At 71.5% G+C, this 223,720-nt stretch carries 227 protein-coding genes, 1 tRNA gene, 1 pseudogene and 1 riboswitch (1 of these 230 cut by a window edge); of the genes and pseudogenes, 98 read left to right on the top strand and 131 right to left on the bottom strand.

Annotation, left to right across the window (positions count from 1 at the left end; all coding sequences use genetic code 11):
- The 8 genes in view from HT134_RS33080 to HT134_RS33045 are tightly spaced (at most 24 nt apart) and all read right to left on the bottom strand, a layout consistent with a single transcriptional unit that may run on beyond the window.
- Positions 1-751, bottom strand: partial view of an oligosaccharide flippase family protein gene (locus tag HT134_RS33080; protein WP_175604406.1) — the 5' portion only. It extends 698 nt beyond the left edge of the window; the window shows 751 of its 1,449 coding nt (coding positions 1-751); its start codon is at positions 749-751; its stop codon lies off the left edge, out of view.
- Between the two features lie 24 nt (positions 752-775).
- Positions 776-1,741 carry a PDZ domain-containing protein gene (locus tag HT134_RS33075; RefSeq protein ID WP_175604405.1) on the bottom strand — a complete coding sequence of 322 codons (966 nt, stop codon included), beginning with the start codon at positions 1,739-1,741 and terminating at the stop codon, positions 776-778.
- The gene (locus HT134_RS33070) at positions 1,738-2,994 is read right to left on the bottom strand and encodes a DUF4910 domain-containing protein (RefSeq protein WP_246366034.1); all 1,257 of its coding nucleotides are present in this window, start codon (positions 2,992-2,994) and stop codon (positions 1,738-1,740) included. The genes HT134_RS33075 and HT134_RS33070 overlap by 4 nt, the downstream gene beginning before the upstream one ends.
- Before the next feature lie 11 nt (positions 2,995-3,005).
- Positions 3,006-4,025 carry an NAD-dependent epimerase/dehydratase family protein gene (locus HT134_RS33065; RefSeq protein WP_175604403.1) on the bottom strand — a complete coding sequence of 340 codons (1,020 nt, stop codon included), beginning with the start codon at positions 4,023-4,025 and terminating at the stop codon, positions 3,006-3,008.
- 2 nt (positions 4,026-4,027) lie between these two features.
- A complete protein-coding gene (locus HT134_RS33060; protein WP_175604402.1) occupies positions 4,028-4,678 on the bottom strand; it encodes a PIG-L deacetylase family protein in 651 nt (216 codons plus the stop codon).
- Positions 4,675-5,463 carry a glycosyltransferase family protein gene (locus HT134_RS33055; RefSeq protein WP_175604401.1) on the bottom strand — a complete coding sequence of 263 codons (789 nt, stop codon included), beginning with the start codon at positions 5,461-5,463 and terminating at the stop codon, positions 4,675-4,677. Before HT134_RS33055 ends, HT134_RS33060 begins: the two co-directional genes overlap by 4 nt.
- Positions 5,460-6,674 carry a class I SAM-dependent methyltransferase gene (locus HT134_RS33050; protein WP_175604400.1) on the bottom strand — a complete coding sequence of 405 codons (1,215 nt, stop codon included), beginning with the start codon at positions 6,672-6,674 and terminating at the stop codon, positions 5,460-5,462. Before HT134_RS33050 ends, HT134_RS33055 begins: the two co-directional genes overlap by 4 nt.
- A gap of 1 nt (position 6,675) precedes the next feature.
- Complete coding sequence (locus tag HT134_RS33045) at positions 6,676-7,584, bottom strand: 2OG-Fe(II) oxygenase family protein (protein WP_175604399.1); 909 nt, start codon at positions 7,582-7,584, stop codon at positions 6,676-6,678.
- A 58-nt stretch (positions 7,585-7,642) separates the two neighbouring features.
- Between HT134_RS33045 and HT134_RS33040 the strand changes: the two genes are divergently transcribed.
- The gene (locus HT134_RS33040; RefSeq protein ID WP_175604398.1) at positions 7,643-8,221 is read left to right on the top strand and encodes a dTDP-4-dehydrorhamnose 3,5-epimerase family protein; all 579 of its coding nucleotides are present in this window, start codon (positions 7,643-7,645) and stop codon (positions 8,219-8,221) included.
- Here HT134_RS33040 and rfbD read toward each other — a convergent pair.
- From rfbD to HT134_RS33020, 4 genes are read right to left on the bottom strand one after another with little or no spacing between them, the layout of a single operon-like run.
- Entirely contained in the window at positions 8,203-9,087 is an 885-nt protein-coding gene (rfbD, locus tag HT134_RS33035; protein WP_175604397.1) for a dTDP-4-dehydrorhamnose reductase, read from the bottom strand. The two genes, HT134_RS33040 and rfbD, sit on opposite strands and share 19 nt — an antisense overlap.
- Positions 9,084-10,010, bottom strand: coding sequence for a dTDP-glucose 4,6-dehydratase (rfbB, locus tag HT134_RS33030; protein WP_175604396.1), 927 nt, complete (start codon positions 10,008-10,010; stop codon positions 9,084-9,086). Before rfbB ends, rfbD begins: the two co-directional genes overlap by 4 nt.
- Positions 10,007-11,074 carry a glucose-1-phosphate thymidylyltransferase gene (locus tag HT134_RS33025; RefSeq protein WP_175604395.1) on the bottom strand — a complete coding sequence of 356 codons (1,068 nt, stop codon included), beginning with the start codon at positions 11,072-11,074 and terminating at the stop codon, positions 10,007-10,009. The genes rfbB and HT134_RS33025 overlap by 4 nt, the downstream gene beginning before the upstream one ends.
- A 2-nt stretch (positions 11,075-11,076) precedes the next feature.
- A complete protein-coding gene (locus HT134_RS33020; protein ID WP_175604394.1) occupies positions 11,077-12,531 on the bottom strand; it encodes a sugar transferase in 1,455 nt (484 codons plus the stop codon).
- A 345-nt stretch (positions 12,532-12,876) separates the two neighbouring features.
- On the opposite strand from HT134_RS33020, the gene HT134_RS33015 reads away from it, so the two are divergent.
- Positions 12,877-16,419: a WD40 repeat domain-containing serine/threonine protein kinase gene (locus tag HT134_RS33015; protein WP_175604393.1), complete on the top strand. Its 3,543-nt coding sequence runs from the start codon at positions 12,877-12,879 to the stop codon at positions 16,417-16,419.
- Here HT134_RS33015 and HT134_RS33010 read toward each other — a convergent pair.
- The 7 genes from HT134_RS33010 to HT134_RS32980 form a co-directional block, all read right to left on the bottom strand.
- Positions 16,416-16,766, bottom strand: a complete 351-nt coding sequence (locus HT134_RS33010; protein ID WP_175604392.1) for a hypothetical protein — start codon at positions 16,764-16,766, stop codon at positions 16,416-16,418. The two genes, HT134_RS33015 and HT134_RS33010, sit on opposite strands and share 4 nt — an antisense overlap.
- 47 nt (positions 16,767-16,813) lie before the next feature.
- Positions 16,814-17,434, bottom strand: coding sequence for a GntR family transcriptional regulator (locus HT134_RS33005; protein WP_175604391.1), 621 nt, complete (start codon positions 17,432-17,434; stop codon positions 16,814-16,816).
- Between the two features lie 3 nt (positions 17,435-17,437).
- On the bottom strand, positions 17,438-18,349 hold the full coding sequence (locus tag HT134_RS33000; RefSeq protein WP_175604390.1) for a DMT family transporter: 912 nt from the start codon (positions 18,347-18,349) through the stop codon (positions 17,438-17,440).
- Between the two features lie 52 nt (positions 18,350-18,401).
- Positions 18,402-18,779: a hypothetical protein gene (locus tag HT134_RS32995; protein ID WP_175604389.1), complete on the bottom strand. Its 378-nt coding sequence runs from the start codon at positions 18,777-18,779 to the stop codon at positions 18,402-18,404.
- A 112-nt stretch (positions 18,780-18,891) separates the two neighbouring features.
- Positions 18,892-19,383, bottom strand: coding sequence for a GNAT family N-acetyltransferase (locus tag HT134_RS32990; protein ID WP_175604388.1), 492 nt, complete (start codon positions 19,381-19,383; stop codon positions 18,892-18,894).
- A 10-nt stretch (positions 19,384-19,393) separates the two neighbouring features.
- On the bottom strand, positions 19,394-19,750 hold the full coding sequence (locus HT134_RS32985; protein ID WP_175604387.1) for an MmcQ/YjbR family DNA-binding protein: 357 nt from the start codon (positions 19,748-19,750) through the stop codon (positions 19,394-19,396).
- Between the two features lie 50 nt (positions 19,751-19,800).
- A complete protein-coding gene (locus tag HT134_RS32980; RefSeq protein WP_175604386.1) occupies positions 19,801-21,264 on the bottom strand; it encodes an alpha/beta hydrolase family protein in 1,464 nt (487 codons plus the stop codon).
- 80 nt (positions 21,265-21,344) lie between these two features.
- On the opposite strand from HT134_RS32980, the gene HT134_RS32975 reads away from it, so the two are divergent.
- The 4 genes from HT134_RS32975 (at position 21,345) to HT134_RS32960 (ending at position 25,405) form a co-directional block, all read left to right on the top strand.
- A complete protein-coding gene (locus HT134_RS32975; protein WP_175604385.1) occupies positions 21,345-21,947 on the top strand; it encodes an ArsR/SmtB family transcription factor in 603 nt (200 codons plus the stop codon).
- Between the two features lie 85 nt (positions 21,948-22,032).
- The gene (locus tag HT134_RS32970) at positions 22,033-23,076 is read left to right on the top strand and encodes an ion channel (RefSeq protein WP_175604384.1); all 1,044 of its coding nucleotides are present in this window, start codon (positions 22,033-22,035) and stop codon (positions 23,074-23,076) included.
- Positions 23,077-23,112: 36 nt separating this feature from the next.
- Entirely contained in the window at positions 23,113-25,023 is a 1,911-nt protein-coding gene (locus HT134_RS32965) for an NACHT domain-containing protein (RefSeq protein WP_175604383.1), read from the top strand.
- 25 nt (positions 25,024-25,048) lie between these two features.
- The gene (locus HT134_RS32960; RefSeq protein ID WP_175604382.1) at positions 25,049-25,405 is read left to right on the top strand and encodes a VOC family protein; all 357 of its coding nucleotides are present in this window, start codon (positions 25,049-25,051) and stop codon (positions 25,403-25,405) included.
- On the opposite strand, the gene lepB is transcribed toward HT134_RS32960, so the two are convergent.
- Entirely contained in the window at positions 25,402-25,941 is a 540-nt protein-coding gene (gene lepB, locus HT134_RS32955; RefSeq protein ID WP_175604381.1) for a signal peptidase I, read from the bottom strand. The genes HT134_RS32960 and lepB overlap by 4 nt on opposite strands.
- A 52-nt stretch (positions 25,942-25,993) precedes the next feature.
- Here lepB and HT134_RS32950 point away from each other — a divergent pair, with 52 nt between their 5' ends.
- The gene (locus HT134_RS32950; RefSeq protein WP_175604380.1) at positions 25,994-26,566 is read left to right on the top strand and encodes a dienelactone hydrolase family protein; all 573 of its coding nucleotides are present in this window, start codon (positions 25,994-25,996) and stop codon (positions 26,564-26,566) included.
- Between the two features lie 38 nt (positions 26,567-26,604).
- On the opposite strand, the gene HT134_RS32945 is transcribed toward HT134_RS32950, so the two are convergent.
- From HT134_RS32945 to HT134_RS32935, 4 genes are all read right to left on the bottom strand, one after another.
- A complete protein-coding gene (locus HT134_RS32945; RefSeq protein WP_175604379.1) occupies positions 26,605-27,189 on the bottom strand; it encodes a DUF6879 family protein in 585 nt (194 codons plus the stop codon).
- Positions 27,190-27,279: 90 nt separating this feature from the next.
- A complete protein-coding gene (locus HT134_RS47240; protein ID WP_281387796.1) occupies positions 27,280-27,402 on the bottom strand; it encodes a hypothetical protein in 123 nt (40 codons plus the stop codon).
- A 67-nt stretch (positions 27,403-27,469) separates the two neighbouring features.
- Entirely contained in the window at positions 27,470-28,531 is a 1,062-nt protein-coding gene (locus HT134_RS32940; protein ID WP_175604378.1) for a HesA/MoeB/ThiF family protein, read from the bottom strand.
- A 102-nt stretch (positions 28,532-28,633) separates the two neighbouring features.
- The gene (locus tag HT134_RS32935; RefSeq protein WP_175604377.1) at positions 28,634-29,011 is read right to left on the bottom strand and encodes a nuclear transport factor 2 family protein; all 378 of its coding nucleotides are present in this window, start codon (positions 29,009-29,011) and stop codon (positions 28,634-28,636) included.
- 58 nt (positions 29,012-29,069) lie between these two features.
- Between HT134_RS32935 and HT134_RS32930 the strand changes: the two genes are divergently transcribed.
- Positions 29,070-30,023, top strand: coding sequence for an RNA polymerase subunit sigma-70 (locus HT134_RS32930; protein WP_217708649.1), 954 nt, complete (start codon positions 29,070-29,072; stop codon positions 30,021-30,023).
- Positions 30,024-30,076: 53 nt separating this feature from the next.
- The gene (locus HT134_RS32925; RefSeq protein WP_175604375.1) at positions 30,077-31,024 is read left to right on the top strand and encodes a DUF5829 family protein; all 948 of its coding nucleotides are present in this window, start codon (positions 30,077-30,079) and stop codon (positions 31,022-31,024) included.
- A gap of 173 nt (positions 31,025-31,197) precedes the next feature.
- Here the strand turns inward: HT134_RS32925 and HT134_RS32920 are convergent, their stop codons facing one another.
- Complete coding sequence (locus HT134_RS32920; RefSeq protein ID WP_175604374.1) at positions 31,198-31,428, bottom strand: hypothetical protein; 231 nt, start codon at positions 31,426-31,428, stop codon at positions 31,198-31,200.
- 244 nt (positions 31,429-31,672) lie between these two features.
- Here HT134_RS32920 and HT134_RS32910 point away from each other — a divergent pair, with 244 nt between their 5' ends.
- Positions 31,673-32,515 (top strand): aminoglycoside phosphotransferase family protein, encoded by an 843-nt coding sequence (locus HT134_RS32910; RefSeq protein WP_175604372.1) that lies wholly within the window; start codon positions 31,673-31,675, stop codon positions 32,513-32,515.
- A 31-nt stretch (positions 32,516-32,546) separates the two neighbouring features.
- Here the strand turns inward: HT134_RS32910 and HT134_RS32905 are convergent, their stop codons facing one another.
- Positions 32,547-33,404, bottom strand: coding sequence for a helix-turn-helix transcriptional regulator (locus HT134_RS32905; protein ID WP_175604371.1), 858 nt, complete (start codon positions 33,402-33,404; stop codon positions 32,547-32,549).
- An 84-nt stretch (positions 33,405-33,488) separates the two neighbouring features.
- Between HT134_RS32905 and HT134_RS32900 the strand changes: the two genes are divergently transcribed.
- Positions 33,489-34,325, top strand: a complete 837-nt coding sequence (locus HT134_RS32900; RefSeq protein WP_175604370.1) for an NAD(P)H-binding protein — start codon at positions 33,489-33,491, stop codon at positions 34,323-34,325.
- Positions 34,326-34,415: 90 nt separating this feature from the next.
- On the opposite strand, the gene HT134_RS32895 is transcribed toward HT134_RS32900, so the two are convergent.
- Together HT134_RS32895 and HT134_RS32890 are read right to left on the bottom strand one after the other, a co-directional pair.
- Positions 34,416-34,700, bottom strand: coding sequence for a hypothetical protein (locus tag HT134_RS32895; protein WP_175604369.1), 285 nt, complete (start codon positions 34,698-34,700; stop codon positions 34,416-34,418).
- A gap of 92 nt (positions 34,701-34,792) precedes the next feature.
- Positions 34,793-36,013: a cytochrome P450 family protein gene (locus HT134_RS32890; protein ID WP_175604368.1), complete on the bottom strand. Its 1,221-nt coding sequence runs from the start codon at positions 36,011-36,013 to the stop codon at positions 34,793-34,795.
- A 188-nt stretch (positions 36,014-36,201) separates the two neighbouring features.
- On the opposite strand from HT134_RS32890, the gene HT134_RS32885 reads away from it, so the two are divergent.
- From HT134_RS32885 to HT134_RS32870, 4 genes are read left to right on the top strand one after another with little or no spacing between them, the layout of a single operon-like run.
- Entirely contained in the window at positions 36,202-36,705 is a 504-nt protein-coding gene (locus HT134_RS32885; protein ID WP_175604367.1) for a hypothetical protein, read from the top strand.
- A gap of 13 nt (positions 36,706-36,718) precedes the next feature.
- Positions 36,719-37,612 (top strand): hypothetical protein, encoded by an 894-nt coding sequence (locus tag HT134_RS32880; RefSeq protein WP_175604366.1) that lies wholly within the window; start codon positions 36,719-36,721, stop codon positions 37,610-37,612.
- On the top strand, positions 37,609-38,004 hold the full coding sequence (locus HT134_RS32875; RefSeq protein ID WP_175604365.1) for a YbaB/EbfC family nucleoid-associated protein: 396 nt from the start codon (positions 37,609-37,611) through the stop codon (positions 38,002-38,004). Before HT134_RS32880 ends, HT134_RS32875 begins: the two co-directional genes overlap by 4 nt.
- Before the next feature lie 18 nt (positions 38,005-38,022).
- Positions 38,023-38,376, top strand: coding sequence for a YbaB/EbfC family nucleoid-associated protein (locus tag HT134_RS32870; RefSeq protein ID WP_175604364.1), 354 nt, complete (start codon positions 38,023-38,025; stop codon positions 38,374-38,376).
- Positions 38,377-38,419: 43 nt separating this feature from the next.
- Here the strand turns inward: HT134_RS32870 and HT134_RS32865 are convergent, their stop codons facing one another.
- Positions 38,420-38,767 (bottom strand): hypothetical protein, encoded by a 348-nt coding sequence (locus tag HT134_RS32865; protein WP_175604363.1) that lies wholly within the window; start codon positions 38,765-38,767, stop codon positions 38,420-38,422.
- A gap of 65 nt (positions 38,768-38,832) precedes the next feature.
- Between HT134_RS32865 and HT134_RS32860 the strand changes: the two genes are divergently transcribed.
- Positions 38,833-39,255: a hypothetical protein gene (locus HT134_RS32860; RefSeq protein ID WP_175604362.1), complete on the top strand. Its 423-nt coding sequence runs from the start codon at positions 38,833-38,835 to the stop codon at positions 39,253-39,255.
- A 17-nt stretch (positions 39,256-39,272) separates the two neighbouring features.
- Here the strand turns inward: HT134_RS32860 and HT134_RS32855 are convergent, their stop codons facing one another.
- Positions 39,273-40,139 carry an isocitrate lyase/PEP mutase family protein gene (locus HT134_RS32855; RefSeq protein WP_175604361.1) on the bottom strand — a complete coding sequence of 289 codons (867 nt, stop codon included), beginning with the start codon at positions 40,137-40,139 and terminating at the stop codon, positions 39,273-39,275.
- A 119-nt stretch (positions 40,140-40,258) separates the two neighbouring features.
- Here HT134_RS32855 and HT134_RS32850 point away from each other — a divergent pair, with 119 nt between their 5' ends.
- Positions 40,259-41,248 carry an ArsR/SmtB family transcription factor gene (locus HT134_RS32850; protein WP_175604360.1) on the top strand — a complete coding sequence of 330 codons (990 nt, stop codon included), beginning with the start codon at positions 40,259-40,261 and terminating at the stop codon, positions 41,246-41,248.
- A gap of 34 nt (positions 41,249-41,282) precedes the next feature.
- Here the strand turns inward: HT134_RS32850 and HT134_RS32845 are convergent, their stop codons facing one another.
- Positions 41,283-41,681, bottom strand: coding sequence for a hypothetical protein (locus HT134_RS32845; RefSeq protein WP_175604359.1), 399 nt, complete (start codon positions 41,679-41,681; stop codon positions 41,283-41,285).
- 109 nt (positions 41,682-41,790) lie between these two features.
- Between HT134_RS32845 and HT134_RS32840 the strand changes: the two genes are divergently transcribed.
- Positions 41,791-42,993: a methyltransferase gene (locus tag HT134_RS32840; RefSeq protein WP_175604358.1), complete on the top strand. Its 1,203-nt coding sequence runs from the start codon at positions 41,791-41,793 to the stop codon at positions 42,991-42,993.
- Between the two features lie 89 nt (positions 42,994-43,082).
- Here the strand turns inward: HT134_RS32840 and HT134_RS32835 are convergent, their stop codons facing one another.
- Entirely contained in the window at positions 43,083-43,913 is an 831-nt protein-coding gene (locus HT134_RS32835; protein ID WP_175604357.1) for an SGNH/GDSL hydrolase family protein, read from the bottom strand.
- 198 nt (positions 43,914-44,111) lie between these two features.
- Between HT134_RS32835 and HT134_RS32830 the strand changes: the two genes are divergently transcribed.
- The 4 genes from HT134_RS32830 to HT134_RS32815 all read left to right on the top strand — a co-directional run bounded on the left by HT134_RS32830 (position 44,112) and on the right by HT134_RS32815 (position 49,214).
- Entirely contained in the window at positions 44,112-45,503 is a 1,392-nt protein-coding gene (locus tag HT134_RS32830) for a cytochrome b (protein WP_175604356.1), read from the top strand.
- Positions 45,504-45,505: 2 nt separating this feature from the next.
- Positions 45,506-46,603 (top strand): NAD(P)/FAD-dependent oxidoreductase, encoded by a 1,098-nt coding sequence (locus tag HT134_RS32825; protein WP_175604355.1) that lies wholly within the window; start codon positions 45,506-45,508, stop codon positions 46,601-46,603.
- A 60-nt stretch (positions 46,604-46,663) separates the two neighbouring features.
- A complete protein-coding gene (locus tag HT134_RS32820; RefSeq protein WP_175604354.1) occupies positions 46,664-48,430 on the top strand; it encodes a tetratricopeptide repeat protein in 1,767 nt (588 codons plus the stop codon).
- A gap of 163 nt (positions 48,431-48,593) precedes the next feature.
- Positions 48,594-49,214 carry a hypothetical protein gene (locus HT134_RS32815; protein WP_175604353.1) on the top strand — a complete coding sequence of 207 codons (621 nt, stop codon included), beginning with the start codon at positions 48,594-48,596 and terminating at the stop codon, positions 49,212-49,214.
- Here HT134_RS32815 and HT134_RS32810 read toward each other — a convergent pair.
- Positions 49,199-49,684, bottom strand: coding sequence for a hypothetical protein (locus HT134_RS32810; RefSeq protein ID WP_175604352.1), 486 nt, complete (start codon positions 49,682-49,684; stop codon positions 49,199-49,201). The two genes, HT134_RS32815 and HT134_RS32810, sit on opposite strands and share 16 nt — an antisense overlap.
- Positions 49,685-49,874: 190 nt before the next feature.
- Here HT134_RS32810 and HT134_RS32805 point away from each other — a divergent pair, with 190 nt between their 5' ends.
- Entirely contained in the window at positions 49,875-52,562 is a 2,688-nt protein-coding gene (locus tag HT134_RS32805) for an AAA family ATPase (RefSeq protein ID WP_175604351.1), read from the top strand.
- Here the strand turns inward: HT134_RS32805 and HT134_RS32800 are convergent.
- Together HT134_RS32800 and HT134_RS32795 are read right to left on the bottom strand one after the other, a co-directional pair.
- The gene (locus tag HT134_RS32800; RefSeq protein ID WP_175604350.1) at positions 52,555-53,547 is read right to left on the bottom strand and encodes a nuclear transport factor 2 family protein; all 993 of its coding nucleotides are present in this window, start codon (positions 53,545-53,547) and stop codon (positions 52,555-52,557) included. The genes HT134_RS32805 and HT134_RS32800 overlap by 8 nt on opposite strands.
- Positions 53,548-54,231: 684 nt before the next feature.
- Positions 54,232-54,321 (bottom strand): annotated as a pseudogene (locus HT134_RS32795) (peptide-methionine (S)-S-oxide reductase MsrA); the annotation flags it as partial.
- 40 nt (positions 54,322-54,361) lie between these two features.
- Between HT134_RS32795 and HT134_RS32790 the strand changes: the two are divergent.
- On the top strand, positions 54,362-55,870 hold the full coding sequence (locus HT134_RS32790) for a recombinase family protein (RefSeq protein ID WP_175604349.1): 1,509 nt from the start codon (positions 54,362-54,364) through the stop codon (positions 55,868-55,870).
- Positions 55,871-56,539: 669 nt separating this feature from the next.
- A complete protein-coding gene (locus HT134_RS32785) occupies positions 56,540-57,940 on the top strand; it encodes a replication initiator (RefSeq protein WP_175604348.1) in 1,401 nt (466 codons plus the stop codon).
- 132 nt (positions 57,941-58,072) lie between these two features.
- Here the strand turns inward: HT134_RS32785 and HT134_RS32780 are convergent, their stop codons facing one another.
- Both HT134_RS32780 and HT134_RS32775 read right to left on the bottom strand, forming a co-directional pair.
- On the bottom strand, positions 58,073-58,540 hold the full coding sequence (locus HT134_RS32780) for an NUDIX hydrolase (protein ID WP_175604347.1): 468 nt from the start codon (positions 58,538-58,540) through the stop codon (positions 58,073-58,075).
- Between the two features lie 10 nt (positions 58,541-58,550).
- Positions 58,551-59,306: a helix-turn-helix domain-containing protein gene (locus tag HT134_RS32775; RefSeq protein WP_175604346.1), complete on the bottom strand. Its 756-nt coding sequence runs from the start codon at positions 59,304-59,306 to the stop codon at positions 58,551-58,553.
- A 163-nt stretch (positions 59,307-59,469) separates the two neighbouring features.
- On the opposite strand from HT134_RS32775, the gene HT134_RS32770 reads away from it, so the two are divergent.
- Positions 59,470-59,835, top strand: a complete 366-nt coding sequence (locus HT134_RS32770) for a hypothetical protein (protein ID WP_175604345.1) — start codon at positions 59,470-59,472, stop codon at positions 59,833-59,835.
- A gap of 665 nt (positions 59,836-60,500) precedes the next feature.
- Positions 60,501-61,712, top strand: a complete 1,212-nt coding sequence (locus tag HT134_RS32765; protein WP_175604344.1) for a hypothetical protein — start codon at positions 60,501-60,503, stop codon at positions 61,710-61,712.
- A gap of 39 nt (positions 61,713-61,751) precedes the next feature.
- Here the strand turns inward: HT134_RS32765 and HT134_RS32760 are convergent, their stop codons facing one another.
- Both HT134_RS32760 and msrA read right to left on the bottom strand, forming a co-directional pair.
- Positions 61,752-62,843 (bottom strand): DUF4238 domain-containing protein, encoded by a 1,092-nt coding sequence (locus HT134_RS32760; protein WP_175604343.1) that lies wholly within the window; start codon positions 62,841-62,843, stop codon positions 61,752-61,754.
- Positions 62,844-63,039: 196 nt separating this feature from the next.
- Positions 63,040-63,699 (bottom strand): peptide-methionine (S)-S-oxide reductase MsrA, encoded by a 660-nt coding sequence (msrA, locus tag HT134_RS32755; protein ID WP_175604342.1) that lies wholly within the window; start codon positions 63,697-63,699, stop codon positions 63,040-63,042.
- 121 nt (positions 63,700-63,820) lie between these two features.
- Here msrA and rarD point away from each other — a divergent pair, with 121 nt between their 5' ends.
- Complete coding sequence (gene rarD, locus HT134_RS32750) at positions 63,821-64,759, top strand: EamA family transporter RarD (protein ID WP_175604341.1); 939 nt, start codon at positions 63,821-63,823, stop codon at positions 64,757-64,759.
- Here the strand turns inward: rarD and HT134_RS32745 are convergent.
- From HT134_RS32745 to HT134_RS32665, 17 genes are all read right to left on the bottom strand, one after another.
- Positions 64,735-65,724, bottom strand: a complete 990-nt coding sequence (locus HT134_RS32745) for a polyprenyl synthetase family protein (RefSeq protein ID WP_175604340.1) — start codon at positions 65,722-65,724, stop codon at positions 64,735-64,737. The genes rarD and HT134_RS32745 overlap by 25 nt on opposite strands.
- 11 nt (positions 65,725-65,735) lie before the next feature.
- Positions 65,736-67,310, bottom strand: a complete 1,575-nt coding sequence (nuoN, locus tag HT134_RS32740; RefSeq protein WP_175604540.1) for an NADH-quinone oxidoreductase subunit NuoN — start codon at positions 67,308-67,310, stop codon at positions 65,736-65,738.
- 8 nt (positions 67,311-67,318) lie between these two features.
- The gene (locus HT134_RS32735; RefSeq protein ID WP_175604339.1) at positions 67,319-68,884 is read right to left on the bottom strand and encodes an NADH-quinone oxidoreductase subunit M; all 1,566 of its coding nucleotides are present in this window, start codon (positions 68,882-68,884) and stop codon (positions 67,319-67,321) included.
- On the bottom strand, positions 68,884-70,728 hold the full coding sequence (gene nuoL, locus HT134_RS32730) for an NADH-quinone oxidoreductase subunit L (protein WP_175604539.1): 1,845 nt from the start codon (positions 70,726-70,728) through the stop codon (positions 68,884-68,886). The genes HT134_RS32735 and nuoL overlap by 1 nt, the downstream gene beginning before the upstream one ends.
- Positions 70,729-70,801: 73 nt before the next feature.
- A complete protein-coding gene (gene nuoK, locus HT134_RS32725) occupies positions 70,802-71,098 on the bottom strand; it encodes an NADH-quinone oxidoreductase subunit NuoK (RefSeq protein ID WP_175591142.1) in 297 nt (98 codons plus the stop codon).
- Positions 71,095-71,853 (bottom strand): NADH-quinone oxidoreductase subunit J, encoded by a 759-nt coding sequence (locus tag HT134_RS32720; protein WP_175604338.1) that lies wholly within the window; start codon positions 71,851-71,853, stop codon positions 71,095-71,097. Before HT134_RS32720 ends, nuoK begins: the two co-directional genes overlap by 4 nt.
- Entirely contained in the window at positions 71,846-72,361 is a 516-nt protein-coding gene (nuoI, locus tag HT134_RS32715) for an NADH-quinone oxidoreductase subunit NuoI (RefSeq protein ID WP_175604337.1), read from the bottom strand. The genes HT134_RS32720 and nuoI overlap by 8 nt, the downstream gene beginning before the upstream one ends.
- Positions 72,348-73,649 (bottom strand): NADH-quinone oxidoreductase subunit NuoH, encoded by a 1,302-nt coding sequence (gene nuoH, locus HT134_RS32710; protein ID WP_175604336.1) that lies wholly within the window; start codon positions 73,647-73,649, stop codon positions 72,348-72,350. Before nuoH ends, nuoI begins: the two co-directional genes overlap by 14 nt.
- Positions 73,646-76,006, bottom strand: a complete 2,361-nt coding sequence (locus HT134_RS32705; protein WP_217708695.1) for an NADH-quinone oxidoreductase subunit G — start codon at positions 76,004-76,006, stop codon at positions 73,646-73,648. The genes nuoH and HT134_RS32705 overlap by 4 nt, the downstream gene beginning before the upstream one ends.
- Before the next feature lie 23 nt (positions 76,007-76,029).
- On the bottom strand, positions 76,030-77,319 hold the full coding sequence (gene nuoF / locus HT134_RS32700) for an NADH-quinone oxidoreductase subunit NuoF (RefSeq protein WP_175604334.1): 1,290 nt from the start codon (positions 77,317-77,319) through the stop codon (positions 76,030-76,032).
- Positions 77,316-77,972, bottom strand: a complete 657-nt coding sequence (gene nuoE, locus HT134_RS32695; protein WP_175604333.1) for an NADH-quinone oxidoreductase subunit NuoE — start codon at positions 77,970-77,972, stop codon at positions 77,316-77,318. The genes nuoF and nuoE overlap by 4 nt, the downstream gene beginning before the upstream one ends.
- Positions 77,969-79,297, bottom strand: coding sequence for an NADH-quinone oxidoreductase subunit D (locus tag HT134_RS32690; protein WP_175604332.1), 1,329 nt, complete (start codon positions 79,295-79,297; stop codon positions 77,969-77,971). Before HT134_RS32690 ends, nuoE begins: the two co-directional genes overlap by 4 nt.
- Positions 79,294-79,995: an NADH-quinone oxidoreductase subunit C gene (locus HT134_RS32685; RefSeq protein WP_175604331.1), complete on the bottom strand. Its 702-nt coding sequence runs from the start codon at positions 79,993-79,995 to the stop codon at positions 79,294-79,296. Before HT134_RS32685 ends, HT134_RS32690 begins: the two co-directional genes overlap by 4 nt.
- Positions 79,992-80,543 (bottom strand): NuoB/complex I 20 kDa subunit family protein, encoded by a 552-nt coding sequence (locus tag HT134_RS32680; RefSeq protein WP_175591133.1) that lies wholly within the window; start codon positions 80,541-80,543, stop codon positions 79,992-79,994. Before HT134_RS32680 ends, HT134_RS32685 begins: the two co-directional genes overlap by 4 nt.
- A 2-nt stretch (positions 80,544-80,545) precedes the next feature.
- Positions 80,546-80,941 (bottom strand): NADH-quinone oxidoreductase subunit A, encoded by a 396-nt coding sequence (locus HT134_RS32675; RefSeq protein ID WP_175591132.1) that lies wholly within the window; start codon positions 80,939-80,941, stop codon positions 80,546-80,548.
- Positions 80,942-81,017: 76 nt separating this feature from the next.
- Positions 81,018-82,274: a geranylgeranyl reductase family protein gene (locus HT134_RS32670; protein WP_175604330.1), complete on the bottom strand. Its 1,257-nt coding sequence runs from the start codon at positions 82,272-82,274 to the stop codon at positions 81,018-81,020.
- Between the two features lie 183 nt (positions 82,275-82,457).
- On the bottom strand, positions 82,458-83,174 hold the full coding sequence (locus HT134_RS32665; protein ID WP_175604329.1) for a demethylmenaquinone methyltransferase: 717 nt from the start codon (positions 83,172-83,174) through the stop codon (positions 82,458-82,460).
- 77 nt (positions 83,175-83,251) lie between these two features.
- Between HT134_RS32665 and HT134_RS32660 the strand changes: the two genes are divergently transcribed.
- Positions 83,252-84,460: a hypothetical protein gene (locus tag HT134_RS32660; protein ID WP_175604328.1), complete on the top strand. Its 1,209-nt coding sequence runs from the start codon at positions 83,252-83,254 to the stop codon at positions 84,458-84,460.
- Here HT134_RS32660 and HT134_RS32655 read toward each other — a convergent pair.
- Positions 84,457-84,675: a DUF4229 domain-containing protein gene (locus HT134_RS32655; protein WP_175604327.1), complete on the bottom strand. Its 219-nt coding sequence runs from the start codon at positions 84,673-84,675 to the stop codon at positions 84,457-84,459. The two genes, HT134_RS32660 and HT134_RS32655, sit on opposite strands and share 4 nt — an antisense overlap.
- Before the next feature lie 255 nt (positions 84,676-84,930).
- On the opposite strand from HT134_RS32655, the gene HT134_RS32650 reads away from it, so the two are divergent.
- Positions 84,931-85,152, top strand: a complete 222-nt coding sequence (locus HT134_RS32650) for a BldC family transcriptional regulator (protein WP_026214226.1) — start codon at positions 84,931-84,933, stop codon at positions 85,150-85,152.
- 152 nt (positions 85,153-85,304) lie between these two features.
- Here the strand turns inward: HT134_RS32650 and HT134_RS46220 are convergent, their stop codons facing one another.
- Together HT134_RS46220 and HT134_RS32640 are read right to left on the bottom strand one after the other, a co-directional pair.
- The gene (locus HT134_RS46220; protein WP_246366022.1) at positions 85,305-85,664 is read right to left on the bottom strand and encodes a hypothetical protein; all 360 of its coding nucleotides are present in this window, start codon (positions 85,662-85,664) and stop codon (positions 85,305-85,307) included.
- A 10-nt stretch (positions 85,665-85,674) separates the two neighbouring features.
- A complete protein-coding gene (locus HT134_RS32640) occupies positions 85,675-86,796 on the bottom strand; it encodes a hypothetical protein (protein WP_175604326.1) in 1,122 nt (373 codons plus the stop codon).
- 173 nt (positions 86,797-86,969) lie between these two features.
- Here HT134_RS32640 and HT134_RS32635 point away from each other — a divergent pair, with 173 nt between their 5' ends.
- On the top strand, positions 86,970-87,272 hold the full coding sequence (locus HT134_RS32635) for a PLD nuclease N-terminal domain-containing protein (protein WP_175604325.1): 303 nt from the start codon (positions 86,970-86,972) through the stop codon (positions 87,270-87,272).
- Positions 87,273-87,329: 57 nt separating this feature from the next.
- Here HT134_RS32635 and ccsA read toward each other — a convergent pair whose 3' ends face one another.
- The 6 genes from ccsA to HT134_RS32605 form a co-directional block, all read right to left on the bottom strand.
- The gene (ccsA, locus tag HT134_RS32630; RefSeq protein ID WP_175604324.1) at positions 87,330-88,280 is read right to left on the bottom strand and encodes a cytochrome c biogenesis protein CcsA; all 951 of its coding nucleotides are present in this window, start codon (positions 88,278-88,280) and stop codon (positions 87,330-87,332) included.
- Entirely contained in the window at positions 88,270-89,832 is a 1,563-nt protein-coding gene (resB, locus tag HT134_RS32625) for a cytochrome c biogenesis protein ResB (RefSeq protein WP_175604323.1), read from the bottom strand. The genes ccsA and resB overlap by 11 nt, the downstream gene beginning before the upstream one ends.
- Positions 89,832-90,554 carry a cytochrome c biogenesis CcdA family protein gene (locus tag HT134_RS32620; protein WP_175604322.1) on the bottom strand — a complete coding sequence of 241 codons (723 nt, stop codon included), beginning with the start codon at positions 90,552-90,554 and terminating at the stop codon, positions 89,832-89,834. Before HT134_RS32620 ends, resB begins: the two co-directional genes overlap by 1 nt.
- Positions 90,547-91,134, bottom strand: a complete 588-nt coding sequence (locus HT134_RS32615; protein ID WP_175604321.1) for a TlpA family protein disulfide reductase — start codon at positions 91,132-91,134, stop codon at positions 90,547-90,549. The genes HT134_RS32620 and HT134_RS32615 overlap by 8 nt, the downstream gene beginning before the upstream one ends.
- Before the next feature lie 117 nt (positions 91,135-91,251).
- Positions 91,252-91,893, bottom strand: a complete 642-nt coding sequence (locus tag HT134_RS32610) for a histidine phosphatase family protein (RefSeq protein WP_175604320.1) — start codon at positions 91,891-91,893, stop codon at positions 91,252-91,254.
- A 70-nt stretch (positions 91,894-91,963) separates the two neighbouring features.
- Positions 91,964-92,884 (bottom strand): LysR family transcriptional regulator, encoded by a 921-nt coding sequence (locus HT134_RS32605; protein WP_175604319.1) that lies wholly within the window; start codon positions 92,882-92,884, stop codon positions 91,964-91,966.
- Positions 92,885-93,213: 329 nt separating this feature from the next.
- Here HT134_RS32605 and HT134_RS32600 point away from each other — a divergent pair, with 329 nt between their 5' ends.
- Positions 93,214-93,534, top strand: coding sequence for a hypothetical protein (locus HT134_RS32600; RefSeq protein ID WP_175604318.1), 321 nt, complete (start codon positions 93,214-93,216; stop codon positions 93,532-93,534).
- Here HT134_RS32600 and HT134_RS32595 read toward each other — a convergent pair.
- Both HT134_RS32595 and HT134_RS32590 read right to left on the bottom strand, forming a co-directional pair.
- Positions 93,480-93,977, bottom strand: coding sequence for a cupin domain-containing protein (locus HT134_RS32595; RefSeq protein WP_175604317.1), 498 nt, complete (start codon positions 93,975-93,977; stop codon positions 93,480-93,482). The two genes, HT134_RS32600 and HT134_RS32595, sit on opposite strands and share 55 nt — an antisense overlap.
- A gap of 34 nt (positions 93,978-94,011) precedes the next feature.
- Positions 94,012-94,383 (bottom strand): DUF4267 domain-containing protein, encoded by a 372-nt coding sequence (locus HT134_RS32590; protein WP_175604316.1) that lies wholly within the window; start codon positions 94,381-94,383, stop codon positions 94,012-94,014.
- A 95-nt stretch (positions 94,384-94,478) separates the two neighbouring features.
- On the opposite strand from HT134_RS32590, the gene HT134_RS32585 reads away from it, so the two are divergent.
- The 3 genes from HT134_RS32585 to HT134_RS32575 all read left to right on the top strand — a co-directional run bounded on the left by HT134_RS32585 (position 94,479) and on the right by HT134_RS32575 (position 96,536).
- Entirely contained in the window at positions 94,479-95,057 is a 579-nt protein-coding gene (locus HT134_RS32585; RefSeq protein ID WP_175604315.1) for a TetR/AcrR family transcriptional regulator, read from the top strand.
- Positions 95,058-95,176: 119 nt separating this feature from the next.
- Positions 95,177-95,932 (top strand): neutral zinc metallopeptidase, encoded by a 756-nt coding sequence (locus HT134_RS32580; protein ID WP_175604314.1) that lies wholly within the window; start codon positions 95,177-95,179, stop codon positions 95,930-95,932.
- Between the two features lie 61 nt (positions 95,933-95,993).
- The gene (locus HT134_RS32575) at positions 95,994-96,536 is read left to right on the top strand and encodes a GNAT family N-acetyltransferase (RefSeq protein ID WP_175604313.1); all 543 of its coding nucleotides are present in this window, start codon (positions 95,994-95,996) and stop codon (positions 96,534-96,536) included.
- Positions 96,537-96,543: 7 nt separating this feature from the next.
- Here the strand turns inward: HT134_RS32575 and hemL are convergent, their stop codons facing one another.
- Positions 96,544-97,833, bottom strand: coding sequence for a glutamate-1-semialdehyde 2,1-aminomutase (gene hemL, locus HT134_RS32570; RefSeq protein ID WP_175604312.1), 1,290 nt, complete (start codon positions 97,831-97,833; stop codon positions 96,544-96,546).
- A gap of 84 nt (positions 97,834-97,917) precedes the next feature.
- On the opposite strand from hemL, the gene HT134_RS32565 reads away from it, so the two are divergent.
- The 3 genes from HT134_RS32565 (at position 97,918) to HT134_RS47855 (ending at position 99,878) form a co-directional block, all read left to right on the top strand.
- Entirely contained in the window at positions 97,918-98,853 is a 936-nt protein-coding gene (locus HT134_RS32565; RefSeq protein ID WP_175604311.1) for a CPBP family intramembrane glutamic endopeptidase, read from the top strand.
- A 49-nt stretch (positions 98,854-98,902) separates the two neighbouring features.
- A complete protein-coding gene (locus HT134_RS32560; RefSeq protein WP_175604310.1) occupies positions 98,903-99,253 on the top strand; it encodes a PadR family transcriptional regulator in 351 nt (116 codons plus the stop codon).
- A gap of 154 nt (positions 99,254-99,407) precedes the next feature.
- Positions 99,408-99,878: an ABC transporter permease gene (locus HT134_RS47855; RefSeq protein WP_312888624.1), complete on the top strand. Its 471-nt coding sequence runs from the start codon at positions 99,408-99,410 to the stop codon at positions 99,876-99,878.
- A 65-nt stretch (positions 99,879-99,943) separates the two neighbouring features.
- On the opposite strand, the gene HT134_RS32550 is transcribed toward HT134_RS47855, so the two are convergent.
- From HT134_RS32550 to HT134_RS32525, 6 genes are all read right to left on the bottom strand, one after another.
- A complete protein-coding gene (locus tag HT134_RS32550; RefSeq protein ID WP_175604309.1) occupies positions 99,944-100,573 on the bottom strand; it encodes a bifunctional DNA primase/polymerase in 630 nt (209 codons plus the stop codon).
- Between the two features lie 138 nt (positions 100,574-100,711).
- Positions 100,712-101,695, bottom strand: coding sequence for a porphobilinogen synthase (hemB, locus tag HT134_RS32545; RefSeq protein WP_175604308.1), 984 nt, complete (start codon positions 101,693-101,695; stop codon positions 100,712-100,714).
- Positions 101,692-103,236 (bottom strand): bifunctional uroporphyrinogen-III C-methyltransferase/uroporphyrinogen-III synthase, encoded by a 1,545-nt coding sequence (locus HT134_RS32540; protein ID WP_175604307.1) that lies wholly within the window; start codon positions 103,234-103,236, stop codon positions 101,692-101,694. The genes hemB and HT134_RS32540 overlap by 4 nt, the downstream gene beginning before the upstream one ends.
- The gene (gene hemC, locus HT134_RS32535; RefSeq protein ID WP_312888620.1) at positions 103,233-104,138 is read right to left on the bottom strand and encodes a hydroxymethylbilane synthase; all 906 of its coding nucleotides are present in this window, start codon (positions 104,136-104,138) and stop codon (positions 103,233-103,235) included. The genes HT134_RS32540 and hemC overlap by 4 nt, the downstream gene beginning before the upstream one ends.
- Complete coding sequence (locus HT134_RS32530; protein ID WP_175604306.1) at positions 104,135-105,391, bottom strand: glutamyl-tRNA reductase; 1,257 nt, start codon at positions 105,389-105,391, stop codon at positions 104,135-104,137. Before HT134_RS32530 ends, hemC begins: the two co-directional genes overlap by 4 nt.
- Positions 105,388-106,065, bottom strand: coding sequence for a redox-sensing transcriptional repressor Rex (locus tag HT134_RS32525; RefSeq protein ID WP_175591103.1), 678 nt, complete (start codon positions 106,063-106,065; stop codon positions 105,388-105,390). The genes HT134_RS32530 and HT134_RS32525 overlap by 4 nt, the downstream gene beginning before the upstream one ends.
- Positions 106,066-106,188: 123 nt before the next feature.
- On the opposite strand from HT134_RS32525, the gene HT134_RS32520 reads away from it, so the two are divergent.
- Positions 106,189-106,422 carry a glutaredoxin family protein gene (locus tag HT134_RS32520; protein WP_175604305.1) on the top strand — a complete coding sequence of 78 codons (234 nt, stop codon included), beginning with the start codon at positions 106,189-106,191 and terminating at the stop codon, positions 106,420-106,422.
- A 26-nt stretch (positions 106,423-106,448) separates the two neighbouring features.
- Here the strand turns inward: HT134_RS32520 and HT134_RS32515 are convergent, their stop codons facing one another.
- Positions 106,449-108,227: an antibiotic biosynthesis monooxygenase gene (locus HT134_RS32515; RefSeq protein WP_175604304.1), complete on the bottom strand. Its 1,779-nt coding sequence runs from the start codon at positions 108,225-108,227 to the stop codon at positions 106,449-106,451.
- Between the two features lie 178 nt (positions 108,228-108,405).
- Between HT134_RS32515 and HT134_RS32510 the strand changes: the two genes are divergently transcribed.
- The 3 genes from HT134_RS32510 to HT134_RS32500 all read left to right on the top strand — a co-directional run bounded on the left by HT134_RS32510 (position 108,406) and on the right by HT134_RS32500 (position 110,775).
- Positions 108,406-109,044 (top strand): sigma-70 family RNA polymerase sigma factor, encoded by a 639-nt coding sequence (locus tag HT134_RS32510; RefSeq protein ID WP_175604303.1) that lies wholly within the window; start codon positions 108,406-108,408, stop codon positions 109,042-109,044.
- Between the two features lie 122 nt (positions 109,045-109,166).
- On the top strand, positions 109,167-109,892 hold the full coding sequence (locus HT134_RS32505; protein WP_175604302.1) for a DUF5667 domain-containing protein: 726 nt from the start codon (positions 109,167-109,169) through the stop codon (positions 109,890-109,892).
- 10 nt (positions 109,893-109,902) lie between these two features.
- On the top strand, positions 109,903-110,775 hold the full coding sequence (locus HT134_RS32500; protein ID WP_175604301.1) for an HAD family hydrolase: 873 nt from the start codon (positions 109,903-109,905) through the stop codon (positions 110,773-110,775).
- 2 nt (positions 110,776-110,777) lie between these two features.
- Here the strand turns inward: HT134_RS32500 and HT134_RS32495 are convergent, their stop codons facing one another.
- From HT134_RS32495 to HT134_RS32455, 9 genes are all read right to left on the bottom strand, one after another.
- Positions 110,778-111,770: an LCP family protein gene (locus HT134_RS32495; protein WP_175604300.1), complete on the bottom strand. Its 993-nt coding sequence runs from the start codon at positions 111,768-111,770 to the stop codon at positions 110,778-110,780.
- A gap of 2 nt (positions 111,771-111,772) precedes the next feature.
- Positions 111,773-112,357: an RNA polymerase sigma factor gene (locus HT134_RS32490; protein ID WP_175604299.1), complete on the bottom strand. Its 585-nt coding sequence runs from the start codon at positions 112,355-112,357 to the stop codon at positions 111,773-111,775.
- Between the two features lie 92 nt (positions 112,358-112,449).
- Entirely contained in the window at positions 112,450-113,244 is a 795-nt protein-coding gene (locus HT134_RS32485) for an SDR family NAD(P)-dependent oxidoreductase (RefSeq protein ID WP_175604298.1), read from the bottom strand.
- 80 nt (positions 113,245-113,324) lie between these two features.
- Entirely contained in the window at positions 113,325-114,233 is a 909-nt protein-coding gene (locus HT134_RS32480) for a lysophospholipid acyltransferase family protein (protein WP_376768133.1), read from the bottom strand.
- Positions 114,230-115,225: an NAD-dependent epimerase/dehydratase family protein gene (locus tag HT134_RS32475; protein ID WP_175604297.1), complete on the bottom strand. Its 996-nt coding sequence runs from the start codon at positions 115,223-115,225 to the stop codon at positions 114,230-114,232. The genes HT134_RS32480 and HT134_RS32475 overlap by 4 nt, the downstream gene beginning before the upstream one ends.
- Positions 115,226-115,249: 24 nt before the next feature.
- Positions 115,250-115,348, bottom strand: a complete 99-nt coding sequence (locus HT134_RS32470) for a 30S ribosomal protein bS22 (protein ID WP_018654693.1) — start codon at positions 115,346-115,348, stop codon at positions 115,250-115,252.
- A 173-nt stretch (positions 115,349-115,521) separates the two neighbouring features.
- A complete protein-coding gene (locus HT134_RS32465) occupies positions 115,522-115,725 on the bottom strand; it encodes a helix-turn-helix domain-containing protein (RefSeq protein WP_043629748.1) in 204 nt (67 codons plus the stop codon).
- Between the two features lie 310 nt (positions 115,726-116,035).
- Positions 116,036-116,818 carry a phosphatase gene (locus tag HT134_RS32460; RefSeq protein WP_175604296.1) on the bottom strand — a complete coding sequence of 261 codons (783 nt, stop codon included), beginning with the start codon at positions 116,816-116,818 and terminating at the stop codon, positions 116,036-116,038.
- A 30-nt stretch (positions 116,819-116,848) separates the two neighbouring features.
- Positions 116,849-118,012 (bottom strand): acetoin utilization protein AcuC, encoded by a 1,164-nt coding sequence (locus tag HT134_RS32455; protein WP_175604295.1) that lies wholly within the window; start codon positions 118,010-118,012, stop codon positions 116,849-116,851.
- A gap of 146 nt (positions 118,013-118,158) precedes the next feature.
- On the opposite strand from HT134_RS32455, the gene HT134_RS32450 reads away from it, so the two are divergent.
- The 4 genes from HT134_RS32450 to HT134_RS32435 all read left to right on the top strand — a co-directional run bounded on the left by HT134_RS32450 (position 118,159) and on the right by HT134_RS32435 (position 121,700).
- The gene (locus tag HT134_RS32450) at positions 118,159-119,316 is read left to right on the top strand and encodes a sensor histidine kinase (RefSeq protein WP_175604294.1); all 1,158 of its coding nucleotides are present in this window, start codon (positions 118,159-118,161) and stop codon (positions 119,314-119,316) included.
- A gap of 16 nt (positions 119,317-119,332) precedes the next feature.
- Positions 119,333-119,992: a response regulator transcription factor gene (locus HT134_RS32445; RefSeq protein ID WP_175604293.1), complete on the top strand. Its 660-nt coding sequence runs from the start codon at positions 119,333-119,335 to the stop codon at positions 119,990-119,992.
- Positions 119,993-120,072: 80 nt separating this feature from the next.
- Positions 120,073-120,963: an ABC transporter ATP-binding protein gene (locus tag HT134_RS32440; protein ID WP_175604292.1), complete on the top strand. Its 891-nt coding sequence runs from the start codon at positions 120,073-120,075 to the stop codon at positions 120,961-120,963.
- Positions 120,960-121,700, top strand: a complete 741-nt coding sequence (locus HT134_RS32435; protein ID WP_175604291.1) for an ABC transporter permease subunit — start codon at positions 120,960-120,962, stop codon at positions 121,698-121,700. Before HT134_RS32440 ends, HT134_RS32435 begins: the two co-directional genes overlap by 4 nt.
- A gap of 16 nt (positions 121,701-121,716) precedes the next feature.
- On the opposite strand, the gene HT134_RS32430 is transcribed toward HT134_RS32435, so the two are convergent.
- The 5 genes from HT134_RS32430 to HT134_RS32410 form a co-directional block, all read right to left on the bottom strand.
- Entirely contained in the window at positions 121,717-122,901 is a 1,185-nt protein-coding gene (locus HT134_RS32430; RefSeq protein WP_175604290.1) for an ABC transporter permease, read from the bottom strand.
- Positions 122,898-123,608: an ABC transporter ATP-binding protein gene (locus tag HT134_RS32425; RefSeq protein WP_175604289.1), complete on the bottom strand. Its 711-nt coding sequence runs from the start codon at positions 123,606-123,608 to the stop codon at positions 122,898-122,900. The genes HT134_RS32430 and HT134_RS32425 overlap by 4 nt, the downstream gene beginning before the upstream one ends.
- Positions 123,605-124,984: an efflux RND transporter periplasmic adaptor subunit gene (locus tag HT134_RS32420; RefSeq protein WP_175604288.1), complete on the bottom strand. Its 1,380-nt coding sequence runs from the start codon at positions 124,982-124,984 to the stop codon at positions 123,605-123,607. The genes HT134_RS32425 and HT134_RS32420 overlap by 4 nt, the downstream gene beginning before the upstream one ends.
- Positions 124,985-125,053: 69 nt before the next feature.
- Positions 125,054-125,848, bottom strand: coding sequence for a pyrroline-5-carboxylate reductase (gene proC / locus HT134_RS32415; RefSeq protein WP_175604287.1), 795 nt, complete (start codon positions 125,846-125,848; stop codon positions 125,054-125,056).
- Between the two features lie 44 nt (positions 125,849-125,892).
- The gene (locus HT134_RS32410) at positions 125,893-126,783 is read right to left on the bottom strand and encodes a proline dehydrogenase family protein (protein ID WP_175604286.1); all 891 of its coding nucleotides are present in this window, start codon (positions 126,781-126,783) and stop codon (positions 125,893-125,895) included.
- A 119-nt stretch (positions 126,784-126,902) separates the two neighbouring features.
- Between HT134_RS32410 and HT134_RS32405 the strand changes: the two genes are divergently transcribed.
- The 8 genes from HT134_RS32405 (at position 126,903) to HT134_RS32370 (ending at position 136,722) form a co-directional block, all read left to right on the top strand.
- Positions 126,903-127,373, top strand: coding sequence for a hypothetical protein (locus tag HT134_RS32405; protein ID WP_217708647.1), 471 nt, complete (start codon positions 126,903-126,905; stop codon positions 127,371-127,373).
- Between the two features lie 202 nt (positions 127,374-127,575).
- Positions 127,576-129,450, top strand: coding sequence for a molecular chaperone DnaK (dnaK, locus tag HT134_RS32400; protein ID WP_175604285.1), 1,875 nt, complete (start codon positions 127,576-127,578; stop codon positions 129,448-129,450).
- Positions 129,450-130,079, top strand: coding sequence for a nucleotide exchange factor GrpE (grpE, locus tag HT134_RS32395; RefSeq protein ID WP_175604284.1), 630 nt, complete (start codon positions 129,450-129,452; stop codon positions 130,077-130,079). The genes dnaK and grpE overlap by 1 nt, the downstream gene beginning before the upstream one ends.
- A gap of 44 nt (positions 130,080-130,123) precedes the next feature.
- Positions 130,124-131,308, top strand: coding sequence for a molecular chaperone DnaJ (dnaJ, locus tag HT134_RS32390; protein WP_175604283.1), 1,185 nt, complete (start codon positions 130,124-130,126; stop codon positions 131,306-131,308).
- Between the two features lie 3 nt (positions 131,309-131,311).
- Positions 131,312-131,662: a heat shock protein transcriptional repressor HspR gene (locus HT134_RS32385; protein WP_175604282.1), complete on the top strand. Its 351-nt coding sequence runs from the start codon at positions 131,312-131,314 to the stop codon at positions 131,660-131,662.
- Positions 131,663-131,666: 4 nt separating this feature from the next.
- On the top strand, positions 131,667-134,237 hold the full coding sequence (gene clpB / locus HT134_RS32380) for an ATP-dependent chaperone ClpB (RefSeq protein ID WP_175604281.1): 2,571 nt from the start codon (positions 131,667-131,669) through the stop codon (positions 134,235-134,237).
- Between the two features lie 1,237 nt (positions 134,238-135,474).
- Entirely contained in the window at positions 135,475-135,891 is a 417-nt protein-coding gene (locus HT134_RS32375; protein ID WP_175604280.1) for a hypothetical protein, read from the top strand.
- 15 nt (positions 135,892-135,906) lie between these two features.
- A riboswitch (TPP riboswitch) is annotated at positions 135,907-136,002 on the top strand.
- Positions 136,003-136,722 carry a TenA family protein gene (locus HT134_RS32370; protein WP_175604279.1) on the top strand — a complete coding sequence of 240 codons (720 nt, stop codon included), beginning with the start codon at positions 136,003-136,005 and terminating at the stop codon, positions 136,720-136,722.
- A 96-nt stretch (positions 136,723-136,818) separates the two neighbouring features.
- Here HT134_RS32370 and HT134_RS32365 read toward each other — a convergent pair whose 3' ends face one another.
- Complete coding sequence (locus HT134_RS32365) at positions 136,819-137,349, bottom strand: tetratricopeptide repeat protein (RefSeq protein WP_312888617.1); 531 nt, start codon at positions 137,347-137,349, stop codon at positions 136,819-136,821.
- Positions 137,350-137,513: 164 nt separating this feature from the next.
- Between HT134_RS32365 and HT134_RS32360 the strand changes: the two genes are divergently transcribed.
- From HT134_RS32360 to HT134_RS32350, 3 genes are all read left to right on the top strand, one after another.
- Positions 137,514-138,077: a hypothetical protein gene (locus HT134_RS32360; RefSeq protein WP_175604278.1), complete on the top strand. Its 564-nt coding sequence runs from the start codon at positions 137,514-137,516 to the stop codon at positions 138,075-138,077.
- A gap of 138 nt (positions 138,078-138,215) precedes the next feature.
- On the top strand, positions 138,216-139,196 hold the full coding sequence (locus HT134_RS32355; protein ID WP_175604277.1) for a zinc-binding dehydrogenase: 981 nt from the start codon (positions 138,216-138,218) through the stop codon (positions 139,194-139,196).
- A 60-nt stretch (positions 139,197-139,256) separates the two neighbouring features.
- Positions 139,257-139,586, top strand: a complete 330-nt coding sequence (locus HT134_RS32350) for a putative quinol monooxygenase (RefSeq protein ID WP_175604276.1) — start codon at positions 139,257-139,259, stop codon at positions 139,584-139,586.
- A 90-nt stretch (positions 139,587-139,676) separates the two neighbouring features.
- Here HT134_RS32350 and HT134_RS32345 read toward each other — a convergent pair whose 3' ends face one another.
- From HT134_RS32345 to HT134_RS32330, 4 genes are all read right to left on the bottom strand, one after another.
- Positions 139,677-140,327 (bottom strand): TetR/AcrR family transcriptional regulator, encoded by a 651-nt coding sequence (locus HT134_RS32345; protein WP_175604535.1) that lies wholly within the window; start codon positions 140,325-140,327, stop codon positions 139,677-139,679.
- A gap of 69 nt (positions 140,328-140,396) precedes the next feature.
- Complete coding sequence (locus HT134_RS32340) at positions 140,397-142,184, bottom strand: SDR family oxidoreductase (RefSeq protein WP_175604275.1); 1,788 nt, start codon at positions 142,182-142,184, stop codon at positions 140,397-140,399.
- Between the two features lie 130 nt (positions 142,185-142,314).
- The gene (locus HT134_RS32335) at positions 142,315-143,406 is read right to left on the bottom strand and encodes a CapA family protein (protein ID WP_175604274.1); all 1,092 of its coding nucleotides are present in this window, start codon (positions 143,404-143,406) and stop codon (positions 142,315-142,317) included.
- Positions 143,407-143,517: 111 nt separating this feature from the next.
- Entirely contained in the window at positions 143,518-144,351 is an 834-nt protein-coding gene (locus tag HT134_RS32330) for a helix-turn-helix transcriptional regulator (protein WP_246366013.1), read from the bottom strand.
- Positions 144,352-144,452: 101 nt separating this feature from the next.
- On the opposite strand from HT134_RS32330, the gene HT134_RS32325 reads away from it, so the two are divergent.
- Positions 144,453-145,868: an MFS transporter gene (locus HT134_RS32325; RefSeq protein ID WP_175604273.1), complete on the top strand. Its 1,416-nt coding sequence runs from the start codon at positions 144,453-144,455 to the stop codon at positions 145,866-145,868.
- A 115-nt stretch (positions 145,869-145,983) separates the two neighbouring features.
- On the opposite strand, the gene HT134_RS32320 is transcribed toward HT134_RS32325, so the two are convergent.
- Both HT134_RS32320 and HT134_RS32315 read right to left on the bottom strand, forming a co-directional pair.
- Complete coding sequence (locus HT134_RS32320; protein WP_175604272.1) at positions 145,984-146,208, bottom strand: DUF397 domain-containing protein; 225 nt, start codon at positions 146,206-146,208, stop codon at positions 145,984-145,986.
- Positions 146,209-146,261: 53 nt separating this feature from the next.
- Positions 146,262-147,125 (bottom strand): helix-turn-helix domain-containing protein, encoded by an 864-nt coding sequence (locus tag HT134_RS32315; RefSeq protein ID WP_175604271.1) that lies wholly within the window; start codon positions 147,123-147,125, stop codon positions 146,262-146,264.
- Between the two features lie 294 nt (positions 147,126-147,419).
- On the opposite strand from HT134_RS32315, the gene HT134_RS32310 reads away from it, so the two are divergent.
- The 7 genes from HT134_RS32310 to HT134_RS32280 all read left to right on the top strand — a co-directional run bounded on the left by HT134_RS32310 (position 147,420) and on the right by HT134_RS32280 (position 153,405).
- Positions 147,420-147,566 carry a hypothetical protein gene (locus HT134_RS32310; protein ID WP_175604270.1) on the top strand — a complete coding sequence of 49 codons (147 nt, stop codon included), beginning with the start codon at positions 147,420-147,422 and terminating at the stop codon, positions 147,564-147,566.
- 203 nt (positions 147,567-147,769) lie between these two features.
- Entirely contained in the window at positions 147,770-147,985 is a 216-nt protein-coding gene (locus tag HT134_RS32305) for a hypothetical protein (protein WP_175604269.1), read from the top strand.
- Positions 147,982-148,635 carry a hypothetical protein gene (locus HT134_RS32300; protein ID WP_175604268.1) on the top strand — a complete coding sequence of 218 codons (654 nt, stop codon included), beginning with the start codon at positions 147,982-147,984 and terminating at the stop codon, positions 148,633-148,635. Before HT134_RS32305 ends, HT134_RS32300 begins: the two co-directional genes overlap by 4 nt.
- A 159-nt stretch (positions 148,636-148,794) precedes the next feature.
- Entirely contained in the window at positions 148,795-150,981 is a 2,187-nt protein-coding gene (locus tag HT134_RS32295; protein WP_175604267.1) for a molybdopterin-dependent oxidoreductase, read from the top strand.
- Position 150,982: 1 nt separating this feature from the next.
- Positions 150,983-151,594 (top strand): HD domain-containing protein, encoded by a 612-nt coding sequence (locus tag HT134_RS32290; RefSeq protein WP_175604266.1) that lies wholly within the window; start codon positions 150,983-150,985, stop codon positions 151,592-151,594.
- Between the two features lie 63 nt (positions 151,595-151,657).
- A complete protein-coding gene (locus tag HT134_RS32285; RefSeq protein ID WP_175604265.1) occupies positions 151,658-152,536 on the top strand; it encodes a Rieske (2Fe-2S) protein in 879 nt (292 codons plus the stop codon).
- A gap of 29 nt (positions 152,537-152,565) precedes the next feature.
- Complete coding sequence (locus tag HT134_RS32280; RefSeq protein WP_175604264.1) at positions 152,566-153,405, top strand: NAD(P)H-binding protein; 840 nt, start codon at positions 152,566-152,568, stop codon at positions 153,403-153,405.
- Between the two features lie 34 nt (positions 153,406-153,439).
- On the opposite strand, the gene HT134_RS32275 is transcribed toward HT134_RS32280, so the two are convergent.
- The 3 genes from HT134_RS32275 to HT134_RS32265 all read right to left on the bottom strand — a co-directional run bounded on the left by HT134_RS32275 (position 153,440) and on the right by HT134_RS32265 (position 155,344).
- Positions 153,440-153,697, bottom strand: a complete 258-nt coding sequence (locus HT134_RS32275) for a DUF8836 family protein (protein WP_175604263.1) — start codon at positions 153,695-153,697, stop codon at positions 153,440-153,442.
- A gap of 30 nt (positions 153,698-153,727) precedes the next feature.
- On the bottom strand, positions 153,728-154,480 hold the full coding sequence (locus HT134_RS32270) for a sulfite exporter TauE/SafE family protein (RefSeq protein ID WP_217708680.1): 753 nt from the start codon (positions 154,478-154,480) through the stop codon (positions 153,728-153,730).
- Between the two features lie 75 nt (positions 154,481-154,555).
- A complete protein-coding gene (locus tag HT134_RS32265; protein ID WP_175604261.1) occupies positions 154,556-155,344 on the bottom strand; it encodes an ABC transporter ATP-binding protein in 789 nt (262 codons plus the stop codon).
- A gap of 69 nt (positions 155,345-155,413) precedes the next feature.
- On the opposite strand from HT134_RS32265, the gene HT134_RS32260 reads away from it, so the two are divergent.
- Positions 155,414-156,136 carry an Rv1486c family protein gene (locus tag HT134_RS32260; protein ID WP_512698720.1) on the top strand — a complete coding sequence of 241 codons (723 nt, stop codon included), beginning with the start codon at positions 155,414-155,416 and terminating at the stop codon, positions 156,134-156,136.
- Between the two features lie 16 nt (positions 156,137-156,152).
- Here HT134_RS32260 and HT134_RS32255 read toward each other — a convergent pair whose 3' ends face one another.
- Both HT134_RS32255 and HT134_RS32250 read right to left on the bottom strand, forming a co-directional pair.
- Positions 156,153-156,791 (bottom strand): response regulator, encoded by a 639-nt coding sequence (locus HT134_RS32255; protein WP_175604260.1) that lies wholly within the window; start codon positions 156,789-156,791, stop codon positions 156,153-156,155.
- The gene (locus tag HT134_RS32250) at positions 156,788-157,903 is read right to left on the bottom strand and encodes a GAF domain-containing sensor histidine kinase (RefSeq protein ID WP_175604259.1); all 1,116 of its coding nucleotides are present in this window, start codon (positions 157,901-157,903) and stop codon (positions 156,788-156,790) included. Before HT134_RS32250 ends, HT134_RS32255 begins: the two co-directional genes overlap by 4 nt.
- Positions 157,904-158,025: 122 nt before the next feature.
- Between HT134_RS32250 and HT134_RS32245 the strand changes: the two genes are divergently transcribed.
- The 3 genes from HT134_RS32245 to serB all read left to right on the top strand — a co-directional run bounded on the left by HT134_RS32245 (position 158,026) and on the right by serB (position 161,018).
- Complete coding sequence (locus tag HT134_RS32245) at positions 158,026-158,682, top strand: SDR family NAD(P)-dependent oxidoreductase (RefSeq protein ID WP_175604258.1); 657 nt, start codon at positions 158,026-158,028, stop codon at positions 158,680-158,682.
- A gap of 32 nt (positions 158,683-158,714) precedes the next feature.
- Positions 158,715-159,725: an S-adenosylmethionine:tRNA ribosyltransferase-isomerase gene (locus HT134_RS32240; RefSeq protein ID WP_175604257.1), complete on the top strand. Its 1,011-nt coding sequence runs from the start codon at positions 158,715-158,717 to the stop codon at positions 159,723-159,725.
- Between the two features lie 75 nt (positions 159,726-159,800).
- On the top strand, positions 159,801-161,018 hold the full coding sequence (serB, locus tag HT134_RS32235) for a phosphoserine phosphatase SerB (RefSeq protein WP_175604256.1): 1,218 nt from the start codon (positions 159,801-159,803) through the stop codon (positions 161,016-161,018).
- Here serB and HT134_RS47850 read toward each other — a convergent pair.
- The 5 genes from HT134_RS47850 to HT134_RS32210 form a co-directional block, all read right to left on the bottom strand.
- Positions 161,008-163,842 carry an FUSC family protein gene (locus HT134_RS47850; protein ID WP_175604255.1) on the bottom strand — a complete coding sequence of 945 codons (2,835 nt, stop codon included), beginning with the start codon at positions 163,840-163,842 and terminating at the stop codon, positions 161,008-161,010. The genes serB and HT134_RS47850 overlap by 11 nt on opposite strands.
- Before the next feature lie 42 nt (positions 163,843-163,884).
- Positions 163,885-164,352: a SixA phosphatase family protein gene (locus tag HT134_RS32225; protein WP_312888612.1), complete on the bottom strand. Its 468-nt coding sequence runs from the start codon at positions 164,350-164,352 to the stop codon at positions 163,885-163,887.
- 479 nt (positions 164,353-164,831) lie between these two features.
- A complete protein-coding gene (locus HT134_RS32220) occupies positions 164,832-167,114 on the bottom strand; it encodes a sodium-translocating pyrophosphatase (protein WP_175604254.1) in 2,283 nt (760 codons plus the stop codon).
- A gap of 2,279 nt (positions 167,115-169,393) precedes the next feature.
- On the bottom strand, positions 169,394-169,825 hold the full coding sequence (locus HT134_RS32215; protein ID WP_175591042.1) for an ATP-binding protein: 432 nt from the start codon (positions 169,823-169,825) through the stop codon (positions 169,394-169,396).
- 2 nt (positions 169,826-169,827) lie between these two features.
- Positions 169,828-170,178, bottom strand: a complete 351-nt coding sequence (locus HT134_RS32210) for an STAS domain-containing protein (protein WP_101786510.1) — start codon at positions 170,176-170,178, stop codon at positions 169,828-169,830.
- A gap of 258 nt (positions 170,179-170,436) precedes the next feature.
- Here HT134_RS32210 and HT134_RS46205 point away from each other — a divergent pair, with 258 nt between their 5' ends.
- Positions 170,437-173,307, top strand: coding sequence for a DEAD/DEAH box helicase (locus tag HT134_RS46205; protein ID WP_512698719.1), 2,871 nt, complete (start codon positions 170,437-170,439; stop codon positions 173,305-173,307).
- A gap of 348 nt (positions 173,308-173,655) precedes the next feature.
- On the opposite strand, the gene HT134_RS32200 is transcribed toward HT134_RS46205, so the two are convergent.
- The 9 genes from HT134_RS32200 to HT134_RS46190 form a co-directional block, all read right to left on the bottom strand.
- Positions 173,656-174,153: an Rv3654c family TadE-like protein gene (locus HT134_RS32200; protein ID WP_312888610.1), complete on the bottom strand. Its 498-nt coding sequence runs from the start codon at positions 174,151-174,153 to the stop codon at positions 173,656-173,658.
- Positions 174,154-174,786: 633 nt separating this feature from the next.
- A complete protein-coding gene (locus tag HT134_RS46200; RefSeq protein ID WP_246366011.1) occupies positions 174,787-175,071 on the bottom strand; it encodes a TadE family type IV pilus minor pilin in 285 nt (94 codons plus the stop codon).
- Between the two features lie 92 nt (positions 175,072-175,163).
- On the bottom strand, positions 175,164-175,451 hold the full coding sequence (locus HT134_RS47845) for a DUF4244 domain-containing protein (protein WP_175604530.1): 288 nt from the start codon (positions 175,449-175,451) through the stop codon (positions 175,164-175,166).
- A gap of 353 nt (positions 175,452-175,804) precedes the next feature.
- A complete protein-coding gene (locus HT134_RS32190) occupies positions 175,805-176,134 on the bottom strand; it encodes a hypothetical protein (protein WP_175604252.1) in 330 nt (109 codons plus the stop codon).
- 782 nt (positions 176,135-176,916) lie between these two features.
- Positions 176,917-177,501, bottom strand: a complete 585-nt coding sequence (locus tag HT134_RS32185) for a type II secretion system F family protein (RefSeq protein WP_312888608.1) — start codon at positions 177,499-177,501, stop codon at positions 176,917-176,919.
- A gap of 686 nt (positions 177,502-178,187) precedes the next feature.
- Positions 178,188-178,904, bottom strand: a complete 717-nt coding sequence (locus tag HT134_RS32180) for a type II secretion system F family protein (RefSeq protein WP_175604251.1) — start codon at positions 178,902-178,904, stop codon at positions 178,188-178,190.
- A gap of 398 nt (positions 178,905-179,302) precedes the next feature.
- Positions 179,303-180,457: a TadA family conjugal transfer-associated ATPase gene (locus tag HT134_RS32175; protein WP_175604250.1), complete on the bottom strand. Its 1,155-nt coding sequence runs from the start codon at positions 180,455-180,457 to the stop codon at positions 179,303-179,305.
- Positions 180,458-180,791: 334 nt separating this feature from the next.
- Positions 180,792-181,832: a septum site-determining protein Ssd gene (gene ssd, locus HT134_RS32170; protein WP_175604249.1), complete on the bottom strand. Its 1,041-nt coding sequence runs from the start codon at positions 181,830-181,832 to the stop codon at positions 180,792-180,794.
- A 1,161-nt stretch (positions 181,833-182,993) separates the two neighbouring features.
- Positions 182,994-183,959 (bottom strand): Fic family protein, encoded by a 966-nt coding sequence (locus HT134_RS46190; protein WP_312888607.1) that lies wholly within the window; start codon positions 183,957-183,959, stop codon positions 182,994-182,996.
- 289 nt (positions 183,960-184,248) lie between these two features.
- Here HT134_RS46190 and acs point away from each other — a divergent pair, with 289 nt between their 5' ends.
- The 4 genes from acs to HT134_RS32145 all read left to right on the top strand — a co-directional run bounded on the left by acs (position 184,249) and on the right by HT134_RS32145 (position 188,421).
- Complete coding sequence (gene acs, locus HT134_RS32160; protein ID WP_175604248.1) at positions 184,249-186,222, top strand: acetate--CoA ligase; 1,974 nt, start codon at positions 184,249-184,251, stop codon at positions 186,220-186,222.
- A gap of 369 nt (positions 186,223-186,591) precedes the next feature.
- Positions 186,592-187,062 (top strand): phage holin family protein, encoded by a 471-nt coding sequence (locus HT134_RS32155; protein WP_175604247.1) that lies wholly within the window; start codon positions 186,592-186,594, stop codon positions 187,060-187,062.
- On the top strand, positions 187,052-187,972 hold the full coding sequence (locus HT134_RS32150; RefSeq protein WP_175604246.1) for an alpha/beta fold hydrolase: 921 nt from the start codon (positions 187,052-187,054) through the stop codon (positions 187,970-187,972). The genes HT134_RS32155 and HT134_RS32150 overlap by 11 nt, the downstream gene beginning before the upstream one ends.
- Positions 187,969-188,421: a DUF309 domain-containing protein gene (locus HT134_RS32145; RefSeq protein ID WP_175604245.1), complete on the top strand. Its 453-nt coding sequence runs from the start codon at positions 187,969-187,971 to the stop codon at positions 188,419-188,421. Before HT134_RS32150 ends, HT134_RS32145 begins: the two co-directional genes overlap by 4 nt.
- Here HT134_RS32145 and HT134_RS32140 read toward each other — a convergent pair.
- Positions 188,418-189,608, bottom strand: a complete 1,191-nt coding sequence (locus HT134_RS32140) for a MarP family serine protease (RefSeq protein WP_175604244.1) — start codon at positions 189,606-189,608, stop codon at positions 188,418-188,420. The two genes, HT134_RS32145 and HT134_RS32140, sit on opposite strands and share 4 nt — an antisense overlap.
- Positions 189,609-189,689: 81 nt before the next feature.
- Here HT134_RS32140 and HT134_RS32135 point away from each other — a divergent pair, with 81 nt between their 5' ends.
- Complete coding sequence (locus tag HT134_RS32135; protein ID WP_175604243.1) at positions 189,690-190,208, top strand: HEAT repeat domain-containing protein; 519 nt, start codon at positions 189,690-189,692, stop codon at positions 190,206-190,208.
- Positions 190,209-190,278: 70 nt separating this feature from the next.
- Here HT134_RS32135 and HT134_RS32130 read toward each other — a convergent pair whose 3' ends face one another.
- Complete coding sequence (locus tag HT134_RS32130; protein WP_253769472.1) at positions 190,279-190,917, bottom strand: NUDIX hydrolase; 639 nt, start codon at positions 190,915-190,917, stop codon at positions 190,279-190,281.
- Between the two features lie 53 nt (positions 190,918-190,970).
- On the bottom strand, positions 190,971-191,672 hold the full coding sequence (gene nth / locus HT134_RS32125; RefSeq protein WP_175604242.1) for an endonuclease III: 702 nt from the start codon (positions 191,670-191,672) through the stop codon (positions 190,971-190,973).
- A gap of 62 nt (positions 191,673-191,734) precedes the next feature.
- Between nth and HT134_RS32120 the strand changes: the two genes are divergently transcribed.
- Positions 191,735-192,415, top strand: a complete 681-nt coding sequence (locus tag HT134_RS32120) for a Crp/Fnr family transcriptional regulator (protein WP_312888605.1) — start codon at positions 191,735-191,737, stop codon at positions 192,413-192,415.
- Here HT134_RS32120 and HT134_RS32115 read toward each other — a convergent pair.
- Genes HT134_RS32115 through sp36 form a run of 4 tightly spaced genes read right to left on the bottom strand, consistent with a single transcriptional unit; the run spans position 192,397 to position 194,668 of the window.
- The gene (locus HT134_RS32115; RefSeq protein ID WP_175604241.1) at positions 192,397-193,188 is read right to left on the bottom strand and encodes an MBL fold metallo-hydrolase; all 792 of its coding nucleotides are present in this window, start codon (positions 193,186-193,188) and stop codon (positions 192,397-192,399) included. The genes HT134_RS32120 and HT134_RS32115 overlap by 19 nt on opposite strands.
- Complete coding sequence (locus HT134_RS32110) at positions 193,185-193,997, bottom strand: NUDIX hydrolase (protein ID WP_175604240.1); 813 nt, start codon at positions 193,995-193,997, stop codon at positions 193,185-193,187. The genes HT134_RS32115 and HT134_RS32110 overlap by 4 nt, the downstream gene beginning before the upstream one ends.
- Positions 193,998-194,057: 60 nt before the next feature.
- The gene (locus HT134_RS32105) at positions 194,058-194,516 is read right to left on the bottom strand and encodes a RidA family protein (RefSeq protein ID WP_312888604.1); all 459 of its coding nucleotides are present in this window, start codon (positions 194,514-194,516) and stop codon (positions 194,058-194,060) included.
- Positions 194,513-194,668: a Sp36 family protein gene (gene sp36 / locus HT134_RS44900; RefSeq protein ID WP_217708645.1), complete on the bottom strand. Its 156-nt coding sequence runs from the start codon at positions 194,666-194,668 to the stop codon at positions 194,513-194,515. The genes HT134_RS32105 and sp36 overlap by 4 nt, the downstream gene beginning before the upstream one ends.
- Before the next feature lie 77 nt (positions 194,669-194,745).
- Here sp36 and bagA point away from each other — a divergent pair, with 77 nt between their 5' ends.
- Positions 194,746-195,747, top strand: coding sequence for an ATPase BagA (bagA, locus tag HT134_RS32100; RefSeq protein WP_175604238.1), 1,002 nt, complete (start codon positions 194,746-194,748; stop codon positions 195,745-195,747).
- Positions 195,744-196,892, top strand: coding sequence for an ATPase BagB (bagB, locus tag HT134_RS32095; RefSeq protein ID WP_175591024.1), 1,149 nt, complete (start codon positions 195,744-195,746; stop codon positions 196,890-196,892). Before bagA ends, bagB begins: the two co-directional genes overlap by 4 nt.
- Positions 196,893-196,931: 39 nt before the next feature.
- Here bagB and HT134_RS32090 read toward each other — a convergent pair whose 3' ends face one another.
- On the bottom strand, positions 196,932-197,228 hold the full coding sequence (locus HT134_RS32090; protein WP_148036282.1) for a WhiB family transcriptional regulator: 297 nt from the start codon (positions 197,226-197,228) through the stop codon (positions 196,932-196,934).
- 279 nt (positions 197,229-197,507) lie between these two features.
- Between HT134_RS32090 and HT134_RS32085 the strand changes: the two genes are divergently transcribed.
- Complete coding sequence (locus HT134_RS32085) at positions 197,508-199,760, top strand: transglycosylase domain-containing protein (protein ID WP_312888603.1); 2,253 nt, start codon at positions 197,508-197,510, stop codon at positions 199,758-199,760.
- A gap of 149 nt (positions 199,761-199,909) precedes the next feature.
- On the opposite strand, the gene HT134_RS32080 is transcribed toward HT134_RS32085, so the two are convergent.
- Complete coding sequence (locus tag HT134_RS32080) at positions 199,910-200,365, bottom strand: GatB/YqeY domain-containing protein (RefSeq protein WP_175604236.1); 456 nt, start codon at positions 200,363-200,365, stop codon at positions 199,910-199,912.
- An 89-nt stretch (positions 200,366-200,454) separates the two neighbouring features.
- Here HT134_RS32080 and HT134_RS32075 point away from each other — a divergent pair, with 89 nt between their 5' ends.
- The 3 genes from HT134_RS32075 to HT134_RS32065 all read left to right on the top strand — a co-directional run bounded on the left by HT134_RS32075 (position 200,455) and on the right by HT134_RS32065 (position 201,898).
- Complete coding sequence (locus HT134_RS32075; protein WP_175604527.1) at positions 200,455-201,318, top strand: metallophosphoesterase; 864 nt, start codon at positions 200,455-200,457, stop codon at positions 201,316-201,318.
- A gap of 86 nt (positions 201,319-201,404) precedes the next feature.
- A tRNA-Pro gene (locus HT134_RS32070) sits at positions 201,405-201,478 on the top strand.
- Positions 201,479-201,625: 147 nt separating this feature from the next.
- Complete coding sequence (locus HT134_RS32065; RefSeq protein ID WP_175604235.1) at positions 201,626-201,898, top strand: SHOCT domain-containing protein; 273 nt, start codon at positions 201,626-201,628, stop codon at positions 201,896-201,898.
- 21 nt (positions 201,899-201,919) lie between these two features.
- On the opposite strand, the gene HT134_RS32060 is transcribed toward HT134_RS32065, so the two are convergent.
- Complete coding sequence (locus HT134_RS32060) at positions 201,920-202,375, bottom strand: hypothetical protein (protein WP_217708644.1); 456 nt, start codon at positions 202,373-202,375, stop codon at positions 201,920-201,922.
- Positions 202,376-202,460: 85 nt separating this feature from the next.
- On the opposite strand from HT134_RS32060, the gene HT134_RS32055 reads away from it, so the two are divergent.
- Entirely contained in the window at positions 202,461-203,048 is a 588-nt protein-coding gene (locus tag HT134_RS32055; RefSeq protein WP_175604234.1) for a hypothetical protein, read from the top strand.
- Between the two features lie 12 nt (positions 203,049-203,060).
- On the opposite strand, the gene HT134_RS32050 is transcribed toward HT134_RS32055, so the two are convergent.
- Entirely contained in the window at positions 203,061-203,687 is a 627-nt protein-coding gene (locus HT134_RS32050) for a GAP family protein (protein WP_175604233.1), read from the bottom strand.
- A gap of 93 nt (positions 203,688-203,780) precedes the next feature.
- Here HT134_RS32050 and HT134_RS32045 point away from each other — a divergent pair, with 93 nt between their 5' ends.
- The 3 genes from HT134_RS32045 to HT134_RS32035 are packed head-to-tail and all read left to right on the top strand — an operon-like array spanning position 203,781 to position 206,282.
- Positions 203,781-204,572, top strand: coding sequence for an alpha/beta fold hydrolase (locus HT134_RS32045; protein ID WP_175604232.1), 792 nt, complete (start codon positions 203,781-203,783; stop codon positions 204,570-204,572).
- A gap of 19 nt (positions 204,573-204,591) precedes the next feature.
- Positions 204,592-205,761, top strand: coding sequence for a PP2C family protein-serine/threonine phosphatase (locus HT134_RS32040; RefSeq protein ID WP_175604231.1), 1,170 nt, complete (start codon positions 204,592-204,594; stop codon positions 205,759-205,761).
- Positions 205,758-206,282: an AAA family ATPase gene (locus tag HT134_RS32035; RefSeq protein ID WP_175604230.1), complete on the top strand. Its 525-nt coding sequence runs from the start codon at positions 205,758-205,760 to the stop codon at positions 206,280-206,282. Before HT134_RS32040 ends, HT134_RS32035 begins: the two co-directional genes overlap by 4 nt.
- Positions 206,283-206,303: 21 nt before the next feature.
- Here the strand turns inward: HT134_RS32035 and HT134_RS32030 are convergent, their stop codons facing one another.
- On the bottom strand, positions 206,304-206,801 hold the full coding sequence (locus HT134_RS32030) for an Lrp/AsnC family transcriptional regulator (protein WP_175604229.1): 498 nt from the start codon (positions 206,799-206,801) through the stop codon (positions 206,304-206,306).
- A 113-nt stretch (positions 206,802-206,914) separates the two neighbouring features.
- Here HT134_RS32030 and HT134_RS32025 point away from each other — a divergent pair, with 113 nt between their 5' ends.
- From HT134_RS32025 to HT134_RS32015, 3 genes are all read left to right on the top strand, one after another.
- Positions 206,915-207,373 carry a DUF2000 domain-containing protein gene (locus HT134_RS32025; RefSeq protein ID WP_175604228.1) on the top strand — a complete coding sequence of 153 codons (459 nt, stop codon included), beginning with the start codon at positions 206,915-206,917 and terminating at the stop codon, positions 207,371-207,373.
- 175 nt (positions 207,374-207,548) lie between these two features.
- Positions 207,549-208,274: a glycosyltransferase family 2 protein gene (locus HT134_RS32020; RefSeq protein WP_175604227.1), complete on the top strand. Its 726-nt coding sequence runs from the start codon at positions 207,549-207,551 to the stop codon at positions 208,272-208,274.
- A gap of 64 nt (positions 208,275-208,338) precedes the next feature.
- Positions 208,339-209,310 carry a ketopantoate reductase family protein gene (locus HT134_RS32015; protein ID WP_175604226.1) on the top strand — a complete coding sequence of 324 codons (972 nt, stop codon included), beginning with the start codon at positions 208,339-208,341 and terminating at the stop codon, positions 209,308-209,310.
- Here the strand turns inward: HT134_RS32015 and HT134_RS32010 are convergent.
- On the bottom strand, positions 209,276-209,803 hold the full coding sequence (locus HT134_RS32010) for a DUF6886 family protein (protein ID WP_175604225.1): 528 nt from the start codon (positions 209,801-209,803) through the stop codon (positions 209,276-209,278). The genes HT134_RS32015 and HT134_RS32010 overlap by 35 nt on opposite strands.
- A 104-nt stretch (positions 209,804-209,907) precedes the next feature.
- On the opposite strand from HT134_RS32010, the gene HT134_RS32005 reads away from it, so the two are divergent.
- Together HT134_RS32005 and HT134_RS32000 are read left to right on the top strand one after the other, a co-directional pair.
- The gene (locus tag HT134_RS32005) at positions 209,908-210,531 is read left to right on the top strand and encodes a hypothetical protein (protein WP_175604224.1); all 624 of its coding nucleotides are present in this window, start codon (positions 209,908-209,910) and stop codon (positions 210,529-210,531) included.
- A gap of 202 nt (positions 210,532-210,733) precedes the next feature.
- Entirely contained in the window at positions 210,734-212,635 is a 1,902-nt protein-coding gene (locus HT134_RS32000) for a sensor histidine kinase (protein ID WP_175604223.1), read from the top strand.
- A 4-nt stretch (positions 212,636-212,639) separates the two neighbouring features.
- Here the strand turns inward: HT134_RS32000 and HT134_RS31995 are convergent, their stop codons facing one another.
- Positions 212,640-213,383: an MBL fold metallo-hydrolase gene (locus HT134_RS31995; RefSeq protein ID WP_312888602.1), complete on the bottom strand. Its 744-nt coding sequence runs from the start codon at positions 213,381-213,383 to the stop codon at positions 212,640-212,642.
- Between the two features lie 44 nt (positions 213,384-213,427).
- Between HT134_RS31995 and HT134_RS31990 the strand changes: the two genes are divergently transcribed.
- Positions 213,428-213,832: a DUF4440 domain-containing protein gene (locus HT134_RS31990; RefSeq protein ID WP_175604222.1), complete on the top strand. Its 405-nt coding sequence runs from the start codon at positions 213,428-213,430 to the stop codon at positions 213,830-213,832.
- Positions 213,833-213,911: 79 nt separating this feature from the next.
- Here the strand turns inward: HT134_RS31990 and HT134_RS31985 are convergent, their stop codons facing one another.
- The gene (locus HT134_RS31985) at positions 213,912-214,055 is read right to left on the bottom strand and encodes a hypothetical protein (protein WP_175604221.1); all 144 of its coding nucleotides are present in this window, start codon (positions 214,053-214,055) and stop codon (positions 213,912-213,914) included.
- Positions 214,056-214,608: 553 nt separating this feature from the next.
- Between HT134_RS31985 and rho the strand changes: the two genes are divergently transcribed.
- The 3 genes from rho to HT134_RS31970 all read left to right on the top strand — a co-directional run bounded on the left by rho (position 214,609) and on the right by HT134_RS31970 (position 218,676).
- Positions 214,609-215,670 (top strand): transcription termination factor Rho, encoded by a 1,062-nt coding sequence (gene rho / locus HT134_RS31980; RefSeq protein ID WP_312888599.1) that lies wholly within the window; start codon positions 214,609-214,611, stop codon positions 215,668-215,670.
- A gap of 60 nt (positions 215,671-215,730) precedes the next feature.
- Positions 215,731-216,771 carry a putative RNA methyltransferase gene (locus HT134_RS31975; protein WP_175604219.1) on the top strand — a complete coding sequence of 347 codons (1,041 nt, stop codon included), beginning with the start codon at positions 215,731-215,733 and terminating at the stop codon, positions 216,769-216,771.
- Positions 216,772-216,912: 141 nt separating this feature from the next.
- On the top strand, positions 216,913-218,676 hold the full coding sequence (locus HT134_RS31970) for a S9 family peptidase (RefSeq protein ID WP_175604218.1): 1,764 nt from the start codon (positions 216,913-216,915) through the stop codon (positions 218,674-218,676).
- Positions 218,677-218,705: 29 nt separating this feature from the next.
- Here the strand turns inward: HT134_RS31970 and HT134_RS31965 are convergent, their stop codons facing one another.
- A complete protein-coding gene (locus HT134_RS31965; protein WP_246366006.1) occupies positions 218,706-221,942 on the bottom strand; it encodes an ATP-binding protein in 3,237 nt (1,078 codons plus the stop codon).
- A gap of 119 nt (positions 221,943-222,061) precedes the next feature.
- Here HT134_RS31965 and HT134_RS31960 point away from each other — a divergent pair, with 119 nt between their 5' ends.
- The 3 genes from HT134_RS31960 to HT134_RS31950 form a co-directional block, all read left to right on the top strand.
- Positions 222,062-222,703 carry a hemerythrin domain-containing protein gene (locus HT134_RS31960; protein ID WP_175604216.1) on the top strand — a complete coding sequence of 214 codons (642 nt, stop codon included), beginning with the start codon at positions 222,062-222,064 and terminating at the stop codon, positions 222,701-222,703.
- Positions 222,704-222,735: 32 nt separating this feature from the next.
- Positions 222,736-223,161 carry a DUF4267 domain-containing protein gene (locus HT134_RS31955; RefSeq protein WP_175604215.1) on the top strand — a complete coding sequence of 142 codons (426 nt, stop codon included), beginning with the start codon at positions 222,736-222,738 and terminating at the stop codon, positions 223,159-223,161.
- Positions 223,162-223,230: 69 nt separating this feature from the next.
- On the top strand, positions 223,231-223,720 hold a 490-nt coding region (locus HT134_RS31950), incomplete at its 3' end, for an FAD-binding oxidoreductase (protein ID WP_175604214.1).

The raw sequence follows: 223,720 nt of genomic DNA, 5'->3' as shown, positions 1-223,720 counted from the left end.
AGTAGCCGAGCTGCTCGGCCCCGAGCACGTTGCCGACCACGACGTAGTCGGCGTTCATCAGCACGGCCTCCAGCCCGAAGCCGAGGGCCGACGGGACGCCGAAGCGCAGCAGCCGGCCCGCGACCTGCCGGTCCAGGCCGAGCCGGACCGGCACCCAGCCCCAGACGAAGATCAGCACCCCGGTCACCACCGACGCGGCGACCTGGCCCCAGGCGAAGCTGTAGGCGCCCGCCCCGCGCAGCGCCAGCGTGATGGCCACGGCCGCGTTCGCCACGAAACCGATCATGATGGCGCGGGTCAGCTTGTCCTGGTCGAAGCGGCGCAGCAGCGCGGCGCTGCGAACCGCGGTGAACGCCTCGATGAGGATGATCGAGGTGAGCAGCCGGACCACGCCCGTGGCGTCCTCGTTGCCGGCCATCCGGGCGAAGACCGGGGCGAACCCCCAGAAGAGGCCGTACAGGCCGGTGGCGAACACGAAGCTCAGCACCGTGGCCGTGGGCGCCATGTCCTCCAGGCGACCCCGCCACTGCACGGTGGCCGCCTGGATGCCCACGTCCTTGACGTGCATGACGAGCTGCGTCGCCGCCAGCGCCACGGCGTACGTGCCGAAGTCGTCGGCCGCGAGCACGCGCGCCAGCACCAGCCCCATCGCGAACGACCCGGCCCGCGTGACGAGGTTGCCGAGGATGCTCCAGCGCAGCCCACGCCCGGCCTGGGCGCCGATCTCCGCGACGCGCTGTGTCTCGTCCATCCGTGCCTTTCCGAGGGGGTGCCGTCAGGGGGTCACGCGTTCGAGCCAGATCTCCCGCCAGAACGGCACGAACTCGCGCGGGCAGTTGAGGCTGTGCACCCCCTGGCACACCACGTTCTCCAGCGTGATGCAGGGGGACTTCATCGTGAGCATGCGGCCGGAGCGCTCGTCGATGCACCGCTCGACGCGGGCCTGGACGCGCACCACCTTGCCGCAGTAGCGCGCCATCTCCTCCTCGAAGCCGAGGCCGCGGTTGAGCATGTCCTCGTTGAGGGTGGCGAGGATCTCGGCCTGCGACTTGACCCGGACCAGCTCGCCGGGCCTGAGGTCGAGGGTGCCGGAGGGCGTGCGCCCGCGCAGCCCCGGCCGCAGGAACCCCCACCTGCGTCCCTCGCGGAACCACAGCCTCTCCGGCAGGAGGCGCTTACTGGCGGCCTGGAGCCGGTTGAAGATCCCGATGAGCAGGGCGTGGGCCGTGCGGGCCGGTCCCACGTTGCCGGAGCGCACGTCGGTGACGTACTGGCCGAGGCTGCGCACCGGCAGGCAGACCGGGGCGGCGCGCAGCAGCTCGGTGGCCTGGCAGGCGTAGTGCTCCGGCGCGTCGGGTTTGCGGGTGTTGACCTCCAGGAGGGGCAGGAGCCGCCCGTCGCGCGAGGCCGGCGCCTCCGGGAACGCCTCGCCGCCGCTCCCGACCCGCTTCAGCCACGCCTCCTTCCAGTACAGCGAGCAGGCCGTCTGGCAGCCGCCGTGCGCCGAGCCGTCGCAGCGCGCCCCCACCAGGTGGACCGCGCGCTCCATGCGGCGCAGGCCGCTGCGGGTCTGCGTGTCGCACAGCTTGTGCGCGACCTTGTGGACGGTCATCCGGCGACCGCAGAACGCCGCCATCTCCGGCATGAACGGCAGCCCATCGAGCTCGCCGCGCTCGTCCAGCGTGGCCAGGATCTCGGCTTCGCCGCGGACCTCCACCACGTCTCCGACCCTGAGGTTCAACCGATCTCCTTCACCAGTCCGGCAGTTGCCAGCGCCCGCGCGGCGGTCTCGACCGCCTCGAAGGGCAGCGCTGATCGTTCGGCGATGTCGAGCAGGCTGTGGTCCCCGTCGGACAGGTTCAACACCCATAACATCGCCATCTGCGCCTGTTTCGTGTCACTTCTCCCGCCGAGAGATCCGTAGAGGCCGCGCCGGCCGAGCTGCGGCTCGCCGTACGGGCTGAGGTTGAGGTAGGTGCGCTCGCCCTCCAGGACCCCGACGACCCGCCACAGGACCTCCAGGGTGTCGGCCATCGCCTCCGGCGTGACGAAGCCGGGATCGTCGGCCGAGGTGTGGTACTCGGGGTAGCCCGCGTACGGGGTGCGGGTGAGGCCGCCGAACGGCAGGTCGAAGCCCGGCGAGCAGAACTGCCGCTCGTCGTAGCCGTACGGCGAGAAGTCCAGCACGGTGTGCGGCCGGTCCCCGAGCACGTGGGTGACGGCCCGGTCGATGCCGGCGTCGCCGCGCCTGCTGCGCTTGTACGTCAACGGCCCCCGATCGCCCGCGCAGGCGAGCGTGAGCCCGTGCCGGACGAGGCCGACGCGGTCCCGGTTGAGCGCCAGCCAGGTGATCGCGCCGATCGTGCCCGGCATGAACAGGAACCGGTAGGTGTGGCGGCGCGTCCCCATCGCGGCCAGCCGGCCGGCCAGGGCCGTGGCCACCGCGACGCCGGCCAGGTTGTCGTTGGCCAGCGACGGGTGGCAGACGTGGCAGGAGATGACGACCTCGTCGGGCAGCTCGCCGGGCAGCACGTGCTCGGCGATGGTCAGCGACCCGTCGGCGAGCGTGGAGTCGACGCACACCTCGTACGGCCCCTCGCCGAGCCCGTCCAGGACGTCCTGGCTGAGGCAGAACCCCCACGTCTCGGCGTAGTAGCTGGTGCGGTAGGGCACCAGGGACGGCTGCTCGGGCAGCGTGTGCAGGCGCGGGCGCAGCTCCTCCAGCGTGAACACGCCGGAGACCGGCACGCTGTAGCCGACGACGTGCAGGTTGCAAACGCGGAAGTCGACCACCCGGCGCCCGGAGGGGTCCTTGACGTAGGCGTCGCGGATGTTCCACTCCTTCGGCACCGTCCAGTCGAGCACCTGCGTGCCCGTCGGCACCTCGGTCACGTCGAGCGCCAGCCGCTCCCCGATGACGGCGAGGGTCTCCCGGACGCCGTCGCCGGTGATGCTGCGGCAGATCGGATAGAGCCGTCGCACAAGCGCGTGCATCTCCTCAGGAGTCATGGGCGCAGCTCGGCGGAGATCTCGCCGGCGTCGCGGCGGTCCGACAGGCGGGCCAGGCGCGTGTAGCGGCGCTCGAAGGCGTGCCGGGTCAGCCCGTACGCGCGGTAGGCGTCCACCAGCTCGGCCGCGCCCTCCTTGACCGTCCGGCGGGCCTCGTAGCCGGGCAGCGCCCGCCGGATGCGGGAGAAGTCCACCCGGTACGAGCGCGGGTCGCCGCCGGTCTCGCCGGTGATGACCAGCGTGGAGCCGGGCACCGCCTCGACGACCTCGGCGGCGATCTCGGCGACCGTCACGTTGTTGCGCTCGGTGCCCACGTTCAGGGCGCGGGCGTGGACGGCCTCGCGGGGCGCGGTGAGCGCGCGCAGGAACGCCTCGGCGATGTCGCGGGCGTGGACCAGCGGCCGCCACGGGGTGCCGTCCGACAGCACCCGCACCTGGCCGCTGAGGTGGGCGTGGCCCACCAGGTTGTTGAGCACGATGTCGGCGCGCGGCCGGGGCGAGTACCCGAAGGCGGTGGCGTTGCGCAGGAACACCGGCGAGAAGTCGGCGTCGGCCAGCTCCACCAGGTCGTCCTCCACGCGGACCTTCGACTCGGCGTACGGCGTGACGGGCCGCAGCGGGGCGTCCTCGTCCACCAGGTCGTCGCCGCCGGAGGCGCCGTAGACCGAGCAGGTGGAGGCGTACAGGAACCGTTTCGCCCCGGCGTCCCTGGCCAGGCGGGCCAGCCGTACGGACGCGTGGTGGTTGATGGCGTAGGTCAGCTCGGGCGCCAGCGACCCGAGCGGGTCGTTCGACAGCGCCGCGAGGTGGACGACGGCGTCCACGCCGTCGAGCAGCTCCGGCGGCACGTCGCGCAGGTCCACGGCGTGGGCGGGCGGCTCTTCCGGCAGGGGCCCGAGCACGCAGTCGGCGAACAGCCCCGAGTCGAGGCCGACCACCTGGTGCCCCGCGCCACGCAGCACGGGGGCCATGACGCTGCCCAGGTAGCCCTGGTGGCCGGTCAGCAGGATCCGCACAGTCAGTCTCCAGCCAGGTCGAGGGTGAGTTTGCGGGTGTGGAACGCCTCGGCGTAGCGGGCGCCGCACTCGACGCCGCGCACGCGGGCCAGCCCGAGGAACGCCTCCCGGTCGTACCAGGACCGCCGCCGCTGCGACGGGTAGTGCCGCTCCAGCAGGTCGGCCTTGGCCTCGGCCGTGCGCTGCTCCAGCGGCTGGTAGACCGAGGGACGGCCGAGGTCGCCGTCCCACTTGACGATCTCGTAGCCGAGCGTGAGGTGGTCGCGGAACACGGTGGGCACCAGCTCGGCCAGGCCGCGGTGGTCCTGGTGCGCGTCGCCCTGCCAGGGCGCGAGGATCAGGTCGGGGCTCGTCTCCGCGCGCAGGTCCTCCAGCGCGTCCTTGGCCTGCTCCCAGTACGACGGCAGCCGCCCGTCGGGGATCTTGAGCACGGTGACGGCCAGGTCGGCGCCGGGGCAGAACCCGGCCAGCGCGGCCCGCTCCTCGTCCTCCCGCTCGGTGCCGCCGCCCGACAGCACGAGCGCGTCCACCCGCACGCCGGGCCGCGCCGCGCAGAGCGTCAGCAGCGTGCCGCCCGCGCCGATGGCGACGTCGTCGCAGTGCGCGCCCAGCGCGAGGACCCGGCCCAGCGCGCCCGGCCGCAGGCCCTTCATGCTTCCCGCCCCGACTCCCACAGGGCCCACGGCCGCTCCCCCCGCTCCCAGGAGCGGTCCAGCTCCAGCCGCTGGTTGACGGTGTCGCTCGGCCGCCAGTAGCCGCGGTGCCGGTAGGCCAGCAGCCGGCCGCGCTTGGCCAGCTCGGCGCAGCCGTCGGCCACCAGGTCGCCGTTCTCCGGGATGTGCTCGAAGACCTCCTGGCGCAGCACGAAGAAGCCGCCGTTGACCCAGAGCGGCATCGCGCTGACCGGGGTGATGGCGCCGACGACGTTCGCCTCGGTCACGTCCACCACGTGGAAGGTGTTGGTGGGCGGGACGACCATCATCGACGCGCCCGCGTCGGCGGCGGCGAAGCGGCGGATCATGTCGGTCAGCGGCGCGTCGGTCAGCACGTCGGCGTAGTTGGCCAGGAACATCTCCTCGCCGTCGAGATGGTCGCGCACCCGGCGCAGGCGCTCGCCGATGGGCGAGTCGACGCCCGTGTCCACCAGCGAGATCGACCAGCCGGAGATGTCGGTGGACAGGAGCTCCACGCGGCCGTCGCGCAGCACGAAGTCGTTGGAGGCCGTCTCGCGGTAGCCGAGGAAGAAGTCCTTGATGTGCTGCGCGCCGTAGCCCAGGCACAGGATGAACTCCTTGTGCCCGAAGTGCGCGTAGTAGCGCATCACGTGCCAGACCAGCGGGCGCGGCCCGACGAGCTGCATGGGCTTGGGCAGGTCCCCGCCGGGGACCTCGCTGCGCATCCGGGTGCCCCGCCCGCCGCAGAACAGCACGACCTTCATGACACCACCTCCAGCTCGGGGATCGGGAAGACCAGCCGGCCGCCCCACTCACGCACGTAGGACAGCTGCTCGACCAGCTCGTCGCGCAGGTTCCACGGCAGCACGAGCACGTAGTCGGGCCGGTCGGCGGCGATCCGCTCCGGCGGCAGCACCGGGATGCGCGAGCCGGGCGTGAACCGGCCGTGCTTGTACGGGTTGCGGTCCACGGTGTACGGCAGCAGGTCGGGGCGGATGCCGCAGTGGTTGAGCAGCGTGTTGCCCTTGCCCGGGGCGCCGTATCCGGCGACCGTGTGCCCGGCCTCGGCCGCGTCCACGAGGAAGCGCAGCAGGTCGCGCCGGACCTTCGCCACGCGCGCCGCGAAGTCGTGGTAGCCGGACAGCTCGTGCAGCCCGGCGGCCTTCTCCATGGCCAGCACGTCGGCCACCCGGTAGGACGGCGTGGCCGACGGGTCGGGCACCGCCCACAGCCGGATCGAGCCGCCGTGCGTGGGCAGCAGCTCCACGTCCACCAGCGTCAGCCCGCCGCTCGCCAGCGCCCGGCCGGCCGAGGCGACCGTGTAGTACTGGAAGTGCTCGTGGTAGATCGTGTCCCACTGGTTGCGCTCCATGAGCGTCAGCAGGTGCTGCACCTCGATCGAGACCCGCCCGTGGTCGGCCACCAGGGCGCGCAGGCCCCGGGTGAAGCCGACGACGTCGGGGATGTGGGCGTACACGTTGTTGGCGACGACCAGGTCGGCGGGGCCGTGCTCCTCCCGGACGCGGCGGCCGGTCTGCTCCGTGAGGAACGCGGTGAGCGTGGGCACCCCGGCGTCCCGCGCGGCCTGGCCGACGTTGGCCGACGGCTCGATGCCAAGGCAGCGCACGCCGCGCTCGACCACGTGCCGCAGCAGGTAGCCGTCGTTGCTGGCCACCTCCACGACGAACGCGCCGGGCCGCGGGTCCTGCTCCTCGACGAAGCGCCGCGCGTGCTCCACCCACGAGGTGGAGTAGGAGGAGAAGTACGCGTACTCGGTGAACGTCTGCTCCGGCGTGATGAGCGGCGGCAGCTGCGCCAGCCAGCACTCCGTGCAGACCCGCAGGTGCAGCGGGAAGGTCGTCTCGGGCTCGTCGAGCTGGTCGGCGGTCAGGAACGACTCGCAGGGCGGCGTGGCGCCGAGGTCCACGACCCCGGCCAGGCCGGTGGAGCCGCACAGGCGGCAGGCGGCGGCCACGTCAGCGCACCCCGGCCAGGGCCGCGGCCTCGGCCTCGCTCTCGTAGGCCGCCGCGAGCTCCTCCGGCATCGGCGCCAGGTCGCCGCACCGGGTGAAGTCGCGCAGCGTGGTGCCCGTGCAGCGGGCGTCCACGTTCGGCGCCCCCCGGCGCGCGCGCACGTCCCCCAGGTGCACGGTGCGGAAGTCGATGCTGAAGCGGGTCCGGCCCGAGGTGTTGGGCACCGTCGAGTGCAGGTGGGCGCCGGAGAACATCAGCACGCCGCCCGGCTCCGGCACGACCCGGATCTGCGGGTCGAGGTCGATCTCCTCCTCCGGCCGGGGCTGCACGCGGGTGTCGGTGCGCACGTGCTCGGCGGCGGTGCGCCTGCTCGTCCGGTTCCACTCTCCGTAGTCGTAGGCCGCGCTGCCGTTGCGCACCGGCGTGTCGAAGTAGCGGGGGTGGAAGGCCATCACGTTCTCCGCCACCACCCCGAAGACCGGGATCCACCAGTTGACCTGGTTGAACGGGGCGGAGTACCAGCAGTCGCGGTGCGGGTGGAAGGCGTAGGAGATGCCCGAGACCAGGTAGTCGTGGGAGGTGGAGGTGCGTAAGCGGGGCACGTCGAAGTACGTCAGCGACGGGTCGCAGCCGCGCTCCTCGATCAGCGCGGGCACCAGCTCCTTGCAGCGCGGATGGTGGATGAAGCGCGGCTTCAGCTCGGCCAGCAGCCCCGCGAAGTCCTCCACGGGCATGTCGTGCTGCGCGGTCTCCGGGTCGAGCGGGCCGAACGCGTCGGCGACCAGCTCCCGGGCGAAGCCCACCAGCGCCGTGGCCGCCGGCGAGGCGGAGTAGACGAACAGGTCACCCCGGAACAGCAGGTCGCGGCGCCGGTCGTCGGTCGCCGTGCTGTTGGAGAGGACGGCCGTCATGTGAGGATCCCTTTCTCGTGGTCTAGGTGCTCGGGCCGGACCGTGGCATCCTGCGATCATGGATGCCCTCTCGGTCGAAGGGGCGTGGCTGCACACGCCGCGTGTCCACGCCGACCTTCGCGGCTCGTTCTTCGAGGCGTTCCGCACGGCGGGGCTGCCGCACCCGCTGGAGGCCGCGCAGGTCAACTGCTCGGTCTCGCGCCGGGGCGTGGTCCGCGGCGTGCACTTCGCGGCCGTGCCGCCCGGCCAGGCCAAGTACGTGCTGTGCGTGGCCGGCACCGTGCTCGACGTGGTGGTGGACCTGCGCACCGGCTCGCCCGGGTTCGGCCGCTGGGACGCGGTGCGCATGGACGACGAGACTCCCCGGGCCATGCTCCTCGCCGAGGGGCTCGGCCACGCGTTCATGGCGCTGAGCGAGCGGGCCACGGTCGTCTACCTGTGCTCGCAGCCGTACAACCCGGGGCGCGAGCACGCCGTCCACCCCCTCGACCCCGCGCTCGGGATCGACTGGCCGGGCGGGACGGAGCCGGTGCTGTCGGAGAAGGACGCCGCGGCGCCCACCCTCGCCCAGGCGGAGGCCGCGGGGTTGCTGCCGGACTACGAGGAGTGCGCGAAGTTCTACGCCACGCTGCACTGAGGACCCGCCTCCCCCACCCGGGCCGGGGTCCTCGGCAGCTCCCCCGTCAGCGCGGGCCAGGCGGCGCGCAGCGCGTCGCGCCAGTGGCGGATCGGCGCGCACCGGGTGTGGGCCAGCACGCTGTTGCCCGGCCGGGCCGCCGGGCGGGGGTAGGCGGTGCTCGGCACCGGGCGCACCAGGCCGGGATCGGCCCCGCACAGGGCGTACACCTCCCGGGCCAGGCCCCACCACGTCGTCTCCCCCGAGCTGGTGCCGTGGTAGACGCCGGGCGGCAGCCCGGAACGGACCAACCGCAGCACGAAGGCGGCCAGGTCGGCGGCCCACGTCGGCTGGCCGCGCTGGTCGTCCACCACGTCCGCGGCCGTGCCCGCGCGGGCCAGGCGGGTCATCGTGCGCACGAAGTTGGGGCCCGCCGCGCCGTACAGCCAGGCGGTGCGCACCACGTGGTGGCCCCGCTCCAGCGCGGCGCGCTCCCCGGCGAGCTTGGTGCGGCCGTAGGCGTTCAGCGGGCACGTCGGCGCGTCCTCCGGGTACGGCTCCCGGCTCGTGCCGTCGAAGACGTAGTCGGTGGAGATGTGCACCAGCCGGGCCCCGGCCGCCGAGCAGGCGTCGGCCAGCGCCGCCACCGCGTGCCCGTTGACCTCCAGCGCCTCGGCCTCGTGCGTCTCGGCGTCGTCCACGGCCGTCCAGCCGGCGCAGTTGACGACGACGGCGGGGCGGCAGGCGGCCACCATGTCGCGCACCGCGCGCCGGTCGGTCACGTCCAGCTCGGAGCGGCCCAGCGGCAGCGCCGGCTCACCCGAGGCCACGACCGCGCGTAACACGTCGGCGGCGAGCATGCCGCCGCCCGTGATCAGCCACCTCACGCGCCCTCCCACCAGTCGCGGTTGGCGGCGTACCACTCGACGGTCTCCTTGAGCCCCTGCTCGAACGGGACGCGCGGCCGGTAGCCGAGGGCCCGCAGCCGGGTGTCGTCCAGGGAGTAGCGGCGGTCGTGGCCCTTGCGGTCGGCGACCGGCTCCACCATGTCCCAGCCGGCGCCGCACGCCTCCAGCAGCCGCCCGGTCAGCTCGCGGTTGGTCAGCTCGGCGGTGCCCGCGATGTGGTAGACCTCGCCCCGCTCGCCCTTCTCCGCCACCAGGTCGATGCCGGCGCAGTGGTCCTCGGCGTGGATCCAGTCGCGCACGTTCAGCCCGTCGCCGTAGAGCGGCACCTTACGTCCGCGCAGCAGGTTGGTGACGAACAGCGGGATGATCTTCTCGGGGTACTGCCGGGGGCCGTAGTTGTTGCCACACCGGGTGATCGACACGTTCAGGCCGTGGGTGACCGCGTACGCGCGGGCGATCAGGTCGCCGCCCGCCTTGGAGGCGGCGTACGGGGAACGCGGCCGGAGCGGCGCGGACTCGTCCCAGGAGCCGCTGTCGATTGTGCCGTACACCTCGTCGGTCGAGACGTGCACGACCCGCGGCACGCCGGCGTCGAGGCACGCCTGCATGAGCGCCTGCGTGCCCATGACGTTGGTGCGCACGAACTCGGCGGCGCCCTCGATCGAGCGGTCCACGTGCGACTCGGCGGCGAAGTTCACCACCAGGTCGTGACCCGGCACCACCTCGGCGAGCAGGCCGGCGTCGCACACGTCGCCGTGGACGAACGTGTGCCGCACGCCGTCCAGGTTGGCCCGCCGGCCGGCGTACGTCAGCTTGTCCAGCACGGTCACGTCGTCGCCGCCGTGCGAGCGGACGAAGTGCGAGCCGATGAAACCGGCGCCGCCGGTGACGAGGATTCTCATGAACTGATCTGCACCTTGCTGTGATCGCCCAGCACGAGGCGGTGGGCTCGGGGAGAGGTGGACGCGGGCGTCACCTCGACGTCGTGGCCGATGAGCGACGACTCGATCCGGCTGACGCCGCGGATGGAGCTGCGGGGTAACACGATCGAGTACTCGATCTCGGCGCGTTCGATGACGCAGTCCGCCCCGATGGAGGTGAACGGGCCGACGTAGCCGTCCTCGACGCGGGCGCCCGGGCCGATGACGGCCGGGCCGACGACGCGGGAGCGCGCCACCACGGCGCCCGGCTCGATGACGACCCGGCCGATCAGCTCGCTGGCCGCGTCGACCGAGCCGCTGACCCGCGGCTCCAGCGACTCCAGGACCAGGCGGTTGACCTCCAGCATGTCGGTGACGTTGCCGGTGTCCTTCCAGTACCCGGAGATCACCGAGGACTCCACGGGCAGGCCGGCCTCGATCAGCCACTGGATCGCGTCGGTGATCTCCAGCTCGCCCCGCCAGGACGGCTTGAGCTCGGCCACCGCCTCGTGCACGGCCGGTGTGAACAGGTAGACGCCGACCAGCGCGAGGTCGCTCTTGGGCCGGGCCGGCTTCTCCTCCAGGCCGACGACCCGGCCGGAGGCGTCGAGCTCGGCGACGCCGAACTGACGCGGGTCGCTCACCTTGGTCAGCATGATCTGCGCCGCGGGCCGCTCGCGGGCGAAGCGGCGCACGAGGCCGTCGATGCCGCCGACGATGAAGTTGTCGCCGAGGTACATGACGAAGTCGTCGTCGCCCAGGTAGTCGCGGGCGATGAGCACGCCGTGCGCCAGCCCGAGCGGCGCCTGCTGGCGCAGGTAGGTCACCTCCAGCCCGAACGCCGAGCCGTCGCCGACGGCCGCCTCGATCTCCGCCTGGGTGTCGCCGACGACCAGGCCCACCTCCCGGATGCCGGTCTCCGCGATCGCCTCCAGGCCGTAGAACAGCACCGGTTTGTTGGCGACGGGGACGAGTTGTTTGGCGGAGGTGTGGGTGATGGGCCTGAGCCGGGTGCCCGCCCCTCCGGCGAGCACGAGTGCTTTCACCGCTAGTAAGCCCCTTCTCCGCGGGTGACGACGGACCAGGTCTTCCACAGGATCTGCAGGTCGAGGACGAGCGACCAGTTCTCCACGTACCGCAGGTCAAGTCGTACGGATTCCTCCCAGGTTAGGGTTGAACGTCCGCTTACCTGCCACAGTCCGGTCATGCCCGGTTTGACGACGAGCCGGCGGCGCACGTCCGCGCCGTACTGCGCGACCTCCTCCGGCAGCGGCGGGCGGGGCCCGACGAGCGACATCTCGCCGCGGACCACGTTGAGCAGCTGCGGGAGCTCGTCGATGGAGTACCGGCGCAGGTAGGCGCCCACGCGGGTGATCCTTGGATCGTTCCGTATCTTGAACAGCACGCCGTCCAGCTCGTTGTCCTGGAGGAGCGACGGCTTGAGCCGCTCCGCATCCACCACCATGGTCCGAAATTTCACGACACGGAATTCCTTGCCGCCCCTCCCGACCCGGGTCTGGTAGAACAGCGCCGGCCCGGGGCTGGTCAGGCGGACCAGCAGCACGATCGCGGCCAGCGGCACCGCCATGACCAGCAGCGCCAGGCCCGCCACGCACCGGTCGAACACGCTCTTGACCACCTGCTTGGCGCCGTCGAACTCGGGATGCTCCACGTGCAGCAGCGGCATCCCGGCCACCGGCCGGATGCTGATGCGCGGGCCGGCCACGTCCATCAGCGCCGGGGCCACGAACAGGTCGGTCCGCTCGGTCTCCAGGCTCCACGCCAGCCTGCGCAGCGCCACGCCGTCCATCTCGGGGCAGGTCAGCACCGCGACCGCGTCGGCGCCCACCCGCGCCACCGCCTCCGACACCTCGCCGAAGGAGCCCAGGACGGGGATGCCTTCGAGGTCGTCGTCCATGCGGTCGGGCGGCAGGCACGCTCCAATGACCCGCATGCCGTGGTGCGGCTGGCCCCTGAACTGCATCACCAGGTCGAGGATCGCCTCACGGTGCCCGACCGCGACCACCTGGCGCAGGTACTCGCCGACCGCCCGGCGGCGGTGCAGGCGTTTGCGCATCCTGTAGCGGAAGTACAGCGTGGACAGCAACGCCAGCGGGAGCATCGCCATGACGAAACTCCGCGCGACCGCCGTCTGTGTGGCGTAGGCGCCGATGGCCACGGACGCCATCAATGCCGCCCCGCCGTTGAAGACCGCCCTGAACTCCTCCATTCCCTCGCCGTGCGCGCGTTCCCGGTACGCGCCGCCCATCATCAGCGCGACGGGCCAGGCGACGACCAGCCCGGCGCCGAGCGCGTACTCGGCGACCGGGATGAACGCGCCGTACAGGAGCCGCACCCCCAGCACGCACACGCACGCGCCGAGCGCGCAGGCGACGTCACCTCCCCAAAGGATCCGCAGGTACGCCCGCGTCCAGATGCTCGACGCGTGGTGCGGAACGGCCTCGAGGAGCGCGACATCGGACTCCCCAATCCCCACCCTCATAACACCACCCTGGCAACTCTGTGCACCGCTTTACCCTGACGTTCTCCGTACACTTCCGGATGAGCTGTCTCGTAGTACACATCAAGGGCGGCGACCCCCACTAAAGAGTAAAGATCAATTCTGTAGTGGGGAATAACGACATATGTCCACAAGTGGACGCCGTTTGCGGCGTTCAAGGGGTTGACGACCAGATCAGTCCGTGTAAGTCGCCGTGGGATGAATTGCTATATTCAACGATTTAAAACGGCAATTACGGCGTAGTTACGGACGGACCGCCAGTGGGTGCTCTGGGGGGATGTAGGGCGTTCCGCGAACTCTTCTGCCATGGCGCACATCCAAACTCCTGTGACTCTTGTGACGGGGGATCCGACGCGCATCGGGCAGTACTGGCTCGCCGGAAGGCTGGGCTCGGGCGGCCAGGGGGTGGTCTACGACGCCTACGACCCGGAGGGGCGCCGGGTGGCGATCAAGATGTTGCACGGCACCGACGTGGGCCTGCTCCAGCGTGAGGTCACCGCGGCCCAGCGGGTCTCCTCCTTCTGCACGGCCCGCCTGATCGAGGCCGATCTCACCGGGCCCCGGCCGTACCTGGTCAGCGAGTACGTGGAAGGGCCCAGCCTGGGCGCCGCCGTACGGGACGGCAGGACCTTCGCCCCCGGCGAGCTGCACCGGCTCGCGACCGGCATCGCCACCGCGCTGACCGCCATCCACGACGCGGGCGTGATCCACCGCGACATGAAGCCGGACAACGTGGTGCTCGGCCCCGACGGCCCCCGCGTGATCGACTTCGGGCTCGCCCGGACGCTGGAGATGTCGCTGACCGCGTCGGGCCTGGTCTCCGGGACGCCCACGTACATGGCGCCGGAGGTGTTCACGGGCGAGCGGGCGGGGGCCCCGGCGGACGTGTTCGCGTGGGGCGGGATCATGCTGTTCGCCGCGACCGGCAGGGACCCGTTCAAGGCCGAGACCCTCGGCGCGGTCATGCACCAGGTCATGTCGGTCGAACCCGACCTCACCTGCCTGCCGGAGACCCTTCGCCCGCTGGTCCACGCCGCGCTGCGCAAGGACCCGATGGAGCGGCCCACGGCCCGCGCCCTGCTGCTCGCGCTGATCAGCGGCGACGGACGGCTCGACACGGCCCGGCTGCTCGCCGAGGGCGGCCGGGCGTCGCACCTCGCCACCGAGGCCCGCGATCCCGGCCTCGGCCCGCTCGCCGAAGAGGCCTACGGCATGCTGAGCCCCGCCGACCGCGACCTCGCCGCGCAGGTGTTCCTGCGGCTGGTCACGGTGGACGAGGACGGCGAGCTGTCCCTGCGGCGGGCCCGCCTGAGCGAGTTCCCGGACGCGCGGGGCGTGCTGCGGGTGTTCGCCTACCTCCTGGAGGTCACCGGCGACGAGGTGCGGCTGACCCGGCCCGCCCTGCCCCACGCCTGGCCGCGACTGCGCGGCTGGATCGAGGCCAACCGGGACGGCCTCGCCGTCCACCGGGACATCATGAGCGCCGCCCGGCGCTGGGACGACGGCGGCCGGCGGGACGGCGACCTGCTCACCGGGCGCTCGCTGGAGTCCGCGCTGCAGTGGGCGGCCACCGGCCGGCGGGACATCACGCTGGTCCGCGCCGAGCGCGACTTCCTGAACGCGGGGGCCGCGCTCGGCCGCCGCCGGGCCCGCCGGACCCGGATGGTGTCGCTGAGCCTCGCCGTGCTCCTCGTGGCCTCGCTGGCCGCGACCGGGGTCGCGGTCTGGCAGAGCCGGGTGGCCGACGACCGGTTCCGCTCGTCGGAGGCGGCCAGGATCGCGGCCGCCTCCGGAGCGATCCGCGCCACCGACCCGCGCCTCGGCGAACTGCTCAGCGTCGCGGCCTGGCGGCTCGACCCGTCCGCGCAGACCCGCAAGGCCATGAACGACTCCCTCGCCAAGCGCGAGAGCGCCATGTTCCAGGACCCGGTGACCGGCCCCGACACGCTGCGCACGCTGAGCGCCGACAGCAGGACCCTGGTCAGTATCAGCGGCGGCGAGGCCCGGCTGTGGGACGTGGTCCGCCGCGTCCAGGTCGGGAAGCTGCGGCTGGACGTCAAGGGCACGCCGATCGACGTGGCGCTGAGCCCGTCCGGCGCGGTGCTCGCGGTCCTGACGAGCAAGGGGGCGTACGCCTGGGACGTGCGGACCGGCAAGGCCACGGGCACGTGGCGGTTCGACAAGCCCATCGGCGGTGACGACTCCGACCGGGCCGCCGTCAGGTTCGGCACGGTCGACCGCTATGTCATGGTGCGCCGGGAGGGTCCCGGCGACATGTTCTGGGACCTGAGGACCGGCCGGAACGCGAAGGTCTCCGGTTTCTGGAACGGCGCGATGACGCCCGATGGATCGGCGATCTTCACGCAGTACCGCGACACCAAGACGATCGGCAGATTCGCGCTGCCCGGCCTGAAGCTCACCGGCACGAGACCGGCGCAGGAGCCGTGCAAGTACTGCCCCGACCCGCTGGCGGTCACCAAGAAGGGAGAACTGCTGGAGGTGCTGCCGAGGTGGCGGCTCGGTCTCACCGACCTGGCGGAGCCGGACAACTTCACGGCCGGCACGGTGATCGACGACGGTCCCGCCACCTGGAACGGGGGGCGCGTGATCTTCAGCCATGACGAGAGACTGCTCGTCTCGGCGACGGACAAGGAGATCCAGCTGTGGGGCGAGGGGATGCTCCTCACCACGCTGACCGTCCGCTCCGCGTCCGACGACACCTCCGACTGGGTGGCCGAGGCGATGTCACCCCAGCCGAGATTCGACCCCGGCGGAAAGGTGCTGCGCTACCTCAGCGAGGACCGGGTGTTCTCCGTCGACCTCTCCGCGCTCACGAGACCGGGCGATTCCGAGTCCACCACGGCGGCGGTGAGCCCGGACGGCACGAAGAGCGTGGCCTTCCGCGGCCGCGACGGGGGCACCGACGCGTATCTGCGCGACGGCGGGAGACGTGAGCTGCTGATGGGCGGCGGGAGCGACCGGTTCGACTTCACCGGTGCCGCTTTCAGCCCCGACGGCAGGGTGATCGCGCTCAGCACCTTCGCGATCGCCGACAAGGGTCCCGACGACGTCACGAACACGACTCGCCTGCACATCCACGACGCCGCCACCCGCAAGGAGATCAAACGGCTCACCGTGAGCGACGTCGGCGAGGGCTTCCTGATGGCCCTCAGCCCCGACGGCGGCAAGATCGCGGTGCAGCTCTCCCTCTCGGACGACTCGACGAAGTCCACGCTCCAGTTGTGGGACTGGAAGGCGGGCCGCGCGCTGTGGTCGGCCAAGCTGACCAGACTGACCGATGTCGCCTTCAGCCCCGACGGGACCCGGCTGGCCGTGCTGGCGCAGGAGCCCCGTCTGCTGGACACCGCCACCGGCAAGCCCGCCGGCCCGGTCTTGCGGGCCGGCGGCCGCACCACCAGCCTGGTGTACGGCGCGTTCACCCGGTCCGGGGATCTCGTCACCGCGGACAACCGTGGCCGCCTCGCGGTCTGGAACCGCGAGGGCTCGCCCCGGACGGTCATCAGCGGCACCTCCGGCAGCCCGACGGCGCCGCTCGCCGTGTCACCGAAGGAGGACCTGGCCGCCCTCGTGGGCGGCGACGGCAAGGTCCGCCTCTACGACCTGGCGCGTGGGCAGTACGTCGGCGCCGTCCCGGACGACGACCGAGGCAACGTCCAGCGGGTGTCCTTCACCTCCGACGGCTCCCGCCTGGTCACCTTCGACCAGGTCGACCTGCGGCACGAGTATCCCATCGCGCCCTCGGCCGTGGCCGAGGCGCTGTGCGCACGCTTCGGACGCACCCTGACCGCGCAGGAGTGGACGGCCAACCTTCCCGACATCGCTCCGGTCTCCGTGTGCGGGAACGACTAGTCGTACTCGAGGTCCGGCAGCGCGGACGGCGGGTCGGGGCTGCGCCAGACGACCACCGCGCCGTCCCGCGCCGCCTCGGCCGCGAGCTGGAGCCGGTCCAGGTCGAAGTCCGGCAGGTAGCGCAGGCGCGCCAGGAACGTCGAGTCGGTGGCCGACCTCGGCACCACGCAGCCCTCGCCGTCGCGGTCGAGCAGGATGTACAGGACCTCGGAGTCCGTCTCGGCGGCGACGCGCACCTCGACGACGTCCTCCCAGGCGAGGGCCTCGACGCTTCCGTCGGCGTAGTGACGGGTCACGCCCTCTTCCGTGACATACACGTAGGAGTCCGGCATCGGGTTGCCGTGCATGGCCGCGATTCTCGCGAGTCGGAGGGGCGTACCGCAAGGGCTCGCGCTCAGCCGCCCCAAGTGTGCCCGAGATGGGCCGCCACCGCGGCCCGCGCCGCCTCCACCGGACCGTCGGCGATCGCGTCCAGCAGCTCCCGGTGCTCGCGCACGAGCACCTCCCTGTCCTCGTACACCTCGCGCAGCCGCACCAGCCCGAGCCGGGTCTCCGCCGCGAGCGCCCCGTAGAGGCGGTGCAGGCGCGGGCTGCCCACGGCGGTGATCAGCGCCTCGTGCAGCGCCATGTGCTCGGCCACGGTGTCGGCCCACGGCGCCTCGGCGGGCAGGCCGTCCATCCGGGCCAGCGCGGCGTCGGCCTCCGGCACCCGCCGCCCGGCCATGGCCTGCGCCATGAGGTCCTCCAGCGGCCGGCGCACGTACATGAGGTCGTCGAGGTCGTCGAGGGTCACCTCGGGGACGTACGCGCTGCGGTTGCGCTCGCGCCGCAGCAGGCCCTCGTGGACGAGCGCGGCCAGGGCCTCGCGCACCGTGGGCCTGGCCACGCCGTACGCGGCGGCGATCTCCTGCTCGGGCAGCGGGGTGCCCGGCGCGATCTCGCCGGACAGCACGCGGCGGCGCAGCTCACCGGCCAGGGCGCCGACGGCCGAGACGGGTCTGAGGGGCAGGGTCACGGGTCAGACTCTAACGGCGGGGTCCCCCGGTGCGGACACGACCTCGGGCACGCCCGGCCGGGGCCGCCGGTCGGGCAGGGCCACGACGACCAGGCTGACCGCCAGCAGCGCGAGCCCCGCCCACGACACCGGGGCCAGCCGCTCGCCCAGCACCACCAGCCCGAGCAGGGCGGCGACCGCGGGCTCGGCCAGCGCCAGCGTGGACGCCGTGGCCACCGGCGTGGTGCGCAGGCCCCTGCCGTACAGGACGTAGGACAGCGCCGTCGAGGCCAGCCCGAGGTAGAGGACGGCGAGCAGCGCCTTCGGCTCGCCCAGCCACCCCGCGCCGCTCCAGAGCAGCACCGGCAGCATGATCACGGCCGCGCCGCCGAACAGCACGCCCATCACCCCGTCGGACGGCGCCCCCTTGGCGATGGCGCGGGCGGCGCAGACCGCGTAGAAGGCGTAGACGAGGCCGCCCAGCAGCGCGAACAGCACCCCGGACACCATCTGCCCGCCCGGGCCGGCGGCCTCCTCGCCGCCGCCCGCGATGAGCGCGGCGCAGCCGGCGACGGCGGCGGCGGTGGCCAGCGCCCAGCGCCCGCTCGGCCGCTCGCGGTGCAGGATCCACGACAGCAGCCCGGTGAACACCGGCCCGCTGCCGATCGCGACCACCGTGCCGACCGCCACGCCCGTCCGGCCGACCGCCGCGAAGAAGCAGAGCTGGTACGCGGCCACCGCGACGGCGGCGAGCAGCGTGGCCGGGCTCACCGCCCGGCGCGCCCCCTTGCCCGCGAAGAGCGCGAGGGCGGCACCACCGATGACCAGGCGGGCGGCGGCCAGGGCGACCGAGTCGGCGGAGACGAGCAGGCCCGCGGTGCCGGCCGTGCCCCACAGCACGGAGGCGCCCACGACGGCCAGAGGTCCTTTCTTCATGGCTTCATTGTCTGACAATCAGACAATAGAGTCCAGTTCGATCAGCCCGCGGTCACACGAGCTCGTCCAGGAGCTGATCGATGAGGCGGGCGGCGGAGGAGACCAGCTCGGCCGCGTAGTCGTCGAGAACCGCGATGCCGTCGCCGATGCCGGACGCCGTGCGGGCCGGCAGGTCGAGCAGCGCCTCCCCCTCGGCCGAGGCGGCTCCGTCCACGTGGAACGCCCCGCCGGAGGCGGCGATGGAGACGGTGAAGCTCACCTCGCGGCCGTCGGGCAGCGTGAACGCGGTGCCGGCGCGGACGCCGGCCGGGGGGAAGAAGTAGCAGAAGGGCTCGCTGCGGACGAAGGGGTGACGTAACTCGGCGAGGCTCGCCGCCGCCCGGCTCATGGCCGCCAGCAGACCGGCGGCCGCCAGGCTCTCGCTGTCCACCCAACCGAGGGTAGATCACCCCGGCGACCACCCGCCAGCCACCCTCTCCCCAGGCCGCCGCCCCCTCACGGCCGGTCCGTGCGCGGGAGGCGGGGAGAAGACGGTCGCCGGGTCAGTCGGTGGCCAGGCGGGCGTGGCGTTCGACGTCGTGGCGGACCCCGTCGTGGGCGAGCTTCCCGCGTTCGATCCCCTCGGCGCGGAAGCCCGCCTTGACGGCGACCCGGCACGAGGCCGGGTTGTCGACGCGGTGCCCCAGCTCCAGCCGGAACAGGCCGCGTTCCCGGAACGCCCACCGGGCCAGCTCCTCCACCGCCGCCGGGGCGACGCCGCGGCCGCGCGCCTCGCGGACCGTCCAGTAGGAGACCCAGCCGTTGGCGTGGGCGTCGATGCGGGCCACCGCCACGTTGCCGACGACGCGCCCCGCGAGCGTGACCGCGAACGCGTGCCCCACCCCGTCCCACGAGGCGATCCACCCGAGCGCGTCCTGCGGCGTGACGACCGGCCAGGGGGCCTGGCGGGACAGGTCGGGGTCCTGGAAGGCGGCCAGCACGGCGGGGGCGTCATCCTCGCGCCACTCGCGCAGCCGGATGTTCGTTGTCAGCATTAATGCCAGGTTATCCCCCGATGTGGTGGGCGGATTCGAAGGCCGTCACCAGGGTCTTGGGGGCGGTCAGGCACCACGCCTCGGCCACCAGCTCGAACAGCTCGTCATAGTCGATGCGGTCGAGCCGGATCACCACCCACCCGAACCGCCCGGCGGTGAACTGCGGCTCGAACACCTCGGGCCGCTCGGCCACCAGCGCGATCTGCTCCTCGACGGTCGCCTTGACGCCGACGGTCTCGGTCTCCTCCCACAGGTAGCCGAACCCCTTGCCGCGCACCTTGAAGCTGACCCAGGTCGCCATGCGGTCCCTGCGGACCTCGGGCAGCTTGTCCACCAGATCGAGGAACTCCTCGACGCTCACACCCATGGCCCCTGTGTAGCAGCCGCGACCGACACAACCTCGTCCGGGCCGTCAGCTCACAGCCCCGGGAGCAGCAACCCCCAGTACAGCCCCCACGGCACGAGCACCAGCCCCCCGGCCATCAGCGCGGCCAGCCGCACCCGCTCGCCCGCCGCGACGCCCGCGCGCCGCCGCCACCACGCCAGCCCGGTGACGGCCGTGGCGACCACGCAGGCCACCGCCAGCGCCTGGAGCGCCAGCCACACCACCGGCCGGCCCGCCACCAGCGGTCCCGGGCTGCCCAGCTTGGCGCCGGTCATCACCGCGTACATCACGTAGCCGAACGACCCGAGCACCACGGTCAGCCCGCCCGCGCTGAGCAGCCGCGCCGCCGCGCTCACCGGCCGCCGCGAGACGCCGGCGCCGGCAGGGGCGGAGCGCGCGCGCACCCGCCGGACCAGGGCGCCCAGCGGGTACGCGGCGAACCCGGCGAGCATCACCACCAGCGCTCCGGCCTGCACGTCGGCGGCCTCCCACCACTCCACCGGCGGCACCGGCACGGTCGGGGTCGCCTGCACCGGCTCCGGCCCGGACGCGCCGCTCGCGGGCGGACGGCCGGAGGTCACGTCCGTCACCCAGGAGCCGACCAGGTCGGCGTAGCCGGGGGCCAGCTCGGGCAGCCGGGTGACGCCGCGGTCGGGGGTCAGGTGGGCGGCGTGGTCGGCGTCCGCGAAGTAGCGGACGGTGAGGTGCTCGTTGCCGCCGCGGCGCAGCGCCTCGGCGAAGCCCGCGCCGCTCTCCCGGGCGGGGGTCAGCAGGTCGTGAACGCCCCAGACGGCGAGCACCGGGCAGCGCACGGCGGCGATGGTGGGGGCGGGGTCGTAGTACGGCTCGGGGAAGAGCTCGCCGTCGGCCAGCACCCGGTACAGGTCGGGCTCCGTGCCGTCCACCAGCCGTCCCCTGACACCGGCGGCGCGCAGGCCGGCGTGCACGGCCCACGCCTGCTGGAGCAGCGGCTGCTGGCTGTTGGCGCCGACGAGCACGACGAAGGCGACGTCGCGGGACCGGGCGGCGGCCATCGGCGCCACCCAGCCGCCCTCGCTGAGCCCCCAGACGCCCACCTTCGCCGGGTCCACGCCCGGCTGCCGGCGCAGCGCCGCCACGGCCCCCAGCGCGTCGCCGGCGAGCTGCGCGTACGAGCGCTCGAAGAGGGAGTAGCCGACGGACCGCTTGTCGTACACGAGCACCGACAACCCCCTGCGGGCGAACTCGACGGCCTCGCCCATGAGCTTGGTCCGGGGCGTCCCCGTGCCGGCTCCGTGGATCAGCACGATCCCGGGCCGCTTCCCGCCGCCGCCGTGGGCGGGCGACAGGACGGTCCCGTGCATGACGAGCCCTCCGTCGCCGCGGAAGGTGACCTCGGCCGCCGTCAGATCACCGGGTACGGCCGGAGCCCCGGTCGCCGCGGCGGCCCGGGCTCCGGGCGCGGCGAGCAGACACCACAGAACGGCGGCCAGTCCGGCCAGCAGAACACGTCTCATGTCTGCCGAGAGTACTTTGCAGACAAGTCTCGGCAAACAGATCTCGGCAGAAATCCCTCTGCGGGACTAGACTCCTCCTCATGACGGATGAGGCCGCCTCCCCCGAGTCCTTCCTGCTCGACGACCCGGCCCGGCTCAAGGCGCTGGCCCACCCGATGCGCCGCCTCATGCTGCGCCACCTGGGCGTCCACGGCCCGGCCACCTCCACCACGCTCGGCGAGCTGCTCGGCGCGAAGACCGGCACGACCAGCTACCACCTGCGCCAGCTGGAGAAGTACGGCTTCATCGAGGAGATACCGGAGCGATCGACCGGCAGGGAGCGCTGGTGGCGCAAGGCCCCGGCGCCACGCGACATGCGCCTTCCCGCACCCGACCGGCTGGCGCCGGAGGACCGCCCGATCCTGGCCGAGTTCCACCGCCTGGGCCTGGAGGAGGACCTGCGGCTCCTGGAGGGGCTGCCCCGGCTGTACGAACGCGACCCCGCGCGGGTGAAGGCGTCACGGGGGCTCGGCTGGATGACGGACGAGGAGTTCGAGGCGTTCTTCGAGGGCTACATGGAGCTCCTGCTCAGGCACAGCCACTCACGCGAGGAGGCCCCGCCGGGCGCCCGCCCGCTGTACCTACGCCTCTGGGCCTTCCCCGCCACGGCCTCGGAAGACCCCGAAGGGACCCCTGACGCCTGAGGCTGCTGCGATCCGAGGGGCTGCTTTGTGGGGTTTGTCCAGTTATGGTGACCGCAGAACAGCGGCGTCAGGCAGGAGGACAAGCGTGCCCCTCTTCCTCGCCCGCATGCTGGCCCGGCTCGTCCTCCTCGGGACCTGGTGGACCCCGGTCCTCGTCTTCACGCTGGTGTTCCTGACGAGCTGGCCGCTGATGGCGCTCGCGGAACCGGCCGGCAGCGAGATCGTGGCCCCGGGCAACTACTGGTGGTACTTCGTCGTCACCGCCTCCACCGTGGGCTACGGCGACCTGTACCCGGAGACCGCCGCCGGGCACGCCGTGGGCGCGTACGTCATCGCCGGCGGCATCGCGACGCTGACGACCGTCTTCACGAGGTTCGCGTCGAGCCTGGAACGCGCCAAGGGACGAAGGATGCGAGGTGCCGTCACCGTGGACATGTCCGGTCACATCGTGCTGCTCGGCTACACGCCCGGCCGTACCGAGCAGATGGTGGACGAGCTGGCCGCGGACGGGTCGTGCCGCATCGTGCTCTGCGCGTGGGACGAGGTGCAGACCCACCCCATGCCGGAGCGCGAGGTGACGTTCGTGCGCGGCGACCTGACCGACGACAAGGTGCTGCTCCGGGCCGGCGTCCACCGGGCGCACAGCGTCCTCGTCGACGCCCGCGACGACAACGAGGCGCTGGCCGTCGCGATCACCGCCGACCACGTGGCCCACGGGGCGCACCTCGTCGTGGCGCTGCGCGACGTCTCGCGGGTCCGCCAGCTCCGCTACGTCCGGGACACGCTGCGCTGCGTCCAGTGGCACAGCCCGTACATGATCACTGAGGAGCTGCGCGACCCGGGCATCGCCGAGGTGTACACGCAGCTCATGACCCACGGCGACGCCGAGACCTACTCGGTGCGGCTGCCCGAGTCGGTGGGGCCGGTGCTGGTGGACCGCTGCCAGGTCTCGCTCGGCCGCCGCTGCGGGGCCACGCTGCTGGCCGCCCGCACCGGCGACGAGCTGCTCGTGAACCCCGACTGGCGGACCGAGCTGCCGGCCGGCTCCGTGCTCTACTACGTCGCCTCCCGCCGCCTCACCCCCGACGAACTCGCCGCCGCCCTCGGCGCGGAGGGCCGAGCCGGCTGATTTTGCCGGCGGGCGCCCGGGCGGCATGCTGGCCTGATGCGCCAACGCTCGGGCCTTCGCGTCTGGTACTGGGCACTCATCCTCGCTCTCTTCCTCGTCCCGGTCGGCGGTGTCACGCTGGGGTGGTTCTTCCTGTCCGAAGGCTGGGAGAACGCCGACCAGTGGGCGAGCATCGTCAGCGCCGTCGTCGCGCTCATCGGAGGCTCGGTCGCGCTGCTGCGCTGGCTGCGGGGCCGAGCCGCCACAGCCGCCGCCGCCGATCCCGACGATCAGGAGGTGAGCGCCGAGGTCATGGCGGAGCGCCTCGCACGGCTGGCCGCCAGAGTCCGCCAGGTCTGGGAGTCGGAGGAGCTGCGCCAGCGGCTGCTCGACCCGAGGCCGCTCCCGGTCTCCTGGCGGACCCTCGGCCCACCGGTGAGCGACCACTGGCGCGTCATCCACGGCGGCGACGAGCCGATCGACCTCGACGGCTCCCTCGACGAGCTCTACGACATCGTCCGGACCAGGCTCCGAGCCCCACGCCTCGTGATACTCGGCGAGCCCGGCGCGGGCAAGTCATCGCTGATCATGCGTTTCGCCCTCGCCTGGCTGGCCCGCCGGGACGACGACTCTCCCGTACCGGTGATCTTACGGCTGTCCACCCGGGAGCCGGCCGACGGCAAACGGCTCACGACGTGGATCTACGCGCGCCTGCGCGCGGACTACGGCTTCCACGAGTCCGTGAGCCTGGATCGGCTGCTGCCGATCCTCGACGGCCTCGACGAGATGCCCGAGCCGCTCCGCACCCGGACGCTGAGAGAGATCAACGCCACCTTCGGCGCCACGTCGCCCGTCATCCTGACCAGCCGCAGCCACGAGTACGCGGCCACCATCGACCATCCCGACGCGGACGTGCTCACGGCCGCCGCCGTCGTGGAGCTCAACCCGCTGGACGCGGAGGCGATCCGCGAGTACCTGACCATCACCACGAAACCCGCGCGGCTTCCGCGGTGGGAGAGGGTGTTCGGGGAGCTGACCCGCGCGCCCGACAGCGAGACGGCGCGCGGCCTGTCCACGCCGCTCGCCCTGTCGCTGGCGCGCATGACGTACGCGGAAGGCGCCGAGGACCCCGACCTGCTGCTCACGTTCAGGACCCGGCACGCCGTCGAGGCCCATCTGCTCGCGCACCTGGTGCCCACCGTCTACGCCGGCCGCGACGACCTGCCCGGACCCTCCTGGGGCCATCGCGACGTCCACTCGTGGCTGTCCCATCTCGCCCGCCGCTTCCCCAAGCACGGGATCTCCCGGGAGTCGCTGACCGACGAGGTCCCGTCCCCGGCCGAGAACCTGATCTTCAGCTCGCTGGCCGGCCTGGCCGCCGCCGTGGCGTTCGCCGTCGCCGCGTCGCCCGTCGTGGGGCTCGTGCTCGGCACGACGATCGCCCTCGTCGTCCTGGTCTACGTCTTCGCGGGGGACCACTCGCTCTCCCCCGTGTTCCTGAGCCCCATGACCCTGCTCACCGCGGGAGGTCCGGCCGCGGTCCTCTTCGCCGCCGTCCACTGGTACCTCAGCGCCATGCAGGGGTCCACGGCCGGACAGGCGGCCGGGCTGGCCCTCGTGACCTCGCTCTGGCTGTTCGTCGTCCTGAGCAGAGGCGTGATCACCTTCATCGCGGCGGTCATCGACTTCGCTCTCACGCTCCTCGTCACGACCGGGCCCTCCTCGCCGTGGTCGCTCGGCCTCGCGGCGGTCCTCACCCTCGTCCTCGTGACCCTGCTGGAGAACTCCTGGGTCCGGTTCCTCATCGCCCGCGTGTTCTTCACGCTCCGGGGCGTCCTGCCCTGGCGCGTCCTGGCGTTCCTGGAGGACGCGCACCGGCGCGGGGTTCTCCGCAAGGTCGGTGGCATGTACTACTTCCGGCACGATCTGCTGCGCGAGCAGCTGGCGACCTCCGCTGATGTAACTTGACATCAAGATACCGAGAGGAGCCCCGATGCTGCACCACGTCCAGCTGGCCTGCCCGCCCGGGAGCGAGCAGGCCCTTCGCGACTTCTACGAGGGCGTCCTCGGCCTGGCCGAGATCCCCAAGCCCCCGGTGCTGGCGGCGCGGGGCGGCTGCTGGTTCCGCGGCCACGGCATCGAGCTGCACCTGGGCGTCGAGGCCGACTTCCGCCCGGCCCGCAAGGCCCACCCCGGGCTGCTCGTCTCCGGCCTCGACGCGTGGGCCGAGCGGCTGCGCGCCGCCGGGTACCCGGTCACGTTCGACGACGACTTCCCGGGCATGCGCCGCTTCTACAGCGAGGACCCGCACGGCAACCGCCTGGAGTTCCTGGAGCCGGCCGGCGCCTAGGACCCCCGCGGATCCTCGACCACCCCGACGACGTCGGAGACGCTGATCGTCCCGGTGCCCGGGGCGTCCTGATGGGAGCGGGAGTCCAGGGCGGAATGCCGGTTGTCGCTCATGATCCATATCCGGTCGCGCGGCACCTGCACGTCGAAGTCCAGGTCGGAGGCCGGGGGTTTGGCGATGTACGGCTCGTCCAGCGCCTTGCCGTCCAGCTCCAGCCGCCCGTGGGAGTCGCAGCACTTCACCGTGCTGCCCGGCACGCCGATGACCCGCGAGACATAGGTCCTCTCGGGGTCGGGGGTGCCCACCGACCAGCCCTCCGGCTCGCGGTAGACGATGACGTCGCCGACGCGCGGGACGTACGCGTCGCCGACCCGCCGCACCGACATGTGGGCGCCGTGCTTGATCGTGGGCTCCATGGCCTGGCTGGTCATCGTGTAACCGGTCCGATCGAAGATCCCCAGGTCGGCGGACGCGCAACCGGCGACCGGCGTCAGGAGCAGGACCAGGGACAGGGCGGATAAGCGTGGACGGATCATCCGGACATTGTGCGGCACGGGAGCGACGAGGGGCCCTCCTAGACTTGGCCCCATGGCACGGATCCTGCTCCTGCACTCCCAGTACGGCCTGCGGCCCGCCGTCCACCAGGCCGCCGGGCGGCTGCGCGCGGCCGGCCACGAGGTGCACGTCCCCGACCTGTACGACGGGCGCGTCGTCGGCACGCCCGAGGAGGCCATCGCGATCAAGGACGAGCTCGGCCGCGACGAGCTGCTGAAGCGGGCCGTGGCCGCCGCCGCTCCCCTGTCCGGGCAGGGCGTCGTGTACGCGGGGCTCTCCCTCGGCGGCGCGCTCGCGCAGAACCTCGCCCTGGCCGACGAGAACGCCCGGGGCCTGCTGCTGATGCACGGCACGTCCGACCTGCCCGAGGGAGCGTTCCTGGACGACCTGCCCGTGCAGCTCCACGTCGCCGACCCCGACACGTACGAGCCGGTCGACTGGCAGAACACGTGGTACCTGCTGATGCGCCGGGCCGGGGCCGACGTGGAGGTGTTCCGGTACCCGGGCGCGGGCCACCTGTTCACCGACCCGGACCTGCCCGACCACGACCCCGAGTCCGCCGAGCGCGCCTGGGCGACGGCGCTCGGCTTCCTCGCCGACCTCTGAGCCGATCTCTGAGCCGATCTCTGAGCCGATCGCCGGCCCTAGGCCGTACGCTTTCTGACCCAGTACGCGCGCAGGTCCTCGCCGCGCTCGAACAGGCCGGCCAGGACCGGCACGCACGGCTCGACGACCCGCGGGTCGGTGATCCGGCGGGCCCCGACGTGCCTGCCCGCCTCGTCGTACAGGACCTCGTAGAGCAGGGTCGGACGGAGCAGCACCAGCTCCGGCACGGGGCCGCCGTCCTCGTACGGGCGCACCGCCGAGACCGGCACCACCCGGCCGTTCTCCCCCTCCTCGGCCCGCATGGCGAGCAGCGCGAGCTCCCAGCGGAGATACGGGGTGAACGGCTCCTCCACCACCCTGATCCGCCGGAAGTCGAGCCGGGCGGGATTGTCGTCGCGGAAGCCGGGGCGCATCCGCTCGGCCAGCTCCATCGCGCGGTCCCAGTCGCCCTCGACCATCGCCAGGTAGCTGGGCAGGTCTCCCTCGTCGAAATGCTGCGCCCGTTCGAGCTTCCACACGACGCCGCTCGTGGCCGCGAGCGCCCCGGCGAAGTCGGCCCCGTACTCGGCGGCGTCCATCACCTGGGCGGGGACCGTGCGCAGACGGTTCAGAACGTCACTCATCAGGCCTCCCGAACAGGCCCGGCGGGCCTCTCGACGTGACTCATCAGGCCTCCCGGCGTGCGGGCGGGCCACCCCCCGCCCGCACGCGGGTCAGTTCGAGTTGCCCTGGCTGGGCGCCCACGCGGTCGGCCCGACCTTGTCGAGCCGGCGGACGACGATCCTCTTGCGCGGCTTCCGCTCCTGCTGCGCTTCCGGGGCGGGGGTGTTGCTCATGACACTCCTCCTTACCGAGGTGAGTGGGGAACGGTAACCGCGAACGTACGGTCTTCCCGCTCCTTGATCAAGAACAGATGTCGCAATCGGGACGCGAGGGGTGGCGGGCGTACACGTGGCCGTCCGGGTCCAGCAGCATCACCCCGTGGAAGTAGCCCGGCGGCGTGGACATGACCCCGGTCACCAGGGCCAGGACGTCGTGCGCCACCAGGTGGCCGGACAGCCCGGCCGAGGCCCCGGTCACGCCGGGCCAGGCGTAGTCCGCGCCGGGCCGCGACGGGATGCCGGCGCGCACGCACTCGTAGCAGGGACCGCCCGGGCCGAAGACGCCCACGCTGACGAGCGGCCCGTTGTACCCGCCGCTCACCCACGGGATCCCCGCCTCGGCGCACACCCGGTTGGCCCAGCTCTGGATCCCGTACGGCCCCCGGGGGCGGTCGGCGCAGAGCGCGAGGACGTCGAACCCGTCGATCAGGCGGGCCAGCCGCCCGGGGCCGTCCACCGCGGCCGCCTCGGCGGTGATGCCGATCTCGGAGTTGACCTGGCGCAGCCGGTCGAGCGCCACCTCCGCCTTGAGCCGGCCGACGTCCGGCTCGGTGTAGAGGATCTGCCGGTTCAGGTTGGACAGCTCCACGACGTCGGGATCCACCAGGTGCAGCCGACCGACGCCGGCGGCGGCCAGCGTCCAGGCCACGTGGCTGCCGGTCCCGCCCAGGCCGAGCACCACCACCCGGGCGTTCTTGATCCGCACCTGCGGCTCCCAGCCGTGGTCGCGCGGGGTGAGGTCGACCCAGCGGAAGTAGTCCCTGGTGCGGCTGTGGCGCTCCTTCTCCCGCTCGGTCAGCTCCGGGCAGGGCTCGGGCGCGGCGTCCTCCACGTGGCCGGACGACACAAGGGTGGCGACGATGTCCTCGGCCTCCTCGCACGTCAGCACGGGGTGGCGGGCGCGCAGCTCGGCGGCGATCCGCGCGGGGGGACGCGTGCCGTCCATGAGGCTCAGCGCCGTCCAGGCCCAGCCGTCGGCGTCCGCGATCTCGGAGGCGATGCCGTACAGGGCCCCGCCGAGCCGGACGGTGCCGTCGCCGAGCCGCTGGGGAGCGTGCTCGGGTTTCACACGAGGCAGGCGCATCCCCCGATCGTCGTTACCGGCCAGTACCCCGGTCAAGATCAATTGACTCCCGCCGCCCGGAGCCGGAGCCGTGGAACGGCCCGAGCCCGGGCGGCGGGCGGCTCACGCCCGGGACTGCTCCTGGCGACGGCGGAACTCCTCGAACGGGGTCCGGTCGAACACGAACCGGTTGTGGACGATCCTCCCGTCCCGCACCGTGACGCATTCGGCCGCCGGCGCGCTCCTGGCCGGGACGGTCTCGGCGTCGTACATGATCAAAGCCGTCTCGTCGTCCCCGAACGCGGCGATCAGCTCCGCCCTGACGAGCAGGTGCTCGGCGAACGGCCCCAGGAACTCCCGGTACGCCTCGACGCCCGTGAGCCGCCCCGCCGGGGCGTCGCACACGACGTCGTCGGCGAGGTAGCTCATCGCCAGGTCGAGGTCCTTGCCGGTCCACGCGCGGTGGTGGGCCAGCGCGATCTGCAATGCTGAGCCGGACATGGTGTCTCCTTCCGTTGTCGCCCGTTACGACACCGGAAGCCCGCGGAACGGAACGGTCGTGGCGGAAATCGCGTTCGAGGAGCAGGTCGCGGCGTACCGGCGCGAGCTGCTGCTGCACTGCTACCGCCTGCTGGGATCGCTGACGGACGCCGAGGACGTCCTGCAGGAGACGCTCCTCGCCGCCTGGCGCGGCCTGGACGGCTTCGAGGGCCGCTCGTCGTTGCGGTCGTGGCTGTACCGCATCGCCACCAACCGCTGCCTGAACGCGCTGCGCGACCGCGGGCGGCGCGTCCCGCCGGAGCCGAAGCCGCCGTTCGAGCCGCCGCCGCCGAGCCGTCACGGAGACGTGCCGTGGCTGCAGCCGTACCCGGACACGCTGCTGGTGCCCGACGCGGCGCCCGGTCCCGAGGCGCGCTGCACGGCGCGCGAGGCGGTCGAGCTGGCGTTCGTCGCCGCGCTCCAGCGACTCCCGCCCCGGCAGGCCGCCGTCCTCGTGCTCCGGGACGTGCTCGGCTACCCGCCCGGCGAGGTCGCGCCGATGCTCGGCGTCACGCCGACCGCGGTCAAGGGACTGCTGCAACGGGCCCGCACCTCGCTCGCCCGACAACCGGAGCGGGGCGGCGGGCGCCACCCCGAGGCGCCCGCGCCGGGATCGGCGCGGGAGCGCGAGCTGGTCCGCCGCTTCGCCGACGCCTTCACCGCCGACGACATCGACGCGCTGGTCACCCTGCTCACCGACGACGCGTGGCTGGCCATGCCTCCGGCGCCGCACGAGTACCACGGCGTGCCGGCGATCGCCTCGTTCCTACGGGCGAGCACCGCCTGGAGCGCGGACCTGCCCGTGCTGCTGGTGCCCACGCGGGCGAACGGGCAGCCGGCCTTCACCTGCCGCCTCGGCGGGGAGCCCGCGGGAGTGATCGTGCTCACCCTCGCCGGCGACCGGGTGCGGGGCATCACCCGCTTCCTCGTCCTCGACGACGGGTTCCTGCGCCGTTTCGAACCGCGATGTTAGGGGATTGTCAAATCCCCAGTGGTGTTGATCACTGCCTGCCTAAGATCACGAACATGCTGATTAACCGAACCTTACGGACGATCACCGTGCTCACCGCGGCGTTCACCGTCGCGCTGACCGGTGCGGTCGCGGGAGGCGCGAGCGCGGCCACGGCCGACGAGGCCCAGCCGAAGACCGACCGTCAGCTGCTGTTCTACAACCACGCCTACAGCGTTGTGGACAAGGAGACCGCCGACGCGGTCGAGAACTCCGAGTACCTGAAGAAGTTCGCCAACTTCGAGGTCCGCACCACGACCGGCGGCGGGATGACCTGGAAGGGCCGCTACCTGAAGGGCCGGGAGACCTACCTCGAACTGTTCTCGGTCGGCGACCTGCCCGGCCAGGACGCCGAGTTCGGCTCCGCCGGCATGGCCGTCTCGGCCGAGCGCGCCGGCGACCTCGCCACCGTGGGCGAGCGGCTGAAGGCGCAGGGGATCACCCCGGTCCCGTACCGCCAGACGCGCGACTTCGGCGACGGCGTCAAGGTGCCGTGGTTCGACACCATCCGCACCTTCAGCGACCAGTACGAGGCCTTCGACCCCTGGGCGATGGAGTACCTGCCGGAGTACTTCGCCGACCCGCGCAGCAAGACCGAGCCGGAGAGCTTCCCCGGCGACGTCGGCCGCGAGCGCTACCTGCCCGACGACTACCGCGACCGCCTGATGCGCGACATCACCGCCATCCGCATGGGGGTCCCGGCCCGCGACCTCGCCACCATGGTGCCGCTGCTGCGCGCCGGCGGGTTCACCGTCCAGTCCCTCGCCAACGGCGGCGTCGTCGCGACGGGCGGCGGCACCCGGATCCACCTCGACTCCGTTCCGCGCGAGCAGGCCGGCCTGAAGCGGGTCGACTTCGTGCTCAACAAGTCGCTGGCGTACATGACCGAGGAGCGGATCGGCCGCTCGACCCTCGCCGTGGGCCCCGGCGCGCACGCCGTGTGGACCTTCGACGCCCCTCAGTGAGCCTGCTCTCTCCCGCTCGATGAGGCTTCTCTCGCCGGCTCGATGAGCCTTCTCTCTCCGGCTCGGTGAGGCCGCCCTCCCCGACTCCAGGGACCGGACGACGCCGGCCTCCCGGCCGCCGTCGTCCGGCTGCCACCCGTCACGGACCCTCGCGGGTCACGGGCCGTCGCGGGTCACGGCAGGAGCCGGGCGGCCGTGACCTTGTGCAGGTGGATCACCACGTCGAACGACCGGCCGAGCGCCACCTCGGTCGCCTGGTCCGGCGACCAGGAACCACCGCCGATCAGGCGGGACGGCCGGGCCTGCGCCAGCCACGCCGCCACGCCCGCGGCGGCGGTGCCGGCGGTGGTCAGGGCAAGGCCGAGGGCCGGCACACCGGCCCGGATCTCGGTGTTCACAGTCATGTCCCGATGCGTGAGGAGGATCTCTGTTGACGGATCAGAGTTCTCTGAACCACGCTGTCAGCGCACTCGACGTCCGCTGAGAAGGGGTTCGCCGGGTGTCAGCGCGTCGCCGACATCGAGGTCGTCCTGACCCTCGCGGCGGAGCTGCACTTCGTCCGCGCCTTCGCCGGGGTCGTCCGCGACCTCGGCGGCCACACCCTCTGACCGCCCGCACCGACCGCACGACCGAGAGCAGCCGAACGAGATGACCGACCGGGTACCCGACGACCTGCTGGCGATGGCCGACGCGCTCGTGCCGGGGGCCCGCCTCGACTCGGCGCGGTTCGTCCGGGGCGGCATCCACGACGTCGTCCTGCTGCCCGGTGTCGCCGCCGTGCGCGTCAGCCGGCGCCCCACCGGCGCCGAGGCCCTGCCACGCCGTACCGAGGTGCTGCGTCTGATCGCCGCCGCCGGGCTCCCCTTCGCCGTCCCCGAGCCGCTGACCCCGGTGACGTGGTTCGAGGAGCGGGCGGCCGTCGCCGTGTCGTGGATCGACGGCGCCGGGCACCCCGAGGGCGTGGGCGACCCCGCGGGAACCGGCGCCCTGCTGAGCGCCATCCGGGAGCTCCCCGTCACGCCGGAGCTGCGCGCCCTGCTGCCCGCGCCGCGCGAGCACGAGGGCCGCGACAACTGGGCGGCGATCCTGGCCGAGGAGGTCATCCCGCGCTTCCCCGACAGGTGGCGCGAGGAGGGCCGGCGGCGCCTGGCGGAGGCGACGGCCCTGGAGCCGGTCCCCGACACGCTCGTCCACGGCGACCTCGTGGGGAGCAACGTCCACTGGGGCGAGGACGGCCGGCTGATCGGCGTCCTCGACTGGGACCGGGCCCACCTGTTCGATCCCGCGATCGACGCCGCCTTCATGGCCTGGCACGGCTGGGACCACCTCCGCCAGGCCGTCGACCGCGAGACCTACCGGCGGGCCCGCGTCTGGGATCGCACCTTCGGCGTGGACCACCTCGTCGCGGTCCTCGAACTCGGCGGCAAGCCGCTGAGGTACGTCGACAGCTACGTCGACCACATCGTGGCCTGGCTGGAGCGATACGCCTGACAGCGCTCACCCGCCGGCGAGAGGCCGCCGGTCACCTGTCGGCAGGTCCGGTGGGGATGACGCATCCCGCGTGCCTGGGCGGCCGGCCGCGTGATGATCGCAGCCGCTTGAGCGCGTCATGGGTGGGCGTGCCCGGGGCGGCGGTGTAGAGGATGACGCGATGGTCGCCGCCGGGCAGGGACAGGACCTCGCAGTCGAGCTCCATCTCGCCCAGCACGGGATGCGTGGTCCTCTTCGTCATGGTCCGCTGCACCTCCACCTCCCGCGCCGCCCACAGTTCGGCGAACAGCCGGCTCGTCGAGGTCAGCTCGTCCACGAGCTGCCGCACACCCGGGTCGTCCGGGTAGCGGCCGCTGGCCCGCAGGTCGGCGACGGCCTGGCGGGCGAGCTCGACCCGGTTGTGCGGCAGGTTCGGCTCGGTGCCGAACAGCCATCGCAGCGTGTTCCGCTCCCGGCGCGGTATGTCTGCCGGGTCGCCGATGAGCGCGACCAGCATCTCGTTCCAGGCCAGCAGGTCGCCGCGGGTGTTGACGATCATCGCGGGGACCTCGTCCAGGCGTTCCAGGAGGCGCAGCGCGTTCGCGGGCACCTCCGGCGAGGAGCCCGCCGGAGCCGGCGCCTGGTCGCCCATGCGGAGCAGGTAGTCGTGCTCGTCGCCGCTCAGCCGCAGCGTACGGCTGAGCGCGGCGAGCACCTGCGCGGACGGCTGCGGCCCGCGCCCTTGCTCCAGCCGGATGTAGTAGTCGACCGAGATCCCGGCCAGCAGCGCGACCTCCTCGCGCCGCAGCCCCGGCGTCTGGCGCCGGCCGCCGGGAGCGAGCCCGACCTCGCCGGGGCTGACCCGCTCGCGCCTGCTGCGCAGGAAGCTGCCCAGTTCCTCCCTGTTCATCGTCCTCCATCATGGCCTGGTACTGCGAGTCCCAGGCCCACGGGTGCCTACCCGGCCTCTCCTGGCCGCGGCCAGGCTGGTCACATGACGATTCTGGTCACCGGAGCGCGCGGGCACGTCGCGCGCAGCCTCGTACGACAGCTTCTCGACGCGGGAGAGCCGGTCCGCGCGGCCGGCCGCGACCCGGGCGCGGCCCGCGTGCCCGCCGGGGTGGAGGCGGTGCTCTGCGACCTCGCCGACCCCGCCACGTTCGGCAAGGCGCTCACGGGCGTCGGCAAGGTCTTCCTGTACGCCGAGCCGCGCGGTGTGGACGGCTTCGTCGCCGCCGCGGCGTCCGCCGGGGTGGAGCACATCGTCCTGCTGTCCGGGGTGCTCCACGATCCCGCCTCGGCCGACGCGATCAGCCGCATGCACGGCGACGCGGAGCAGGCCGTGACCCGCTCCGGCGTCGCCTGGACGTTCCTGCGGCCGGGCGGGTTCGCCACCAACACCCTGCAGTGGGCCCGCTCGGTCCGGGACGAGGGAGTGGTACGGGACCCGTTCCCGGACTCCCGCTCGGCGCCCGTGCACGAGGCCGACATCGCGGCGGTCGCCGTACGCGCCTTGACCGAGCCGGGGCACGAGGGCGCGGCGTACACGCTGACCGGGCCGGAACTGCTCACCCGGAGGCGTCAGGCCGAGCTGATCGGCGAGGCCGTCGGCCGCCCGGTCCGCTTCGACGTCCAGGACCTGGAGGAGTACCGGGCCGAGCTCGGCGCCTGGACGACGCCGCAGGTCGCCGAGGCGGTGATCCGCGAGTCGGCCGCCGCCGTGGACCGGCCCCTGCCGCCCACGGACACGATCGCGAAGGTCACCGGCCGGCCCGCCCGGACGTACGGGCAGTGGGCCCGCGACCACGCCGCGGACTTCGGCGCCGCCTGACCAGCCACCCTGACCAGCCACCCTGACCAGCCGCCCTGACCAGCCGCCCTGACCAGCCGCCTGATCAGTCGCCTGAGCGGCAGCCGGCCGTCACCCGGTCGCCACGACCTCGCCGGCCGTGACCTGAGGAGCGTTCGGCAGCAGGGACGAGAGGCTCTCCCGCACGAACTCGGCGGCCCGCTTGGTGGACTCCTCGGCCCCGGCCTCATCCTCGAAGACACTGGTGGACAGCATCACGCCGTCCCCCGCGTCGACCCAGTAGTAGGCCACGAACCCGGGGACGTCGCGCAGGAGCGGCACGAACCCCTCGTTGACCAGGCGTGCCGCCTCGGCGGGATCGGTGACTCCCTCGTACCGCCGTACCGTCGCGTACATGACCGTCCTCCCCTCCGGGGCTGCGAAGATCGCCCCATGGGGGAGGACGTACCCCTGTCGCCGGCGCTCCGATGCCAACGACCGGCAAAACGTCAGGACGCGGTGAGACCGAGGTCCACCGGCAGCGACAGCGGGCCGATCGTGAAGAACGACGGGGAGTACGCGATGTCGTCGGGGTCGATCGCGAGGCTCAGCCGCGGCAGCCGCCGGTACAGCGAGGCGAGAGCCAGCCTGCTCTCCAGCCGGGCCAGCGGCGCCCCGATGCAGTAGCGCGGGCCGTGGCCGAAGCCGAGGTGCCCGGTCTGCTCACGGGTGATGTCGAACCGGTCGGCGCTGTCGCCGTACTCCGCCGGATCGACGCCGCTCGCCTGGTAGACCACGCCCACCGCGTTGCCCTTGGGGATGCGCACCCCCGCAACGGTCACGTCCTCCGCCGTGAAACGGAAGCTGGTCATCATCACCGAATGGCGGTAGCGCAGGGTCTCCTCGACCACGTCGGCCCAGCGGTCCTCGGCCATGGCCAGCCGGAGCTGGCCGGGGTTGCGGGCCAGGGCCACGACGGCGTACCCGAGCAGGTGCACGGTCGTCTCGTGGCCGGCGACGAGCATGAGCCACAGCACGCCGACGAGTTCGTCGGTGGTCAGCCGGTCGCCCTCGTCGCGGGCCTGCACCAGGCCCGAGGTGAGGTCGTCGCCCGGTTCGCGCTGCTTGCGCTCCACCAGCTCGTGCAGGAAGGCCTGCAGTTCGTTCTGCGTCGCGAACGCCACCTCCGGCGGGGTGGTGTGCGCCAGCAGCGTGGCGGTCCAGTTGCGCAGGCGCAGCCGGTCCTCGGCGGGGATGCCGAACAGCTCGCAGATCACCCACATCGGCAGCGCCTCGGTGAAGGCGGGCACCAGGTCGACGCCGTCGCCGGCGGCCACGACGTCGTCCAGCAGGCCGTCGATGATCTGCTGGATCCGCGGCTCCAGGGCCTGCACCCGGGCCGGCGTGAACGCCCTGCCGACCAGGCCGCGCAGCCGCCTGTGGTCGCCGCCGTCCATGGTGGACAGGTGACCGCCCTGGACGATGGCGCGCAGCGGCCAGTCCTCGGGAATCGATCCGTCGTACAGCGCGGGCCAGTGGCGGGGGTCCCGCAGGAAGGTCTTGTTGTCCCCGGCGAGGATCTCCCGCACGGCCTTGTGGGTCAGCGCAAGGTAGGCGGGCACGCCGCCCGGGAACTCCACCTCGACCACGGGGGCGATCTCGCGCAGCCGGAGGCAGGTGTCGAGCGGGTTCTCGTTCACGGCGGGGAAGGAGGGGAGGTGCGTCGTCATGTGACCCTTTGGAGAGGAGATCCTGGAAACAGGAAGTGACGGGCGATCAGTGATCAGTGATCACACCAGCCGCAATTTACGCACCGCGCGAGGCTGTGTCAGTAACGCGAGAGTTATCTTCCGTTCACCCGCGCCGGATCGGCCACGGCGGCTCCAGCCGCCCGGAACGGTGATGATACAAAGAGCCCGTGTCAGATGATCATGCCTTGTCGTTCGCGGCTGGTTCGCCCTCAGTGGTGAGCCCGTGCCCGCACACCCCCGCCTGCCCGCCGCCTGCCTGCCTCCCGCAGAGCCTGCGGGCGCAGCCGGCACGGGCCGTGTCCGCCGGCCAGGCGCAGCCGGCACTGGCCGTGTCCACCCGGCAGGCGCCGCCGCCGGACGACACGGGCAGCCCCAACGGCTACGACGTCAACGAGGCGTTCATACGGAAGTTCGCCGGCACCATGGACAGCTCGGCCACCGGCGTGGAGACCGTCAAGCACTGGACGCCCCGCTTCGAGGGCTGGCAGCTCATCCCCATGGCCGGCGTGCCCATAGCCGGGTTGCTGTTCGTCAACCGGTTCAACACCGTCTCCGACACCTGGGCCGACTGCGCCGGCATCCTGTCCGGGTTGTTGCGCACCGACGGCGGCAAGATCGTCAAGGCCGCCGACAACTACCACGCCGCCGACCACCACAGCACCCCCGCATGAGGAGGAATCCGCGATGACGGTTCCGTCGAGTTCGTCGGGCGAACCGCCGAAGCTGATCCTGCCCGGTCAGACCGCGCCCACGGGCGACCGGCAACTGCACATCGCCAACGCCAACGGCACCGTGCAGCGGACCATCACGGTCAGCCCCACGCCGCGTACCGACCCCGGCTTCTATCGGCGGCTGATCCAGGGGCTGAACCCGCTGCGCCAGAACAACCGGGCCGCCATGGCGGTCTCGGGGCTCGGCGCGGCGGCGCTCGCGCTCGACGTGGTGGCCACCCTCAACATGGGCAACCCGTTCCTGTTCTACGCGCGACGCGAGCTGTGGAAGGACATGGCCGGGGCGCTGGAGGGCAGCCGGTCCGACTTATGGCGCTCGTTCTTCGACGACATCACCCCCTACTGGAAGGGCGTGGCGCAGCAGACCCTCCAGCAGTACGTCCGGTTCAACATCAACGGCCTGTACGGCCAGCTCGGCAAGATCTCCGGCGCGATGAGCAGCACCATGCACAGCCAGTACAAGGAGGTGATGGAGTACGACCTGTCGGTGTTCGGGTTGTACGCCACCTCGGCGCCCATCCTGCGCGCGGTGGCCACGATGAGCACGCACCCGGTCGGCAGGGTCGCCCTGATGACCCAGGTCGGCCTGTTCATGAGCGCGGCCGGCAACCTCGTCAAGCAGTTCGCCGACGTCTACAACAAGTACGAGAGCGAGCTCAACAAGCTGGAGCTGAAGCTCAACGACCTGAGAGGCGCCTTCTACCGGTCCGGCGACCCGTCGCGGGGCGCGCGCGACCTGCACCTCACCGACGCGATCGCCGACCCCCGCCTGGTGGACGAGTACTGGGTCCCCATGAACGAGCCCGAACCGGCCAAGGGCAAGTCACCCTCCAAGAAGGCCTCATGAGGGACGTCGAGGCGTCCGCCCTGAACGGGCCGGAGGACGTCGTCAACCTGCTGCGCCAGGCCGACGACTGGACCCGCGCCCTGAACGGGGCGTTGACCGGGCTGGCGGAGGAGCGGCTGGCGGGCACCGACCCGTCAGGGGTGGTGCGCGCCGAGGTGAGCGGCAGCGGGCGCCTGCGCGGGCTGTCGATCGATCCGCGCGGCCTGCGCGGCCTCGACCACGTCCAGCTCGCGCACGCCGTCCAGGAGGCGATCGCCGCGGCTCACCGGACGATGGGCGATCGGCTGACGGAGGTCATGCAGGAGCTCTCGGGCCCGGGCCGGAGCACCACGGGCGCCGACGCCGCCGACCCGCTCGACGGATACATCCGCAACGTGCTGCGAGGAGACTGAGCGGTGGAAGGCTCTGCGGTGGAAGGCTCTGACGGGATCAAGGAGTTCGAGGAGGCGCAGGCGCGGCTGGACGCGCTCATCTCCGCCGCCGCGCGGGCGGAGGCGAGGGTGGAGGAATGGAGTGCCGCCGAGTTCTCCGGCCGGGCCGACGACGGCGGGATCACGGCCGTCACCGACGCGCTCGGCACCCTCGTGCGGCTGGAGATCTCGGCGCGCAGCCGGAGACGGCTCGACGCGGCGAGCCTGGCCCACGAGATTCTGACGGCGGTCACGGCGGCCGAGGACGCCGCGGCGTCCTCCAGGGACACGCTCTTCGCCGACCTCCTCCCGGCCTCGGGCGGGATCGCTCCGGGCGGTCCCGGCTCCGCGTAGCGGCTCGGGCGGCGGCAGGGCCCAGGTTCCGGGACGGGCTTCCCTACCTGGGCCTCATGTCGTACGTGGCGGCCAGGTCGCAGGCGAGCTCCACCTGTCCCCGGAGCACGTCGCCCACGGCGCCGCGCACCTCGACGGAGATCACCGTCCCGCCCACGGCCCGCGCCAGCCTGAGGTCGAGCCGGGTCACCTCACCGACCAGCGGGTAGCCGTACCAGCCTTCCTCCCGCTCGTCGTCGGTGCCGGGCAGCGCGGCCTCGACCGCCTGCCAGTCGAGGTCGTCGAAGTCGTAGCGGACGAGCGACGCGACGACCTCGCAGAAGACCCTCGCGTTCCCTTCCCTGATCCATCCGGCGTGGACCAGGTCCGGCCGGCCGATGGGCGGCAGCATGACGGTGGTGTACCCCGAACGCCGGGACGCGTGAGCCGCCGGCCCGTCCGGTACGTCTAAGAAGCATGAGGAGCAGGCAGACAGCGCTCGCGGCATCGTTGGCCGTGGTCCTGAGCGCGACCCTGGCGCCGCCCGCGCAGGCGGCGACCGTGCAGAAGAAGGTGCTGGTGGAGCTGCGCGAGACGGGCGGATTCGCGGGGTTCAAGGACCGCGTGATCGTGTACACCGACGGGTGCGCACGGGTGAGCCGCCGTACGGGGCCCACCGTGGACAAGTGCCTCACCGGCAAGGAGATACGGACGTTGCGCGGCCATCTGAAGCACCTGCGGGTGGGCCGCTCGGAAGCACGGCCGCCCGGAGCGGACTTCATCACCTACACGCTCGCCTACCGGGGCCACCGCGCCAGCCGCTACACGCTGCCCGCCTCCTGGAAGCCGGTGGTCCAGCAGCTCGAACAGGTGCGGCAGAAGTACTGGGCGCCGGACTGACCGTACCGGCGCGCGGGTCAACGGCGGAACAGCACGTCGAGGTCGCCGAAGCCCAGTGAGCCGTCCAGCGCTGTGAGGCCCCCCGTGCCGAGCAGCTCCGCGGCGGCTCTGCGGGCCGCGGTGTAGGCCGCCTGGGCCAGCGCGGTGCCCAGGCTGACCCTGCGTACCCCGGCCTGCGCGAGCTCGGCGACGGTGGGTCCGCCGGCGACGGCCATCGCGTTGACCGGCAGCGGCGACGCCGCGCAGAGGGCGTTCAGCACGTCCAGGTCGAGCAGGCCGGGAACGAAGATCCCGTCGGCTCCGGCCTCGGCGTACGCCGCCGCGCGCTCCAGCACCTCACCGAGCCGGCCGTCCGGCGCGCCGATCCCGAACAGGTAGACGTCGGTACGGGCGTTGACGAACAGCTCCGGCAGGCCCGCCTCGGTCGCGGCGTCCCTGGCGGCCCGCAGCCTGGCGCCCTGCTCGGCGACGTCGAACAGCGGGCCGCCGACGGCCGTGGAGTCCTCCAGGTTGACGCCCACCGCGCTGGCCCCGGCCACCGCCCGCACGGTCGCGGCGACGTCCGCCGGAGCGGGCCCGTACCCTCCCTCCACGTCGACTGTCACCGGCACGTCGACGCAGTCCACGATGCGCCGGGCGGCCGCCACCATCTCGTCGCGGCCGAGCCGCTGCCCGTCTCCGCGGCCCAGCGACCACGAGACGCCGCCGCTGGTCGTGGCGATGGCCGTGGCGCCGGCGGCGGCGATGACGACCGCGCTGGCGGCGTCCCAGGCGTTGGGCAGCACCAGCACGGACTCGGCGTTCAGCTCGCGGAACAGCCGCGCCTTGCTCCGGCTCGCGGCATCGGTGGCGGGGGCGGAGGAGGCGGGAAGGTCAAGGGACATGCGCGTGACTGCCTTTCAGGTCGTACTCGTCGGGTCGTGCTCCCGAGATGCTGCTGTGCGGGAACCCGGGGGTCCACTGATTAAGCTGTGACCGAATCCTGAGAAGCAGCGGAGGCGGCATGAGGACGCGGCTGGCCTTTTCGGTGAACGATCTGGCCGAGACCCGGTTCGCCGTCTCGCCCATGTGGGAGGTCGTCACCAGCGTCAGAGCGCTGGCCGCCGCCGTGGTGCCGCGCCCGCACCGCGCGTGGGCCGACCAGGTGCGCCCCCGGCTGGCCGCCGCGGGCCTCGATCGCGGCTGGCTGGCCGACATGATCCCGCCCGTCGGTCACCTCCCCGACTTCCTCAACCCGGCGCCGGCGACCCGGTCCCCCGGCCTTGCCGACGAGCTGGCCGCCATCGCGGCCACCGACCCCGAGCAGGTACGCCTGGACCTCGACCACCTGGCCGGGGAGCGCGACGGCGCCCTGTCCCCCCGGCTGCGCAACCTGCACCGCAGTCCGCACGCCTGGCTGCCGCGGGTGGTCGCGGAGATCGAGACCTACTGGGCGCTCGCGATAGCCCCCTACTGGGCCAGGATCCGCGCGGCGCTGGAGGCGGACCTCTTCCACCGGGGCCGCCAGGTCGCCGAGCAGGGGACGGCCCAGGCGCTGGACGAGCTGCACCACACGGTGCGCTGGGCCGGCGGCAGCCTCCACCTGGAAGAGCGGCACTGCGCCATCACCAGGATCGACACCGGCGCGGGGCTGCTCCTGGTGCCGTCGGTCTTCGCCTGGCCACGGGTGCTGACCCGGTCCGTCGCGTCCGAACCGCCGCAACTCGCCTATCCGGCGCGCGGGATCGGCACGTTGTGGGAGCGCCGGACCCATGCGCACCTGGACGCTCTCGCCGCCGTGATCGGCCGGTCCCGGGCGTTGATCCTGGCCGAACTCGACACGCCCGCCTCGACCACCGAGCTCGCCCAGCGCTCGGGCCTGTCCGCGGCGGGCGTGTCCCAGCACCTCACCGCCCTGCGGGCCGCCGGTCTCACCAGCACCCACCGGGCGGGCCGTTCGGTGCTCTACGCCCGTACCGGCCTGGCCGACGCCATGCTCACGGCACAGACGTGACGCGCCTGCCCGGGCGCTCCGGACGCGCGAATGGTCAGCGGTCGAACCAGCGTGCCGCGGAGGGTGTGAGCAAGATGACGAGGATCGCGACCGGCAGGACGGCGCCCAGGTTGACCAGCGTCCCCCAACCGAGCTCACCGCTGATCGCGGCCGCGACGACGTTGCCGCCGACCGTGACCGCCTCGACGGCGACGGCGCACCAGCGCACCCACTTCCTGCGTGACGACCAGCGAAAGACCAGCAATCCCATGATGACCACGACCAGGAGGAGCTGGAGCAACCACACGAGGAACATCGGGGTGACGGCGCCCGCCACCGCGTCCGCCCCCGTCATGGCGAAAAGCAGAAGAGCGAAGCCCAACTGCAGGGTCGCGCCGGCCCTGGCGGCTTGTACCGCGGCCGGCATCCGCTCGGCCGGAATGGCGTCCGTCACACGATCATCGTGCCTCACGGCAAAGGTCCTGTGGAGCCCCCGGCAGAACATCGCGCGGACGATCCCGCACATGGCACAGCGGGCGCATGACTCGCTAGCCTGAGGCGCGATGAACCATTTGAGCACGTCGAGAGGCGAGTTCGCGCTCACCCGCTTCCCCGAGGACCCTCGCGACCAGTTGCGCGCGTGGGACGCCGCCGACGAGTACCTGCTGCGGCACCTCGACGGGATCGACGGCGAACCGGCCGACCTGTCGGGCACCGTGGTCGTGCTGGGCGACCGCTGGGGCGCCCTGGTCACCGCGCTCGCCGGCCACCGCCCCGTGCAGATCACCGACTCGTACCTCACCCAGCAGGCGACCCGCGCGAACCTGAGCCGCAACGGGATCGCCGAGGACACCGTACGGCTGCGCACGACCATGGACGCGCCACCGCCCAGGATCGACGTGCTGCTGATCCGGGTGCCCAAGGGGCTGTCGCTCCTGGAGGACCAGCTGCACCGTCTCGCGCCGCACGTGCACGCGGGCACCCTGATCGTCGGCGCCGGGATGGTCACCGAGATCCACACCTCGACGCTAGAGCTGTTCGAACGCGTCCTCGGGCCGACCAGGACGTCGCTGGCGGCGAAGAAGGCACGGCTCATCTTCTGCTCACCCGACACCGGGCTGCCCCGTGACGCCAGCCCGTGGCCGCGCAGCTACGCGCTGCCCAGCGGCATCGGAGTGGTCTCCGGGCTCACCGTCACCAACCACGCGGGCACCTTCTGCGCCGACCGCCTGGACATCGGCACCCGGTTCTTCCTGCAGAACCTGCCGCCGCTCCGGGGCCGTGGCCATGTCGTGGACCTGGGCTGCGGCAACGGGGTGATCGGGCTGGCCGCCGCTCTGAGCGACGGCGACGCCAAGGTGACGTTCATCGACGAGTCCTACCAGGCGCTGGCTTCGGCGGAGGCGACGTTCCGGGCGAACACGGACCCGGACACAGGCGCGGGCGCGGACCCGGACGCGGGCGCGGGCGCGGGAGGCGGCAGGGCGGCGACGTTCCTGGCGGCCGACGGCATGTCCGGCGTGCCGACGGGCACGGTGGACCTGATCCTCACCAACCCGCCGTTCCACACGCATCGCGGGAGGACCGACGCGACGGCGTGGCGCATGTTCAACGGGTCGCGCGCGGCCCTGCGCCGCGGCGGCGAGCTCTGGGTGGTCGCCAACCGGCACCTCGGCTATCACGTGAAGCTGCGCCGGCTGTTCGGCAACTGCGAGGTCGCCGCGAGCGACCGCAAGTTCGTCGTCCTGCGGGCCGTCAAGCGCTGACCGGCCCGTCGGAAGCGCTGTGGCGGCCCGCGGGTGCCGAGCCCGTCACCTGATGTGACCGAGCATCGCGCATCGGCGCCCTGAACCGGTCACTCCGCCAGGGTGCGCAGGAACGCGCCCGCCACGGCGCGCTGGCCGGCGAGGGTCAGGTGCAGGCCGTCGTCGAGGTGCGGCGAGCCGTCCGCCCGGGCACCGCTGTCGATGCGGGTGGCGAGGCGGGTGTCGACCGTGGGCTCGGGCTGGGCGTCCAGGTGCTCGGCGAGGTGGTCGATGTCGCTGTTGAACCAGCTGAGGTGGGCCCGCTGGAAGTGCGGGTACGCGGCGATCCGGCCTTCGTCCACGGCGGACGGCGTGAGCCACACCCACCGGGCCCCGGTGCGCCGGGTGGCGAGGTCCCGCAGCGCGAGGAGGTTGCGCCGGCTCTCGGACGGGCTGACGAGCGTGGGACCGTGGCCGGGGCCGAGGCGCTGGACGTCGTTGCCGCCGAGCATGCACAGCACCCAGTCCGGACGGTGGTACGACAGGGCGGGCAACTGGGCCAGCGCCTGGGTGGTGGTGCACCCTGTGACGGCGAGATTGGTCAGCCTGACGGCGTCCGCGGGGCGGCGCGCCGTGAGCAGGTGACGCAGGATCTCGAACCAGGACAGGCGGTCGGCGGTGGTGCTCTCACCGATCGCCACCACGTGCTGGCCCGGCCGGAATGGCAGCCGGTCCACCTGTCCCGCGACCACCGGGTCGGCGAGCATGTCGGACGCGGCCCGCCGTACCGCCGCCTCACAGCCCTCGACCAGGTCGCGGTACGCGGCGACGTCCAGGCCGAACAGGCCGGCGACGCGGGTGTCGTCGAGCCCCCCGAGGTAGGTCAGGGTCTTCTCGGGCTGCTGGAAGCGCACCAGCCGTTCGGCCACGTCTGCGTTCATGGGTTTCCTTCCGAAGCCGGGTCGCCGTACCAGATTCATTCACATCAATGAACAGTTCTCTACTATGAATATATACGGCGGCGTGTCAGGCCCTTCGCACACGGGCCGTGACGTGAATCACCGTCGTCGACGCCGCATCGGTGTCACGAATCAAGGCCTCGATGTGTCTGGTGAGTAGGCAACGTGAAGGGGGCCCGCATGCGATCGATATTGGCCAACCGCCGCTCGTTCCAGTTCTCCCACTGGTCTTTCATGTTCGCGGAGATCGCCGTCTGGTCGTTCGTCGTCCTGACGGTGACCGGGGCGATGCTGATGGTGTTCTACGACCCCGGCATGTCCCAGGTCACCTATGACGGCTCGTACGGCCCGCTGCGCGGACTGCTCGTCAGCAGGGCCTTCGACTCGACCATGGAGCTGAGCCTGGAGGTGCGCGGCGGCCTGCTCATCCGCCAGATCCACCACTGGGCGGCGCTCGTCTTCGTGGCCGCCGTCGTGTTGCAGCTGCTGCGCATCTTCCTCACCGGCGCCTTCCGCCGCCCGCGCACCGGACAGTGGCTGATCTGGGTGACCCTGCTCGCGCTCGGCATGGCCGCGGGCGAGACCGGCAACGCCCTGCCCGACGACATGCTGTCGGGCGGCAGCCTGTGGCTGATCGTGTCGGTGGTGCAGTCCATCCCCGTGGTGGGGACCTGGACGCTGTCGCTGCTGTTCGGCTCCGGCTTCCCCGGCGACAGGATCATCCCGGTCATGTACGGCGGGCACCTGCTGCTCCCGGTCGTCATGGCCGCGCTGCTCATCGCCCGTGAAATGCTGATGCGCCGGCACGGCCACTCGCGGTTCGTCGCCTCGATGCCGGCGCGGCGCAGCGCGCGCCCGACGATGGCGCTCGCGACGATCGGCATGCTCGTCATCCTCGGATTCGGCTTCCAGATCGCCCCGATATGGCTGTACGGCCCGGCCATGCCGACGCAGATCTCGGCGGGCTCGGTTCCCGACTGGTACATGGGCTTCCTCGACGGCGCCCTCCGGATCATGCCCGCGTGGGAGCTGACCATCGGCGACTACACCCTCAGCCTCGCGGTCCTCGTCCCCACCCTGGTCGTACCCGGGGTCTTCTTCACCGCCCTGGCGGCCTACCCGACGGCCGAGCGCCTCCTCCTCGCGCGGCGTGGCCGCCGTGACGCGCTGGGCCGGCCCAAGACCACGAGCCGCATGGCCCGCGAGACACCGGCGCGTGACGTGCTCGACCGGCCCCGCGAGACGCCGGTCAAGACGGCCGTCGCGGTCGCCGGCATCACCTTCTACGGCCTGCTGTGGGCGGCCGCGGCCAACGACCAGATCGCCCACCAGTTCCACATGACCGTCGACGCGGTGACCATCTTCTTCAGGTACGTCGTGGTCATCGGCCCCGTCGTCGCCTTCGTCGTCACCCGGTGGATCTGTCTCGCGCTCCAGCAGGCGGACCAGGAGGTGGCCGAGCACGGCGTGGAGACGGGGATCATCATGCGGTCCGCGGACGGCGGATTCCACGAACGGCTGGTGCCGGCGCGGCAGGAGCCGGCGATCCTCTCGGGCCTCTCAGGGAGATGACAGTGACGTCGAACAGGCCACAGGTCGTGATCGTCGGAGCCGGGGACGCCGGATACCAGGCGGCGCGCACCCTGTCGCGCAAGGTCGGCGACGGCGCGGAGATCGTACTGGTCAACCCGACCGGCGTCGCGCAGCGTCGCGAGCTGCTGCCGCAGGTGCTGACGGGCGTCCTCGGCCCGGACCGGATCAGCGTGCCGCTGGCCGAGACGCTGCCGGGTGTGCGGGTGGTGCTCGGCACGGTCACCCACATCGACCCCCACGCCCGGCGCGTGCTCTACGACGGCGGCGTGCTGGACTACGACCGGCTGATCGTCGCGGTCGGAGGCGTCAGCGAAGTCGCCCCGGTCTCCGCTGTCTCGGCGCACAGCGTCGGCTTCCACAGCGCCGACCAGGCCCTCCACCTGCGCGATCACATCCAGCGGCAGCTGGCGCTGGCCGCCGCCGGCACCGACCCCTTCGAACGCGCGGCACACTGCACGTTCGTCGTGCTCGGCGCGGGATACGCCGGCATAGCGGCGGCCTCGGCCGGTCAGTCGCTGTCCCAGTCGATCGCCTGCCGCGACCCCCGGTTGCACGAGCAGCCGATCCGCTGGATCCTGGCCGATCCCGCCGAGTGGCTGCTGCCCGACATGCGGCACCGCCTGTCCCGCGCCACGGCACGGACGCTCCGCTCGCGGGGCGTGGAGGTCCGGACGCGGACCTCGGTCGGCCAGGTCACCACCCGGGGGCTTCGTCTCACGGACGGCGACTTCATCCCCACCCGTACGATCGTGTGGAGCTTCGGGGTCCGCCCCGATCCGCTCGTGACCAACCTCGGGCTGCCGGCCGAGCAGGGCCGGATCAGGGTGGACGAGCACCTCGCCGTGCCCGGCCACCCCGAGATCTACGCCTGCGGTGACGTGTCCGCCGTCCCCGACCTCACCAGGACCGGCAAGCTCACCCCCATGAGCAGCCGGCATGCCGTGCGCCAGGGCGCGCTGGCGGGCGGCAACGTCGCGGCCTCCCTCGGGTACGGCTCACGCCGGCCGTACCAGCACCGGATCCGCGACTCCATCGCGGAACTGATCCCGACGTCGGAACGGCCGCTGAGCATGGCATGAGCCGCCTTGCCCGCACCCCCGCTCCGCGGAACTTTCGCCCCGCCTGACGAGTCGTTGGCTATGACCGATCGATTCTCTGGGGGAACAGTGGGACTCGGCGACTCAAGGGCGGAGAAGGCGGCGGAGCGCGGGGAGGAACACCGGCTGGCGGGACGCTACGAAGCGGCCGTCGAGGAGTTCACCAGGGCCATCGACCTCGTACCCGACCACGCCTACGCGCTCGGCTCGCGCGGCCAGGCGCTCAGCGCCATGGGGCACGTCGAGGCCGCGCTCGCCGACTTCGACCGGGCCGTCGAGCTGGATCCCGACCTCGGCTGGGTCTACGTCGAACGAGGACGCGCGCTGGCCGACGCCGACCGCGACCAGGAGGCCCTGGCCGACTACGACCGGGTGATCGCGCTCTTCCCGGAAGACGCCGACGCCCACACCGCCCGAGGTGACCTGCTCTGGGACGACCCGGAGGCGGCGGTCGCCGCCTACAGCAGAGCGATCGAGCTCGACCCCGGTGACAGCTTCGCGCCACTGATCGGACGGGCCGCCCTCCATCGGCTGGACGGCCGCCTGGAGGAGGCGCTGGCCGACTACGACCGGGCCGTCGAACTGGACGCCGACGTGTCGTACGTGTTCAGGGAGCGCGGCCGGGTCAACCTCCGGCTGAAGAGGTACGAGGAGGCGCTGGCGGACCTGAACCGTGCGATCGACCTCGACCCGGACGACAGCGACTCCTACACCGAGCGCGCGCGGGTCCAGTACGAGCTCGAACGGCTCGACGAGGCGCTGGCCGACGTGAACGTGGCGCTGGCCGCGGCCCCCGACGACAGCGAGAGCCTTGAGCTGCGGGGCATCCTGCACATGGTCGCGGGCCGGCCCGCGACGGCGGTGGCCGACCTGGACCGGGCGATCGAGCTGGACCCCCGGGCGCTGATGGCCGTGATGATGCGGGGCCAGGTCCACGAGCAGCTCCGGCTGTACGACGCCGCGTACGCCGACTTCAGCAGGGCCATCGAGCTCGGGCTCGACGACGCCGACACCTACGTCAGCCGTGGCAACGCGGCCCTGCTGTGCCATCGGGCGGAGGACGCGCGGGCCGACGCCGGGCTGGCGCTGGAACGCGACCCCGACCATTTCGACGCGCTGCTGCTGCGCGGGCTCGCCAACTGGACACTCGGCCGGCTGTTCGAGGCGCACATCGACCTGATGCGGGCCGACCGGCTCTCACCTGGCTCTCCTGTCGTCGCGCGCTGCATCGAGGAGCTGGGCCCCGTCCTGGAGGGCCAGATGGAGGAGGCCCTCATGATGTCCTTCGCCGAGCTGGTCGCCGACTCCGCGCGGGAGCTCGTGGCGGCTGAGAGCGCCGTCGAGGAGACGCGCACGACGGAGGCGGCCGAGTTCGCGGTCCTGGTCTCCGTGCTGCGCGATGAGGATGAGGCGGGCATGGAGGACACCGCCGCGGTGGAGGCGCGGCTGGCCCGCGACCCCGGCGACCCTTTCGCGTTGGCGGTACGGGCGGTGCTGCACCGGTCGGCGGGCCGCCACGCCGCCGCGCTGGCCGACCTCGACGCGATCCTGCGGGCCGACCCCGCCGCCTGGTGGGCGGCGGCGCTGCGGCACACGGTGGACTCCGGCGACGGAGTGCGGCAGGAGGCGGACGGCGACCTCGTCTGGGCGTACCGGCTCGGAGGGCTCGGGCTGCCGCCCGATGCCGAGGTGATCTGCGCGATGGCCGTGACCGGTGGCGCCGAACTGGTGCGCACGGTGCTCCCCATCGCCTCACGGACGCTGCTGGACATCCTGGAGGACCCGAAGACGGACCCCCAGGAGCCGTGACGGCACCGCCCGGCCGACGCCCCGGCCTTGGCAGCTGTGACCGAGGCCGCCTACGATCCACTCGCGGGAGGCAGAGGGCGCAGGGCACGGCAGACGGATGACGGGTGCGACAGGCGGTCCAATGGCACAAGACACGACGTCGCGCCAAGCGATGGACTTACGGGTGCACCGCTGGCTGATGATCGTTGGGGCGCTCCTCACCGGCGTCGCCCTGCTGCTGCTGTCGCTGCTCCCCAGCGCGCCCTCCCAGGCGGTCGCGATGACGGCGTGGGTCGAACGCGGCCACTCGCTACTGTCGTGGAGCGACGAACTGCTGTTCTTCGCGGTCATCTGCTGGGGAGCCGGCGCCCGCGGCCTCTTCGGCGCGCGCAAGGCCGAACCGTCGGCGCGGATCAACGTGGGGGTGACCGCTCTCACGGTCACCCTCGTCGCCCTCGTCGTCCTGCTGCTCGCGGTGGGGCGTCTGGTCTACCCGGTGTTCGAGATCCAACTGTCAGCCGAGGCTCTGGCACTGGTCGTCAGCGCGACGTTCGGCGCCCTGCATCTGGCGTACCTGGGTTTCGCCGTCGCTGCGGTCGCGCTCAGCTGGTCGACACGCGCCGGACTGCTCGGACGGGCTGTCGGCGTCTTCGCCGGAGCCGCGTTCGTCGTCGGCTCGTTCCCCTGGCTGACACCGAACTGGTGGAACTCCTCGGTCGCGGTATTGGTCGCCGCGTGGGGCGTGCTCCTCGCCCTTGCCACCGTAACGCGCTCCGAGAACCCGGCGACTCAACGGAGAGGATGAGTACCACCGTCCAGGGGCCTTCCGCTTACCCGAGCAGCGCGGTGCTGCCCGGAGGCCTTGCGGAGCCCGGCGAACTGCAGGCCGGTGAAACCCGCCACCACTGCCGCCTGGACGACCACGAAGGCCGTGCCCAGACCGGTCAGCGGGAACCACCCGGCGATCAGCATCTCCGCGCTGGCCGCCACCCAGGCCACGTTGACCACCATCACCGCGATCACCGCCGCCCTGTTCACCACCGGACGCGCGGCAAGGTGGAGGAGGGTCGCGGCGAAGGCGACCAGGAACGCGCCGACCGGCACGAGGAACGCGGCGGGCAGGCCGAACATCGAGCCGAAGATCGCCGCGACTGCCAGAAAGACGAGGCCGTTGGCGCCCGACCCGATGGCGTCCTGCTTGAGCGCGAACCGCAGCAGCTTGGCCCTGGCGTTGGAGTCGGCGGCAGTGGTGGGCGCGGTGGCGGTGGCGGCCATGATCAGATCCTTTCGTGCGGGACGCTGTCGTCCCTGTGCCGACGAAATTACGCAGGCCGACGCCGCGCCGAATCTGTCATCGTGACGGTAGCGTCCGGTCACGGTCACCCGCTCGCGCACTGGGCGGGCACCTGGCCTTCGCCGCGGTGCCAGGCCGGAGCTACGGTGCGCGTTCCGCTAGATTTCGGCCATGTTGTACGGGCGGGCTGCGGAGCAGGCTCAGGTGGATCGGCTGCTGGCGAACGCGCGTTCCGGACGCAGCGGTGTATTGGTGGTGCGCGGCCAGCCGGGTATCGGGAAGACCGCGTTGCTCGGCCACCTGACGGAGCGGGCCGCGGGGGTGCGGGTGCTCCACGGGGTCGGCGTCGAGTCCGAGGCGGAGCTGCCGTACGCCGCCCTGCATCTGCTCCTGCGTTCCGAACTGCACCGGATCGACGTGCTGCCCGAGGCACAGGCGGCGGCGCTGCGGGGCGCGCTGGGTCTGGGCGCGGCGGCTCCGGAGAACCGGTTCCTCGTCGGGCTGGCCGTGCTCAGCCTGCTGGCCGAGGTCGCGGGCGACGGGGCGCTGCTCTGCCTGGTCGACGAAGCGCAGTGGTTCGATCGGGCGTCCATCGACGCGCTGGTGTTCGTGGCGCGGCGGCTGGACGCGGAAGGCATCGCGCTGGTGTTCGCCGGCAGGGAGGAGTTCCACCCGCAGGGGCTGCCCGAACTGTGGCTGGACGGTGTGGACCGCGACGCCGCCGTCACGCTGCTGGCCGAGTCGGCCAGGGATCTGGCGCCCAAGGTGCGGGACCGCGTCCTGGACGAGGCCGGCGGCAATCCCCTCGCGCTCATCGAGCTGCCGTCCACGCTCACCTCGGAGCAGCAGGCCGGGCAGCTGAACCCGTTCACCACCATTCCGGTCGCCAACCGGGTGCAGCAGGCCTTCCAGCAGCAGATCAGGGCGCTGCCCGACAGAGCTCAGGCCCTGCTCGCGGTGCTCGCCGCCGACGACACCGGCGATCTCGGCATCGTGCTGCGCGCCGCGGAGTCCTTCTCCGCCGGGCTGGCGGACCTGGAAGCGGCGGAGCAGGCCAAGCTGGTCACGGTGAACGGGGCCGCGGTGGCCTTCCGGCACCCGCTCATCAGGGCCGCCGCCTACCAGAACATGCCGTTGACGTCGCGGCTGGCCGTACGGCGTGCGCTCGCCGAGGTGCTCGTCGGCGGCGAGCACGCCGACCGCAGGGCCTGGCATCTGGCCGCGGCGACGACCACGCCTGACGAGGACGTGGCGCGCGAGCTGGAGCTGGCCGCGGAGCGGGCGCGCACCCGTTCCGGCTTCGCGGCCATGGCCGCGGCCTACGAGCGGGCCGCCGAACTCACCCCCGACACCGCCAAGCGGTCGGTACGGCTGGCCGCGGCGGCCGTGGCGGCCAGCGACGCGGGCCAGCCGGCCCGCGCGGGCTCGCTGGCCGACCGGACCAGCGAGGAGATCCAGGACCCGCTGGCCCTCGCTCACCTGATCCAGGTGCGCGCCCATCGGGAGTTCGAGCAGGGCAGCCAGGCCGCGGCCGGCGAGCTCATCATCACCGGCGCGGAGCGGGTCGCCAGGCTGGACGCCGAGCGGGCGGCCTACCTGATCGTGGAGGCCGTGCGCTGCGGATGGTACGCCGGTGACCCGGACCTGGCGGAGCAGGCGGCAAGGCTGCTCAGGGCCCTGCCCAGGATCGGCTCTCCGCTGGTGAGCGGCGCGCTCGGGCTGGCCGCGCTGGTCAACGGCGACCTGAAGAATGCGGTCGCGCTCATGCAGGAGCTGGTACTCGCTCCGGATCTGTCCGAGCTCCAGGTGCCAGGCATGCTCTTCATGGCCCAGATGTGCGCGCCCATCGGGCGCTACGGTCAGGCCGAGGCCGCCGCGGCGCGCGTCGAGGCCGAGTGCAGGGCCCACGGCATGGACGGCTGGCTGACCACCGCCGTGGAGACCCGGCTGCAGGCGCAGATGCTGCTCGGCGGGTATCGCGAGGCGGCGACCAAGCTGGAGGAGATCATCCCCGTGATCGGCGACCTGGGTCAGCGGAACGGAGCGGTCGCGCTCACCGCGCTGCTCGCCCTGGCGTGCGGCGAGCTGGGCGACGAGCAGGGATGCCGGACGGCGGCCGCGGCCGTCTTCGAACAGGCGGGAGTGCGCGGGCTCCGCACGGCCGAGGCGGTCGCGGTGGCCGGGCTCGGGCGGCTGGAGCTCGCGCTGGGCCGTCCGAAGGCGTCGCTGAAAATCCTGGAGAGGATTTCGGCCGCCAACGCGCCGGTGTCCGTCTTCTTCGCCCCTGACCGGATCGAGGCCGCCGTCAAGGCCGGGGAGCCCGAGCGGGCGCGCGAGCCCCTGGCGTACTACCTGAACTGGGCGGCCGGCGTCGGCGTGTCGTCCGCCGACGCGGTCGCACTGCGCTGCCGCGCCCTCGTCGAGAACGACGAGGACCTGTACGAGGAGGCTGCGCGGGCGCACGAGCAGGGCGAGCAGCCACACGAGCAGGCCCGCACACGGCTGCTCTACGGCGAGTGGCTACGGCGGTCGCGCAAGCGTGCCGCCGCCCGCGCCCAGCTGCGCGCCGCCCTGGAGACCTTCGACCGGCTCGGCATGATGCTGTGGGCCGAGCGCGCCCGCGCCGAGCTGCGCGCCACCGGCGACGTCCCCGCGGCCCCGCGCCAGGCGGACGATCCGCTCAGCGTCCTCACCGCCCAGGAGAGGCAGGTGGTACGGCTGGCCGCCGCGGGCGCGTCCAACCGCGACATCGCGGCCCAGCTGTACCTCAGCCCACGCACCGTCGGCTACCACCTCTACAAGGCCTTCCCCAAGCTGGGGATCTCCTCGCGGGCGGAGCTGGCCGCGATCGCTACCTGAGCCTGCCGTACAGTTCGGTGATCTTGGCTTCGTCGGCGACGAGCGGCAGCTGGTCGAAGGTCAGGGTCCAGTCGCTCGAGATGCCGGCGGTGTCGCCGACCCGCTCGATGATCCCGAAGCTGACCGGGTCGGTCTGGCCCTCGGGCAGGAGCGTGCCGTGCCATTCCAAGTACGTCGCGCCCTTGACCCTGACGGCCTGGCCCGGCTGCAGCCGGACATCGCTGACCTGGTCGAAGAACCTCTTCAGGTAGGCAAGCTTGCCCTGCCCGGTGCGCAGCGTGCCGCCGTTCAGGCCAGGGGCCGACAGCGGCGCGCCGGTGAGCCGTTCCACCAGGGCCTCCGCGTCCTCGTCGTTCCATGCCTCGGCACGGGCGACGAGCTCATCGGGGCCGAGGACCGGCTTACGGCCCTGGTCGGGGGTGCTGCCGTCGGCGACGTCGGCGAACAGGTCGGGCAACTCGGGGTCGAGCGGCTTGAACCAGGTGTGCCGGTCGTAGTAGCGACGACCCTGGTCCACCTTGCCACCGTCGGTCAGCTGGACCCGGTAGACCGCAGGGTAGGCGACCTCGTGCCCCTTGATCGTGGCCTCGTTGTACGCTTCGAACATCACGGCGGGACCGTTCACAGCGATGCGCGTGCCACGGAAGCGGAAGTCGGGGACCAGGCTGAGCGATCCGCTGATCGACTTTCTGATGGCCTCCTCACCTCGCAGCAGCGGCGCGCTCGCCTTCGCCGGCTCCCACAGCGTCGCGTCCTTGGACCAGATGTCGACGTAGGCACCCACCCGGTCGGGGGTGGTGACCTTGCCGAACCTGATCTGCCGCTTGATGAACGTGCAGGCGTTGGGCGACACCCAGCCGCTGATGGAGGTGACCTCCGGCCGCGCCTCCGCGCACCCCGCCGCTCTGTCCCAGCTCTCCCCGGTCGCCTGCGCCGGCCCGGTGATCGTGCAAAGCGCCAGCACCGCCCCGACTGCGAGGCCCATCCCCGCAACCCGCGTCGCCTTCATGACCTGCCCCTTTCGATGTTCTTTCAGGTGCCACCGAAATTAGGCCGATCCTCTTCGCGGCAAATCTGTCAACGTGACGGTAGCCAGACGCACCGCACCAGGTAGGTCATGGGAAACGCCATCGCGTCCGGCTGTATTCGCCCTTGCGAAAGCAAGCGATGACGCGGTGGTCGTAAGGACTCTCTTCGACGCGTTGGAACGCTTCTTAGACGATCGTGATAAGCAGAAGTACCAGGACGGCTCCAGCTCTGCTGACTGAGCCACTGCTCGTCTGCTCGTCGTCCATCCGAGCGCGACAAGAGCATGCGGTCTCGCCGGGAAACGCCGGCATGACCACCAGCGCCTCCCAGACGAGGTTGTTACCGCCGTCCACGCGCACGATCAACCATTCCCTGAGGCCGTCCAAGAAGGTATGACCGCTGGCGGCGGGAAACCCGGCGATGTACGTCGTGAACAACCGGTACGGGCCCTCAAAGCCGTACTTCAGGGCGCCTCGGGCATCCCTCGAGCACTGCTCAGGCGGTCAACCCCCAGCCACTCCCGAGACGCCGAACGGGGTGGGGTGTGGGGCGGAGCCCCACCCGGGGGTCTCGGGGGCTCGGCCCCCCGAGCAGGGGAGCCCGAGCGGAGCGAGGCCCATAGCTTTTCAGGCCCCTACCTTCAGGACGTCAGGCCGACCGGGCAGGAGACACCGGTGCCGCCGATGCCGCAGTACCCGTTCGGCACCTTGTACAGGTACTGCTGGTGGTAGAACTTGACTCTCCGCAACAACTCATGTGAGGAGAGTTACATGACCATTGTCCCGGTCATCTCCTACGCTCGCATTTCCGCCGACATCAGGCGGGATGAGCACGGGGTGCAGGACCAGCACCGCCTCAACCGGGAGACGGCGGAACGGCAGGGGTGGACGGTCGTCCACGAGTACACGGACAACGACAAGTCAGCAGCGAAGGCCGATGTCGTACGCGATGACTTCGAGGCCATGCTACGGGCCCTGCGGGCTGGCGAACTTCCCGACGGTACGGCGGTGCAAGGCGTCGTGATCGTCGCAGAAGATCGCCTCGCCCGGCGTCCCGGCGACTACGAACGCTTCGTCGAAGCGATCACCTACCAGGACGGCCGCGTGTTCGCCGACGCTCGCGGCCCGAAGGACCTCTACAGCGAAGATGCCGAGAGCATGGGGCTCTTCGGCGCCGTGATCTCCAAGATGGAGGTCCGCAAGATGCAGCGCCGCATGCGCCGCTCGCACCGCATGCGCGCCGAGCAAGGTCTCCCAGTCGGCGGCACGCGCCCCTTCGGCTGGAAGTCTGACCGTCTCACCCTCGACCCCAAGGAGGCACCTCTCGTACGACAGGCGGTGCTGGACCTCATCGCAGGCCGCTCGCTCCACTCCATTACGAACCAGTGGCGTCGGGAGGGCGTGAAGACCTCGCTGGGCAACGAGTGGACGCCCCCATCGCTCAAAATCAATGTGCAGAACCCCCGCATCTGCGGCTGGCGGGAGATCAACGGCGAACTCGTTCGAGACTCTGAGGGCAACCCCGTGGTCGGCCAATGGGAGCCGATCGTGACGCCAGAACAATGGATGGCGGTCAAGAACATCTTCGATGCCCGCAGGGGCCACTTCGTCTACAGGGACGGGCGCGTCGGCCACATCCTCGCACCGGACTTCCGCGAGCCGAACTACCTGCTCACCGGCTTCCTCCGCTGCGGTCGCGCCAAGCCGGACGGTTCCCTTTGCAACACCTCGCTGCGTGTCACCCACAGCAAGGACTGCGTCCAGCACATCTACATCTGCCCGGGCAAGACCGTCGGCGGCTGCGGCGGACTCGGGCGGCGCGGTGACATGGTTGATCTCTTCATCTCGGAAGCGGTCCTCGCCAAGCTGGAGCAGGTCCAACTCGCCGCATCCGCCACCCCCGCCGAATGGCCGGGCCAGGCCGAGTACGAGGGTGCGAAGACCCGCCTGGAGGAACTGCGCGTGCAGTGGACGGCGGGCAACATCACGAACGAGTTGTTCTTCTCAACAGCGCCGGACCTTGAGAAGCGCATCGCCCGCCTGCGCACCGAAGCTCAAGGCTTCACCGCCGCCGCTCAGCGCCGCCAAGCCCGTTCCGACACCGACATCAGCGACATCCGACGGCGCTGGTACCTGCCAGAGGAGGAAGACGGACTCCCCCTCACCATCAAGCGGTCGTATATCCGCGAAGCCCTCCTAGCCGTGATCATCTATCCCTCCGGCAAGGGACGCAGGACGTTCAACCCCGACCTGCTTGAGCCGATCTGGCGAGAGGGCTGAGCCCAAGACGTCCAGGACGTCCCGGAAGGCTGTCCCCCTTACCCAGGGGCGACAGCCTTCTTACTTCGCCCTCGAACCATCAGTGACAGCCGGACTTCTACGGACACCCCCGGACGCCCACGGGACGTACCGGACGTCTGCGCTCGGGTCGCTGCCGGAACTCCGACCTGCGTAAACACGTTCTCTGAGTGGTACAACGTACGTACTCACACCAAGAGCCATCGTCCCTCTACAGCACGACCGCAGCGAACATCTCGGCGAATCACCTCAAGGCGCATAGACGATCCCGGGCAAGCACATCCACGACCACTGATGACCCGTCGGATTTCCCGGCCCGACGGCAGGTGTCCACACAGAGCGCGCCATTCACCTTCTCGCCGCACTCCATTCCTGTTCTCTCGCTGCTGGTACCACCGCCAACGGCTGTCTTCAGGCTGCCTTGGCGCTGGCGCCTGGTTGTGCTCGTCAGGTACGGCGGTGGCTCCCGCCCACAAGCTGAGGAGGCCACCTGAACCAACCGAACGAGCTGTCTGCCCAGGAGTGGGGCAAGCAGCAAGCTGCACGATCCCCTCGCTGGTCAGAAGAGAAGTGGCAGCGCATCGCCACCGTGCTCGGCGTATGCGTCGCCCACCAAAGCCCGCCCGACGGCTCCTCCGGGAAGGACGCCGCATGAGCGAGGTTCCTCACCTGTCACCCGAGATGCTGGCCGTGATGCAGCGAGCGGCCATGCCCGACTTCGCCCGCTGGCAACAGATGGTCCACGCCACGGGCGGCTGCGCCCAACCGGTCCGGCTGCACGGCGAGAGGTACACGCTGGACAGCCGGACGGGTGAAATGCTCGACATGTACCGGACCGCCGACGAGCCGACCGGCTTCCTGCTCACAGCCTGCGGCAACCGGCGCGCGTCCAGGTGCCCGGCCTGCTCGGTGGTCTACAAAGACGACACGTACCACCTGATCATTACTGGCCTACGCGGCGGCAAGGGCGTGCCGGAGGAGGTCAGCCAGCATCCCCGAGCGTTCGTCACCTTCACCGCCCCATCGTTCGGTGCCGTCCACGCCCACCGCGAGCAGTCCGGCCGGGCGCTCCCATGCCGTCCTCGTCGGGACCGTCCCGTCTGCGAGCATGGCCGGCCGCAGGGGTGCGGTCGCCGTCACGAACGCGATGACGCTCAGATCGGTCAGCCCTTGTGCCTGGACTGCTACGACTACATCGGAGCCGTCCTCTGGAACGCGCACGCGGGCGCGCTCTGGCGGAAGTTCACCAAGACCATGCCGAGCGTCCTGGCCCGCCTCCTCGGCATCACCCGTAGGGAGCTACGCCAGACGGTCCGCCTCTCCTATGCCAAGGTCGCCGAGTACCAAGCGCGCGGCCTGGTCCACTTCCACGCCGTCGTCAGACTGGACGGACCGGACGGGCCAACCGACCGTCCACCAGACCACATCACGATCGATCTGCTCGACCATGCCGTACGCCGGACCGCTGAACAGGGGGCGGTCCGAATAGAGGACGGACCGCCGTCCCCCATCCGGTGGGGCGAGCAACTCGACGTCCGACCGGTCTACGTCTCAGCCGAGTTGGACGGCATGAGCGATCAGCGCGTGGCCCGGTACGTGGCCAAGTACGCCACCAAGGGCGCGGAGTCGGCAGGCACAGTGGATCGTCCGATCCGACACGCCTGGGAGATCGCCAGGCTGAAGGTCACAGAGCACGCCCGCCGGATGATTTACACCTGTTTCAGCCTCGCCGACCTGCCGCCGTACCGACACCTGCCACTGCGGCAGTGGGCCCACATGCTCGGGTACGGGGGCCACTTCTCCACCAAATCGCGCCACTACTCGATCAGGCTCGGGGACCTGCGGCAGGCTCGTGCCCGCTACCGAGCAGAGCAGGCAAGGCTGATGGCGAACGTCCCCGTCCTCGACGCGGCCAACACTCTGACCGTGGCCGAGTGGCGCTATGCGGGAAGCGGTCATCGACACGGAGAGGCCTTCTGGGCCGAGGTCGCCCGAGAACGCATCGCCACCGCACGCAGAATCCGCCGTGATCGGGAGGGCGACACCGGATAGCGCTACGGCCTCTAGGTCTAGAGAGGGCGCCTCTAGACCTAGAGGCCGTTCTAGAGGCACATCTGCTCACTGGCCTGCGCGTTAGAGGCTAGAGCGTCCTACGGGACATGGCCGCTACGAGGGTGGTCGGGATCAATCGACGTGGGGATGCTTCGCCTCTAGGTAGTCATTGAGCTGCCGCCACTGCGTGGGGTGAATGTCCAAGGCGTGCAGTTCTCCGGGTTCGACCCACCGCACGTCGCTCGCCTCGTCGTTCGCCTCAGGCCGACCTCCGACAGGACGGGCGATCAGCATGACCTCGTACTCCTGGCGGATCTCGCCATCCGTGTAGGCGACGATGTGACCGGGGTCGGAGTAGATCCCGAGAATGCCCACCGGCTCGACCCGGACGCCGGTCTCCTCCTCGGTCTCCCGCACGGCACACTGCGACGGTGTCTCACCGATCTCCATCTTTCCCATGGGCAACGCCCACTGGCCGGTGTCACGGCGGCGCTGCATGAGGATACGTCCCGCGTCGTCCACGGTGACCGTCCCGCAGGCCGGTACCAGGCTGTTCGCCTTCGGCGCGTCCGGGTCATTCCAGTACTCGACTCGTCCCATGAGGTGCCTCTCAGATCTCCGCGCCGGACCACGGAACAGCTCCGGACCAGACGCGCTCGAACGACGACATGTAGTGCTCGGCCATCGTCCCGCCGTCGAGACGCCGGAAGTGGAAGGTCGGGTTGGCCGAGGCCGGTTCGCCGTACGCATGCGGGTTGACCAGGATGTCATCGTCGTAGCGGAACAGCGAGGCGTACAACGTGGTCGCGTGCAACCGCACCTCACAGCCGTCCAGCTCGGGCAGCGTCCGATAGTAGGTCAGGGAAGAGCGGATCTTGGCGGCCAGCGTACCGCCGAGCCCTTCTTCGCGGTCGCGGGTCTCGACGGACTGAGCGCTAGGATCACCGAAGCACAGCCTGATCGCGACGCCGCGCCCCGCCCTCTCCGTCAGCAACCGTGCGATCTTGGGCTGCGTCTGGGCGAAGAACGTCCCTGAGAAGACCAGCACGTCCACCTTCTCCTGAGCGTCGCTGAGAAGCCGCAGCCACAACTCGCGGGGCACGCTGGCGCGGTCAGGGAAGACCTCCACCAGTTCCGACTGGTTCGCCCTCCCTCGACGTGCCTGGCTGCTCTCCAGCACGTCACGCCACAGGTACATCTCGTCAGCGGTCAGCAGCTTGGCCGCCGCCCACCGGTGCCGGCGGTGGGGGACCCGGCCCGTGTTGATCCACCGTTCTACTGTCTTGGGCTCGACACCGCACGTCTCGGCCAGGTCTTCCAGAGCTACGCCGTGACGAAGCATCGCTGTGCGTAGGCGTTCGTTCACACAACTCAGTGGACGCGAACGTCCCTGGACGTTTCAAGGCCCTGACGGGACGTTTCTCGGTGACTTAACACGTCCCGACAACGGGCTGCGGCGAAGTTCAAAGGTCCTGCTCACCTGGCTTCACTTGGACGCATCGAAACCGCTGCCCCTGGGAGGTAGGTGGATGAACACTGGCCTGGCGTCGCCCGGTCCCACTCGCGTGGTGTCATCGCTCGACGCGGCTGCTCACTTGCAGCGGGAACTCAACCACCTGGGCATCCCGAGCGACGTTCACGACGGATATGGGCTCGCGCTGGTGTCCGTGTGGGTCGGCCTCGTCGTGTGGTGCGACTGTGAGCGGTACTGGTGGCGTACGGGCTGGGATCCAGGCCGCAAACGCGCCATCTACGCCTGGCATCCCATCCTGGAGCCCGCAAGAGCCGCCGGCCGCGTCGCCCGCCGCTATGCAGACGTGCGCCAGTCTCACCGCTGGTCGAACGAGATCGCCGATGTGACCCACGAAGTCGCCCAAAGCTCGAAGACAGCATGAGCGGCCGGAGTTGGTGGCGCATGCCGGGATGCCGCGTTCGCATCTCCAGCATGGAGCACAGCCCGATGACAACACGAGCGCTAGGGCCGTCGATCACGGGTCATACCGGTCACGTACTCACCGTGATGCGCGGCGGCGTCCTCGCCCTCGTCAAGCTCGATGGACCCGAAAGCGACCTGCCGATGGGGATACGGCGCTGGATGCTCCATTGGGATGACCTCACAGAGCTGCCCCACTGATGCGGTGGGCCAGGGCTGAGGATCGAAGTCCTGGACCGTCGATCGCCCCCAACCCGACACCGACCTCAGCCCGGCTCTGGCGATCGTGAGGCCGATCCGGAGTAGGACGCGCCTCCGGCCTGCACCCCTGGCTGCGGGCGGCTTGGCCGCTCCCACCGGGACCGGCCCCCAGGCCGCACGCCCGGCGGGGAGGGCGGCCGTCCTGCCGCCCGCGCGGCGGCGCGCAGCGCCGACGCCTTGACCTTGTAGAGAAACTTGTCGCCGTGGTCATCCTGGACCATCAGGCGGAATAGCCCTTACAGCTGCAGGACGCCTGCCGTCGAACCATGCGGAATCGCTCTACGAAATTGGCGCGCTACGCCCCTCCTGACATAGAGATGTCTTTGGGTAGCCAACCCAGATCCTCCACCACATATGGTACCTACCATGACGGACCAGGACGCCCCCTCAATCGCGCTGATCACCATCGATCGCGACTCTGCTTCACTGATTCTCAGCCGGTCCGACGGAAAAGAAGCCCGCTTTCCTATCACACGGCTTCCGTTTGAGGAAAGTAGCGAGCTGGCGCGCTTGCACTTCACGCCTTCATTTACACGACTGCTAGCCGTCACCAAATCAGGCGATGAAATAGTGTTTGAGCTGGCCACCAACGATGCTACAGCCGACGTCACGGACAAGAGGCTCATTGTCTACCTAGATCAGAATCAATGGAGCGCCGTTGCGAATATTAGGTACGACGACTCCTCAGGATCTCCCGAAGATCGAGATGCTGTAAAGCAACTGATAGAGTGGGCGCTAGACGATAAGGTAATTCTGCCCGCGTCGGCAGGCCACTACTTCGAAACTAGTAAGCGTTTCGACAAGGCGAAGAGATATCGCCTCGGCCTCTCCATTCTACAGCTCAGTCGCGGATGGCAGATGCGGGACCCTTTGCAAGTACGTCGCGACGAGCTCTATAACACTTTCTGCAATCTTCTTGAGAGCCCAGACAAGCACCGGAATGATACGGTGTTCACGCTCGATCCAAAAGCTCTACATTCAGAGTCGCGTGGAATGACTAATTACTCCGCACCAACAGACTTCCCTGAAGGGGTGGCCTTCAACCTAGAGGCGCTAGTGCAGGCATCAGCTTCAATCGACACTATGCTCGATGCAGAGCGATGTGAGCCTGGCCCTGATACGGGATGGACGCAAGCTAACCAAGCGTTCAGCGACTGGCTCGACGGTCAAAACCTTGACGCGAATCAGAAGCGTAAAGCGATAGATGCGTTCTTCCTCAATGACCTTGTCGGCGAGATCGCAGAGGAGTCGTTCGCCGCAGGGATATCCACATCTCAGCTCAGTGACTGGATCTCAAGCAATTCAATCAAGGAAATAGCCCGAATGCCTGCACTTGGGATATTTCGAGAGATGCTGCACAACAGGCATCTCAATAAGGGGACCACGTGGAAGCCGAATGACGTAACAGACATGGTCTACCTTTCATGTGCGGCCGGGTATGCGGACTTTGTTGTCTGCGAGCGACACATGCGGGAGCATCTAGCACACGGCATTCGACGTCTAGGTATTAAGTCGCAGGCATTTCGCCGACTCAGCGATGCGACTTCGGCGATCGAGATCGCCCTATCGTCCAGGTGAGCTGCCAAGTTACAACGCAGGCATGGCCGGTACCAGGCTCTACCAATCTTTTCGGAACCGCTGCGGACGCAGTGGGTTCGGAGCTTCATTCAACTCACCGCCCAATGAGGAGCCTCCGTCGCATATCCGGACCAGCGGGCCTACTGGAGGAATCTCCATAGAGGAAAAGGAGGGGTGATCAGGATGGGCGGCCGCCCAATCAAAGGCCTGAGAGAGAAGCGCGCGGTTCACCCCTTCCGCGAACTCTTCGGCCTCATCATCCCGTAAATGCAACAAGCCACGATGCGCGGCTCCAACTGGTCCGAGCAGGATTAGCTTCCGCGGTGCCACAGGAAGGGCGATTTCAGAAGCGCGCGCAACACCGCTGGAACGCGTTGGATAGAAGTGAATGATCTGCTTACGCCCTCGCTTCTTTCGCAACCGTTTAGCAATCTCCTCTTGGGAAAGAAAACAATCCTCAACATGATTTACGTGACCTTCTTCGACATGAACCAGCACCGGCTCATCACAGGTAATAAAGAGAGGCTTGTCGAGTACTACGAGCGAGTATGGGCGGCCACATAGATGCTTAAAGATTTCCTCTGCCGCCGCCCCTATAGTACTCAGATGCTCATTAGGATGCGGCACTACGGTCACGTCTCGTAGCTCTTGGACATCCACCTGACCTGAAACCTGCAGCTTGACCAGGTAGTTCGTCATCAACTCATATTCACGTCGATGACGTTGCCCACGGACTATCTGGAATGCTAGAAACTGGGCAAGCGACAGCGAATCGGCAAGACTAATCGGCTGCAGATAGCCCAACGGGGAAAGGAGATATTTGATCAACACTGCAGCCTGGCTCTCCATCATCGCAAGAGCCTGTTCCAATCGGCCGTCAGCTTCTCCGCTGTTATTCACGAAGGTATAAAAATTCTTGATCGCCATGTCTCGCGGGTTCCGTCTGACGTAGCCGGCGCCTTGGCGATCACGCACATGCATGGTGCCTGATGAATCAGCAAACCTCGCGAGATAGAATCTTGGGACAGTGTGATGCCTACGACCTACGCCCTCGGCAGCACTGGCCGACGTGACCCACCCAATGGCGTCCTGCTCTATCTGACGTATCCGATCGAAGTCGATCAAGCTCATTTCCAGCACCCGGAGTCGTTCATCGAAGACAGCCATTCTGGCTGATAAAGGTTGGACAGGCCGGCGAGATGAGCAATCTCTATAATCCGGAACGCCAGGGCCTGGCGTACCGGCTGGAGACCGATCCGTCCTCCTCCAGTCGATAGCCAGACCAAGGTCTTGGCCTCCTGCACGAGTCAGCCGTCAGGCCGCTGAGCTACGCCTCCCCAGAGGTGAGACCAACGGGACAAGCGACCCCAGTCCCGCCGATTCCGCAGTACCCGTTTTTGTTGCGGTGGAGGTACTGCTGGTGGTAGTCCTCCGCGAAGAAGAACGGGCCCGCCTCGGCCAGCTCCGTGGTGATCGAGCCGTACCCCGCCTCCGACAGCACCTTCTGGTACGCCTCGCGCGACGCCTCGGCCGCCTCGCGCTGGTCCGGCGAGTGGTAGTAGATCGCCGAGCGGTACTGCGTGCCGACGTCGTTGCCCTGGCGCATGCCCTGCGTCGGGTCGTGGGCCTCCCAGAAGACCTTCAGCAGGTCCTCGTACGACACCTTCGCCGGGTCGTAGACCACCCGTACGACCTCCGTGTGGCCGGTGCGGCCGCTGCAGACCTCCTCGTACGTCGGGTTGGGCGTGTAGCCGCCCTGGTAGCCGACGGCCGTGGTGATGACGCCGGGCGTCTGCCAGAACTTGCGCTCGGCGCCCCAGAAACAGCCGAGGCCGAAGTCGGCGATCCGGGCGCCCGGCGGGTACGGCGGGGCGAGCGGCGCGTCGAGGACCGCGTGCCGGGGGGCGACCGGCATCTCCTCGGGCCGCCCGGCCAGGGCGTCCTCCGGTCGGACCATGGTCGTCTTGTTGCCGAACAGCCAGCCCATCGTGCCACCTCCGCAGACTCTGCCTACGATACAGAAGCCCTAACGCTTAAGAGTCACTACATAGTCCCGTATAGCGATACACATTTGTGTTTAAGCATGGTAAGCCCCGAAAATGGGGGACATGCCTGACGTTCGCCGTGGTGTGTTGTTCGGGGTGGCCGCGTACACCATGTGGGGGCTCTTCCCCCTGTACTGGCCGCTCCTCAAGCCCTCCGGAGCCGTCGAGATCCTCGCCCACCGCATGGTGTGGTCGCTGGCCGTCGTCGTGACGGTGCTGGCGGTGCGCCGCCACTGGGCGTGGATCCGGACGATGGCCCGCCAGCCGCGCAAGCTCGCCCTGCTCGCGCTCGCCGCGGCGATCGTCACGGTCAACTGGGGCGTCTACATCTACGCGGTCAACACCCATCACGTCGTCGAGAGCGCCCTCGGTTACTTCATCAACCCGCTGGTCAGCGTGCTGTTCGGGGTGGTGCTGCTGCGTGAGCGGCTGCGGCCCCTGCAGTGGGCCGCGGTGGGGTTCGGGGCTCTGGCGGTGCTCGTGCTGGCCATCGACTACGGCCGGCTGCCGTGGATCGCGCTCACGCTGGCCGTGTCGTTCGGCCTGTACGGGCTGGTCAAGAAGCAGGCGAACGTGGGCGCGGCCGAGAGCCTGACCGTCGAGACGCTGGTGCTGCTGCTGCCCGCCCTGGGCTACCTGGTGTACCTGCAGACGGCCGGGCAGGCGACGTTCGGCCGCGAGGGCCTGGGCCACGCGGCGCTGCTGGTGGGCGCGGGCGTCATCACCGCCGTGCCGCTGCTGTTCTTCACGGCCGCCGCCATCCGGGTGCCGCTGAGCACGATCGGGCTGCTGCAGTACATCGCGCCGGTCCTGCAGTTCCTGTGCGGGGTGCTGGTCGCGAAGGAGACGATGCCGGCCAGCCGCTGGATCGGGTTCTCGATCGTCTGGCTGGCCCTCGCGGTCTTCACCTACGACAGCATCCGTGCGGCCCACGCCACCCGCGCCGCCAGGAACCGCACCGCGCGGGCCGCCGACCCTCAGCCCGAGCGTTCCATCACGTAGTCGCACAGCGCCATGAAGGCGTCCTTGGCCGGGATGTCCGGCAGGGCGGAGATGTCGTCGCGGGCCCGGTCGATCCAGGCGGCGAGCTCGTCGCGGGCCCTGGCCATCGCGGGGTGCGCCCGCAGCAGCGTCAGGGCCTCCTCCAGGTCCTCCTCGGCCACCGGCCCCGACAGCAGCTCCACGAGCCGCGAGGGGGTGCCGGAGGCGAGCGCGTACAGGACGGGCAGCGTGCGGATGCCCTCGCGCAGGTCGGTGCCGGGCGTCTTGCCGGACTCGGTGGAGGTGGACGCCACGTCGAGCAGGTCGTCGCCGAGCTGCCAGGCCACGCCGATCGCCCCGCAGGCCCGGCTGAGGCGCTCCTCGACCTCCGCCGGGGCGCCCGCCAGCAGCGCGCCGAAGCGGCCGGAGGCGGCGATCAGGGAGCCGGTCTTGTCGGCGAGGACGCTGATGTAGTGGGCGACGGGGTCGTCGCCCTCGCGCGGCCCGATCGTCTCGCGGATCTGTCCCTGCACGAGCCGGGAGAACGTCTGCGCCTGGATGCGGATGAGCTCCGGCCCGAGGTCGGCCAGGAGGTCGGACGCCTGGGCGAACAGGTAGTCGCCGGTGAGGATGGCCACGGTGTTGTCCCACCGGGCATTGGCGGACGGGGAGCCCCGGCGGACCGGGGCCTCGTCCATGACGTCGTCGTGGTAGAGCGACCCGAGGTGGGTCAGCTCGATGACCACGGCGCCGGGCACGACACCCGGCGCCGACGGGTCGCCGAACTGGGCCGCCAGCAGCACCATCAGCGTGCGGAAGCGCTTGCCGCCCGCCTCGATGAGGTGCTTGGACGCCTCCGTGACGAAGGCGTCCTCGCTCTCGACCGACGAGCGCAGGAGCTTCTCCACGGCGGCCAGGCCGGTGGCCACGTCCTGCGCCAGCCGCTCGTCCTCAATGGGAAGGTCAACAACGGGAGGCGCGGACATGGCATATCCCCTTATCTGATGAACAAGTTGGCCGCGGCCTGATGGGCCACGTCGAGCATGGGCTGCGGGAAGAGCCCGACTCCTACCGTAACGAGCGCCGCCACGGCGATGACGGCCACGGTGCCCATACTCGGCTCGGCGATGGACGGGCCGTCGGCCGCCGGCTCGCTGAAGAACATGAGCACGATGACGCGCACATAGAAGAACGCGGCCACCGCCGAGGCGACGACGCCCAGCACGACCAGCCCGGTCATCCAGCCGCCCAGCGAGTCACCCGACTCCGAGCCGCTGGCCAGGGCCGCCGCGAACACCGCGTACTTCCCGAAGAAGCCGCTCGTCAGCGGGATGCCGGCGAAGGCGAGCAGGAAGAACGCGAAGACGCCCGCGAGCACCGGCGACCGCTTGCCCAGGCCCGCCCAGCGCGACAGGTGACCCGCCTCGCCTCCGGGGTCGCGGACCATCGTGACGATCGCGAACGCGCCCACCGTGGTGAAGCTGTAGACCAGCAGGTAGAACAGGATGGCCGACAGCGAGCCGGCGTTCTGCTGGCTCTTGTCGAACGTGGCCATGACGCCGATCAGCAGGAAGCCGGCGTGCGCGATCGACGAGTAGGCCAGCATCCGCTTGATGTCGGTCTGCGTGATCGCCAGCACCGCGCCCACGATCATGGTGAGGGCCGCGACGGCCCACATGACCGGCCGCCAGTTCCAGTCGAGGTTGCCCAGGCCGACCCAGAACACGCGCAGCACCGCGCCCATGGCCGCGACGAGCGTGCCCGAGGCCATGAGAGCGGTGATCGGGGTCGGGGCGCCCTGGTAGACGTCCGGCTTCCACGCCTGGAACGGCGCCGCGCCGATCTTGAACAGCAGGCCCACGCCGAGCATGGCGAAGCCGATCAGCAGCAGCGGGTCGAGCAGCGCGCCGCCGGCCAGCGCCTTGTTGATGCCCGGCAGCGACACCGTGCCGGCGTAGCCGTAGAGCATGGCCGTGCCGTACAGGAAGAACGCCGACGAGAACGCGCCCAGCAGGAAGTACTTCATCGACGCCTCCTGCGACAGCAGGCGACGCCGGCGGGCCAGGCCGCACATGAGGTACAGCGGCAGCGACATGACCTCCAGGCCGACGAACATCGTCAGCAGGTCGTGGGCCGCGGGGAACAGCATCATGCCGCCCACCGCGAACAGCAGCAGCGGGTAGATCTCGGTGTGGCCGCTGCCGGCCGCCTCGGCCTCCTCCTCGTCGGCGCTGCCGGGCACCGCCGCCGCCGAGGCCACGAAGTGGCCCTCGTCGTTGACGAGCAGCACGCACACGAACGACAGGACGAGGATGACACCCCAGATGAACAGCGCGGGCCCGTCGACCGCGACCGCGCCCATGGCCACCGCCTCGGTCGGCGCGCCCCGCATGATCACCTGGACGAGCACCAGGGCGAACGCGCCGCCCAGGGAGACCAGCGTGAGCGGGACCTGCATCACCTTGCGCAGGTAGCGGGGGGCGAACGCCTCCACGAGCACGCCGAGGACGGCCGCGCCGAACACCAGCAGCATCGGCGCCAGCGTGCCGTACTCGATCGTCGGCGCCTGCATGATGTCATTCACTGACCGGCCCCCTTCTCAGCGATAGCCGGGTTGTCCACCTTGACGTTGACCAGCGTCTGGCTCACCGCCGGGTTGATCACGTCCAGCAGCGGCTTGGGGAAGAACCCGAAGCCGATGATCAGGGCGACCAGCGGCGCGAGGACGACGATCTCCCGCACGTTGAGGTCCTTGAACGCCTTGACCGGCTCGGCGGTCGGCCCGTTGAGGACCCGCTGCACCATCCACAGGATGTAGACGGCCGCGAGGATCACCGCCAGCGCCGACACGACGGCCGCCACGGTCAGCGCGCCGGAGCCGTGCGCCTTGCTGGCGTACGTGCCGGTCATGACCATGAACTCGCTGACGAAGGACGACAGTCCCGGCAGCGACAGGCCGGCCAGGCCGGCGATCAGGAAGAACCCGGCCAGCAGCGGGGTCACCTTCTGGGCGCCGCCGTAGTCGGCGATGTGCGGCGAGCCGCGCCGGGCGATGAGGAACCCGGCGGCCAGGAACAGCGCGCCGGTGGCGAAGCCGTGGTTGACCATGTACAGGGTGGCGCCCGACTGGGCGACCTGCGACATGGCGAACACGCCCATCACGATGAAACCGAAGTGCGAGATCGACGTGTAGGCGATGAGCCGCTTCATGTCGCTCTGCCCGATCGCCACGATGGCGCCGTAGATGATGCTGATGACCGCGAGCACCACGATCGGCATCGTGAACGCCTTGGCGGCGTCGGGGAACAGCTCCAGGCAGAAGCGGAGCATCCCGAACGTGCCCACCTTGTCCAGCACGCCCACGAGCAGCACGGCCGCGCCGGCCGGGGCCTGGGCGGCGGCGTCGGGCAGCCAGGTGTGGACCGGCCACAGCGGCGCCTTGATCGCGAAGGCGATGAAGAAGCCGGCGAACAGCCACTTCTGCGTCGCCGGGTCCTGGATGGCGCCGACGAGCTCGGGGAACATGAACGTGCTCTTGCCCGCGACCACGTACAGGCCGATGACCGCGACCAGCATGAGCAGGCCGCCGAACAGCGAGTACAGCAGGAACTTGACGGCCGCGTACGACCGCTGGGCACCGCCGTACGACCCGATCATGAAGTACATCGGGATGAGCATGGCCTCGAAGAACACGTAGAACAGGAAGATGTCGGTCGCCGCGAAGACGCCGATCATCATCGCCTCGAGGACGAGCAGCAGCGAGAAGTACGTCTTGACCGACCGCTTCGGCGTGATCAGCGTGCCGTCGGCGGTGCGGACGCCGTCGGCGTCGTGCCAGGAGGCGAGCACCACGATCGGCACGAGCACCGCGGACAGCACGATCAGCACCAGCGCGATGCCGTCGACGCCGACCCCGAAGTGGACGCCGAAGCTCGGGATCCAGTCGTAGACCGCGGCGAACTTGAACCGGTCGCCCTTGGCCGACGGGAACTGGAACGCCATGACCAGCGTCAGCGCCAGCACGACCAGCGAGACCGCCAGCGTGACCTGCTTGGCGACCTGGTCGGCGCCCTTGGGCAGCAGGGCCACCACCACGGCCCCCAGCACGGGCACCGCCAGGAGTATGGGGAGCCAGAGTGACGACATCAGATGTTCCCAACGAGGAGCAGGGCGCCGGTCAGCAGGGCGGCACCGATCAGGATGGACAACGCGTACGTTCTGGCGAAGCCCGTCTGGATCCGCCGCAGGCGGCCCGAGGTCCCGCCGATGCCCGCGGCCAGCCCGTTGACGACTCCGTCGATGCCGCGGTTGTCGAAGAACACCGCGATCCGGGTGAGCCACTGACCGGGCCGCATGAACAGCGACTCGTTGAGCGCGTCACCGTACAGGTCGCGCCGGGCGAACGTGGTGAGGAACGAGCCGCGCGGCTGGACGGCGGGCACCTCGGCCCGGCCGTACTTCATCCAGGCGTACGCGGCGCCGACCGCCACCAGCGCCAGCGTGGCGAGGCCGGGCGTGCTGGCGAAGTGGAACGTCGGAAGCTCCTCGGGGCGCCCGACCGCGGGCGCGAGCCACAGCATGAGCCGGTTGCTGAGGATGAGGTAGCCGCCGAGGAAGATCGAGCCGATCGACAGCACGATCAGCGGCACGGTCATGACGGTCGGCGACTCGTGCGGGTGGGCGTCCTCCGCCCACCGCTTCTCGCCGAAGAACGTCATGAAGATCATCCGGGACATGTAGAAGCCCGTGATGCCCGCGCCGACCACGGCCAGCCAGCCGAGCACCTGGTTGTGCTCCACGGCCGTCTCGATGATGCCGTCCTTGGTGAAGTAACCGGACAGCAGCGGGAACCCGATGATCGCCAGGTACCCGATGATGAACGTCACGAAGGTGATCGGCATGTACTTGCGCAGCGCGCCGTACTTCCGCATGTCCACCTCGTCGTTCATGCCGTGCATGACCGAGCCGGCCCCGAGGAACATGTCGGCCTTGAAGAAGCCGTGCGTGATCAGGTGGCCGATGGCGAAGGCGTAGCCCGCCGGGCCGAGGCCCGCGCCGAGCATCATGTAGCCGATCTGCGACATCGTCGAGCCGGCCAGGCCCTTCTTGATGTCGTCCTTCGCGCAACCGATGATCGCACCGGCGAGCAGCGTGGCAGCGCCGACGATCGCGACGGCCAGCGCCTGCGGCGAGCCCTCCGGGAAGAAGAACGCGCCCGAGCGGACCACCAGGTAGACGCCGGCGGTGACCATGGTCGCGGCGTGGATGAGGGCCGAGACCGGGGTCGGGCCCTCCATGGCGTCGAGGAGCCAGGACTGCAGCGGGAGCTGCGCCGACTTGCCGCACGCGCCGAGGAGCAGCAGCAGGCCGATCGCGGTGACCATGGGCTGTGACAGGCCGCCCGCCTTCTCCGAGAGCTCGGCGAAGGCGAAGGTGCCGGTCGCGCTCCACATGATGAACATGCCGACGAGCAGCCCGAAGTCACCGACGCGGTTGACGACGAACGCCTTCTTCGCGGCGACCGCGGCCGACGGCTTGAACTGCCAGAAGCCGATGAGCAGGTACGAGGCCAGGCCCACGCCCTCCCAGCCGATGAACAGGCCGACGTAGTTGTCGGCCAGCACCAGCAGGAGCATCGCGGCGACGAACAGGTTCAGGTACGAGAAGAACCGGCGCCGGTCGGGGTCGTGCGACATGTAGCCGATCGAGTAGATGTGGATCAGCGATCCGACACCCGTGATCAGCAGCGCGAAGCTGATCGACAGCGGGTCGATCAGCAGCCCCATGTCCGCCATGCCGGGGATGAACTCGTACAGGTGCACGGCCTGACGCCGCTGCTCCGCGGACAGTCCGAGGAGCTCGAAGAACGCCAGCACCGCCACGACGAACGAGGCGAGGGACATGGCCACGCCCAGCAGATGGCCCCACCGGTCGGTCTTGCGTCCCAGGACCAGCAGGATCGCCGCGCCCAGGAGCGGGAAGGCGATCATGAGCCATGAGACGCCGATCGCGCCGCCGGCGGTGTGCTGGACGATCTCAACAGGAGATTCCACCAGTCACCTCTTAGTACTTCAGCAGGTTGGCGTCGTCGACGGACGCGGACCTGCGGGTTCGGAAGATCGTCACGATGATGGCCAGGCCGACCACGACCTCGGCCGCGGCCACCACCATCACGAAGAACGCGATGATCTGGCCCTCGAGGTTGCCGTTCTGCCGGGCGAAGGTGACGAACGCGAGGTTGCAGGCGTTGAGCATGAGCTCGACGCACATGAACACCACGATCGCGTTGCGCCGGATGAGCACGCCCATCGCGCCGATGGCGAACAGCAGCCCCGACAGGACCAGGTAGTGCGCGGTCACTTGGAGTCCTCCTCGGCCTTGTGCTGGATCGCCTCGGCCAGGCGCGGGTCCTCGGGCAGGTGGCCCTGCTCGACGTCGTAGCGCGCGATGTAGCGGTTGACGGAGTCCTCCGCGACGGAGCCGTCGGGCAGCAGCGCCGGCATGTCGATGGCGTTGTTGCGGGCGTACGTGCCGGGGCCCGGCAGCGGCGACGGGCGGTCGCCGAGGAAGCGGGCCCGCGACAGGTCCTTCTGCGTGGCCTTCTCGGTGAGCCGCTCGCGGTGCGCCAGCACCATCGCGCCGAGCGCGGCGGTGATGAGCAGCGCCGAGGTGATCTCGAACGCGAACACGTACTTGGTGAACAGCAGCAGCGCCAGCGACCGGATGTAGCCGGCCGTGCCGACCGCGCTCTCCAGGCCCGCCTGCGGGGCGAAGACCGCGTTGCCGACGGCCACGATGATCAGCACGGCGAAGCCGATGGCCGCGATCGCCGCCCAGAACCGCTGGCCCTTGAGCGTCTCGACCAGCGAGTCGGACGAGTCGACGCCGACCAGCATGAGCACGAACAGGAACAGCATCATGACGGCGCCGGTGTAGACGATGATCTGCACCGCGGCCAGGAACGGCGCGTCCTGCACGGCGTACATCACCGCCAGGCAGAGCATCACGGTGCCGAGCATCAGCGCCGAGTACACGGCCTTCCGGTTGAAGACCATGCCGAGCGCCGCGCCGACGGAGACGACGGCGAGCACCCAGAACGTGATGGTCTCACCCATTGGTCCGCCCCAGCCGGTAGTAGTCCTCTTCGGTCTCGCCGAGCCGCATGGGGTGCGGAGGCTGCTCCATGCCCGGGGTGAGCGGCGCGAGGAGCATCTCCTTGGTGTAGATGAGGCTCTCGCGGTCGGTGTCGGCCAGCTCGTACTCGTTGGTCATCGTGAGCGCCCGGGTGGGGCACGCCTCGATGCAGAGTCCGCACAGGATGCACCGCAGATAGTTGATCTGGTACGTGCGCCCGTAACGCTCGCCCGGGGAGAAGCGCTCCTCGTCGGTGTTGTCCGCGCCCTCGACGTAGATGGCGTCGGCCGGACACGCCCAGGCGCACAGCTCGCAGCCGACGCACTTCTCCAGCCCGTCCGGCCACCGGTTGAGCTGGTGGCGGCCGTGGAAGCGCGGAGCCGTCGGCCGCTTCTCCTCCGGGTAGTTGACCGTGACGGGCTTCTTGAACATCGTGTGGAAGGTGACCCCGAAGCCCTTGACGGGGTTCAGCCAATCAGTTAGTCCCACTGGGAATCTCCTTGTGCTGCACCCCGTGGTAGTGCGGCAGATCGAGCGGCGGCACCGGGAAGCCACCCGCCGCCGGCTCGCTGGACAGCTCCTCGAACTCGGCCTCCACCTGGGCCTTCTTCGCTTCCCTGCGCCGCTGGTTGACGGTGTCGAACCGGAGCCAGATGGCGATGGCGCCGATCACGATGACCGCGCCGAGCCCCCAGGCAACCGCCGAGCGGTCCCCGTTGACCACCACGTTGCGGACCGCGGCGACGACCAGGATCCACGCCAGGTTGACCGGGATCAGCACCTTCCAGCCCAGCGACATGAGCTGGTCGTAGCGCACGCGCGGCAGGGAGGCCCGCACCCACACGATGAAGCAGAACGTGAGCACGAACTTGATGAAGAACCACAGGACCGGCCACCAGCCCTGGTTGGCCCCCTCCCACAGGGAGATGGGCCAGGGCGCGCGCCAGCCGCCGAGGAAGAGCGTCACCGCGATGCCGGAGGCGGTGAACGTGTGAAGGTACTCGCCCATCATGATCAGAGCGAACTTCAGGGAGGAGGAGTACTCGGTCTGGAAGCCGCCGACCAGCTCGCCCTCGCCCTCGGGCAGGTCGAACGGGATGCGGGCGGCCTCACCGAACATGCAGACCACATACACGAGGAACGACGGGATGAGCAGGACCGCGTACCAGGTCTGCTCCTGCGCCTTGACGATCTCCGAGGTGGACAGCGTGCCGGCGAACAGGAAGATCCCGACGAACGACAGACCCATCGCGATCTCGTACGAGACCACCTGGGCCGCCGAGCGCAGACCGCCGAGCAGCGCGTACGGCGAGCGCGACGACCAGCCGGCCAGCACCACGCCGTAGACCGAGATGGCGCCCATGGCCAGCATGAACAGCACGGCCACCGGCAGGTCCACGAGCTGCAGCGGCGTCTGCACGCCGAACAGGTTGACCATCGGCCCGATCGGCACGATCGAGAAGGCCAGGAAGGCCGGGACCACCATGATGATCGGGGCCAGCAGGTAGAGGATCTTGTCCACGGTCCGCGGGAACAGGTCCTCCTTCAGGCCCATCTTCAGGCCGTCGGCCACGGACTGCAGCAGGCCGAACTTGCCGGCCCGGTTGGGGCCGTAGCGGTTCTGCATCCGCGAGATGAGCTTCCGCTCGAACCAGACGCCGAACAGCACGCCCAGCATCAGGAAGACGAAGAGCATCACGGCCTTGATGATGGAGATCCAGAGCGGGTCCTTGCCGAAGTCGGCGAGGGTCGGATCGGCCGCGAGAACGTGGGTCATGAGGCGCTCCCGATGGTGACGATGTCGCCGGACACCGCGCGCAGGTCGCGGGTGACCGAGCAGCCGCCGGAGTTCGCCGGCACCCAGACCACCCGGTCGGGCAGGTCCGCGACGCGGACCGGCAGCGTGACCGGGTTCGGGCCGGGCCCGCCGACGACGAGCTTGTCGCCGTCGGCGACGCCGATCTCCGCCGCCGTGCTCTCCGAGACCAGCGCCTCGGCGGCGCGGGCGGTGCCCGCGAGGTACGGCTCGCCGTCCTGCAGGCGGCCTTCGTCCAGCAGCAGGTGCCAGGTCGCCAGCACCGCCTCGCCGGCCGCCGGGGCGGCCTGCGCGCGGGTGGCCACGGACGGCGCGGCGACGCGGGTGCCGCGCCAGGCGCCGATGGCGCCCAGCTCGCGGCGGACGGCCTTGGCGTCGGGCAGCCCGAGGTGGACGTCCATGCGGTCGGCGAGGTTGCCGAGGACGACCAGCTCGCTCTGCAGGCCGGGCACCTTCAGCGGCGCCTCGAACGAGCGTCCGCGGCCCTCCCAGTTGACGAACGTGCCGCCCTTCTCCTGCACGGCGGCGACCGGCAGGACCACGTCGGCCCGGTCGGTGACCGCGCTGGCGCGGATCTCCAGGCTGACGATGAACGGCGTGCGCTCCAGGGCGTCGAGCGCGGCGGCCGGGTCGGGCAGGTCGTAGGGGTCGACACCGGCGACGACGAGCGCGTCGATGTCGCCCTCCGCGGCGGCGGCCAGGATGCCGGCCGTGTCGCGGCCGGGGACGGCGGGCAGCGAGGCGACGTTCCACGCCCGGGCGATCTCCGCCCTGGCGCTCTCGTCCTCGACCGGCCGGCCGATCGGCAGCAGGTTGGGCAGCGCGCCCGCCTCGACGGCGCCGCGCTCACCGGCCCGGCGCGGCACCCAGGCCAGCCGGGCGCCGGAGGCGGCGCTGAGCCGGAGCAGGGCGGACAGGGCGCCCGGGACGGTGGCCAGGCGCTCGCCGGCGAGCACGATCGTGCCCTCGGCGAGGCCGCCGACCAGCTCCCCGATCGCGTCGGCCTCGCCGCCCGGCGCGGTGCGGATGAGCGTGCCGCCCATCTTGGCCAGGCCCGGGGTGGCGAACGGCGCGATGGCGGTGACCTTGAGCCCGCGCTTCTTCCACGCCTTGCGCAGGCGCAGGAAGACGATCGGCGACTCCTCCTCGGGCTCGAACCCGACGAGCAGCACGCCGGGCGCGCTCTCCAGGTCGTCGTAGGAGATCTCGATGCCCTTGCCGGCGACCGCGTGGGCCAGGAACGCCGCCTCCTCGGCGGAGTGCGGCCGGGCGCGGAAGTCGATGTCGTTGGAGCCGAGGGCGACGCGGGCGAACTTGGAGTAGGCGTAGGCCTCCTCGACCGTGACGCGCCCGCCGACGAGGACGCCGGCCTTGCCGCGGGCGGCGGCCAGGCCCTGGGCGGCGACGCTCAGCGCCTCCGGCCAGGAGGCCGGGACGAGCACGCCCTCCTCGTTGCGGATGAGCGGGGTCTTGAGGCGGTCGGGCTGCGTGGCGTAGGTGAACGCCCAGCGGCCCTTGTCGCAGTTCCACTCCTCGTTGACCTGCGGGTCGTTGCCGGCCAGGCGGCGGGTGACCCGGCCGCGCCGGTGGTCGGTGCGCAGGGAGCAGCCGGACGCGCAGTGCTCGCACGCGCTGGGCGTGGAGACCAGGTCGAACGGCCGCGCCCGGAACCGGTAGGCGGCGCCGGTCAGCGCGCCGACCGGGCAGATCTGCACGGTGTTGCCGGAGAAGTAGGACTGGAACGGCTCGCCGTCGGCGACGCCCACCTGCTCCTTGGCGCCGCGCTCGAAGAACTCGATGAACGGGTCGCCGGCGATCTGGTCGGAGAAGCGGATGCAGCGGGCGCACTGGACGCACCGCTCGCGGTCGAGCAGCACCTGCGTGGACAGCGGGAGCGGCTTGGGGAAGGTCCGCTTGTGCTCGTGGAACCTGGACTCGCCCTGGCCGTTGGACATGGCCTGGTTCTGCAGGGGGCACTCGCCGCCCTTGTCGCAGACCGGGCAGTCCAGCGGGTGGTTGAGGAGCAGGAACTCCATCGCCGCGCGCTGCGCCTTCTCGGCGACCGGCGAGGTGAGCTGGGTCTGCACGACCATGCCCTCGGCGACCTCGATCGCGCACGACGGCTGCGGCTTGGGGAAGCCGCGGCCGTTGCCCGCGTCGGGGATGTCGACGAGGCACTGGCGGCAGTTGGCGGCCGGGTCGAGCAGCGGGTGGTCGCAGAAGCGCGGGATCTGGATGCCCAGCAGCTCGGCCGCCCTGATGATCAGGGTGCCCTTGGGGACGCTGATCTGGAACCCGTCGATCGTCAGGGTCACCAGGGTGGTCTCTACGGCGGTTGTGGTCACTGGTCACCCCAGAGAGTGGACTTCTTCGCGTCGAACGGGCAGCCGCCGACCTCGAAGTGCTTGAGGTACTCGTCGCGGAAGTACTTCACCGAGGAGTGGATCGGGCTGGTCGCGCCGTCGCCGAGGGCGCAGAAGGAGCGGCCCAGGATGTTGTCGGCGATGTCGGTGATCGTGGCCAGGTCGTCCTCGGTGCCCTGTCCGGCTTCGAGCCGCTTGAGCACCTGCTTGAGCCAGTAGGTGCCCTCGCGGCACGGCGTGCACTTGCCGCACGACTCGTGGGCGTAGAACTCGGTCCAGCGCAGCACGGTGCGGACCACGCAGGTGGTCTCGTCGAAGATCTGCAGCGCGCGGGTGCCGAGCATGGAGCCCTTGGCGCCGACCGCCTCGAAGTCGAGGGGCACGTCCAGGTGCTCGTCGGTGAAGATCGGCGTGGACGAGCCGCCGGGGGTCCAGAACTTGATCCGGTGTCCCTCGCGGATGCCGCCCGCCATGTCGAGCAGTTCGCGCAGCGTGATGCCGAGCGGGGCCTCGTACTGGCCGGGGCGGGTGACGTGGCCGCTCAGCGAGAAGATGCCGAAGCCCTTGGACTTCTCGGTGCCCATCCCGGCGAACCAGTCGGCCCCGTTGGCGATGATCGAGGGAACACTCGCCACGGACTCCACGTTGTTCACGACAGTCGGCGAGGCGTACAGGCCCGCCACGGCCGGGAACGGAGGCTTGAGTCGAGGTTGACCCCGGTAGCCCTCCAGCGAGTCCAGCAGCGCCGTCTCCTCGCCGCAGATGTACGCGCCGGCGCCGCTGTGCACGACGAGCTCCAGGTCGTAGCCGGAGCCGAAGATGTCGGTGCCCAGGTAGCCCTTCTCGTACGCCTCGCGCACGGCCGCGTGCAGCCGGCGGATGACGTGCAGCACCTCGCCGCGCACGTAGATGAAGGCGTGGTTGGCGCGGATGGCGTAGGAGGTGATGATGACGCCCTCGACCAGCGAGTGCGGGTTGGCCATCATCAGCGGGATGTCCTTGCAGGTGCCCGGCTCCGACTCGTCGGCGTTGACGACGAGGTAGTGCGGCTTGCCGTCGCCCTGCGGGATGAAGCCCCACTTCATGCCGGTCGGGAAGCCCGCGCCGCCGCGGCCGCGCAGGCCGGAGTCCTTGACGGCCTGGATGACCGCGTCGGGGTCCATGCCGAGCGCCTTCTTGGCCGCCTCGTAGGGGCCGTAGCCGTCGAGGGTGAAGGAGTCGGGACGGTCCCAGTTGGCGGTCAGGACGGGAGTCAGGGTGACGCTCATGCCTCTGGGGCCTTCCATCCGTTGGCCTTGGCGACCTTCAGGCCCTCCAGCGAGGCGCCGGCGGCCGACGGGCCCTCGCCCGCGAGGTCGTCCGGCAGGCCGGACAGCACGCGCGAGGCCTCCTTGAAGGTGCACAGCTTCTTCGGGCCCCGGGTCGGGCGCACGTCCTTGCCGTCACGCAGGTCGTCGACGAGCTGCTTGGCCGACTCGGGCGTCTGGTTGTCGAAGAACTCCCAGTTGACCATCATGACCGGGGCGAAGTCGCAGGCGGCGTTGCACTCCAGGCGCTCCAGCGAGATCTTGCCGTCGGACGTGGTCTCCTCGTGACCGACGCCGACGTGCTCGCTGAGCTCCTCCCAGATCTCGTCGCCGCCCATGACCGCGCACAGCGCGTTGATGCACACGCCGACGTGGTAGTCGCCGGCCGGCCTGCGCTTGTACATGGTGTAGAACGTCGAGACGCCGACGACCTCGGCCTTGCTGAGGCCCAGCATCTCCGCGCAGAACTCGTGGCCGTCGTCGGAGACGTAACCGTCCTCCGACTGCACCAGGTGGAGCAGGGGCAGCAGGGCGGACCGCGCCTTGGGGTAGCGCCCGATGATCTCCTTGGCGTCCCTCTCGAGACGCTCGCGGACTTCCGGTGAGTAAGTCACCGGTCCACACCTCCCATGACGGGGTCGATAGAGGCCACCGCGGCGATGACGTCGGCGACCTGGCCGCCCTCCGCCATCGCGGGGAAGCCCTGCAGGTTGCAGAAGGACGGCTCGCGGAAGTGGACGCGGTAGGGACGGGTGCCGCCGTCGCTGACCACGTGGGCGCCGAGCTCGCCCTTGGGGGACTCGATCGAGGCGTACGCCTGGCCGGCCGGCACCCGGAAGCCCTCGGTCACCAGCTTGAAGTGGTGGATCAGGGCTTCCATGGAGCTGCCCATGATGTGGGCGATGTGGTCGGGCGAGTTGCCGAAGCCGTCGGGGCCGAGCGCGAGCTGCGCGGGCCAGCCGATCTTCTTGTCCTCGATCATCACGGGGTCGCCCTTGAGGGGGCCGGCGATGCGGTCGAGGGCCTGCTCGACGATCTTGAGCGACTCCTCCATCTCCCGCATGCGCACGAGGTAGCGCGAGTACACGTCGCAGCCCCGCTCGGTGGCCACCTCGAACTCGTAGGTCTCGTACCCGCAGTAGGGCTGCGACTTGCGCAGGTCCCACGGCAGGCCGGCGGCCCGCAGGATGGGGCCGGTGATGCCGAGTGCCATGCAGCCGGTCAGGTCGAGGTAGGCGACGTCGCGGGTGCGGCTGAGGTAGACGGGGTTGGCGTCGAGGAGCTTGCGGATGTCCTTGATCCGCTTGGGCATCTCCTTGAGGAACTCGCCGACCTTGTCGACCGCGCCCGCGGGCAGGTCGACGCTCACACCGCCGGGGCGGATGTATGCGTGGTTCATCCGCAGGCCGGTGATGTACTCGAAGAGATCCATGATCATCTCGCGGTCGCGGTAGCCGAAGAGGAACGGCGTGGTCGCGCCCAGCTCCATGCCGAACGTGCCCATCGCGACCAGGTGCGAGGAGATGCGGTTGAGCTCCATCATCATGACCCGGATGGCCTGGGCGCGGTCCGGGATGCGGTCCTCGATGCCGAGGAGCTTCTCGACGCCCAGGCAGTACGCCGTCTCGTTGAAGATCGGCGACAGGTAGTCCATGCGGGTGACGAACGTGGTGCCCTGGGTCCACGTCCGGTATTCCATGTTCTTCTCGATGCCGGTGTGCAGGTAGCCGATGACGCCGCGCGCCTCGGTGACCGTCTCACCGTCGAGGGTCAGGACCAGGCGGAGCACGCCGTGGGTGGACGGGTGCTGCGGGCCCATGTTGACGACCAGGCGCTCGGCCTCGGAGTCGCGCACCCCGGCGGTGACGACCTCGTCCCAGTCGGCGCCGCCGACCGAGTAGACCTTGCCCTCGGTCGCCTCGTCGTAGCCAGTGGTCACTGGTAAGCCCTCCTCTGGTCGGGCGCGGGCACCTTGGCGCCCCGGTACTCGACCGGGATGCCGCCGAGCGGGTAGTCCTTGCGCTGCGGGTGGCCGTCCCAGTCGTCCGGCATCATGATCCGGGTCAGCGCGGGGTGACCGTCGAAGACGATGCCGAAGAAGTCGTACGTCTCCCGCTCGTGCCAGTCGTGGCCCGGGTAGACGCCGACCGTCGACGGGATGTGCGGGTCGGAGTCGGGGCAGCTCACCTCGACCCGGACGCGCCGGTTGTGCGTGATCGAGCACAGGTGGTAGACGGCGTGCAGCTCCTCGCCCGCCAGGTGCGGGTAGTGGACGCCGGAGACGCCGAGCGACAGCTCGAAGCGCAGCGCGGGGTCGTCGCGCAGCTTCTGCGCCACCTCCAGCAGGCGCTCGCGCTTGACGTGCAGGGTCAGCTCGCCCCGGTCGACGACGACGCGCTCGATCGCGCCGTCCACGGCGCTCTCCAGCGTGTCGACCAGCTCGTCGAAGTAGCCGCCGTACGGGCGGGGCGAGGACAGCTGCGGCGCCCGGCGCACGACGAGTCCGCCGTAGCCGGAGGTGTCGCCGGAGTCGGCGGCGCCGAACATGCCGCGGCGCGCGATCGGCGCCTCGGGCACCTCCGGGGTCGCCGGGACCTCGGCCCCGGGGACCTCGGGGAGGTTGTCTGGGGAGGTCACTTGGCAGCCCCCTGGTCGATCAGCGGAAGCTGGCGCAGGGCCCGCAGTTCGAGCTCGTCGATCTGCTTGGCGCGGTGCGCGCCGAACTTCATGTTCTGGATCTTGTCGTGTAGTTTGACGATCGCGTCGATCAGCATCTCCGGCCGCGGCGGGCAGCCCGGCAGGTAGATGTCCACCGGCACGACGTGGTCGACGCCCTGCACGATCGCGTAGTTGTTGAACATGCCGCCGCTGGAGGCGCACACGCCCATCGCGATGACCCACTTGGGCTCGGCCATCTGGTCGTAGATCTGCCGCAGCACAGGGGCCATCTTCTGCGACACGCGACCGGCGACGATCATGAGGTCGGCCTGGCGGGGAGACGCCGAAGCGCGCTCCATGCCGAAGCGCGCCAGGTCGTAGTGGGGGCCGCCGGTGGCCATCAGCTCGATGGCGCAGCAGGCGAGGCCGAAGGTGGCCGGCCACACGGAGTTCTTGCGCGCCCATCCCGCGGCCTGCTCGACCGTGCTGAGGATGAATCCGCTCGGGAGTTTCTCTTCAAGTCCCATTTTCAGTCCCAGTCCAGACCCTTGCGCCGCCACACGTACGCGTAGGCGGCGAGCACGGTGACGATGAACAGCAGCATCTCGACCAGCGCGAAGATGCCGAGGCCCGAGGCGATCACCCGGCCGTCGTCGCCGCGCAGCGGGGCGAACGACACGGCCCACGGGTAGAGGAAGATGATCTCGATGTCGAACACGATGAAGAGCATCGCGGTGACCATGTACTTGAGCGGGAACCGTCCGCCACCGACAGGCTGGGGCGTCGGCTCGATGCCGCATTCGTAGGCGTCAAGCTTGGCGCGGTTCCAGCGCTTGGGACCGGTGAAGGGAGCGATGGCGACCGAGAAGATCGCGAAGCCCCCCGCGAGAACGGCGAGCACCAGGATGGGCACGTAAAGGTCCATCGCTACGCCTCCTCTGGAGTCGCCGCGCGCGCGGGCGCGCAGCCTGATCTATGGATGTGCCGGGTGTTTGCGGGATTCATGCTGGCGGCGCGACCTTCGAGAGTGCGTTGATGATCTTGTCTGACGCATTGCCCCGCCGGTCGGTGAGATTACCAAGGAGTTTGAGCGCGAAGCGCATCAGCCTCGGGTGAGGCAGACCGTGGCGGGTGCCGAAGCTCATGACGCCGGGCTTGCCGATCGCCTCGACGAACCAGCGGCCGAGGGTGAAGTAGCCGCCGTAGGCGTCCTTCAGCGTCTGCGGGTACGCGCGAAGGGTGCGCTCGCGCTGGGCGGGGGTGGTGTCCTTGCGCAGGGCCCGCTCGATGACCTCGGCCGCGATCTCGCCGGTCTCCATGGCGTAGGCGATGCCCTCGCCGTTGAACGGGTTGATCGCCCCGCCGGAGTCGCCGACCAGGACCAGGCCGCGCGTGTAGTGGGGCTGCCGGTTGAAGGCCATGGGGAGCGCGGCGCCGCGGATGGGGGCCGTCATGTTCTCCTCGGTGAAGCCCCACTCGGCGGGCATCGACCGGCACCAGCGCCTGAGCAGGTCGCGGTAGTCGATGTTCTTGAACTGGGCGCTGGTGTTGAGCAGGCCGAGGCCGACGTTGGCGGTGCCGTCGCCGACGCCGAAGACCCAGCCGTAGCCGGGCAGCAGCGTCTCCTCGTCCCAGAGCTCCAGCCAGGTCTCCAGGTAGTCGTCGTCGTGGCGGGGGCTGGTGAAGTACGTGCGCACGGCCACACCCATCGGGCGGTCCTCGCGCTTGTGCAGCCCCATGCCGAGGGCCAGCCGGGTGCTGTTGCCGTCGGCGGCGACGACGATCCGCGAGCGGTACGCCTTGCCGTCCTTGGTGGTGACGCCGACCACATGACCGCTGCGGTCGTCGAGCACCGGCCCGGTGACGTTGACGCCCTCCATGAGCCGCGCGCCGGCCTTGACGGCGTTGGCGGCCATGATCTGGTCGAAGTCCTGGCGGGTGCGGACCAGGCCGAAGTCGGGGAAGCGCTCCAACTGGGGCCAGTCGAGCTCGAATCGGAGGCCGCCGCCGACGACCCGCAGGCCCTTGTTCCGCACCCAGCCGGGGGCGTCGATGTCGACGCCCATGTTCATCAGCTGCTTGACCGCGCGGGGCGTCAGCCCGTCGCCGCAGACCTTCTCCCGGGGGAAGGTGGTCTTCTCGAGCAGCAGCACGTCGAGCCCGGCCCGGGCGAGGTGAAAGGCGGTGGCGGAACCGGCGGGACCGGCGCCGACGACGATGACGTCGGCGTCAGCCTTATTGGCTGTGGGCACGGTCACGGGACTGTCCTGTCCTACACGCTCGAAGGCTTCGGGGTGTCTGGTCGCCTTCGTTCCTTTGTGAACCCCTTCACAAACTTGTCGGCCCGCAGTCTAACGCTTTTCCGGTACATAGTGGCAGTCGGGGCCTGCCGCTTTGACCAAACCGTCGCCGAAGCGGATTTCGGACACCCGGAGTGCGCATCAGGCCGGCTTGAACCCCCGGTGCATGGCCACGATGCCCAGGTCCAGGTTTCGCCAGGCCACCCGCTCCCAGCCGGCGCCCTGGATCGTGTGGGCCAGGGTCTCCTGGTCGGGCCAGTCCCTGATCGACTCGGCGAGGTAGTCGTAGGAGTCGCCGTTGGACCCGAAGACGCGGGCCACCACGGGCAGCAGCCGCATCAGGTACTGGCGGTAGACCAGGTCGAAGGCCGGCAGCGTCACGCGGGAGAACTCCAGGATCACCAGCTTGCCGCCCGGCTTGGTGACCCGCAGCATCTCGCGCAGCGCCTGGGCGGTGTCGTGGACGTTGCGCAGCGCCACCGAGATGGTCACCGCGTCGAAGGAGTCGTCGGCGAAGGGCAGCCGCATCGCGTCGCCCGCGACGAACGGCACGCCCGGTCCGCTCAGCGCGTTGCCGCCGCGCCTGCCCACGCCGGTGCGCAGCATGCCCAGCGAGAAGTCGCAGGCGATCGCGCGTGCGCCGAGCGTGGTGAACGTGTCCGTCGAGGTGCCCGTGCCGGCCCCGAGGTCGAGGACCAGCTCACCGGGCCCCGCGTCCACGGCGTGGGCGACGGCCTTGCGCCACAGGCGCACCTGGCCGAGCGTGAGCACATCGTTGACGAGGTCGTAGCGCCGGGCGGTGCGATCGAACATCGCGGCGACCTCGACCGGCTGCTTGTCCAACTGAGCGCGCGTCATGGCCCAAGCCTATGACCCTCGCGACAATCAACGGAAAGTAAGCGTATGACCACGAAGAGTCTGCTAAAACTTGGCGAATGTTTTCCCGAGTCACACTCGCGGCGCTTCTGGCGACCGCACCTGTCGCGCACGGGCGGGTGGTGTCGGCCGATCCGGTCGACACCACACCGCACGTCCTCGACGGCATCGTCAACGCGATCGCGCTGGTGGGCGGCGCCGTCGTGGTGGGGGGCTCGTTCAGCGAGGTGTCCGCCGCCGACGGCACCGGCACGGTGGCGCGCGACAACCTGTTCGCCTTCGACCTGGCCACCGGGCGGATCCTGCCCGGCTTCGCGCCGGAGGTGGACGGTCCCGTCTACGCCCTGGCCGCCGGCGACGGCGGCACCGTCTACGCGGGCGGCGACTTCCCCGAGGTCAACGGACAGGCCGTGGGGCCGCTGACGCGGCTCGCCCTGGCCGACGGCGCCGTGGTGCCGGGCTTCACACCGCGCGTGGCGGGCGGCATGGTCGCCACGCTGGCCCGGCGCGGCTCCCGGCTGTACGCCGGAGGCGACTTCACCGCCCCCCGCACGGCCCTGGCCCGGCTGGACGCCGTCACCGGGGCCGCCGACCCGCGCTTCGCGATCACGCCCGGGGCTCCGCTGGCGCCCCGGGTGAAGGTCAATGCGCTGGCGGCGACGGCCGACCGGCTGGTGGTGGACGGCAGCTTCACCACGCTCGACGGCCGCTCGCGGCCCCAGCTCGGACTGATCGACATCAGCGGGTCCACGGCCAAGGTCGCCCCGTGGCGTTCCACCGCGTACGCGCCCGCGTGCATGCGCGCGTTCCCCTCGTACGTGCGGGGGCTGGACGTCTCGCCGGACGGCCGCTGGTTCGTGGTCGTCACGACGGGCGGGCCGCGCGGCGGGCGGCTGTGCGACTCGGCCGCGCGCTTCGAGACGTACGCGACGGCGCCGGACGTGCGGCCCACGTGGGTCAACAGCACGGGCGGCGACTCGCTCTACGCGGTGTCGGTGACGGGGGCGGCGGTCTACGTGGGCGGCCACCAGCGCTGGATGGACAATCCGCGGGGTCACGACACGGCGGGGCCGGGGGCGGTGCCGCGCGAGGGCATCGCCGCCATTCATCCGGTCACGGGTAAGGCCCTCAGTTGGAATCCCGGCCGGGAGCGCGGCATCGGGGTGAAGGCATTTCTGGCCCACCCCGGCGGACTACTGGTTGGTAGCGACACGACGAGACTGGGACGGGAGTACCATGCCCGGATTGGCATGTTCCCCCTGCTCTAGTCGTCGCGCGGCTCCGGCCGGTCGAGCTTCTTGGTGAGGCGCGAGCTCATGGCGTCTCGCTGGTTGGACAGCAGGACATAGCTGACGACGCCGCTCACCAAGAATGAGACGACGATCAGCCAGAACAGGTTATGCAGGCCCAGCAGGGCGAGCAGGCCGGCGGTCACGAGGAAGAGAAGAATCCTCAACAGGGTGTAAACGAGAACGGGTCGCACAGGTCGAGGTTACTCGCCGGCCAGTGCGGTCGCTCTTCGCATCCGGCGCGAGCGCTGCTAGTGTGCCCAGTCAGGGAGTTTCGTAAAGAAACACCCACGAGAGCCCCAAAGAGGCTCTATCATATAACAATCGGGCAGTCAGCTGATAACAACCCGTGATCTTTGTCGAAAACCACGGATAAATCAGGCTTCGCTCGACACACTGGTTACCTGTCCGCCCGCTGGCAGGAAGCGGGATGCGAGGGGGAGAGATTGGTGGAGAGTAGCAGCGAGCGTCTGCTGACCCCAGGAGAGGTTGCCGCCCTCTTCCGGGTAGACCCAAAGACGGTTACGCGCTGGGCTGCGGCAGGCCGCATCAGCAGTATCCGCACCCCCGGAGGGCACCGGCGCTTCCGCGAGTCGGAAGTGCACGCCCTTCTGCGAGGCGAGGACGTCCTTACGGCCGATCGGCCGGCAGGCGAGTCCCCGCGCGTCTGACGTTCCGTCTTCGGTGATCCTGCGCGCCAGGATCACCGCGGCGGGACGATCTTCTCGATGACGCACGTCTGGATCACGCACGGTACGCCCGGGCGCCAACCGCTGACCGTGGCTGGCGCCTGTCCGGGACGGCTCCTCCCCCGGCCGCGCGGCTAGGTCTCCTCCTGCTCCACTCCGGCCTGCCGCTCCACCCCGGCCCGGCCCGCGACCGGCTGCTCCTCCTGGGACGCCGCGGCCCGCTCCGCCGTCGCCTGCCCGGCTCTCGGCCGCTCCGCCGTCAGCTGCTCGGCCCGATAGGCCAGGAACTCCCGCTCCAGCTCGTCGTTGCCCGCCTGCCACCTGACCCGCCGCTCGGCCAGCTCCTCCTCGGTCAGCGACTCCGGCAGCCAGCGGTCGTAGTCGGGGTCGCCGGGCACCAGGTCCACGTAGGCGTTCGCGATGAGACGCCCGTCCTCGCTGGTGAGGGTCCGCGGTACGCGCAGGGTCCCGTCAGCGAGCCGGATGACGTACATGGCTGATCACCTAGATTCCGTAGCGCCGGTTGAAGAACAGCATGACGTCGAGCGCCATCCGCGTGTCGCCGTTCAGCATGTCGACGAGCGCCGGCCTCTGCCGCGAGGCGATCGCGGCGAAGGCGTCGGCGAAGAACTCCTTGCGGCCCAGGCCGCCCCCCTGCCGGTGGAAGGCCGAGGCCAGCAGCGGCGTGGCCTTCTCGTACAGGGCCACGAACTCCGGCGAGTCGGACACCCAGTCACCGTAGGTGGAGTCGATGTCGTCGATGGCGTGACCCACCTCGTGCATCATCACGTCCGGCGTGGGCGACGGGCGGTCACCCACCACGATCTTGCGGTCGCCGTACGCGCCGGCGCAGATGTCCCAGGTGGCCCGGCCCGAGGGCAGCGGGGCCCCGCGCAGGTAGCCCATGTCGTCGAGGTCCGGGACGCCGCCGGGCCCGACGTAGATGCCCTCCAGGCCGTCGGCGAGCAGGTCCTTCAGCCGTTCGGGGAGCCGGGCGAGGCTCTCCACGGCCCGCACCACGTCCGGGGGCGGGGGGCCCAGCCGGGCGTCCCACTGGCGGTGCAGCACCGCCTCCAGCCGTCCGCAGTGCCGCAGCCCGTCGGACAGGGACGGGGCGTCGGGGCGGTTCGGCTGCGCCCGGGGCGGCAGGTCGTCGAGCTCGAAGTCGTACCAGGTGTACTGGGGGCGCTCGACCACGGCCGCCGGCAGCCGCTCGTTCCCCTCCCACCGCCTCCGGCGCTCCCACGGCCGGGGCGCCTCCGCGCGTCCCGGCTGCGCCGTGTGCGGCTCCCTGACCTCCCTGTCACGCCCCGGCCGGGTCTCCCTGTCACGCTCCAGCCGGGAGCGTAAGGAACGGCTCTCCGCCTCGCGTGGGGACTCGCGCGGGTGACGGTCGCCGGCCCGCTCGGCGTGCGGCGGTCGGGCGCCGCCGCGGGCGCCCCAGAGGGTGCGGGCGCCGGTCGTGCCGTCCGGTCCGGCGCGCTCGGCACGGCGCGAAGGGCCGCCGTAGGCCCAGAACGAGCGGTCGGCGTCGGGGGGCGCCTCGCTGCGCCGGGAGAAGAGGTACGAACCGCGCCGCCACCAACGACCCCGCCGATGGCGGCCCTTGTCGTTAGAAAAGGCCATCGCACCTCTCCACGCCATGGCGCCCGCGCAGACCTCCGGACGGCCGTGAGGGCGCCGCCCGGCGAAGGGGCTCCGCTGAATCTGTTCCACGGTACGACGCGGATCACCGCGAGTCACCCGAAATGGTGCATGTGACCGACACGATCACGTCGCGGATGGCTTACAGTTCGGGCATGGCAGGTGTCGTAATCGGCCTGGCGCTGCTGGCCTTCTGGCTCTACTCGCTGTTCGACCTCATCACCACCCCCGAGGAGGAGGTCCGAAACGTCCCCAAGACCCTCTGGCTGCTGATCGTCGTGCTGGTGCCCTTCGCGGGCGGGCTGTTCTGGATGCTGCTCGGCCGCCCCCAGGGCGCGCGCACGACCGAGCGGGCCCCCCGCCGGCCCGACGTCCACCACGCCCCGATCCCCAAGGGGCCCGACGACGACCCCGAGTTCCTGCGCGAGCTCGACCGCCGCATGCGCGGCGACGACTGATTCGACCCACCCCCGCGGACGGCGCCCCTCCCCGTCCGCACCGACCGCCCGTGCCCGTCAGTTCACGTCGGCGTAGCTGTGCAGGCCGCTGATGAAGATGTTCACGCCGACGAGGTTGAACAGCAGGCAGCCGAAGGCGATGAGCTGCACGATCGTCGCCGCGCGGCCCCGCCAGCCCGCCGTCACCCGCGCGTGCAGGTAGGCGGCGTAGGCCACCCAGGTGATGAACGCCCAGATCTCCTTGGGGTCCCAGCCCCAGTAGCGCCCCCACGCCTTGTCCGCCCAGAGCGCGCCCGCGATGACGGCGAACGTCCACACCGGGAACGACAGGACGATCGCCCGGTGCGCCACCCGCTCCAGGTCGGCCCGCGACGGCAGGCGCGAGAGCCCGTCGCCGCGCACCAGGTACAGGATGCCCGCGACACCGGCCAGGACGAACAGGCCGCTCGACAGGATCGCCGCCGTGACGTGGATGGCCACCCAGTACGAGTTGAGCGCCGGCACCACCGGGCCCGCGGCCGTGTAGAGCACCTTGACCGCGAAGCCGAGCCCCAGCGTCGCCGTGATCATGACGAACGCGCCCAGGAAGCGCACGTTCTGCCGGACCTGCGTGACGAGGAACGCGGTCACCGCGGCGAAGCAGATCGCCACCACGAACTCGTACATGTTGCCCCAAGGCCACCGGTCCACGGCGAGACCCCGGGTGACGATCGCGGCCAGGTTGGCCGCCCAGCCCAGCCAGCCGAGCACCAGCGCGGCGACACCGGCCTTGGGCGCCCAGCTCGGCGGCTCCACCCCCTCCTGGGCGGCGGGAGGCGCTCCGCCGGCCGCCTCGCCGTCGCCCGCGGCGCCGACGGTGACGGGCACCTTGGCGCGCCTGGCGGCCACGTCGGAGCGCGCCCGGCCGAAGGCCAGCTCCAGCGCGAAGCCGACCATGGAGAAGAGGTAGAGCAGCACCGCGGCGACGACGAAGAGGTCGCTCACCTCGGCCAGTCGGTCAGCGGTCATCCCTGTCTCCAGCTGTGAGAACCTGCACGATGTCGTCGAACTCCTCGGCGAAGCCCGCGGCCGAGCCCTCGGTGCGGGTCAGACCGCCCACCTCGGCCGTGCCCCCGTCGCCGATCCGCACCCACACGCGGCGGCGGCGGATCATCAGCGACAGCGCGATCGAGACCGTCGCGAGCCCCGCGAAGATCAACGCCGGAAGGCGGCCCGGGTCGTAGGCGATCTGGAGCGTGATCCACTCCTTGACGCCGGTGAACTCCAGCTTCCCCGCGCCGCCCGGCAGGTCGAGGGACTTGCCCACGGCCAGCGGCTTCGGCACGGAGGTGCCCATCACCAGCGGTTTGAGCTTCTTCATGAGGTCGGGAGGCGCCAGCTCGTACACCGACTGCGGCCGGCCGGAGCGCACGCCGAAGTCGCCGGTGAACGCGCCGAGGACCTGGACCTCGGGCTGCAGCTCGCCGGGGAAGGCGGAGGCGTAGGTGCCGTCGGTCAGCGGCACGCTCGTCGGCAGGAAGCGCAGCAGGAAGCCGAGCTGCGAGGGCCGGGCGTCGGGCGCCTTCACCACGCACCCGGAGGTCAGCGTGGGCTTGTGCTCGATGAGGCACGGCACCGGCCCCTCGAAGGCCACCTGGCCCTGGCCGTCGGTGACCTTGAAGACCGGCGCGTAGCCGTGGCCGATGAGGTAGGTCTGCGTGCCGTCGATCTCCAGCGGCTCGTTGACCTTCAGCTCGTAGTCGCGGGCGGGCGCCGTCGGAGCGTCGTTGACGCGCAGGTAGGCGGAGTAGTCGAGCTCCTGCCCCCGCTTGTCGCCCTGGACCTGGTAGGTGGCCTTGAAGTCCTTGAGCTCGAACGAGAACGGCTCCAGCGACTCGGCCGACACCTCGCGGCCGGGGATGAACCGGTCGTAGTTGGCGACCGTGTTGGCGAAGCCGTCACCCTCGACGACGAGCACGTTGCCCCGGTAGCCGAACAGCGAGCCGATGCCGACCGCCACCAGCAGGCCGAGCAGCGAGACGTGGAAGAGCAGGTTGCCGGTCTCCCGCAGGTAGCCCTTCTCGGCGGCCACCCATCCGTCGCCGGTGTCGACCCGGAAACGGCGGGCGCGCAGCCGCCGGGCGGCCTCCTCGACCGTCAGGTCGGCGGCGAGGGCGGCGTGGTGCGGCAGCCGCGACAGGTTGCGCGGGGCGGCGGGCGGGCGGCGGCGCAGCTCCCGCAGGTAGGTGGCGGTGCGCGGGAGGACGCAGCCGATCAGCGAGGTGAACAGCAGCAGGTAGATCGCCGCGAACCAGACCGAGGTGAAGACGTCGAAGAGCTGGAAGCGGTCGTACCACTCGGCGAGCGTGGGGTTGTCCTGGAAGAGCCGCGCCACCTTGTCCGGCTCGACGCCGCGCTGCGGCACCAGCGACCCGGGCACCGAGGCCAGCGCGAACAGGAACAGCAGGATGAGCGCCGTCTTCATCGAGGTGAGCGTGCGCCAGAACCAGCGCGCCCAGCCGAGCGCGCCGAACCCGGCGGGCTGCGGCGTCCGCTCCTTCTCCAACTCCTTGACGGCCATCAGATCACCGGCCTGAACCCGCCGACGAGGCCCTGCATGCTTGCGATCATCTCTCCCCACAGGCCGGTCACGAGCAGGAGCCCGACGGCCACCATCATGCCGCCGCCGATCCGGGTGATCAGCCGGCTGTGCCGGCGGATGGCGCGGAACGTGCGCAGCGCCTTGCTGTAGGCCAGGGCGGCGGCCACGAACGGCAGCCCGAGCCCCAGCGCGTACGCCACTGCGAGCAGCGCGCCCCGCGAGGCGCTGCCCTCGTTGAGCCCGAGCCCCAGCACCACGGCCAGCGTCGGGCCGATGCACGGCGTCCAGCCCAGCCCGAAGACCACCCCGAGCAGCGGCGCGCCGGCCAGCCCCGCGGCCGGCAGCCGGTGGATGCGCACGTCGCGCATGAGCGCGGGCAGCACGCCGAGGAAGGCCAGCCCGAGCACGATCGTCAGCACGCCGATCACGCGCGTGATGACGTCGGCGTTGATCCGCATCACCGAGCCGAGCGTGCCGAACAGCGCTCCCCCGGTCACGAACACCACCGCGAACCCGGCCACGAACAGCGCCGTGCCCAGCACCAGCCGCCCCCGCCTGGGGTCGGCGCTCATGCCGGTCACGTACGACAGGTAGCCCGGCACCAGCGGCAGCACGCACGGCGACAGGAACGACACGATCCCCGCGAGGACGGCGATCGGGACGGCCAGCAGCAGCGAGCCGGAGGCGACGACGTCACTCATCGCGCACCTTGGTCACGGTGTCCATGAGGTCCTGGTAGCGGACCGCGCCGAGCGCGCGGGCGGCGATGCGGCCCTGCTCGTCGATCACCAGGGTGGACGGGATCGCGGCGGGCGGCACCGTGCCCTGGAAGGCCAGCGCCACCTTGCCGGGCTGGTCGAAGATGCTGGCGTAGCCGGTCTGCTCGGTGCGCTCGAACGCCTGCGCGTCGGCCTTGCGGTCCTTGAAGTCGACGCCGACGAACTCGACGCCGCTGCCCTTGGTCTTGGCGGCGACGTCCTTGAGCACGGGCGCCTCGGCACGGCACGGCCCGCACCAGGAGGCCCAGAAGTTGAGCACCACGACCTTGCCCTTGTGCGCGGCCAGGGAGGTGGTGCCGCCGTCGAGCGTCTCGCCCTCGATCGCGGGGGCCGGCTTGCGGTCGGCCGCGGGGAACACCTGCATCGTGCCGTCGCCCGCGACGAAGCGCGTGTCGCCCGCCTGAGGCTGCCCGCTCTGGTTGCTGCCCGCGCAGCCCGCCGCCAGGACGGCCACGAGGGCGAGCGAGCCGACGGAGGCGAGGGAGACGGGCTTCGCGCGCACGGGGAAGATCTCCTTGTACTACAACCGGTAGAGCTTGCAACTCTACCGGCGGAACCGGCCGGCCAGGACTCTGGGGGCGGCGCGGCGGGGTCGGGGCGGCGAGATCGGGGAGGGGGCTCAGGCGCCCGGGAGGGTGGGCCCCTTGACGAGCGAGCCCGCCGGCTCGCTGTAGCCGACGCTGACCAGCCGGTTGCCCTCGAACGTGAACGTGGTGAGGCTGGCCAGCGCGCACTGCCTGCGCCGCGGGTCGTGCCAGAGCCTGCGCCGCCCCTCGGCCGCCATACGGATCGCCCAGATGGGGAGCTGGTGGCTGACCAGGACCGTCTCGTGCCCACGCGCGGCGTCGCGGGCCTCCTCCACGATCGAGCGCATGCGCGCGATGATCACGGGGTACGGCTCGCCCCAGGACGGGCGCATGGGGTTCCAGAAGTAGCGGTAGTTGCGCGGGTTGCGGAAGATCTGCAGCCCCTGCCCCACCGTGCGGCCTTCGAGCAGGTTGCCGGCCTCGATCAGCCGGTCGTCGGTGGTGACGTCGAGGCCCAGCGTCTGCGCCAGGGGGGCCACGGTCTCCTGGGCGCGCTCCAGGGGAGAGCTGTAGAGGGCGACGATGTCACGGGAGGCCACCGCCTTGGCGACGGTCTCGGCCATCAGCCGGCCGGTGTCGGACAGGTGGTATCCGGGCAACCGGCCGTAGAGGACGCCGTTGGGGTTGTGCACCTCGCCGTGACGCATCAGGTGGACGACGGTGGTTTCAGCCATGATGAGCCACAGCCTATCCGTTCCCTCCCTGACGTCCCGATGGGCCCTGAGCGGCGTGCCGCACGGGGTTTCAGACGGTGGCCCAGGCGTTCTCGTGGGCGCGGCTGGCCTGGGTCAGCGCCTCGACCGCGGCCCTGATCGCGGGCCGGCGGGCCGCGTCCGTGCGCCAGATCGCGTAGATCCGCCGGGACTGCCGGGGCCGCAGCGGCACGACGCTGGCTCCGTCGGGGACGCGGTCCCGGCCGAGCCTGGGGATGATGGCGCAGCCGAGCCCGGCGGCGACCAGCGCCATCTGCGTCGGGTACTCGTCGGCCATGCAGGAGATCTCCGGCTCCAGGTCGGCGTTGCGCAGCGTGAAGACGAGCCAGTCATGGCAGACCGTGCCGGGCGCGGAGCTGATCCACTGCTCGCCGCTCAGCGCGGCCAGCTCGACCTCCTTGCTGCCCGCGAACGGATGGCCGCTCGGCACCACCACGTCGGCGATGTCGTCGAGCAGCGTCGCCTTGGACAGGCCCTCGGGCATGGCCATGGGGCGGTTCATCCAGTCCTGGATGATGCCGAGGTCCAGCTCGCCGCGCGCCACCTCGCGCACCACGCGCTCGGGCTCGCGCTCGTTGAGCAGGACGTGCAGATCGGGGTGGCGCTCGCGCAGCCCGCTGAGCGCGCCAGGCATGAGCCCGCGGGCCGCGGTCGGGAAGGCGCCCAGGTGCAGCCTGCCGACGACCGCGCCGCGCAACGCCTCGAAGTCGGCCTCGGCGGTCTCCACCAGGGCGAGGATGCGCTCGGCGTGCTCGGCCAGCAGCCCGGCGGCGTCGGTGAGCCGCACGCCGCGGCCGTTGCGCTCCATGAGGCGGGCGCCGGTCTCGCGTTCGAGCTTGGCGATCTGCTGGGACACCGCCGACGGCGTGACCATCAGCGCGTCGGCCGCCGCGCCGACCGAGCCGTAGACGTGGACGGCGTGAAGGGCCTTGAGCCGGTTCAGGTCCAACATGTAAGCCAGCCTAAAGGGTTTAGCGTAGAAAGTCTCGCTTGTCCTTCAATCTGTAGCGAAGGAAAATATATGCATGCGAATCCTTAAGACGAAGAAGCAGTCCGCCCCCACGTTCTCCTACCTCAAGGTCCTGGCCGAGCAGGCCCGCGAGTCGCGCGTCCGCTACCAGAAGCCGCGCTCTGCGTGACCTCGCGCCAGCTGACACTCCGCCACCTGGCGCTGGCCGTCGGCCTCGCGGCGTGCTCATGGTCGCGCCCGCTTCGCCGCTCGTCGGCTCCTGCGTCGCTCTCTCCCGGCGAGCTCCTGCGCTCCTCTGGGGTGTCAACTTCGTGGTGATGCAGGTCGGCCTGCGTCACTTCCCGCCGCTGCTCTACGCGGGACTCAGGTTCGCCCTGGCCGGACTCCCCGCCCTGCTGTTCGTGGGGCGGCCCCAGGTGGCGTGGCGCTGGGTCGCCGGCGTGGCGGCGGCGATCGGAGTCGGGACGCCCGCGCTCCCGCTCGTCACGCCTCGCCGCGCCCGCACGGGCGGCTTCCACGGCCTCCGTGAGCTCCACGGCGCCGCGCAGCTCGCGCCCCTGACCTCGCGCGCCCGCCGTCATGCCTTGCGGGCGCGCTCCCACGCCTCGCTGGTCCTGAAGTGGGTGTCGTAGAGCTCCTGGACGTCGAGCAGGCTCTCCGGCGGCACCTTGCCGTACGCGACGCGCTCCAGGTGGCGGAAGTACTCGAACCGCGCGACGCCCGGCGTGATGACGATGAGCAGGTCGGCGTCCTCGCCCGGGGCGGCGGCGAAGGCGTGCTCGACGTTCGGCGGGACGACGACGAGGTCGCCGCGCTCCGCGGTGACCACCTGCTCGCCGGACAGGAGCTGCGCGGTGCCGTCGAGCACGTAGAACAGCTCGGCCGAGCCCGCGTGGAGATGCGGCTTGGCGCCGTCGGCGCCGTCGGCCAGCGTGACGCGCTGGGTGGACAGCGCGCCGCCGGTGGAGTCGCCGTCGGCCAGCAGGCGGATCGTGGCCGGGGCCCGGCCGATGACCTCCGCCTCGGCGGAGCGGACGATCACGGACTCGGTGAAGCGCGGGTCGATGTGGGACATGCGGTGAACTCCTTGCCTTGACGGGTGCTGTCGTTCAGACCAGGAAGAGCAGGGCGGAGCTGATGAGGACCGCCACTGCGGTGGCGAAGTGGACGCCGAAGGCGACCGCCTTGGCGCCGCCGTTGCGCAGCACGATGACGGTGTCCGCGAACGGCATGATCGCGGCCACGAGCATGAACCACGCCTCGGCGCGGGCCCCGACGAAGAACAGCAGGGCCAGACCCATGACGCCGTAGGTGAGGTCGCGCCACCCCTTGATCGTCAGGTAGACGGCGGCGTCGCCGTGCTCGGCCGGGACGCCGTAGCCGGCCGCGGCGGCGCGGGGCTGCGTGAGGAACCGGTAGCCGATGAAGAGGATGAGCAGGTCGAGGACGACGGCGAGCCCGTAGGCGATGGGGGACAGCATGACGGTCTCCGTTCAGGGATTGCTAGCAGCGCTAGGAACGAGAATGACGCTAGCAGAGCATGGACAGAAACGCTAGCGATGCTAGAGTCGAGAGCATGTCGATACAGGCGCGCCGAGAGCGCGAGCGTGCGGAACGTGAGCGGCTGATCATCGAGGCGGCCCGCGAGCTGGCCGAGAACGAGGGCTGGGAGGCGGTGACCACCCGCCGCCTCGCCGAGCGCGTGGAGTACAGCCAGCCGGTCCTCTACAGCCACTTCAAGGGCAAGGACGCGATCATGGCGGCGGTCGCGGTCGAGGGCTGCGCCGACCTCGCCGTCGAGCTGCGCGCCGGCCGCCTCGCCGCCGACGGCCCCGAGGAGGCGCTGGCCGCCGTCGCCGACGCGTACTCGTCGTTCGCCGAGCGGCGGCCGGCACTGTACGACGCCATCTTCAGCCAGCGCGTGGACCTGCCGTTCGCGACGCCGGAGGCACCGGCCGCCCTGCAGGCCGCCTTCGGCGAGCTGCGGGAAGCCGTGCGCCCCTTCGCGGGCGACGACGACCTGGGCCTGCTGACGGAGACGTTCTGGAGCGGCCTGCACGGGCTGGTGACGCTCATGCGGGACGGCAGGCTCCCGCGCGAGGCCCACGCCCGCCGCGTCGCCATCCTGCTGGCCCGCTTTGGGAGCGGCCTTTAGGCCCCTTTTTATGGCGATAGATCGCCATTCATTGGTTGAGAGTCACCAGCGTGGATAATGTCGGCATCCAAGGTCATTTTGTGGCTAGGATGCCGCCCATGCGGTTAACCCCCCTCGTTGTGGCATGCACGCTTTTCTCCCTGCTGCTCACCGGCACGGCCCAGGCGTCCGTTTACCCCATCAGAGAGCCCGAGCTCACCAAGAACAAGCTGTACGGCACCGGCGCGCTCGAACCGGGCGAGTGCCGCGAGCGGGACCTCCAGGACAACCACGTCCCCTCCGCCAAGCGCTACCTCACCGCGGTCCTGAACTGCCTCAACACCTCGTGGGGGGCTCATTTCAAGCGCGCCGGCATGCCGTTCACCAAGTCGAGAATCGGCTTCATCACCAAACCGCGGCGATACTGCGGCCACAAGTGGGGCAAGTACACCGCCGCGACATACTGCGACAAGGAGCGGCGCTTCCTCGTCCTTCTCGACAAGGACACCCTGTCCGACCCCGAGGGCGTGTCCCTCATGCAGCTCGCCGCGCACGAATACGGGCACCATATTCAGAACATCACCGGCATGGCCCGGGCGTTCGACTACTACCCGTACAAGGGCAAGAAAGAGCTCAACGAGCAGATCCGGCGCTACGAGCTCCAGGCGGAGTGCCTGAGCGGCGTCTTCGTCGGCAGCGTCTGGGAGTCCCTCGGCCGCGACGAGGCCGACTGGGACGACCTCGTGGACGTGACCCGGGAGAGCGGCGACGAGTGGACCAAGGCCTCCGACCACGGCAAGGGCCGCAACATGGCTGCCTGGCTCGACAAGGGCTTCCGCGCCGCCGCCCCGAAGGCGTGCAACACCTGGGTGGCCCCGAGCTCCAAGGTCTCCTGACCGGCCGGCAACGGCGTGCGGCGGCCTCGGGCGGAGGGTCGCCCTCCCCCGAGGAGGCACGATGATCACCTGGCGCCGGGTCGAGGAGCGGGACTTCCCCCTGCTGGGCCGGTGGCTGGCCCAGCCGCACGTGGCCCGCTGGTGGAACCACGAGACGTCGCCCGAGGCGGTCGAGCGCGACTTCGGCCCGGCCGCCAGAGGCGAGGAGCCGTCGGAGGACCTGCTCGTCCTGCTCGACGGCCGGCCGCTGGGGCTGGTGCAGCGGTGCCGGCTGGCCGACTACCCGCGGTACGCGGCGGAGCTGTCCGGCGTCGTCGAGGTTCCCGGCGGGGCGATGAGCATCGACTACCTGATCGGCGAGCCCGAGCTGACGGGGCGCGGGCTCGGGCCCGCGATGATCCGCGCCGTCGTCGCGGCGACCTGGGCGGATCACCCCGGGGCCACGGCCGTCGTGGTGCCGGTGGTCGCGGCCAACCGGGCGTCCTGGCGGGCGCTGGAGAAGGCGGGGCTGCGCCGGGTGGGCGAGGGCGAGCTGGAGCCGGACAACCCGGTGGACGACCCGGCTCACTACGTGTACCGGATCGACCGCCCGCTCACCCCCTGACCACGGCCTACCGGGTGGCGGCGGCGGCCTTGGCGGCGATGGGCAGCGCCTCGGCCACCCGGCCCAGGGCCTCCTCGTCGTGCGCCGCCGACAGGAACCACGCCTCGTACGCCGACGGCGGCAGGTAGACGCCCTGGTCGAGCATGGCGTGGAAGAAGGCGCGGTAGGCGGAGACGTCCTGGGTGCGGGCCCGGTCGAAGTCCGTCACGTCGGCGTCGGTGAAGAAGATCGAGAACAGGTTGCCCGCCCGCTGGAGCCGGTGCGGCACGCCCTCGGCGGCCAGCGCCTCCGAGGCGGCCCGGCCCAGTTCCAGCGCCGCGGCGTCCACCTTGGCGTACACGGCGTCGTCCAGGAGCCGCAGCGTGGTCAGGCCGGCGGCGACGGCCAGCGGGTTGCCCGACAGCGTGCCGGCTTGGTAGACGGGTCCCTCCGGCGCGAGGTGCGCCATGACGTCGGCCCGGCCGCCGAAGGCCGCGGCGGGCAGCCCGCCGCCCATGACCTTGCCGAACGTCATCAGGTCGGCCTCGACCGGGTCCAGCCCGTACCAGCCGGCGGCCGAGACGCGGAAGCCGGTGAGGACCTCGTCGATGACGAGCAGGGCGCCGTTGGCGGTGCACAGCTCGCGCAGCCGCGCGTTGAAGCCGTCGCGCGGCGGCACCACGCCCATGTTGGCCGGGCACGCCTCGGTGATGACGCAGGCGATCTCGGCCGCCGCGAACGCCGCCTCCACCGCCTCGATGTCGTTGTACGGCAGGACGATCGTGTCGGCGGCCGACGCCCCGGTGACGCCCGGCGTGTCCGGCAGCCCGAACGTCACCACGCCGGAGCCGGCCGAGGCGAGCAGCGCGTCGACGTGGCCGTGGTAGCAGCCCGCGAACTTGATGATCTTGGAGCGGCCGGTGAAGCCGCGGGCCAGGCGCACCGCGCTCATCGTCGCCTCGGTGCCGGAGCTGACCAGGCGGATCCGCTCGACCGGGCCGACCCGGCCGACGATCTCCTCGGCCAGCTCGACCTCGCCCTCGGTGGCCGTGCCGAACCCGAAGCCGCGCGAGACCGCCTGCGAGACCGCCTCCACGACGGCCGGATGGCGGTGGCCGAGGATCATCGGCCCCCAGGAGCACACGAGGTCGACGTAGCGGTTGCCGTCGACGTCCGTGACGTAGGGGCCCTCGCCCGACGCCATGAAACGCGGGGTGCCGCCGACCGCGCCGAACGCGCGGACCGGCGAGTTGACGCCTCCCGGCACGAGGGCGCGGGCGCGGTTGAACAGGTCCTCGGACTTCTGTGTACGGCTCACGCGCTCCAGGTTAGCCGCGGAGGGTCGTGGTGCCCCGGTGGACCCGTCCCGTCGTACCCCGAAATATGTACACATGATCGGCCGGTGAGAGGAGGACACCCGGCCACCGCGTCCGCGACGATCGGCACCGTGACCACGTCCGCGCCCCGCCCCACCTCAACGGGCCCTTTCACCGGCCCCTTCACCGGCCTGTTCACCGGCCTGGCCATGGCGGCGTTCGCCGCGGCGTACGCCGGGCTGATCGTGACCGGCCACACCGCCGTGACCGCCTCCGCCGACCCCGGCGCCTCCCCGCTCTCGCTGTGGGGCGCCGCGCTGCCGCCACTCGCCGCGATGGCCCTGGCCCGCCTGGTGCCGCCCAGGAGGGAGCCGCCGGCGCCGCTGGCCGGGCTGCCCAGGGACCGGCTGCTCAGGGAGGCGTGGGCGCTCGTGGCCGCGGCCCTGGCCTTCGCGTGCGCGGCGCCGATCGCGCGCGGCGGCCTGGAGCTGCTGTACCCGCCGGTCAAGGTGCTGTTGCTGCTCGTCGTCCCGCTGGTCGTCTTCCGGGTGTCGCGCGGGGACGGCCCGAGGGCCAGGGCGATCCCGGCTCCGGTCACCTGGCTCGCGCCGCTGCCCGCGGTCGTCGCGTGGTTCCTGCTGGCGCAGGTCAGCCCGCTCGCCCCGCCGCTGAGCCAGGACCTGCCCGACCCGGTCACCCTGGCCGTGGCCTCGCTGGTCACGCTGCTCACCGCGAGCGTGCTGGAGGAGGTCTTCTACCGGGGCTGGCTGCAGACCCGGCTGGAGGCGCTGTACGGCCGGTGGCCGGCCGTCCTGGCGTCGTCGTTGCTGTTCGCGTTCCTGCACACCAGCCACATCACGCCCGCGGCGCCCGCGCTCGGCGTGGCGACCATCGTGGCCTTCCAGGGCGTGTTCGGGCTCATGCAGGGCTACCTGTGGGCGCGCTACCGCAACATCTGGGCGGTCATCCTGATCCACACGCTGGTCAACCTGGTGTACGTGCCGATCCTGCTGGGCCGCTGACCCGCTCACGGCGTTGCCGACGCTACGTTCAACGGACTAACGTCCCCTCATGCCCAGAGGAACCTCGGAAGTCAGCGAACCGATGTACTTCGTGCTCGCCGCCCTGCGCGGCGGCCCGCTGCACGGACACGCGATCAGCAAATCGGTCAAGGAGCTCTCGGGGGGCCGGGTCCAGCCCTCGGTCGGCACCCTGTACGGCATCCTGGAACGCCTCAACGAGCGCGGCGTGATCACGGTGGACCGCGAGGAGACGGTCAACGGCCGCAACCGGCGCTACTTCAGGATCACCGATGAGGGCCAGGCGCTCGTGCAGGCCGAGGCCAGGCGCATGCAGGCGGCCGCGTCGCTCGTGCTGCGGCCGTCCGGCGCGCCGTTCGCGCCGCGGCCGTACGGCGCATGACGGCGCTGGAGCGGCGCCACCGCAGGCTGCTGCTCGCCTGTCCCCGGAAGTACCGCGCGGCGCACGGTGACGAGCTGCTCGCATCGACGGGCACGCGTACACGGTCATCGGCGTCCTCGGCGACCTGCGCCGCGAGCGCGACCTCGGCTCCGCCGTGATCGTGCCGCCCACCGCCGGCCGCCGGTTCGGGCTGCGCGACGTGTCGAGGGTGCTGGTCAACACCGACCTGGGCGCCGCGGCGCTCATCGCCCGGCAGGCGCCGGCCGCGCTCGGCCTGGTGTCGCTGCTCGTCGGCGCGGTCGGCATCGCCAACGTCACGCTCGTCACGGTCATGGAGCGGGTCGCGGAGATCGGCCTGCGCCGCTCGCTCGGCGCGGCCCGGCGGCACGTCGCGGCCCAGTTCCTGCTGGAGTCGACGCTGATCGGGCTGACGGGCGGGGTCATCGGGGCGAGCGTGGGCGTGGTCGCGGTGGTCGCCGTCTCGGCGGCCAAGCAGTGGACGCCGCTCCTGGACGTGCGGCTGGCGGTCGCCGCGCCGGTGGCGGGCGCCCTGGTGGGCCTGCTGGCGGGGCTCTACCCCGCGATGCGGGCGGCCCGGATGGAGCCGGTGGACGCGCTCAGGTAGCCGTCACGAGCCATGCGGCGGACAGGCGGACAGGCGGATAGGCGGCCGGGCGGCCGGTGGGGGGCTCAGTCGGCCAGGAACTCCAGCACGCGCAGCGGGTCGGGCAGCGGGCGGCCGTCGGGCGGGCGCAGCCACGTCACGGACCGGCCGCCGGGCAGCAGCGACGGCGGCGCGAGGACGTAGCTGTCGCGGCAGTGCCAGCGCAGCCCCGGCGTGTCGTCGATCGTGGCCGGGTCGCAGTCGAGGTGGCAGGACCACCACTCGTCCTCGTCGTCGGGGTTGCCGCGGGTGGCCACATAGAACAGGACCCGGTCGCCGTTCGCGGCGACCGGGCCCGAGTGCGCTTGCGCGCCGTCGATCCGGGACAGGGCCGTGAGCCCCGTCGTGACGGGTACGTCGAAGACGTCGAACACGCGGCCCGTGGGAAGAATCACGTTGGCCTCGGGCTCCAGGCTCCACCAGCGGGTGAGCTGGGCGGTGTCGGTCGTGGCCTGGAGCTGCCAGGCGGGCGAGAGCGGATGCGCGCCCGGGTCGGGACAGCCCAGCCGGTCGCAGGAGCACGCCCGGGCGCCCTCGGGCAGCGGGTAGGCACCCGGCACGCTCGGCCACCCCAGGGCCGCGTAGCCGAGCACGGAGTCGATCCGGGACGGCCGCGACCGTTTTCTGGTACGCCGAGTCAGAGGTGCCCCCACCATGGTGTCTCCCGTCGCATCGTGCCTGAAGGGATCCCGGCTCCTGGCCTGGCTTCTCGACAAGGGCTCACGCGGGACACACCAGCACTAGTCATCACACTTTATCGCACGAGCCACAGGACACGACGGAAAACCCCCACGTTAGAGACGGCGCGCCACCTCGGTGGCCCAGTAGGTGAGGATGAGGTCGGCGCCGGCCCGCTTGATCGACACCAGCGACTCCATGATCATCTGGTCGCGGTCGATCCAGCCGTTCGCCGCGGCGGCCTCGACCATCGCGTACTCGCCGCTCACCTGGTAGGCGGCCACCGGCACGTCCACCTCGTCGCGGACGCGCCTGATGACGTCCAGGTAGGCCAGGGCGGGCTTGACCATGACCGCGTCGGCTCCCTCGGCCAGGTCGAGCCGCACCTCGCGCAGCGCCTCCTCCAGCGGCCCGGCGGGGTCCTGCTGGTGGGTGCTGCGGTCGCCGAACTGCGGCGCGCACTCGGCGGCGTCGCGGAACGGCCCGAAGAAGGACGAGGCGTACTTCGCCGAGTAGGCGAGGATCGGCAGCTCGGAGAAGCCGTCGGCGTCGAGCGCCGCGCGGATGGCGCCGACCTGGCCGTCCATCATGCCGCTCGGCGCGACCATCTGCGCCCCGGCGCGCGCCTGGGCGACGGCGACGGAGGCGTAGCGCTCCAGCGTGGCGTCGTTGTCGACGTCGCCGGACTCGGTCAGGATGCCGCAGTGGCCGTGGTCGGTGAACTCGTCGAGGCACGTGTCGGCCAGCACCACGAGGGCGTCGCCCACGTCGGACGCGACGTCGCGCAGCGCCACCTGCAGGATGCCGTCGGGGTCGTCGGCGGCCGAGCCGCGCGCGTCCTTGACGGCCGGGATGCCGAACAGGATCACACCGCCCACGCCGGCCTCGGCGGCCTCGTGGGCGGCCTTGCGTAGCGAGTCGCGGGTGTGCTGGAACACCCCGGGCATCGACTGGACCGGCGCCGGCTCGTCGATGCCCTCCTTGACGAACAGCGGCAGGATGAGGTCGGCCGGGTGCAGCCTCGTGCCGGCCACCATCCGCCGGAGGGCGGGAGTGCGCCGCAACCTGCGGGGGCGGGCTGTCGGGAACTCGGCACTCACTTGGCTCTCCTCCTGGCTCCACGGCGGTTCTGGGACGGCCGCCGCGGCGTCTCACCGGCGGCCAGCGCGGCCGAACGCTGCTTGGCGCCGTACTCGGCCAGGGCGGCCGCGAGGGCCGAGGCCGAGGGCTTGTCGGCCATCACGTCGACGCGCAGCCCGAACTCCTCGGCCGTGCTCGCCGTCTGCGGCCCGATGACCGCGATGACCGTGACGTTGTGCGGCTTGCCGGCGATGCCGACGAGGTTGCGCACCGTGGAGGACGACGTGAAGAGCACGGCGTCGAAGCCGCCGCCCTTGATCGCCTCGCGGATCGGCGCGGGCGGCGGCGCCGCCCGCACGGTCCGGTACGCGGTGACGTCGTCGCACTCCCAGCCCAGCTCGGTCAGGCCGGCCACCAGCGTGTCGGTGGAGATGTCGGCGCGCGGCAGCAGCACGCGGTTGATCGGGTCGAGCATGGAGTCGTACGGCGGCCACTCGGCCACCAGGCCCTCCGACGACTGCTCGCCCGAGGGCAGCAGGTCGGGCTTGACGCCGAACTCGATCAGCGCCCGCGCGGTGGCGTCGCCCACGGCGGCCACCTTGAGCCCGGCGAAGGCCCGCGCGTCGAGCCCGTACTCCTCGAACTTCTCGCGCACCGCCTTGACGGCGTTGGCGCTGGTGAAGGCCACCCACTCGTAGCGGCCGGTGACCAGGCCCTTGATGGCGCGGTCCATCTGCTGCGGCGTGCGGGGCGGCTCGACCGAGATGGTCGGCACCTCCTCGGGCACCGCGCCGTAGGAGACGAGCTGCTCCGACAGGCTCCTGGACTGCTCCTTGGTACGGGGCACGAGCACCCGCCAGCCGAACAGCGGCTTGGTCTCGAACCACGACAGCTTGTCGCGCAGGCCCACGGCGTCGCCCACGACGATGAGCGCGGGCTCGGTGAAGCCGGCGTGCTTGAGGTCCGGCTGGAGCCGGCCGAGGGTGGAGACCACGGTGTACTGCTCGGTGGTGGTGCCGCCGCTGCTGACCGCCACGGGCGTGGAGTCGGGCTTGCCGCCGGCGATGAGCGCCTTGGCGATGGGCACGGCCTCGCCGATGCCGTTGTAGATCACCAGGGTGCCCGGGCAGGCGGCGTGGGAGGACCAGTCCTGGTCCTGCGCCGCGTCCACGACGCGGAACTCGGGCACCGAGGCCGCCGGCGGGATGCCGGCGTAGGTGAGCACGGCGGTCGCGGGCGGCACGCCGGGGACGATCTCGAAGTCCACCTCCGCCGCGGAGCACGCGGCGACCTCCTCGGCGACCGAGGAGAACAGCATCGGATCGCCCTCGCACAAGCGCACGACGAACCGGCCCGCCTTGGCGTGCGTGACGAGGTCGCCCGTGGCCACCTCGACGCCTTCGCGGCAGTGGCGCAACAGCGGGCCGTACTGGTCTTCGTCGAGCACGACCAGGTCGGCCTTGCCGAGCAGCTCTGCGCCGCGGAGCGTGAGCAGGTTGGGATCGCCGGGGCCCGCGCCGACGAAGGCGACGAAGCCGGAGGCTGGACTACTGGGGCTCAATGGGAATGCTCCCCCATCAATCTGTCGGCCCCCTCGGAGATCATCTCGTCCGCGAGTGTGCGGGCGAGAGACACGGCCTCCGAGGGAGAGCCGGCGGTGGACTTGCGGACCGCCCGACGGCCGTCGACGGCGACGACCAGTGCGGTCAGGTTGAGAGTCTGCCCGTCATCGTGGGCGAACGCACCCACGGGGGCCGAGCAGCCCGCCTCCAGGGCGGCCAGCACCTCCCGCTCGGCCGTCACGGCCGAGCGGGTGCGCGGGTCGTCGAGGACGGCGAGGAAGTCGACCAGGTCCTCCCGGTCGGACAGGCACTCCACGGCGAGAGCGCCCTGTCCCGGGGCCGGCATCAGCTCCTCGACCTCGAAGATCTGGGAGATCTCGGAGGTCCTGCCGATCCTGGTCAGGCCGGCCGAGGCGAGCACGACGGCGTCGAGCTCGCCCGAGGTGACCTTGCCGATCCGGGTGTCGGCGTTGCCGCGGATCGGGACGTACTCGAGGTCCGGCCGCATGGCGCGCAGCATGGCGACGCGGCGCGGCGAGCCGGTGCCGACCCTGGCGCCGGGCGCCAGGTCGGCGAAGCGGACCCGGCCGACCAGCGCGTCGCGGTGGTCGTGCCGGGCGGGGATCGCGGCGAGCGTCACCCGCGGGTCCTGCTTGGTGGGCAGGTCCTTGAGCGAGTGGACGGCGAAGTCGATCTCGCCCTCCATGAGCTTGTCGCGCAGCGCGCTGACGAACACGCCCGTGCCGCCGAGCTGCGCGAGGTGCGCCTTGCTGACGTCGCCGAACGTGGTCACGCCGACGAGCTCGACGGCCCGGCCGGTGCGCGCGGTGTACGCGTCGGCGACCATCTGGGACTGCGTGGTGGCCATCAGGCTGCGCCGGGTCCCCAGCCGCAACGTCACAGCTCCACCTCCCTCACGGCCTCGGGCATGGACGGATCGAGATCGAACAGCTCCCGCAGAGCTTCGGCATAATGATCGCCTCCGGGCGAGGTGGCGAGCTGTTTGACACGCACGGTCGGCTCGTGGAGGAGCTTGTCCACGACGCGCTGCACGGTCAGGGCGACCTCGTCGCGCGTCTTGGCGTCGAGCCCGGGGATGCGCATCATGAGGCGGCCCAGCTCGGCCTCGACCACGCTCGCTGCCTTGCCGCGCAGCGCGACCACGGTCGGGGTGACCTTGGCGGCCCGCTCGGCGTCGAGGTAGGCCGTGAGCTCTTGGGAGACGAGCTCACGCACCGACCGCACGGCGTCGCCCTCGCGGGAGCCGATGCCGGACTCCTGGATCGTCTCCAGGTCGACCAGCGTGACGCCGGGCACGGAGCGCACGGCGGGGTCGATGTCGTGCGGCAGCGCGAGGTCCAGCAGGAACGCGCCGCGCGTCAGCATCTCGGGCGTGACCAGGTGGTGGCCGGCGCCGGTGCAGGTGATGACGATGTCGGCCGCCGCCAGCTCTCGGGGAACCGCGGAGAACTCCACCGCCCTGCCGCCGACCGACTCGGCCAGCCGCCTGCCGCGCTCGAAGGTGCGGTTGGCGACGACGATGTCGGTGACGCCCGCGCGGGCCAGCGTGGTGGCGGCCAGCGAGCTCATCGAGCCCGCGCCGATCACCAGGGCCCGCCGGCCGGGCAGCTCGCCGGCCAGCGCGAGGCCCGCGCTGACCAGGGACGCCCCGGCCTGGTCGATGCCGGTGTCGGTGTGGGCGCGCTTGCCGACCCGCAGCGCCTGCTGTGTCAGCTCGTTGAGCACGGCGCCGACCGTGCCCTGCTTCTGGGCCAGCTTGAGCGCCTGGCGCACCTGGCCGAGGATCTGGCCCTCGCCCACCACCATCGAGTCGAGGCCGCACACCACGGAGAAGAGGTGCTCGACGGCACGCTCCTCGTAGTGGACGTACAGGTGCGGCTTGAGCTCCTCCGGTGCGACGCCCGTGTGGACGCTCAGCAGGTCGCACACCGACGTGACGGCGGCGTGGAAGCGGTCGACCGCGGTGTAGACCTCGACCCGGTTGCAGGTCGAGACCACCATGGCCTCCGCCACGCACGCGTCCTGCTGCACGTCGTGCAGGAGTTTGACGAGCGCGTCGCCTGTGAGCGAGACGCGCTCCAGCATGGCCACCGGCGCTGTCCGGTGGCTGAGTCCGATCGCCAGAATGCTCACTGGCTGTCCACGGCCATCAGCGGCCCCCCAGCTTTGCGTTGCTCATGGAACGCAAGGATCTGCAATTCAATTGATAGGTCGACTTTACGGACATCGACGCCGTCCGGCACTGACAGGACGACGGGAGCGAAGTTGAGGATGCTGGTCACTCCCACCGCCACGACACGGTCGCACACTTCCTGGGCCGCCGCAGCCGGTGTCGCCAGAACCACGATGGAGACCCCGCGCCGCTTGATGACGGCCTCGAGCTCGTCGATGTGCTCCACATTCAACCCCGCGATGTCGTCGCCCACCACTTCGGGGTCGGCGTCGATCAGGGCCGCGACGCGGAACCCCCTGGAGACGAAACCGCCGTAGTTGGCGAGCGCACGGCCGAGGTTACCGACTCCGACGATGGCCACGGCCCAGTCCTGGGTCAGGCCCAGCTCGCGGGAGATCTGGTAGACGAGGTACTCGACGTCGTAGCCCACCCCGCGGGTGCCGTACGAGCCGAGGTGGGAGAGGTCCTTGCGGAGCTTGGCCGAGTTGACCCCCGCGGCCACCGCGAGGTCCTCGGAGCTGACCGTGGCGATCGCCTTCTCCGCCATCCCGTGCAGCGCCCGCAGGTACAACGGAAGCCGGGCCACCGTGGCGTCGGGGATGCCGCGGTCACGGGGTTGGGACGGGCTCTTCACGTGCCGGAGCTCCAGGGAACGGGCGGCCGTTGGCCGCGTGAGTGGGATCGAACCGCCTTTCAGGTTAATCCTTTTGTGAACCGACGCACAAAGTCAGCCGGTTCGGGACGCTACGGTGGGGCCATGCACAGCATCACCTTGCTCGGCCGGCCCGGCTGCCACCTCTGCGACGACGCGCGCGAGGTCATCGCGAGAGTCGCGGGAGAGCTGGGCGTGCCGTGGGAGGAGGTCGACATCGACTCCTCGGCCGAGCTGCGGGAGAAATACGGCGAGATGATTCCCGTCACACTCGTCGACGGGACCCAGCACGACTTCTGGCGCGTCTCGGAGGACCGCCTGCGCGCCGCCCTCTCCTGAGGCCGCGAGAGCGCCGCTGACGGCCCCTAGAACATCGCCGTGGGCAGGGGCACCACCTTGGCGGCGTTGACGTTGAGCTCGATGACGTTGGTGGCCAGCACCATGTTCTGGCGGTCGTTGACGAACCGCTCCACGTGCGGCTGGCGCTGGTGGTCGCGGTAGGCGACCTCGTCGCGGTACAGCTCGTAGACGATGCGCTGGAGCGGCGCGGACTTCACGGCGTGGCAGGCGTAGACGAGCGTGTCGGGCTCGCCGCGGCGCACGGCCTCGACGGTCTGCTCGGCGAGCCGGTCGAACGCCTCGCCCGAGCCGTCCATGAGCGTGAAGACGGTCAGCATGCCGTAGATGCTCGGTGAGGGCTTGCCGGAACCGGGCTGGGGCTGCGCCTGGGTCTGGGGCTGGGGCGGCTGCTGGGCGTGGCGCTGGGGGCCCGGCCCGGCGTGCTGGCCGCCGCCGAACAGCTCGGCGCCGGAGAAGAGCGCGCCGGTCGCGGGGCCGCCCGGCGGCATGCCGAGGTCGCCGCGCTGGTCGCGCAGGTCGTCGCGGGAGCGGCCGAAGCCCTCGGGACCGCCCAGGTCGTCGCGGGGCCGCCCGAAGCCTTCGGGACCGCCGGGCTCGTCGGGACGGCCGAAGCCCCCGAAGTCGTCGCGGCGGCCCAAGTCGTCACGGCGGCCGAAGTCGTCGGGACGGCCGAAGTCGTCAGGACGGCCGAAGCCCTTGAAGTCGTCCTGGCGGCCGGAGTCGGCGCGAAGGTCGCCGAAGCCGGGGTCGGTCCCGCCGTGCCGGCCGTTCATGATGTAGCCGGTCGAGGGGCCGTCCTCGGGGGGCACCCCGCGGGCGCCGAAGCCCGGCTCGCGGTCGCCCGCCCGGTACTCGGCCACCAGGTCGCCCAGGCCCGTCGCCCGCCGGGAGGGCCGCGTGGGCGGCGCGTCGGCCATGGAGGCCATGGCGCCCGTGGCCGGGGCGGAGCCCAGGGGCTCGGGCCGCACGCCGGGCGGGGCGTCGAGGCCCGGCTCGCCGCCGTGCCGGGCGGCCCGGCGGCCCCCCGCGCGCCCGCCCTCGGCCCGGCCGGGCTCGGTGCCGCGGTCGCGGACGTCCGCGCCGTCGAAGCCGTCCTCGTCCTCGTCGTCCTCGTACGGCGCCAGCGGGCGCAGCACGCAGTACCAGACGCCGGCGGCGGCCACCACGAGCAGCGCGGCCGTGAAGAACCCCGGCACGGCGAAGCGCATGGCGCCCACGACGGCCAGCGTGGACGGCACGACGACCAGCACCGCGTGCAGGTTGTCGGTGTCGTACTCGTCGCCGTTGCGCCATCGCAGCGCGGCCGTCACCAGTGCTCCGAGGAGCAACGCCGTCACGACGACGTGCGCGCCGACGAGCAGGTAGTCGGGGAAGATGCCCCAGTGCCCGTTGCCGGGGGGCAGGACCTTGGACATGCCGTCGCCGCCGATGACCGGGTCGGCGAGGAGGATGACGCCCGCCACGATCGTGAACGCGACGCCGAACAGCCAGGCGGCGAACTTCGGCGGCACCTTCTCGGCCAGCAGCTGGACCAGGCCGATGGCGAGCCAGAGCGGCGCCAGCAGCGATCCGGTGAGCTGGTAGAGCTTGAACGTGACGGGGCCGAAGCCCGCCAGGTAGCCGAGGCCGATCACGGCGAGTGAGAGGCAGAGCGCGACCGCCGCGGCGGTCCAGGCGATCAGCCACCCCTCGACCTCCTCACGCAACCGGCGCACGAGGGCGCCCGTGGCGATCGCGGCGAGGAGAGCACCGGCGAAGGCAATGACAGCAACGAGGATCTCCATGGTGACTCCAATGCTGCCGGACGATGCCTCCCAGCCGGTAGCCGAAGAGGGAACGGGTCGGTCCACACGGTATCCGCCGATTACGGCAAGTCATGCCTGCTGGACCTGGATTGTGGAATTTCGAGTTGATTTCTAGAGTGTTCGAGCACGCCGCACCCCTTACCCGTAGGGATACCGGATGCCTGACTCGTGGCCGTTCGCCGGGCTGCTTTCCCCAGCGGTCCCCGGCGCCGCCCGGACGTCCGAGCTCGCCGTACGCGAGGAGCTCCCCGACGACTTACGCCTGCTGGTGCTGCGCGCCAAGACTGGTGACACGGAGGCTTTTGGCACGCTCTACGACCGTTACGTTGGGCTGGTCTATCGCTACATCTACTTCCGGGTGGGCTCACATCCGCTGGCCGAGGACCTGACCAGCGAGACCTTCCTGCGCGCGTTACGCCGCATCGCCGGATTCACCTGGCAGGGGCGCGACTTCGGGGCCTGGCTCGTGACGATCGCGCGCAACCTGGTGACCGATCACTTCAAGTCGGGGCGCTACCGGCTGGAGATCCCGACGGGAGAGGTGATCGACGTCCCGCTCGACGGGGCGCACATCCCGGAGAACGCCGTGGTCACGGCCATCGTCAACGACCGGGTGCTGCGCGCGGTGCGCGAGCTCGGCCCGGAGCAGCAGGAGTGCGTGGTGCTGCGCTTCCTGCACGGCCTGTCGGTGGCCGAAACGGCGTTGATCATGGGAAAGAAGAGTGGAGCGATCAAAGCCCTGCAGTTCCGGGCGGTCAAGGCGCTGGCGCGCGCCCTCCGCCACGACCTCGCCTGACCCGCGACCCCGCATCATTCAAGACCTCGCGTCGTCCATGACCTTGCGTAACCTCCCATCGCGTCACTTCGTTAGTCATTTGTCACGACTGGATCATTTTCGGGGGATTTCAGGGAGCTGTCATGGGTTGGTCGCGCAGATCGCGCGAACGCGTGCTGGGTCACCTCACCGAGCTGCGGGAGCTGCCGCTCGGCGGCGGACCGAGCGACGCCTTCCGCGACCGGCTGCGTGACGAGCTCCTCGCCGCGAGTTCCGGCACCGCCGAGCACCCCCCGGGCGGCCTCCGCCCCGGCTCCTCCCGGCGCGGCCCCGGCGCGCGCACCCGCCCCTCCCGCCGCCGCCCCTCCCGCCGCCGCTCCGCCGGCCGCCGGGTGCGCGCGCGGCCGTTGCTGTCGCAGCTCGCCACGCTGGGCCTGGCGGCGGTCATGATGCTGTCGGCCTTCGCCACGTACCGAGCGGTGCCGGGCGACCCGCTCTACCCGCTCAAGCGCGCGGCCGAGAGCACCCTGGTCCGGCTCAGCGGCGACGACGTCGAGCGGGCCGAACGGGAGCTGGAGTCCGCCAAGGCCAGGGCCGAGGAGATGGCCGAGCTGCTCGGCTCCTCCCGCGAGAGCTCACCCGGCAAGGACGCGCTGGTCGGCAAGGCGCTCAGGGACATGGAGGAGTCCACCCGCTCCGGGATCACCAGGCTCGAACGCGTGCGGCCCCGCTCGCCGAAGATCAGCAGCTTCGCCCGGGACCAGCGCGACATGGTCGAGCCGATGCTGGAGCGGATGGCCGGCGACGACCAGGACCAGGCGACCGGATACCTCGATTACATCGAAGGACTGGCGGCTCCGCCTGGGTAAGCTGAACGGCATGCGGCTTATCCGACGACGGCGCGAGGTGGAGGCGGAGATCGCCGGCGAGGCCGCGGCGGCGGCCGCCGTGACGGCGCCCCCGGCCGACCCCGACCTGGAGGCGGCGGCGTTCTTCGACGTCGACAACACGATGATGCGCGGCGCCTCGATCTACCACTTCGCCCGGGGTCTGGCGACGCGCGGCATGTTCACGACGTCCGACCTGTTCAAGTTCGCCGTCGGCCAGGCGGTGTTCCGCCTGCGCGGCAACGAGAATCCCGAGCACATCGCCGTGGCCCGCGAGACCGCCCTCGCCTTCGTCGCCGGCGCCAAGGTCGACGACGTCGTACGGCTCGGCGAGGAGATCTACGACGAGGTCATGGCCGACCGCATCTGGGGCGGCACCCGCGCGCTCGCGCAGAGCCACCTCGACGCCGGCCAACGCGTCTGGCTGGTGACGGCCACCCCGGTCGAGCTGGCCCGGGTCATCGCGCAGCGGCTCGGCCTGACCGGAGCGCTCGGCACCGTCGCCGAGACCCGCGACGGCATCTACACCGGGCGGCTGGTCGGCGACCTGCTGCACGGCCCGGCCAAGGCCGAGGCGGTGCGGGCGCTGGCCCGCCGCGAGGGCCTCGACCTCACCCGCTGCACCGCCTACAGCGACTCGGCCAACGACCTGCCCATGCTGTCGCTGGTGGGCCACGCGATGGCCATCAACCCCGACACCGAGCTGCGCGAGCACGCCAAGCAGGTCGGCTGGCCGATCAAGGACTTCCGCACCGGCCGCAAGGCCACGCTGACCGCGCTGCCCATCGCCGCGGGCGTCGGGGCGGTGGCGGGCGGCGTGGCGGCGGGCATCGCGCTGCGCCGCCACTACCGCCCCCACCTGTAGGGCTAGCGCAGCCTCGCGAAGAGCCGACCGGCGTCCGGTTGCTTCCAGACGACCCGGTTGGGGTCGTCCGGGCTGGGCACCCACGGCACGGTGAGGAAACCCGTCAGCCGGGTGTCGCTCATGGAGACGGCGAGGTCGGCCATCGTCTCCAGGTCGAAGCCCTCGTCCGTCTTGATCGACTTACCGGCGACGCCGAGGAAGGCGCGCACCTTGGCGGGGTCGGTGAGCATCTTCTTCCCCTTGGCCAGCATCGCGCGCAGGAGCACCTGCTGACGCTTGATCCGCTGGATGTCGGAGCCGTCGCCGTACGAGCGCAGCCGCATGTACCCGAGCGCCTGCTGGCCGTTCAGCACGCTGGTGCCCGCCGGCAGCCTCAGCTTGGCCTTCGGGTCGTTCACGGGCTCCCTGAGCTTCACCTGGATGCCGCCGAGGGCGTCCACCACCTGCTTGAAGGCGGTGAAGTCCACCTCCATCATGTGGTCGATCCGCACGTCCGTCAGCGTCTCGACCGTCTTGACCGTGCAGGCCAGCCCGCCCTTGTCGAACGCCGAGTTGATCATGTCCTTCCTGGGCGGCTGTGACCCGCACCGCGGGATCTGCACGAGGGAGTCGCGCGGGATGCTGACCGCGGTGATCTCCTTGCGGTCGGCGGGCACGTGCACCAGCAGGATCGTGTCGGTGCGCGCCCCGTGCCGGAAGCGCTCCGAGCCCGCCTCGCCGTCGGTGCCGACGACCAGCACGTTGAGCGTGCCGGTCGTCACCTTCGCCGGCCGGGCCCCGGTCGGCGGGGCGACGGTCTGGTGGCCGCGCAGCACCAGCGTGGGCACCGCGACCGCGGCGGCGGTGGCGACGGCGGCCAGGCCGGTCACCAGCAGGCCCACTCTCCTCCGGCGCGGCTTCGCCTCGGTCAGGCGGTTGCGCTGCCGCGCGAGCGTGGCGGGCGGCTCGTGCTCCAGCGCGGCGCCGAAGTCGCGCAGCAGCTTCATGTCGTCCATCGTCACGCCTCCTCGTCGAGCAGCGGGTTCGTGTGGCCGAGCGCCGCGCGCACCTTCCGCCGGCCTCGGTTGAGGCGGGAGCGCACGGTGCCGACAGGGATGCCGAGGGCCTGCGCGGTCTCCTCGTACGTCAGGTCGCCCCAGGCGATGAGCAGCAGCACGTCGCGGTCCTTGGCCGGCAGGGCGGCCAGCGCTCCGGCCAGTTCGGGCCGCGCGGCCTGCGCGGAGACGCCGGCGGCGACCCGGTCGGCGGGCGAGTCCACGCGGTCCTCGACGGGCGCCCGCAGCAGGGCGCGGTAGCGGGCCGCCTCGGTGCGGCGGTGGCGCGAGATGAGCTTGGTGAGGATGCCGAACAGCCAGGGCCGCGCGTCGGCGTAGGCCAGGTCGTAGCTCCTGCGGCGGGAGAAGGCGACGAGGAACGTCTCGCCGACGAGGTCCTCCGCGGGCTCGGGGCCGAGGCGCTTGGAGACGTACCTGTAGAGCATGGCGGAGTAGCGGTCGAACAGTTCGGCGAACGCCTCCGGCTCGGTCCAGGAGGCGCTGACGAGCTCGGCGTCAGCGCCCCTGGTGGCGGGTTGCGTAATCATCTCCGCCCTTCGGTGGGGGAAGTCGGTCGGAGATGTCTCGCCACAACCCGCCGTCCGGGTTCACGCCGCGGTGACGGCGTGCCGGGCCGACCCTACAGCTCCTTGAGGAAGCCGCCGTCGACGACGACCTCGGAGCCCGTCGTGCTGCCGGAACGCGGGGACGCCAGCAGCGCCACCGCGTCGGCGACCTCCTGCGGGTGGACCAGGCGGCCGGTGACCATCCGCATCATCTGGGGGGCCACCGTGGAGATGACGCTGTCCTTGTCGGCGCCGGCCATCCCGGCGATGACGTCGGCCGCGCCGCCCTCCTTGGTCCACCAGTCGGTGAGCACGGCGCCGGGCAGGACGGTGTTCACCCGGATGCCCTGCGGGCCGTACTCCTCGGACAGGGCCTTGCCGACGTGGTCGAGCGCCGCCTTGGCCGCGCCGTAGTCGACGTTCATCGCCGACGGCTGCTTGCCCATCGTCGAGGAGACGTTCACGATGGCGCCGCCGCCGCGCTCCAGCATGACCGGCACGGCCGCCCGGACCATCCGGACCGCCGCGAACAGGTTGAACTCGAACATCTCCCGCCAGGCGGCGTCGTCGGGCGCCAGGAAGCCGACCCGCGGCAGCGTGACGCCGGGCGGCGGGCCGCCGGCGTTGTTGACCAGGATGTCCACCCCGCCGAACTCCTCCACCGCGGCGGCCACGACCCGGGCGGGCGCCTGCGGGTCCATCAGGTCGGCGGCCACGTGGACCACCTTGTCCGGCAGGTCGTCGGTGCGGGTGCGGGAGACCGCCACGACGTGCGCGCCCTCCTCGTGCAGGGTGCGTGCGACGGCCAGGCCGATGCCCTTGGAGGCGCCGGTCACGACGGCCACACGGCCGGAAAGCTGCAGGTCCACGATGTTTCCTCTGCGTCGGTGTGCTTGACGTCCTGAGGAACACCGGCCCCTCGCGACCGGTTGCGGGCCGTCGGGAAAATCTAGAGAAAAGGCGGGAACGCGTGACCGCGGCGCAGCCGCAGCTCGTTGAGCATCTGCTGGATGACCTCGCGGACGTGGTCGGTCAGCTCGAAGACCACCATCGGGTCGTCGGCGGCCGACGCGTCGTACTCGTCGGTGCGGATCGGCTCGCCGAACTCGATCATCCACTTCGACGGCAGCGGCACCAGCCCGAGCGGGCCGAGCAGCGGGAAGAACGGCGTGATCGGCAGGTAGGGCAGCCCGAGCAGCCGCGCCAGGGTCGGCAGGTCGCCGATCTTCGGGTAGATCTCCTCGGCCCCCACGACGGCGGTCGGCACGATCGGCACGCCCGCCCTGATGGCCGAGGCCACGAAGCCGCCCCGGCCGAAGCGCTGCAGCTTGTAACGCTCGGAGTAGGGCTTGCCCACGCCCTTGAAGCCCTCGGGGAACACCCCGACCAGCTCGCCCTTGCGCAGCAGCCGGTCGGCGTCCTCGGGGCAGGCCAGCGTGTGGCCGGTCTTGCGCGACAGGTGACCGAGCACGGGGAGCTGGTAGACCAGGTCGGCGCCGAGCAGGCGCAGCGGCCGGCCCGCCTCGTCGTGCAGCGCCACCTGCATCATGAGCGCGTCGACCGGGAGCGTGCCGGAGTGGTTGGCGACGACGAGCGCGCCGCCGTCGGCGGGCACGTTCTTCAGCTCGACGGTCTCGACCCGGAACCAGTGGCGGTAGAGGGGCCGGATCAGCTCCAGCATCACCTTGTCGGTGAGCTCGGCGTCGTAGCCGAACTCGTCGACCTCGTAGTCGCCGGTGATGCGCCGCCGCAGGAAGGCCAGCGCCTCCGCGAGCGGGTCGGGCCGGTCGGACTGGTCGTAGGAGGGGGCGGCGGTGATCGGGACCACCCGCGCCTCCTCGTGGTCCGGGACGCTCACCTGCGGGCACCTCCGAGCGGGCGAAGCCTCCGCGACCGCAGGAAGTCGTCGAACGCCGCGCCGGTCGTGAACTTGGGCTTCCAGCCGAGCTCGGCCTCCAGCCGGGAGCAGTCGACCACGCGGCCGTGGCTCATCAGCCGCACCTGCTCGGGCGAGTAGTCGACCAGCCCCGCCCGGCGCGCGGCGTCGCCCAGCATGCGGAAGGCCGGCGCGAGCAGCGGCATCGACGCCCTGCCCGCGCGGCGCGCGCACTGCGACAGCAGCAGCACGCCGGCCCCGGCCACGTTGAACGTGCCGGGGTGGTCCTCCGTCGCCATCCGGCGCAGCACCTCGACCGCGTCGTCCTCGTGGACGAACTGCAGCCGCGGGTCGAAGCCGAACACCGTCGGCAGCACCGGCTGGGTGAAGTACCGGGTCAGCGGCGAGTCGACGCCCGGACCCATGAAGTTGGCGAAGCGCAGCAGCGAGACCGTGATGTCGGGACGGCGGCGCGCGAAACCGCGCACGTAGCCCTCCACCTCGGCCGCGTCCTTGGCGTAGCCGTGGACCGGGCCGTCGTGGGGCTCCAGGTCCTCGGTGAACACCGCGGGATCCCGGGGCGACGACCCGTAGACGGCCGTGGTGGAGCGCACCACGACGCGCCGCACGGTGGCCGACCGCTGGCACGCGCCGAGCAGTTGCATGGCGCCGATGACGTTGTGCTCCTTCATCAGCGCCCGCCCGGTGGTGCGCGAGGGAGCGCTCACCAGGCTCATGTGCACGACGGTGTCGATGTCAGCGGCCGCGATCACCTGAGCGATGTCGGGGCTGCGCAGATCCACCCGGACGAACTCCGTCCGGCCGAGGGAGATGCCGCCGTCCCGCGTGAGGGAGGGGGGCGGCACGGTGTCGACTCCGATGACGCGGCTGATGTCCGGGTCTGCCGCCAGAACGCTCGCCACCCGGGCGCCGATATGGCGCGAGACCCCGGTGACGAGCACGGTGTGGGTCATCAGCGCCTCGCAGCTGCGTGTGTCTTACTTCTTGTTACGCCGCTGGATGCGCGTCTTCTTGAGCAGCTTGCGGTGCTTCTTCTTGGCCATCCGCTTGCGGCGCTTCTTGATCACAGAGCCCACGGGACCCCCAGTGCTGGTAGCAAGTACGACGGTGTGCGAGCGCACACCGGCTCACAGACTACCGGCGATCCACGGTAGATCGCCCCAGGGGGGGCGAGAGCCCGGCCGCGTGGCGCCGGCCAGGCCTCTCCCGCGTCGGCACTCGCGGTGTGTCGCACACCGCTACTCCAGCATCAGCCTGCCTCGATGTAGGCCTCCCGCAGATAGTCGTGGACCGCCTGCTCGGGCACTCTGAAGGACCGGCCGACTCGGATGGCCGGCAGCTCACCGGAGTGCACCAGCCGGTACACGGTCATCTTGGACACCCGCATGACCGTGGCGACTTCTGCCACGGTCAGGAACTTCACCTCGCTGAGAGGTCTTTCGCCTGCAGCCATCGGACGCCTCTTCCGCACGTGTTTCCGGGTTATCCCCACTGGTGCCATTGCTCACGCACGTGTACTGCTGTCAGCGTAAGACGGGACTCCGAGTCGGCAAACCCCCTAGTTTCTCAGTTGGCGGAGCCCTCTGTCAGCCGAACCAGCGAAATGGCTGGCCAGCGCCGCTGCCGTGCACCTCGCCTGGACTTGGAACCGTCCAACTCGTCACACATAGAGTCGCCCAGGACGCGTCAAAAGTTGGCAAAGGGACAGCGAGCCTCTTGGAATGCAGGCGCGAAAAGACGGTATCGGGAGGGCCGAATTGAACTCAAAGGGCTCGTGTGACCAGAGTGACGAGGCGTTCGGTCAGCGGAGCGTAATAGCGGGGTAGCACGTTGTCGTCGAGCGGGACGACCACGTCGATCTTGCCCTCGGCCTCGCCCACGAACAGGCCGGGGTCGTTGCTGTCGGCGAAGGCCACCGTGGGCACGCCGGCCTCACCGGCGGCCCCCGCCCAGCCGTGGTCGGCGATGACGAGGTCCGGCGGCGCGTCGCCCAGCTCGGCGAGCATCCACTCCATCGGGGCCGCGTCGTGGGTGTGGACGAAGCCGCCCTTGTCGTCGAGCATCGCCACGTCGTCGAGGTAGCGCAGCCGGCGCGGCCGGCCGAAGCCCGACCCGGAGTACGTCCAGCCCTCGGCGGGCGTCAGCAGGGTCGCGCCGCGCTCGGCGGCGAGGCGGGCGAGCGGCAGGTGGACGGCCAGCAGGCCGGTCGGATGGCCGGTGGCGAACAGCAGCCTCGGGCGCTCGCGCGACAGCGCGGCGGCGATGCGCTCGGCCATGGCGTCGAGGGCCTCGATCGTGAGGTCGGGGTCGATGGTGTCCTGTCCCCAGCGGTGGCCGGGATCGGCGACCACGCCCGCGGACTTGGCCATCAGCTCCAGGACGTCCCGGAACGACCAGGGCTGCTCGCAGGTCAGGCCGAGCAGGTAGTACGGGTCGCCGTTGGCCAGGGAGCTGTAGTGGTCGAGGTTGTTCTCGCGGGGGGTCGCGACATCGCCGGCGATGCGGGTGCGCACCAGATGCTCGCGGAGTTCGTCGCGGCTCAGCACTGCTCTTCCTCGTCAGGGCATGGGGGCTCGTCAGGGCATGGGATCGAGGCCGTGCAGGGGGAAGACCGCGTTGCGGGTCGCCATGATCGCACGGTCTATGGGATCTCCTGGGTCATAACCACCGGAAAGTGAGCGAAATTCCGGATTGCGGCCGTCTGTCATGGTGAGCGGCGGGGTCTCCCCCGTGCGCTCCCGCGCGAGACGCCGCCACTCCTCTCCGGTCGGCGTGGCCGGGTCGAGCGGATGCCCCGCGACCTCCGCGATCAGGTGCGTCCACGCCCGCGGCACCACCTGCACCAGCTCGTAACCGCCGCCGCCGGTGACGATCCACCGGCCGCCCGCCGTCTCGTGGGCCAGCCGGTGCAGCGCCGCGTACGCGGCGCGCTGTCCGTCGACGCTGAGCATGAGGTTGGCCAGCGGGTCGAGGGCGTGGCTGTCGCAGCCGTGCTGGGTGACCAGCACCTCCGGACGGAACTCACGCAGCAGCGGCGGCACGACCGCGTCGAAGGCCCGCAGCCACCCGGCGTCGCCGCACCCCGCCGGGAGCGCCACGTTGACGGCCGTGCCCTCAGCGCCGGTCTCCTCCGCGAAGCCCGTGCCGGGGAAGAGCGTGCGGGGGCTCTCGTGCAGGCTGATCGTCAGCACACGGGGATCGCCGTAGAAGGCCGCCTGCACGCCGTCGCCGTGGTGGACGTCGACGTCCACGTACGCGACCCGGGTGGCGCCCCGCGCCAGCAGCCAGGCGATGGCCAGCGCCGGGTCGTTGTAGACGCAGAAGCCGCTGGCCGTGGCGGCCATGGCGTGGTGCAGGCCGCCCGCCACGTTGACCGCGTGCTCGGCCGTGCCCTCCCAGACCGCCCGCGCGGCGGCCAGGGAGGCGCCGGCGATCAGCGCGGAGGCCTCGTGGACGCCGCGGAAGGCGGGGTTGTCCGGTGTGCCGAGACCCGCCGACAGGTCGGGCGCGCCGGTGGCCGAGACCCGCTTGACCGCCTCGATGTAGCCGCGCTCGTGGACCATGGCCAGCTCGTCGTCGCCCGCCGGCGCGCACCCGGCCGTCTCCACCTTGTCGAGCACGCCCAGCTCGCGGGCCAGCGCCATCGTCAGCTCGACCCGGACGGGCGCGAGCGGATGACCGGGACCGAAGTTGTATGAGGTGAGAGCGTCGTCCCAGATGACCCGTGCTGTCCGACTCATAGCTCTCCCGTTCCCTCGCCTTGGGGCGACGTTACCGCAGCGTCCCCCGGCCGGGCCCACGTGGCGGCACCCGTTGATCAAGGTGAGACGTCGCCGCTCCCCGCTCGCCCCCGCCCGCGCGGACACGGCCCGCATAAGCTCAGATCATGGCTCCCCTCCGGCCGGCGGCCCGGCGCGCCGCGGCCGCGTGGCGCTTCTTCAGGCGCCCCTGGGTCTTCGACGTCGCGCTCGTCGCCGTGCTGGCCCTGATCGGGTGCGCCGGCCTGGTGTCGGTCGTCCTGGCGGGCCATCCCCAGCTCGCGGCCGGCGCCGCCCACTACGTGGTCTCCACGATCCCGCTGCTCGTCCGGCGCCGTCACCCGGACCACGCCCTCGCCCTCGTCGCGGCGCTCGACCTGATGGGCCTGGCCACCGGCCTCATCGTGGGACCGAACGTCCCCGTGGCGGTCGCCCTCTACAGCGTCGGCCGCTACACCAGGGGCAGGACGGCCGTCTGGCTCACCGCCGCGGCGGTGGTCGTCTACAACGCCGCGATCATGATCGCCGTGGACACCAGCAGCGTCTGGGTGACCAACGCGTTCGTGTTCCTCGCCTCCATGGGCGTGGGGCAGTTCGCCCGCGTCCGCGCCGAGCTCAGGGAGCGCGACCGCACGGAGGCGGCCGAGGCCGCGGTCCGCGCCGAGCGGCGGCGCATCGCGCGCGAACTGCACGACGTCGTCGCGCACCACCTCAGCGTGATCAACGCCCTGGTCGGCGGCGCCCGCGCCACGCTCCCGCCCGGCCACGACGTCACCCGCGAGGCCCTGTCCGGCGCCGAGCAGACCGCCCGGCAGGCGCTGGCCGAGATGCGCCAGCTCCTGTACGTCCTGCGGGCCGGCGACGGCGACGGGGCCGACGCCGCCACGGGCGTCGGCGCCGACCGCCTGCCCGCGCTGGTCGAGGAGGCCCGCACCGCCGGCCTCCCGGCCGAGCTGACCGTGACCGGCGCGGCCGTGCCCCTGCCGGCGGCCGTGGACCACGCCGTGTACCGGATCGTCCAGGAGGCGCTGACCAACACCCGCAAGCACGCGCCGGGCGCGCGGGCCCGGATCCTGCTCGCGTACGAGCGGGAGAGGGTCGAGGTGGAGGTCCTGGACGACGGCGCGGACGGCGCCCGGCCCGACGGGCCGCCCGGGTTCGGGCTCGGCGGCATGGCCGAGCGCGTGGCCCTGTGCGGCGGCGAGTTACGCGCGGGCCACCGCCCGGAAGGCGGCTTCCGGGTGCGCGCCCGCATCCCTCTGGAGATCCCCCTGGAGCAGGCATGACCCCCGTGGAACCGGCATGATCGCGGTGTTGCTGGCGGACGACCACGCGCTGGTGCGCATGGGCTTCCGGCTCATGCTGGACGCCCAGCCGGACATGACCGTGGTCGGCGAGGCCGCCGACGGCGAGGAGGCGGTCGAGCAGAGCCGGCGGCTGCGGCCCGACGTGGTGCTGATGGACCTGCACATGCCCGGCCTCGACGGGGTGCGCGCCACCGAGCTGATCACCGACGAGCTGCCCGGGGTGCGGGTGCTCGCACTCAGCACGTTCGACCTGGACGAGAACGTCGTGGCCGCGCTGCGCGCCGGGGCCAACGGCTTCCTGCCCAAGGACGTCTCCCCGGAGGAGCTGGTCGAGGGGGTGCGCGTGGTCCACCGGGGCGAGTCGGCCGTGGCGCCGCGGCTGCTGACCCGCCTCATCGGCACGTTCGTCCGCGCCGCCCGCCCGCGCCGCCCCGGCCGCCGCTCCCCCCTGTCCGGGCTCACCGACCGGGAGCGCGAGATCCTCGCGCTGATCGGGCGCGGCCACTCCAACGGCGAGATCGCCGCCGACCTGGGCGTCTCCCCCTCGACCGTGAAGAACCACGTCACCAGCCTGTTCGGCAAGCTCGGCGTCAGGGACCGCGCCCAGGCGGTCATCGCCGCCTACGAGTCAGGGATGATCACACCAGGAGAGTAGGACCGCGCTCCCAGGGCGCGCGCCCGCGAACGGTCCTCCGGCAGGAGGATCGCGCGCCGTCGCGCCGCCAGGCTGGGGACATGACCGCGATACGCGCGACGAACCTGACCAAACGCTACGGCCGGACCGTCGCCGTGGCAGACCTCTCCTTCGACGTCGAGCCCGGACGGGTGACCGGCTTCCTCGGGCCGAACGGCGCCGGCAAGTCGACGACCATGCGGATGATCCTCGGCCTCGACCGTCCCACCGGCGGATCGGTCCTCGTGGACGGCGTGCCGTACCGGGACCTGCGTCACCCGCTGCGCAAGGTGGGCGCGCTGCTGGACGCCAAGGCCGTCCACGGCGGGCGCAGCGCCCGCGACCACCTGCTGGCCATCGCCCAGAGCAACGCCATCCCGGCGGGCCGGGTCATGGAGGTGCTGGAGACCGTGGGGCTGCGCGAGGTGGCCCGCAAGCGGATCGGCGGGTTCTCCCTCGGCATGTCCCAGCGGCTCGGCATCGCCGCCGCGCTCCTCGGCGACCCCGAGATCCTCATCTTCGACGAGCCGGTCAACGGGCTCGACCCCGACGGGATCCTGTGGATCCGCACCTTCATGCGCCGGCTCGCCGCCGAGGGGCGGGCGGTGTTCGTCTCCAGCCACCTCATGAGCGAGATGGCGCAGACCGCCGACCACCTCGTCGTCATCGGCAAGGGCCGGCTGATCGCCGACACGGGTGTGGCGGAGTTCATCGGGCGCAGCTCGCAGGCGTACGTACGGGTGCGCTCGCCCCGGCTGGCCGAGGTGGCCGAGCTGGTCAAGGTCGGCGAGCTGCACCCGGACCACCTGCGCGTGACGGCGATGACGCCGCTGGAGATCGGCACCCTCACCGCCCGCGCCGGCCTGCCGCTGGAGGAGCTGACGCTCGTGCGGCCGTCGCTGGAGGCCGCCTACATGGAGCTCACCAAGGACAGCCTGGAGTACTCGTCATGATCGACGTCATCCGTTCGGAATGGACCAAGCTGCGCTCGGTCCGCTCGACCATGTGGACGCTCGGCACCGCCGTGCTGTTCATGCTCGCCATCGGCATCCTGATGTCGATCGCGGTGAAGCGCTCCGCCACGGGCCCGGTGCCGTCCGTCGAGGCCACCGGGATCAGCCTGAGCGGCTACTCCTTCGCCGCGCTGGCCGTCGCCGCGCTGGGCGCGCTGGTCGTGACCAGTGAGTACCGCACGGGCGCCATCCGGGTGTCCTACATGGCGGTGCCGAGGCGGCTGCGGCTGCTGGCCGGGAAGCTGGTGGTGTTCACGGCCGTGGCCCTGGCGGCGTGCATGGCGGCCTCCTTCGCCACGTTCTTCGTCGGCCAGGCCATCCTCGGCGGGGCCTCGCTCGGCGACCCCGGCGTGCTGCGCACGGTCACCGGCACCGGCCTCTTCCTGACGGCGTGCGGCCTGTTCGGGCTGGCGCTCGGCGCCCTGGTCCGGCACACGCCCGGCGCGATCGTCTCGGCCATCGGGCTGATCCTCGTGCTGCCGCAGGTCACCCGCATGCTGCCCGGCGAGTGGGGCAGGACGGTGAACGACTGGTTCACCTCCAACGCCGGGGTTCAGGTGGCGTTCCCGACGGCGTCCAGCTCGCTCGGACCGTGGAGCGGGTTCGCCGTCTACCTCGGCTGGATCACGGTCACGCTGGCCGTCGCCTGCGTCCTGACGCTGCGCCGCGACGCCTGACCACGCAATCGGCCGGTCATTCGGCGCGGAGCGCGACCACGGGGTCCAGGCGGCCCGCCCTCCGCGCCGGCGCCACGCCGAAGAACACCCCCACCACGGCCGACACGCCGAACGCCAGCGCGATCGACCACCACGTGATCGTGGCCGGGACCTCCGTGAACGACCGGATCGCCACCGCGCCGCCCACGCCCAGCACGATGCCGATCGCGCCGCCGATCGTGGTCAGCAGCACCGCCTCGATGAGGAACTGGGCCAGCACGTCACGCTGGCGGGCGCCGAGCGCCTTGCGCAGCCCGATCTCCTTGGTCCGCTCCCGCACGCTGACCAGCATGATGTTGGACACGCCGACCCCGCCCACCAGCAGGGAGATCCCGGCGATGGCCGCGAGCACGCCGGTCAGCATGCCGAGCACGCTGCCGATCGTGCCGAGGAGCTGGGTCTGGGTGACCGCGGAGAACTTCTCGCCCGGGTACCGCTCGGTGAGCGCCGCCACGACCCTGCCCTGCAGCGCCTCCACCTCCTCCGGCCCCGACGCGCCCACGGCCAGCCCGTTGACCCGGTCGACGCCGAGCATGCGCTGCGCCGTCGTCACCGGCACGTGGACCTCCTGGTCGCGGGAGAGACCGAACGTCTGCCCCACCGTGGCGTACACGCCGACCACCCGGAACCGCGCCCCGGCGATCGAGACCTGCCGTCCCACCGGGTCCACGTCGCCGAACATCCGCGCCGCCACCTCGGAGCCGAGCACGGCCACCCGGCGCCGCGTGTCGACGTCGGTCTCGCTCAGGTGGCGTCCCTTGGCGAGGGGCCGCTGGAAGACGTTCGTGAGGTTCTGGTCGGTGCCGATGATCGTCACGAACGCCTCCGTACGGCCCACCCGCACGGTCTCCCCCGACTGCAGCGACACGGTCACCTTGGCCGGGTCGCCCACCACCCGCCGCACGTAGGCCACGTCGGCCAGGCTCAGCCGGCTCTGCGTGGGCGCGGCGCCCACGGTGAGCTGCCCGGGCACGACCAGGATGATGTTGGTGCCGAGGCCGGAGATCTGCTTCTCCACGGCGTCCTTGGCGCCCGTGCCGACCGAGACGAGGACGACCACGGCCAGCACGCCGATGATGACGCCCAGCATGGTCAGGGCGCTGCGCAGCCGGTTGACCCGCAGCGCCTCCAGTGCCATGACGAACGACTCGCGCCCCCTCACGGCCCTCCCCCCGCCCCCGTGTCCAGCTCGATGCGCCCGTCGCGGACGTGGATCTGGCGGCGCGCGTGCGCGGCCACCTCCGGCTCGTGGGTGACCAGGACGACGGCGACCCCGCTCTCGGCGTTGAGCCGGTCGAGGATCGCCATGACCTCCGTGCCGTTGCGCGTGTCCAGGTTGCCCGTGGGCTCGTCGGCGAGCAGCACCTTGGGCTCGCCCACCAGCGCCCGGGCGATGGCGACCCGCTGCTGCTCGCCGCCGGACATCTGCGACGGGCGGTGCCCCATCCGGTGGCCGAGCCCGACCGACTCCAGCGCCGTCCTGGCCCGTTCGCGCCGCTCGGCCCGGCCGACGCCCCAGTAGACGAGCGGCAGGGCGACGTTGTCGAGGGCGGTGGTCCTGGCCAGCAGGTGGAAGGACTGGAAGACGAAGCCGATCGTCCGGTTGCGCAGCTCCGCCAGCCGCGTGTCGGACAGGCCGGACATCTCCACCCCGTTGATCCGCAGCACGCCGGAGGTGGGGCGGTCGAGGCAGCCGAGCAGGTGCATGAGCGTCGACTTGCCGGAGCCCGACGGCCCGACGATGGCCGCGAACTCCCCCTGACCGATCCGCAGCGACACGCCCCGCAGCGCCTCGACGGACACGCCGTCCAGGTCGTAGCGGCGGGTGAGGTCCACGGCCTCGATCGCGGGCGGTGCCGGGGCCGTCATGGCAGGCGCTGGCCCGGCCGTACGGAGTCGGCGCCCTTGACCACGACCCGCTCGCCGACCGACAGCCCGTTCAGCACCTCGACCACCGCCTCGCCCTGGGCGCCGAGCTTGACCACGCGGCGCTCGGCCACCCCGCCGCGCACGGCCCAGACGACGCTCTCGCGCCCGCTGGAGACGATCGCGGACGCCGGGACCGACACGGCCGAGGACGACTCGCGCACGGTCAGCCGCGCCACCGCGCTCATGCCCGGCTTGGGCGTGGGCGCCTCGCCGCCGTCGTCGAACGTCCCCGCGCCGAGCGAGAGCTGCACCGGGTAGCTGACGCCGCCCGTCGTGCCCTCCTTCGGGGTGACGCCGACGCCGGTGACGCGGCCCGGGTAGCCGGCGCCGGGGACGGCGTCGAGCTCCACCGTGGCCTTGGTGCCCTTCCTGACCAGCAGGACGTCGGTCTCGTCGATGTCGGCGGACAGCGTCAGCCTCGACACGTCGGTGACGGTCACGAGCGGGTCGCCGGCCGACACGGGGACCCCGGTCGCCACGGGGGTGCCCGCCCCGCCGGACCCGGTGGACGGCAGCGACGGGAGCTGCTGGCCGCCGCCGGGGAGCCGGCTCAGCAGCCCGTCCAGGCCGCCCGAGCCGCCGCCGCCCGAGGCGCGGCCCAGGGTGACCACCCCGGAGAACGGGGCCCTGATCGCCAGCGACGCGACCGTGCCCTCGGCCGCCTTGACCGCGGCCTTCGCCTGGGTGCGCGAGGCCGCCTGGAGCGAGGCCATGGAGCCGGCCAGGCCGCTGAACCCGCTGGTCACCCCCGACAGCACGCTGTTGATCGACCGGTTGAGCTGCGCGGTGATCGAGGCCAGGGCCCTGGTCTGCGCCCGGTGCTGCGCCTCGGCCAGGTCGATGGCCCCGAGGAGCTGCTTGCGGGCCTGGGCGTCGCGGATCCTGCGCGCCTCCTTGCGGGCCCGGGCGAAGTGCCTGCTGACCTTGGCGTCGAAGGCGCGGGTGTCGAAGGAGGCGAGCCGCACCTGCGGGCTCGCCAGGCGCGGGGCGGCCGGCGAGGCCAGCCTGGCCGCCTGGCGGGCCTGCTTGAGCTGGTCCTCCGCCTGCGGGGAGCGGATCCTGGCCAGCAGCTCGCCCTTGCGGACCTGTTCGCCCTCGCGGACGTACAGCTTGGCCAGCGTGCCCGGGGCGGGGGCGCGCAGGGTCGCCGTGGCGCGGGCGCCGACCGTGGCCGGGGCCTCGACGACCTCGGTGACCGGGGCGCGCCGGACGTCGGCCAGCTCGACGCCGGCCGGCTCGTCCGAGGTGCAGCCGCCGACGGCGACCAGCAGGAGCAACGGGACGAGCAGCGGGGGGATGCCGCGACGGATCGTCACCCGATTCATCGTAGGGACAGGGGTTCCCGCGTCCCCGATCAGGGGCCCCGCCGGGCGGCGGGAGGCGCCTCAGCCCGAGGCCAGCTCACGGCCGCGGTCGCGGGCGGCCTCGATGGCGGCCAGGAACGCGGCGCGCACGCTGTGCCGTTCGAGCTCGGCGATCGCGGCGATGGTGGTGCCGCCCGGCGAGGTGACGGCCTCGCGCAGGATCACCGGGTGCTCGCCCGAGTCGCGCAGCATCACGGCCGCGCCCACGATCGACTGGGTCACCATGTCGAGGGCCGCGGCCCGCGGCATGCCGAGCAGGATGCCCGCGTCGACCATGGCCTCGACGAGGTAGAAGAAGTAGGCGGGCCCGGAGCCCGACAGCGCGGTCGCCGCGTCCTGCTGGGCCTCGGGGATGCGCAGCACCTTGCCGACGGGGCTGAGCAGCTCCTCGGTGCGCCGCAGGTGCTCCTCGCCCGCGTGGGCGCCCGCCGAGATGACGCTCATCGCCTCGTCGAAGCGGATCGGCGTGTTGGACATGACGCGGACCACCGGCACCTCGACGCCGAGGCGCTGCTCGACGAACCCGGTGGTGATGCCGGCCGCCGCCGTGATCACCAGCCGGTCGGCCGGGACGTAGGGGGCGATCTCGGCCAGCAGCGTCGCCATGTCCTGCGGCTTGACGGCCAGGATGAGCGTGTCGGCCGCCTTGGCGGCCTCGGAGTTGGACAGCGTGCGCACGCCGTACGTCTCGCGCAGCCCGCGCGCCCGCTCGGGCCTGCGCGTGGTCGCCACGACGTCGTCGGGCTGGACGCCCGCCCGCAGCAGCCCGGACAGCAGGGCCTCGCCCATCTTGCCGGTGCCCAGAATCGCGATCACGTCACACCTCCGTCCAGCAGCCTACCGGCCGCCGGACCGGCGGCTCAGCGGCGCCCGGCCAGGGAGCGCAGGAAGAAGGTCAGGTTGCGGGGGCGCTCGGCCAGGCGGCGCATGAGGTACGGGTACCAGTCGGCGCCGTAGGGCACGTAGACGCGCATCTGGGCGCCGAGGCGGGCCAGGCGCTCCTGCTCGGCGGGGCGCACGCCGTACAGCATCTGGAACTCGAACCCGGAGTGGTCGCGCCCGTGGAGCACGGCGAGCGCCGAGGCGATTTCGATCAGCCGGGGGTCGTGCGTGGCGACCATCGGGTAGCCGGCGCCGGCCATGAGGACCTTGAGGCAGCGCACGTACGCGCGGTCGATGTCGGCCGGCGCGGTGAGCGCGCCCGGCGCGGTGTAGGCGCCCTTGCACAGCCGCACCCGGGCGCCCTCGGCCTCGGCCAGCCGGGCGCAGCGCTCCAGCGCGCCGGGAAGGTACGACTGGATGACCACGCCGACCGAGGGGTGCTCCTTGAGCAGGGTGGCGTGCACCGAGTGGAGCCCGCCGATCGTGTCGTGCTCCTCGGCGTCGAGCGTGAGCGTGATGCCGCGCTCGGCGGCGTGCTCGCAGATCGTGGCGGCGTTGTCGAGCGCGGCCTGCTCGGACAGGCGCAGGCCGAGCGCGGTCAGCTTGACCGACACGTCGGCGCCCTCGGGCAGCAGGGCGAGCAGCGCGAGGTACTCCCGCACGACGCCCTCCGCCTGCGCCCGGTCGCCGACCTCCTCACCCAGGTGGTCGACGGTGACGAGCAGGCCCTCATGGGTGAGGCGGGCCACGACGGCCGCCACGTCGCCGGCGACGTAGCGCCCGACCACGTCACGGGTCAGCCGGGAGGTGGAGACGACCCGCTCGACGCGGTCGCTCCTGGAGGCCGCGAGCAGCACCTGACGAAGCACATCTCCACCCTAGCCCGCCACCCCGCGCCCCGCCGGACCGCCGTCGCGCGGCCCGCCGCCCACGCGTGCGGGCCTGCCTTGAACCCGGCGGGCCCGGCGTCCGTCGTAGGGGTATGCGGATGTTGCAAGCGACTCTTCTGGCCGGCTGCGTCGTGCTCGCGATGGGCTGCGGCACGGCGACGCCCGCGGGGCAGGCCGGCTCGCCCACCACCGGAGGGCAGGCCGCCTCTCCCGCTCCCCCCACCCCCGCCTCCGCCTCGGCGGTGACCAGCCCGCCCAAGGGCCCCAAGCCGGTCAAGCCCACGGGCGACGCGGTGAACGTGCGCAAGGTCCCCTGGCAGAAGGCCAAGCCGGTCGCCAAGGGCCGCGCCGTCCAGCTCGTGTGGTCGTCGGGCGTCGAGCCCTGCACGGTCCTCGACCGCGTGAAGGTCAAGGAGACCGGGAAGACCGTGACGATCACTCTGTACGAGGGCGCGTCCCCCAAGGCCAAGAACGTGGCCTGCATCATGATCGCCATCGAGAAGACCACGACGGTCAAGCTCAAGACGCCGCTCGGCCACCGGAGGATCGTGGACGGCGCCAAGCGCTGACCGGCGGCTCCCGGAGCCGAAACCCGCCCCGCCCCGGCACGGCCCTCCGTGCCGGGGCACTTTTGTGCGCGGGGAAGCGTTCGGTGGGAATGCGGGGCGGGTCATCTAGGTTGAGTCGAGTAGGCTCAAGGCGTTTGACAAAGCCTCACGGCATTCGTAGCTTGAGTCTGACCGACTCAACTTTGACTACAAGGACGTACTCATGGCACGTGCGGTAGGTATCGACCTTGGGACGACCAACTCCGTCGTCTCGATCCTCGAGGGCGGTGAGCCCACCGTCATCGCCAACGCGCAGGGCTCGCGGACCACGCCGTCCGTGGTCGCCTTCGCGAAGAACGGCGAAGTCCTGGTCGGTGAGGTCGCCAAGCGGCAGGCCGTCACCAACGTGGACCGCACCATCCGCTCCGTCAAGCGCGAGATGGGCACCAACTGGTCCCAGGAGATCGACGGCAAGAAGTTCTCCCCGCAGCAGATCAGCGCGTTCGTCCTGCAGAAGCTCAAGCAGGACGCCGAGGCCTACCTGGGCGAGAAGATCACCGACGCCGTGATCACCGTCCCGGCCTACTTCAACGACGCCCAGCGCCAGGCCACCAAGGAGGCCGGCACCATCGCGGGCCTCAACGTGCTGCGCATCATCAACGAGCCCACCGCCGCGGCCCTCGCGTACGGGCTCGACAAGGAGCAGGACCAGACGATCCTGGTCTTCGACCTCGGCGGCGGCACCTTCGACGTGTCCCTGCTCGACGTCGGCCAGGAGGACGGCCACGGCTTCGTCGAGGTGAAGGCCACCTCCGGCGACAACCACCTCGGTGGCGACGACTGGGACCAGCGCGTCGTCGACGAGCTGGTCAAGCGCTTCCAGAACGCCCACGGCGTCGACCTGTCCAAGGACAAGATGGCTCTGCAGCGCCTGCGCGAGGCCGCGGAGAAGGCGAAGATCGAGCTGTCCAGCCAGTCCGAGACCACCATCAACCTGCCCTACATCACGGCTTCCTCCGAGGGCCCGCTGCACCTCGACGAGAAGCTGACCCGCGCCGAGTTCCAGCGTCTGACCGCCGACCTGCTCGAGCGGACCAAGGGCCCGTTCCACCAGGTCATCAAGGACGCCGGCATCAAGGTCTCCGACATCGCCCACGTGGTGCTCGTCGGCGGCTCGACCCGCATGCCCGCCGTCACCGAGCTGGTCAGGGAGCTGACCGGCGGCAAGGAGCCCAACAAGGGCGTCAACCCGGACGAGGTCGTCGCCATCGGCGCCGCCCTGCAGGCCGGCGTGCTCAAGGGCGAGGTCAAGGACGTCCTGCTGCTCGACGTGACGCCGCTGTCCCTCGGCATCGAGACCAAGGGCGGCATCTTCACCAAGATCATCGAGCGCAACACGACGATCCCGACCAAGCGCTCCGAGGTCTTCACCACGGCCGAGGACAACCAGCCGTCGGTGCAGATCCAGGTCTTCCAGGGTGAGCGCGAGATCGCCTCGTACAACAAGAAGCTCGCCACGTTCGAGCTGACCGGCATCGCGCCGGCGCCGCGCGGCATCCCGCAGATCGAGGTCACCTTCGACATCGACGCCAACGGCATCGTCAACGTCTCCGCCAAGGACCTGGGCACGGGCAAGGAGCAGTCGATGACGATCACCGGCGGCTCCGCGCTGCCGAAGGACGACATCGAGCGGATGATGCGCGAGGCCGAGTCGTACGCCGAGGAGGACAAGAAGCGCCGCGAGGAGGCCGAGGTCCGCAACAACGCCGACGGGCTCGCCTACCAGACGGAGAAGTTCCTCCGCGAGAACGACGACAAGGTCCCGGCCGACATCAAGGCCGAGGTCAACGACGCGCTCGGCGACCTGAAGAAGGCGCTGGAGGGCACCGACACCGACACGATCCGCACCTCCGCCGAGAAGCTCGCCACCGTCAGCCAGAAGATGGGTTCGGCGATCTACGCCCAGAGCCAGCAGCAGGCCGGCGGCGAGGGCGCTCCGCAGGGCGCCGCGTCCGGCGACGGCCAGCAGCAGAAGGCCGACGACGACGTCGTCGAGGCCGAGATCGTCGATGACGACCAGCCGAAGAAGGACCAGTGATGCCGCCGCGCGACAACGGGCACGAGCACGGTGAGCCGGTGATCCGCGACAACCGCAAGATCGACCCGGAGACGGGGCTGCCGCGCGTCAGGCCGGAGGCCGGGGGCGACTCCCAGGCCCCGACCGACCAGGCGCCGGCCCCCGAGCGCGCCGGGTCGGTGGCCGACGGCGAGCTGGAGGCCCAGCTCGCCGAGCGGACCGCCGACCTCCAGCGCCTCCAGGCCGAGTACACCAACTACCGCAGGCGCGTCGAGCGTGACCGCGTCGCGGTACGCGAGCAGGCGGTCGCGGGCGCGCTCATGGAGCTGCTGCCCGTGCTCGACGACATCGGCCGGGCCCGCGACCACGGCGAGCTGACCGGTGGCTTCGCGAAGGTGGCCGAGTCCCTGGAGGCCGCGGTCACCAAGCTCGGGCTCGCCCCGTTCGGCCAGAAGGGCGACCCCTTCGACCCGACCGTCCACGAGGCGCTGATGCACAGCTACTCGCCGGACGTGACCGAGCCGACCGCGATCGAGGTCCTTCAGCCCGGCTACCGCATGGGTGACCGGGTCCTGCGGCCGGCCCGCGTGGCCGTGGCCGAGCCCGAGGACGCCCCTCCGGCGTCCGACAGCGCCGCTGACGGCGACTGACTACGGCACGACAACTCAACCGATCAAGGGACGAAGGGCAGTAGATGAGCACCAAGGACTACCTGGAGAAGGACTACTACGCCGTCCTTGGTGTGCCCAAGTCCGCCACCGCCGACGAGATCAAGAAGGCGTACCGGAAGCTGGCCAGGCAGTACCACCCGGACACCAACCACGGCGACACCGCCAAGGAGACCAAGTTCAAGGAGGTCTCGGAGGCGTACAACGTGCTGTCCGACAGCAAGCGCCGCAAGGAGTACGACGAGGCGCGCACGCTGTTCGGCTCGGGTGTCGGCGGCCAGCGGCCCGGCGGTGGCGGGTTCTCGTTCGACTTCGGCGACCTCTTCGGCGGCACGGCCGGTCAGCAGACCGGCCACGGCGCCGGAGAGCGGCTCGGCGACCTGTTCGGCGGGCTGTTCAACCGCGGGGGCGGCGCCGGGACGACCCGCACCACCAGCGCCACCCGGCCGCGCCGCGGTCAGGACATCGAGTCCGAGGTCACGCTCACGTTCACCGAGGCGATCGAGGGCACCACGGTGTCCCTGCGGCTCACCAGCTCGGCCGCCTGCGGGGCGTGCAGCGGCACGGGAGCCAAGGCGGGCACCACCCCGCGGGTCTGTCCCACCTGTGAGGGCACCGGCGCGGCCAGCCGCAACCTCGGCAGCTTCGCCTTCTCCGAGCCATGCCGCGACTGCAAGGGCCGCGGCCTGATCGTGGACGACCCGTGCCCCGTGTGCGAGGGCAGCGGCCGGGCCAAGAGCACGCGCACCATCCAGGCGCGCATTCCCGCGGGGGTGGCCGACGGCCAGCGGGTCAGGCTCAAGGGCAAGGGCGCACCGGGTGAGAACGGCGGACCCGCCGGCGACCTGTACATCCTCACCCACGTCAAGCCGCACGCGGTCTTCGGCCGCCAGGGCGACAACCTGACGATCACCGTGCCGGTGACGTTCACGGAGGCCGCGCTGGGCGCCGAGATCAAGGTGCCGATCCTCAAGGGGATGCCGGTGACGCTGCGCATCCCGCCGGGCACGCCCAACGGGCGCACGTTCCGGGTCCGGGGCAGAGGCGCCGCGCACAAGGACGGCACCAAGGGCGACCTGCTCGCCACCGTCGAGGTGCTCGTCCCGCAGAGCCTGGACGACAAGTCGCGGGAGCTGCTGACCGAGTTCGGCACCGCGACGGCGGGTGAGGACCCGCGAGCTGATCTCATTCAGAGAGCCAGAAGCGAGTAGCCGATGGACGCCAACTATTTCGACCTGTCAGACGACACGCCCGTCTACGTGATCTCGGTGGCCGCACAGCTGTCGGGGCTGCACCCCCAGACGCTGCGGCAGTACGACCGGCTGGGGCTGGTCTGCCCGGGGCGTACGGCGGGGCGCGGCCGCCTCTACTCCACCCGCGACATCCTCCAGCTGCGCGAGGTCCAGCGGCTCTCCCAGGAGGAGGGCATCAACCTCGCCGGCATCAAGCGGATCCTGGAGCTGGAGAACGAGGCACTGCGGCTGCGCGAAGAGGTTCACCGCCTGCGCGCCGAGATGCAGATGGTCAAGGCGCTGATCCGCTACGAGCTGCCACCGGGGGCCTAGGAACATGGACTACAAGTTCACCCAGAAGAGCCAGGAGGCGCTGGCGGGCGCCATGCGGCGCGCCGCCGCCGAGGGTCATCCCGAGATCTCCCCGGCTCACGTGCTGACCACGCTGCTCGGCCAGACGGGCGGCACCGCGGTCCCGCTGCTCGACGCCGTGGGCGCCGACTGGAAGGCCGTGCGCGCCAAGGCCGAGGAGATGCTGGCGGCGCTGCCCAAGGCGCAGGGCTCCACCGTGAGCGCGCCGACGAGCTCGCGCCAGCTCCTCACCGTCATCAACACCGCGGCGCAGCGCGCCAAGCGGCTGGAGGACGAGTACGTCTCCACCGAGCACCTGCTGGTGGGCCTGGCCACCGACGGCGGCCAGGTCGCCGAGCTGCTGAAGTCGCAGGGCGCCACGCCGCAGGCGCTGCTCGACGCGTTCGAGAAGGTGCGCGGCCACGCCCGCGTCACCAGCGAGACGCCCGAGGACACCTACCAGGCGCTGGAGAAGTACGGCGTCGACCTGACCGAGCGCGCCCGCAGCGGCCGGCTGGACCCGGTCATCGGCCGCGACTCCGAGATCCGCCGCGTCGTGCAGGTGCTGTCGCGGCGCACCAAGAACAACCCGGTGCTGATCGGCGAGCCCGGCGTCGGCAAGACCGCCGTCGTCGAGGGCCTCGCCCAGCGCATCGTCGCCGGCGACGTGCCCGAGTCGCTGCGCAACAAGCGGCTCATCTCGCTCGACCTGGGCGCGATGGTGGCGGGCGCGAAGTACCGCGGCGAGTTCGAGGAGCGGCTGAAGGCCGTGCTGTCCGAGATCAAGGAGAGCGACGGCCAGATCGTCACCTTCATCGACGAGCTGCACACGGTCGTCGGCGCGGGGGCCGCCGAGGGCGCGATGGACGCGGGCAACATGCTCAAGCCCATGCTGGCCCGCGGCGAGCTGCGCATGATCGGCGCGACGACGCTCGACGAGTACCGCGAGCGCATCGAGAAGGACCCGGCGCTGGAGCGCCGCTTCCAGCAGGTGTACGTCGGCGAGCCCACGGTCGAGGACACCATCGCGATCCTGCGCGGGCTGAAGGGCCGCTACGAGGCCCACCACCAGGTGCAGATCGCCGACAGCGCGCTGGTGGCCGCCGCCGCCCTGTCCGACCGCTACATCACCAGCCGGTTCCTGCCGGACAAGGCCATCGACCTGGTCGACGAGGCCGCCTCGCGGCTGCGCATGGAGATCGACTCCCGTCCCGTGGAGATCGACCAGCTCCAGCGCAACGTCGACCGGATGAAGATGGAGGAGCTGGCCCTCTCCAAGGAGACCGACGACGCCTCGCTCCAGCGGCTGGAGCGGCTGCGCAAGGAGCTGGCCGACCGGCAGGAGGAGCTGAACTCCCTCGTCGGCCGCTGGGAGCGCGAGAAGGCCGGCCTGAACAAGGTCGGCGAGCTGAAGAAGCAGCTCGACGAGGCGCGCGGCGCGGCCGAGCGGGCCCAGCGCGACGGCGACTTCGAGGCGGCGTCCCGGCTCATGTACGCCGAGGTGCCGCGGCTGGAGCAGGAGCTGCGCGAGGCGTCCGAGGCCGCCCAGCCGGACGACGCCATGGTCAAGGAGGAGGTCGGCCCCGACGACATCGCCGAGGTCATCTCGTCCTGGACGGGCATCCCGGCCGGCCGCCTGATGGAGGCCGAGACGGCCAAGCTGCTGCGCATGGAGGAGGAGCTGGCCACGCGGCTCGTCGGGCAGCGGCAGGCCGTGCAGGCCGTGTCCGACGCGGTGCGGCGCAGCCGGGCCGGGATCGCCGACCCCGACCGGCCGACCGGGTCGTTCCTGTTCCTCGGTCCCACGGGCGTCGGCAAGACCGAGCTGGCCAAGGCGCTGGCGGAGTTCCTGTTCGACGACGAGCGGGCGATGACCCGCATCGACATGAGCGAGTACTCCGAGAAGCACAGCGTCGCCCGGCTCGTCGGGGCGCCTCCGGGCTACGTCGGCTACGAGGAGGGCGGCCAGCTCACCGAGGCGGTGCGGCGCCGGCCGTACACCGTGGTGCTGCTGGACGAGGTCGAGAAGGCCCATCCCGAGGTCTTCGACATCCTGCTCCAGGTGCTCGACGACGGGCGGCTCACCGACGGTCAGGGCCGCACGGTCGACTTCCGCAACACGATCCTGATCCTCACCTCCAACCTGGGCTCCCAGTTCCTGGTGGATCCGACGCTGGAGGGCGACGCCAAGCGCGAGGCCGTGATGGGCGCGGTCCGCGGCGCCTTCAAGCCGGAGTTCCTGAACCGGCTCGACGACGTGATCCTGTTCGACGCGCTCGGCACGGAGGAGCTGGCCCAGATCGTCGACCTCCAGGTCGAGCGGCTGGCGCGGCGCCTGTCGGACCGCAGGCTGGCCCTGGAGGTCACGCCGGCGGCCCGCGAGTGGCTCGCGCTCACGGGCTACGACCCGCTGTACGGCGCGCGTCCGCTGCGCCGGCTGGTCCAGTCGGCGATCGGCGACAAGCTCGCCAAGGCGGTGCTGTCGGGCGAGATCGTGGACGGGGACAAGGTGCTGGTGGACCTCGGCGACGACGAGCTGACCATCAAGCGCGCCTGACGCGAGATCGACGAGGCCCCGGGGCCCGGCTTCACGGCTGGGCTCCGGGGCTTTCGCATACACGCCTACGGACTGGGCCCCGGGTGTCTGGTGGCACGGCCCAGGGGTGCTCGACGGCGCGGTTCGGAGGCGTCTGGTGACACGACCGCCGGGTATCGGGTGCGCAGCCGGGGGGTGTCCGGTGGCGCGGCCTGAGGGTGTCCGGCGGCACGGCCTGAGGGCGTCCGGAGGCGCGGCCTGGGGGTGTCCGGCGGCGCGAGCCGGAGGGAGGGTGGCGCGGCGGGGTGTTGCGAGACACGGCCGGAGTAAGGACTGGCCCACCGTTCGGCCAAGCGGGCCACGCGGCGGCGTTCGGCTGGCTAGCTTCGGCCTTCGTCCGGGACTCCGCCGGCTACGGCCCGAGCAGCCGTGCGGGCCCGGCCCGAGAAGGCCGCCCGGGCGCCGTCCGGGCACCCGTGACAACGAGGACGCCCGCCCCGGTGCGAGCGCCCGCGAGGGCGAAGCCGCCCGGCACCGCCCGAACCCCCGCGAGGGCGAAGGCGCCCGGTGTCGCGCGAACGCGCGAGGGTGTCCGGCACCGTGCGAGCGCCCACGAGGACGCCCGGCGTCGTCCGAGCCCGTATCGACGAGAGGACGTGCAGTGTCGAACCCAGCGCCATCACGGCGATCCCCGTCATCCCCGCCGTCTCCACCATTCGCGTCATTGGTGTCATTCGCGCCATCCCGGCGAGTGCCCTCCTCCGCACCATCGGTGCCATCCGCGCCATCCCGGCGAGCTCCCTCACCTGCACCCCCCGCGCCATCCGCGCCATCCCGGCGAGTCCCCTCATCTGCGCCATCCGCGCCATCCCGGCGATCGGCCTCATCCCCATCGCCGACGCCAACGAGGCGATCGGCGCCATCCCCGTCACTCGGGTCAGCGGCGCCGTCCCGGTGGTCCCTGTCATCCGGTTCGTCCCGGCCATGTCCCGGCTTCCGGGCCGCCGTCGCGGCGGCCACGCTGAGCGCCGGTGTCATCTGGATCGCCGCCGCCCCCTCCCCGGCCCTGGCCCGCGACCGGGCCGCAGGCATCGCCGCCGCCCAGGCCCTGACCCATGCCCACACCGGAGCAATCGCCGCCGCCCCTTCCCCCACCCCCGCCCTTGCCCACGCCGGGGACGAGGGGGACGCCTCCGCGGTCGTGGCCCGGACGGCGGAGCGTCTCGGGCTCACCGGGCCGCGGGGAGCCGGCTCCCCCATGGTCACGCCGGACGTGACGGCCACGACCGCGGGCATGCCGGTGGCGCCTCCGGGCGCGCGCAACCCGTCCGGACTGTCCGACGTGTCGTCGATGGCCACGGCCCCCGACCTGCCCGGCCTGCCCGCGGTCCCCGCCCGTCCCGCCCGGACGTTCGACGGGGTCGCCGTCTGGGGCGGAGGAGGCGCCTCGCCGTCCGCCCGGCGCCAGGACGCGCAGGAGAGCACGGAACGGGCGCGCAGCCGCCCGGACGCCGTCACCCCGGCGGAGCGGCCGCGCAACGGCGCCGCCCGCCTGGCCGAGCCCCGCTCCTCCTCCGTACGCGAGCCACGCGCGGGCCACCCGGGCCACCCGGGCCGCCCGGCGGGCGACGTGGACGAGGTGGGCACGCTCCTCCCCGGCCTGGCCCTGAACTGACCTTCTGTTACGGTTGATCGCGACGCGGGGTGCCCGGACCGCCGGGCTGAGATCACACCCGTCGAACCTGATCTAGTTCGCACTAGCGAAGGGACGTCAGCGTTGACCGCCATGCCCGAAGCGCAGCCACGTACCACCGAGTCGTTCTGCGACACGGCCTGGGCGCGCACCGCCGCGCTGCTGGACGCCATCCACCGCCACCCGTTCAACACCGCCCTCGGCGACGGCAGCCTGAGCCGCGAGCGGTTCACGTTCTACCTGGTGCAGGACGGCCGCTACCTCGCCGCGTACGCGAAGACCCTGGCGACGGCCTCGGCGCGGGCCGCCGACCCCGCCGACGCGATGTTCTTCGCCCAGAGCGCGCACACGGCGCTGGCCGTCGAGCGCGCGCTGCACACCGGTTACCTCGACGGGTTCGGGATGGGCGCGCAGGACGTGGCGGCCGTCGCCACCTCGCCGACCTGCCTGGCGTACGCGTCGTACCTCCAGGCGACGGCGCTCACCGAGCCCTTCCCGGTGCTGGTCGCCGCGGTGCTGCCGTGCTTCTGGGTCTATCAGGACGTGGGTACGGCCCTGCTGGAACGTACGGCCGACGTGGACGACCACCCGTACCGGGCGTGGATCTCCACCTACTCCGACCCGGCGTTCGCCGCCTCGGTGACGCAGGTGAGGCGGATCGCCGACCGGCTGGCCGCCACCGCCGACGCGGGGACGCGCCGGGCCATGACCGAGGCGTTCTGCCGGGCTACGGAGTACGAGTGGATGTTCTGGGACAGCGCCTGGCGGCTGGAGACCTGGCCCACCGGGCAGTGGCTCACGACAGCGAACTGACCGTCAAGCCCCGTTCGTCGCCAGGGCATGGCGACGGCGGGGCGCGCCCGTCGGGAGGGCGTCCCCTGCTCCGGCTCCTGGGGCGGGAGCGCCGCCTCAGGAGACCAGGGCGTCCAGTTCGTCCTCGGGCAGGCCCAGGTCGACCCGGATGCGGTAACGCGTGCGCAGCAGCGCGTCGTGCTCCGGGTCGTCCTCGTCGCTGGCGAGCACGGCCTGGGTCACCCATTCGAGCCCGCTCCGCAGGTCGCCGTACGCGACGAGCGTCTCGGCGATCGTGTGGGACGTCGCCGTGGTGATGCCGCCCTCGGCGCGGATCGTCTCGATGACCTCCCTCGCCTCCTCGGGACGGTCGAGCTCGAAGAGCGTGTCGGCGATGCCGGCGCGCGGGTCGACGAGCGACTCACCGCCGTCCTCCACCGCGCGCTGGAAGCACTCCAGAGCCCGGGCGGGCTGCCCGGCCGCGCGCCATTCCTCGGCCGCCAGGACCAGGATCGACGCCCTGGAGACGTCGCCCGAGGAATAGCCGAGCGCGACGTCGTACAGCCGCCTGGCCAGGGAGCTGTGGTCGTCGGCCAGCAGGGCCTGCTCAAGCAGGCGATCAAGGTGCTCACGGGTCACATGCGCCACACCGCGAGACTACCGAGCCCCTTGCCGGTTTGCCCCGGCAATGCACATCGCCGATCCGGCACGACTTTGGCAAGGTCATGTCAAAGGATGCCCGCTTCCGGCGTGTCTTCGCAGGCCGTAGGGCATATAGCCGTCGCGCGCACCGGCGAGCGGAAGGGGCTGCGATGGGCACCTCCAAGCAGATGGCCTTCACTCTCGCCTGTGCCGTCGCCTTTTCGGTCCTGGTTCCGGGCGCGGCCGGATACCTTTCCGGACGACTGGAAGCGGTGGAATCGGCCGAGCGCCAACTCCACGCGATCGAGACGCGGCTGCGTTCCCGGGAGGCTCGCGAGGACCGGCAGGCGTGGCCGGTGGCGTTCCCGGCGCCCTGCGGCGTCCAGACCCCCGACACCCGGCAGCCCGGCGCCCGCGAGCGCGCCGCCCGCCCGCCCGGCCCCCATGAAGCCCAGGCGGGCCCACCGGCACCCCAGGAGCAGGAGCGCGGCGCCCAGCCCTTCGCCCCCGGCGAGCAGCGCGAGGCCCGCCCACCGGCCCCTCAGGCCCGCCCACCCGTGCCCCGGACGGGCCCGCAGGCGCCCCACGACCGCGACGCCCGGCCGCCCGCGGCCCTCGGGCTCGGGGGGACGACCGGCCACGACGGGACGGGCGTCCAGGCGCGCCGGCCCGCCACCACGGACCCGTTCGGCTGGCTCCCCCAGCTCATCGACCGCCTGCGCTGGGACCGCTGACCACCGCTGACCACCCCCGGCGCGCCAGGAGACTCCCCCGTCCCCAGCGCCCGGCCACGCGGCGCCGTCGCCTTGACCTCAACCAACCTTCAGGTTGAAGACTGGCCGGGACACTGTCTCATCACGAAGGTGCTTTCCATGCGCGCGATTCAGGTGGCCGAGTTCGGCGGCCCCGAGGTCCTGTCCCCCGTCGAGCTGCCCGACCCGACGCCCGGCCCCGGTCAGGTCGTCGTCGCCATGGCCGCGGCGGACGTCATCTTCCTCGACACGCTGCTGCGCGCCGGCTGGGGCCAGGAGTTCTTCCCGCGGACGCTGCCGTACGTGCCGGGCGGCGGCGGAGCGGGCGAGGTGCTGGAGACCGGGGAGGGCGTGGACCCGGCGTGGATCGGCCGGCGGGTGGTCGCGCGGACCGGCACCGGCTACGCCGAACGGGTCGTCGCGAGTGTCGAGGAGATCACGCCGGTGCCGGACGGGCTGGCGACCGAGACGGCCGCGGCGCTCATCCACGACGGTGTGACCGCGCTCATGATGGACCGGCTGGGCGTCCCCGAGAAGGGGGAATGGGTGCTGGTGTCCGCGGCGGCCGGCGGCGCCGGGTCGCTGCTGGTGCAACTGGCCGTCGACGCGGGCGCCCGGGTGGTGGCCGCCGCCTCCAGCGACGCCAAGCTGGCGCTGGCCCGCGAGCTGGGCGCGGAGGCCGTCGTCGACTACTCCCGCCCGGACTGGGTCGAGCGGGTGCGCGAGGCGACCGGCGGCGGCGCCGCGCTGGTCTACGACGGAGCGGGCGGCCCGCTCGGCACGGCCGCGCTGGGCGCCGTGTCCGACGGCGGCAGGTTCGTCACGTACGGCACCGCGGAGGGCTTCGCCGCCCCGAGCCCGGAGGAGGCCGCGCGCCGCGGCATCCGGGTGTTCACCCCGCTCCTGGACGGCCCGCCGGACCAGGAGACCGCGCGCGGGCTGATGGAGCTGGCGCTGGAACACGCCGTGGAAGGGCGGCTCCGGCCGTCGATCGGCGCCACGTACCCGCTGGAGCGGGCCGCCGACGCCCACCGGTCCCTGGCCGCCCGCGCCACGGTGGGCAAGTCGCTGCTGCTGATCGGCGAGGAGTCCCGCATGTGACCCACTCCACAGGTGAGCGGCTTGAAGCTCACATCGATGTCACGTCCTAACGTCCATGACATGACGACGACATCGACGACGCAGGCCCCCGTCTCGCTCTACGGATTCCTGACCCCCAGGCCCGGGCACGCCGACGCGCTCCGCGCGCTCCTGCTCGGCCTCGTCGGGCCGTCCCGCGAGCACGCGGGCAGCCTCCAGTACCACCTGCACGAGCAGGAGGACGGCCGGTTCTTCCTCTACGAGGTCTGGCGTTCGCAGGAGGACCTCGACCGGCACAACGCGACCCCGCTGCTGCGCGACTTCATGGCCGAGCTGCCGCGGCACATGGAGGGGGCTCCCGAGGCGTACAACGGCGCCATGAGGAGCCCCTATCCGGCCGACGCGGACTGACGCGGACTGGCGCGGACTGGCGCGGACTGGCGCGGACTGGCGCGGACTGGCGCGGCCGTCCTGCTCGCGGACGACGTCCGCGAGGGCCGGTCAGGCCGTGGTCCGCGTGGCCCAGGCGCGGAGCTGCCGGGACAGGAAGCCTCGGATGAGCTGCTTGGCCGCCGCGATGATCTCGGGTTCGCCGTGCGGGTCGCGCCGGAAGGCCAGCTTGAGCACCGCGTCCCCCGCCTCGACCGCCACCAGGACGGCGACGTCCAGCTCGTGGCTGTCGGCCAGGCCGAACTCCTGCAGCAGCAGGCCGCGCAGCCGCCCGGCGATCACCGTGTTGTTGTCGGAGTCGGAGTCGAGGAGGTTGAGGTCGACCACGTCACCGAAGTGCAGGCTCTTGAAGCCCGGAACGGTCCGGTGCATGTCGACGTACTCGTCGATGATCGCATCGACGGCCTCCCACCAGCCGACGTAGTCCTCCTCCATGAACCTGCGGCCGACCCGGGAGACGAACAGCTCGACGTTGCGCCGGGTCAGTTCCTGGGTGATGGCCCGCTTGTCGGGGAAGAACTGGTAGACCGACCCGATCGCGACGCCGGCCCGGTCGGCGATGCGGGTGGTGGAGAGCGACTCGTAGCCGATCTCGTCGAGCAGCTCGGCGCAGGCGTCGAGCATCCGCTCGACCCGGCGTGCGCTGCGGCGCTGCGCGGGACGCCGCCGTAACGGCTGCGGCGGCACGCACTGATCGTCCATCTGGGGTGACAGCACGCGTTCCATCATCCCCCGAAGACCACGATCGTTATCTGACAATCAGCGGATTTCTCACGGCCGCGAACCGGTCCCGTGCGGGCGGGGGCGGCCCAGGCGGAGGGCGGCCTTCGACAGCCGGGCCAGCCCCCGCGTGACGCCCGGCGACAGGCGCGACATCGCGTACCCGAGCTTGCCCTCGGCGTTGACCGGGACGACCGCCTGGTCGCGGTGGACGGCCCGGAGGATGTGCGCGGCGACCCGCTCGGGCGGGTAGCCGCGCCGCGCCACCGCCTCCACCGACACCTCGCGCAGGTCGACGCCCACGTACGTGGCGTGCCGGGCGATGCCGGTGGACACGAAACCGGGGCAGATCGCGCTGACGCCGATGCCCTGCCCGGCCACCTCGGCGCGCAGGCAGTCGCTGAGCATCTTCACGGCCGCCTTGCTCGCGGAGTACGCGGGCAGCAGCACCGAGGGGGTGAAGGCGGCCAGCGAGGCGATGTTGACGATGTGGCCGCCTTCGCCGCGTTCGACCATCTGCGCGGCGAACAGCCGGCACCCGTGGACCACGCCCCACAGGTTGACGTCGATCATGCGCCGCCAGTCCTCCACGGAATGGTCCAGGAAGGCGCCGGCGACGAGCGCTCCGGCGTTGTTGACCACGATGTCCGGCACGCCGTGCTCGGCCCGTACCCGACGGGCGAAGTCCTCCATGCGGGCGGCGTCGGAGACGTCGACCTGCTCGGCGTAGGCGGTGCCGCCGAGGTCCTTGACGATGCCCTCGACCGTGCGGACGGCGGCGGGCTCGTCGATGTCGGCGCAGACGACCTCGGCGCCGTGGGCGGCGAAGGCCCGCGCGGTGGCGCGGCCGATCCCGCTGCCCGCGCCGGTGACGACCACCAGCTTCCCCTCGAACGCCCTGCCCGGCTCCGGCGTCCGCCCCGCCGGCGAGCCGGCGACGCGGCGCGCGCGGCGCAGCCCCGGTGACGGCTCGGCGCCCTCCACGTGGTCCACGAACTCGGCGATCATCCTGGCGACCACGTCCGGCCGGCCGCGCTGCGCCCAGTGCCCCGCCACGACCCTGCGGTGCCAGAACCGCGGCGCCCACCGCCCGAGCGAGGCCAGCAGCGCCGGGGAGACGAACGGGTCACGGGTCGCCTCGATGAGCTGCACCGGCACGTCCACCACCGGGTCGCCCCGCTCGTCCGTGTGTCGGGGCCGCAGCCCGGCGCCCATGTTGAGGCGGTACATCCACAGCCCGTTGACGCCGTCGCGGGCCAGCGTGTCGGCGGGGTGGCCGGGGCGCGGCTCGATGCCGTCGCGTACCCGCATGCTGCGCTCCAGCACGGCCGGCATGAACGTCCGCCACGCCGTCTCCGGAAGGACCGGGGCCTGGAAGACGCCGATGTACCAGGACCGCGCGCGCTGCCCGGCGACCTCGCCGCGGCTGCCCTCGCGCATGAACCGGTACGCCTGGGCCAGTCCGGGGCCGCCGAAGCTGGTGAGGGAGGCCACCCGTTCGCGTATGCCGGGCCTGGTCACCGCGTCCCAGCACTGGAGCGAGCCCCAGTCGTGGCCGACGAGGTGGACGGCGGGCTTGCCGATCGCGTCGAGCACCGCCGACAGGTCGCCCGCCAGGTGGTCGAAGGTGTAGCCGGCGTGGTCGGCCGGCTCGGTGGAGCGGCCCGCGCCGCGCACGTCGTAGCGGACCACGTGGAAGCGGTCGCGCAGCAGCCCGGCCACCTCGTCCCAGACGCGGTGGGTGTCGGGATAGCCGTGGACGAGCAGGATCGTCGGGCGCGCCGGGTCGCCCTCCTCGACGAGCCACAGCCGCACGTCTCCGGACTCCACCCACCGCATCGCGGCCTCCTCCACGTCGCCGGGTCCCGACGTAAGGGACTTGACCGGTGGTACGGCGGGCAAACCGCCAGGGCCGGGAGGCCCGGGCCGGGAGAGCCAGGAGGGCCGGTGAGGCCGGCCGGGCGGGCCGTCAGGGCTTGGTGGACAGGCCCGTGCAGGAGCGCAGCGCCCGCCAGTCGGCCACCGCCTGGGTCCTGGCGGAGCCGGTCATCGGCACCGGGACGCCGCCCTGGATGGTCGCCGGGGTCCACTGGTCCTTGAGCACCTTGCGGCCGTCGATGGTGAGCGTCAGCACCCCCGTACGGCCGGTCGTGCCAGGGGTGGAGTTGTAGAAGACGAAGTTGCCCAGGCCGTAGCTGATGTACGAACTGTCCAGGTAACCGGCGCCGAGCAGGATGTGCGCGTGGCCGCCGACCACCACGTCCGCGCCCGCCTTGACCAGCTTGGGGGCCAGCGAGAGCTGCGCCGGATTGGGGCACTTCTGCATCTCGGTGCCCCAGTGCAGGTGGACGATCACGGTGTCGGAGTTCTTGCGCGCCTGCCGTACGGCCCGCAGCAGGCGGTCCTCGTTCTTGGCCGAGGCGAGGCCGCCCTTGCCGGGCGTGGCCGTCCAGGAGGTGACGAACTCGGCGTCGAGCACCTGCGTGGCCCCGATGATCGACACGCGGTTCCCGTTGACCACCCGGCGGAACGGCCGGTACGCCTCGGTGTCGTTCGCCCCGATCCCCACCACCGGGAACCTCGACTTCTTGATGGCGGCCAGCGAGTCGGCCAGGCCGCTCTCCATGTAGTCCATGCCGTGGTTGTTGGCCATGGAGACCACGTCCACCCCGGCGGCCTTGAGCGCGGTGAAGGCGCTGGCGGGCGCGCGGAAGGTGAACTGCTTGCCCGGCGCCGGGGTGCCGCCCGTGGTGATGGCGGTCTCCAGGTTGACCATGGCCAGGTCGGCCTTGCGCAGCACGGACGCGATCGGCCCGAGCGCGGTGCGCGGGTTGCCGAGCCGGGGGCGCAGCACCCCTTCGAAGTGGACGTCACCGCCGAAGGAGATCGTGAACGGCCGGCGCTCGGGTGACGGGGTGGAGTCGGCCGCCGCGGGCTTGTCCAGGGCCTGCTTGCGCTGGGCGGTCGGCCGGGGGTCGGGCTCCGCCGCGGCGCACGCGGCGGAGGCGGTGAGGGCTGCGGCGACGGCCACGGCCGCGGCGGCACGACGGGGGAGTCTCATTTGTCGCCACTTCTGCTTGATCCTGACATTCAGCCAATGAGCATGCCATGGGCGACGGACCGGCGCGCGCCGGTCAGACAGGGAAGGCGGGGAAGACGGGGAAGACGGGGGTCAGCGGGACATGAGCCGGATGACGGCCTCGCGGCTGACGTCGTCCACAGGGGTGTAGACGATCATCCGGGTCTCCGGAGCCGCCGAGGAGTTGAAACTGGCCGTGCTGAAGCGGAGCCTGCCCATCTCGGCGTGCTTGAAGGTCTTCTCGCGCGGTCCGGGCTCGGCCACGTCCTGGCGCGCCCACAGGCGGGCGAACTCGGGGCTCTCGCGGCTGAGCCGGCGCACGAAGTCCTGCCAGCAGGGGTCGTCGGCGTGGCGGCTGTAGGCGCCGCGGAAGACGGCCACCGCGCGGGCCAGCTCCTTGTCGCGGTTGACCAGCACGCAGGCCAGGGAGGCCACGCAGCTCTGCCAGAGCGTGTTGCGCTCGCCGTCGGGCGCGCCGACCACCTCGGGGAACAGCGCGGCGTAGGCGGCGTTCCAGGCGAGCACGTCGCAGCGGCTGTTGGCCAGGCAGGCGGGCATCGGGCAGAGCTGGTCGAGGATGGCCTGGAGCTGCGGGGTGACGCGCGTGGTGTCGTCGTTGGGCACGCCCGTGGTGTGGCCGGCCAGCCGGTAGAGGTGCTGCCACTCGGCGTTGTCGAGCCTGAGCGTGCGGGCGATGGAGTCGAGCACCTGGGTGCTGGCGTTGATGGGGCGGCCCTGCTCCAGCCACGTGTACCAGGTGACGCCCACGCCGGCGAGCTGCGCGACCTCCTCGCGCCGCAGACCGGGGGTGCGCCTGCGCGGGCCGGGGGCCAGCCGTACCATCTCGGGGGTGATCCGCTCCCGCCTCGTGCGCAGGAACGCCGCGAGGTCGGTGCGCCTGGTCTCCTTGGTGTCCGCCATCGTCATGTCTCCACTATGGGCCGCCGGGCACCGGTGATCCAGGTGGTGCCAGTACCAGTATAAAGAGGCTCTCGTTACTGGTATCGGGATTCCCTCATCCTTGACTCATGACCCAAACAGCCGTTTCCCCCTCCGATCCGGCCGTACAACAGCCGGAACGGACCAGGGCCGGCGGCCTGCTCCTCACGGTCATCCTGGTGGGGCAGTTCCTGGCCATCCTCAACGTCAACATCGTCAACGTGGCCACGCCGACCATCCGGGCGGACCTGCACTCCTCCGGCGCGGGGCTCCAGATGATCGTGGCCGGTTACACCATTGTCTACGCCGTCCTGTTGATCACCGGTGCCCGGGTCGGGGACCTGTTCGGCTACCGCAACGCCTTCCTGAGCGGTCTGGCCCTGTTCGCCGTCACCACGCTCGGCTCGGGCCTCGCGCCCACCACCGGGTGGCTGGTCGCCTTCCGCCTGGCCCAGGGCGCCGGCGCCGCGCTGATGATGCCGCAGGTGATGACGCTCATCCAGCGCAACTACCAGGGCGCGGCCCGGGGCCGGGCGCTCGGCCTGTGGTCGGCCGTGATCAGCGGCGGCATCGTGGTCGGCCAGGCGCTGGGCGGCGTCCTGCTCGGGCTGGGCGCGGGCTGGCGGATCGTGTTCCTCGTGATGGTGCCGATCGCCGTGCTGCTGCTGGCCGTGGGGATGAAGGTGCTGCCGCCCGACGCCGGCGGCGCCCGGCGCGCCGGTCTCGACCCGGCGGGCCTGGTGACCCTGTCGGCGGCCGTGCTGCTGTTCGTGGTGCCGCTCGTGCTGGGCAGGGACCTGGGCTGGCCGCTCTGGGGCTGGATCTCCATGGGGCTCAGCGTGGTGATGTTCGTGGTGTTCGTCCGGGTCGAGCGCTGGGTGACCGCGCGCGGCGGCCGGCCGCTGGTCGACGCGTCGGTGCTGCGGGCCCCGGGCATGCGGCCCGGGCTGGGCGTCCTGCTGTTCGGGCCGGCGACCTGGGGCGCGTTCCTGTTCACCTCGGCCCTGCACCTCCAGGGCGAGCTGCACCTGACGCCGCTGGCCTCCGGCATGATGCTCGTGCCGTGCGCCCTCGCGTTCGCGCTGGTCGGCCTGGGCTGGCCGCGCCTGCCCGCGCGGCTGCAGCGCCGGCTGGTGCCGTTCGGGTACGTGGTGGCCGCGCCGGCGTACGTCGGCCTCGGGCTCGCGGCGGCGGGCGGCCTGCCGTACGCGGCCATGAGCGCCCTCATCGGCGCCGGGCTCGGCGTGCAGGTGGCCGTCACGAACCTGGCCACCGAACAGGTCGCCGACGAGTACGCGGCCGACGCCAGCGGGGCGCTGCTGACCGTCATGCAGCTCGGCCAGGTCATCGGGGTCTCGACGGTCGGGACGCTGTTCGTCTCGCTCCAGGGCCACGCCTCGGCCTCGATGTCCACGGCGGCCGCGCTCGCGGGCCTGGCCGTCCTGGCCGGGATCAGCTCCCTCTTCCTCGTACGCCGCCGCACCACGACCCCCGTCGTGTCGTAGGCCCCCACGCTCGTACGCGAAACGGCCCATGCCCCGCTCGACGGGGCACGGGCCGTTCGCGTGTCCGGGGACCTCAGCGGCGGGAGGCCCCGGACCTACTCGCCGAAGCCGTCGTTCACCTGCCGGCGCCGAGCGCCGTCAGGTCGAACTCGCCGTCGCGGACGCCCGCGGTGAAGGCGTCCCACTCCTGCGGCGTGAAGACCAGCACCGGACCGTCCTCGGTCTTGCTGTCCCGCAGCGCGACGTTGCCGTCGGCCAGCGGCGCGACCTCGACGCAGCCCGAGGAGCCCTGGCAGTAGCGGCTCTTGCGCCAGGGCATTGTGGTGGTGTCGATGAACATCTTCTCCCCAGATGGGCGGAGAGGGCGCCTTTGCCCCCTCTTAGATCGTTGTGTCAACGGCGCCAGTGCATCGCCCTGCGCTGGATGAGCACACGTGATTCGTCCTCGTCCAAGGCATGTGAGGCGATGTCGTCGAACGCCGTCTCGTATCCGGCCACCCGCCCGCGGTCCTCGACGAACTGCGCCGTGTACAGGTGTTCCAGGTACACGACGTCGTCGAGCCCCACCGGGCGGAGATGGATGAACGCCCCCGTGCCGATCGGGTGGAAACCCTCCAGAGCGAGCACGCGGACGCTGACCTGCGGGAGCATGGAGATCTCCAGGAGATGCTCCATCTGAGCCCGCATCACCGAGGGCTCGCCGAACCTGCGCATCAGGGCGGACTCGTCCACGATGAAGCTCACCATGGGCGGATCCGGCCGGTGCAGCACGGCCCGCTGCCGTTCCACACGCGCCTCGACCCGGCTGCGGACACCACCGTGCGTGAAGCGGATGATGCCACGAGCCGCCTGGATGACCTCCCGGGCGTAGTCCTCGGTCTGAAGGAGGCCCGGCACCAGCTGGGGTTCCCAGTTGAGCTCGCGTTCGGCCTCCGCCTCCAACCCGAGGAATCTTGTGTACTCCTCAGGCAGAGCGTCTTGGTAATCCTCCCACCACCCCTGGCGGTCGGCGTCTCGCAACAGGCCGAACAGTTCGTCAAGCTTCGCCTCGCCCGCGCGGTAGAGCTTGGCCATGGACTCGACGTCCTCGGCGCTGGGCATGGTCTTGGACGCCTCGATGCGGCTCACCTTGCTGGGCGACCAGCCGAGCTCCGCGGCCACCGCGGACCCGGTGAGCTTCTGGCGCTCGCGAAGGAGGCGGAGCTCCTGGCCGAGCCGGAGCCTGCGGACAGTCGGGCTGCCCTGTTGCGATGGCACCGTCCACTCTCCTCGTTCGGGAAGGAAGGTGTAACCGGATGTGTCGTTTCGAAACCGGAGATGGGTGGACCGTTCGCCCAATCTTACCTTGCAAGTTGCATCCGTCACCGCACAACATTCGTCGGCCTCTGCGTGACAGCCGCAGTACAGCGCGTTGTCATGCAATTTGCATCGCAATTGACCCGGCAAGGTGCGAAGAAATCTAAATCTTCTCTTGCGCAAGCTCTTGCAAGCAAGGAATGCCGGGAGGACCATCAAGGCCAGGAGGGAGATCGAGCGCACGAGGAGGCCGGGATGACCACGACACGGCCCGGCGCCGAGGGCTCCTCCCACCCGATCACGTGCGGCCACGCGGGCCGCACCACCGGCAACGGCGCCGTCCCGGATCCGCAGATCTACGCCAGGGAGGCCGCTTGCCGGAGGGGTTCCGCAACCGTCTGAGACAACGCCGCGCACACAGCTCCGCCCGGCCGTCCGCCACGAGCGCCGCTCGACAGAGCACAGGTCAGGGGAGCACCGAAGAGCCGGACCCAGGCCGGGCACCGATCGCCGCATATGGGCTGCCACCCTGCGACGACGCGGTCACCAGCCTGCAGTCCGGCTTGAGAAGCCACCTCGAGTAATGCCGCGAAAGGGGGTCTTCTATGTACCCACAAGGTACCAAGGGACTCAGCCGAATCAAGTCCCGGATCCGGGAACTCATCGCCTGGGCCGACCGCGAGATCTGCATGGAGCCGGACGAGTTCGCCTACCGGCGGGGCTGGACCGTGAACCGTGCCGGGTTCGGCTGCCGCGTCTACCGTGACCCGCGGTTCGACCAGCTCACGCTTCCCGCCAAGGTGGCCGAGGAGGTGTCGTGAGCATGCCGCGCAACCCCCGCAACCAGATCTACCCCGCCAACCAGGATCTGCCTGCCGCGGGCCGCGGCGGGCTCCTGGCCCGGCTCTGGCGCTGGCGCACCGAGCTGCTGCTGCTCGCGCTGCTCGGCCTGGTCGCGCTCATCCTGACGGCCGCGGTGCGGGGCGGCCACTGGACCCCGTTCGCCGTGCTGGCCGGGGCGGTCTCCGCGCCGGCCGTCACCCGGACGGGCCGCAACTGGGCGGTGGCGCACTTCTGGTGCGTGGTCTCCCGCCACCGCCTCCAGCGGACCTGCCTGGAGACGACCATGCACACCCGCTCCGGCCGGATTCCGCTGGTGCTGTGGATCACGCCGACGCGCACCGGCGAGAAGGCGCTGATCCTCACGAGGGCCGGCATCAGCGGCGCGGAGTTCGAGGCGTACGCGGAGGAGATCGCCGCGGCGTGCTGGGCGCGGAGCGCGAACGTCTACCGGCACCGCCGGTGGGCCCAGCTCGTGGTGGTCGAGGTGGTCCGGCGCGAGGAGCTGCCGGGCGCGCTGCCGCCCGGCCTTGAGCGCCTGTACGGCAGGCGGGCCTGGGTCGCGCTCCGCCACGACCTCGAGGAGCCGCCTGATCTCCTCCCGCGCGAACGGGCGCTGATGGCGGCCTGACCCGGCGGCGCTCCAGTCGGCGGGTCCCATGAACCCAGGGAGCGCCCACCGCGCCGGGCGTTCCCTGGCCGAAGCCCCGGAGATCGCGGGGGCTCCGGGGCTTCCCCCTCCGGTCGGTACGAGCCAAGATGAGTTCAGTCCACGAACCCAGGAGCGGCGATGACGACCGTCCACCGGACCTGTCCCCTGTGCGAGGCCGTGTGCGGCCTGACGTTGACCCTGGACGAGGGCGGGCACGTCACCCGTGTCCGCGGCGACCAGGACGACCCGTTCAGCCGCGGCTTCATCTGCCCCAAGGGCGCCAGCCTGGGCCGCCTGGACGAGGACCCCGACCGGCTGCGCCGGCCGCTGATCCGCGAGGGCGACCTGTGGCGCGAGGCCGGCTGGGACGAGGCGTTCGACCTGGTCAAGGCCAACCTCGACCGGGTCGTCGAGACCTACGGCCGGCAGGCGCTCGGCATCTACCTGGGCAACCCGAGCGTCCACAGCATGGCCGGATCCCTCTACGGCGGTCCGCTCATCAAGGCCCTGGGCACCCGCAACGTGTTCACGGCGAGCACCGCCGACCAGATGCCGAAGCACGTGGCCAGCGGCCTGATGTTCGGTCACCCGCTGGCCATCCCCGTGCCCGACCTGGACCGCACCGACTTCCTGCTCATGCTGGGCGCCAACCCGCTGGAGTCCAACGGCTCGCTGTGCACCGCGCCCGACTTCCCGGGGCGGCTGAAGGCGCTGCGCGCGCGGGGCGGCCGGCTCGTCGTGGTCGATCCGCGCCGCACGCGTACGGCCGCGCTGGCCGACGAGCACGTGTTCGTCCGGCCCGGCACCGACGCCTATCTGCTGTTCGGCCTGGTCCACACGCTGTTCGCCGAGGACCTGACCCGGGTCGCGCAGCCGGTCGGCGGCCTGGACGAGGTGCGGGAGGCGGCCAAGCACTTCCCGCCCGAGGCGGTGGCCCGGCGTACGGGCGTGCCGGCCGACGTCGTCGTACGGCTGGCCAGGGAGCTGGCCGCGGCGCCCACCGCCGCGGTGTACGCCCGGATCGGCACCTGCACGGCCGAGTTCGGCACGCTGGCCCAGTGGCTGGTGGACGTGCTCAACGTGCTGACCGGCAACCTCGACCGGCCGGGCGGCGCCATGTTCCCCAAGGCGGCCACCGAGTCACCCGGGCGGCGCCGGCCGTACACGGTGGGGCGGTGGCGCAGCCGCGTCCGCGGCCTGCCCGAGGCGAACGGCGAGCTGCCCGTCGCCACCCTCGCCGACGAGATCGAGACGCCGGGAGAGGGGCAGATCCGGCTGATGGTGACCGTGGCCGGCAACCCGGTGCTGTCGGCGCCCCACGGCGACCGGCTCGACGCGGCCTTCGCCGGGCTCGACTTCATGGTGAGCGTCGACCCGTACCTCAACGAGACCACCCGGCACGCGCACGTCATCCTGCCGCCGCCGCGCGTGCTCCAGTCGGGCCACTACGACTTCGCGCTGCTCGGCCTGGCGGTGCGCAACTACGCGCGGTACTCGCCGCCGTCGCTGCCGCTGGACGGCCGGCCGTCGGAGGCGCTGATCCTGTCGCGGCTCGCGGGGATCGCCTCGGGCCTGGAGGGCGACCTGGACGAGTTCGTCATCGGCGGGATGCTGGCCAGGGCGGTGGAGACGCCGGGGTCCGGGGTGGAGGGCCGCGACCTGGCCGAGCTGCGGGCCGAGCTGGACGGCGAGACGGGCGCGGAGCGCCGGCTGGACCTGATGCTGCGGCTCGGCCCGTACGGCGTGTGGGCCGGAAAGGGCGACCTGTCGCTGCGCAAGCTGCTCGACCACCCCCACGGGCTGGACCTCGGGCCGCTGGAGCCCCGCCTGCCCGAGGTGCTCAGGACCGCGTCCGGCATGGTGGAGCTGGCCCCGCCGCAGCTCCTGGAGGACGTCGAGCGGCTGCGCGGCCGGCTGGAGGAAGAGCCGCCGGAGATCGTGCTGATCGGCCGCCGGCACCTGCGCTCCAACAACAGCTGGATGCACAACGTCGCGCCGCTGGTGGGCGGGAGCAACACCTGCACGCTGCAGATCAACCCGGTGGACGTGTCCCGGCTCGGCCTGGACGGCACGGCCGTGGTGCGCTCGGCCCGGGGCGAGCTCACGGTGCCGCTGGAGCCGACCGACACGATCATGCCGGGCGTGGTCTCGCTGCCCCACGGCTGGGGACACGCGGGCAGCGCGCAGGCGGTGGCCGCCGAGCACGCCGGGGTGAGCGTGAACGCCCTCACGGACGAAACGGCGATCGATCTTCCTTCCGGAAATGCCGTGTTCAACGGGGTGCCGGTCACCATTTTGCCAACTGGGGTGATCACCGCACATTAAGGTGTCGCGCGTGACTATCGCACCAGAAGAGGACCGCCTGACCGCCCAGATCGCCTTCGCCGTCGAGATCGACAAGTTGAAGCGGGTCATCCGCCGCAACCTGCTGATGGACGGCTCGCGGCGGGAGAACGACGCCGAGCACTCCTGGTACGTAGGCATGCTGGCCCTCGTGTTCGCCGAGCACGCCCCACCGGGCACCGACATCCAACGGGTGATCGCCATGCTCCTGGTGCACGACCTCGTGGAGATCGACGCCGGCGACACGTTCATCTACGACCCGGTGGCGGTGGCCGCGCAGGCCGAGGCCGAGCGGACCGCCGCCGAGCGGATCTTCGCGCTGCTGCCGGCCGACCAGGCGGCGTCGATGCGGGCGCTGTGGGAGGAGTTCGAGGCGCGGGAGACGCCCGAGGCGAGGTTCGCCAAGGCGCTCGACCGCTTCGCGCCGATCCTGGCCAACCACAACACCGAGGGCGGCACGTGGCCGCTGTTCCGGGTGACGGCGTCGCAGGTCAAGGAGAAGGTCCGGCTCATCGAGGAGGGCTCGCCGTCGCTGGGCGCGTACGCCATGGAGCTGGTCGAGCTGTCCGTCGCGAGAGGTCACCTGTCCGAGTGATGCCCTCACCCCTGGGGTAGGGGACTTGTCGTGAAAGAGATAGTACGACCGAGACGTAGGCAGATGCGCGTTTTGGGGGGACCGCTGGACCTGGCCGACCGGCTCGAGAAGTCCAAGGCCATGGACAGGTCCATCCAGAGGCTGGCCAAGGCCGTGCGCGACCGGATCCGGCCCGGCCTGTTGCGGGACGTCCTTCACGGCGTCCCCCTGGGCAAACCCCTGCACCCGCCGATGACGATGGTGAGCCTGGGCTGCTGGACCTCGGCGGGCATACTCGACCTCACGACCATCGACCGCCGGGCCGCCCGGCTGCTGCTCGCCGTCGGCATCGGCAACGCGCTTCCCACGGCCGCCGCCGGTCTGACCGACTGGTCCTCGCTGCACCGCGAGCAGCAGCGCGTGGGATTCGTCCACATGCTGGCGAACGTGACGGCGCTGGGCCTGTTCACCGCGTCCCTGGCGACCCGCATGGCCGGCCGCGAACGCGTCGGGCGCGTCCTCACCTGGACCGGGCTCGGCGTGGGCAGCCTCGGCGCCTACCTGGGCGGCCACATGGCCTACCGGCAGGCGGCCGGCGCCAACCACGCGCCGCAGGTGGCCCACCTGGTGCCGCTCGGCTGGCACGACCTGTGCCGGCTCAGCGACCTGCCCGACGGCCGGCCGGTCGCCCGTCGGCTGGGCTACATCCAGCTCTTCGTGCTGCGGCGGGGCGAGGCCGTCACCGTGCTCGCCGACCGCTGCCCTCACCTGGCGGGCCCGCTCCACCAGGGCCGGCTGGTCTCGGAGAACGGCGAGATCTGCGTGGTCTGCCCGTGGCACGGCAGCACGTTCCGGCTGGAGGACGGCTCGGTCAAGCACGGCCCGGCGACGGCCCCCGCTCCGGCGTTCGAGGCGCGGGTGCGCAAGGACGGCATCATCCAGGTACGGCCGGGCTTGATCTGAACCTTGCTTGAGGTTCTACGGTTGCGGGCATGAACAACATCCTCGTGACCGGCGCCACCGGCAACGTCGGCAAACACGTCGTCTCCCAGCTCGCGCAGGCCGGGATCCCGGTCCGCGCGCTGGTGCGCGACCCGTCCCGGGCCAGGCTCCCCGAGAACGTCCAGGTGGTGGCTGGCGACCTGACCGCCCCGGAGACGCTGGAGCCGGCGCTGCGCGACGTGGACTCCGTCTTCCTGGTCTGGCCCGGGTTCGCCGCCGAGACGGCCGAGCCCGTGGTGGAGGCGGTCGCCAAGCACGCCCGCCGCGTCGTCTACCTGTCGGCGGACGTGCCGGGCGCCGGTGACGACGACGAGCCGACGATCTTCCACCAGCGGATCGAACGGCTGATCAGGCGCACCGGCATGACCTGGACCTTCCTGCGCCCCGGCGGCTTCGCCGTCAACACGCTGGGCTGGGCCGACCAGATCCGGCAGGGCGTGGTGCGCTGGCCGTACGGGGCGGCCTCCCGCTCGCTCATCCACGAGAAGGACATCGCGGCCGTCGCCACGCACGTGCTCACCTCCGGCGGCCACGCCGGGGCGGCATACGTGATCACCGGGCCGGAGCGGCTGACGCAGGCCGAGCAGGTGCGCGTCATCGGCGAGGTGGTCGGGCGCGACGTGCGCTGGGAGGACATGCCGCCGGAGGAGGCCCGCGAGGTGCTGACCCGCGCGTGGGGCGACCCCGGTTTCGTGGAGTCGGCGCTGCGCGGCTGGGAGTCGTTCGTGGCCGCGCCGGAGAAGGTCACCGACACAGTGGAGCGGCTCCTGGGCCGACCGGCGCTGACGTTCCGCCAGTGGGCGGAGGACCACGCCGCCGACTTCCGCTGACGGTCCCACCTGACGGTCCCGCCGCGTCACGCCGTCAGTCCTCGCCCTCCCCGTCCCCGGCGTAGCGCCGCGCGGAGTTCTCGTCGGCGGGGTGCTCCACCAGGGCGAGGATGCGGCTGGACATGAACCGCGCGGTCCGTACGGCCGTGCCGCCGCGCGTGACCTCGCTGACCTCGACCAGGCCCCGGCGCGTGGCCACCTCGACGCGGCGGCCCGCGCGGGTGGCGACCACTTCGTAGGTGCGCGGGGTTCCCCCCGCATCGATGACGATCTCCACCCGATCACCCTTCATGTACGGATTTATGCCCAGAAAGCAGGTGGCTTATCCGTACACCAGTTTGACAATCGCCACGATCCCCACCACCACGATGATGCCGCGCAGCACCGGAGCCGGGATCCGCCGCCCGATCCGCGCCCCCAGGAAGCCGCCGGCCGTGGCGCCCAGCGCGACCGCCAGCACCGCCCACCAGTCCACGTGCGCGATGAAGAAGAACAGCACGGCCGCGGTGGCGTTGACGATCAGCGACAGCACGTTCTTGGCGGCGTTCACCCGCTGGATGCCGTCGTCGAGGAAGCTGCCGAGCAGGCCGATCAGCAGCACGCCCTGCGCCGCGCCGAAGTAGCCGCCGTACACGCCCGCGGCGAACACGCCCAGCCAGAGCGCGATCCCGCCGTGCGGGTGGGGATTCTCGCGGCGCGCCGCCAGCCAGCCGTTGAGCCTGGGCTGGACCACGACCAGCACGCACGCCAGCGCGATGAGCACGGGCACCACGACCTGGAACACGTCCGGGTCGAGGAACAGCAGCAGGATCCCGCCGATGAGCGAGCCGAGGCAGGAGGCCGGAGCCAGCCGCAGCAGCCGCTCGCGCTGGCCCTTGAGCTCCTCGCGGTAGCCGTAGGCGGCGGTGAACGAGCCCGGCACCAGGCCGATGTTGTTGGACACGTTGGCGACGACCGGATCGACGCCCACGGCGACCAGGGTCGGGAAGGTGATCAGTGAGCCGGATCCGACGACCGCGTTGATGGCTCCTGCCGCGACACCGGCCGCGCAGACCGCGACCACTTCCCAGAACATCACCCGCCCGAGCCTAGAGGGCCCGCCCCCGCGCGGGAGCGCGGGGGTCCACTGCCCACGGACTGAGACGCCAGGTCAGAGGGCCCGCGCGTACCAGCGGCCACCCGCGCTGCGGTCGAGCGTCAGCGGCACCCCGAACGTCTGCGACAGGTTGTCGGCCGTCATCACGTCGTCGAGCGCCCCCGACGCCACCACCGAGCCGTTGCGCAGCAGCAACCCGTGCGTGAACCCGGCCGGCACCTCCTCGACGTGGTGCGTGACCAGCGCCAGCGTGGGCGAGCGGTAGTCGTGGGCCAGCACCGACAGCCGGCGCACCAGGTCCTCGCGGCCGCCCAGGTCGAGGCCCGCGGCGGGCTCGTCGAGCAGCAGCATCTCCGGGTCGGGCATCAGCGCGCGGGCGATCTGCACCCGCTTGCGCTCGCCCTCCGACAGCGTGCCGAACCGGCGGCGGATCAGGTGCGCCGCCCCCAGCATGTCGATCAGCTCGACGGCCCGGGTCACGTCGTTGGAGTCGTACTCCTCCGTCCAGCGGCCCATGATCCCGTACGAGGCCGTGAGCACCAGGTCGATGACCTTCTCCTCCGGCGGGATGCGCTCGGCCAGCGCGGAGCTGGCCAGCCCGATCCGCGGCCGCAGGTCGAAGACGTCGGTCTGCCCGAGCCGCTCGCCCAGCACCTCGACCACGCCCTCGGTCGGGAACAGCAGCGTGGCCGCGACCTGCAGCAACGTGGTCTTGCCGGCGCCGTTGGGCCCGATCACCACCCACCGTTCGTCCTCGTTGACCGTCCAGTCGATGCCGCGCAGCAGGGCCGCTCCGTCGCGCCTGACGACGACGTCCTGGAGCCGCAGCACCTGACCACCCATCCCCGGATCCCTCCTTTAGGAGAACGCTCGGGACAAACCTATTGCAGGGCGAGCGCATATCGTGGACCGGTGCACCCTGAATCGCCTGTCTGCCGGGCCATGGTCGTCTGGGGCAACGCCTGGCTCGCCGGTCATGTCGGCCTCGACGAGGTCGCCGACCGGGTCGAGAACGCCGGCGGCCCCGTCGTCGTCGGCGAGGTCCCGCTGCGCCGGCACCTGGCCGAGCTGCGCGGGGACGGGCTGAGCGAGTTCCGGCTCGCGCTGCCCGCGCCCGGCGACCCGCTCGGGCTGTCCGGTCCCCCCGAGTTCAACGCCGTGGCCGTCGAGGCCCGCCAGGCGGTCATCGCCGTGCTGGCCGAGCGGCGCCTCGGGCTGGTGCCGTTCACCGACCGGCGCGGCTCGTCGTACGTGGGCGTGCGGATGGCGGCCCACGAGGCAGGGCCCGTACGGCACGACCTGCCGTCGGTGGCGGAGGCCGAGCGGGAGCTGTCCGACGCGATGCGCGCGGCCACCGACGCGCTCGCCATGGTCGACGGCCCCGCGCCCGTCCGGCCCGACCGGCTGGGCGCCAGGGGAGGCGAGCTGGCGCCGGGGTATCCGCCCCGCGCCCACCGCGTCGCCGCGCTCGCCGCCCGGCTCGCCACGGTGCTGCGGCTGGCCGGGGAGGGCGGGCTCACCTCGGGCCAGGTCGCCACCCGCGACGCCGCCCTCCGCGACCTCGATCGTGCCGTCCGGCGGGCGCTCGTGGCCTGCTGCCACGCCATCCTGGAGCCGTCCCCCGACCGCCCCTGAACCCTGCCGCCGGAGATCAGGCCAGGCCGTGACGCACGGCGTACAGGGCCGCCTGGGTGCGGTCCTGGACGCCGAGCTTCATCAGCACGTTCGACACGTGCGTCTTGACCGTCTTCTCGGCCACGGCGAGGCTCCGCGCGATCTCCTTGTTGGAGCGGCCCGCCGCGATCAACGCGAGCACCTCGCGCTCCCGCTCGGTCAGCGGCGCCGGCCCGGGCACGCCTCCCCCGCCGCCCGCGTGGGCGTCCGCGCCCGCGCGGAGCACGGCCTCGGCCGCCTCCGGCGCGAGCAGCACCTGGCCGCCGTGGACCGCCCGCACGGCCTGCGCCAGAGCCGACGGGTCCACGTCCTTGTAGAGGAACCCGGCCGCGCCCGCCCGCATCGCCGGCGCGACGTCCGACCGGTCGCTCCCCGACGTGAGCACCAGCACCCGGGCGGGCGAGCCGGCCAGCCGCTCCAGCGCGCCCAGCCCGTCGAGCACCGGCATCCGCAGGTCGAGCAGCACCACGTCGGGGACCAGCTCCGCGGCCAGCTCGACGGCCCGTTCACCGTCGCCCGCCTCGCCCACGACCGTGATGTCGTCCTGCAGGTCGAGGAACGTGCGCAACCCCTGCCGCACCACCGGATGATCGTCGGCGATCAGCACCCGGATCACACGCCCACCTCCACGCGGACCGTCGTGCCCCGGCCCGGCGCCGAGTCCACGGTCATCACCCCGCCCACCGACTCCGCCCGCTCCCGCATCGACACCAGGCCGAGGCCGCGCGAACCGCCCTGCTCGAAGCCGCCGCCGTCGTCGGAGACCGACAGGGACAGCCTGCCGCCCGCGTGGACGAGCCGTACCGCCACCTCGCGGGCGCCCGAGTGGCGCAGCGCGTTGTGCAGCGCCTCCTGCGCCACCCTGAGCAGCGCCACCTCCACGGCCGAGTCGAGCGGCGGCGGCTCGTCGCAGTCGAACACCACGCGCGCCGGGTGCAGCCGGTCCAGCAGCCGTACGTGCTTGCGCAGCGTCTCGGCCAGGCCGTGGCGGTCCAGCTCGGCCGGGCGCAGCTCGACGATCACCGCGCGCAGCTCGGCCAGCGCCTCGCCGGCCAGCCGCTGCACGCGCTCCAGCTCGGCCGCCGCCCGGTCCGGCGCGCTGTCCAGCATGGTCGCGGCGGCCTGGGCCGTCAGCCGCAGCGAGAACAGCTTCTGCGTCACCGCGTCGTGCAGCTCCCGCGCCATCCGGTTGCGCTCCTCCAGCATGGCCAGCTCGCGTCCGCGCTCGTACAGCCGGGCGTTGGTCAGCGCGATCGCCGCGTGCGCCGCGAACAGCGTCAGCAGCTCCTCGTCGGCCGCCGTGAAACCGCCCGGCGTGCGCTTGTTGGCCAGGAAGACGATGCCCAGCACCTCGTCGCCGTCGCGGATCGGCACGCCGAGGAAGTCCTTCATCACCGGGTGCGCCTTCGGCCACCACTCGAAGCGGGGGTCGTCGCGCAGGTCGGGCAGCCGCACCGGGGCCCCGTCACGCAGCATCGCGCCGAGCATGCCGTGCTGGCGCGGCAGCGGCCCGATCGCGTCCCACTGCCGGTCGGTCAGCCCCTCGGCGACGAACTCCGCGAACGAGCCGTCCTCGTCGGGCACCCCCAGCGCGGCGTAGCGGGCGTCGAGCAGCCGCTGCGCTGAGCGGACGATGACCTGGAGCACCTCGCGCACCGACAGGTGCCGGGTGACCGCGAGCACGGCACCGCTCACGGCCTGCAGGATCTCCTCGCGGTCCGACGTCACGAGACCCACTCTAGGGTTCCCCCACCGACGGTCCTCCCGCGATGGTCCTAGGACGAAGTGCCCAGGCCCGGACGGGTCCGCGGCCCGATGTCGTACGGGCGCGGCGTTCCTACCGTCGAGACATGACGAACACCGCACTGATCACCGGCGCCTCCCGCGGTCTCGGCCTGGCCCTGGCCCGGTCGCTGGCGGAGGCCGGCTGGGACCTCGTGCTCACCGCGCGCGGCCGGGACGACCTCGACCGGGTCGCCGCCGAGCTGGGCGCCACCGCCATCGCCGGCGACGTGACCGACCCGGCCCACGTCGAGCGGCTGTCGCTGGCCGTGCCGGAGCTCGACCTGCTCGTCAACAACGCGAGCGGTCTCGGGGCGACGCCGCTGCCCCCGCTCGCCTCGTACCCGCTGGAGGCGTTCAAGCTGCTGCTGGAGACCAACGTCACCGCGCCGCTCGCGCTCGTCCAGGCCACGCTGCCCGCGCTGCGCCGCCGCGGCGGCGCGGTCGTCAACGTCACCTCCGACGCCGCCACGGGCGCCTACCCCGGCTGGGGCGGCTACGGCGCCACCAAGGCCGCGCTGGAGCAGTTGTCCAACGTGCTGGCCGCCGAGGAGCCCGGCGTGGCCGTCTGGTGGGTGGACCCCGGCGAGATGAACACCCGCATGCTGGCCGACGCCGTGGGCGAACAGGAGGCCGGCGGCGCCACCGACCCCGCCAAGGTCGCCGCCGCGCTACGCGACCTGGTCAGGTCCCGTCCCGCCAGCGGAAGGGTGAGCCTCCAGTGACCGCGACCCTCGACCGGAAGGGTGAGCCTCCCATGACCCCGCCCCTCGACTTCGCCCTCCCCGACGCCTTGTCCGCGCACGAGCCGCCCGAGGCCAGGGGCCTGGCCCGCGACGGGGTGCGCCTGCTCGTCTCGCGCGGCGACGACGAGCCCGCGCACCACCGGTTCACCGACCTGCCCTCCCTGCTCGCGCCCGGCGACCTCGTCGTGGTCAACAACTCCGCCACGCTGCCCGCCGCCGTCCGGCTCGACCGGCTGGCCGTCCACTTCTCCACCGCGCGCGAGGACGGCACCTGGCTCATCGAGCTGCGCCGCCGTACGAGCGCCGCCTCCGAGCCGTACGCGGGAGGGGAGCCCGGCGAGTGGCTGCCGCTGCCCGGAGGGGCCACGCTGCGGCTGCTCGGCCGGGAGACGCCCCGGCTGTGGCGGGCCCGGCTCGACCGGGACGTGGAGGCGTACCTGCGCGAGCACGGCATCCCGATCCGCTACTCGTACGTGGCGGGGGACTGGCCGATCGACGCCTACCAGACCGTGTTCGCCACCGTGCCCGGAAGCGCCGAGATGCCCAGCGCGAGCCGGCCGTTCAGCGCCGACCTCGTGACGGCGCTGGTGGCGCGCGGCGTGCGGATCGCGCCCGTCACCCTGCACACCGGCGTCGCCTCTCCCGAGAAGGACGAGCCGCCCTACGCCGAACGGTACGAGGTGCCGGCGCCGACCGCGCGCCTGGTGAACCTCACCCGGCGCGACGGCGGCCGGGTCGTCGCGGCCGGCACGACCGTCGTCCGCGCCCTGGAGACCGCGGTGGACGCCCGCGGGCGGGTCACGGAGTCGGCGGGCTGGACCAGCCGCGTCGTCACCCCCGACGACGGGGTGCGCGTCGTCACCGGCCTGCTCACGGGGCTGCACGAGCCGCGCTCCAGCCACCTCATGATGCTGACCGCCGTCGCCGGGCGGACGGCGCTGGCCCGGGCCTACGAGGCGGCGCTGCGGGAGGGATACCTGTGGCACGAGTTCGGCGACTCCCACCTGCTGCTGGCCGGGTGAACGCCAGCGATCCACGTCATGAACACCCACCCCTGGTCCGCGTCCACCCCGCACGGCACAGTAGCGTGACTGGATGTGGACCAGCGGACCCTCCTGATCACTCTCAACGGCCCTGACCGGCCCGGCGTCACCTCCCGGCTCTTCTCCGTCCTGTCGGGCTTCCCGGTGACCGTCTCCGACATCGAGCAGGTCGTCATCCGGGGGCGGCTCACCCTCGGCGTGCTCGTCGCCTACGCCGGCGGCCCGTCCACCGGCACGGGCACCACCCTCGGGGCCCTGTGGACCTCCGTGGAGCGCGTGGCCGAGGACCTCGGCATGGAGGTGGAGCTCTCCACCGGCTCCCTGGCCAAGGAGAAGCGCCGCCGCGGCCGGCTGTCGGTCAGCGTCCTCGGCGCCACGCTCCAGCCCGCCGCGATCGCCGGCATCGCCGGCCGCATCGCCGCCGCGGGCGCCAACATCGACCGCATCGAGCGCCTCGCCCAGTGGCCCGTCACCTGCATCGAGCTGTCGGTCTCCGGAGCCGACCCCGACGCGCTGCGCGTGCAGCTCGCCGCCGAGGCGGCGGCCCAGCAGGTGGACGTGGCCGTGCAGCGCACCGGCCTGTCCCGGCGGGCCAAGCGGCTCGTCGTCATGGACGTCGACTCGACGCTCATCCAGGGCGAGGTCATCGAGCTGCTCGCGGCGCACGCCGGCTGCCTGGACGAGGTCGCCCGGGTCACCGAGGAGGCCATGCGCGGCGAGCTGGACTTCGCCGAGTCGCTGCGCCGCCGGGTCGCCCTGCTCGAAGGGCTGCCGGCCGACGTGCTGGAGCGGGTGCGCCAGGAGGTCGTGCTCACACCCGGCGCGCGCACCCTCGTCCGCACGCTCAAGCGGCTCGACTACCGCTTCGCCATCGTCAGCGGCGGCTTCACCCAGATCACCGACGCGCTCGTCGAGGACCTCGGCATCGACTACTCCGCGGCCAACGTCCTGGAGATCATCGACGGGCGGCTCACCGGCCGGGTCGTGGGCGAGATCGTCGACCGGCCGGGCAAGGCGCGGGCGCTCGAACGCTTCGCCAGGGAGGCGGGGCTGCCGATCAGCCAGACCGTGGCCATCGGCGACGGCGCCAACGACCTCGACATGATCGCCGCCGCCGGGCTGGGCATCGCCTTCAACGCCAAGCCGGTGCTGCGGCAGGCGGCCGACACCACCGTCAACACGCCGTACCTCGACTCGATCCTCTACCTGCTCGGCATCTCCCGGGACGAGGTCGAGGCGGCCGACGCCGAGGACACCGCGCTCACCCGCTGACCCGCCGGCCCAGGGGGGCGGCGGCCTCGCGGGCCAGTTCGAGGGCGTCGGAGCACAGCGAACGCAGCGCGGGGTGCGCCGTCACGGTCAGCCGGAGCTGACGGCGCACCGCGGAGGTGTCGACGGCGTGGGCGGGCGCCGCGGCCGCTTCACCGGACGCTTCCGGGGACCCCTTGGAGGCCGCTTCCTCAGACGCCGCGCGGGATGCCTCCGCCCTGGCGGCCTCTTTGGCCACCGCCTCCTTGATGATCGACTTGACCTCGCCGGCCAGCTCGGCGAGCCGTTCCTCCAGCTCGTCCGCCTCGGGAGGCGGCTCGCCGCTGCGCACGGTCTCGGCCACGGCCGCCAGCCGGTCCGCCACCGCGTCCAGCACGGCGACCGTGGCGTCCGAGCCCACCTCCGAGCCGCGCAGCACGGACGCCACCGCCAGCGCGTCGTCCCTCAACCTGCGGGCCGCCGTGACCGCCTCCCGCAACTCCGGCGGCACCCGCCCACCCGGCTCCTTGCCCAGTTTGTCCAGGGACGCGGTGAGCGCGTCGGCGGCCTGCCCCGCCGCGTCCGCGTGTACGAGCACGGCGTCGAGATCGCGCTCGGCCACCGCGCCGACCAGCGTCCCGTGCTGCTCCAGCAGTTCCGCGGTACGGGTGCGCAGCCGTCCGCCCTCGCTGCGCGGCCACAGCAGCCGCGCCGCCGCCAGCGCCAGCAGGCCGCCGCCGGCCGTCAGCAGCAGCCGGGCCCCGGCCGCCCGCCAGTCGAGCGGGGTGGAGAAGTCGGCGAGCATCATGGCCAGCGGCGTCGCGAACACCATCCAGTAGCCGTAGCTCACCTCGCGCAGCGCGTACCCCACCGTGGCGAACCCGAGCACGGTCGCCGCGATCGTGTACGGCCCCGGGACGGCCGCCAGGATCACCGCGGCCACGGCCGCGCCGAGCACGGTGCCCGCCACCCGCAGCACCACCCGCTCCACCGTGTCGCCGTACGTCGACCGCAGGGCCAGCATCACGGTGATCACGAACCACTTGCCGTACACCTCGTGCGTGCCGATCATGAGCATCATCGCCACGGTCACGGCGATGCCCAGCCGTCCCAGATGCTCGGCCGCGCCGCCGGCCTGCAACGCCCGCCACGCCCGCCGAGGCGAACGGACCGCCCGCCGCCACGCCCTCCGCAGCCGCGCCGGCCGCCACCAGCCGTGGCCGCCCCGCCAGAACGGCCGCCACACCACCGGCCGCCAGGCCCGCGGAACCACGGCCGGCACCCTGATCCCCCGCGCCGCGAACACCCCGACCCCGCGCACCCCCACCACGATCCGGTCGAGGCAGCGCCGCGCCTGGCCCAGCACCGCGATCCGCCGCAGCGACGCCGGATCGGCCCGAACCCCCGCCCGCTGCTCCCCCACGTACTCCCCGAAGGCCGCCGCCGCGGCCAGCGCCGCCTCCACGTCCTCCGGCGTCTTGGTGCGCAGCGCCACGGTAAGAGCCCGGACGACCTCGTCGATCCCGCAGCCGTCCCCCACCGCCAGGGCGCGTACGACCTGGTCACCCGCGCGGCGATCGTGGTCCTCCAGAGCAGACGCCGCGCCACCCCCACGGCGGTCCTGCTCCCCCAGAGAAGGCGCGACCTCTACACCCCCGCGACGATCCTCCCCCACCCCCCGCACACCCTCGCCGCCCGCCAGGCGATCGTGGCCATCGTCCGGAGAAGGCGCGCCCTCGCCACCCGCCAGGTGATCACGGTCCGCCGAAGGAGGCTCGACCTCGTCTCCCGCCCCGCGCTCCTGGCCCCTCAGACGAGGCGCGACCTCGCCGCTCGCGCTTTCGCCCCCGCCGCGAGCCACGTCCGGCAGCGCCCGCGCGACGTCGTCGTCTCCGTGGCGATATTCACCCGCAGGACCTTGAGCACCCCCAGGACCTTGAGCACCCCCAGCGCCTTCAGCACCCCCAGAGCCGCGAGCACCCTCCGGACCCGAAGCACCGATTGGACCCTGGGCACTCCCCGGGCCCTGAGCACCCCCACGGCGCCGGAGCTGTGGACCCTGAGCGACCTCATCTCCATCTCCTCCGCGCCGACCCGCTTCCCCCCGCCCGCGCATGCCCGGGTCGCGCCTGCGGCGGTCCTCCTCCGCCACCTGCGCGCGCAGCCCACGCAGCGTGACCGTCTCCACGAAGACGCGGACAAGCGTCCGCACGTACGCGTCGGCCGATCGAGTGTTGTCCTCACCGGCGTGGAAGGCCGCCGACGCCGTGCCCGCCGCCTCCAGCGCCTTCGACGCGCGCTCCCGGCGCTTCCCCCACCCCTCGTCGTCCAGGTCGACGCCGTCGAGCATCGACGCCAGCGACTCCCGTGCCCCGCTCAGCGCCTCGTGCAGCGGGTCCAGCCGCCGAACCGGCCACGGCGCCAGCGCGAGGACGGTGAACCACACCCCGCCCAGCGCCATCTCCCACGGCCCCGACGGCCCGACCGGCGCGTGCAGGTAGAAGCCGAGGACCGCCGCGATCGCGGGCGGCGTCCCGACGATCCGCCACCGGGCCGCCGCCGCCACCAGACCGATCACCACGGCCGCCCACCACGGGTACGGCCCGAGCAGCATCCCCAGTGCCATCCCCGCCGGCACCAGCACCAGCTTGACGACGAGGTTCCAGGCGCGCTGCGCGTACGGCTTGCCGTACACGTCGCCGAAAGCAGTCAGATACGCCCCGAGCGCCACGAACGCGCCCCCGTGCGGCACCCCGGCCGTCACTCCGGCGAACAGCGGAGCCGACACGGCCACCCCGCAGAGCAGCCCGTACCCCCACGGAGGCCGCGCCGGCAGCGCGAACCCCACGCGCAACGCTCTGGCGGCCCCCCGCATGCGTGTCGCCCCTGGTCAGTGTTCCTTGGGATCCCAGCGCGTGACCAGGTGTCCCTCCCCTGGGGACAGGTCTACCCAGGACGATCCCGTCCGGATCACCGCGAACGACCCCGGCCGGAATCCGTACTCGCCGCCCGTCAAGCCGAGCGCCAGCTCGTGGACCCCCGGGTTGTGCCCGCACAGGACGAGCGTGCCGACCTCGGGGTCGGTGCGCCTGATCAGCTCCAGCAGTTCGTCCGGGTATGCCTCGTAGATGTCGCGCTCGTAGCTCACCTCGGCGTCCGGGAAGGCCAGCTCGGCGGTGCGCCTGGTGCGCTCGGCCGGCGAGCACAGGATCAGGTCGGGCACGAGCCCCATGGCCCGCAGCTCGTCACCGGCCCGCCCGGCGTCACGCTCGCCCCGCTCGGTCAGGGGCCGCTCGCGATCGCTCAACCCGGGCACCTGCGCGGCCTTGGCATGGCGGAGCACGATCAGCGTCGGCACCTCGTCACACCCCCCTCGACGCCCACATGGCCAGCGCCACGATCGCCGCCAGGATGACCAGCATGGCGAGCAGGATGAAGGCCAGCGTCTTTCCACCGGTCGGCCGCTTGTCGTTCATCCGCACAGTTTCCCACCGAGGGGTTCAGGTGTCCCGTACGGGACCGACCACCTTCCCCCTGGGCACCCCGGAGCCCTGAAACCTTGAAGCACCCGCCCTTCTCCGTGAGTCGCAAACCCGCGAGACACCAGCCCGCGTGAGAGGCCGGCCCCGGAGATGCCGCAGCCTCCCCCAAGGCCGGCAACACGAAAGCGCCCGCCCTTCCCGGCATCACCGGAAAGGACGGACGCCTCATACGACGCGACCCACCAGAACCAAACGCCCCCGATCACCAGGCCAGCACAGCCAAGGATCAGAAACAGGACCAGAAACCAGGACCAGAAGACGGACCCAGAAGGCAGGACGCGATCGACCCCGCCCCCTACGACGCGACCGGGGTCTGCTCCCGCTTGTGGTTGTTGGCCGGTTCGCTGGTCGCCGAACGGCGCTTGGAGACCACGATGGCCCCGACCACCACCGCCAGCGCGAACACCGTGACCCCGACCCGCAGCGCGGCGTTGCTCGCATACAGCACGACCGCCGGCGCCACCAGCAGAGCGACGAGGTTCATCACCTTGATCAGCGGGTTGATGGCCGGACCGGCGGTGTCCTTGAACGGGTCGCCCACCGTGTCGCCGATGACGGTCGCGGCGTGGGCCTCGGAGCCCTTGCCGCCGTGGTGGCCGTCCTCGACCAGCTTCTTCGCGTTGTCCCAGGCGCCACCGGAGTTGGCCAGGAACACCGCCATCAGCGTGCCGCAGGCGATCGCGCCGGCCAGGAACGCGCCCAGCGGTGCGTACCCGAAGGCGAAGCCCACCGCGATCGGCGTCATGACCGCCAGCAGGCCGGGCGTGGCCAGCTCGCGCAGCGAGTCACGGGTGCAGATGTCGACGACCCGTCCGTACTCGGGCTTCTCGGAACCGTCCATGATGCCCGGCTTGTTGCGGAACTGGTCGCGCACCTCGAAGACCACGCGCATCGCGGCCCGTCCGACCGCCATGATCGCCAGGCCGGAGAAGAGGAACACCACTGCCGCGCCGACCACCAGGCCGACCAGCACGTTCGGCTGGTCGATGCTGAGGCTGAACGACGACGTCTGCGCGAGCTGCGACTCCACCGCCGTGCGGAACGCGCCGAACAGCGCGGTCGCCGCGAGCACGGCCGTGGCGATCGCGATGCCCTTGGTGATGGCCTTGGTGGTGTTGCCGACGGCGTCGAGGCTGGTCAGCACCCGCGCGCCCTCGCCCTCGACGTCGCCGGACATCTCGGCGATGCCCTGGGCGTTGTCGGAGACCGGGCCGAAGGTGTCCATGGACACGATGACGCCGACCGTGGTGAGCAGGCCGGTGCCGGCCAGCGCCACCGCGAACAGCGCGATCGTCACGTTCCCGAAGCCCAGCAGGAACGCGCCGTAGACCGCGCCCGCGATGATCAGCGCGGAGTAGACGGCCGACTCCAGGCCGACGCTGATGCCGGCGAGGATGACGGTCGCGGGGCCGGTGGCCGAGCTCTCGCCGATCTCGCGTACCGGGCGGCGGTTGGTCTCGGTGAAGTAGCCGGTCAGCAGCTGGATGGCGCTGGCCAGGACCAGGCCGATGAGCACCGCGCCGATGGCGATCAGCCGCGGGTCCGCGTCGGACTTCACGGCCGAGCCGCTCAGGCCGCTGAAGCTGTCCGGCAGGTACCAGAACGCGGCGGCCGCGACGAGCACCGCCGAGATGGCGGCGGAGATGAAGAAGCTGCGGTTGATGGCGGACATGCCGCTGCGGTCGCGGTCGCGCAGACCGGTCACGAAGATGCCGATGATGGCGGTGACCACGCCGATCATCGGGACGATGAGCGGGAAGATCAGGCCCTGCTCGCCGAACGCGACCTTGCCCAGGATCAGGCTGGCCACCAGCATGACCGCGTACGACTCGAACAGGTCGGCGGCCATGCCGGCGCAGTCGCCGACGTTGTCGCCCACGTTGTCGGCGATGGTCGCGGCGTTGCGCGGGTCGTCCTCAGGGATGCCCTGTTCGACCTTGCCGACCAGGTCGGCGCCGACGTCGGCGGCCTTGGTGAAGATGCCGCCGCCGACACGCATGAACATCGCGAGCAGCGCCGCGCCGAAGCCGAAGCCTTCGAGCACGCCCGGCGCGTCGCCCTGGTACAGGAACACGACGACCGCGGCGCCCAGCAGGCCGAGGCCGACGGTGAACATGCCGGCGACGCCGCCGGTGCGGAAGGCGATGCGCATGGCGCGCTTCTCGCCGGTGTCGCGGGCCGCGGCGGCCACGCGCACGTTGCCGCGCACGGCCAGCCACATCCCCATGAACCCGGTCAGCGCGGAGAACACCGCACCGACCACGAAGAAGATGGAGCGGCCGATGCGCACATCGGTCTCGCCCGGCAGCAGGAGCAGCAGGAAGGGAATCACGACGACGAAGATCGCCAACGTGCGGAACTGCCGCGTCAGGTAGGCGGCGGCGCCCTCCTGCACGGCCCGGGCGATGTTCTGCATGCGCTCGGTGCCCTGGTCGGCGCGCAGCACTTCGCGCACCAGGCCGCCGGCGACGGCAAGGGCGATCAGTGCGACCGCGGCGACCACGATCACGATGGTGAGATTGTTACCGTTCAGGGCCAGATTGGACGCTGGCTCAGCGGCCAGCACGTGCCTAAACATCGGGTTCTCCTCGGCAAGACCGGTCGTCCTGCCCGGGCGGTGCTGCGAACATCGGCTGGCGGGTGCGGCACCATCCGGGTTGTGGGTGCCGCTTCCGGTTGAGTCCGCAGTTCCGCCGGATCACCTTGGCCGGTGCCGGGAGTCTACGCAGCGTCTGCCAGGATATGAAGGCTCTGCAGCCGGTTAATTGTGCGCGCGTCCAGTAAACCCCTGACGGGGGGGCGATTTGGGAACTTACACGGCAAATTTCCGCCAGTTTACGGCCCTGACAACAAGCGATAACGACACGCCCGAAAGACCCTCCAGCCCCGACCGCCTCCTTACCCCGCCGCTGCGTGCTCTGCCTTCAAGATCTCCTGGCAACGCCCTGCTCCTCTAGCCATTCCGCCAGCACTACCCACTGAGCCGCCCAGCGGCATGTCAGCCCCACGAAGGCCTTCCGGCGTCGCAGACCTCTCCGAGCCTCCTTTCCGTAGGCGCGCCATTCCGGATTGCATGGGCATGCAGAGTTACGGTTACTTTCGCCCGGGAGTTCGATCCGGTAGAAAGATCAACATCAACCGAACGGCTGACTCAAACCCGGCCAATAGGTCAGCCCGTTCTAGATCATTGAACTTGGTGAGAAGATCAAACTTGCCCTGACGACAAGATCACAAAAGGCGTTCAACCTCCGGAGACCTTCCACGCTCCGGCAGGAAGTACGGCTCTTACAGCTCGCCATGCCCTGGAGAAGCACGACCCTGGCCGACACTCCACCTCTGGATCAGAAGGTACGACCGGATCCGGCTCTCCACGCCCCGAAAGGAGGAGGTACGACCCTCGCTGGCTCTCCACGCCCGGGAACAGGTGGTGCGAGCCTGGCAGGCGATTGACGCCCTGGAGACAATCCAGCCCTGGCGGGCGATGCGCGCCCGGAGAGAGAGTCCAGCCCTGGCGAGCGATGCGCGCCCTGAGAGAGAGTCCGGCGCGGCAGGCCATCAACGCCTTCGAAGGAAGTCCCGGCTCTGGTAGACGATCTGACCTCTAAGAGCCGAGTCATTGCAGAGAAGCGATCCAGCCCCGGGGAGCGGCTGTCCTGAGGCGACAAATCGACCTCCGGAGTGTCCACCTCGGCCGGCGATCCCAACGCAGCCGGCAACGCCCCGAGTCACGCGCCTCAGCTGCACTTGACCACATCGACCCACCTATGTAGCTCAGCCTGTATCGATCGACCTGACCTGTATGGACCCCACCGGCTCGGTTCCCCGTCTCGCCGGGCTCGATCCTCTGTCTCGTCGGCCCACCGGTCTGGTGCACGCCTTCGGCCAAGCCAGAGGTGGCCGCCTCCTCTCCCGCGAAACGGAAGCCATGGGCCCGGGTGCGCACGTCACGGCGCTCGGCCTGCGCCGCTGGAGGAGCGTGGCCCTGGACAGGGCCCAGCCCCGGTCGGCGGATGGGGCCCACCGTGCTGGGCCGTACGAGCTGGCTCGCGCGGTGCTGGGCTGACGGGCACTTGTACGGCGGCCGGCGCACGAGACCCGGACCAACCCAAAGCCCCTGAACCCACCAAGCCAGCCCAGCCGGCCCGCCAGCACCCGCCAACGCCCGCCAGCGCCCGCCAGCGCCCGCCCACCAGCGTCCCCACGACAAAGCCGGCCTGCGGCTCCAGACGCCAGTCGCCGCGCAAGCGCCCGCTTCGCCCTACACCGCCCCGCCCAGCCCCGAACACCCCGTCAAGGCGCGTGCACGCCCACACGGCCCGCAGGCCGCCCGCAGAACGCTCGCAAGAAGGGAGTGAGGAAGGCGGCCCAGCCTGACACATACCCAAGTTCATCACCCAGGGGTATCCACCCACCCCAGGTGAGGCGCCAGACGACGCGGAGGCACATATACCGGCGCCTCCTACACCCCGAAGACCGGATGGTCCGAGCCATCCGCACGCCAGGCACCGTGGGGCCTGCAGCCATCCGCACGCCAGGAATCATGAATCCCGCAAGCGACCCGCCCGCCAGGAACCATGAAGCCCGCGAGCCATCCCCACGCCGAACGCTGACAAGCCTCGTTCTCGGCCGGCGTCAACCACGACCACGCAATGCCAGCGACAGGGGACCGACCGCCACACGGCCTCACCAACCGCCACACCGGCCTTATCGGCCACCAGCCGTCACTACGGAGAGGCGGTCACGTGGGCACCGCATGATGAGTGCCGGTGCCCACGGGAAACACCAAGCGTCACATAACCACGTGAAGCACAGGGCACACGTAACCACGTGAAGCACCAGAAAAGGATCTACGGGGATCTACACGGGAAGGCGGCCGTTGGGGGCGGCAGGCCAGCTCATGCGGATGCGCATGCCCTTGGGACTGGGAAATACCTCGACATCGTCAGCCAGGCCCGCGATGACCGCGATGCCGAAACCCGTCGCGAACGGGTCGGAGAGCATCCCAAGATCCAGGGGTTGCTCCGGCTTGATCTCGTCGCTGGGGGCCTGGTCGCTTACCGTTACTTCGAAACGTCCGGAGTCGTCACGCAGCTCGATGCGGATGGGCTCGCCCGGGCAGTGGGCGCGGTGGGCCTCCACCGCCCGAGAGCACGCTTCACCCACGGCGAGCCTGACCTCGTCCAGCAGCGACTCCTCCACGCCCGTGCGTCGGGCGATCGCCGTGGCCACCAGCCGGGCGGTCCGCACATGCGCGGGGAGGGCACTGAACGTCAGCTCGACAGTGGCCATGACTACTTGTCTTTGCCGTGAGCTTCCTTGGCTTCGTCGACGGAAGCGTAGATCCCGAAGACCTTCGTCAGACCGGTGATCCGGAAGATCTTGAGGATACGCTCCTGCGTGCAGACCAGCTCCAGCGAGCCGTCGTGCGCCCGAACCCGCTTGAGCCCCCCGACCAGCACGCCCAGGCCGGTCGAGTCCAGGAAGTCAACCTTCTCCATGTTGACGAGAAGGTGGAAGTTACCCTTGTTCACCAGATCGATGAGGAGCTCACGCAATCTCGGCGCGGTGTAGACATCGATCTCACCCTCGACCTCGACGATGGTGAGTCCGTCTTCGGTGCGGTGATCCAACTTCAGATCCACAGATCCTCCAGCGCCTCGCCTGCGAAAGTACCCTTATGAGCCTGGTCGTCCGGAGCATAGCCCCCGGCCGACCGACCCTGACGCGCGGCATTCAACCATGCGTCTCGCTTGTGTCTACACGAAATCACGATTCCCGACGACTTTGCCCACGGATGCAGACTGGAAACAGTGACTTCCACCGCTTCCTCCCCACACCGGCCAGGTCCACTCCTGCGGCACCTGCTCGGCGTTCCCGCACGTCACGAGCGTGTCACCCATGTGGAGCATGTTCCAGCACGTCAAGCCGGTCAAGCGGGATGGCCGAACTGGGCACCGGAACTCCTGGTTACGCGCTTGGCGAACCGCGGCATCACCGGCATGTGGCCCCATCAGTACGAAGCCGCCGACCTGGCCTATCGTGGCCGAAACGTGATCATTTCCACGGGTACGGCCTCGGGCAAGTCGCTGGCGTACCTGACTCCGGCGGTGACCTCGTGTCTCGACGGCGGCACCGTTCTCTATCTGACGCCGACCAAGGCGCTGGCCGCCGACCAGTTCCGCGGGCTGCGCGAACTGCGCATCGCGCAGGTGCGGGCGGCGACGTTCGACGGTGACACACCGTTCGAGGAACGGACGTGGGTGCGCCAGCACGCCAACTACGTCCTCACGAACCCCGACATGCTGCATCGGAGCATCCTTCCCCGGCACTCGCAGTGGTCGTCGTTCTTCCGTCGGCTTCGCCTCGTGGTGGTGGACGAGTGCCACAACTACCGAGGGGTGTTCGGCTCGCACGTGGCGCAGATCCTGCGCCGCCTGCGCCGGATCTGCGCCCGGTACGGCTCTGGTCCGGTGTTCATGCTGGCCTCGGCGACGGCCAGCGAGCCGGGGGCGTTCGCGCGGCGGCTGACGGGGCTGGAGATGGACGAGGTGACAGTGGACGCCTCCCCCAAGGGCGCGACCACGTTCGCGCTGTGGGAACCGCCTCTGACGGAGCTGCGCGGCGAGGGTGGTGCCCCGGTGCGCCGCACGGCGACGGCCGAGGCTGCCGACCTGCTGGCGGACCTGGTACTGGCCGACGTCCGCACACTGGCCTTCGTCCGCTCGCGCCGCGGCGCCGAGACGGTCGCCCTGTCCGCCCGCGCCAAGCTCGCCGACGTCGCCTTCTCCCTCTCCACCGGCCGCCACGGCCTTCGCTCCTCCGGTTCCAACGGCCACCGAGAGGCAGCCGCCCCACCACAACTCCTTGGCCACCATGACCTCCTTGATCCTCACTTCCATCTGAACGGGTTGCCGGGCCGGCGATCATCAGAGGATGACTCCAGCCCGCTCTCGCCCGCGGTCGAGCCGTCCGCGGGACGTACGGAGGGCGTCGCCACCACGGCCAACTCGTCGGCAACCGACTCGCGGACGTCGCCCGGCGCTTCGCCCAAGGCTTCGCTCGGTGCTTCGGCCGGTGCCTCGGCCAGGGACGTCGCCGACGCGGCAGAACTCCCGGGCATAGTCGCCGACGCGGCGGATGCTCCGGGCAGGGTCTCCGACGCAGCGGATGTCCCAGGCGGAGTCACCGACACGACCGAACTCCCGGACAGAGTCACCAACGCGGTGGACGCCCCAGGCAGAGTCACCCACGCAGCGGATGTCCCAAGCGGAGTCACCGACACGACCGAACTCCCGGACAGAGTCGCCAACGCGGTGGACGCCCCAGGCAGAGTCACCCACGCAGCGGATGTCCCAAGCGGAGTCACCGACACGACCGAACTCCCGGACAGAGTCACCGACCCGGCGGAACTCACAGGCGACATCACCGACGCGACCGAGCTTCCGGGCAGGGTCGCCGCCTACCGTGCCGGTTATCTCGCCGAAGACCGCCGGGAGTTGGAGAAGGCGCTTCGCTCCGGCTCTCTCATGGGCCTGGCCACGACGAACGCCCTTGAGCTGGGCGTCGACGTCTCCGGGTTGGACGCCGTGCTGATCGCCGGCTGGCCCGGCACCCGGGCATCGCTCTGGCAGCAGGCCGGGCGGGCCGGTCGGGACGGTCAGGACGCGCTGGCTGTCCTCATCGCTCGCGACGACCCTCTCGACACCTACCTGGTGCACCATCCGGAGGCGCTGTTCGGCCGGCCCGTCGAGGCCATCGTGCTCGACCCGGACAACCCGTACGTCCTGGGCCCGCATCTCTGCGCGGCCGCCGCGGAGATCCCGCTGACCGAGGACGACCTGGCCACCTTCGGGCCCACGGCCCCGGAACTCCTCGACGACCTGGTGGCCCAGGGGCTGCTGCGGCGGCGTCCCGCGGGCTGGTTCTGGACCCGGCGGGAGAGGGCCACCGACCTCGCCGACATCAGAGGTGCGGGCGGCGCTCCGATTCAGGTGGTCGAGGCGTCCACCGGCCGGCTCCTGGGCAGCGTGGACGAACCGTCGGCGCATACGACGGTCCACACGGGCGCTGTGTATCTGCACCAAGGCGAGACCTTTCTGGTCGAAGAACTCGATCTGGAAGCCGGGGTGGCTCTGGTCAGCAGCAGCGAGCCGGACTATGCGACGTTCGCCCGGGATGTCACCGACATCTCCGTGCTGTCCTCCCTTCGATCGCAAGCTCTGGGACGGGGCGAGCTGCACTTCGGCGAGGTCGAGGTGACCCGCCAGGTCGTCTCGTACCTCAAACGACGTCTCCAGTCGGGCGAGATGCTCGGCGACGAGCCCCTCGACCTCCCGCCGCGCACTCTCCGCACCCGGGCCGTCTGGTGGACGCTTCCCGCCTCCGTACTGGTGCCGCTCGCCGAGGAGGGCATCGACCTCGGCGGGGCCGCCCATGCCGCCGAGCACGCCTCCATCGGCCTGCTGCCCCTCTTCGCCACCTGCGACCGCTGGGACATCGGCGGCGTCTCCACCGAGTTGCACGCGGACACGGGTCTGCTCACGGTGTTCGTGTACGACGGGCACGAGGGGGGTGCGGGCTTCGCCGAGCGCGGGTTCGCGCGCGCGGCCGACTGGTTGACGGCGACGCGCGAGGCCATCGCCTCCTGCGAGTGCGAACGTGGTTGTCCCTCGTGCATCCAGTCCCCCAAGTGCGGCAACGGCAACGAACCTCTGCACAAGCGCGGCGCCATCCGCCTCCTGAACACCCTCTTGGGCGATGACGTGGATTAGACGCCGACGTGGACCTAGTGCAGCCAGCGGAGCTCCAGAGCGGCGCCTCGGTCCTGGGGCGCAGCGCTGTGTTCGTTGATCGTTGGTGGGGTGTGGCCTTCGCTCGTTCGGTCGGGACTGGCCTGCGGGACTCTCCACACGGGTGGCGCTTCGCGAGGCTGTGTGCGCGGCGGTGCGCCGGCTGATTCGGACGGGTCGCTGGAGATCTTTTGGTGGTGCCGGCTGGGATGCTGGCCGTACCGACTGCCTGCCATTCATGGTTGCGAGAATCTGGACGCCACTCAGCTCCGTACTCAGCGTTGAGGGTTCTTGTGCGTGGTGCGTCGATCTTTCATTCGGGTTCTCACTTCACGTGAGGGGCCGTTCGTACGGCACGCCAGGCCGATCGCGTTCCGGCGGGCCTGGTTGGTCATGCTCCGGCGGTTCAAGGCGATCGAGCTCGCTTGGCGATTCAGCTCGATCGACAGGTTGGTCCTCACGGCCTGGGCCGGCGCGGGAGCGGCCCGTCAACGATCGTGACCCCACGAAGGGCAGCCGAGCCGTCAGGGACGTCCAGACATCGACGATCTCATCGTTCACCTGGCATGCCTTCAGCTTCGCGCCGTTCTCCACGGCCACGATGGCCGCCCTCCGGCACGCCTCATCCGGATCCGCGATCGCCAGCTTGGCCGCGGCCAGTGCGCTGAGGTCAGCGGCGGCGTTCACCCGATGGCGGGCCACCCGCGCGGAGGCCACAGCAGCGAACGCCATGGCGACCGACATCAGGATCCCCATGAGCGCGACGCCCCACAACGTCGCCGAGCCTCGGTCGCGTCCACTGGCTCCTCCTCGGTTCAAGGGAAACACTTCAGGCCTTTCTCCACGTATGAGCGCTGCGCCTCAGGTCAGCCCTGCGCCTCAGGCCCCTAGTGCGCATTGCACCTCTTGAGTCATATGTGTCGGCGGCGCGCCTCTTGCCTTGCACAGGAGGCATCGCCCCTCTTATCGCCATGCGCCGGTACCGCTTCTCACCGGTGGCGGGCCGACCATGGGGCTTGGCGCCGGGCAGTTCGTGCCGACCTGGCGGCCCGGCGCACTGTCTCCCATGCGTAGGCATCACATCTCTACGCCCCATGCGTCGGCTCTACGCCTCATGCGGCGGTACCGGTCCTCCTGGCTCTTGTGCGTGGGACACTGCGCCTCTCAGGGAGGGGGCCAGCACTTCCTGGTCATTCACCGCTGCGACATGTCGAGGCACGGCGGCCGTTCTCCGGCCGCCTCACGGCAAGGAGCGCTTGCTGATTTCGGTGTGTGGCGTCAGGGCTCGGGCTTGGCGTTGGGGCGGTATCGCGGCCCCTGGTTGTCTTCTGGATCCACACTTGTGTACGAGTTCTGCGTGCTTCGCTTGTTTCCGCGTTCGTGCGCGCGTCTCGCCGTTGTCGGGGGACGTCGCCGGTTGCAGGCGAGTCGCCGCCCACCACTGCGGTGGGATCGTCTTCTTCAGTTTTCGGTCGCCGCTGAGGCGGTGGCCGCCACCTGTACCGGTGGGAAGGCCGTGCCCCAAGCCGGCCGTACATCCACTGCGACCTGCACGTGCGTACGCTCTGGACCTCGGAGCACCTCCACGCGGGCATCGGGCCGGGTCGCCGCGCGGACCACCTCGCGTACTTGGTCCACCGGCTCCCCACGGGCGGCTGCGCGCGCTCCCGCACGGGCCGCGTCCACGCACTCGAGATGTACTCCTACGGCCTGGATCGCCCACAGTGCTGCCGCCAATACGATCATCAGAGCGGGCAGGACGGCCGCCGTCTCGGCCGTTACCGACCCCCTGGACCTCGATCGCGTGAATCGTCGGACCGCAGACGACCGAGGCAGGGTCACGTGCCCGTCTTGAGGGCGCGGTCGATGAGCGACGAGAGCATCTCCTGCACCTCCGGGCTGCTGACCACCTTGAACAGCAGCGCCGCGAAGGCACAGGCGGCGATGGTGCCGACGGCGTACTCGGCCGTGGACATGCCTCGATCGCCGTTGGCCACTGCGTGGTGGACCCACTCGTCCAGTCGGCGCCTGGCGCGGCGGCGCCCTTCGGCGGCCTCCTGAGAGGGGGCTGCGGGCTCCTCGGGGGTCTGGGGAAGAGTCTGTCGCGGGGTGATGGGGTCACACATCATGCCTCCAGGTGGCTTGGTGCCGGGGTGGGTCCGGCGTTGCGCTCCAAGCGTCGCGGGAACTGGAGGGCGGCCGATCCGCCGAATGGGGTTCTGTGGATAGGAGAAGCCATGGGGAGACTTGCTGTGGATATCTATGACTGGGCGATCCGGGAGGGCGGCGATGGGAGCGTCTTCGGAGTGCGGGAGGGAGTGGCTCGGGGTCAGCAGCGCTGAGAGGCCGAGGCTGGGGTCCCGCGTTCGAACCCGGATTGTTCATCATGACGCGGCACGGGAATCAGCAGCGGTCCCCGCGACACCGCCATGAGGGGTGATCAGCGGGTTCGACGATCGCCATGAACTGGCGTTTCCGGCTACTTCGCCGGCTGCGCCGGCTGAGGAGCAGCGTCGTTCCGCTCGCCGCCGACCGCCCAAGTCGCCGCCGCGAGCGCGGTGACCAGGGCCGTCGGCACGCCCGCCCAGGCCAGCCAGTACGGCTCGCTCTGCGAGACGTGATCGTAGAGCCTCGGCCCCACCGTCAGGTAGACCGACCAGATCAGCAGCGGTCCCGCCATACCGGCGATGACGCCGGATTCCACGCCGGCGTCCCGGCGAGCGGTCCTCACTGCCACGATGGCGGTGAGCGACACCGCGACGACCACGTCCAGCAGCATGACGAAGCCGCCCAGCCAGGCATCCGCCACCGAGCCCACCGTGGCCGGCCGCGTCCCGCAGAGACACTGCCGCACAACGTGCTCAGGGCCGCCCGAGAGGGCTCCCCCCGCAGCAGGAACCCCGCCGCCAGACCGATCAGCACCCCAGCGAGTTCCACGTGCTCGACTGGCGTCAAGACCAGAGACAGACCAGGTGCGGCGAGCACTGTGAGGCTGATGACCCGCAGGTGCGACATCGCCTCAGAAAATCATGGAACGTCCGTATTTGGCCTCGGAGGTCTGGGTTCCACGCTTTTCCCAGGCATCAGTTGCCGCCCAGGTCGGTTTTGGCGCGCAGTGGATGATCAGCGCTAAGCGCTCGCCTGTTGTGCTCAGGGAGATCGGCGCGAGGCGTGCCGCAGGCTGCACCACGACTGCCGGGCTTTGGAAGCGATGGCGTCGTCGTCGCAGGGATTCAGCCTGATGACGATCTTCCGTGGCGGCTGTGAGGGCCGTTCGAGGGTGGTCATGATTCGTTCCTGGGCGGCCGTGGACGGGCCGACGAACACGCCTCCCGGAGTGCGGTCATGTCTCGCCGACGAAGTCACGGTCTCAGCCACTGAGTGCGGTCAGGACGCACGAGCGAACAACCGCGGCCACCGACTCTCATGAACAGAACCAGGATGTGGCTCCACAACCTGAATCCATCGCTGACTCACTTCGCCATGCTGTCGAGGGGGCTCGGGCGTGGAAGTGATGGCCGACGAAAGTCCTCCTGACCGACAGCAATGGTGGTACCCGCGCAGGTCGGTCGCGACGGCCGGTGCCCCGGGTCAGGGCAGGACGATCGTGGATGCCAGGCCGGCCACTACGGGGATGATGCCGAGGAGGACGAAGGCCGGGAGGAAGCACAGACCGAGCGGCGCCACCGCTTTGACACCGACGCTTCGGGCAGCGGCGACAGAGGTCGTCCGGGCGGCCTCGCGAGCGTCGTCCGCCACGCGCATGAGGACGTCCGCGACCGGGGCGCCGCTGGCGGCGGCGCGGGTCATCGCCCGGGCCAGTTGACCCGCGGACGGGTCACGCGCGAGGTGTGCCCAGGTCGGCTCCGGGTCGGCACCGAGCCGGAGCTGCGTGCTCACCCAGGAGAGGCGCTGACCGAGGGGGCCTGCCACTGCGTTGGCGGCGATCTCGGTGGCTGCGCCGACGGGTCGGCCCGCGATGAGGCAGGCGGCCATCAGGTCTGCGGCGAACGGCAGATCGGTGGTGATCTGCTCCTGGGCGCGTCGGGTCGCGGGGTCTTGTCGGCGGTGCATCGCGACACCGACAACGGGGACGGCCAGCAGGCCGGCTACGGCTCCTGGGAGGCCACCGATCATGAGGGTGGTCATGACGCCTGCGGCCACGCTGACGATCACGGTGCGGCGGTCAGGCCGTCGTGACGTGGCTCCGGAGGTGGCAGCCGACCAGTCGGGAAGAGGTCGGGGTTCGCCCAAGGGGTGCGGGTGGCCCATCTGGGGCGCTTCATCCGCTCTATGGGGAATCACAGGTGGCTTCTGCGGCGACAGGCCATTGGCCTTGGGAGAGGCGTCCGGCCGGGGAAGTAGTTTGGCCAGCCGCGCAGCTGGGGTGGATGGGGAGATGTACAGCCACACGGCCAGGCCGGTGCACAGAGCGGAGAAGAAGGGCAGCATTCGCACGTCCGATTTCGCAGGTCCGATCCGGTCGGAGCGGTTGGTGGTGGGCCGCCGTGGATGAGTGGCCGCGTGGATGGCTGGTGGCCGGCGGTCTCTGCTCACTAAGGGGTGGGCGGGTCGCTGAGTGAGCGGTGGTGTTCAAGCCGCTGCCTGAATGGTGCGCCCCTGGTGATGCCTCCCTGGGTGCGAGCCTGGTGGTGCCTTCCTGGGGGCGCGCTCCCTTGTGAAGCGCGTTCGGGTCGATGGATGAGGAGGTGGGTCTCGTCGCGGAGTCGTGAGGCAGTCTATGTAGGCGGCAGGTTGACGTGGGGCTCAGGTATGTAGGCGGGTGTGTATTCGTCAGGGCTGCACTCATCAATGTTGATGAGTGGGGCACGGCGTCTCGTTCACTGGTACGGACCGGCTGGTCATGACGTTTGGGCTCGTACTGCCATGCGGTGGGTCCACCACAGGCCACAGGCGTCCAGTGCGATGCCGACCGTGAGGCAGGCAAGACCCGGGAGGCTGCCGAACAGGAAGTCCAGCGGGTGCATGTCCAGCGCCGCGGCCATCAGGATGCCGAGGGCCGGCAGAGCCGCGAGCATTCTCGCCGTGGTACGCGGGCCGGCGAGTTGGGCGGCGACGTCCTGCCTGTGGGCCTGGGCCGTGCGTAACGTGCTTCCGACCCGGTCCACCAAGGCCGCCAGACCGGCTCCCGCCGTCACGCTTACCTCCCAGCAGGCGGCCAGGCGGCGCAGTCCCTCGCCTCCCTGAGCCGGTGCCACTGATGCGAGGGCACCCGCCACGTCCCCGCCGTCTCTGGCTGCTGCGACGGCGGGCCGCAGTGCGTCCGGGTCGGGGAAGTCGACGGCTTCGAGGGCTCTGGTCAACGCCTCGCCGGGTGTGCGGCCTGCGGTCAGTTCGGCGGACAGGGACTGGCACAGCTCGATGGTGGCTCTGCGCCATGCGTCGGCTCGCCTGGCCGGGCTTGGGCGCGCCGCCAGCCGTCGTACGGACTGCCACAGGAACGGACGCCCGGGCGTGGCGGGCGAGATCATGCGACGTAGCCGGGTCTCGGCGGCCTCGGGGCCCATCCACAGCCAGACGGCTATGGTTGCGCACACCGCAGCCATGAGCGGCGTCATCGTTACCTGTCCTTCCTGCCCTTTGAGGCGTGCCTGTTCTTGAGGATGTGTGGGCGGGTCCCTGGGTGGCTCTGGGGTGGGTCGCTGGCCTCTTTGCGGTCATGTCGGTGTGTCGGGCGTACGTGGCATGCGTGTTTCGCCGATGTACGGGCGGGCCGGACGTGTCGGTGTATCTGCCGTGACCTACGGCGGCGTGCCGTGCCGGTCGCACGGCCCGGCAGGGCCTACGGCGTGGCTGGCTTGTGGTTGTGTGGGTTGGCCAGCGTGGAGGGTGTGGCGGCGTCTCGGCAGCGTTCGACCTGGCTCGGGCGGCCCGCATGCCCTACCTGCTGACCCGCGTGCGGTGGCCGCGTGGCTGGTGTGGTGATCGTCATGTCCGGGTCATGGGGCGGCGGCTGTCACGGTGGTGTTCTTGCCACCAAGGCGTCGTAGCCGGGGCCGAAGTGGGAGCGGCCGTGCGCGTCGAAGCTCAGGGCTGGGACGGCCTCCACGAAGCCTGTGGGTGTACGGGACAGGAGGCAGATCTCCGCCACCCGGCGGCGGCCGTCCGTGCGTCCGCGTGTCAGGTGCACCACGACGTCCAGGGCCGCGGCGAGTTGGCTGTGGACGGCCTCTCTGGACAGGCCGGCTGCGCAGCCGAGCGCCTCCAGCCGTGGCGGCACGTCCGCCGCCGCGTTGGCGTGAAGTGTGCCGCAGCCGCCCTCGTGGCCCGTGTTGAGCGCCGCGAGCAGGTCGACCATCTCCGCGCCACGCACCTCGCCCACCACGACCCGGTCCGGGCGCATGCGCAGCGCTTGCCGTACGAGATCGCGTAGCTCCACCCCGCCGGCTCCTTCCAGGTTGGCGGGACGGGACTCCAGGCGTACGACATGCGGGTGCAGAGGACGCAACTCGGCCGAGTCCTCCACGAGGAGCAGGCGCTCGCGGGGGTCGGCCAGCGACAGCAGAGCCGACAGCAGGGTGGTCTTGCCCGTGCCGGTGCCGCCGGTCACCAGGAACGCGAGCCTTCCCGACACCATCGACGTCAGCACTGGGACGGCCGCGGGTGGCACGGTGCCCGCCTCGACGAGGCTCGCCAGCGTGAACGTGCGCCTGGGTGGCAGACGCAGCGACAGGCAGGTGCCACCGGGCGCCACCGGCGGCAGGACGGCGTGCAGGCGCACGCCACCGGCGAGCCGGGCGTCCACGTAGGGGGAGGCGTCGTCCAATCGTCTGCCCGCCGCGGCGGCCAGGCGCTGGGCCAGCCGGCGCACGGCCCCGTCGTCGGTGAAGGTGACCGAGGTACGGCGTAGCCCATGGCCGGTGTCGACCCATACCTCCCTCGGGCCGTTGACCAGGACGTCGGTGACGTCTGGCTCGGCCAGCAGCGGCTCCAACGGGCCGGCACCGATGAGGTCGGCGCAGAGCGCCCGGGCCACCGCCAGGATCTCGGCGTCGCCGTACACCGACTTCTCCGCCCTGAGCGCCACGGCGACCTGGGCGGCGCTGGGTTCGACGCCTGCCCTCGCCAGGCGCACCCGCACGGCTTCGACGAGGTCGGGGGAAACGGTCATGTCTTCGAAGGTCCCTTCTCACTTGCTGAGGTGCGTGCTGACTTGCTGGCTCGCTGAGGTGTGTTTGTGGGTCGTGCCTGTTCGGTGGGTGGGCACCGCCGTGATCGTGCGGTCTCTTCGGTCCTGCGCTTTCTGTGGAGCTCTGTGGTCGCATGGTCTGTCTGGTCGCGCAGTGCGGCAGGGGTGTCTGTCCGGGCTGGCGCGTCTGATGGTCGCCGCCCGCTTCCCGGTGCCGGTGGTGGCTTCCTTCGGCGGCGTTACGGGGGCTTTGTTTCGCGCCTCTTCGAGCTCGGGCTCTGCGCTTCGCGGGCTGGATGCGGCGCCCGTGCGCTGGTCATGCTCGGAGGAGGTCGGTGAGGAGGGCGGCGCACGCGGCGCCCAAGGGTGTGCGCGGGCCGAGTTTCGGGAGTTCGCCGTGGTTGAGGGTGGCGGTCAGGCGGGGCTGGTCGGGGAGGCGGCCGGCCATGGGGATGTGGAGCGAGTCGGTGATGACCTCCTCCTCCAGGACCCCTGGGCGGATCACGGCGCGGACGTCCGCTGCGTGGCGCGTGGTCTCCTCAAGCACCCGGGCGGCGGCCAGCACGCCGCGGACGTCTGCCGTGACCACCAGGAGGGTGGTGCTCGCCCTGGCCAGAGCCTCGGCGGCGGCCGGGTCGATGTGGCGGGGCAGGTCCACGACGACGAGGTCGAAGCCTCGATGGCCGGCTTCGAGGACGGAGCGCATCGCCTGGGCCGGGATGCGCCGGACCTCGTCGCGGGGGAACGAGAGCACACTGAGCTCCCCGAACGCCGGTAGTGCCGCCTGAAGCGCCGTCGAGCTCACCCGGCCTTCCCGGGCTACCAGGTCGGTCCAGCGGGCGCCTCGCGTCTCCTCGTGACCGAGCAGGGCGTCTATGCCGCCGCCCAGAGGGTCGGCGTCGACCAGAAGTGTGCGCAGGCGATCCTGTGAAGCCCTGAGCGCCAGGCAGGAGGACAGGACGCTCGCCCCCGCGCCTCCCCGGCCGCCGATCACGCACAGGACCCTTCCGGCGCGCGGCTCCGGCTCCATCGCGTCGGCGAGCTCCTCCACCAGGCGGCGTTCACCCGCGGGCAGGGCCACGACCGCCTGAGCGCCCACCGCTACACACTTGCGCCAGTTGTCCGGGTCGTCAGGCTCTTGGACGACCAGCAGCACGCGGTCCCTGGCGGGTGGCGAGGCGGCGGCCACCGCGTCGGCCAGGTCGTCTCCGACCAGCACCAGCGGGGCGGGGTTCCAGAGTGGGCGCGCGTGGGCGGGGGCGTGGGCGACGTCCAGTTGCGCGCCTGCCGCGGCGGCTATGCGGACGAGGTCGTCGAGGAGATCGCGGTCCTCGGTGATGACCAGTGGGCGGTGCATCGGGGCCTCCCTGGGGTCGGGAGGTCCACCTTGCTTGGGAGGGCGGATGGGGGGTGGGGGCGAACGTGGTTCTGTGGATGGTGGTGTGGAGGCGGGGCGGGATTGTGGATGACTTGGGGAGTCGCAGGCGGTCGGCTCGCGGCATGCGGTTTTGAGCGTGCGGGATCGGGCCGAGGGCGGGCGTGGCGTGGACGGGCGCAAGCGTCCCTGAGAACGAAGGCGGACGCGGACGCGGACGTGGGGGTGGAGGCCAAGGCGGGGGCGATGTGCGGGTTCTGGGGCGGGATTGAGCGCGCCCTGGTGAAGGCGAGGGTGAGCATGCCCCGGGCACTGGGGATCGAGAGTGGTCGAGGTGAAGGCGGCTTCGCTCAATGGCAGGAGGCGACGGCGGTTGGGGCGCGGGCGAAGGCCGTCCGGCGGCGGCGCGTGTGGCCTGGCAGAAGGAACGGGTGGCACGTTGCGGCTTCCCCGCAGGCGCCCCTCCGGCCGCGCACCCCGAAGGTCCGGAGGCGGTCGACGAGAAAAGGGGCGACCCCCGCCGGGGGGGAGAGCGGGGGTCGCCTGATCGGTCCGGCTCCGGGGGGGTAGAGCCGGTCCCGTTTCAGAAGAAAGCTTTCATCACATGACCGGAGCATGGCAAGGGAGTCGCAAAGCAATCCCGTGCACACTCGCTCCAGTTTCTGCGATACCTCCGTATGCTGCCCGATCGACTCGAGTTACGTCGAGGAGGAAACTCGCATTTTCGCCAAGTTTTTTTCGATCCAGCATAACGATCAGATAAAGAGGATCACTCTGAGTGATCGTCACGGATTGGTAACCGGCGGGTATGGCCGCCCCCACGGAAGGCCCTTCCCGGACTTGGCAAAGCTCTTGGCGCAAGGGGTTCCCATCAGGGCGGATCCGACGTACAAAGGTGACACGGACCACATGTCCGGGTGCGTCAGCCGGGCACCCACGCGCGACCAGCCGCGGGAGGCGCGTCGAGACGGGCTTGACCCGATCCGACGAATTGAGGTGCACGCTTGGTAACCCTGCGTGACGCACCGGCAGACGGCGTCTCATCCCAGAGACGCCGTCCGCTATGTGTGCGGCCGCCGCGGCTCAGGTGAGGTCGCTGTCCGCGCAGGCGCGCCCGGGTTCATCGGGGCAGCATGTCCGAGGTCAGCCGCGCTGCAGCGCCTCGCAGACGGCGGTCGCCTCGCGTACGCCGAGGGTTACCGCGGAGGCACACTGCCGTACCCATTGCGCCACGCCGTCCCCCGTCCCCGTCAGGTAGGCGCGCAGCCCCTCCGCGTACGGCAGCTCCAGGTGCCCGGCCTCGACGACCGCCAGCGACTTCGGGTCCAGGCCGTACTCCACCAGCGTCAGCCGCTCCGCGGCCCGGGCCACCACGCCGTCCGCCGTGCCGAACGGGCGCAGGACGGCCAGTTCGGCGTGCACCACGGCGGCCAGGACGATCGCGGGCGCCTTCGTAGGCGTCGCCAGCAGCTCGAACAGGCCCTCCATCCGGACGCCGGCCTCCTTCGCGCCGGGCGCCGGGCCGAGGCCGAGCGGGTCGCCCACCGGGGCGGGTGCGTCTGTCACGGGGGCGGCTGCGTCTGTCACGGAGCCGGGTACGTCCGTCACGGGGGCGGGTACGTCCGTCACGGCCGGGGCCCGGCCCGGCTCCGAAGCCCGCTCCGTTGTATCCGTACGCGAGAAGCCCGTCGCATCCATACGCGAGAAGCCCGTCGCATCCGTACGCAGGTCCGGGCCGTCGGTCCGTGGGCGGCCCAGGCTCGCGGCGTCGGTCAGACCGGCGGCGGCCACCGTGTGCAGCCGGGCCAGGACCTGCCGCGGCGCCTTGCGCCAGGTCGGCCCCAGCCGCCCGAGCTCGGCCGACGCGCGCAGCGCCCCCTGCACGACCGGGTCATGGACCTCGTCCCGGCGCAGCGCGTCGAGCGGCACGTCCACGCCCTCGATGGCCGCGGAGGCCCGCGCGCCGCGCAGCGACGACTCCGCGGACACCGTCGGGCTGGCACGGCGCAGGACGCGGTGCCGGTACAGGAGGTCTACGGCCCGCCGGGCCTCCTCCACAGCCTCGGGGACGCCGGGGAGCCGCGCGACGACGGCCAGTGGGTCACTCACGGAACCCGACCTTACCCGTGAGTACTACCTGCTCGACGGCCCAACCCCCGGGAATGCGGCACAGGACAGCACGCCCCGGCGGGGGCCCATAAACCGCCGCCATTCGACTCCCCGAACTTTGCTCCATTTCAAAGTGGCAACATTTCAATAGCTTTTGCCATGCATTTCCGATAATCACCCCGCGCTTCGTCCCTCTTGGTACAGACCTGTCTAGACCTCTTGTGTGCGCACCCCGTGAGCTGGTGAAGTGGGACACGACCTAACAACCTGGCCATAGAAGGAGCACGAGGTGGCCCCGGAGACCCCTGGCACCGAGCCCCAGGCGCTGTCGAACCTCCTGCAGGAGAACCGCCGGTTCGCGCCCCCAGCCGACCTGGCGGCCGCCGCGAACGTGACCGAGGCGGCGTACGGAGAGGCCGCCGCCGACCGTCTTGCCTTCTGGGAGGGCGCCGCCGACCGGCTGACCTGGGCCAAGCGCTGGGACGACACGCTGGAGTGGAACCCGCCGTTCGCCAAGTGGTTCGTGGGCGGCGAGCTGAACGTCGCCTACAACTGCGTGGACCGCCACGTGGAGGAGGGCCGCGGCGACAAGGTCGCCTACTACTGGGAGGGCGAGCCCGAGGGCGACAGCCGGGTCCTGACCTACGCCGACCTCCAGCGCGAGGTCTCCAAGGCCGCCAACGCGCTGCTGGAGCTGGGCGTGGCCAAGGGCGACCGGGTGGCCATCTACCTGCCGATGATCCCCGAGCTGCCGATCGCGATGCTCGCGTGCGCGCGGATCGGCGCGATCCACTCGGTGGTGTTCGGCGGCTTCTCCGCCACCGCGCTGAAGAGCCGCATCGACGACGCCGACGCCAAGCTGGTCATCACCTCCGACGGCGGCTACCGCCGCGGCGCGCCGAGCGCGCTCAAGCCGACCGTGGACGAGGCCGTCGCCGAGTGCCCGCAGGTGGAGCACGTCCTGGTCGTCCGCCGTACGGGCCAGGAGGTCGCCGTCAACGAGCGCGACCTGTGGTGGCACGACGTGGTCGACCGGCAGAGCGACCAGCACACCGCCGAGGCGCACGACTCCGAGCACCCGCTCTACATCCTCTACACCAGCGGCACGACGGGCCGGCCGAAGGGCATCCTGCACACCACGGGCGGATACCTGACGCAGACCGCCTGGACGCACGACGCGGTGTTCGACCTCAAGCGCGACAGCGACATCTACTGGTGCACCGCCGACATCGGCTGGGTCACCGGGCACTCCTACATCGTGTACGGCCCGCTGGCCAACGGCGCCACCAGCGTGATGTACGAGGGCACCCCCGACACCCCGCACCGGGGCCGGTGGTGGGAGATCGTCCAGAAGTACAAGGTCACGCTGCTCTACACCGCCCCGACGGCGATCCGGACGTTCATGAAGTGGGGCGACGACATCCCCGCCAAGTTCGACATGTCCAGCCTGCGCATCCTCGGCTCGGTCGGCGAGCCGATCAACCCCGAGGCGTACGTCTGGTACCGCGAGCACATCGGGCACGAGCGCTGCCCGGTGGTCGACACGTGGTGGCAGACCGAGACCGGTGCCATCATGATCAGCCCGCTGCCCGGCGTGACCCACAGCAAGCCGGGCGCCGCGATGCGCCCGCTGCCGGGCGTCGTCGCCGACGTGGTGGACGACCAGGGCAACAGCGTCCCGAACGGCGGCGGCGGGTTCCTCGTGGTGCGCGAGCCGTGGCCGTCGATGCTGCGCACGATCTGGGGCGACGACCAGCGCTACATCGACACGTACTGGAGCCGGTTCGAGGGCATGTACTTCCCCGGCGACGGCGCGAAGAAGGACGAGGACGGCGACCTGTGGCTGCTCGGCCGGGTCGACGACGTCATGCTGGTCTCCGGCCACAACATCTCCACCACCGAGGTGGAGAGCGCGCTGGTCAGCCACCCGAAGGTGGCCGAGGCGGCCGTGGTGGGCGCGACCGACCCAGTGACGGGACAGGCCATCGTGTCGTTCGTGATCCTGCGGGGCGGCGCCGAGGAGAGCGACGACATCGCCGCCGAACTGCGCGCCCACGTGGCCAGGACGCTCGGCCCGATCGCCAAGCCGCGGCAGATCCTGGTGGTGCCCGAGCTGCCGAAGACCCGCTCCGGCAAGATCATGCGGCGCCTGCTGCGTGACGTGGCCGAGAACCGCAGCATCGGCGACGTCACCACCCTGGCCGACAGCACGGTGATGAACCTCATCTCCGAGAAGCTGCCCAGCGCCAAGGCCGAGGACTGACCGAAACCACCCCAAAGGGCCGCTGATCCCGAAAATTCGAGAGATCGGCGGCCCTTTGCCGTCTCCCCAGGCCCGGCGCCCTCCGGGTCCGCCGCCCCGGGCCGAGCCGGTCCGCCGCCCCGGCCGAGCCGGGCCCCCGCCCGCGGCGTTATCGTCTCCGATTGGGTAAGAACCGTCACCAGCGGGTCCTCCCGTCCGGCGGCACCGCTTCGGCCACGCCAGAGCGGCGCCGCCTCGCACAGGCACCACAAGCAGGGACGCAAGCGGCGCTCCTCGTACGGGCCCACAAGCATCGCGTACGGGGCCGCAACCGGGGCAAAGCGCTGGATGATGTTTGACACGGCCACCAGGCCTCGATAGGAGACGTTCATGCCGCAGACTCCCGAGGAAGAATCCCTGGGCTCGCTGGTCGCCCAGGCGAGCAACCACATCTCGACCCTGGTCCGTTCGGAGATCGAGCTGGCCAAGGCCGAGTTCAGGTTCGACGCCAAGCGGGTCGGCACGGCCGGCGGGCTGTTCGCCGCCGCCGCGTTCATGGCGCACCTGTGCCTGATCCTCGCCTCGTTCACGATCGCGTACGCGCTGTCGCACTGGCTGCCCGACTGGTTGTCCTTCCTCATCGTGACCGTCTTCTACCTGCTGGTCGCGGCATTGCTGGTCTTCATCGGCGTGCGCCGGCTCAAGGGGCTGGCCGGGATGAAGCGCACCGCCCGGTCGATCAAGGGACTCAAGGAGATCGCCTCGCCCGAGGAGGCGGAGGCGGTCCCCGCGGCCACCACGGAGCCGTCGGCCGGCCAGGTCGGGCTGCACCGGGAGCCGGTGAGCCGCGATGGCACCTGACGAGTCCGCCGTCCACATCGACGGCCCCTGGAAGCACCGGCAGGTCCACGCGGGCGGCACGCGCTTCCACGTCGTGGAGGCGGGCGACGGGCCTCTGGTGCTGCTGCTGCACGGCTTCCCGCAGTTCTGGTGGACGTGGCGGCGCCAGTTGCGCTCGCTCCCCGAGGCGGGCTACCGGGCGGTCGCGGTGGACCTGCGCGGCTACGGGGGCAGCGACAAGCCGCCGCGCGGCTACGACCTGCCGACGCTGGCCGCCGACGCGACGGGCCTGATCCGGGCGCTGGGCGAGACGGGCGCGATCGTGGTCGGCCACGACTGGGGCGGGCTGCTCGCCTGGACGATGGCCGTGCTCGACGCCAAGTGCGTGCGCCGCCTGGTGACGGTCTCCGCCCCCCATCCCGTACGGCTGCGCGGCGCCCTGCTCACCGACCCGTTCGGCCAGCTCAAGGCCAGCAGCCACCGCCTCAGCTTCCAGCTGCCGTTCCTGCCGGAGCACCGGCTGACCCGCAAGGGCGCGGCCATGGTCGGCAGGCTGCTCGACGAGTGGTCCGGGCCGGGCTGGCCCGACGCCGAGACGGCCCAGGTCTACCGCGAGGCGTTCGGCATCCCCACGGTCGCCCACTGCGCGCTGGAGTACCACCGGTGGTTCGGCCGCTCCCAGCTCCGTCCCGACGGGCGGCGCTACGCCCGCGTGATGCGCACCGAGATCGAGGCGCCGACCCTCCAGCTCCACGGCGCGCTCGACACCTGCCTCCTGCCGCGCACCGCCCAGGGGTCGAGCCGCTACGTGGCCGCGCCCTACCGGTGGAAGCTGCTCGAAGGCGCCGGCCACTTCCCCCATGAGGAGACCCCCGACCTGTTCGACGCCGAGCTGCTGGGCTGGCTGTCGGATCCGGAGCCCGACCGATGAGAGATCGCGATCCCGAGGGCAGGCCGCGCAACGCCAGGCCGCGTGACGCCTACGGCAGGCCGCTGCCGTACGGCTCGCCCGGCACGCCGCGCGTGCCCGACGACTACGCCCCCACGACCGAGCAGGCGCTGGCCGACGGCCGCCGCTTCCTGCGCGAGGGGCTGCCGTTCAACGCGCACGAGGTGTTCGAGGGCCGCTGGAAGTGCGCGCCCGAGCAGGAGCGGGAGCTGTGGCAGGGGCTGGCGCAGATCTGCGTGGGCCTGACGCATCTCCAGCGCGGCAACGGGCGCGGCGCCCTGACGCTGTTCGACCGGGGCGCGGCCCGCGTGCAGGCGTACGGCGAGCCGTACGACGCGGTGGGCCGCAGCGCCTCGGCCCTGGGCCCCGACAGCGACCCCGAGCAGGCGATCAAGATCATCATGGACGACCTGCCGGCGCAGAGCCCCTAGTCGCACTCCTGGGTGCCGGCGGGCGTGGTGTCGTTGCGGCCCTGGTCGGCGTCGGGCCTGACCTCGGCGGCGGTCAGCACGTAGCCGGTGTCCTGCTGGCTGACGGCGGCGGCGAAGATCACGCCGTACACCTTGCCGTCGACCGTGAGCAGCGGCCCGCCCGAGTTGCCGGGCAGCACCTTGCCGCGGATCGCGTAGACCTGCCGGGTGACGTTGTTGGCGCGGTAGATGTCGGGGCCCTCGGCTTCGAGGCGGCTGCGGATGCGGGCCGGCTCGGCGGTGAAGCCCTGCCCCTTGGGGAAGCCGGCGATGATGGCGTTGTCGCCCTTGCCGGCCTCGCCCTCGAACGGAAGCTGGGGCAGGCCGAGGCCGGGCACGTACAGGATGGCGATGTCGCGCTGCGGGTTGTAGCGCACCACGGTGGCGGAGCGGCGCCGGTTGGCGGAGTCGATGACCGTCAGGTCGCGCGTCACGCCGGCCACGACGTGCGCGTTGGTCATGATGCGGTCCCGGGCGTAGACGAAGCCGGTGCCCTCGATGTGCTTGTTGCAGCTCTCGGCGTTGCCCTGGACCTTGACGATGGCCCGCTGGGCGCGGCCGAGCCCGGCGCCCTTGAGGATGCTGCGCGGCGCGGGCGGGACGTCGATGATCTGGCCGGCGCCGATCGCGTCGAAGACCGGCGGGAACTCCGAGCGGTCGATGAACTTCTTGAACGGCTGCTGCCAGTTGCGCGCGGCCTGCGGGATGGCCTCGTCGACGGTGGTCAGCAGCATGGAGCTCTTGACCTGCTCGACCAGCAGCGAGAACGACGTGGAGACGACCAGCGACCCGATCAGCCAGGCGATCACCAGCACCGACAGGGCGCTGGCGAACGTGCCGCCGACGGCGTCGGCCACCTTGGCCGGCTCCCAGGTGACGTGGCTGCGCACGACGGCGCCGATCGTCGAGGAGGCGAACTGCCCGATCGTCGCCGACAGGAACACGATGACGATCGCGAGCAGGGCCTGCGGGGTGTCGCCGTCGACCACGGCCTTGGAGATGGGCGGCGCGATGAACACGCCCAGCACCGCCCCGCCGACGAAGCCCACGAAGCTCATGGCGCCGATGATGAAACCCTGCCGGTAACCCGACACGCCAAAGGCGATCACAAGGCCGATCAGGATGAGGTCGAGCAGATCACCGCGCACGCTTCAAAGGTAACCAGCGATAGGGTCAAGTGTGCACGTCTTGCCGGAGCGCAGCGTCCCCTCCTGACTACCTTGAGCGTTATGCCACCGTTGGAGGGAACCGTCCGCGGCCTGGTCGAGACGGCTCTCTCCGACGCCGACCCCGACGGGCCGTTGCGGTGGAACGTGATCTCGGAACTCTGGCAGCGGGCCGACCTGGAGTCGTTCGTCGAGGCCAGGCGGCTGTGCGAGGCGGGCACGCTCAAGGAGCGCCTGCTGGGCGTGGACGTCATGGGCATGCTGCGGCCGTTCGCCGACCGGGCGCTTCCGGTGCTGCGCCGGCTGGCGGCGGGCGAGGACGACCCGATGCTGCTCTACTCGGTGCTCGTCGCCTTCGGGCACCTCGCCGACCCGCGCGCTCTGCCGTCCGTGATCGACCTCGCCGGTCACGGAGACGCCAGGGTGCGCTACGGCGCCGCGTACGCGCTCCAGCACGTGCTGGGCGACCCGCCGGACCAGGCGGGCCTGGACGCGCTGCGGCTGCTCGCCTCCGACGCCGACGCGGACGTGGCAGCCTGGGCCGCGCTGGGCGTCGCCCTCGCGATGGGCGAGGACGTCTAGGCCCGGCGAGCCTCGGACGTGGTCACAGCCGTCCTCGGACGTCCCAGGACGTCAGCCGCGGGCCAGGACGTCAGCCGCGGGCCAGGACGTCGGGCGGCATGGGCTCGACCCGGCCGGGATCCCAGGGCCGTTCCAGCCCGGCCTCGCGCAGCACCACGTCCAGCACCATCGCGGTGAACCCCCACACCAGCATCCCGCGCACCCGGAACGCCGGCCCGGCGAAGCCGCGCGGGTGCCGCAGCGTGAACCGGTTGCCCGGATCGACGAGTTCGGCGATCGGCACCCGCTCCACGGAGTCGACCTCGTCGGGCGAGGCCGCGTGGACGGCGGACGGCTCGTGCCACCAGCCGACGACGGGGGTGACGCGGTTGTCGCTGCGCCAGACGTACAGCTCGGGCATGGAGCACAGCACGGTCACGCCGGACGGTTCGAGGCCGGTCTCCTCGGCCGCCTCGCGCAGGGCGGCGCCGACCGGGCCGCCGTCGCCCGGGTCCACCCCGCCGCCGGGGAAGGCGGGCTGGCCCGCGTGCCTGCGCCCGCGGGTGCTGCGCTGGATGAGCAGCACGTCGGGGCCCAGCGGACCCTCGCCGAAGAGCAGCAGCACCGCGGCCGGGCGACCGCCTCGCTCGGGCGGGCGCAGCCCTTCGGGGACGGGGATCCGTACGGCCTGCGCGGCCAGTCTGTCGAGCCAGTCGGGGACCACGATCACGCCATCTCCAACACGCCGCCCGCCGCGGGGCTTCCCGTCCCCGTCGATCGCGGTCACGAGAAGGGGCCGGAGCGGACGAGCTTGGCCGCCTGGGCGGAGTCGGTCGGGCCGGCGCCGTACGAGGGGCAGAGCGCGGCGAGCGGGCACACCCCGCAGGCCGGGCGGCGGGCGTGGCAGATGCGCCGCCCGTGCCAGATGAGCCGGTGGGAGAACACCGTCCACTCCCGCTTGGGGATCAGCTCGCCCACGAAGTGCTCGATCTTGACCGGGTCGGTCTCCTCGGTCCAGCCGAAGCGGCGCACGAGCCGCTGGAAGTGGGTGTCCACGGTCAGGCCGGGCACGCCGAAGGCGTTGCCGAGCACGACGTTGGCGGTCTTGCGGCCGACGCCGGGCAGCGTGACGAGGTCCTTCAGCTTGCCGGGCACCTCGCCCCGGTAGCGCTCGGTCACGGCCTTGGCCATGCCGATGATGCTGTTGGTCTTGGCCCGGAAGAACCCGGTCGAACGGATGATTTCTTCCATCTCGGATGGGTCTGCGGCGGCGTAGTCCTCAACAGTGGGATACTTCGCAAAGAGGATGGGAGTCACCATGTTGACTCGTTTGTCCGTGCACTGAGCGGAGAGGATCGTCGCTACCAGCAGTTCGAGCGGGGTACCGAAGTCGAGCTCGCAATGTGCGTCGGGGTAGGTTTCCGCAAGGATGCGATTCATCCTGCGGGCACGACGGACGAGGGCGAGCCTTGACTCTTGGGGCATTCCCCTAGCCTATGTGCGGCGCCTTCAGTGGGGTGCGTCACAATGGCAGCAGAGGAGGCAGAGTGAACACCGAAGATGTGCTGGGCAAGGCCCCCCTGTTCGCCGCGCTCGACCGCGAGAGCGCAGCGGCGCTGCGCACGAGCATCACCGAGGTCCAGCTGTCGAAGGGGCAGACCCTCTTCCACGAGGGCGAGACGGGCGACCGGCTCTACGTCGTCCTCGAAGGCAAGATCAAGCTCTCGCGCCAGTCGCCCGACGGCCGCGAGAACCTGCTCAGTGTGCTCGGTCCCAGCGAGATGTTCGGCGAGTTGTCGCTGTTCGACCCCCGGCCGCGCACGGCCAGCGCCACGGCCCTGACCGAGGTGCGGCTGGCCGGCCTGGGCCACGACGACCTGCGCCCCTGGCTGACCGGCCGCCCGGAGGTGGCGCTCCACCTGCTGCGCGCCCTGGCGCAGCGGCTGCGCCGCACCAACGACGTGCTGGCCGACCTGGTGTTCACCGACGTTCCCGGACGGGTGGCCAAGCAGCTCCTCGACCTCGCCGAGCGGTTCGGCACCAAGACCGAGGACGGCCTGCGCGTCCACCACGACCTCACCCAGGAGGAGCTGGCCCAGCTCGTCGGCGCCTCCCGCGAGACCGTCAACAAGGCGCTGGCCGACTTCGCGCAGCGCGGCTGGCTGCGCATCGAGGCCAAGGCCGTGGTGATCCTCGACATGGACCGGCTCTACAACCGCTCCAGGTAGTCGAGCTGGGCCCGCACCGACATCTCGGCGGCGGGCCACAGCGAGCGGTCCACCTCCGCGTACACGATCTCGACGATGGCGCGCGGCGTGCGCGCGCCCCGCGCCATCGCCGCCCGGATCTGGTCCAGCCGCTCGCGCCGGTGGGCGAGGTAGCCGTCGAGCGCGGCGACGGGGTCGGGCAGCACCGGGCCGTGGCCGGGCAGCAGCGCCCGCGCCTCCAGGCTCTCGGCCGTCGCCCGGAGGCGGTCGAGGCTGCGCAGGTAGTCGGCCAGGCCGCCGTCCTCGGCGATGACGGTGGTGCCCCGCCCGAGCACGGTGTCGCCGGTGAGCATCGCCCGGTCGGCCGGCAGCCAGAAGCACAGCGAGTCGTACGAGTGCCCCGGCGTGCCGTACACGTGGATCTCCACGCCCCCGGCCGTCACCACGTCACCCTCGGCCAGCCCCTCGCCGCCCAGCCGGTGGCGCGGGTCGAGGGCGCGCACGGGGGCGCCGACCAGCTCGGCGAAGCGCCGGGCGCCGCCGCTGTGGTCGGAGTGCCCGTGGGTGAGCAGGATCTCGCTCACCCGGCGCTCCCCCAGGCGGTCCCGGACCCGGAGCAGGTGGCGCTCGTCGTCGGGGCCCGGATCGACGACCACCACCTCCTCCGCGCCGCCGACGACCCACGTGTTGGTGCCGTCGAGCGTCATGAGCGACGGGTTCGGCGCGAGGAGGTTCTCGGCGTGCTCGGTGCGCGAGCCGTCGGGCGTGCCGATCGGGATGTACAGCCCGCTCACGCGACCACCAGCCGCAGCTCGCCACCGACCTCCACGACGCGCGGCATGATCGTGACGATCTCGCGCGGGGCGGCCAGCACGGCGTCCACGCCGTCGTGCTCGGCCAGCTCGGTCAGCGTGCGGTACGTCGGCGGCATCAGGAAGATCTCCCCCGCGCGGGCCTGGCCGAGGGCCTCGGCCGGGCGCCGCCAGGTGGCGTGGTCGGCCTCGCCGCCCACGTCGCGGGCGCGCTGCCCCTCGGGCAGCACCGCGACGAAGAACCTGGTGTCGAAGCGCCGCGGCTCGATCTCCGGGGTGATCCAGTGGGCCCACGGCTTGAGCAGGTCGGAACGGAGCACGAGCCCGCGCCGGGACAGGAAGTCGGCGAAGGCGAGCGTGCGGTCGACGAGCGCGAGCCGGTCGGCCTCCCAGTCGTCGCCGGTGGTGTCGGCGACCACCGACCGCTCGTCGGGGCCGGCGAGGAGCACGCCGCACTCCTCGAAGGTCTCCCGTACGGCCGCGCACACCAGTCCCCGCGCGACCCGCTCGTCCGCGCCGAGCAGCCGCCCCCACTCCTGCGGGGACGGGCCGGCCCAGGCGACGGCCTGATCGGTGTCGCGCGGGTCGACGCCGCCGCCGGGGAAGACGTGCGCGCCCGCCGCGAAGGCCATCGTCGACTTGCGCCGCAGCAGGTAGACCTCCAGGCCGTCCTGCCCCTCGCGCAGGACGACCACGGTGGCGGAGTCGCGCGGCGGCTCCGGCGTGACGCGGCCGGACAGGACGTCCCTGGCCCGCGCGGCCAGCTCGCCCGGAAGCGGAAGACCTGTCACATGACCTCCTTCAGAACACCACTCGGTCATCGTGACATATCCGGATCCGGGGTTTTTGCCTCAGGAGACCTCGGCGATCAGCTCCACCTCGACCGGCGCGTCCAGCGGCAGCGAGGCCACCCCGACCGCGCTGCGCGCGTGCCGCCCGGCCTCGCCCAGCACCTCGGCCAGCAGCTCGCTGGCGCCGTTGGCCACCTGCGGCTGCCCGGTGAAGCCCGGGTCGCTCGCCACGAACACGACCGCCTTGACGATCCGGACGACCCTTCCCAGGTCGCCCACCTCGGACTTGAGCGCGGCCAGGGCGTTGAGCGCGCAGATCCGCGCCATCTCCCGGCCCTCGTCCACGGTCAGCTCCGCGCCGAGCTTGCCCACCAGCGGCAGCTTGCCCTCGACCAGGGGCACCTGGCCGGAGGTGTAGACGAGGTCACCGGTGCGCACGGCCGGCACGTACGCGGCCAGCGGCGGCACCACCTCGGGCAACGTCAGACCGAGCTCGGCGAGTCTCTGCTCCGGGGTCACTGCTTCTCCCTCTTGAAGTAGGCGACGAGCTGCTCGGGCGAGGCGCCCTGCACGATCTGCACCAGCTCCCAGCCGTCGGCGCCGAAGTTGTCCAGGATCATCTTGGTGTTGTGGATCAGCACCGGGGCGGTGAGGTACTCCCATTTCTTCATGGGGGCCACACTAATGTGAGCAATCTCAAAGGGCAGGCGTCGGCTGGCCGCAAGTGACCGTTCGGTAGCCTCAAAACGTGGAGTCTCGGGACACCGATTGGGACGGCGTGCGCCTGCACGTCGTCACCGGCAAGGGCGGAACCGGCAAGACGACGGTGGCCGCCGCCCTCGCCCTCGCGCTCGCCTCCGGTGGCCGCAAGGTGCTGCTGGTCGAGGTCGAGGGCCGCCAGGGCATCGCGCAGATCTTCGACCTGCCGCCCCTCCCGTACGAGGAGCGCAAGATCGCGGTGGCCCCGTCGGGCGGCGACGTCTACGCGCTGGCCATCGATCCCGAGGAGGCCATGCTCGACTACCTGGAGATGTTCTACGGCATGCGCCGGGCCGGTCGCGCGCTGACCAAGATGGGCGTCGTCGACTTCGCCACCACGGTCGCCCCCGGCTTTCGCGACGTGCTCGTCACCGGCAAGACCACCGAGGCGGTGCGCAGGCGCGGCAAGAACGGCAAGCGCGTGTACGACGCGGTCGTGCTGGACGCCCCGCCCACGGGCCGCATCACCCGGTTCCTCAACGTCACCCAGGAGGTGGCCGGCCTGGCCAAGGTCGGCCCGATCAAGAACCACTCCGACCTGGTCAGCGGCGTCGTGAAGTCCCCGGAGACGGCGATCCACTTCGTCACCCTGCTGGAGGAGATGCCGGTGCAGGAGACGCTCGACGGCATCGCCGAACTGCGCGAGGCGGGCCTGCCGGCCGGGGGCGTCTTCATCAACATGGTGCGCGAGTCCCAGCTCCCCCGGGCCGCCCTTGACAAGGCTGTCAAGGGCGGATTCGACATCGCCGAGCTCGCCCTGGGCCTCAAGGCGGCCGGGCTCGCCGACCACGCCGACGCCGACTCGGTGGCCGAGGCGCTGGCCGGCGAGGTCCTCGAGTACGCCCACCGCGCCGTGCTCGAACACGAGGAGCGCGAAGCGCTGTCCGAGGCGGCGCTGCCGCGCTACGAGCTGCCGCTGCTCGCCGACGGCGTCGACCTGGCCGGCCTGTACGAGCTGGCCGAGAGCATCCGCACCCAAGGAGCAGCGTGAAGGACGCGAAGAGATCCGCGGCCAGGCCGGTCCCGCTCGACATCGACGCGATCATCGACGACCCGGGCACCCGGATCATCGTCTGCTGCGGGGCCGGGGGCGTGGGCAAGACCACCACGGCGGCCGCCCTGGGGCTGCGCGCCGCCGAGCGCGGCCGGTGCGCGGTCGTGCTCACCGTCGACCCGGCCAGGCGGCTCGCGCAGTCGATGGGGCTCACCGAGCTGGACAACACGCCCCGGCTGGTCAGCCGGCACGAGGGCGGCGGCCAGCTCTACGCCATGATGCTCGACATGAAGCGGACGTTCGACGAGATCATCGAGGCGCACGCCGACCCGGAGCGCGCCCGGCAGATCCTGTCCAACCCCTTCTACCAGTCGCTGTCGTCCAGCTTCTCCGGCACGCAGGAGTACATGGCGATGGAGAAGCTCGGCCAGCTCCGCCGCTCCGACGAGTGGGACCTGATCGTGGTGGACACGCCGCCGTCCCGCTCCGCGCTCGACTTCCTGGACGCGCCGGAACGGCTCGGCAGGTTCCTCGACGGCAGGTTCATCCGGCTGCTGACCGCCCCGGCCAAGGCCGGTGGGCGCAGCGCCTTCAAGCTGCTCAACGCCGGGTTCGGGCTCGTCGCGGGCGCCATGACCAAGCTGCTCGGCGCGCAGGTGCTCAAGGACCTGCAGACGTTCGTCTCGGCCCTGGACGCCGTCTTCGGCGGCTTCCGGCAGCGCGCAGAGCTGACGTACAAGCTGCTGCAGGCGCCGGGCACCGCGTTCGTCGTCGTGGCCGCGCCCGAGCGCGACGCGATGCGCGAGGCGTCGTACTTCGTCGAGCGGCTCGCCGAGGAGCGCATGCCCCTCGCCGGCCTGGTGGTGAACCGCGTCCACGACGCGCCCGCGAACGGCCTGTCCGCCGCCCGCAGCGCCGCCGCGGCCGAGGACCTGGAGTCGCGTGGCGAGCACGAGCTGACCGCCGCCGTGCTGCGGCTGCACACCGGCAGGATGCAACTCGTGGCCCGCGAGCACCGGGAGCAGGAGCACTTCGTCTCCGCGCATCCCACGGTGCCGGTCGTCCAGGTTCGCGCCATGTCGGAGGACGTCCACGATCTCGCGGGTCTGCGCCAGATCGGAGAGCTCCTGGCGAGCGCATGAGTACGGCCGGCGTCGTACGCCGGCCGTACTCCGGGCAACTCAGCCCGCGATCAGCTCATTGGTGCGCTCGTACTCTTCCTTGGCGGACTCGAGCAGCTCGCGCCACGAGTCCACGTCAGGCCGCCGCCGGAGCAGGGCCCGGCGTTCCCGTTCCGTCATACCGCCCCACACCCCGAACTCGATGCGGTTGTCCAGCGCATCGGCGAGGCATTCGGTACGGACCGGGCATCCTCGGCAGATCAGCTTAGCCCTGTTCTGTGCGGCTCCCTGGACGAACAGCGCGTCCGGGTCCGCACCACGACAGGCGGCACGGGAGGTCCAATCCGTGATCCACATTTTTCGACCCCACTCCCCTTAGGTGGTCAGTCGTCATTTGGGGCCGACGGGCGCGGGCGCCGAGCCTCCGTATTCAGTTGCCGCAGAGGAGAACGTACGCAACTAGACGTTCGGGCCGACAGACCCCAGAGGACCAATTTCTCGCCGCTCCGTTGACCGGGAATGACTAGTCACCCCCGTCAGTCAAGGCGAAATGTGATCGAGTTACCGATAAGGTCACCCTTTCGACGTACCCTGGATGCTGTGCAAGCTCAGGGTAAAGATCGTTCCTCACCGTTCGTGAACATCGTGCGCCTGATCGCCGCCGGCGCGGCGGCCGGCGTGCTGACGGCCGCGATCGCGCTGCCCGCCGTCGGCGGGGCGGGAATCACCGCAAACACGGCGATGAAGGAGATCAATCTCAAGCCGGAGGATCTCGAAGAGCCTCCGCTGCCCGAGCGCACGGTCCTGAAGGACGCCGACGGCAAGCAGATCGCGCAGTTCTACTACGAGAACCGCCAGTCGGTGACCCTGGACAAGGTCGCGCCGATCATGCAGACGGCGCTGATCTCGATCGAGGACTTCCGCTTCTACCAGCACGGCCCGATCGACGTCGAGGGCACGGCGCGCGCGCTGGTGAAGAACATGACGACCGGCGGCGTCACCCAGGGCGGCTCGTCGATCACCCAGCAGTACGTCAAGCAGGTGCTGGTCAACGCGGCCGAGACGCCCGAGGAGCAGCAGGCGGCCATCGCCCCGACCGTGTCGCGCAAGCTCAACGAGCTGCGGTACGCGATGGCGATGGAGAAGAAGTACTCCAAGAACCAGATCCTGGAGAAGTACCTCAACATCGCCTACTTCGGCGCGGGCGCCCACGGCATCCAGGCCGCCTCCCGCAGGTTCTTCGACAAGCCGGCCGCGGAGCTCAACCTCGTCCAGGCCGCCACCCTGGCCGGCGCCGTGCAGAACCCGGCCCGCACCGACCCGAGCGTCGGCAAGAAGGCCCAGAAGCTGCTGCTCGACCGGCGCAACACGGTCCTCGACCGGATGGCCCAGCTCGGCAAGATCACTCCGCAGGAGGCGGCCGAGGCCAAGAAGAAGAAGCTCGGCTACAAGGGCATCGCGGCGCCGGGCGGCTGCGAGGCGAGCAAGTACCCGTACTTCTGCATGTACGTACAGAACGAGATCCTCAACAACGACGCCTTCGGCAAGACCCCGCAGGAGCGCCTGAAGCTGCTCCAGCGCGGCGGCCTGGAGATCAAGACCACGATCAGCCCGAAGATGCAGGCGGCCTCCGAGAAGGCGATCAAGGAGTACGTCAGCACCAAGGACAAGCCCGCCGCCGCGCAGGCGATGATCGTGCCGGGCACGGGTGAGATCAAGGCCATGGCCGCCTCGCGCAAGTTCGGCGGCAACAAGAAGAAGAACGAGGTCAGCTACAACATCGTCGCCGACGCCAAGCACGGCGGCGGCGTCGGGTTCCAGCAGGGCTCGACCGCCAAGGCGTACACGCTGGCCGCGGCGCTGGAGGAGGGCTACAAGTACGGCGACGGCTTCCCGTCGCCGGCCGGGTACTCCGCTCCCAGCTACGGCGCGTTCCGCGACTGCAAGGGCAACCGGGTCGGCGACCCGAGCCACGAGGTGCGCAACTCCAGCGAGGGCGGCGGCGGCTTCAAGACCCTGCAGACCGGCACGTGGGGCTCGGTCAACACGTTCTTCATGAAGCTGGAGGAGCGGGTCGGCCTGTGCAAGGTGGTCGACCTGGCCAAGCGGCTCGGCCTCAAGCGCGCCGACGGCGGCAAGCTCGGCGAGTACGAGACGTTCACGCTCGGCATCAACGAGGTCGACCCCGTCACCGTGGCCAACAGCTACGCCGTGTTCGCCTCCCGCGGCCAGTACTGCAAGCCGCTCGCCATCACCGAGATCAAGGACCGGTACGGCAAGATCAGGCAGTTCAAGCCCAAGTGCTCCAAGGTCATGGACCCCGAGGTCGCCGACGCCGTCAGCGGCATCCTGTCGGGCGTCTTCACCAAGGGCACCATGCAGGAGGTCGGCGGCATCGGCCGCGACGCCGCCGGCAAGACCGGCACCACCGACGACTACACCGCCGCCTGGTTCGCCGGCTACACGCCGAACCTGGCCAGCGCGGTCAGCCTCGGCGACCTGCGCGGCGCGTTCAAGCACAAGCTGATCGGCGTCACGATCGGCGGGCGTTCCTACTCGTACGTGTACGGCGCGTCGATCTCCGGCCGCATCTGGAAGCAGGCCATGCTGGGGGCGCTCAAGGGCGTCGAGGCCGCCGAGTTCACCCCGGTCAACCAGGAGCGCTTCGGCGGCTGCGGCGACAACTGCGCGCCCAAGCCGAAGAAGAAGCAGGAGGAGGAGGGTAGTCCGCCGGACCTCCTCGACCAGTTCCGTGACCAGTTCGACAACCGCGACCAGGGCGACCCGGGCAACGGCCGCCGGCGTGGCCGCGGCGGCGACAACGGCGCGACCGGCACCCCGCAGACGCCGCAGACCATCACCGAGGACCAGATGAGGCGCGGCCGCTGAGCCCGCCCCTGGGCTGAGCCGGCCGGAGGCCTCCGTCCCCCTGGGCGGAGGCCTCTCGCATGCCGCCACGGGCCCTCCTGGGCCCGCCCACCGGCTCCCCGCGGGACCCGGCCTCGGCCCGGCCTACCGGGCCCCGGGCTCGGCCCGGCCTACTGGGCCAGGCGCGCGCGGACCGCGGCGGCGACCCGGCCGCCCTCGGCGCGCCCGGCGACCTTCGGGTTGACCGCCTTCATGACCTGGCCCATCGCCTGAGGCCCGGCCGCGCCCGTCTCCGCGACGGCCTCGTCGACGAGGGCCCGCAGCTCCTCGTCGCTGAGCTGCGCGGGCAGGTACTCCTCCAGCACCGCCATCTCGGCCAGCTCGGCGTCGGCCTGCTCGGCCCGGCCGGCGCCGCGGAACGCCTCGGCCGCCTCGCGCCGCTTCTTGGCCTCCTTGGTCAGCACCTTGACGACCTCGTCGTCGGAGAGCTCCCTGGCCTCCTTGCCGGCGACCTCCTCGACGTTCACCGCGGCGAGTGCCATCCGAATCGTCCGGAGACGTACCTCGTCCCGGCCCTTCAACGAGGCCGTGAGATCGGCCTTCAGCTTGTCCTTCAATGCGCTCATGACGTCCATCTTGCCGTCTGGCCGGACGGCACGTGCCCGTTGTCGGGCATCATGAGTACGTGAGGAAAGCCGTCTCAGTACCCCTGTCCATGCTCGGTCTCGGCCTGGCCGGGCTGGGTTACGCCTCCGTCGTCGAGCGCAACTGGTTCCGGCTGCGCCGCTTCGACGTGCCGGTCCTGGAGCGCGGCCGGCGGCCGGTGCGGGTCCTCCACCTGTCCGACCTCCACCTGACGCCGCGCCGCGACATGCTCATCAAGTGGGTGCGCTCGCTGGGGGCGCTGGAGCCCGACCTGGTCGTCAACACCGGTGACTCGATCGCCCACCCCGACGCCGTCCCGTCGCTGCTGTACGCCTTGGAGCCGCTGCTGTCGCGACCGGGCCTGTTCGTGTACGGCTCCAACGACCTGTACGCGCCCAAGCCCAAGAACCCGGCCCGCTACCTGTGGCGCACCTCCAAGAACGACCGCCGCCAGCACGTGCCGTCGTTGCCGTGGGAGGAACTGGGCGCCGGCATGGCCGCCGAGGGCTGGCTCGACATGAACAACACCACGGCCCGGATCAAGGTCGGCGACCTCGACGTGGCGGTGGCGGGCATCCACGACTCCCACATCGACCTCGACCGCTACGACCGGGTGGCGGGCCCGGCGCCGGCGGACGCCGACCTGCGGCTCGGCGTCATGCACTCGCCGGAGCCGCGCAACATGACGCGCTTCGCGGCCGACGGCTACCAGCTCCTGCTGGCGGGCCACACGCACGGCGGGCAGCTCTGCGTCCCCTTCTACGGCGCGCTGGTCACCAACTGCGGCATCGACCGGGCCCGGGTCAAGGGCCTGAGCCGGCACGACTCGGCCTGGCTGCACGTCTCGGCCGGCCTGGGCACCTCGCCGTACGCGCCGGTGCGCTTCGCCTGCTTCCCGGAGGCGACGCTGCTGACCCTCGTCCCCCGCCGCTGAGCCGGGCGCGGATCGGGCGGCGACGGCGTCACAAGCACCCGCGAAGTCCGCTAGACTTTCCCAAGCACGAGCAAGACGGCGTGCACCGGGGTGTAGCGCAGCTTGGCAGCGCGCTTCGTTCGGGACGAAGAGGTCGTGGGTTCAAATCCCGCCACCCCGACTCGCAGGCAAGGGCCTGATCGCTGGAGACAGCGGTCGGGCCCTTGTTCGTTCGTCGACCGCCTACCTAAGACCCTGCCCAAGGGGACGAAGGACCTCTGCCGGGGCCCCCGAGGGGCGCGCAGGCTGGAGGAGAGCGAGAAGGCAGGTGGTCACGATGATGTGGGGTTACGGCACCGGCGGATGGGGCATGGCCCTCATGATCTTCACCACGGTGGTGTTCTGGGGCGCGCTCATCACGGCGATCGTGCTGGCCACCCGCTACCTGAGCAGGACGACCAGCGGTGAGATGCCGCCCCGCCGGGTGACACCGGAGGACATCCTGGCGCAGCGGTTCGCCCGCGGGGAGATCGGCACCGACGAGTACCAGGCCCGCCTGGCGACCCTGCGTGGCCGGCACGACCACCCGGTCGGCGGCTGAACCCGGCCGAGGTGTTCCGGCTCACCACAGCTGTGCCCGGACGAATCCGGCCAGCAGCACCGCGAAGCCGCCGATCTCACCGACCATCAGCGCGACCATGAACAGGCCCGTGCCGCGTACGGGGTGACGCCGCTGGTTGTCGGTGTCACGACGCCAGCCGTGGTAGACGTACGAGCCGATCGCGGCCACGAAGAAGAAGATCACGATCCCCGCCGCCGCCAGGTCGACCGGCGGGGGCCAGTCGCTCAGTTCGACGAACGCCGCGAGCAGCAGCGTCGCGAACGAATAGAGCAGGGCGGCTCGATGCGCGATGTCCACATAGGGATGAGCCACGTGTTCCGCCGAGACAGCCATCTGGCGGTACTTCCAGACGCCCAGCAGCAACGCCAGCAGAAAGATCAGCCCCGCCGCCAGCAGGACCATCGTGGCGTCCGCGCTCAGCACCATGGTGGACGACCTCTCGCATAACTTGAACACGTATGTACGATTTATGTCTGAGATCGTAACACCCGTCAAGCGAACAGCCAGCGGATGACAAGTACGGATGCGTAGCTTGCCGGACATGAGAAAGCGCTTCGCCGCCCTTGCCCTGGTATCGGCTACTTCCCTGCTCGCGACAGCAGCCCCGGCCTTCGCCGACTCGGCCGCCGAGCAGACCAAGACCCTCTCCTTCCGCGGGATGACCCTGAAGATCCCCGCCGACTGGAAGGTGCACCGCAAGGGCGACACGGTCGTCGTGGTCACCGGACTGCTGTGCAAGAAGCCGGAGGCGTTCGCACCGGACTGCGAGAGCTTCTGGATCTTCGGCCCGAAGGCGTACACGAACGTCCCCGTCGGCGGCGGTTCCGTCACCTACACCGGCAAGTACCAGTTCCACCCCTCCAGCGGCGTGATCCCCTGCCCGTACAACTCCCGGCTGAGCTGGATGCACGGCGAGAAGGCGTCCTACCGGGGGCTGCGCCAGGTGGGTCCCGGCCACAAGGCGCAGTACACCGTCTGGCCGAACACCTGCGTGACGAACGACACCGGCCGCGTGCAGTCGAAGTGGAACCAGCGCGAGTGGTTCCTGCCGAAGTCCAAAATCCTGGTGGTGGACGCCTGGAACACGTACGGCCTGCCGAGCGTGCTCAAGCGGGCCACCTGGAGCTGAGCCGCGCGGGGCTCACGCGAGGATGAGCACGATGAAGATCAGGCAGGCCAGGATGTTGATCAGCCAGCCGTTCGTGTTCGCCCAGGTCCGCACCTGCGGCATGACCTTCTTCGCCCGCCGGTGGAAGATCAGCAGGGCCAGGAGGGGCAGGGCGGCGATCAGCACCGTGGCCGCGAGGAACGGCACGGCCGCCGCCAGGCTCTCTCCGGCCTGCGCCAGCCGGACGCCCACGGTGGCCATCACCATGAGGTCCGAGGGCATGAGCAGGATCAGCAGGAATCCGGTCGTGAAGGCTTTGCCCGGCCCGGCCTCCATGAGCGCGCCGAGCCATTTCGGCGGCTCGGCGCTCGCCCGGGTCACGTAGTTCTTGACCGCGAGGGCGGCCAGCAGGACGACCAGCGCGATCTGGATGATCGTGCCCAACGACCCGTGGTCGGCGGGACGTCCCAGCGTCTCGCCGCCGAGCAGCAGGAAGAGGGCGCGCAGGATCGCCACGCCGATCGTCGCGGCTAGGGCCACTCCCGCGAGGAACGCCAGTGATGCCCGCACGGGCCGCTCGGTGGTCGCCAGGATGACGGCCGACACGATCTGCGGCCCCATCATCATCGTGACGGCGAGCGGGAGAATCGCGAGCTCCACGTCGTGGGGATGCCCAGCGAATGCGGCCCTATCGCGCCTTTTGCCATCACCTGACAAGGTTTGAGCGATTTTGATGGCCTATGCTCGGAAATCATGAGCGTACTGGTACGCAACCACGTCAAGGTCTCGGGCCGCCCTGACGGCAAGCCTCTGATGTTCGCCCACGGCTTCGGCTGCGACCAGAACATGTGGCGCCTCGTCGCGCCCGCCTTCGAGGACGCGTACAAGGTCGTGCTCTTCGACTACGTCGGCGCGGGACACTCCGACCTGTCGGCCTACGACCCGGAGCGTTACTCCAGCCTCCACGGGTACGCGCAGGACGTCCTCGACATCTGCCACGAGCTGGACCTGACGGAGGTGAGCTTCGTGGGCCACTCCGTGAGCTCCCTCGTCGGCGTGCTGGCCGCCAACGCCGAGCCGGACCGCTTCGCCGACCTCGTGCTCGTCGGCCCCTCACCCCGCTACATCGACGACGAGGGCTACGTCGGCGGCTTCAGCGCGCAGGACATCGAGGAGCTGCTGGAGTCGCTCGACAGCAACTACCTCGGCTGGTCCAGCCAGATGGCGCCGGTCATCATGGGCAACCCGGAGCGGCCGGAGCTCGGCGAGGAGCTGGCCAACAGCTTCTGCCGCACCGACCCGGACATCGCCCAGCGCTTCGCCCGGGTGACGTTCCTGTCGGACAACCGCGCCGACCTGGACCAGTGCCGCACGCGGGCGCTCGTCCTCCAGTGCGCCGACGACGTGATCGCCCCCGAGGCCGTCGGCCGGTACGTCCACACGGCCCTCCCCGGAAGCGAGCTGGTGCTGATGCGCGCCACCGGCCACTGCCCGAACCTCAGCGCCCCCGAGGAGACGATCGCGGCGATCAAGGCGTTCCTGTGACCCGAGCCCAGGGTCCGCCGTGGGCCTGACGAGCGGCTTCGAGGAGCTGTTCGAGGACGCGCCGTGCGGCTTCCTCGTGACGGACGCCGACGGCGCCATCCGCCTGGCCAACCGGACCTTCCTCGCCATGACCGGCCACCGCGCCGAGGACCTCGTCGGCCGCGCCCGCGTCCAGGACCTGCTGCCCGTGGGCGACCGGATCTTCTACGAGACGCACTTCGCCCCGCTGCTCGCCCTCCAGTCCTCCGCCCGCGAGATCGCCGTCGACTTCCGCCGCGCGGCCGGGGACCGGCTGCCCGTGCTGCTCAACGCCGTCATGAAGGGTGATCCCGCCGGGCCGCGGGAGATCTGGATCTGCGTCTTCGCCGCCACCGACCGGCGCAGCTACGAGCAGGAGCTGCTGCTGGCCCGGCAACGGGCCGAGCACTCGGAGAAGGAGGCCCGCGAGCTGGCGGGCATCCTGCAGGCCAGCTTCATACCGCCCGGCCTGCCCCGCGTCGACGGCCTCGACCTGGCGGGCATCTACCGGCCCGCCGGCCTCGGCGACGAGGTGGGCGGGGACTTCTACGACATGTACGAGACCCACGACGGCTGGGCCCTGGTCATCGGGGACGTCTCGGGCAAGGGCGCGGAGGCGGCGGTGGTCACCAGCCTGGCCCGCTACACCCTGCGCGCCGCTCCGGCCCGCGAGCCCACCCCGTCGGCCATCCTGGCGTCCCTGCACCACGCGGTGGTCAGGGAGCGCACCGACCGCTTCGTCACCGTCGCCTACGCCCAGGTGTCGCTCCCGCCCGGCGGCGGCTGCCTGCTCACGCTGAGCCTGGGCGGGCACCCGCAGCCGGTCCACCTCACCGGCGCCGGCGCGTCCCGGGTGGGCCGGCCCGGCACGTTGCTCGGCATGCTGCGCCGGCTGAACCTCAGCGACGTCACCGTGGAGGTGCGCCCCGGCGAGAGCGTCGTCTTCTTCACCGACGGCGTGATCGAGGCCCGGCGCGACAGCGAGCTGTTCGGCGAGGAACGGATGGAGCGGGCACTGCTGGAGGCCCGGGACGACAGCGCCTCGGACATCGCGGGCCGGCTCCTGCAGGAGGTGTCCGCCTACCAGTCCGGCGTGCTCAGCGACGACGTCGCCATCGTGGTGCTCAAGGTGCCGGACGAGGCGAGGCACCGGGAAGGAGCGGGTCCGTGAAGGGCGTCGTGCTGATCACCGGGATCATGGCCGCGGGCAAGTCGACGGTCGCGCAGGCGCTGGCGGAGCGGCTGCCCCGCTCCGTGCACCTCCGCGGCGACCTGTTCCGCCGCATGATCGTCAACGGCCGGGCCGACATGGCGCCCGGCGACGCCGGGGAGGCCACGCGCCAGCTCCGGCTGAGGTACCGGCTCGCGGCCTCGGCGGCCGACCTGTACGCCGGGGAGGGGTTCACACCGGTCGTGCAGGACGTGGTGCTGGGCGAGGAGCTGGCGCTGCTCGTGTCGCTGATCACGGCGCGGCCGCTGCGGGTGGTCGTGCTCGCGCCGGACGCGGACGCGGTGGAGCGGCGTGAGCGGGAGCGCCCCAAGACGGGGTACGGCGCGTGGACGGTCGCCGACCTCGACGGCGCCCTGCGGAACGAGACGCCGCGTATCGGCCTGTGGCTGGACACCTCGCACCAGAGCCCGGCCGAGACGGTGGACGAGATCCTGGCCCGCGCCGACGAGGCCCTGGTCTGATCCCTCCTGAGCCCACGGCGCTCAGCGGGGTTTGCGGCCCGTGCGGGGGCGGCTCGGGCGCTCCGGTTCCAGCACCTCCAGGGACGTCCTGCGGATGTGGTCGTAGACGAGCGAGGTGCGCACGTCGGCGATGTTGCGGTGCCGCGACACGTGGTCGAGGACGAAGTCGCGCAGGTGCCCGGTGTCGCGCACGGCCACCTGGATGATGAAGTCGTCGCCGCCCGACACGACGAAGATCGCGAGCGTCTCGGGCAGCGCCGTGATGTACTCGCGGAACCCCTCGACCGCCTCCCGGATCTTTGGGTGGAGCCGCACGTTGATCAGCGCCTGGACCGGGCGCCCGATCGCGGCCAGGTTGACCTCGGCGTGGAAGCCCTCGATCACCCCGTTGGCGCGCAGCGCGCGCACGCGCTCCAGGCAGGTCGAGGCGGCGATGCCGATGCGCTCGGCCAGCTCCCTGTTGGTCTGGCGGCCGTCGCGCTGGAGCTCGGCGAGGATGGCCGCATCAAGTTCGTCCACGTACGCGCTCCCTGACGATTTTCCGAACTTCCTTCGGAAAGAGCGTAACTGCTTTGTCAGCTCAGCGGCGATGCTGTGAAACTCACTTCAGAAGTTCGGAGAAGGGAGCCTTCATGACCGCGCTCGCGCACCTCGACCACCGTCCCGACCTGCCCACCAGGGAGCTCCCGGTCAAATGGGTCATCGTGCTGGACCGTGACCTGCCCCGCGGGCTGCAGGCCAACGCGGCGGCGTGCCTGGCCGCGTCCACCAGCCAGGCGGTGCCGTCGATCCTGGGCTCCGGAGGCGAGGACGCCTCCGGCGGGGCGCACGCCGGGCTGCCGTGGACCGGATGCACGGTGCTGGCCGCGCCGTCCGCGATCGTCCGCCGGATCCGGGACGACGCCGCCCGTACGGCCGGCGTGGCGATCGCGGACATGGCGGCCATCGCGCAGCGGACCAACGTCTACGACGACTACCTCGCGGAGCTGGCCCGCACCGGGGCACAGGATCTGGCGTACCTCGCCGTGAGCGTCATCGGGCCGCGCGCGGACGTGGACCGCCTGACCGGCCGGCTGCCGCTGCTCCGCTAGAGGCGCACATTCGGGTGGGGAAGTCAAGGTCGTCCCACCGGGCCGCGCAACGCCCCGCCGCGAGTGTGTCACCAGGTCACAGGATGATGAACATGCCCAGATGAGGCATGGATTACCATGATCCCTGCAAGGCGAAGTCAAGCGGCTTGCATGCGCCGAGTTGCACCGTCTAGGCATGAACAAGGGGCCATTCACCGCCAGCGTCACCGTCGTCGTCCCCGCGATGAACGAGGCCGACAACCTGCCACACGTGTTCGCGACCCTGCCCGCCTGGATCGACGAGGTCGTGCTCGTCGACGGAAACTCCAGCGACGACACCGTCGCCGTGGCCCGCCGGCTGCGCCCCGACCTCCGGGTGGTCACCCAGACCGGACGGGGCAAGGGAAACGCCCTCATCGAAGGCTTCGCGGCCGCCTCCGGCGACATCATCGTCATGATCGACGCCGACGGCTCGACCGACGGCCGGGAGATCTTCTCCTTCGTCGCCGCCCTGGAGGACGGCGCCGACTTCGCCAAGGGCTCCCGGTACGCCCCGGGCGGCGGCTCCGACGACATCAGCCCGCTGCGCTCCCTCGGCAACCGGGCGCTGACGGGGCTCACCAACTGGCTGTACGGCACCCGCTACACCGACCTGTGCTACGGCTACAACGCCTTCTGGGCCCGGCACCTGGACGCGATGGGCCTCGACTGCGACGGTTTCGAGATCGAGACGCTCATGAACGTCCGCGCCGCCCAGGCCGGCCTGCTCATCGCCGAGGTCCCGAGCCACGAGCGCAGCCGCATCCACGGCGAGAGCAACCTGCACGCCGTCCGCGACGGCTGGCGGGTGCTCAGGACGATCGTGCGCGAGCGCTTCCGCGGCGCTGCCATCCCGCGGACCCAGGTCGCCCTCGCGAAGTAGTCCCGAGGGCCCGAGCGGCGGCCCGGTGGGCGGCCGTGAAGCCGGGAGTGACATCCTCGGAGCCATGCGCTACATCGTGATCGGAGCGGGAGCGGTCGGCGGCACCATCGGGGCCCGCCTCTTCCAGGCGGGGCACGAGGTGCTGCTGATCGCCAGAGGCGCCCACTACGAGGCGCTCAGGACACGCGGCCTGCGCCTGCTCACCCCCGAGTCCGACGACACCCTCCCCGTCCCCACCGCCGACGGCCCCGTCCCCACGCGCGACGACGACGTGCTGGTGCTGGCCACCAAGTCGCAGGACACCGTCGCCGCGCTCGACCCCTGGCCGCGCCACCTGCCGGTGCTCTGCGCGCAGAACGGCGTCGACAACGAGCGGACCGTGATGCGGAGGTTCGAGCGCGTCTACGGCATGTGCGTGTGGCTGCCCGCCCTGCACCTCGAACCCGGCACGGTCGCCGCCTACGGCATGCCGCACTCCGGGATGTTCCACGTCGGCCGTTATCCCCAGGGTGTGGACGACCTGGCCCGCCAGATGGTCGCCGACCTGTGCAAGAGCGACTTCGTGGCCCTGGCCCAGCCCGACGTGATGCGCTGGAAGTACGGCAAGCTGCTCGGCAACCTCGGCAACGCCGTCGAGGCCCTGTGCGGCCACGAGCCCGGCGTCGGCACGCTGCACGACCGGGCCCGGGCGGAGGGCGCCGCGGTGCTGGAGGAGGCCGGGATCCCGTACACCGGCCAGGAGGAGGAGAGCGCGCTGCGCGGCGACCAGGTGGACGTGCGGCCCATCGGCGGCGCCCAGCGCGGCGGCGGCTCGTCCTGGCAGAGCCTCGCCCGCTCCAGCGGCACCATCGAGACCGACTACCTCAACGGCGAGATCGTGCTGCTCGGCCGTGAGTACGGCCTGCCGACCCCGGTCAACGACGTGCTCCAGCGCGAGGCCGACCGGTTCGCCCGCGAGAAGCTGCCGCCCGGGTCGATGCCGGTCGAGCGCCTGACCGCCCTCATCGACGAGCGTTCCGCAGCCGGATCCCGCTGAACCCGAGCGTGCTGGACGTCACCTCGTCCCAGAACGGCCAGAGCCGGTCGAGCACGCGGAGCTGGATCCCGGCCCGCTCGTGCAGCTCCAGCAGGTCGCCCACCGGCTCGGCGGGCCCGAGCGGCTCCACCGGCACGCGGGCGACCACGGCGTGGGCGGGCTCGCCGATGGGCTCGAACGGCTCGGCCGGCAGCCGGTACGCGTACAGGCGCACCTCCGTGATCGCGCGCAGCCAGCCGTACTCGACGGCGTGGACCCGGTCGCCGCAGCCGGCGCCGATGATCCGCTCGGCGTCGGCGTCGGTGGTGCCGGGGTCGCGCCAGGCCATCGCGCGCGGGCACTGGCGCGGGAACCAGTAGTCGGGGCAGCGCTCGGGCCCCACCGCCCAGACGTACGGCTCGGCCCGCGCGGACGTGCGCGCGACGTGCGGCGCGAACCGCTCGATCGTGGGGTCCTCGGAGAAGTGCAGCACCTGGCCGGGGTCGGGTCTCATGACGCCATCCTCACCTGGAACCCTTACGGGATAGGGCCTGCGCCGCATATCGGCCGCGCCGATGGGCAGAAGGGAGGCGCTCAGACGACAAGGGGTGAGTTCGGATGACCTTGCTAGGCCTGGTCCTGGTCCTGCTCGCCGGTGGTGCCGTCGTCCTGGTGGCCACCGAGGAGACGTCCAGGTACATCCTGTTCGGTTACACGTTACAGCTCGACCATGTCCAGATGTTCGCGGCCGGGGCGATCACCGCCGCGGTGCTGCTTCTGGGCCTGTGGATGATGGTGGCGGGCACGCGCAGGTCCGCGCGACGCCGCCGGCGGATGCGCGCCGACCAGGCGCAGACCTCCGACCGGGTGGCCCGCCTGGAGGACGAGAAGCGGGAGCTGGAGCGCCGGCTCGAACGTGAGCACGCCGCCACGGACCGCGCGGCCGCGGAGCACGCCGCCGCCGACCGCGCCGCCCAGCACGCCGCCGCCGACCGCGTCGCGGCCGAGCGCACCGCCGCCCGCGAGGCCGGCCGTGCGGACGCCCGCGCCGCCGTCCGCGACGCCCGCGCGGCGGAGCGCGACGAGGACCGCGACACCGCGCCCTTCCCGCGCGACGGCGCTGACCGGGAGCCGGCGTACACGCAGGCGCGCACGCGGGGCCCCGCCCATGCCCGGGTGCCGGGCGCCCGGGTGCCGGGCGACCGCCTGGTGGCGCGCGGCCCCGAGGACACGCTGCCCTGACCGGCGGCGGTCCGGAAGGCACGCCGCCCCGACCGGCGGCGGTCCGGAAGGCGCACACGAAGGACACAGGTGAGCCGTGGCGGGCGTCCAGGACGCGCCCGCCACGGCTCGCCGCTGTGCGGGCCGGCCCCCTGCACACCGGAGAAATCCCCCTGAAGGGGTGTACTCTGCGAGGCGATCTCACCATGCCTCCGGAGGTCGCATGCCCCCCACACGTGGCCGTCCCATCGCGCTCAAGCTGCTGGTCCTGCTGCTCGTCCCGCTCACCTCGCTGGTGGGCCTGTGGGCGTTCGCCGCGGCGCTGACCGGCGGCGACGGGCTGCGCCTCCTCCAGGTGAACGAGCTGGTCACCAACCTGTCCAACCCCGCCGAGCAGATCAACGTGCAGCTCCAGAACGAGCGCCTGGCCTCGGTGGAGTACCTGACGAGCAGGCAGGGCCGCCAGCGCCTGACCACGCAGCGCGCCCTCACCGACCGGACCGTGGCCGCCTTCCGGCAGCTCGCCGCCCGCGAGCGCGACCTGTCGCCGCAGATGGCCACCCAGCTCGACGCCCTGTACCGGGAGCTCGACGAGCTGCCCCGGCTGCGCCGCAAGGTGGACGGGTCCGCCCCCGCGCCGCTCGAGGTGATCGACGGCTACAGCCGGATCGCAGACGCCACGTTCCGCATGTTCGACGCCATGGTGCTGGTGCCGGAGCAGTCGCTCTACCGGCAGGCCAGGGCCGTGACCATGCTCGGCGAGGCCAAGGACATCCTGTCCCGGGAGCGCGCGGTGATCGCGGTGGTGCTGGCCCGGGGCCGCGTCACCAAGGCCGAGCGCGAGGCGTTCATCGGCATGGTCGGCACCCGGCGGCTGCTCTACACGCAGGCGCTCTCCCAGCTCGACGGCCGGCTGCGCGGCCCGTACGAGGAGCTGCTGGCCTCACCCGCGTACCAGGAGTTCCTGAAGGCGGAGGACGCCGTCAGGGGGCAGGCCGCGATGAACGGGCTGCCCGCGGCGGCGGCCACCTGGCCCGTGGACGGCGACAACCTGTGGGCGGCGACCGAGCGCAACCAGTTCCAGGCGGTGCAGGGCGTCGTCCGCCGGGTCACGCCCGCCGCCGACAGCATCCTCACCAAGATCGGCGTGGCCGGCGGTGCGGGCCTGCTGGCCGTGCTCGCCTCGATCCTGCTGTCGCTGCGCTTCCGCCGCCGCCTCGGCGAGGAGCTGGCCAGCCTGCGCGACGCGGCCACGGAGCTGGCCGAGGTGCGGCTGGCCGGGCTGGTCAAGCGGCTGCGCGCCGGCGGCGACGGGCCCACGGAGGAGGAGCTGGCGCCCCTGGAGGTCAAGGCCGACACGGCCGAGGTGCGCGACATCGTCACGGCGTTCAACAGCGTGCAGCGCACCGCCGTCGAGGCGGCCGTGGACCAGGCGCGGCTGCGGCACGGGGTCAGCCAGGTCTTCGTCAACCTGGCCCGGCGCAACCAGACGCTGCTGCACCGCCAGCTCATGCAGCTCGACAGCATGGAGCGCCACACCGAGCAGCCGGAGATGCTGGCCGACCTGTTCAAGCTCGACCACCTCACGACCCGCATGCGCCGGCACGCCGAGAGTCTGATCATCCTGTCGGACCAGGCCCCGGGGCGCGGCTGGCGCAACCCGGTGCCGCTCGTGGACGTGCTGCGGGCCGCCGTGGCCGAGGTGGAGGAGTACCCGCGGGTGGAGGTGCTGCAGCCGCCGCAGGTGTCGGTGCTGGGCGGCGCGGTCACCGACGTCGCCCATCTCGTGGCCGAGCTGGTCGAGAACGCCACGCTCTTCTCGCCGCCGCAGACGCGCGTGGACGTCCGCTCCGCGCTCACGCCCCACGGGGTCACCGTCGAGATCGAGGACCGCGGGCTCGGGCTCGTGCGCGCCGAGCTGGACGAGCTGAACGCCCGGCTGGAGGAGGTGCCGGAGTTCGACCTGGCGCAGAGCGACCGGCTCGGGATGTTCGTGGTCAGCCGGCTGGCGGCCCGGCACGGCATCCGGGTCAGGCTCGGGCCGTCGCCGTACGGCGGGCTGACCGCGATGGTCGCGCTGCCCGCGTCGCTGCTGTCCGACCAGCCGGCCCTGGCCGGCCGCTAGGAGCTCAGAGCTGGACGAACGGGTCGGCGAAGTGGGCCGTGGCGAGCACGGCGCGGGCGGCGCGCAGCTCGCCGAGGACCCTGGCGCGCGTGGCCGCCGCCAGCTCCTGGTCGTCGTCGTAGACGTACGGCACGGCCGGGTCGGCGAGCTGCGCCGGGTGCAGCACCAGGTCACCGGTCACGGCGACGTCGCCGACGCGCACGATCTGGTGGCCCGGCGTGTGACCGGCGGTCAGGTGGACCCGCACGCCCGGCGCGACCTCCGCGTCCCCCTCCACCACGTGGAGCAGGTCCTTGATCGGGTTGAGCACCCGCTCGCGCAGCTCGCCGCCGACGGCGTCGAGGTCGGCGCGCTGGAGGACGTGGCGGGCGTTGACGAACACCGGCGTGCCGTCGTCGCCGACCGCGCCGCCGGCGTGGTCGCTGTGCAGGTGGGTGAGGATCACGGTGCCGACGTCGGCGGGCGAGCCGCCCGCCGCGGCCAGCTCGCCGACCAGCGACCCGGGCACCGGCGCCCAGCTGGACGCCGGTGAGCCGGTGGCGCCGATGCCGGTGTCGACGAGCGTGAGGCGGCCGGCCGGGTCACGGATCAGGAAGCAGTGGAAGTGCAGGATCCACGGCTCTTGCGGAAGGCCCGCTCCGGGGAACATCTCGGCCATGGGGCGGAGGATGGCCTCGCCCATGGGGCCGACCGCGTCGCAGAGGGGCGTCACCTCGACGCCCGAGACGGTGAGGGGCTGGTGTGGCACCCGTCCAGACTAGAGTGAGGCGTCCATTCGTGAGAGGGGTGCCCGTGCCGGAGCCCAAGGCCGAGATCGACCGGCTCATGCGCGCCTTCATGGGGGCGTTCACCAACACCGGCGGCGCGCGGCCGGACGTCGGCGTCGTCCGCGAGCTCTTCATCCCCCAAGGGATGATTATCAAGAACGTCGGTGACGAGCTGGTGATCTACGATCTGGACGCGTTCATCGCCCCCCGGGAGAAGATCCTCACCGACGGGACGCTGACCGGGTTCTCCGAATGGGAGGTCGCCGAGCGGACCGAGATCTTCGGATCGATCGCCCACCGGTTCAGCGAGTACCGGAAGTCGGGTTTCCTCGACGGCGAGTGGTTCGAGGGCTCCGGCCACAAGACCACCCAGTTCGTCCGGACGCCCGCCGGTTGGCGCATGAGCTCGATGGCCTGGGACGACGAGTAGGCGTCCCCTTCGTCCAGACGTCGCCTTCGTCGAGGGCAGCACCTCCGAGGCGCTGCCGCTCGGGGACGGGGACGGGCTCCTAGGCGGCGACGGGGGTGCGCGGCACGTACTCGTTGTCGAGGTCGGCGGCGTAGACGGTGCGGCAGCAGTGCGCGCAGCGGTACATGATCGGGCCTTCGTCGAGCTCGTGGTGGCACCGAGGGCAACGGGTGCTGGTCTTCATGGGATCCCCCTATGGAATGCTGCTTGCCTACAGGAAAACCTGGCCGGATTGCAGGAGCCCTGCATCACGCTTGACACGATGACGCGGCCCGCGTGTCCTTCGACGGCCCGGCGTGGCGAACCGTTCGAGAAGAACATTGTTACGGCCGCACAGGGGCTCCGGCGTGCTACGACACGAGAACAGCCCGGGAATAGCCCATGCGGGCTAGGTGTTGCATGACTCGGAACGTGTGATACGTTCCGAACGGCGTCGAGCTTCCGCTCCGCCGATCTTCTCCAGCGATCATCCCGCTCGTACGGGATCGGTTCGCTTCCATCACCGCCGGGCCGTCCGTCCTCGGCGTACCGCTTCACGGCATAGGCGTTGCCCGCGTACGCGGGCCCCGTGTGCGGGCCCTGACGGCCGCCTGTCGCCGGATCCCGCCTTCGGCCTGCCCTGGAAAGGGGCCCCCATCATGACTGTTCACACCATTTCTTCCGAGAAGCACACCGCTTCTTCCAAGAAGCACACCGCGTCCCTGCCGGCTGTGCCCCGGCAGCGTTCTGGGGCGCCCGTGCGGCGCGTCTCCGGCCTGCTCGACCTGCGCGAGCGCGGCGCCTTCATCCGCGCCGGGCACCTGGCCGGCCCCGACGACGTCCGGGTCCCGCCGGACCGGGCGAGGCAGCTCGGGCTGCGCCCCGGCGACCACGTCGTCGCCGACGTCGCGGGCGGCAAGCTGGTGAGCGTCGAGTCGGTCAACGGCGCCGCCGACTGGCGCGAGCGGCCCGCCTTCGCGGACCTGACGCCCGTGCACCCGGACGAGCGGCTGCGCGTCGAGACCGAGTCGCTGAGCACCCGGGTCATCGACCTGTTCGCGCCGATCGGCAAGGGCCAGCGCGGGCTCGTCGTGGCCCCGCCGAAGGCCGGCAAGACCATGGTCCTGCAGGCCCTGGCCGCCGCCGTCGCCCGCAACCACCCGGAGGTCCACCTCATGGTGGTGCTCGTCGGCGAGCGGCCCGAGGAGGTCACCGAGATGCGCGCCTCCGTCCGGGGCGAGGTCTTCGCCTCCACCTTCGACCACCCCGACCGCGACCACGCCGCCGTCGCGGAGCTGGCCGTCGAGCGCGCCAAGCGGCTCGTGGAGCAGGGCCGGGACGTGGTCCTGCTGCTCGACTCGCTGACGCGGCTCGGCCGCGCCTACAACAACCTGGCTCCGGGCGGCGGGCGCGTGCTCACCGGCGGCATCGACGCCTCCGCCCTGTACCCGCCCAAGCGCTTCTTCGGCGCCGCGCGCAACGTGCTGGAGGGCGGCTCGCTGACGATCCTCGCCACCGCGCTCGTGGACACGGGCTCGCGCATGGACAACAGCCTGTACGAGGAGTTCAAGGGCACCGGCAACATGGAGCTCCATCTGGCCAGGGACCTGGCGGAGCGCCGCCTGTTCCCCGCGGTGGACCTGGAGGCGTCCGGCACGCGGCGTGAGGAGATCCTGCTGCCCGCCGGGGAGCGGGAGATCGTGTGGCGGCTGCGCCGCATGCTCACCGCACTCGACCGGCACCAGGCGCTGGAGCTGCTGATCGGCAAGCTCCGCGAGTCCAAGGGCAACGCCGACTTCCTCCGGGCCGCCGCGGCGTGACCGCGGCCTGATCGGGCCACCGGGCGGTGGCCACGGTCGCGCCCCCGGAAGAATGGGGGCATGCTCGCTGACATCATCGAATTTCTGGTCTGCCCTATTTGCGGGGAAACGGTGACCATTGACCGAGGCGCCGTACGGTGCGGCGACGGGCACGCGTTCGACATCGCCAAGCAGGGATACGTGAGCCTGCTCGTGGGATCGCGAGTGCCCGGGACGGCGGACAGCGCCGAGATGGTCGCCGCACGGGCGGATTTCTTGAGCAATGGGCATTTTGCGCCGCTTGTCGAAGCTGTCGCCGAAAGTGTCGCGGCGCGCATTCCGCCCGGCCGTGGGAGCGCAGGAACGGCGATTCGTGAGAAAAGCTTCGCTGTCCCGGAAGACGGAGCGGTCACGAAGGCGTACGGTGGTCCCGGAGTGGATCCCGGCCACCGGGCGGGGCCGTCCGGGCACGAGCCGGGCGCCGCGCGGAGACCGGTGATCGTGGACGCCGGAGCGGGCACCGGTCACTACCTGGCCGGTGTGCTCCAGGCGGTGGACGGAGGCATCGGGGTGGCGTTCGATGTGTCCAAGCACGCCGTTCGGCGGGCGGCCCGCGCGCATCCGAGGCTGGGCGCGTTCGTGGCCGACGTGTGGCGGCCGCTGCCCATCAGGAGCGGGGTGGCCGACGTGGTGATGGACGTCTTCGCGCCCAGGAACTCCGCCGAGTTCCGGCGCGTCCTGCGGCCCGGGGGCGCGGTCGTCGTCGTCACGCCCGCACCCGAGCACCTCAGTCCCCTCGTCGGGGATCTGGGGCTGCTGTCGGTGGACGAGGACAAGGAGCGGCGGCTGGCCCGCGGCATGGAGGGGTTCACCGAGGTGGAGCGGCGCTCCATCGCGTTCGACATGGAGCTGGACCGCGACGGAGTCACCGAGGTGGTGCGGATGGGCCCGAGCGCCTGGCACACCGATCCCGCCGAGCTCGCCGGCCGAATCGCCGCCTATTTCGCCGGCGACACCGCGACACCATCAGGAGCCCCAACAAAGCCGCGAAAAGTGATAACCAGGGCCGCCTTTCACCTGTCTATCTTCGAGACCGTACCGCAGGCAAGGACCATTCCTTGACGGACAAGTGGGGCTGGTGTTACTGATGAGGCATTTAGCCCGAAATTCCCCCACATTCCGCGAGTATTTCCGCGATACAGGCGCAATACTGGACGGCAACCCGTGGCCGGAGGCGGGCGGCAAAGGGAGGGGGCGCGCCGGATGAAGGCCGAGGAACGCTGGCAGGCCAGGTTCCGAGCGTCGCGCATGACGCTGCCGGTCTGGGCGCGCCAGGCGCCGAACAGGTCCATCTACCGCTCCAACGCCACCGGCACCTGGGAGGTCTACGCCTGGGACCGCGCCACCGGCGCCACCCGGCAGGTCACCGAGCGCCCCAAGGGCACCGCCCACGCCACCATCGACCCCACCGGCCAGTGGATCTACTGGTTCGCCGACACCGAGGGCGACGAGTTCGGCGTCTGGTGGCGCCAGCCGTTCGGCGGCGGCCCCAGCGAGTTAGCCGCGCCCGACCTGCCGCCCGGCCAGCCGGGCGGGATCGCCCTGTCGGCCACCGGCCTGGCCGCGATCAGCCTGGCCAGCGAGGGCTCCTTCCGCATCCACCTCGTACGCCCCGGCGAGCCCTCCCGCCTGCTCTACGAGCACCCCGACGCCGCCTGGGTGGCGGACATGTCCCTGGACGGCCAGCTCATCGCCGTCAACCACGGCGAGTACGGCGACTTCCGGCACCCGGCGCTCCGGGTGGTGCGCCAGTCCGGCGAGACCGTCCGCGAGCTGTACGACGGGCCCGGCAAGGGCGTCATCGGCCTGCGCTTCGCCCCCGTGCCCGGCGACCGCCGGCTGCTCGCCCTGCACGAGCGCCGCGAACGGCAGGAGCCCCTGGTCTGGGACCCGGTCACCGGCGAGCAGCGCGAGATCTGGCTGCGCGACTCGGGCGACCTGAGCGCCGAGTGGTACCACGACGGCCGCGGCCTGCTCATCCTGCGCGACAACCGGGCCCGCACCCACCTGCACCGCTACGACCTCGGAGGCGGCGGCCTCACGCTGATCGAGACGCCCCACGGCGTGATCGAGGAGGCCGCGCCGCGGCCCGCCGGGCACGTCGAGTACTCCTGGTCCAGCGCCTCGCGCCCGCCGGTCATCAAGTCCAGCAACGGCCAGGTCGTGATCAACGCCGGCGGCCCGCCCGCGCCGCCCAGCGTGCCCGTGGAGGACCTCGACGTCCCCGGCCCCGGCGGCCGGATCCACGCGCTGGTCTCGCGGCCCGAGCACGGCGCCGGACCGTTCCCGACCGTCTTCATGCTGCACGGGGGCCCCACGGCGCACGACCACGACGCCTTCTCCCCCGAGGTCGCGGCCTGGGTGGACGCCGGGTTCGCCGTGGTGCGGGTCAACTACCGCGGCTCCACCGGCTACGGCTCCGCCTGGCGCGACGCGCTGCGCGGCGACGTGGGCCACATCGAGCTGCAGGACGTGGCGGCCGTCCGCCGGATGGTCGTGGAGCGCGGCATCGCCGATCCCGAGCGGGTCATGCTGACCGGCACCGCGTGGGGCGGCTACCTCACGCTGCTCGGCCTCGGCACCCAGCCCGACCTGTGGGCCGCCGGCGTCGCGGCCGTGCCGATCGCCTGCCACCAGACCTCGTACGAGGACGAGGCCGAGAGCCTGCGCGCCTACCACCGGGCGCTGCTCGGCGGCTCGCCCGAGGAGCAGCCCGAGCGCTACGCCGCCAGCTCCCCCATCACGTACGTGGACCGGGTCCGGGCGCCGGTGCTCATCCTGGCCGGGGAGAACGACACGCGTTGCCCGCTGCGCCAGATCGAGAAGTACGTGGGCAGGCTGGCCGCGCACGGGCACCCGTACGAGGTGTACACCTACGACGCGATCCGCGGCTCGCTGGTCGTGGCCGAGCGGATCGCGCAGATGAGCCTGCAACTGGAGTTCGCCCGCAAGCACCTGCGCCACTGAGGCGTTTCCTTCCGTCCCGGCCGGGTCGATCAGAGGTGTGCCCGGGCTGCGGCGGACCAGTGGGGGGCGTTCCAGCGGTCGGCGATGGCGGCGGCCCGGGCGAAATGGGCGGCGGCCTCGTCGTCGCGGCCGAGCAGCAGCGCCAGCTCGCCGAGCGTGTGGGCCACCGGGCGCACAGCCAGCGACATGCTGGCGACGCCGGCTGGAGGACCGTCGCGATGGGGGAGCAGGGCCGCGTAGCACTCCTCGGCGGCGCCGGTGTCGTTCAGTGCGATGACGGCCATGGCGCGCAGGGTGGTCAGAAAGGTGAAGAAGAAGTCGGGCCGGATCGGGCTGGGTGACGTGCGGACGCGGCGGGCCTCGTCGCTGCGGCCGGCTGCGTGGAGGGCGAGCGCGAGCAGGTCGGCGACCATCGGGCCGAGCGCCTCGTGGAGAGCGCGCACGTCGTCCAGGTGGTCGCCGAGCGTGCCGTCGTTCAGCCGGATCACCGCCCGCGCGAGGCCGACGAAGCCGGCGTGCACCGATCCGGCGCGTTCCATGCGTTCGGTGGCCTCGACGTAGAGGCGCTCGGCGTCGGCGAACCGGCCCTCGACGAGGAGCAGGGACGCCAGCGCGATCTCGATGGCGCCGATCGCCTCCGGCATCCGGTAGGCGCGGGCGAGGTCGTACGCCTCCCCGGTGACGCGGCGCATCGTCTCCGGGTCGTTGGCCGCAGCGGCGTTCGCGGCCTGGCTGATCAGCCCGGTCACGCGGTAGACCGGCAGGTCGTGCTCGACGCCGATCTCCACCAGCTCGCGGGAGTACTCCTCCCGCCCGGGGTCGTTGGCGAGGACCAGGAGCGCCGCGGCCCGGAGGCGGGGATCGGTGGCGAGGTCGAGGGCTTCGCGCGCCGCCGCCATGACCGTCGGGTCGTCCTCGCCCACCAGCTCGTTGGCGTACGCGACGAGGAGGCGGGACCGCACGTCGGGGGCGAGACCGGTGCGCTTGAGCAGGCGGCTGAGGCGGTCGACGACGGGACGGTCGACCGTGCCGTACGTGCGGGCCTGCCACGGGGTGGGCTCGGTCCAGGCGGTGAACGCGGCGATCATCAGGTCGTCGCGGCCGATCGACTCCGCGTACTCCACGGCCTGCCGGCGCGTGTCCCTGGCCGCGGCGACGGCCCCGGCCCTGATCTGCGCCCGGAGCAGCCTGCCGAGCAGGCCGACGCGCTCGTCCGGTTCGCTGGAGTTGGCCACCGCGTCGGTGAGGAGGGCGGCCGCCACGTCGTGGGCGTAGCGCGCCTCGGCCAGCTCGGCGGCCCGCACGCAATAGCCGACGGCCTTCGGCGATCCCGCTCGCGCATGGTGATGGGCGAGCGCCGCGACGTCGCCGGTGCCCTCCAGGGCGGCGGCGATCCGGGCGTGCATCCTCGCGGCCCGCAACCGGCTGACGTCGGCGACCAGCGTGTCCCTGACCAGCGCGTGAACGAACCGGACCCGCCCGGGCCCCGGCTCGTCGAGCAATCCGGCGATGACGCCCGCGTCCAGCGCGTCCAGCACGCCGTCCGCGTCGGAGTCGGCGGCCTGCACGAGCACGTCCACCGAGCTCTCCCTGCCGGCCACCGCCGCCAGCCGCAGGACGGACACGCTGCTCTGGGGCAGTCTTGCCAGCCGGCGCCGCAGCACGTCCCGTACGCCCTCGGGGACCTCGGAGAGCGCGACCAGCGCGCCCTCGCCGTTCAGCAGCCGCGCGCTCTCCCGCACGTAGAACGGGTTGCCGCCGGTGCGCTCGGCGATCCCCGCCACCGTCGCGTCGTCGGCCTCGCTCTCGGCCCGGACGAGCTCGGCCACCGCCGCGCCGTCGAGCCCGGACAGCGCGATCCGGAGCGGCGCGGTGCGGGCGAGCGCACCCAGCGTCTCGGTGAGGTGCTCGCTCTCGTCCGGGCGGTACGCCGCCACGACCAGGATCGGGGCGCGCACGCCGACGCCGCCGCCGAGCAGCCCAAGCGTCGTCGTGTCCGCCCAGTGCAGGTCGTCCAGCACGACGGCGACCGGCTGGTCCGTGGCGGCCGCCGCGAGCCAGCCCCAGACGGCCCGGCGCAGCCGGAACCGCCCGGCGGCGGCGTCGCCGTCCACCGGCATGGAGTCGGAGAGCAGCGGCGCCAGGTCTCCGGCGAACTCCCCGGGAGAAACGGTCGCGGCGACGGCCCGCAGCGCCTCCACCCACGCCCACGCGGGCGGCGCGCCGTCGACCTCCGGGCAACGCCCTTCGGCGACGAGCCAGCCGTCGCGCTCCAGCCGCGCGCCGAGGTGCTCCAAGAGCGTCGACTTGCCCAGCCCGGCTTCCCCGGTGACAAGAGCGACGCGCACCCCGTCGGCGGCAGCCTCTCCGGCGGCCGAGACCAGCGCGGCGAGCTCGCCCTCCCGCCCCACGAAAGGGGCAGCGCGACGCAGGGTCGCGTCGTGCGAGGGCGTGGCATGTGGGGGTGGGGTGGCCGGGGCTGGGATGGCCGCGGGTGGGATGGCCGGGGGTGGGGGGACGGCCGTGCGGAGGATGTCGATGCGCTGGGCGAGGATCGCCTCTTCCAGGGCGACCAGGTCGGGGCCGGGGTCGAGACCGAGTTCGTCGGCGAACGTGGCGCGGGCGCGCCGGAGCGTCGCCAGGGCGTCGGCCTGCCGGGCGCTGCTCCACAGCGCCAGGGCGTGCAGGCGCCAGCCCTCTTCGCGCAGGGGTTCGTCACGGGTGAGGCGCTCTGCCTCGGGGACCACCAAGGCGGGGTCACCTGTCCGCAGGCCCGCCGCGACGTGGAGCTCGCGGGCGACCAGGCGCAGCTCGTTCAGCCGGGCGGTCTCGGCGGCGGCCCACGGCTCGTCGGCGACCTCGGCAAACGCGGGTCCCTGCCAGAGGCCCAGTGCCTCGGCCAGCCGGGCGCGGGCGGCCTGGGGCTCGGTGAGCGTGCGGGCCTCGTCGAGCAGGTCCTCGAAACGCCACGCGTCCACCGACTCCGGCGGCAGCCGCAGCGCGTAGCCGGGAGAGGCGCTCACCAGGAGGCGGGCCGGGGTTCGGGGCGGGCGGCCGGGCTCCAGCAGCCGGCGCAGGTTGGAGACGTACGCCTGCAGGGAGGCCAGCGCACGGGACGGCGGCTCGCCGCGCCAGAGGTCCTCGATCATCCGGTCGACCGACACGACCTGTCCGCGCGCCGCGACCAGGAGGGCCAGGACGCCGCGCTGCCGCGGCCCGCCCAGGGGGACGGACTCGCCGTTGACCTCGGCGCCGAAAGAGCCCAAAACCCGGATCAAGACCATGACGTGCGACATCCTACGCACGCGTTCCAAATCGGTTCCAAGTGCCTTCCAAACGCCGGGAGCAGGCTTAACACGTCGAACCGATGAAGGGCGGGAACGAAATGAGCGTCAACACCCAGGACATGGAGATCGTCCATCGCGCCTTCCGCCGTGAGTCGCGGCTGCTGATGGAGCTCGTCGCGGCGGTCGCCCCGGGTGACACCGCTCGCGCCAAGGTGATCGCCGACCACTTCCGCGACTACCGGCTGGGACTGACGAACCACCACGAGGGCGAGGACGAGCTGCTGTGGCCGCCGCTGCTGTCCCGGGTCGATCTGGAGGCCGACATCGTGCTGCGCATGGAGGCCCAGCACGAGCGCGTCGCGGCCACGCTGACCAGGCTGGACGCGGCGGTCCCCGCGTGGGAGGCCGCCGCCGGGGCGGACGAGCGCGACACGCTCGTGGCCGCCCTGGCCGATCACCGGGCCGTGCTCCTCGAGCACCTCGACGACGAGGAGGCCACGCTCCTTCCGCTCGCGGCCGAGCACATCACCGAGAAGGAATGGGCCTCCCTGGGCGACCACCTGGTGGCCAACACGCCCAAGTTCACCCTGCTCACCCTCTTCGGCCTCGTCCTTGAGGACGCGAACCCGGCCGAGCGCGCCACGCTCCTGTCCGCCCTTCCCGCTCCGGTACGCGGCATCTGGCACATCGTCGGCCGTCCCCGCTACGCCCGCCACATCCGCCGCGTCCGCGCCGCCTGACCAAGCCAACGAAATCCGCAAGGAGAAGAACAATGTCGCTGAAGAAGATCAACACCGTCCTGGCCGCCGCCTTCATCCTCTTCATCCTCTGGTTCGGGTCGGAGTTCATCCTGAGCCCGGAGACGACGGCGCCGACCTTCGGCCTGCCGAGCTGGCCGTCCGGCGACGGCGGCGGCTTCCTGATCGTCAAGGGAATCCGCGACGTCGTCATGGCCCTGGTCCTGGGTGTCCTGCTGGTGACCGGCCACCGCCGGGCCCTGGGCTTGGGGCTGTCGGTGGAGGCCCTCGCCGCGTACGGCGACATGACCACCGTGCTGGCCCACCACGGCTCCGTGGCCACCGCGCTCGGCGTCCACGGCCTGACCGCGACGCTCATGGTGGTCAACGGCCTGCTGCTGATGCGCGAGACCCGCAAGGTCGCGGCCGCTCCGGCGACGCCCGCCCCGCAGCCCGCCTGACGCTGCCTTGGCGTCGCCCACGGCGGTGTTCCTTCGCATTCATGAGTACTCGAAATAAGGGAGACGACAATGACGATCAACGATCTGCGCGGTGTCCTCAAGGGGCGCGTGCTCCTGCCCGACGACGACGGCTTCGAACAGGCGGCCACCCCGTGGAACCTGACCGTCAGGCAGCCGGTGGCGGCCGTGGCGGAGGCGGCGGACGCCGAGGACGTGGCGGCGCTCGTGCGCTACGCGCGGCGGGCGGGTCTGACGGTGAGCGCGCAGCCGAGCGGGCATGGCGCCTCCGGTGATGTGGACGGGCTGATCCTGCTGCGTACCGGCCTGCTGAACGAGGTGGAGGTACGCGCCGACGAGCGCGTGGTCCGGGTGGGCGCCGGTGTGCGGTGGGGGCAGGTGCTGGCGGCGGCCGGTCCGCTGGGCCTGACGGGCCTGGCGGGCAGCGCGCCGGGGGTCAGCGTGACCGGCTACACCCTGGGCGGTGGGGTCGGCTGGTTCAGCCGCCGCTACGGCTTCGCCTCCGACAGCGTGCGGGCCTTCGACGTCGTGGACGCCGACG

This window comes from Nonomuraea rhodomycinica (genome assembly GCF_013363995.1).
GTDB lineage: Bacteria > Actinomycetota > Actinomycetes > Streptosporangiales > Streptosporangiaceae > Nonomuraea > Nonomuraea rhodomycinica.
This window is presented reverse-complemented; position numbering and strand designations above follow the sequence as displayed.

What these genes read in the sequence shown, in the direction of transcription:
- HT134_RS47240 (WP_281387796.1), bottom strand. Translation starts at nt 27,402, where the DNA reads ATGAGCAACACCCCCGCCCCGGAAGCGCAGCAGGAGCGGAAGCCGCGC.
- HT134_RS32950 (WP_175604380.1), top strand. Translation starts at nt 25,994, where the DNA reads ATGGCACGGATCCTGCTCCTGCACTCCCAGTACGGCCTGCGGCCCGCC.
- HT134_RS32590 (WP_175604316.1), bottom strand. Translation starts at nt 94,383, where the DNA reads ATGCTGTCCCCCATCGCCTACGGGCTCGCCGTCGTCCTCGACCTGCTC.
- HT134_RS32895 (WP_175604369.1), bottom strand. Translation starts at nt 34,700, where the DNA reads ATGTACGCGACGGTACGGCGGTACGAGGGAGTCACCGATCCCGCCGAG.
- HT134_RS32510 (WP_175604303.1), top strand. Translation starts at nt 108,406, where the DNA reads ATGCCTGACTCGTGGCCGTTCGCCGGGCTGCTTTCCCCAGCGGTCCCC.
- HT134_RS32150 (WP_175604246.1), top strand. Translation starts at nt 187,052, where the DNA reads ATGGCACCTGACGAGTCCGCCGTCCACATCGACGGCCCCTGGAAGCAC.
- HT134_RS32220 (WP_175604254.1), bottom strand. Translation starts at nt 167,114, where the DNA reads ATGTTTAGGCACGTGCTGGCCGCTGAGCCAGCGTCCAATCTGGCCCTG.
- HT134_RS31955 (WP_175604215.1), top strand. Translation starts at nt 222,736, where the DNA reads ATGTCGCTGAAGAAGATCAACACCGTCCTGGCCGCCGCCTTCATCCTC.
- HT134_RS32640 (WP_175604326.1), bottom strand. Translation starts at nt 86,796, where the DNA reads ATGGCCTTTTCTAACGACAAGGGCCGCCATCGGCGGGGTCGTTGGTGG.
- HT134_RS32275 (WP_175604263.1), bottom strand. Translation starts at nt 153,697, where the DNA reads ATGAAGGGTGATCGGGTGGAGATCGTCATCGATGCGGGGGGAACCCCG.
- rfbB (WP_175604396.1), bottom strand. Translation starts at nt 10,010, where the DNA reads ATGAGAATCCTCGTCACCGGCGGCGCCGGTTTCATCGGCTCGCACTTC.
- HT134_RS33055 (WP_175604401.1), bottom strand. Translation starts at nt 5,463, where the DNA reads ATGAAGGTCGTGCTGTTCTGCGGCGGGCGGGGCACCCGGATGCGCAGC.
- HT134_RS32865 (WP_175604363.1), bottom strand. Translation starts at nt 38,767, where the DNA reads ATGCTGCCGCCCATCGGCCGGCCGGACCTGGTCCACGCCGGATGGATC.
- HT134_RS32960 (WP_175604382.1), top strand. Translation starts at nt 25,049, where the DNA reads ATGCTGCACCACGTCCAGCTGGCCTGCCCGCCCGGGAGCGAGCAGGCC.
- HT134_RS32680 (WP_175591133.1), bottom strand. Translation starts at nt 80,543, where the DNA reads ATGGGACTTGAAGAGAAACTCCCGAGCGGATTCATCCTCAGCACGGTC.
- HT134_RS32265 (WP_175604261.1), bottom strand. Translation starts at nt 155,344, where the DNA reads ATGGGTGGTCAGGTGCTGCGGCTCCAGGACGTCGTCGTCAGGCGCGAC.
- HT134_RS32765 (WP_175604344.1), top strand. Translation starts at nt 60,501, where the DNA reads ATGACGGACCAGGACGCCCCCTCAATCGCGCTGATCACCATCGATCGC.
- HT134_RS31985 (WP_175604221.1), bottom strand. Translation starts at nt 214,055, where the DNA reads ATGAAGACCAGCACCCGTTGCCCTCGGTGCCACCACGAGCTCGACGAA.
- HT134_RS32245 (WP_175604258.1), top strand. Translation starts at nt 158,026, where the DNA reads ATGACGAACACCGCACTGATCACCGGCGCCTCCCGCGGTCTCGGCCTG.
- HT134_RS32905 (WP_175604371.1), bottom strand. Translation starts at nt 33,404, where the DNA reads ATGAACAGGGAGGAACTGGGCAGCTTCCTGCGCAGCAGGCGCGAGCGG.
- HT134_RS32855 (WP_175604361.1), bottom strand. Translation starts at nt 40,139, where the DNA reads ATGTCCCTTGACCTTCCCGCCTCCTCCGCCCCCGCCACCGATGCCGCG.
- ssd (WP_175604249.1), bottom strand. Translation starts at nt 181,832, where the DNA reads ATGCACCGCCCACTGGTCATCACCGAGGACCGCGATCTCCTCGACGAC.
- HT134_RS32985 (WP_175604387.1), bottom strand. Translation starts at nt 19,750, where the DNA reads ATGGGTGTGAGCGTCGAGGAGTTCCTCGATCTGGTGGACAAGCTGCCC.
- HT134_RS32215 (WP_175591042.1), bottom strand. Translation starts at nt 169,825, where the DNA reads ATGGCCACTGTCGAGCTGACGTTCAGTGCCCTCCCCGCGCATGTGCGG.
- HT134_RS32000 (WP_175604223.1), top strand. Translation starts at nt 210,734, where the DNA reads ATGCCCCCCACACGTGGCCGTCCCATCGCGCTCAAGCTGCTGGTCCTG.
- HT134_RS32990 (WP_175604388.1), bottom strand. Translation starts at nt 19,383, where the DNA reads ATGCTGACAACGAACATCCGGCTGCGCGAGTGGCGCGAGGATGACGCC.
- HT134_RS32920 (WP_175604374.1), bottom strand. Translation starts at nt 31,428, where the DNA reads ATGACTGTGAACACCGAGATCCGGGCCGGTGTGCCGGCCCTCGGCCTT.
- HT134_RS32835 (WP_175604357.1), bottom strand. Translation starts at nt 43,913, where the DNA reads ATGAACGCAGACGTGGCCGAACGGCTGGTGCGCTTCCAGCAGCCCGAG.
- nuoN (WP_175604540.1), bottom strand. Translation starts at nt 67,310, where the DNA reads ATGCAGGCGCCGACGATCGAGTACGGCACGCTGGCGCCGATGCTGCTG.
- HT134_RS32355 (WP_175604277.1), top strand. Translation starts at nt 138,216, where the DNA reads ATGCGCGCGATTCAGGTGGCCGAGTTCGGCGGCCCCGAGGTCCTGTCC.
- HT134_RS32720 (WP_175604338.1), bottom strand. Translation starts at nt 71,853, where the DNA reads ATGGGTGAGACCATCACGTTCTGGGTGCTCGCCGTCGTCTCCGTCGGC.
- HT134_RS32635 (WP_175604325.1), top strand. Translation starts at nt 86,970, where the DNA reads ATGGCAGGTGTCGTAATCGGCCTGGCGCTGCTGGCCTTCTGGCTCTAC.
- HT134_RS33060 (WP_175604402.1), bottom strand. Translation starts at nt 4,678, where the DNA reads ATGAAGGGCCTGCGGCCGGGCGCGCTGGGCCGGGTCCTCGCGCTGGGC.
- dnaJ (WP_175604283.1), top strand. Translation starts at nt 130,124, where the DNA reads ATGAGCACCAAGGACTACCTGGAGAAGGACTACTACGCCGTCCTTGGT.
- HT134_RS32595 (WP_175604317.1), bottom strand. Translation starts at nt 93,977, where the DNA reads ATGTCCCACATCGACCCGCGCTTCACCGAGTCCGTGATCGTCCGCTCC.
- HT134_RS32515 (WP_175604304.1), bottom strand. Translation starts at nt 108,227, where the DNA reads ATGGAGATCCTCGTTGCTGTCATTGCCTTCGCCGGTGCTCTCCTCGCC.
- HT134_RS32910 (WP_175604372.1), top strand. Translation starts at nt 31,673, where the DNA reads ATGACCGACCGGGTACCCGACGACCTGCTGGCGATGGCCGACGCGCTC.
- HT134_RS32280 (WP_175604264.1), top strand. Translation starts at nt 152,566, where the DNA reads ATGAACAACATCCTCGTGACCGGCGCCACCGGCAACGTCGGCAAACAC.
- HT134_RS32575 (WP_175604313.1), top strand. Translation starts at nt 95,994, where the DNA reads ATGATCACCTGGCGCCGGGTCGAGGAGCGGGACTTCCCCCTGCTGGGC.
- HT134_RS32940 (WP_175604378.1), bottom strand. Translation starts at nt 28,531, where the DNA reads ATGCGCCTGCCTCGTGTGAAACCCGAGCACGCTCCCCAGCGGCTCGGC.
- HT134_RS47845 (WP_175604530.1), bottom strand. Translation starts at nt 175,451, where the DNA reads ATGTGTGACCCCATCACCCCGCGACAGACTCTTCCCCAGACCCCCGAG.
- HT134_RS32935 (WP_175604377.1), bottom strand. Translation starts at nt 29,011, where the DNA reads ATGTCCGGCTCAGCATTGCAGATCGCGCTGGCCCACCACCGCGCGTGG.
- HT134_RS32155 (WP_175604247.1), top strand. Translation starts at nt 186,592, where the DNA reads ATGCCGCAGACTCCCGAGGAAGAATCCCTGGGCTCGCTGGTCGCCCAG.
- rarD (WP_175604341.1), top strand. Translation starts at nt 63,821, where the DNA reads ATGCCTGACGTTCGCCGTGGTGTGTTGTTCGGGGTGGCCGCGTACACC.
- lepB (WP_175604381.1), bottom strand. Translation starts at nt 25,941, where the DNA reads ATGATCCGTCCACGCTTATCCGCCCTGTCCCTGGTCCTGCTCCTGACG.
- HT134_RS32770 (WP_175604345.1), top strand. Translation starts at nt 59,470, where the DNA reads ATGAACACTGGCCTGGCGTCGCCCGGTCCCACTCGCGTGGTGTCATCG.
- HT134_RS46220 (WP_246366022.1), bottom strand. Translation starts at nt 85,664, where the DNA reads ATGTACGTCATCCGGCTCGCTGACGGGACCCTGCGCGTACCGCGGACC.
- HT134_RS32425 (WP_175604289.1), bottom strand. Translation starts at nt 123,608, where the DNA reads ATGACGGCCCCGGCACCGCCCGCGATCGAGGCCGTGGACCTCACCCGC.
- HT134_RS32495 (WP_175604300.1), bottom strand. Translation starts at nt 111,770, where the DNA reads ATGGACGACATGAAGCTGCTGCGCGACTTCGGCGCCGCGCTGGAGCAC.
- HT134_RS32785 (WP_175604348.1), top strand. Translation starts at nt 56,540, where the DNA reads ATGAGCGAGGTTCCTCACCTGTCACCCGAGATGCTGGCCGTGATGCAG.
- HT134_RS32325 (WP_175604273.1), top strand. Translation starts at nt 144,453, where the DNA reads ATGACCCAAACAGCCGTTTCCCCCTCCGATCCGGCCGTACAACAGCCG.
- HT134_RS32810 (WP_175604352.1), bottom strand. Translation starts at nt 49,684, where the DNA reads ATGGCCGCCACCGCCACCGCGCCCACCACTGCCGCCGACTCCAACGCC.
- HT134_RS32925 (WP_175604375.1), top strand. Translation starts at nt 30,077, where the DNA reads ATGCTGATTAACCGAACCTTACGGACGATCACCGTGCTCACCGCGGCG.
- HT134_RS32370 (WP_175604279.1), top strand. Translation starts at nt 136,003, where the DNA reads ATGCCCGAAGCGCAGCCACGTACCACCGAGTCGTTCTGCGACACGGCC.
- HT134_RS32830 (WP_175604356.1), top strand. Translation starts at nt 44,112, where the DNA reads ATGCGATCGATATTGGCCAACCGCCGCTCGTTCCAGTTCTCCCACTGG.
- HT134_RS32965 (WP_175604383.1), top strand. Translation starts at nt 23,113, where the DNA reads ATGCGCCAACGCTCGGGCCTTCGCGTCTGGTACTGGGCACTCATCCTC.
- HT134_RS32025 (WP_175604228.1), top strand. Translation starts at nt 206,915, where the DNA reads ATGACCGCGCTCGCGCACCTCGACCACCGTCCCGACCTGCCCACCAGG.
- HT134_RS32790 (WP_175604349.1), top strand. Translation starts at nt 54,362, where the DNA reads ATGACCATTGTCCCGGTCATCTCCTACGCTCGCATTTCCGCCGACATC.
- HT134_RS32860 (WP_175604362.1), top strand. Translation starts at nt 38,833, where the DNA reads ATGAGGAGCAGGCAGACAGCGCTCGCGGCATCGTTGGCCGTGGTCCTG.
- HT134_RS32345 (WP_175604535.1), bottom strand. Translation starts at nt 140,327, where the DNA reads ATGGACGATCAGTGCGTGCCGCCGCAGCCGTTACGGCGGCGTCCCGCG.
- HT134_RS32045 (WP_175604232.1), top strand. Translation starts at nt 203,781, where the DNA reads ATGAGCGTACTGGTACGCAACCACGTCAAGGTCTCGGGCCGCCCTGAC.
- ccsA (WP_175604324.1), bottom strand. Translation starts at nt 88,280, where the DNA reads ATGACCGCTGACCGACTGGCCGAGGTGAGCGACCTCTTCGTCGTCGCC.
- HT134_RS33000 (WP_175604390.1), bottom strand. Translation starts at nt 18,349, where the DNA reads ATGAAGAAAGGACCTCTGGCCGTCGTGGGCGCCTCCGTGCTGTGGGGC.
- HT134_RS32310 (WP_175604270.1), top strand. Translation starts at nt 147,420, where the DNA reads ATGACCACGACACGGCCCGGCGCCGAGGGCTCCTCCCACCCGATCACG.
- HT134_RS32320 (WP_175604272.1), bottom strand. Translation starts at nt 146,208, where the DNA reads ATGTTCATCGACACCACCACAATGCCCTGGCGCAAGAGCCGCTACTGC.
- HT134_RS32660 (WP_175604328.1), top strand. Translation starts at nt 83,252, where the DNA reads ATGTTTTCCCGAGTCACACTCGCGGCGCTTCTGGCGACCGCACCTGTC.
- nuoH (WP_175604336.1), bottom strand. Translation starts at nt 73,649, where the DNA reads ATGACCCACGTTCTCGCGGCCGATCCGACCCTCGCCGACTTCGGCAAG.
- HT134_RS32675 (WP_175591132.1), bottom strand. Translation starts at nt 80,941, where the DNA reads ATGGACCTTTACGTGCCCATCCTGGTGCTCGCCGTTCTCGCGGGGGGC.
- HT134_RS32850 (WP_175604360.1), top strand. Translation starts at nt 40,259, where the DNA reads ATGAGGACGCGGCTGGCCTTTTCGGTGAACGATCTGGCCGAGACCCGG.
- HT134_RS32505 (WP_175604302.1), top strand. Translation starts at nt 109,167, where the DNA reads ATGGGTTGGTCGCGCAGATCGCGCGAACGCGTGCTGGGTCACCTCACC.
- HT134_RS32440 (WP_175604292.1), top strand. Translation starts at nt 120,073, where the DNA reads ATGACCGCGATACGCGCGACGAACCTGACCAAACGCTACGGCCGGACC.
- HT134_RS32305 (WP_175604269.1), top strand. Translation starts at nt 147,770, where the DNA reads ATGTACCCACAAGGTACCAAGGGACTCAGCCGAATCAAGTCCCGGATC.
- sp36 (WP_217708645.1), bottom strand. Translation starts at nt 194,668, where the DNA reads ATGAAGAAATGGGAGTACCTCACCGCCCCGGTGCTGATCCACAACACC.
- HT134_RS33020 (WP_175604394.1), bottom strand. Translation starts at nt 12,531, where the DNA reads ATGAGGGTGGGGATTGGGGAGTCCGATGTCGCGCTCCTCGAGGCCGTT.
- HT134_RS32610 (WP_175604320.1), bottom strand. Translation starts at nt 91,893, where the DNA reads ATGGCTGAAACCACCGTCGTCCACCTGATGCGTCACGGCGAGGTGCAC.
- HT134_RS32435 (WP_175604291.1), top strand. Translation starts at nt 120,960, where the DNA reads ATGATCGACGTCATCCGTTCGGAATGGACCAAGCTGCGCTCGGTCCGC.
- HT134_RS32020 (WP_175604227.1), top strand. Translation starts at nt 207,549, where the DNA reads ATGAACAAGGGGCCATTCACCGCCAGCGTCACCGTCGTCGTCCCCGCG.
- HT134_RS32980 (WP_175604386.1), bottom strand. Translation starts at nt 21,264, where the DNA reads ATGAGACGTGTTCTGCTGGCCGGACTGGCCGCCGTTCTGTGGTGTCTG.
- HT134_RS32270 (WP_217708680.1), bottom strand. Translation starts at nt 154,480, where the DNA reads ATGTTCTGGGAAGTGGTCGCGGTCTGCGCGGCCGGTGTCGCGGCAGGA.
- HT134_RS32550 (WP_175604309.1), bottom strand. Translation starts at nt 100,573, where the DNA reads ATGGTGGGGGCACCTCTGACTCGGCGTACCAGAAAACGGTCGCGGCCG.
- HT134_RS32820 (WP_175604354.1), top strand. Translation starts at nt 46,664, where the DNA reads ATGACCGATCGATTCTCTGGGGGAACAGTGGGACTCGGCGACTCAAGG.
- HT134_RS32520 (WP_175604305.1), top strand. Translation starts at nt 106,189, where the DNA reads ATGCACAGCATCACCTTGCTCGGCCGGCCCGGCTGCCACCTCTGCGAC.
- HT134_RS32880 (WP_175604366.1), top strand. Translation starts at nt 36,719, where the DNA reads ATGACGGTTCCGTCGAGTTCGTCGGGCGAACCGCCGAAGCTGATCCTG.
- HT134_RS33045 (WP_175604399.1), bottom strand. Translation starts at nt 7,584, where the DNA reads ATGACGGCCGTCCTCTCCAACAGCACGGCGACCGACGACCGGCGCCGC.
- HT134_RS32890 (WP_175604368.1), bottom strand. Translation starts at nt 36,013, where the DNA reads ATGACGACGCACCTCCCCTCCTTCCCCGCCGTGAACGAGAACCCGCTC.
- HT134_RS32175 (WP_175604250.1), bottom strand. Translation starts at nt 180,457, where the DNA reads ATGACCGTTTCCCCCGACCTCGTCGAAGCCGTGCGGGTGCGCCTGGCG.
- HT134_RS33010 (WP_175604392.1), bottom strand. Translation starts at nt 16,766, where the DNA reads ATGCACGGCAACCCGATGCCGGACTCCTACGTGTATGTCACGGAAGAG.
- HT134_RS32900 (WP_175604370.1), top strand. Translation starts at nt 33,489, where the DNA reads ATGACGATTCTGGTCACCGGAGCGCGCGGGCACGTCGCGCGCAGCCTC.
- HT134_RS32445 (WP_175604293.1), top strand. Translation starts at nt 119,333, where the DNA reads ATGATCGCGGTGTTGCTGGCGGACGACCACGCGCTGGTGCGCATGGGC.
- resB (WP_175604323.1), bottom strand. Translation starts at nt 89,832, where the DNA reads ATGGCCGTCAAGGAGTTGGAGAAGGAGCGGACGCCGCAGCCCGCCGGG.
- HT134_RS32450 (WP_175604294.1), top strand. Translation starts at nt 118,159, where the DNA reads ATGGCTCCCCTCCGGCCGGCGGCCCGGCGCGCCGCGGCCGCGTGGCGC.
- HT134_RS32360 (WP_175604278.1), top strand. Translation starts at nt 137,514, where the DNA reads ATGGGCACCTCCAAGCAGATGGCCTTCACTCTCGCCTGTGCCGTCGCC.
- HT134_RS32800 (WP_175604350.1), bottom strand. Translation starts at nt 53,547, where the DNA reads ATGGGCCTCGCAGTCGGGGCGGTGCTGGCGCTTTGCACGATCACCGGG.
- HT134_RS32840 (WP_175604358.1), top strand. Translation starts at nt 41,791, where the DNA reads ATGAACCATTTGAGCACGTCGAGAGGCGAGTTCGCGCTCACCCGCTTC.
- HT134_RS32760 (WP_175604343.1), bottom strand. Translation starts at nt 62,843, where the DNA reads ATGAGCTTGATCGACTTCGATCGGATACGTCAGATAGAGCAGGACGCC.
- HT134_RS32090 (WP_148036282.1), bottom strand. Translation starts at nt 197,228, where the DNA reads ATGTGGATCACGGATTGGACCTCCCGTGCCGCCTGTCGTGGTGCGGAC.
- HT134_RS32180 (WP_175604251.1), bottom strand. Translation starts at nt 178,904, where the DNA reads ATGACGCCGCTCATGGCTGCGGTGTGCGCAACCATAGCCGTCTGGCTG.
- HT134_RS32350 (WP_175604276.1), top strand. Translation starts at nt 139,257, where the DNA reads ATGACGACGACATCGACGACGCAGGCCCCCGTCTCGCTCTACGGATTC.
- HT134_RS32015 (WP_175604226.1), top strand. Translation starts at nt 208,339, where the DNA reads ATGCGCTACATCGTGATCGGAGCGGGAGCGGTCGGCGGCACCATCGGG.
- HT134_RS32745 (WP_175604340.1), bottom strand. Translation starts at nt 65,724, where the DNA reads ATGTCCGCGCCTCCCGTTGTTGACCTTCCCATTGAGGACGAGCGGCTG.
- HT134_RS46200 (WP_246366011.1), bottom strand. Translation starts at nt 175,071, where the DNA reads ATGATCGTATTGGCGGCAGCACTGTGGGCGATCCAGGCCGTAGGAGTA.
- msrA (WP_175604342.1), bottom strand. Translation starts at nt 63,699, where the DNA reads ATGGGCTGGCTGTTCGGCAACAAGACGACCATGGTCCGACCGGAGGAC.
- nuoF (WP_175604334.1), bottom strand. Translation starts at nt 77,319, where the DNA reads ATGAGCGTCACCCTGACTCCCGTCCTGACCGCCAACTGGGACCGTCCC.
- HT134_RS33040 (WP_175604398.1), top strand. Translation starts at nt 7,643, where the DNA reads ATGGATGCCCTCTCGGTCGAAGGGGCGTGGCTGCACACGCCGCGTGTC.
- HT134_RS32780 (WP_175604347.1), bottom strand. Translation starts at nt 58,540, where the DNA reads ATGGGACGAGTCGAGTACTGGAATGACCCGGACGCGCCGAAGGCGAAC.
- HT134_RS32455 (WP_175604295.1), bottom strand. Translation starts at nt 118,012, where the DNA reads ATGAGTCGGACAGCACGGGTCATCTGGGACGACGCTCTCACCTCATAC.
- HT134_RS32585 (WP_175604315.1), top strand. Translation starts at nt 94,479, where the DNA reads ATGTCGATACAGGCGCGCCGAGAGCGCGAGCGTGCGGAACGTGAGCGG.
- HT134_RS32285 (WP_175604265.1), top strand. Translation starts at nt 151,658, where the DNA reads ATGCGCGTTTTGGGGGGACCGCTGGACCTGGCCGACCGGCTCGAGAAG.
- dnaK (WP_175604285.1), top strand. Translation starts at nt 127,576, where the DNA reads ATGGCACGTGCGGTAGGTATCGACCTTGGGACGACCAACTCCGTCGTC.
- HT134_RS32805 (WP_175604351.1), top strand. Translation starts at nt 49,875, where the DNA reads ATGTTGTACGGGCGGGCTGCGGAGCAGGCTCAGGTGGATCGGCTGCTG.
- HT134_RS32295 (WP_175604267.1), top strand. Translation starts at nt 148,795, where the DNA reads ATGACGACCGTCCACCGGACCTGTCCCCTGTGCGAGGCCGTGTGCGGC.
- HT134_RS31960 (WP_175604216.1), top strand. Translation starts at nt 222,062, where the DNA reads ATGAGCGTCAACACCCAGGACATGGAGATCGTCCATCGCGCCTTCCGC.
- HT134_RS32735 (WP_175604339.1), bottom strand. Translation starts at nt 68,884, where the DNA reads ATGTCGTCACTCTGGCTCCCCATACTCCTGGCGGTGCCCGTGCTGGGG.
- HT134_RS31970 (WP_175604218.1), top strand. Translation starts at nt 216,913, where the DNA reads ATGAAGGCCGAGGAACGCTGGCAGGCCAGGTTCCGAGCGTCGCGCATG.
- grpE (WP_175604284.1), top strand. Translation starts at nt 129,450, where the DNA reads ATGCCGCCGCGCGACAACGGGCACGAGCACGGTGAGCCGGTGATCCGC.
- HT134_RS32335 (WP_175604274.1), bottom strand. Translation starts at nt 143,406, where the DNA reads ATGAGACTCCCCCGTCGTGCCGCCGCGGCCGTGGCCGTCGCCGCAGCC.
- HT134_RS32500 (WP_175604301.1), top strand. Translation starts at nt 109,903, where the DNA reads ATGCGGCTTATCCGACGACGGCGCGAGGTGGAGGCGGAGATCGCCGGC.
- HT134_RS32620 (WP_175604322.1), bottom strand. Translation starts at nt 90,554, where the DNA reads ATGAGTGACGTCGTCGCCTCCGGCTCGCTGCTGCTGGCCGTCCCGATC.
- HT134_RS32475 (WP_175604297.1), bottom strand. Translation starts at nt 115,225, where the DNA reads ATGACCCACACCGTGCTCGTCACCGGGGTCTCGCGCCATATCGGCGCC.
- HT134_RS32975 (WP_175604385.1), top strand. Translation starts at nt 21,345, where the DNA reads ATGACGGATGAGGCCGCCTCCCCCGAGTCCTTCCTGCTCGACGACCCG.
- HT134_RS32375 (WP_175604280.1), top strand. Translation starts at nt 135,475, where the DNA reads ATGGTCACGCCGGACGTGACGGCCACGACCGCGGGCATGCCGGTGGCG.
- HT134_RS32405 (WP_217708647.1), top strand. Translation starts at nt 126,903, where the DNA reads ATGTTGCAAGCGACTCTTCTGGCCGGCTGCGTCGTGCTCGCGATGGGC.
- clpB (WP_175604281.1), top strand. Translation starts at nt 131,667, where the DNA reads ATGGACTACAAGTTCACCCAGAAGAGCCAGGAGGCGCTGGCGGGCGCC.
- HT134_RS32135 (WP_175604243.1), top strand. Translation starts at nt 189,690, where the DNA reads ATGCCACCGTTGGAGGGAACCGTCCGCGGCCTGGTCGAGACGGCTCTC.
- HT134_RS32055 (WP_175604234.1), top strand. Translation starts at nt 202,461, where the DNA reads ATGAGAAAGCGCTTCGCCGCCCTTGCCCTGGTATCGGCTACTTCCCTG.
- HT134_RS32465 (WP_043629748.1), bottom strand. Translation starts at nt 115,725, where the DNA reads ATGGCTGCAGGCGAAAGACCTCTCAGCGAGGTGAAGTTCCTGACCGTG.
- HT134_RS32490 (WP_175604299.1), bottom strand. Translation starts at nt 112,357, where the DNA reads ATGATTACGCAACCCGCCACCAGGGGCGCTGACGCCGAGCTCGTCAGC.
- nuoL (WP_175604539.1), bottom strand. Translation starts at nt 70,728, where the DNA reads ATGATCGCCTTCCCGCTCCTGGGCGCGGCGATCCTGCTGGTCCTGGGA.
- HT134_RS32240 (WP_175604257.1), top strand. Translation starts at nt 158,715, where the DNA reads ATGACCCCGCCCCTCGACTTCGCCCTCCCCGACGCCTTGTCCGCGCAC.
- HT134_RS32080 (WP_175604236.1), bottom strand. Translation starts at nt 200,365, where the DNA reads ATGAGCGCATTGAAGGACAAGCTGAAGGCCGATCTCACGGCCTCGTTG.
- HT134_RS31975 (WP_175604219.1), top strand. Translation starts at nt 215,731, where the DNA reads ATGCTCGCTGACATCATCGAATTTCTGGTCTGCCCTATTTGCGGGGAA.
- HT134_RS32340 (WP_175604275.1), bottom strand. Translation starts at nt 142,184, where the DNA reads ATGCGGTGGGTGGAGTCCGGAGACGTGCGGCTGTGGCTCGTCGAGGAG.
- HT134_RS32665 (WP_175604329.1), bottom strand. Translation starts at nt 83,174, where the DNA reads ATGACGCGCGCTCAGTTGGACAAGCAGCCGGTCGAGGTCGCCGCGATG.
- HT134_RS32005 (WP_175604224.1), top strand. Translation starts at nt 209,908, where the DNA reads ATGACCTTGCTAGGCCTGGTCCTGGTCCTGCTCGCCGGTGGTGCCGTC.
- HT134_RS32075 (WP_175604527.1), top strand. Translation starts at nt 200,455, where the DNA reads ATGCTCGGTCTCGGCCTGGCCGGGCTGGGTTACGCCTCCGTCGTCGAG.
- HT134_RS32145 (WP_175604245.1), top strand. Translation starts at nt 187,969, where the DNA reads ATGAGAGATCGCGATCCCGAGGGCAGGCCGCGCAACGCCAGGCCGCGT.
- HT134_RS32010 (WP_175604225.1), bottom strand. Translation starts at nt 209,803, where the DNA reads ATGAGACCCGACCCCGGCCAGGTGCTGCACTTCTCCGAGGACCCCACG.
- HT134_RS32560 (WP_175604310.1), top strand. Translation starts at nt 98,903, where the DNA reads ATGCCCAGAGGAACCTCGGAAGTCAGCGAACCGATGTACTTCGTGCTC.
- nth (WP_175604242.1), bottom strand. Translation starts at nt 191,672, where the DNA reads ATGCCCCAAGAGTCAAGGCTCGCCCTCGTCCGTCGTGCCCGCAGGATG.
- HT134_RS32330 (WP_246366013.1), bottom strand. Translation starts at nt 144,351, where the DNA reads ATGACGATGGCGGACACCAAGGAGACCAGGCGCACCGACCTCGCGGCG.
- HT134_RS32945 (WP_175604379.1), bottom strand. Translation starts at nt 27,189, where the DNA reads ATGAGTGACGTTCTGAACCGTCTGCGCACGGTCCCCGCCCAGGTGATG.
- HT134_RS32385 (WP_175604282.1), top strand. Translation starts at nt 131,312, where the DNA reads ATGGACGCCAACTATTTCGACCTGTCAGACGACACGCCCGTCTACGTG.
- HT134_RS32605 (WP_175604319.1), bottom strand. Translation starts at nt 92,884, where the DNA reads ATGTTGGACCTGAACCGGCTCAAGGCCCTTCACGCCGTCCACGTCTAC.
- HT134_RS33070 (WP_246366034.1), bottom strand. Translation starts at nt 2,994, where the DNA reads ATGCACGCGCTTGTGCGACGGCTCTATCCGATCTGCCGCAGCATCACC.
- HT134_RS32875 (WP_175604365.1), top strand. Translation starts at nt 37,609, where the DNA reads ATGAGGGACGTCGAGGCGTCCGCCCTGAACGGGCCGGAGGACGTCGTC.